This window comes from Pseudomonas sp. NFIX10, assembly GCF_900111955.1.
In the GTDB taxonomy this organism is placed as follows: Bacteria; Pseudomonadota; Gammaproteobacteria; order Pseudomonadales; family Pseudomonadaceae; genus Aquipseudomonas; species Aquipseudomonas fluorescens_AA.
Genome location: NZ_FOKH01000009.1, coordinates 1 through 207,885, shown reverse-complemented (window position 1 = coordinate 207,885; position 207,885 = coordinate 1). Strand labels below are relative to the sequence as shown.

At 59.7% G+C, this 207,885-nt stretch carries 151 protein-coding genes and 12 pseudogenes; 81 read left to right on the top strand and 82 right to left on the bottom strand.

All coding sequences use genetic code 11. The annotated features are described in order from the left end of the window. Both BM321_RS11155 and BM321_RS11150 read right to left on the bottom strand, forming a co-directional pair. The coding region (locus BM321_RS11155) for a M10 family metallopeptidase C-terminal domain-containing protein (protein ID WP_092442547.1) at window positions 1-1,408 on the bottom strand (1,408 nt) is incomplete at its 3' end. A gap of 36 nt (window positions 1,409-1,444) precedes the next feature. Beyond that, window positions 1,445-2,365, bottom strand: a complete 921-nt coding sequence (locus BM321_RS11150; RefSeq protein WP_092442546.1) for a LysR family transcriptional regulator — start codon at window positions 2,363-2,365, stop codon at window positions 1,445-1,447. A 164-nt stretch (window positions 2,366-2,529) separates the two neighbouring features. Here BM321_RS11150 and BM321_RS11145 point away from each other — a divergent pair, with 164 nt between their 5' ends. Beyond that, a complete protein-coding gene (locus BM321_RS11145; protein WP_092442545.1) occupies window positions 2,530-3,660 on the top strand; it encodes an epoxide hydrolase family protein in 1,131 nt (376 codons plus the stop codon). Window positions 3,661-3,767: 107 nt separating this feature from the next. Here the strand turns inward: BM321_RS11145 and BM321_RS11140 are convergent, their stop codons facing one another. After that, the gene (locus tag BM321_RS11140; protein WP_092442544.1) at window positions 3,768-3,950 is read right to left on the bottom strand and encodes a hypothetical protein; all 183 of its coding nucleotides are present in this window, start codon (window positions 3,948-3,950) and stop codon (window positions 3,768-3,770) included. An 847-nt stretch (window positions 3,951-4,797) separates the two neighbouring features. On the opposite strand from BM321_RS11140, the gene BM321_RS30865 reads away from it, so the two are divergent. From BM321_RS30865 to BM321_RS11120, 4 genes and pseudogenes are all read left to right on the top strand, one after another. Further along, window positions 4,798-4,995 carry a helical membrane plugin domain-containing protein gene (locus BM321_RS30865; protein WP_256573531.1) on the top strand — a complete coding sequence of 66 codons (198 nt, stop codon included), beginning with the start codon at window positions 4,798-4,800 and terminating at the stop codon, window positions 4,993-4,995. Window positions 4,996-5,075: 80 nt separating this feature from the next. Then, window positions 5,076-5,207 carry a hypothetical protein gene (locus BM321_RS30860; RefSeq protein ID WP_256573530.1) on the top strand — a complete coding sequence of 44 codons (132 nt, stop codon included), beginning with the start codon at window positions 5,076-5,078 and terminating at the stop codon, window positions 5,205-5,207. A gap of 13 nt (window positions 5,208-5,220) precedes the next feature. Beyond that, a pseudogene (locus BM321_RS11125) lies at window positions 5,221-6,082 on the top strand (cytochrome ubiquinol oxidase subunit I). Further along, window positions 5,997-6,524, top strand: a complete 528-nt coding sequence (locus BM321_RS11120; RefSeq protein WP_092442543.1) for a cytochrome d ubiquinol oxidase subunit II — start codon at window positions 5,997-5,999, stop codon at window positions 6,522-6,524. Before BM321_RS11125 ends, BM321_RS11120 begins: the two are co-directional and overlap by 86 nt. Window positions 6,525-6,703: 179 nt before the next feature. Here the strand turns inward: BM321_RS11120 and BM321_RS11115 are convergent, their stop codons facing one another. Both BM321_RS11115 and BM321_RS11110 read right to left on the bottom strand, forming a co-directional pair. Next, the gene (locus BM321_RS11115) at window positions 6,704-8,329 is read right to left on the bottom strand and encodes a methyl-accepting chemotaxis protein (protein WP_092442542.1); all 1,626 of its coding nucleotides are present in this window, start codon (window positions 8,327-8,329) and stop codon (window positions 6,704-6,706) included. A gap of 118 nt (window positions 8,330-8,447) precedes the next feature. Next, window positions 8,448-9,332 carry an HD-GYP domain-containing protein gene (locus BM321_RS11110; protein ID WP_092442541.1) on the bottom strand — a complete coding sequence of 295 codons (885 nt, stop codon included), beginning with the start codon at window positions 9,330-9,332 and terminating at the stop codon, window positions 8,448-8,450. Window positions 9,333-9,712: 380 nt separating this feature from the next. On the opposite strand from BM321_RS11110, the pseudogene BM321_RS11105 reads away from it, so the two are divergent. Next, window positions 9,713-10,316: pseudogene (locus BM321_RS11105) on the top strand (IS256 family transposase); the annotation flags it as partial. A 305-nt stretch (window positions 10,317-10,621) separates the two neighbouring features. Here the strand turns inward: BM321_RS11105 and BM321_RS11100 are convergent. From BM321_RS11100 to BM321_RS11065, 7 genes and pseudogenes are all read right to left on the bottom strand, one after another. Next, window positions 10,622-11,695 carry a polyamine ABC transporter substrate-binding protein gene (locus tag BM321_RS11100; RefSeq protein ID WP_092442540.1) on the bottom strand — a complete coding sequence of 358 codons (1,074 nt, stop codon included), beginning with the start codon at window positions 11,693-11,695 and terminating at the stop codon, window positions 10,622-10,624. 44 nt (window positions 11,696-11,739) lie between these two features. Next, a complete protein-coding gene (locus BM321_RS11095) occupies window positions 11,740-12,081 on the bottom strand; it encodes a cupin domain-containing protein (protein ID WP_072405124.1) in 342 nt (113 codons plus the stop codon). Next, window positions 12,078-13,502, bottom strand: a complete 1,425-nt coding sequence (locus tag BM321_RS11090) for an NAD(P)/FAD-dependent oxidoreductase (RefSeq protein WP_092442539.1) — start codon at window positions 13,500-13,502, stop codon at window positions 12,078-12,080. Before BM321_RS11090 ends, BM321_RS11095 begins: the two co-directional genes overlap by 4 nt. 57 nt (window positions 13,503-13,559) lie before the next feature. Then, window positions 13,560-14,360, bottom strand: coding sequence for a helix-turn-helix domain-containing protein (locus BM321_RS11085; RefSeq protein WP_092442538.1), 801 nt, complete (start codon window positions 14,358-14,360; stop codon window positions 13,560-13,562). A gap of 517 nt (window positions 14,361-14,877) precedes the next feature. After that, window positions 14,878-15,093, bottom strand: a pseudogene (locus BM321_RS11075) (universal stress protein); the annotation flags it as partial. Then, a complete protein-coding gene (locus BM321_RS11070; RefSeq protein WP_256573420.1) occupies window positions 15,057-15,329 on the bottom strand; it encodes an HlyD family secretion protein in 273 nt (90 codons plus the stop codon). The gene BM321_RS11070 and the pseudogene BM321_RS11075, both read right to left, overlap by 37 nt. A gap of 508 nt (window positions 15,330-15,837) precedes the next feature. Further along, window positions 15,838-16,113, bottom strand: a pseudogene (locus BM321_RS11065) (sarcosine oxidase); the annotation flags it as partial. A gap of 470 nt (window positions 16,114-16,583) precedes the next feature. On the opposite strand from BM321_RS11065, the gene BM321_RS11060 reads away from it, so the two are divergent. The 11 genes from BM321_RS11060 to BM321_RS11010 all read left to right on the top strand — a co-directional run bounded on the left by BM321_RS11060 (window position 16,584) and on the right by BM321_RS11010 (window position 27,557). Continuing rightward, window positions 16,584-17,837, top strand: a complete 1,254-nt coding sequence (locus BM321_RS11060; RefSeq protein WP_092442558.1) for a cyclic di-GMP phosphodiesterase — start codon at window positions 16,584-16,586, stop codon at window positions 17,835-17,837. 249 nt (window positions 17,838-18,086) lie between these two features. Then, window positions 18,087-18,767: a hypothetical protein gene (locus BM321_RS11055; RefSeq protein WP_256573417.1), complete on the top strand. Its 681-nt coding sequence runs from the start codon at window positions 18,087-18,089 to the stop codon at window positions 18,765-18,767. Window positions 18,768-18,778: 11 nt separating this feature from the next. Beyond that, window positions 18,779-19,147, top strand: a complete 369-nt coding sequence (locus BM321_RS11050; RefSeq protein ID WP_092442535.1) for a response regulator — start codon at window positions 18,779-18,781, stop codon at window positions 19,145-19,147. 32 nt (window positions 19,148-19,179) lie between these two features. Continuing rightward, window positions 19,180-19,497, top strand: coding sequence for an STAS domain-containing protein (locus tag BM321_RS11045; protein WP_092442534.1), 318 nt, complete (start codon window positions 19,180-19,182; stop codon window positions 19,495-19,497). 16 nt (window positions 19,498-19,513) lie between these two features. Further along, a complete protein-coding gene (locus BM321_RS11040; protein ID WP_092442533.1) occupies window positions 19,514-21,643 on the top strand; it encodes a chemotaxis protein CheA in 2,130 nt (709 codons plus the stop codon). Window positions 21,644-22,378: 735 nt separating this feature from the next. Then, window positions 22,379-24,055 carry a methyl-accepting chemotaxis protein gene (locus tag BM321_RS11035; RefSeq protein WP_371856620.1) on the top strand — a complete coding sequence of 559 codons (1,677 nt, stop codon included), beginning with the start codon at window positions 22,379-22,381 and terminating at the stop codon, window positions 24,053-24,055. 3 nt (window positions 24,056-24,058) lie between these two features. After that, on the top strand, window positions 24,059-24,571 hold the full coding sequence (locus tag BM321_RS11030; RefSeq protein ID WP_092442531.1) for a chemotaxis protein CheW: 513 nt from the start codon (window positions 24,059-24,061) through the stop codon (window positions 24,569-24,571). Between the two features lie 74 nt (window positions 24,572-24,645). Continuing rightward, window positions 24,646-25,170: a chemotaxis protein CheW gene (locus BM321_RS11025; protein WP_092442530.1), complete on the top strand. Its 525-nt coding sequence runs from the start codon at window positions 24,646-24,648 to the stop codon at window positions 25,168-25,170. Further along, the gene (locus BM321_RS11020; protein WP_092442529.1) at window positions 25,167-25,970 is read left to right on the top strand and encodes a CheR family methyltransferase; all 804 of its coding nucleotides are present in this window, start codon (window positions 25,167-25,169) and stop codon (window positions 25,968-25,970) included. The genes BM321_RS11025 and BM321_RS11020 overlap by 4 nt, the downstream gene beginning before the upstream one ends. A 1-nt stretch (window position 25,971) precedes the next feature. Continuing rightward, complete coding sequence (locus BM321_RS11015; protein ID WP_256573416.1) at window positions 25,972-26,481, top strand: chemotaxis protein CheD; 510 nt, start codon at window positions 25,972-25,974, stop codon at window positions 26,479-26,481. Beyond that, entirely contained in the window at window positions 26,481-27,557 is a 1,077-nt protein-coding gene (locus tag BM321_RS11010; protein WP_092442528.1) for a protein-glutamate methylesterase/protein-glutamine glutaminase, read from the top strand. The genes BM321_RS11015 and BM321_RS11010 overlap by 1 nt, the downstream gene beginning before the upstream one ends. 12 nt (window positions 27,558-27,569) lie before the next feature. Here the strand turns inward: BM321_RS11010 and BM321_RS11005 are convergent, their stop codons facing one another. Both BM321_RS11005 and BM321_RS11000 read right to left on the bottom strand, forming a co-directional pair. Next, on the bottom strand, window positions 27,570-28,199 hold the full coding sequence (locus BM321_RS11005; RefSeq protein WP_092442527.1) for a response regulator: 630 nt from the start codon (window positions 28,197-28,199) through the stop codon (window positions 27,570-27,572). Continuing rightward, a complete protein-coding gene (locus BM321_RS11000) occupies window positions 28,196-31,180 on the bottom strand; it encodes a sensor histidine kinase (RefSeq protein WP_256573415.1) in 2,985 nt (994 codons plus the stop codon). The genes BM321_RS11005 and BM321_RS11000 overlap by 4 nt, the downstream gene beginning before the upstream one ends. 248 nt (window positions 31,181-31,428) lie before the next feature. On the opposite strand from BM321_RS11000, the gene BM321_RS10995 reads away from it, so the two are divergent. The 3 genes from BM321_RS10995 (at window position 31,429) to BM321_RS10985 (ending at window position 36,336) form a co-directional block, all read left to right on the top strand. Next, complete coding sequence (locus BM321_RS10995; protein ID WP_092442525.1) at window positions 31,429-34,326, top strand: sensor histidine kinase; 2,898 nt, start codon at window positions 31,429-31,431, stop codon at window positions 34,324-34,326. Continuing rightward, window positions 34,311-35,372 (top strand): HD-GYP domain-containing protein, encoded by a 1,062-nt coding sequence (locus BM321_RS10990; protein ID WP_092442524.1) that lies wholly within the window; start codon window positions 34,311-34,313, stop codon window positions 35,370-35,372. Before BM321_RS10995 ends, BM321_RS10990 begins: the two co-directional genes overlap by 16 nt. A gap of 181 nt (window positions 35,373-35,553) precedes the next feature. Further along, window positions 35,554-36,336, top strand: coding sequence for a DUF4253 domain-containing protein (locus BM321_RS10985; protein WP_256573414.1), 783 nt, complete (start codon window positions 35,554-35,556; stop codon window positions 36,334-36,336). Window positions 36,337-36,395: 59 nt separating this feature from the next. Here BM321_RS10985 and BM321_RS10980 read toward each other — a convergent pair whose 3' ends face one another. The 4 genes from BM321_RS10980 to BM321_RS10965 form a co-directional block, all read right to left on the bottom strand. After that, window positions 36,396-37,508, bottom strand: coding sequence for an alkene reductase (locus BM321_RS10980; protein ID WP_092442523.1), 1,113 nt, complete (start codon window positions 37,506-37,508; stop codon window positions 36,396-36,398). Window positions 37,509-37,655: 147 nt separating this feature from the next. Beyond that, the gene (locus tag BM321_RS10975) at window positions 37,656-39,893 is read right to left on the bottom strand and encodes a xanthine dehydrogenase family protein molybdopterin-binding subunit (RefSeq protein WP_092442522.1); all 2,238 of its coding nucleotides are present in this window, start codon (window positions 39,891-39,893) and stop codon (window positions 37,656-37,658) included. Next, the gene (locus tag BM321_RS10970; RefSeq protein ID WP_092442521.1) at window positions 39,890-40,363 is read right to left on the bottom strand and encodes a (2Fe-2S)-binding protein; all 474 of its coding nucleotides are present in this window, start codon (window positions 40,361-40,363) and stop codon (window positions 39,890-39,892) included. The genes BM321_RS10975 and BM321_RS10970 overlap by 4 nt, the downstream gene beginning before the upstream one ends. Further along, window positions 40,360-41,625: a c-type cytochrome gene (locus BM321_RS10965; RefSeq protein ID WP_092442554.1), complete on the bottom strand. Its 1,266-nt coding sequence runs from the start codon at window positions 41,623-41,625 to the stop codon at window positions 40,360-40,362. Before BM321_RS10965 ends, BM321_RS10970 begins: the two co-directional genes overlap by 4 nt. Window positions 41,626-41,936: 311 nt before the next feature. Between BM321_RS10965 and BM321_RS10960 the strand changes: the two genes are divergently transcribed. Both BM321_RS10960 and BM321_RS10955 read left to right on the top strand, forming a co-directional pair. Then, the gene (locus BM321_RS10960; protein WP_092442520.1) at window positions 41,937-43,136 is read left to right on the top strand and encodes an MFS transporter; all 1,200 of its coding nucleotides are present in this window, start codon (window positions 41,937-41,939) and stop codon (window positions 43,134-43,136) included. Between the two features lie 100 nt (window positions 43,137-43,236). Beyond that, entirely contained in the window at window positions 43,237-44,151 is a 915-nt protein-coding gene (locus BM321_RS10955) for a LysR family transcriptional regulator (protein ID WP_092442519.1), read from the top strand. A gap of 98 nt (window positions 44,152-44,249) precedes the next feature. On the opposite strand, the gene BM321_RS10950 is transcribed toward BM321_RS10955, so the two are convergent. The 8 genes and pseudogenes from BM321_RS10950 to BM321_RS10915 all read right to left on the bottom strand — a co-directional run bounded on the left by BM321_RS10950 (window position 44,250) and on the right by BM321_RS10915 (window position 51,895). After that, window positions 44,250-44,549: a hypothetical protein gene (locus BM321_RS10950; RefSeq protein WP_092325934.1), complete on the bottom strand. Its 300-nt coding sequence runs from the start codon at window positions 44,547-44,549 to the stop codon at window positions 44,250-44,252. 468 nt (window positions 44,550-45,017) lie between these two features. Further along, a pseudogene (locus tag BM321_RS10945) lies at window positions 45,018-46,097 on the bottom strand (transposase). 74 nt (window positions 46,098-46,171) lie between these two features. Next, window positions 46,172-46,789, bottom strand: a complete 618-nt coding sequence (locus tag BM321_RS10940) for a LysE family translocator (protein ID WP_092442518.1) — start codon at window positions 46,787-46,789, stop codon at window positions 46,172-46,174. 277 nt (window positions 46,790-47,066) lie between these two features. Next, window positions 47,067-47,630 (bottom strand): NADAR family protein, encoded by a 564-nt coding sequence (locus BM321_RS10930; protein WP_092442553.1) that lies wholly within the window; start codon window positions 47,628-47,630, stop codon window positions 47,067-47,069. A 222-nt stretch (window positions 47,631-47,852) separates the two neighbouring features. After that, a pseudogene (locus BM321_RS31295) lies at window positions 47,853-47,945 on the bottom strand (type II toxin-antitoxin system RelE/ParE family toxin); the annotation flags it as partial. A gap of 80 nt (window positions 47,946-48,025) precedes the next feature. Continuing rightward, window positions 48,026-49,717, bottom strand: coding sequence for a thiamine pyrophosphate-binding protein (locus BM321_RS10925; protein WP_092442516.1), 1,692 nt, complete (start codon window positions 49,715-49,717; stop codon window positions 48,026-48,028). A 135-nt stretch (window positions 49,718-49,852) separates the two neighbouring features. Then, window positions 49,853-50,608, bottom strand: a complete 756-nt coding sequence (locus BM321_RS10920; RefSeq protein ID WP_175534917.1) for a molybdopterin-dependent oxidoreductase — start codon at window positions 50,606-50,608, stop codon at window positions 49,853-49,855. Window positions 50,609-50,890: 282 nt separating this feature from the next. Beyond that, window positions 50,891-51,895 (bottom strand): aldo/keto reductase, encoded by a 1,005-nt coding sequence (locus BM321_RS10915; protein WP_092442515.1) that lies wholly within the window; start codon window positions 51,893-51,895, stop codon window positions 50,891-50,893. 24 nt (window positions 51,896-51,919) lie between these two features. Here BM321_RS10915 and BM321_RS10910 point away from each other — a divergent pair, with 24 nt between their 5' ends. Then, window positions 51,920-52,444 carry a MarR family winged helix-turn-helix transcriptional regulator gene (locus BM321_RS10910; protein WP_256573412.1) on the top strand — a complete coding sequence of 175 codons (525 nt, stop codon included), beginning with the start codon at window positions 51,920-51,922 and terminating at the stop codon, window positions 52,442-52,444. A gap of 95 nt (window positions 52,445-52,539) precedes the next feature. Here the strand turns inward: BM321_RS10910 and BM321_RS10905 are convergent, their stop codons facing one another. From BM321_RS10905 to BM321_RS10890, 4 genes are all read right to left on the bottom strand, one after another. Then, the gene (locus BM321_RS10905; protein WP_092442514.1) at window positions 52,540-54,048 is read right to left on the bottom strand and encodes an amino acid ABC transporter permease/ATP-binding protein; all 1,509 of its coding nucleotides are present in this window, start codon (window positions 54,046-54,048) and stop codon (window positions 52,540-52,542) included. 106 nt (window positions 54,049-54,154) lie between these two features. Next, the gene (locus BM321_RS10900) at window positions 54,155-54,958 is read right to left on the bottom strand and encodes an ABC transporter substrate-binding protein (protein WP_092442551.1); all 804 of its coding nucleotides are present in this window, start codon (window positions 54,956-54,958) and stop codon (window positions 54,155-54,157) included. A 78-nt stretch (window positions 54,959-55,036) separates the two neighbouring features. After that, window positions 55,037-56,089 (bottom strand): isopenicillin N synthase family dioxygenase, encoded by a 1,053-nt coding sequence (locus BM321_RS10895; RefSeq protein WP_092442513.1) that lies wholly within the window; start codon window positions 56,087-56,089, stop codon window positions 55,037-55,039. Between the two features lie 13 nt (window positions 56,090-56,102). Then, window positions 56,103-56,954: a sugar phosphate isomerase/epimerase family protein gene (locus BM321_RS10890; protein WP_092442512.1), complete on the bottom strand. Its 852-nt coding sequence runs from the start codon at window positions 56,952-56,954 to the stop codon at window positions 56,103-56,105. Window positions 56,955-57,487: 533 nt separating this feature from the next. Between BM321_RS10890 and BM321_RS10885 the strand changes: the two genes are divergently transcribed. Beyond that, window positions 57,488-57,949: an Lrp/AsnC family transcriptional regulator gene (locus BM321_RS10885; RefSeq protein ID WP_092325950.1), complete on the top strand. Its 462-nt coding sequence runs from the start codon at window positions 57,488-57,490 to the stop codon at window positions 57,947-57,949. Window positions 57,950-58,086: 137 nt separating this feature from the next. Here BM321_RS10885 and BM321_RS10880 read toward each other — a convergent pair whose 3' ends face one another. The 15 genes from BM321_RS10880 to BM321_RS10810 all read right to left on the bottom strand — a co-directional run bounded on the left by BM321_RS10880 (window position 58,087) and on the right by BM321_RS10810 (window position 75,451). Further along, window positions 58,087-60,132, bottom strand: a complete 2,046-nt coding sequence (locus BM321_RS10880; RefSeq protein WP_092442511.1) for a M3 family metallopeptidase — start codon at window positions 60,130-60,132, stop codon at window positions 58,087-58,089. Between the two features lie 25 nt (window positions 60,133-60,157). Beyond that, entirely contained in the window at window positions 60,158-61,192 is a 1,035-nt protein-coding gene (locus tag BM321_RS10875; RefSeq protein ID WP_256573411.1) for a DUF2891 domain-containing protein, read from the bottom strand. 60 nt (window positions 61,193-61,252) lie between these two features. Further along, entirely contained in the window at window positions 61,253-62,431 is a 1,179-nt protein-coding gene (metC, locus tag BM321_RS10870; protein ID WP_092442509.1) for a cystathionine beta-lyase, read from the bottom strand. 428 nt (window positions 62,432-62,859) lie between these two features. Next, complete coding sequence (locus BM321_RS10865) at window positions 62,860-64,626, bottom strand: enoyl-CoA hydratase/isomerase family protein (protein ID WP_092442508.1); 1,767 nt, start codon at window positions 64,624-64,626, stop codon at window positions 62,860-62,862. Between the two features lie 23 nt (window positions 64,627-64,649). Further along, a complete protein-coding gene (gene tldD, locus BM321_RS10860) occupies window positions 64,650-66,104 on the bottom strand; it encodes a metalloprotease TldD (RefSeq protein ID WP_092442507.1) in 1,455 nt (484 codons plus the stop codon). Window positions 66,105-66,140: 36 nt separating this feature from the next. After that, the gene (trxA, locus tag BM321_RS10855) at window positions 66,141-66,497 is read right to left on the bottom strand and encodes a thioredoxin (RefSeq protein ID WP_092442506.1); all 357 of its coding nucleotides are present in this window, start codon (window positions 66,495-66,497) and stop codon (window positions 66,141-66,143) included. Between the two features lie 29 nt (window positions 66,498-66,526). Further along, complete coding sequence (locus BM321_RS10850) at window positions 66,527-67,873, bottom strand: TldD/PmbA family protein (protein WP_092442505.1); 1,347 nt, start codon at window positions 67,871-67,873, stop codon at window positions 66,527-66,529. 13 nt (window positions 67,874-67,886) lie between these two features. Next, window positions 67,887-69,602 carry an ABC transporter ATP-binding protein/permease gene (locus BM321_RS10845; RefSeq protein ID WP_092442504.1) on the bottom strand — a complete coding sequence of 572 codons (1,716 nt, stop codon included), beginning with the start codon at window positions 69,600-69,602 and terminating at the stop codon, window positions 67,887-67,889. A gap of 59 nt (window positions 69,603-69,661) precedes the next feature. Continuing rightward, window positions 69,662-71,374 (bottom strand): ABC transporter ATP-binding protein/permease, encoded by a 1,713-nt coding sequence (locus BM321_RS10840; protein WP_092442503.1) that lies wholly within the window; start codon window positions 71,372-71,374, stop codon window positions 69,662-69,664. Between the two features lie 16 nt (window positions 71,375-71,390). Further along, entirely contained in the window at window positions 71,391-71,807 is a 417-nt protein-coding gene (locus BM321_RS10835; RefSeq protein WP_256573410.1) for an ExbD/TolR family protein, read from the bottom strand. Between the two features lie 2 nt (window positions 71,808-71,809). Then, window positions 71,810-72,550, bottom strand: a complete 741-nt coding sequence (locus BM321_RS10830; protein ID WP_092442501.1) for a MotA/TolQ/ExbB proton channel family protein — start codon at window positions 72,548-72,550, stop codon at window positions 71,810-71,812. A gap of 40 nt (window positions 72,551-72,590) precedes the next feature. After that, the gene (locus tag BM321_RS10825; RefSeq protein ID WP_256573419.1) at window positions 72,591-73,418 is read right to left on the bottom strand and encodes an energy transducer TonB; all 828 of its coding nucleotides are present in this window, start codon (window positions 73,416-73,418) and stop codon (window positions 72,591-72,593) included. Window positions 73,419-73,423: 5 nt separating this feature from the next. Further along, a complete protein-coding gene (locus BM321_RS10820) occupies window positions 73,424-73,711 on the bottom strand; it encodes an STN domain-containing protein (RefSeq protein ID WP_092325974.1) in 288 nt (95 codons plus the stop codon). Between the two features lie 269 nt (window positions 73,712-73,980). After that, on the bottom strand, window positions 73,981-74,943 hold the full coding sequence (locus BM321_RS10815) for a FecR family protein (RefSeq protein WP_092442499.1): 963 nt from the start codon (window positions 74,941-74,943) through the stop codon (window positions 73,981-73,983). Beyond that, entirely contained in the window at window positions 74,927-75,451 is a 525-nt protein-coding gene (locus BM321_RS10810) for a sigma-70 family RNA polymerase sigma factor (protein ID WP_092442498.1), read from the bottom strand. The genes BM321_RS10815 and BM321_RS10810 overlap by 17 nt, the downstream gene beginning before the upstream one ends. Window positions 75,452-75,958: 507 nt before the next feature. Here BM321_RS10810 and BM321_RS10805 point away from each other — a divergent pair. Further along, a complete protein-coding gene (locus BM321_RS10805; protein WP_092442497.1) occupies window positions 75,959-78,397 on the top strand; it encodes a TonB-dependent siderophore receptor in 2,439 nt (812 codons plus the stop codon). A 179-nt stretch (window positions 78,398-78,576) separates the two neighbouring features. Here BM321_RS10805 and BM321_RS10800 read toward each other — a convergent pair whose 3' ends face one another. The 8 genes from BM321_RS10800 to argH form a co-directional block, all read right to left on the bottom strand. Continuing rightward, entirely contained in the window at window positions 78,577-79,755 is a 1,179-nt protein-coding gene (locus BM321_RS10800) for an MFS transporter (RefSeq protein WP_092442496.1), read from the bottom strand. 68 nt (window positions 79,756-79,823) lie between these two features. Then, window positions 79,824-81,173 carry an MmgE/PrpD family protein gene (locus tag BM321_RS10795; RefSeq protein WP_092442495.1) on the bottom strand — a complete coding sequence of 450 codons (1,350 nt, stop codon included), beginning with the start codon at window positions 81,171-81,173 and terminating at the stop codon, window positions 79,824-79,826. Continuing rightward, the gene (locus BM321_RS10790) at window positions 81,170-82,057 is read right to left on the bottom strand and encodes a polysaccharide deacetylase family protein (RefSeq protein WP_092442494.1); all 888 of its coding nucleotides are present in this window, start codon (window positions 82,055-82,057) and stop codon (window positions 81,170-81,172) included. The genes BM321_RS10795 and BM321_RS10790 overlap by 4 nt, the downstream gene beginning before the upstream one ends. Beyond that, complete coding sequence (locus BM321_RS10785; RefSeq protein WP_092442493.1) at window positions 82,050-82,892, bottom strand: polysaccharide deacetylase family protein; 843 nt, start codon at window positions 82,890-82,892, stop codon at window positions 82,050-82,052. The genes BM321_RS10790 and BM321_RS10785 overlap by 8 nt, the downstream gene beginning before the upstream one ends. A 144-nt stretch (window positions 82,893-83,036) precedes the next feature. Continuing rightward, window positions 83,037-83,861, bottom strand: coding sequence for an ABC transporter substrate-binding protein (locus BM321_RS10780; RefSeq protein ID WP_092442492.1), 825 nt, complete (start codon window positions 83,859-83,861; stop codon window positions 83,037-83,039). Between the two features lie 39 nt (window positions 83,862-83,900). Continuing rightward, complete coding sequence (locus BM321_RS10775) at window positions 83,901-84,665, bottom strand: amino acid ABC transporter ATP-binding protein (RefSeq protein ID WP_072394591.1); 765 nt, start codon at window positions 84,663-84,665, stop codon at window positions 83,901-83,903. A gap of 10 nt (window positions 84,666-84,675) precedes the next feature. Next, window positions 84,676-85,554 carry an amino acid ABC transporter permease gene (locus tag BM321_RS10770; protein ID WP_092325990.1) on the bottom strand — a complete coding sequence of 293 codons (879 nt, stop codon included), beginning with the start codon at window positions 85,552-85,554 and terminating at the stop codon, window positions 84,676-84,678. Between the two features lie 72 nt (window positions 85,555-85,626). Continuing rightward, on the bottom strand, window positions 85,627-87,054 hold the full coding sequence (gene argH / locus BM321_RS10765; protein WP_092442491.1) for an argininosuccinate lyase: 1,428 nt from the start codon (window positions 87,052-87,054) through the stop codon (window positions 85,627-85,629). 294 nt (window positions 87,055-87,348) lie between these two features. Between argH and BM321_RS10760 the strand changes: the two genes are divergently transcribed. Beyond that, window positions 87,349-88,314: a LysR family transcriptional regulator gene (locus BM321_RS10760; protein WP_092442490.1), complete on the top strand. Its 966-nt coding sequence runs from the start codon at window positions 87,349-87,351 to the stop codon at window positions 88,312-88,314. Window positions 88,315-88,458: 144 nt separating this feature from the next. Here the strand turns inward: BM321_RS10760 and BM321_RS10755 are convergent, their stop codons facing one another. Together BM321_RS10755 and BM321_RS10750 are read right to left on the bottom strand one after the other, a co-directional pair. Continuing rightward, window positions 88,459-88,869 (bottom strand): YybH family protein, encoded by a 411-nt coding sequence (locus BM321_RS10755; protein ID WP_092442489.1) that lies wholly within the window; start codon window positions 88,867-88,869, stop codon window positions 88,459-88,461. Window positions 88,870-88,969: 100 nt separating this feature from the next. Continuing rightward, entirely contained in the window at window positions 88,970-89,746 is a 777-nt protein-coding gene (locus BM321_RS10750; RefSeq protein ID WP_092442488.1) for an IclR family transcriptional regulator, read from the bottom strand. A gap of 164 nt (window positions 89,747-89,910) precedes the next feature. On the opposite strand from BM321_RS10750, the gene BM321_RS10745 reads away from it, so the two are divergent. From BM321_RS10745 to BM321_RS10720, 6 genes are all read left to right on the top strand, one after another. Next, the gene (locus BM321_RS10745; protein WP_092254690.1) at window positions 89,911-90,669 is read left to right on the top strand and encodes an ABC transporter substrate-binding protein; all 759 of its coding nucleotides are present in this window, start codon (window positions 89,911-89,913) and stop codon (window positions 90,667-90,669) included. A gap of 61 nt (window positions 90,670-90,730) precedes the next feature. Continuing rightward, window positions 90,731-91,384: an amino acid ABC transporter permease gene (locus BM321_RS10740; RefSeq protein ID WP_092442487.1), complete on the top strand. Its 654-nt coding sequence runs from the start codon at window positions 90,731-90,733 to the stop codon at window positions 91,382-91,384. After that, window positions 91,384-92,130 (top strand): amino acid ABC transporter ATP-binding protein, encoded by a 747-nt coding sequence (locus BM321_RS10735; protein WP_060742895.1) that lies wholly within the window; start codon window positions 91,384-91,386, stop codon window positions 92,128-92,130. The genes BM321_RS10740 and BM321_RS10735 overlap by 1 nt, the downstream gene beginning before the upstream one ends. Then, a complete protein-coding gene (locus BM321_RS10730) occupies window positions 92,127-93,416 on the top strand; it encodes an NAD(P)/FAD-dependent oxidoreductase (protein WP_092442486.1) in 1,290 nt (429 codons plus the stop codon). The genes BM321_RS10735 and BM321_RS10730 overlap by 4 nt, the downstream gene beginning before the upstream one ends. Before the next feature lie 178 nt (window positions 93,417-93,594). Beyond that, window positions 93,595-95,034 carry an ATPase domain-containing protein gene (locus BM321_RS10725; protein WP_092442485.1) on the top strand — a complete coding sequence of 480 codons (1,440 nt, stop codon included), beginning with the start codon at window positions 93,595-93,597 and terminating at the stop codon, window positions 95,032-95,034. A 23-nt stretch (window positions 95,035-95,057) separates the two neighbouring features. After that, window positions 95,058-95,420 carry a response regulator gene (locus BM321_RS10720; RefSeq protein ID WP_092442484.1) on the top strand — a complete coding sequence of 121 codons (363 nt, stop codon included), beginning with the start codon at window positions 95,058-95,060 and terminating at the stop codon, window positions 95,418-95,420. 76 nt (window positions 95,421-95,496) lie between these two features. Here the strand turns inward: BM321_RS10720 and BM321_RS10715 are convergent, their stop codons facing one another. Next, window positions 95,497-96,390, bottom strand: coding sequence for a LysR family transcriptional regulator (locus BM321_RS10715; RefSeq protein ID WP_092326004.1), 894 nt, complete (start codon window positions 96,388-96,390; stop codon window positions 95,497-95,499). Between the two features lie 94 nt (window positions 96,391-96,484). Between BM321_RS10715 and BM321_RS10710 the strand changes: the two genes are divergently transcribed. After that, window positions 96,485-97,651: an MFS transporter gene (locus BM321_RS10710; RefSeq protein ID WP_092442483.1), complete on the top strand. Its 1,167-nt coding sequence runs from the start codon at window positions 96,485-96,487 to the stop codon at window positions 97,649-97,651. Between the two features lie 29 nt (window positions 97,652-97,680). On the opposite strand, the pseudogene BM321_RS10705 reads toward BM321_RS10710, so the two are convergent. Beyond that, a pseudogene (locus tag BM321_RS10705) lies at window positions 97,681-97,851 on the bottom strand (helix-turn-helix domain-containing protein); the annotation flags it as partial. A gap of 270 nt (window positions 97,852-98,121) precedes the next feature. Next, entirely contained in the window at window positions 98,122-100,332 is a 2,211-nt protein-coding gene (locus tag BM321_RS10700) for a TonB-dependent siderophore receptor (RefSeq protein WP_092442482.1), read from the bottom strand. Window positions 100,333-100,622: 290 nt separating this feature from the next. On the opposite strand from BM321_RS10700, the gene BM321_RS10695 reads away from it, so the two are divergent. From BM321_RS10695 to BM321_RS10650, 10 genes are all read left to right on the top strand, one after another. Next, window positions 100,623-101,426, top strand: a complete 804-nt coding sequence (locus tag BM321_RS10695; RefSeq protein ID WP_092442481.1) for an ABC transporter ATP-binding protein — start codon at window positions 100,623-100,625, stop codon at window positions 101,424-101,426. Further along, window positions 101,423-102,406, top strand: a complete 984-nt coding sequence (locus BM321_RS10690) for a FecCD family ABC transporter permease (protein WP_092442480.1) — start codon at window positions 101,423-101,425, stop codon at window positions 102,404-102,406. The genes BM321_RS10695 and BM321_RS10690 overlap by 4 nt, the downstream gene beginning before the upstream one ends. Then, window positions 102,403-103,452 carry a FecCD family ABC transporter permease gene (locus BM321_RS10685; protein WP_092202977.1) on the top strand — a complete coding sequence of 350 codons (1,050 nt, stop codon included), beginning with the start codon at window positions 102,403-102,405 and terminating at the stop codon, window positions 103,450-103,452. The genes BM321_RS10690 and BM321_RS10685 overlap by 4 nt, the downstream gene beginning before the upstream one ends. A gap of 40 nt (window positions 103,453-103,492) precedes the next feature. Further along, window positions 103,493-104,443 carry an ABC transporter substrate-binding protein gene (locus BM321_RS10680; protein ID WP_256573409.1) on the top strand — a complete coding sequence of 317 codons (951 nt, stop codon included), beginning with the start codon at window positions 103,493-103,495 and terminating at the stop codon, window positions 104,441-104,443. Between the two features lie 155 nt (window positions 104,444-104,598). Then, window positions 104,599-105,552, top strand: coding sequence for a TauD/TfdA family dioxygenase (locus tag BM321_RS10675; RefSeq protein WP_371856619.1), 954 nt, complete (start codon window positions 104,599-104,601; stop codon window positions 105,550-105,552). A gap of 70 nt (window positions 105,553-105,622) precedes the next feature. Continuing rightward, window positions 105,623-110,440, top strand: a complete 4,818-nt coding sequence (locus BM321_RS10670) for a non-ribosomal peptide synthetase (protein ID WP_092442478.1) — start codon at window positions 105,623-105,625, stop codon at window positions 110,438-110,440. 43 nt (window positions 110,441-110,483) lie between these two features. Next, window positions 110,484-119,945 (top strand): non-ribosomal peptide synthetase, encoded by a 9,462-nt coding sequence (locus tag BM321_RS10665; protein ID WP_092442477.1) that lies wholly within the window; start codon window positions 110,484-110,486, stop codon window positions 119,943-119,945. A gap of 11 nt (window positions 119,946-119,956) precedes the next feature. After that, entirely contained in the window at window positions 119,957-128,974 is a 9,018-nt protein-coding gene (locus BM321_RS10660; RefSeq protein WP_175534916.1) for a non-ribosomal peptide synthetase, read from the top strand. Further along, on the top strand, window positions 128,974-132,759 hold the full coding sequence (locus tag BM321_RS10655) for a non-ribosomal peptide synthetase (protein WP_256573408.1): 3,786 nt from the start codon (window positions 128,974-128,976) through the stop codon (window positions 132,757-132,759). The genes BM321_RS10660 and BM321_RS10655 overlap by 1 nt, the downstream gene beginning before the upstream one ends. After that, complete coding sequence (locus tag BM321_RS10650; RefSeq protein ID WP_092442474.1) at window positions 132,756-134,399, top strand: cyclic peptide export ABC transporter; 1,644 nt, start codon at window positions 132,756-132,758, stop codon at window positions 134,397-134,399. The genes BM321_RS10655 and BM321_RS10650 overlap by 4 nt, the downstream gene beginning before the upstream one ends. Window positions 134,400-134,407: 8 nt before the next feature. Here BM321_RS10650 and fhuF read toward each other — a convergent pair whose 3' ends face one another. Further along, window positions 134,408-135,145, bottom strand: a complete 738-nt coding sequence (gene fhuF, locus BM321_RS10645) for a siderophore-iron reductase FhuF (protein WP_092442473.1) — start codon at window positions 135,143-135,145, stop codon at window positions 134,408-134,410. Window positions 135,146-135,348: 203 nt separating this feature from the next. Here fhuF and BM321_RS10640 point away from each other — a divergent pair, with 203 nt between their 5' ends. The 6 genes from BM321_RS10640 to treS all read left to right on the top strand — a co-directional run bounded on the left by BM321_RS10640 (window position 135,349) and on the right by treS (window position 144,288). Next, window positions 135,349-135,564, top strand: a complete 216-nt coding sequence (locus BM321_RS10640; protein ID WP_092326051.1) for an MbtH family protein — start codon at window positions 135,349-135,351, stop codon at window positions 135,562-135,564. A gap of 38 nt (window positions 135,565-135,602) precedes the next feature. Then, window positions 135,603-137,033, top strand: coding sequence for a diaminobutyrate--2-oxoglutarate transaminase (locus BM321_RS10635; protein WP_092442472.1), 1,431 nt, complete (start codon window positions 135,603-135,605; stop codon window positions 137,031-137,033). Window positions 137,034-137,314: 281 nt separating this feature from the next. Further along, window positions 137,315-139,672, top strand: a complete 2,358-nt coding sequence (locus BM321_RS10630; protein ID WP_092442471.1) for an FdhF/YdeP family oxidoreductase — start codon at window positions 137,315-137,317, stop codon at window positions 139,670-139,672. 20 nt (window positions 139,673-139,692) lie between these two features. Beyond that, complete coding sequence (locus BM321_RS10625) at window positions 139,693-141,066, top strand: cytochrome ubiquinol oxidase subunit I (RefSeq protein WP_092442470.1); 1,374 nt, start codon at window positions 139,693-139,695, stop codon at window positions 141,064-141,066. A gap of 12 nt (window positions 141,067-141,078) precedes the next feature. Beyond that, window positions 141,079-142,080, top strand: coding sequence for a cytochrome d ubiquinol oxidase subunit II (gene cydB / locus BM321_RS10620; RefSeq protein ID WP_092442469.1), 1,002 nt, complete (start codon window positions 141,079-141,081; stop codon window positions 142,078-142,080). A gap of 141 nt (window positions 142,081-142,221) precedes the next feature. Beyond that, a complete protein-coding gene (treS, locus tag BM321_RS10615; RefSeq protein ID WP_092442550.1) occupies window positions 142,222-144,288 on the top strand; it encodes a maltose alpha-D-glucosyltransferase in 2,067 nt (688 codons plus the stop codon). Window positions 144,289-144,424: 136 nt separating this feature from the next. Here treS and BM321_RS10610 read toward each other — a convergent pair whose 3' ends face one another. Further along, the gene (locus tag BM321_RS10610; RefSeq protein ID WP_092326061.1) at window positions 144,425-144,817 is read right to left on the bottom strand and encodes an ester cyclase; all 393 of its coding nucleotides are present in this window, start codon (window positions 144,815-144,817) and stop codon (window positions 144,425-144,427) included. A 176-nt stretch (window positions 144,818-144,993) separates the two neighbouring features. Between BM321_RS10610 and BM321_RS10605 the strand changes: the two genes are divergently transcribed. Further along, window positions 144,994-145,857 (top strand): alpha/beta fold hydrolase, encoded by an 864-nt coding sequence (locus BM321_RS10605; RefSeq protein ID WP_092442468.1) that lies wholly within the window; start codon window positions 144,994-144,996, stop codon window positions 145,855-145,857. A gap of 88 nt (window positions 145,858-145,945) precedes the next feature. On the opposite strand, the gene BM321_RS10600 is transcribed toward BM321_RS10605, so the two are convergent. Further along, window positions 145,946-146,716 carry an alpha/beta fold hydrolase gene (locus BM321_RS10600; protein WP_092442467.1) on the bottom strand — a complete coding sequence of 257 codons (771 nt, stop codon included), beginning with the start codon at window positions 146,714-146,716 and terminating at the stop codon, window positions 145,946-145,948. Between the two features lie 430 nt (window positions 146,717-147,146). Then, complete coding sequence (locus BM321_RS10595; protein ID WP_092442466.1) at window positions 147,147-148,829, bottom strand: diguanylate cyclase; 1,683 nt, start codon at window positions 148,827-148,829, stop codon at window positions 147,147-147,149. Window positions 148,830-149,207: 378 nt separating this feature from the next. On the opposite strand from BM321_RS10595, the gene BM321_RS10590 reads away from it, so the two are divergent. The 5 genes from BM321_RS10590 (at window position 149,208) to BM321_RS10570 (ending at window position 154,299) form a co-directional block, all read left to right on the top strand. After that, a complete protein-coding gene (locus BM321_RS10590; protein WP_092442465.1) occupies window positions 149,208-150,119 on the top strand; it encodes a LysR family transcriptional regulator in 912 nt (303 codons plus the stop codon). Between the two features lie 111 nt (window positions 150,120-150,230). Then, window positions 150,231-151,160, top strand: a complete 930-nt coding sequence (locus BM321_RS10585; protein ID WP_092442464.1) for a hydroxymethylglutaryl-CoA lyase — start codon at window positions 150,231-150,233, stop codon at window positions 151,158-151,160. 25 nt (window positions 151,161-151,185) lie between these two features. Continuing rightward, window positions 151,186-152,376: a CaiB/BaiF CoA transferase family protein gene (locus BM321_RS10580; RefSeq protein WP_092442463.1), complete on the top strand. Its 1,191-nt coding sequence runs from the start codon at window positions 151,186-151,188 to the stop codon at window positions 152,374-152,376. Between the two features lie 12 nt (window positions 152,377-152,388). Beyond that, window positions 152,389-152,913, top strand: coding sequence for a gamma carbonic anhydrase family protein (locus tag BM321_RS10575; RefSeq protein WP_092442462.1), 525 nt, complete (start codon window positions 152,389-152,391; stop codon window positions 152,911-152,913). Between the two features lie 69 nt (window positions 152,914-152,982). Continuing rightward, window positions 152,983-154,299 (top strand): MFS transporter, encoded by a 1,317-nt coding sequence (locus BM321_RS10570; RefSeq protein ID WP_092442461.1) that lies wholly within the window; start codon window positions 152,983-152,985, stop codon window positions 154,297-154,299. Window positions 154,300-154,356: 57 nt separating this feature from the next. On the opposite strand, the pseudogene BM321_RS10565 reads toward BM321_RS10570, so the two are convergent. After that, window positions 154,357-154,627 (bottom strand): annotated as a pseudogene (locus tag BM321_RS10565) (winged helix-turn-helix transcriptional regulator); the annotation flags it as partial. A 268-nt stretch (window positions 154,628-154,895) separates the two neighbouring features. On the opposite strand from BM321_RS10565, the gene BM321_RS10560 reads away from it, so the two are divergent. After that, window positions 154,896-155,678 carry an EAL domain-containing protein gene (locus tag BM321_RS10560; protein ID WP_092442460.1) on the top strand — a complete coding sequence of 261 codons (783 nt, stop codon included), beginning with the start codon at window positions 154,896-154,898 and terminating at the stop codon, window positions 155,676-155,678. A gap of 222 nt (window positions 155,679-155,900) precedes the next feature. On the opposite strand, the gene BM321_RS10555 is transcribed toward BM321_RS10560, so the two are convergent. After that, entirely contained in the window at window positions 155,901-156,821 is a 921-nt protein-coding gene (locus BM321_RS10555) for a LysR substrate-binding domain-containing protein (protein WP_092442459.1), read from the bottom strand. 207 nt (window positions 156,822-157,028) lie between these two features. Between BM321_RS10555 and BM321_RS10550 the strand changes: the two genes are divergently transcribed. Both BM321_RS10550 and BM321_RS10545 read left to right on the top strand, forming a co-directional pair. Next, window positions 157,029-157,913 (top strand): glycine betaine ABC transporter substrate-binding protein, encoded by an 885-nt coding sequence (locus BM321_RS10550; RefSeq protein WP_256574998.1) that lies wholly within the window; start codon window positions 157,029-157,031, stop codon window positions 157,911-157,913. Between the two features lie 76 nt (window positions 157,914-157,989). Further along, window positions 157,990-160,023, top strand: a complete 2,034-nt coding sequence (locus tag BM321_RS10545) for an NADH:flavin oxidoreductase (protein ID WP_092442457.1) — start codon at window positions 157,990-157,992, stop codon at window positions 160,021-160,023. 48 nt (window positions 160,024-160,071) lie between these two features. Here BM321_RS10545 and BM321_RS10540 read toward each other — a convergent pair whose 3' ends face one another. Continuing rightward, the gene (locus BM321_RS10540) at window positions 160,072-160,968 is read right to left on the bottom strand and encodes a LysR family transcriptional regulator (protein ID WP_092442456.1); all 897 of its coding nucleotides are present in this window, start codon (window positions 160,966-160,968) and stop codon (window positions 160,072-160,074) included. Window positions 160,969-161,199: 231 nt separating this feature from the next. Here BM321_RS10540 and BM321_RS10535 point away from each other — a divergent pair, with 231 nt between their 5' ends. The 3 genes from BM321_RS10535 to BM321_RS10525 all read left to right on the top strand — a co-directional run bounded on the left by BM321_RS10535 (window position 161,200) and on the right by BM321_RS10525 (window position 164,122). Further along, window positions 161,200-161,826 carry a hydrolase gene (locus tag BM321_RS10535; protein ID WP_092168841.1) on the top strand — a complete coding sequence of 209 codons (627 nt, stop codon included), beginning with the start codon at window positions 161,200-161,202 and terminating at the stop codon, window positions 161,824-161,826. A 499-nt stretch (window positions 161,827-162,325) separates the two neighbouring features. Continuing rightward, window positions 162,326-162,709, top strand: a complete 384-nt coding sequence (locus tag BM321_RS10530; RefSeq protein ID WP_092442455.1) for a c-type cytochrome — start codon at window positions 162,326-162,328, stop codon at window positions 162,707-162,709. A gap of 111 nt (window positions 162,710-162,820) precedes the next feature. Beyond that, complete coding sequence (locus tag BM321_RS10525; RefSeq protein WP_256573418.1) at window positions 162,821-164,122, top strand: D-arabinono-1,4-lactone oxidase; 1,302 nt, start codon at window positions 162,821-162,823, stop codon at window positions 164,120-164,122. A 132-nt stretch (window positions 164,123-164,254) separates the two neighbouring features. Here BM321_RS10525 and BM321_RS10520 read toward each other — a convergent pair whose 3' ends face one another. The 3 genes from BM321_RS10520 to BM321_RS10510 are packed head-to-tail and all read right to left on the bottom strand — an operon-like array spanning window position 164,255 to window position 168,299. Continuing rightward, window positions 164,255-165,865: an arylsulfatase gene (locus tag BM321_RS10520; RefSeq protein ID WP_092442453.1), complete on the bottom strand. Its 1,611-nt coding sequence runs from the start codon at window positions 165,863-165,865 to the stop codon at window positions 164,255-164,257. A 29-nt stretch (window positions 165,866-165,894) separates the two neighbouring features. After that, window positions 165,895-166,710 (bottom strand): ABC transporter ATP-binding protein, encoded by an 816-nt coding sequence (locus BM321_RS10515; protein WP_092442452.1) that lies wholly within the window; start codon window positions 166,708-166,710, stop codon window positions 165,895-165,897. Further along, on the bottom strand, window positions 166,707-168,299 hold the full coding sequence (locus BM321_RS10510) for an ABC transporter permease (protein ID WP_092442451.1): 1,593 nt from the start codon (window positions 168,297-168,299) through the stop codon (window positions 166,707-166,709). Before BM321_RS10510 ends, BM321_RS10515 begins: the two co-directional genes overlap by 4 nt. Window positions 168,300-168,587: 288 nt before the next feature. Here BM321_RS10510 and BM321_RS10505 point away from each other — a divergent pair, with 288 nt between their 5' ends. Then, window positions 168,588-169,589 carry an ABC transporter substrate-binding protein gene (locus BM321_RS10505; protein ID WP_092442450.1) on the top strand — a complete coding sequence of 334 codons (1,002 nt, stop codon included), beginning with the start codon at window positions 168,588-168,590 and terminating at the stop codon, window positions 169,587-169,589. Window positions 169,590-169,712: 123 nt separating this feature from the next. On the opposite strand, the gene BM321_RS10500 is transcribed toward BM321_RS10505, so the two are convergent. Further along, the gene (locus BM321_RS10500; protein WP_092442449.1) at window positions 169,713-170,633 is read right to left on the bottom strand and encodes a LysR family transcriptional regulator; all 921 of its coding nucleotides are present in this window, start codon (window positions 170,631-170,633) and stop codon (window positions 169,713-169,715) included. Window positions 170,634-170,815: 182 nt separating this feature from the next. Between BM321_RS10500 and BM321_RS10495 the strand changes: the two genes are divergently transcribed. Continuing rightward, complete coding sequence (locus BM321_RS10495) at window positions 170,816-171,721, top strand: TauD/TfdA dioxygenase family protein (RefSeq protein ID WP_092442448.1); 906 nt, start codon at window positions 170,816-170,818, stop codon at window positions 171,719-171,721. A gap of 72 nt (window positions 171,722-171,793) precedes the next feature. On the opposite strand, the gene BM321_RS10490 is transcribed toward BM321_RS10495, so the two are convergent. Together BM321_RS10490 and BM321_RS10485 are read right to left on the bottom strand one after the other, a co-directional pair. Further along, on the bottom strand, window positions 171,794-173,401 hold the full coding sequence (locus BM321_RS10490) for an alkaline phosphatase family protein (RefSeq protein ID WP_092442447.1): 1,608 nt from the start codon (window positions 173,399-173,401) through the stop codon (window positions 171,794-171,796). Window positions 173,402-173,591: 190 nt separating this feature from the next. Beyond that, window positions 173,592-174,536, bottom strand: a complete 945-nt coding sequence (locus BM321_RS10485) for a LysR family transcriptional regulator (RefSeq protein ID WP_092442446.1) — start codon at window positions 174,534-174,536, stop codon at window positions 173,592-173,594. 155 nt (window positions 174,537-174,691) lie between these two features. Between BM321_RS10485 and BM321_RS10480 the strand changes: the two genes are divergently transcribed. The 9 genes and pseudogenes from BM321_RS10480 to BM321_RS31280 all read left to right on the top strand — a co-directional run bounded on the left by BM321_RS10480 (window position 174,692) and on the right by BM321_RS31280 (window position 185,411). Further along, window positions 174,692-177,031, top strand: a complete 2,340-nt coding sequence (locus tag BM321_RS10480; RefSeq protein ID WP_092442445.1) for a TonB-dependent receptor — start codon at window positions 174,692-174,694, stop codon at window positions 177,029-177,031. Window positions 177,032-177,356: 325 nt separating this feature from the next. Continuing rightward, the gene (locus BM321_RS10475; protein ID WP_092326101.1) at window positions 177,357-178,166 is read left to right on the top strand and encodes an energy transducer TonB; all 810 of its coding nucleotides are present in this window, start codon (window positions 177,357-177,359) and stop codon (window positions 178,164-178,166) included. A gap of 52 nt (window positions 178,167-178,218) precedes the next feature. Next, the gene (locus tag BM321_RS10470; protein WP_371128535.1) at window positions 178,219-178,938 is read left to right on the top strand and encodes a MotA/TolQ/ExbB proton channel family protein; all 720 of its coding nucleotides are present in this window, start codon (window positions 178,219-178,221) and stop codon (window positions 178,936-178,938) included. Window position 178,939: 1 nt separating this feature from the next. Further along, window positions 178,940-179,341 (top strand): ExbD/TolR family protein, encoded by a 402-nt coding sequence (locus tag BM321_RS10465; protein WP_092442444.1) that lies wholly within the window; start codon window positions 178,940-178,942, stop codon window positions 179,339-179,341. A 131-nt stretch (window positions 179,342-179,472) separates the two neighbouring features. Continuing rightward, window positions 179,473-180,102, top strand: a complete 630-nt coding sequence (locus tag BM321_RS10460) for a LysE family translocator (RefSeq protein ID WP_092442443.1) — start codon at window positions 179,473-179,475, stop codon at window positions 180,100-180,102. A 462-nt stretch (window positions 180,103-180,564) separates the two neighbouring features. After that, a complete protein-coding gene (locus tag BM321_RS10450; RefSeq protein ID WP_092442441.1) occupies window positions 180,565-181,665 on the top strand; it encodes an ABC transporter substrate-binding protein in 1,101 nt (366 codons plus the stop codon). 23 nt (window positions 181,666-181,688) lie between these two features. Continuing rightward, window positions 181,689-184,004 (top strand): annotated as a pseudogene (locus BM321_RS31290) (ATP-binding protein); the annotation flags it as partial. A 48-nt stretch (window positions 184,005-184,052) separates the two neighbouring features. Then, a pseudogene (locus BM321_RS31285) lies at window positions 184,053-184,550 on the top strand (response regulator transcription factor); the annotation flags it as partial. Next, complete coding sequence (locus tag BM321_RS31280) at window positions 184,551-185,411, top strand: sensor histidine kinase (protein WP_371856618.1); 861 nt, start codon at window positions 184,551-184,553, stop codon at window positions 185,409-185,411. 36 nt (window positions 185,412-185,447) lie between these two features. On the opposite strand, the gene BM321_RS10440 is transcribed toward BM321_RS31280, so the two are convergent. Further along, the gene (locus BM321_RS10440) at window positions 185,448-185,957 is read right to left on the bottom strand and encodes an Lrp/AsnC family transcriptional regulator (protein ID WP_092442440.1); all 510 of its coding nucleotides are present in this window, start codon (window positions 185,955-185,957) and stop codon (window positions 185,448-185,450) included. A 199-nt stretch (window positions 185,958-186,156) separates the two neighbouring features. Here BM321_RS10440 and BM321_RS10435 point away from each other — a divergent pair, with 199 nt between their 5' ends. The 4 genes and pseudogenes from BM321_RS10435 (at window position 186,157) to mdeB (ending at window position 190,930) form a co-directional block, all read left to right on the top strand. Continuing rightward, the gene (locus BM321_RS10435; RefSeq protein ID WP_060742854.1) at window positions 186,157-187,173 is read left to right on the top strand and encodes a 1-aminocyclopropane-1-carboxylate deaminase; all 1,017 of its coding nucleotides are present in this window, start codon (window positions 186,157-186,159) and stop codon (window positions 187,171-187,173) included. Between the two features lie 136 nt (window positions 187,174-187,309). Then, window positions 187,310-187,768 carry a transketolase gene (locus tag BM321_RS10430; protein WP_092254844.1) on the top strand — a complete coding sequence of 153 codons (459 nt, stop codon included), beginning with the start codon at window positions 187,310-187,312 and terminating at the stop codon, window positions 187,766-187,768. Between the two features lie 88 nt (window positions 187,769-187,856). Further along, window positions 187,857-188,237 (top strand): hypothetical protein, encoded by a 381-nt coding sequence (locus tag BM321_RS10425; protein WP_256574997.1) that lies wholly within the window; start codon window positions 187,857-187,859, stop codon window positions 188,235-188,237. Beyond that, window positions 188,234-190,930, top strand: a pseudogene (gene mdeB / locus BM321_RS10420) (alpha-ketoglutarate dehydrogenase). The gene BM321_RS10425 and the pseudogene mdeB overlap by 4 nt, the downstream one beginning before the upstream one ends. 387 nt (window positions 190,931-191,317) lie before the next feature. On the opposite strand, the gene BM321_RS10410 reads toward mdeB, so the two are convergent. The 7 genes from BM321_RS10410 to BM321_RS10380 form a co-directional block, all read right to left on the bottom strand. After that, a complete protein-coding gene (locus tag BM321_RS10410) occupies window positions 191,318-192,472 on the bottom strand; it encodes a M20 family metallopeptidase (protein ID WP_092442438.1) in 1,155 nt (384 codons plus the stop codon). Continuing rightward, window positions 192,469-193,893, bottom strand: coding sequence for a M20 family metallopeptidase (locus BM321_RS10405; RefSeq protein WP_092326113.1), 1,425 nt, complete (start codon window positions 193,891-193,893; stop codon window positions 192,469-192,471). The genes BM321_RS10410 and BM321_RS10405 overlap by 4 nt, the downstream gene beginning before the upstream one ends. After that, window positions 193,890-194,879, bottom strand: coding sequence for an ABC transporter ATP-binding protein (locus BM321_RS10400; RefSeq protein ID WP_092442437.1), 990 nt, complete (start codon window positions 194,877-194,879; stop codon window positions 193,890-193,892). The genes BM321_RS10405 and BM321_RS10400 overlap by 4 nt, the downstream gene beginning before the upstream one ends. Continuing rightward, window positions 194,876-195,892, bottom strand: coding sequence for an ABC transporter ATP-binding protein (locus BM321_RS10395; protein ID WP_092442436.1), 1,017 nt, complete (start codon window positions 195,890-195,892; stop codon window positions 194,876-194,878). The genes BM321_RS10400 and BM321_RS10395 overlap by 4 nt, the downstream gene beginning before the upstream one ends. A gap of 29 nt (window positions 195,893-195,921) precedes the next feature. Then, complete coding sequence (locus tag BM321_RS10390; protein ID WP_092442435.1) at window positions 195,922-196,824, bottom strand: ABC transporter permease; 903 nt, start codon at window positions 196,822-196,824, stop codon at window positions 195,922-195,924. A 9-nt stretch (window positions 196,825-196,833) separates the two neighbouring features. Beyond that, entirely contained in the window at window positions 196,834-197,751 is a 918-nt protein-coding gene (locus BM321_RS10385) for an ABC transporter permease (RefSeq protein ID WP_064053624.1), read from the bottom strand. 105 nt (window positions 197,752-197,856) lie between these two features. After that, window positions 197,857-199,377 carry an ABC transporter substrate-binding protein gene (locus tag BM321_RS10380; RefSeq protein ID WP_092442434.1) on the bottom strand — a complete coding sequence of 507 codons (1,521 nt, stop codon included), beginning with the start codon at window positions 199,375-199,377 and terminating at the stop codon, window positions 197,857-197,859. 186 nt (window positions 199,378-199,563) lie between these two features. Between BM321_RS10380 and BM321_RS10375 the strand changes: the two genes are divergently transcribed. Continuing rightward, on the top strand, window positions 199,564-200,478 hold the full coding sequence (locus tag BM321_RS10375) for a LysR substrate-binding domain-containing protein (RefSeq protein ID WP_072339293.1): 915 nt from the start codon (window positions 199,564-199,566) through the stop codon (window positions 200,476-200,478). Between the two features lie 107 nt (window positions 200,479-200,585). Here BM321_RS10375 and BM321_RS29735 read toward each other — a convergent pair whose 3' ends face one another. Continuing rightward, window positions 200,586-200,825, bottom strand: coding sequence for a hypothetical protein (locus tag BM321_RS29735; protein ID WP_092490779.1), 240 nt, complete (start codon window positions 200,823-200,825; stop codon window positions 200,586-200,588). A 419-nt stretch (window positions 200,826-201,244) separates the two neighbouring features. Between BM321_RS29735 and gcvA the strand changes: the two genes are divergently transcribed. The 3 genes from gcvA to BM321_RS10360 all read left to right on the top strand — a co-directional run bounded on the left by gcvA (window position 201,245) and on the right by BM321_RS10360 (window position 203,842). After that, window positions 201,245-202,150, top strand: coding sequence for a transcriptional regulator GcvA (gcvA, locus tag BM321_RS10370; protein WP_092442433.1), 906 nt, complete (start codon window positions 201,245-201,247; stop codon window positions 202,148-202,150). A 68-nt stretch (window positions 202,151-202,218) separates the two neighbouring features. Further along, window positions 202,219-203,046: a DMT family transporter gene (locus tag BM321_RS10365; RefSeq protein WP_092442432.1), complete on the top strand. Its 828-nt coding sequence runs from the start codon at window positions 202,219-202,221 to the stop codon at window positions 203,044-203,046. A 34-nt stretch (window positions 203,047-203,080) separates the two neighbouring features. Continuing rightward, on the top strand, window positions 203,081-203,842 hold the full coding sequence (locus tag BM321_RS10360) for a glucose 1-dehydrogenase (RefSeq protein ID WP_092442431.1): 762 nt from the start codon (window positions 203,081-203,083) through the stop codon (window positions 203,840-203,842). A 46-nt stretch (window positions 203,843-203,888) separates the two neighbouring features. Here BM321_RS10360 and BM321_RS10355 read toward each other — a convergent pair whose 3' ends face one another. Together BM321_RS10355 and BM321_RS10350 are read right to left on the bottom strand one after the other, a co-directional pair. Next, window positions 203,889-204,866 (bottom strand): aliphatic sulfonate ABC transporter substrate-binding protein, encoded by a 978-nt coding sequence (locus BM321_RS10355; protein WP_092442548.1) that lies wholly within the window; start codon window positions 204,864-204,866, stop codon window positions 203,889-203,891. 144 nt (window positions 204,867-205,010) lie between these two features. After that, a complete protein-coding gene (locus tag BM321_RS10350; protein WP_092442430.1) occupies window positions 205,011-207,143 on the bottom strand; it encodes a TonB-dependent receptor in 2,133 nt (710 codons plus the stop codon). 617 nt (window positions 207,144-207,760) lie between these two features. Between BM321_RS10350 and BM321_RS30850 the strand changes: the two are divergent. Continuing rightward, window positions 207,761-207,885, top strand: a pseudogene (locus BM321_RS30850) (IS110 family transposase); the annotation flags it as partial.

The following is a 207,885-nucleotide window of genomic DNA, read 5'->3' as shown; positions in this document are numbered from 1 at the left end:
CGTCGAGTTGTCCGGCAAAGTTTCCATCGAGCACCAGCTCGAAGCGTTGGCCGTCGGCATTGGCCTCGAAGCTTTTCAGATAGGTGCGGGTATCGTCTGCGTTATTTCCAATCAACACGGTGCCGTCGTATCCGTTCCCGATCCCGGTGAAACCCAGGGCACTGAGGTCGATGCGATCCTCGGTGGGATTGAAATCGAGTATGCGGTCGCTAGCACTGCTGTCAGCGGTGCGAAAACTGTCTGTCACGCTGGCATAGCGGAATACGTCGTTTCCCGCACCGCCGGAGAGCAAGTCGCGGCCGAGATTGCCTTGCAGCACATCGTCACCTGCCAAACCACGCAGGATTTCATCGCTACCCAGGCCTTTCAACACATCGTTGCCGGACGAACCCACCAAACGGGTGCTGCCGTCCGTGCTGCCGAAAGTGCTGTCCAGACTGCCATCGGCGTTTAGCCGAACCGCAGCAAAATCACTGCCGCCATTGGCGAAAGCGCTACCGCCCAGCAAAATCCGGCCGTCGTCCTGCACAGCGACGGCGTTGGCTACGGCGTAATTGCCAGGAACATCGATGGTGACCGAGCCTTGATTGCCGAAACTGAGGTCGGGGCTACCATCGGCGTTGAAACGCAGCACGGTGAAGTCATAGACAGGAACCGTGAAGGTGGATAGCAGGATTTTACCGTCGTCCTGCACGGCTACGTCGGTCCCGGCTGCACCCCTGGCAAACTCAAGGATGCCATTGCTGCCAAAGTGGCTGTCCAGTTCCCCATCCGCGGTGTATTTGAGCAAGCCACCCGCGGTTCGGACGAACAGGCTGCCATCCGCCAGGGAGGTAAGGCCTCGCACGGAGTAAAGCGTTTCAGGGGGCTGTAGCGTCAGCATTCCATCTGTGCCGAAGGACAAGTCCCGCGTGCCATCGGCATGCAACTGCGTCACTCTCAGCGTGCTGCCCTCGACGGCCCCCACCAGCACGCTGCCGTCGGTGTTGGCTTCCACTAACGGCGTGTGGCCGAAGCCGCTGGACAGGCTGGCCTGAGCATTGGCGTTGAACAGCGCATCGGCTTTACCGTCCGGGCCCCACCGCTGGACGATGGGGGTGTCATCGTGGCCTTCGTGGGCCGCCACCACTGCGCCGTCGGCCTGGACGCGAAGGACGTAGGCCTTTTCGATGGGAATCTGCTTGTGGATCACCAGCCGCCCTGCGTTGCCGTAGCTGCCGTCCACGCTGCCATCGGTGTTGAGACGGGCCAGGGAAAAGTCTTTGCCGTAGTCAGGGTCGAGCGCGTGATTGGTGAGGCCCGCGACCAATACTGAGCCGTCGGGTTGTATAACTGTGTCGTAGCCATTATCGGCGTATCCATTGATATCGACGATCATGATCCCAGGGGCACTGTAGGTAGTGGCCATGTATCCATCCTCCTAAGACATTCAGAAACGTTGACTCTAGGCTGGATCATTAGTTCGCCAGGCCCGTGGTAGCCCTTCGCCAAGGGATTCCACCAGATAATCGACGAAGCAACGCACGCGGGCCGGTAGGTGTGGGCCGCCCATGAACACGACATGTATCTCTTCGCCATCACCTGGATTGAACGCCTCCAGAAGTGGCACCAGTCGCCCTGCCTCAATGGCCTGTTGAACGGTCTCGGCACACACTCGAGCTATGCCCAGACCCTCAACCGCCAGTTGGCCCTGAGTATCGCCATTGTTGGTTTCTATGCTGCCTTTGATCTTAAGGGCATATTCATTTCCGTCTTTGATAAAAGGCCAGCCTGGAGCGGCGCGCTTGAAATTGAAGTCGATGCAATCGTGGCCGTACAGGTCTTCAGGTACTTCAGGTGTGCCCCGTGCTGCCAAGTAATCAGGTGACGCGACGATGACTTTGCGGGTTTTCCCTAATCTTCGTGCAACCAAGGGAGCGTCAGCCAGAGGGCCCAGCCGCAAGGCGACATCGGCTTGGCCTGCGCTGATGTCGACGACAGTGTCCGTCAGGTTGATATCGACAAGGATGTCCGGATACCGATGAATGAAATCCCTCAGCAGTGGCAGCAGGAATGTCTTGCCATACAAAATCGAAGCGCTGATCCGCAGGCGCCCACGCGGCGAGCTTTGGTCAGTGATCAGTTGTTCGGTCTCTTTCAGGTCAGCAAGAATTCGTCGTGCCGAAGACAGATAAGCCACCCCCTCGGCCGTCAAGGTCAGCGCTCGGGTAGTGCGCAGCAACAGCCGGACATTGAGGCGTGCCTCAAGGCGATCAACAACGCGCGATACAGAAGAGGGTGCCAGTTTGAGCGATCGACCAGCGGCCGAAAAGCTGCATGTCTCGGCCACCAGCGTGAAAATTTCAAGATCGCTAATGATATCCATGGGCTCTCACTTTTGCGCGGAACGCATAGGCATTTCTCTTATATTGGGCCTTATCGTAGCCTGCGGGCGAGCCTAGTATTGCGTACAACAGTGCAATGCGAAACTCATGCGAACGGCCCCATCGTCAGGAAGTAGCTGTACGTAGGGCCCAGGAGGATAGACACATGGTTGCGCCTTACTCGATCCAAATTCCACAAGAACGTCTGGATGCTATCAGGGCGAAGGTCAGTGCCTATGACTGGAGCCAATTGCCTGATACCGGCGGTTGGAAGTCTGGTGTGGGAATCGATGACCTCAAGCGACTTATTCGTCATTGGGAGCACGTCTACGACTGGCGCAAGGTTGAGCGACAGCTTAATCAGCTTCCGCACTTCACTACCCATATCGAAGGTGAGTGCATTCATTTTCTCCACGTTCGAGGTGACGGTTCCAAGCCTCCAGTGCTGCTGTTGCATGGATGGCCTGGATCGTTCATCGAATTCGAACATCTGCTCCAACCATTGAGTGCAGATGGACACGATGTGATAGTGCCCTCGTTACCGGGATTTGCATTTTCGACGCCAATCACCGGCGTCATCGGGCCGCGCCGAGCGGCTCATCTGATGAATACCTTGATGAAGCGGTTGTTTGAACAATCGCGTTACATCGTTCAGGGCGGAGATTGGGGTTCGGGTATCGCCGCCTGGCTGGCTCACGATTCCGCTGAGGCGTTGTATGGTATTCACCTCAACATGGCCGACTTGCTCGCCGAAGGCACCAAAGCAAACACACCGGAGGAAATGGACTTTGTCGCCAAGCGCGACGTGCTCCTGGACTGGGAAACGGGCTACAACCATGAGCAGGAAACCCGTCCTCAGACACTGGGTGTGGCCATGGCCGACAGTCCGGTGGGCGCCGCTGCGTGGATATTGGAAAAATTTGGACGGTGGGCCGACTTACCGCGCAATGCCGACGGCGATCCTGACCTCTGGAGTACGTTTAATGAAGAGCAGTTGCTGACTAACATCATGCTTTATGTGGCGACATCGTCGTTCGTCACGGCGACCTGGATGTACCACGGCAAACGCTTGGAACGCTCTGGCAAATTTCCCCCCGGTACCCGGATTCAGGTGCCGACCGGCTTTGCAGCTTTCCGTGATCCTGTATTCATACCGCCGCCGCGATCATTTGCCGAGAAAACCTTCAACATCGTGCATTGGACTGAAATGCCGCGGGGTGGCCACTTTGCTGCCTGGGAGCAGCCAGCTTTAATGCTGGAGGATCTACGACTCTTTATCGCGAAAGTTTTAGCGTGAATTCTGGATGACTCTGAGGCGTTGCATTATTTTGCAACGCCCAGTTATTGGATGATTAAGGGGTTAATTGCATCTGCCTTTACAAGGGCAAAAAACTCCCTAGTAGATCAACCCTCGCCCCCACCCCCACAGGCAATCAGCTCGATAAGCCCCATTTGATACCACTTATTCTGGCAACTCCATCCGTGTTCAAATGTAAAGGCACTTGCGGTGCCGCTAAATGCGAGTCCCATTGAGAGGGCGAGCGCCGTTCCAATGGTCCAACGTGCTTTCTTCATTTTGTTTTTCATGGAACTTCCCTTTATTACTCGTCGCTGTACGGTCTAGCCGTTGAAGGGGTAGCGGTTGTCAAAATCAACCGCCATTCCTGTGGCAGGGCTGCCACTTTTGTAGCTTTATCGAACTGCATCTGAATAAGACAGCAGAGGAGTGGCAGGCACAAAACACTATTGAATCAGCAGAGCACGCTCCTCGGTCCATTTGATGATGGAGAGTCATTTATAACAATAGTACAAATGATCTAGTCGCTCGCCGCAAAGAGACAGAGAAACGCAAGAATCAGGTTGGGTATGAATGGTACTTTCCTTACGGCGATTCATGACTGAGACGGTTATCACGCCAGAGGGCCTCTCATCGGACACCCTCTGGGCAGGAGTGATCGCCGGTGTAACCTCCTAGCAAAATTAATGAACAATTTCCGCGCCCAGATATCGATTTTTGAACTAAATATTTCCGTCTAGGCATCCGGCCTCAAGCTTCGTAGGGTCGTTGTAGCGGCGGTGAGTTGGCTGATGAGGCGAGTTTCCATGAGCGTCACGTCGAGGCTCGGTCGTGGTGCCGGTGGTCGTCACCGACCGGGTGCGCGGAGAGGTCCTGTTCCTGTCAATTCACCAAGCAAGCCCGGTATCAATGAGTTCACCGGGAACACCATGATTCAGACGTCAACACGCCGGTTTATAAGGAAACCGCCATGAAGATGACAATATTGAGGGAGCCCGCTCAGCCGTCGGCATTGCCTCACGGCAATTTCCGAAACGGCCGCAGGACGCCGAATGAGGGCGTGGCTGTGGCGGTGAAGTGGGCCAGAGCTGATTACGCGCCGATCGATGCACCGGCGCCCCATCCGGAGAGGTTCTGATGGCCGAGTATGATGCAAAAAACGAACTGGATCGTCTGATCCAGAACCTCCATGAGCACGGTGTGCTGCGTATGGCCAATGACCCGGTCTGTGCCAACACCGCGATCACCAAGGTGCTGGTGGACGGTTTGAACAAGGAAGGTACGCTCAACGTCATTCAGAACCTGTCGATCCTCGCGATGGCGCTTTCGCGCTGAAGGATGCCGGCGCTGCGGTCAGTCAATGGACCTCACCGGAAAACGACGACATTGCGCCAGGCGTGCGAGGCGTCTACCGTTTGTTGCATGACGAATCGCTTTGGCGCGCGATCATGCCGCTGGTGGAAGGCTTGAAAGCGATGGGAGAGGGCATGAACAGGCCGGTCGACAAACCGATCAGCCAGTTCGCCGGCAAGCCCAACGGCGCTTGAGCGGGGCCTGCGCATGGAATCAGTGGATTCGGCGCTGATGCTGGCGCGGTACCAGTTCGCGTTCACTATCAGCTTTCATATCGTGCTTGCCGCATTTTCCATCGGCTTGGCCAATTACCTGATGGTGCTGGAGGCCCTCTGGTTGTGGCGCAAGCGCCAAGTCTATATGGATGCCTACCGATTCTGGCTGAAGATATTTGCCTTGACTGTCGCCGTGGGCACGGCATCCGGGCTGGTCATGGAATTCGAGTTCGGGACCAACTGGAGCGCGCTGGCCAGCAGGGCAGGGGGCATCCTCGGCCCTCTGATGTTCTACGAAGTCATGGTCACGTTTTTTCTGGAGGCAGGCTTCATCGGGGTCATGCTGTTCGGCATGAACAAGGTCGGGCCGCGGCTACATTTCTTTCTACGTGTGCCGTGGCCGTTGGCTCGCTGTTCAGTGCATTCTGGATATTTCAGCCAACTCCTGGATGCACACCCCCGCAGGCTTCAGCATTGCCAGCGACGGCCGATTCGTGGCCGAGGACTGGCTGCAGATCATATTCAATCCCTCGTTTCCCTACCGCATGGTGCACATGAGCCTCGCTGCATTTCTCGGCACGGCCACCCTGGTGGGTGGCGCGGGCGCTTGGCACCTCCTGCGCGACAATACCCATGCGCCTGCGCGGGTGATGTTTTCAATGGCATTGTGGATGGCGGCGGTAGTCGGACCTATCCAGCTCGTCGCGGGGGATCTGCACGGGCATCGATCATCAGGATGGCAAGTTTGCCGGAGACGGTTGGGAGTGGTTGAGCGCATTTCCGCTGGCGTGTGGCGCAGTGCTTGCGATTGGCTATGCGTTGCTGGGCAGTTGCTGGCTGTACTGGCATACTGAGGGAACCCTACAAACGGCGGCCAGAAGACAGGCACGTATACTCGGATGGCTGACGCTGACAGGCATTGCAACCATTTTGGCGTGGACCAGTTTGTTGGCACCGTTCTATCGAGAACATCTTCTTCTATCGAACCTGAGCCTGACGCTTTTGCTGATTCAGTGCGCTCTGCTGGTCGGGTTTCACCGGGCGTTTTCCAGCCGCTTCCACTTTCTGTTCGCGGTGCTGGGATGGCTCGGCACGGCGTTCATTGCTGCGAACATTGCGCTCTATCCATTGATTTTTGCCTCCCCGCTGACAATCAGCCAAGCGTCTGCTTCAGCCTCAAGCCAGGGCTTCATGCTCATCGGTTTCGCTGTTCTGGTGCCCGTGACACTGGCTTACAACACATGGGGATTTTGGGTCTTTCGCGGTAAGGTCAAGGCTGAACCTTCGCATAAGTAGTCAAGTTTTCCTGCTTCTATAGCAGAATAAATCCAAGTTAAACGGTCAAGCTGTAGCCCGCGATCCATAAGGGATTAGCCTGGAGTTTTGGAAGTGTTCTTATGTTGTCAAGTGTACTCGCGAACGGCATCATCTCCGGTGATGCCGTTCGCGAGTACAGACCAGGACAGCGACGCATGTCAGACCTTGAAGCGCGCCACTAGATGATTGAGTTCAATCGCCAGGTTTGCCATCTCACTGCAGGCGCTGGCGGTCTGGCTGGCGCCTGCCGAGCTCTGGATTGACAGTTCGCGGATGCTGGTCAGGTTCTGGTCAGCCTCGCGGGCCACTTGGGCTTGCTCTTCGGAGGCGGTGGCGATCAGCAGGTTGCGTTCGTTGATCTGGGCTATGGTCTCGGCGATCTGCTTGAGCGAGAGGTCGGCATTCTGCGCCACCGAGATGGAACTGCTGGCCATCTGGGCGCTGACGTTCATGGCGCTCACCGCGTGGGTCGAGTCGGTCTGAATCGCGCTGATCATCTGTTCGATTTCCTGCGTCGACTGCTGGGTGCGATGGGCCAATGCCCGCACCTCATCGGCCACCACCGCGAAACCACGGCCTTGCTCCCCGGCCCGAGCGGCTTCAATGGCCGCGTTCAGCGCCAGCAGGTTGGTCTGCTCGGCAATGGCTCGAATCACCTCGACCACCTTGCTGATGTCCTGTGCTCTGCCTGACAAGGCCTTGACCTGCTCACCTGTGGTGGCCACGTTGTTGGCCAGACCTTCGATGGCTTTGAGGGTTTGCGCCACGTTCTCGATACCCGAGCGGGTGAACTCCATTGATTCGCGGGAAGATTGGGCGGCGGCTTCGGCATTGCGTGCCACCTCATCCACAGCGGCACTCATTTCGGTCACCGCGGTGGCCGCCTGATTGACCTCGTCGTTCTGCCGCACCAAACCGCGGCTGGCGTCTTCGGTCACGGCGGTCATTTCTTCAGAGGCCGACGCCAGTTGGGTAGAGGAATCAGCGATGCGGGCGATGGTTTCCCGCAGGTTGCCCTGCATCTTCGCCAGAGCGGCCAGCAGGCGGCCGGCTTCATCGCCGCCACTGATCGAGACCTCCCGGGAAAGGTCACTGTCGGCGATGCGCTCAGCCACAGCCAGGGCATCGCTGATGGGCGACGTGATGCTTCGGGTCAGCACCGCAGCCAGCACCACGGTGAGGACCACGGTGACCACCAGCAGGCCAATTACCAGCGTCACGCCATTGCTATAGGTGGAGGCGGCGTCCAGGCCCGCACGCTTGGCGCCCTCCTCATTAAAGTTCGAGAGCTTGTCCATCTTGTCCTGCAGGGCGTTGGTCATGGGGCTGATGCGGGTATTGATCAGGGTGATGGCTGTGGCATTGTCACCACTGCGCAGCATCGGTTCCAGCTCATCCAACAGTTTGAAGTACTGCTGCACATCGTTGGACACCGCCAGGTAGAGCTCACGCTCAGTCGGCCCCGTAATTAGAGGTTCGTAATGGCTGACGACGTCCTGCAACGTGCTGCGGTAGCCGCTCAACGCAGCAATGCGGGTTTGGCGCTGTTGTTCGTCGGTGATCACGGTGATGCGGATACTTTCAAGACGCAGGCGCAAAATGCCTATCTGCATCTTGCTGGTCTCGCGGGTGCTCGCCATCCAGTTGTTTTCAACATCCTGCTCAGAATCTCGAAGCTTCCCCATTTGCAATAAGGCGACGATGCCTAGAGCAAAAACCACCAGGACAATGAGTGAGAAGAACGTGGCAAACCTGGGAGCGAGGTTCATAGTCCTGATGTTCATTTTTATCTCTCTTAGAAAAGTGGGTGCGTCGCTAAAGTAAAAGTCCAGATACTTGTCTTAAACATTTTTATATATTTTTGAATGCCTAGGGCTCTGAGCGATTATGTGGCTCATTATCTCAGTTGCGTAATTTTTCGATCTCGACAATTAGGTTGCAAAATGCCTTTACCAATAATGAATCAAAATGCCTGCCAGATTGTTCGATGAGGTAATTTCTGGACTGTTCCACGCTCCATGCTTGCTTGTAAGGTCGAGCCATCCGGAGAGCGTCATAGACATCACAGATCGTGACGATTCTTGCCGACAGCGGAATATTCTCTCCTTGAAGTCCATCTGGATAACCCATGCCATCCCAGCGTTCGTGATGCCTTAGCGCAATCTCAGCTGCTAACTCTGTAACGGCGGAACCATTTGGGTCGCTTAGGATTTCATAACCGATTCGAGAGTGTTCCTGCATTTTCTCCCGTTCGGCAGTTGTCAATGCGCTTGCTTTGTGCAGGATGGCATCTTCGATACCAATTTTACCGACATCATGCATGGGAGCAGCTATTCGAATCATTTCACACCAACTCGAAGACATTCCGATAGCTCGTGCCAATAATCCGGCAGAATCTCCAATACGACGAATATGGTTGCCTGTGTCGTCATCTCGATAGCATGCCGCTCGGTATAAAGTGCTAATAATTGCGTTATAGCCGGACTCTAGTTGCATCGTGTATTGCTCTATCTTGCGCGCAAGCTCTTCATTAGTTTTGCGTATTTTTCTCGCTGTCCACGCTGATTTCAAATGCTCTCGGACGTTTGGTATTACTTCGAGAGGAATGAAAGGTTTTGAAATAAAGCTGTTAGTTTTTTTCTTAAGACCTCTGCGCCTACCTTTAGAGTGGTCGATAGTCGCTATAATTATAATCGGAGGCTCTGTACGGTGCCCTTTGAGGTGTTCGAGAGTTTCTAAGCCATTGGGTATCACAATGCTTTGTTTGTTTTGTATTTTCGAGAGCATAACGCTGACTCCTCCCCGCTATCACCGCTAGAACACTGAAATTTATTGCTGCGGTCAACCGAAACTCACCCAAGTACAGCGGCAAAAATCACCGGAAACAGGGGCTTAAGGGCGGGGCACTCACGGTCCTTGTCCCCATCAAAGCCAGTGGCCGACGACGAGTCGGCAGTCCGCTAGCTCTGGATTAATGATGTCAAAATGATGGTGTTGCAACCATCAGACTATTCCCGATTCTGGCGTAGGAATAACTAGAGACCGGTAGGGAAATCCTTATGCGAACGTACTCGAAGGATGAATACAAACATTGACCGGCCGGTTCGGGTGGCTCGGCACCACCACTGTTGGCCTACGCGCTAGACCAAGTGATTCAAGGTCGTTACGGCCCTTCCGAAGCTGAACCGTTCTGGACGGACTTTCTGCGCAGTCTCATGAGGCGCGGGTTGCGCGGCGTGAAGCTGGTCATCTCCGATGCCCACGAAGGCCTGAAGGCAGCTGTTTCCAAGGTCTTCCATGCGACCTGGCAGCGCTGCCGCGTCCACTTCATGCGCAACGCCATGGCCCATGTTGGCAAAGGTCAGCGCACCATGGTGGCGGCTCTGCTGCGCACGGTCTTCGCTCAGGACAGCCGTGTCGAGTGCCATCAACAATGGCGTTTGGTCGCTGATCAGTTGCGCGAGAAATACCCCAAGATCGCGGCCCTCATGGACGGCTGCGAGGATGAAGTGCTGGCGCACATGGCGTTTCCCAAGGCGCACCGGCAGCAGTTGCACAGCACCAACCCGCTTGAGAGGCTCAACGCCGAGATCAAACGCCGCACCGATGTCGTGGGGATTTTTCCAAACGATCCGGCCATAACGCGGCTGGTGGGGGCGATGCTGCTGGAGCAGAACGACGAGTGGTGCCTGCAACGACGCTACATGCTTGGAAGCCTTCGAGGCGGTCAGCGATAATCCACAGGCCAAGCTGTCGGCCGTGATCAACTAAACGGCAAGCCCAATGGCTAGAACCATGATGAGTTACACTACTTCCTGGGACACGATCCGCTGTTCCTGTCTCCTACATTGAATCATGCACAGCTGGAGCGTGCTGACACATCAACGGATGCAGTGGATCTGTATTTCAAAGAGGGACTGGTGTGGCTGCTGGAATACGCCAGCCACTGGAGCGCATGGCGGCTGGCAATCCGAAGTACGGGGTTTAGAAGGTGCGTTCACGTCCGTCCGACAGGCGATGACATGGACCTGAGATGTCGCCGACGATCCGGGTGCCTGCTTCATCGGCGACAGCTTTCATTGCCCGCTTTTTATCCGGCTCCAGACCCGCGTGCGCAGCCGGTCGTTCTCCAATGGCATTGCCTCCAGTACAAAGAGTTTTTTCATCACGCTGTCAGGCGGGTACACCATCGGGTCGTTGCGGATGGCCTTGTCGACCAGCCCCTCGGCGGCGGTGTTGCCGTTGGCATAGTGCACATGATTGCTGATGCCAGCCATCACCTTGGGGTCCAGCAGGTAGTTGAGAAATTCGTAACCGGCGCTTTCATTTGGTGCATCGGCGGGCATGGCGACCATGTCGAACCACATCGGTGAGCCTTCCTTGGGGATGGCGTAGGCGATCTGCTGGCCGTTCCCGGCCTCATTAGCTCGCGCTGCGGCTTGCATCACGTCGCCGGAAAATCCCACGACCAGACAGACATCACCCGTTGCAAGGTCGCTGGTGTACTTGGAATTGTGGAAGTAACTCACATAGGGGCGCACAGCGAGTAGCAGGGCCTGGGCCTTCTCGTAATCGGCCTTGTCCTTGCTGTGATGCGGCAGGCCAAGGTAGTTCAAGGCGATGGGGAGGATCTCGGGACCATTGTCGAGCATAGCCACGCCGCATCGGGCGAGTTTCTTCATGTTTTCCGGCTTGAACACGATGTCCCAGGAGTCTATCGGTACATCACCCAGGACTGCCTTGACCTTGGCCACGTTGTAGCCGATGCCGGTGCTGCCCCACAGGTAGGGAAAGCCGTAGCGGTTACCAGGGTCATTGGCCTCCAGAACCTTCATCAGCGTCGGGTTGAGGTTGTGCCAGTTCGGGAGTTTGCCGCGGTCCAGCGGTTTGAGTGCGCCGGCCGTGATCTGCCGGGCCATGAAGTGGTTGGACGGAAACACCACGTCATACCCTGAGTGGCCGGCCATCAGTTTGGCGTCGAGCACCTCGTTGCTGTCGTACAGGTCATATTGAGTCTGGTGCCCGGTCTGGGTGGTAAAGTTTTGCAGGGTATCTGGAGCGATGTAGCTGCTCCAGTTGTAGATCCTGACGGTGTCTGCTGCCTGAGCGGTAGACGCGATCAACAGTAACGGAAAGATCGACTTCAACATGCGAGACCTCAACCTTTGTTCTAGGCGTTATGGATGAAGGCAGTTCAGAAAATCAGTACGTAGCTCTTGCGAACGGTTTCTTGTACATCCCAGATTCCCGTCGTGTTCGCAGGGAACATCAACGCGTCGCCGGCCTGGATATGAAGGGGCTCGCCACCGTCCGGGGTGAAGGTGCAACGCCCCTGAATGAAATGGCAGAACTCCTGTTGCACGATCTGGCGCCGCCAGCGGCCGGGGGTGCATTCCCACACGCCGGCCTCGACGCCGTCGTCGCGTTCGACGCATGCCGTGGCAACCTGTGAAAGCGGCTCGCCCAGCGGTACACCCACAGCGCCAGGCTCACCGAGCGGCAAACGGGCGGTGTCGCGAAAATGATCGATCTTCATGCAAACGGCTCCTTGGACTTCATCAGACGTTCCATGCAACCGGCCAGGCCTTCAGCCATCCGGCGACGCCAGCGTGGCGCATGGAGGTTGGCCAATATCTGATCCTCGTGAACGAAGCTTTGGATAATGGCGTTGTAACCCAGCCAGCGCAGAGGCTCGGGCTCCCATCGTGGCAACGAGGCCAGGGGACGATCATCCAGCACCCAGGGCTGGCGAGTCAGTTCGTTATCCTGGCCAAGAATCAACGCCGCCACGGTTCGGCCGCCCAGATTGCTGGCGCCTACACCTTCACCTCCGTAGCCACCCGCCAGTGCGATGCGCTGGCGACGGTCGGCGAGCATGTGCGGGTGAAAGGACCGGGCAACCCCCAGATTGCCGCCCCAGGCATGGGTCAGGCGCACATTGCGCAGGATCGGAAAGAGTTCACTCAACAGGTGTTGCCGCAATGCTCGTTCGGCCTGAGTGAGGTTGAAGTCACTGCGCAGGCGACCGCCAAAGCGATATCCACCGCGGGCGCCAAACACCAGGCGATCGTCTCGGCTGCGCTGACCGTAGGTGACTTGTCGGCTGTTTTCACTGAAAGCCTGGCCGCGTGTCAGGCCGATTTCGGCCCATACATCGGCCGGGAGTGGCTCAGTCGCGACGATCAGGCTTTGCGCGGCCAGTTGATGTTTGTTCAGCGGGGGCAGGGTGCTGGCATAACCTTCGACCGCCGGCACCACCCAATCGGCGCTCACCCGACCGTGCTCGGTTCGGACCTGGCCTGGCTTCCAGTCGAGCACCGGGCTTTGCTCGTAAATGCGTACACCCATCCGTTCGACGGCTTCGGCCAGCCCCCGTACCAACCGTGCAGGCTGGATGGTCGCGCAGTGAGGTGAATACAGGGCGCCGTATGCCTGGGTCACATTCAACTGTTCGCGCAAGGCCTGGGGACTCAACCAGCGGTAGTCGTCTTCACCCAGGCCTTGCGCACGGACAGCATCGAGTTGTTCGCGCAGGCGCCGTTCTTGCTCGGGATAACGCGCCGCGCAGTACAGCACGCCGCCTTTGCGCAGTTCGCAATCGATGCCTTCGAGGTGGCACACTCGCGCCACCTCGTCGGGAATTGCATGCAGCAGTTGGTAGCCCGCGTGACGTTGCGCGGCAGGCAAGGGGCCCAGGAGCCGGTCTTCGCCCAGCAGGTTGCCCATCAACCAGCCGCCGTTGCGACCGGAGGCGCCGAAGCCGGCAATCTGTGCTTCAACGATGACGATGTGCAGGTGCGGTGCTTGCTGTTTAAGGTAATAGGCCGTCCAGAGGCCACTGTAACCGGCGCCGATAATCACAACGTCTGCTTGCAGATCCTGATACAACGCCGGGCGCGGTATCAGCGCCTCGCCGAGTTGCTCCATCCACAAACTCACACCACCCCAGCCAGACATCCCATGCTCCATCGGTTGATTGCCGACAGAGATTAATGCGCTGCGACGGGGGCTGTGTTATCTGCGGGCACGCGCGCAATTGGCTTTCAACCACGCCTTGGGCGTGCAGCCGGTATGACTTCGGAAGGCCTTGTAGAACGCCGAGGTGGAATTGAATCCGGCACTCGCCGCAAGGGCATCGATGGGCGCGTTTTCACCGTGATTGGGCAGGCGCTCAAGCAGGTAGGCCAACCGGGCTTGGGTCACGTAGCGATAGAAACTTTGTCCCAGTACTTGATTCAGCAGGTAAGACAGCTGATTGCGACTGTACCCGGTGGCGCTGGCAATCCGTGCAAGGTCCAGATCCGGGTCGAGGAAGGGCTGCTGGCGCGTAAAATAGTCGGCCAAGTCTCGCGCCATGAACGTCAGTTGACGCGCCGAGAGCCCCAGTTTACTGATGGCGGGGGCGTGGCGCCCAGTCTGGGGCTCGCTGTCGCGCACCAGTGAGGCATATTCGTTTATACGAAGGATCAGGCCATCACATACCGTGATGGCTTCGCTGGTGCGAAAAACCACCCGCTCGCCACTGCCTTTCAGCGCTGTCTGGTACTGGATGAATGCGGTACAGCCATCTGCACGGATGCGGTCGTTGTGTTCAAGATACTCGTCGGGATGACGCGGCAGCGTGCTGGTGATGTAAGCGCGCAACTCGGTCAGGCCCATGCTGCGGTTCTGGAAAAAATCGTTGTACTGCACTTGCGGGTGATAAATCGCGAGAATCGCCTCCAAGTCGCGGTGTTTCCACGCCATGTGGTAACGCAGCACCACTTCGAGGGTCAGCGCTGTCTGTTCGGCGGTATCTGGCGGAAGAAGAGGCATTGACTGACCGGCGTGACGACTGGGGGCTGGCGCCAGTCTAGCCCTGCAGTGGCTCACTGGACAAATACAGCCGCCTCATACCTGAGCCCGCCAAGATTCAATGGGTCGGGCGCCAGATGCGAGTCTCGTTTCATCGATGCATCGGCGTATTTGAGGCGTTGGCGGAAAACTTTGCCCCTGTGGCCTCCTCGATGTATGAGGGGCTGCAGGGGCGCCAGGACCAGAAGGCGCTGGAGCGTCAGGCCGAAATGTTTGTGACGCGTAAGCCGCCGTCGCCTTGCCTGCTCAAGGAAGCGGCAAGCTTGTCCACACGTCGCTAGGGGTGCCGCTGAAGGCCATTCAGACACGATCACTCCCAGCCATTCGAGCGCCTGCTCGGCGGACAGCATGTGCCAGGCCAGGGCATCGGCGAAGATAGGCTGTTGCTGTGCACGCATATTGCTCGGCCGGTTCATCAGCCGTGTTGCCTGGAACTCGGAGCGGTTGTTCTAAAGGCTATCGGTCATGAACTTCATCCTCAGTCAAACTGCTGCGGTGCAATCACCCACAAGCTACAAGGCATCTTGTACAGGAGATTCTCAACGGTGCTGCCGATCAGCTTGTCCAGGCCGCCATAACGCACGCGGCCCATGACGATGACATCGATGTCATGGGCCCCGGCGTAGCTGGCGAGCACCTTGACCGGATCGCCCATGATCATGCGCCGTTGTTCCGGGGCGATTCCGTTGCGTTCGCCGTTAATTTCGCGGTACGGGCCCGCTGCAACTGGGCCTGGGCCTGGAGAATTTCGGCCCGCAACGCCTGGGTATCCATGCGCGCCAGCACCTGCCCTGAGCGGACCTGTTCACCTTCAGCGACCAGAATGGCATCGATGCGTCCGGCCAGCTTGCTCGCTACATCCACTTCGGTGGCTTCAATCCGCCCATTACCGCTGGCGAAATCAGGGTCTATAGGGGCGGGTTTGAACATGTACCAAGCACCCAAAATGCCCAGGACAACCAGGCTTCCCAGAGCTCCTCGTTCAAGCCACTTGCCGGTTACGTTGTTCATCCCTGCCTCTCAGGTCTCAGCGAAGATTGGCGCTGAGAGATGATAGGGCTGGCGTAAGAAGCTCTTGTTGATCTGCGTTAACGATCCGCCTTTAAAAGGAAAAAAGGACCTTCGGGTAATGCCAGTCAGTTATGGATCAAACGACACAAACCTGTGGGAGCAAAGCTCGCTCGCGATTGGGGCTTAACTGGCTGACATTGGGACCTTCGGGTCTTTTTTGTTTGTTTGTCCCATCCTGAGCGAGGTTTACACGGACGGGACAAATGGTGAATTCCACTCGAAACCACCGCCAACCACGGTTTATTCGTCTATAAATCCGGGGCTGGGTAGACCGTAGTTGGGCGGTACCGCCTTGCTGGAAGCCGTTCAAATCTCATCGATCCAAACAAGCCTGACCTGCTGCTGGCTCGCCCTGTTTCTGCCAGCGTCAGAGTGTTGTCCCCTCCGTTGCCAGCCCGGAAAATTCCTGTATTGCATCGAGCAAGGCCCCATGAAAATAGGTCTTCGATGCCCGATCACAGAGGATGCGCAAACTCGGTAGTTGAGCGGTGCTGGAATTGATCACTATCACATTGATTCGCGCCGCCGAGGTTTGTGCCACCGCACCCGGGCCGAAAGCTTCGGCGCTGAGGTCGACTCCGCAGAGTTTGGCCATGACTTGCGTGAGGTGTTCGCCACTGAGCTGAAAGCAGGTGTGACTGTCCATTTCCGAACTGCCAAAATACGCGATGCACTCTGACTCCTCACGAATCCTACGCATCAAGCTGCGCACTTGAATCGACCGAGTTACCCTCCTTCTTCACGCATCAGCGAGAGGATGCTGCGACTGCCCGCAGCGCTGCGGCTTTGCGTGAGCAGCTCACTGACACGACTATGCAAGCGAAGCCGTTCAACGTCAGGCATGCGACGACGCAGCGCCTCGATCTGGCGAGCATTCTCGTTTAAAGGGGTGTTCGGTTTCATTAGACCCCGGCAGCCTGTAGGGAAATTCCTACGCCATCATCCAAAATTCCTAAGCATAAATAGGACTGCTCTGATTTTATGCTTAATGGCGCATGGCTATTATTCAAGGGCCGGGGTGGCATCCTGAGATCTAATCCAAGACATACCGCGCTTGGATTGCATTCGGATAATTCAGGGAAGACGATTGCGGACAGAAAGGGGATCTGCATCGTGCTGAAACATGTCGGTGTGACCGATCTTTGCGTAGGAATGTACGTCAAGGAGCTATCTGGCTCCTTTGTTGACCGTCCGTTCTGGAACAAGAGCTTCCTGATCCAGAATGAAGAGGTGCTGGAAAAAATCCTTGTTTCGGGCATCGCTGGTGCATGGATCGACCTTTCAAAAGGGGCGGATGTGCCAGCCTCTGCGCCTGATGAAAGCCTTGTGCAGGCGGATCATGGTGAACAGCAACCCCCTTGTGCGTCGAGCCGATCTTGCGTCCAAGACGCCGGCCCCCATCCCCGGGTGCTCATGAGTGACGAGTTGTCGAGGGCGCTCAAGCTTTGCTCAAGTTCCAAGGCTGCGGTCATGGAGATGTTCGGCGATTTGCGAATGGGACGGATCGTTCAGCTCGATCGCATCACGGACATGGTGGGTGAAATATCCGACTCGCTGTTACGTCATCCCGACGCACTGCTCAGTCTGGTGCGTCTCAAGAACGCCGATGAATATACCTACATGCATTCCGTTGCGGTCTGTGGGTTGATGATTGGTTTGGCTCGTCAACTGGATCTACCACCGCAATTGGTGGAAGAAGCCGGGTTGGCTGGCTTGCTGCATGACGTGGGCAAGATGACGATACCCGCGGCCATCCTGGCTAAACCATTAGCTTTGAATGACAGCGAATATACGACGATGCGCACCCACCCTGAGGCGGGAGTCAGGATGCTGGCCGACAGCAGCCATTTCACGGCCCGGGTGCTGGACGTTTGTCTGCATCACCATGAGAAGGTGGACGGCAGTGGTTATCCCCATAAGTTATGTGGAACCCAAATCAGCCTGTTCGCGCGCATGGCAGCCGTCTGTGACGTGTATGACGCCGTGACGTCCGACCGACCTTATCGAGATCGCTGGTGCCCCGCCGAGTCCATTCGAAAAATGGCCGGATGGACTGGGCATTTCGATCAGAAAGTGTTTCACGCCTTCGTCAAATGCATTGGTATCTATCCGGTGGGCGCTTTGGTGCGCCTGCAAAGCGGCAGGTTGGCGGTCGTCACGGAACAGCACACCGAATGTTTGCTCACGCCCATGGTGAAGGTTTTCTTCTCGGCGTCGAGTCGCACACCGCTGCCGCCCGAAAGCGTTGATCTGGCCTGCGGGCAGGACAGTATTGTCAGCTTCGAGTCGGAGAAAACCTGGGGTTTCAAGAACCTTGAAGCGCTCTGGGCCGGCAAGGTGCAAGGCCGCGAGGCGCGTTTTGGGTAATGCGGTGCGAGCCTGGCTTTTCTTACCAGCGCTTGTCGCTGGTTTTTTTTGCGCTCCGGAGTTCCGTCAGCGGCGCGTAGGAATTCTCCTACGACTCAGCCGCAATCCTTAGCTGTAAATCAGGATGCTCCGATAGTTCCGCCGCCATTACTTGGCCATCATCTCTTCAGGCCATCAAAACCGGGCATCCCAAGGGTGGATGTCTTGCGCAGGATCCCGCCGGATCCGCATTGAACTGGAGAGATGAAGGTGAAAGGACAGGTAATTTCCAGCCCCCTGATCTTGCTGATGCTGCCCGCGGGTCTGACGGGAGTGCTCGGTTGCGCCGCGATTCTGATCAGCGCGGACTTCACCCTGCGCAGTGCGGTCAGTTGCGCTTTTGTCTTGCTGGGCTCGCTGTTCATGGGCATGTGGAACAAGCGTTTGGCGAGTACCCGTTTGCACGCCCAGCAAGACGATCAGTCAGGTCACCTCCCGCTGGCCGTTTCACCCGATGAAGGGCTGGGCGAGGTGTGCGCGCAGGTATTGCCGATCTGGAGCCACCAGATCGATGCGGCGCGCATCCTCAGCGAGGAATCGGTCCTCAAGCTGAGCAACCGCTTCGCGACGCTGTCGGGGGATATCGGTGCTTCTGTTTCCCATGGTCCAGGCGAAAACGTTGCCACGCAGATAGCGGGGGCGCTGGTTGCCCTGCAGTTCCAGGATCGGGTCGACCAGATGCTTTCCCTGGTCAACAACGATCTTCGCAAGCTGCATGCGCATATCGTCGAACGCCAGCAACTGGCCCTCACGGGCGATACGCCTGCCCCGATCGACGCTGATACCTGGCTCGAACAACTGGCAAGCACCTACACGATGCCTGAACAACACGCGATCCATCACGGTAAGCCTGTGGTGAGCAGCTCTTCATCCGAGATCACTTTTTTCTAGGGAGTTTCCCCATGAGCAAAACCATCCTGATTGTCGATGACTCTGCTTCCATTCGCCAAGTGGTGAGCATCACCTTGAAGGGCGCCGGATACGAGGTCATCGAAGGTGTCGACGGCCGCGACGCCCTCACCAAGCTCGACGGACGCAAGATCCATCTGATCGTCAGTGACGTGAACATGCCGAACATGGATGGCTTCAGCTTCATCAAGGCCGCCAAACAACTGCCGGCCTACAAGTTTACACCCGTGATCATGCTGACCACCGAAACCGGTGAGGCCATGAAACAACAGGGACAGGCCGTCGGTGCCAAGGCATGGATGATCAAGCCCTTCCAGCCGGCTCAGATGCTGGGTGCCGTCTCCAAACTGATCATGCCGTAGCGCTGCCCAGAGTCCCTGGGAAGGAGGTTGTCATGACAAACACCACGGCTTGTCTGCGTCGGATCCTGGTTCTTGAAGGGCCGATGACCATTTACACCGCCGCTGAACGCAAAGACCTGTTGCTGGAGCTGTTCCCCTTGGCTCAGGAGGTCGAAATGGACCTGGGGGGCGTGGACGAAATGGACACCGCCGGGCTCCAGTTGCTGGTGCTGATCAAGCAGGAATCACTGCGTCACGGCTCCAGTCTGCTGCTGAGCAATCCCAGCACAGCGGTGCTCGATGCACTGGATATGAGCGGGCTGCACAGCTTTTTCGACGAGTCGGCCACGCCTCGTCAGCAGAGGGGTTGAAACCATGAGCTCGCCCATGAATCTGGACGACGTGCTACAGACGTTCATTGCCGAAAGCCAGGAGCTCTTGCTTCTGATGGAAGACGCGCTGTTGCAGATCGAACAGGCGCCGGACGATATGGACACCATCAACGCGTTGTTTCGCGTCGCCCATACCATCAAAGGTTCCGCCGGCCTGTTCGGCTTCACGCCGATCGTAGCCTTTACCCACGTGGCGGAAAGCGTATTGGATCGGGTCCGTGGACATGAACTGCGGGTGGACGAGTCGCTGAGTGCCTTGTTCCTGGAAGTGCGGGACCACCTGTGCACGCTGATTGAATTGCTTGCCAGCCACGGTGACTTGCAAGGCATGACCGCAGTGCATGAGCGGCAGGGCGCGGCATTGGTCGAACGTCTCAACCGTTACCTGGAAAACCGTCACGAACCGGAGCCGTCCCAGGCACCGATCGAGCCGCCGCAATCGGCTTGTGCCGCGCGTTGGCATCTGTCCCTTCGCCTGTGTCCGGACGTCCTGCGTAACGGTATGGATCCGCTGTCGTTGCTGCGCTACCTCAACAGTTTCGGCCAAATCGGTGCCGTCGTGTGCATCACCGATGGTATGCCGGATATCGCGACGATGGATCCGGAGGCCTGTTACCTGGGCTTTGAACTGGGTTTTGTCAGTGATGCCGGCCAAGCCACCATTGAAGGGGCGTTCGACTTCGTTCGCGAGGGCAGCCAGATCTGCGTGTTGCCGTGCAACGGTGACCTGACAGGTTTCCGGGCGTTGATCGGCCGTCTCGATGCTGAGCCTGACGCCATGGTAGAGGCCTTCATCGCCTGTGGTTCCGTGACCCGTGAGGATTGGCTGGCCGGTTCGTCTCCTGACGAGTCGACGACCGTTGCGGTTGCCCCCGTGGTGCCAGACCAGGCGATGCGCGATGACGTGACCAAGAGCCGGGTGGCAAAAGAGGCCCGTCCGGCCGAAGGTAATCTGATTCGGGTCGACGCCGGCAAACTGGATCAATTGATCAACCTGGTGGGTGAGCTGATCATCGCCGGTGCTGGCGCCAACCTGGGAGCCATTCAAAGCGGCATCGGCGAGTTGATTGAAACGACGAGTTCTCTCTCGCGTCTTGTCGAGGAGGTGCGCGACTGTGCCCTGACCCTGCGAATGGTACAGATTGGCGGCACATTCAACCGGTTCCAGCGGGTGGTGCGCGATGTCTCCAAGGAACTGGGCAAGGACATCGTCTTGCAAGTACTTGGCGCCGAGACCGAGCTGGACAAGACGGTGGTCGAGCGCATCGGCGATCCCCTGACCCACCTGGTGCGAAACGCCATGGACCACGGCATCGAACCTTCCCAGCTGCGCCGTGACCGTGGCAAGCCGGAGCAGGGCACGGTTCGCCTCAATGCTTATCACGAGGCTAACAGCATCGTCATTGAAGTCAGTGACGACGGTGGTGGCCTGAACAAGCAACGCATCCTGGCCAAGGCGATGGAGCGCGGCCTGGTTGCCGAAGGGCAGCAGTTGGCCGACGGCGACATTCTCAACCTGATTTTCGAACCCGGCTTTTCCACGGCCGATCAGGTCAGCAACCTGTCCGGGCGCGGCGTGGGGATGGATGTCGTCAAACGGAACATCCTGGCCCTGCGCGGCTCGGTCAACCTGGAAAGCGAAGAGGGCGTGGGCACCACGGTGCGTATCCGCCTGCCGCTGACCCTGGCCATCATCGATGGTTTTCTGATCGGGGTCGGCAATGCCTCTTATGTCGTGCCTCTGGACCTGGTCGAGGAGTGCATCGAACTCTCGGCCGACGACTACGGCAATCAAGAATTCCTCGACCTGCGGGGCTCGGTTCTTCCGGTCCTGCGCCTGCGCGAGATGTTCGCCATCGATGAGCCTAACCATGGCCGTGAAAACATCGTGGTGGTGCATTACGCGGGGATGCGGGTGGGCCTGGTCGTCGATCAATTGCTGGGGGAGTTCCAGACGGTGATCAAGCCGCTGGGCAAGATTTTCGGTACAGCCCATGGACTGGGCGGCTTCACCATCCTGGGGAACGGAGCAGTCGCGTTGATCCTGGATATTCCCAAACTACTCGGGCAAGTCGTCAGCCAACAGAAGCACGGTACGACCCTCAGCCCTGAATTGACTCAATAGTTTTCCCTGGAGTACAGCATCATGACCGTCAAAAAAAATATCTCGCTGCTGGTCGCCTCTGCTCTGTTGGGCATCCTGGTCCTGGTCAGTCTCAGTCTTTATCTGATGGGTGGGGTCAGGAGCACCGCCAGCTATGCGCAAGTCAATACCGTGCCCAGTCTGCAGTTGCTGGATCAAGTGGCCTTGGCGCTGGCCGATAACCACAGCCGACAATGGCAGAGCCTGTCCGGACCTGCCGGTAATTCCCAGCAAAGTGACAAGGAGTCGGTTCTCCAGGCACTCGATCGCTACCAGAAAGAGTTCGTCTCCGACGATCGTGATGCAACGCTGCTCAGCGCCTTGCGCAGTACAGTCAACGAATACAACCGGGGCGTGGAACGTTTCGACAATGCCCTCAGGAGTGCAGCCCCTGAAGCCCGTGGTCTGCTGCTCGAGCTGGAGGTGACGCGTGAAAAGGTCACTTCCGCCTTGAATGATATCCGCCAGTACAACCTGGACCTGGGAAGTAAAAAGGCGGCGATCGCGGCGTCCACCGAACAGACGGCGATCTACAGCATTGCCTTGGTTGGCGGCGCCACTTTGCTGGTCATCGGCTTGATCGGTTTCTTCCTGGTACGCCGGCTGCTGCATACCTTGGGCGGCGAGCCCGACGATCTGCGCCTGCTGGCCGAGCGGTTCGTGGCTGGTCAACTGGATATGCAGGGTAGCCGCAATGGACTTGAGCGCACCGGACTGATGGGATCCATGGATCGTCTGAGCGAAACCTTGAATCAGTTGATCAACGAAATGAATCACATGTCCGCAGAGCACGACAAAGGCGACATCGACGTGCAAATCAATGCGGCAGGCTTTGCTGGCAGCTATGGGCTGATGGCACAAGGCATCAACGACATGGTCGCCGGGCATATCAACGTCAAGAAGCAAGCCATGGCCTGCATCAAATCGATCAGTGAGGGCGATCTGCAGGCGCCCCTCCAGGCGTTCCCCGGCAAGAAGGCTTTCATAAACGTCACCATCGAGCATCTTCGCAGCACCATCGTGGCGTTGATCGAAGAGATGCGCCACATGTCGGACGCGCATGAGAAAGGCGACATCGATGTGCATATCGACGTACAGCGATTCCAAGGCTCGTACCGTCAGATCGCCCAAGGCATCAACGACATGGTCGATGGCCACATCAGCGTGAAAAAACAGGCCATGGCTTGCATACGTTCTTTCGGTGAAGGCGACCTGTCGGCGCCCCTGGCGCAGTTCCCCGGCAAAAAAGCCTTTATCAACGACAACATCGAGCAACTGCGCCGCAACATCCAGGCGTTGATCGAAGACACCCAGATGCTCAGCGAGAATGCTGTGGTCGGCCGGCTCGATACCCGTGCGGACAGTACTCGCCATCAAGGGGATTTCCGCCGCATCGTGTCGGGGATCAATAGCACGCTGGACTCGATTGTCGCGCCGCTCAGCGAGGCGATGGAGGTCATGGTGGCCCTGTCCAGTGGTGACCTGACCCGCAGCGTCAAAGGTCATTACCAGGGCACCCTGCAAGACCTGAAGAACGCGGTCAACGAAACGGTGAGCAAACTCTCGCAGATCATCGGCGAAGTTCGCAGTTCCGCCGATTCGCTCTCCAGCGCCTCGGAAGAGATTTCCGCCACGGCCCAAAGCATCAGCCAGTCGGCTTCGGTACAGGCGGCGTCGGTTGAAGAAACGTCGGCGTCGATGGAGCAGATGTCGGCATCGATCTCGCAGAACACCGAGAACGCCAAGGTGACCGATGGCATGGCCGGCAAGGCGAGCAAGGAAGCGAGCGAGGGTGGACAGGCTGTCAGGGACACCGTCTCGGCCATGAAAACCATCGCGGAGAAGATAGGGATCGTCGATTCGATCGCCTATCAGACGAATCTGCTGGCGCTCAACGCGGCCATTGAAGCGGCCCGTGCCGGCGAACACGGCAAGGGCTTCGCGGTCGTCGCCGCTGAGGTGCGCAAACTTGCCGAACGTAGCCAGATCGCGGCGCAGGAAATCGGCCAAGTGGCCAAAAACAGTGTCGCCCTGGCTGAACGGGCCGGCAACTTGCTGGATGAAATCGTGCCCTCGATCACCAAGACTTCCGACTTGGTCCAGGAGATCGCCGCGGCGTCTGAAGAGCAGTCCATCGGCTCCGAGCAGATCAATACCGCCATGTCGCAGATGAGTCAGATCACTCAACAGAACGCCTCGGCTTCCGAAGAGCTGGCCGCCACCGCCGAGGAAATGAGCAGCCAGGCCGAACAGTTGCAGGAGTTGATGGGCTTTTTCACCCTGCAGGGTCGGGTGGCGATGTCTGCCGTGCCTCGGGCCGCTGCTTCCAGTCTGGGCGGCGTGCAAAGCAGTGAGCATGCCCAGGAAGGCGGTTTCATTCGCTTCGGGAGTTGAGACATGGACGCTGCAGTCTTGAGCCATTTCGAGTATGCGCCGCAGAGTTCGTGCGACAGCGAATTCCTGCAGTTTCTGACGTTCGTGTCCGCCAGGGAGGTTTATGCAATCGACACCTTGTGTGTGCGTGAAATCATCGAATACGGCCAGGTGACCAGCGTACCGATGATGCCGGACTTTATCCGCGGGGTGATCAACCTCCGCGGTGCGGTGGTCCCGGTGATCGATCTGCAGGCGCGCTTTGGCAAGGGCGCCACGCAGCAAGGCAACAGGACCTGCATCGTTGTCCTGGAACTGGTCCAGGAAGGCGAACCCCACGTGCTGGGCATCGTTGTCGACTCGGTGAGCGAGGTGATCGAAATCGAGCTGGTCGACATCAAGGCCGCGCCAGCGATCGGAAACCGGATCCGTGAAGACTTCATTCGAGGGATGGTCAAGGTGCGAGGGGCGTTCCTGACTGTGCTTCAGCTCGACCAGGTGCTGTGTGTCAATGAGATCGCCAGCCAGTTGCATTGAGTCGTCGCGCCCAGGCGTGCATACGTTGTCTTGAGAGGGGGCCGCCGCCTGCGGTGGGTCCCGAGGAGTGAACCATGTCCATATCCGCGTCGCGTTCGCCGGCCCCAGGGACGGCAGCCCCCCAGTACCTGACCTTCAGCGTGGGTCAGGAGATGTTTGCGGTAGGTACCCAGTGTATCCGGGAGATTGTCGAGTACGGCCCGATAACCCCGTTGCCGATGGCGCCGCCGAAGGTTCGCGGCATCACCAACCTGCGCGGTGCGGCCATTCCGGTGCTGGATCTGGGGCTGTGTTTTGGCGGCGTCCAGACGTTGGAAAATCCACGCACCTGCATCGTCATGCTGGAAGTCGACGGCGGCGGTGGCACCGGCCTGGTAGGCATCATCGTGGACGCCGTCAGCGAGGTGCTGGAAATACCGGCCGAGCAGATCGAACCGGCACCGGCACTCCAGGGGCGCCTTAGCCCTGAATTCGTGGTGGGGGTTGGCAAGCTCAGCGATCGTTTTGTCCTGTTGCTGGACATCGCACACCTGCTCAGTCGCAATGACTGGTCGGCACTCCTTGCTTCGAACATCAACGAAGGCGGGTTGAACGTATGAATGCCGTCCTCTCCGACAACGAGTTCCAGCAGTTTCGGTCAATGATTCACGAAATTGCCGGGATCAGCTTATCCGTTGCCAAGAAGCAGCTGGTCAGTGGCCGCTTGGCCAAGCGCTTACAGTTTTTCAACTTGACCACCTACGGCAGCTATTACCGTTTGCTGATGAAGGACCGGGCCGAGTTGCAAATGGCGGTGGACTTGCTGACCACCAACGAAACCTACTTTTTCCGCGAACCCAAGCATTTCGAGTTTCTGCGCGACGTGATTCTTCCCGGCCTTCGTGGCAATGGCCCGGTGCGTATCTGGAGTGGTGCCTGCTCCACGGGAGAGGAACCCTACACCCTGGCCATGGTACTGGCCGACAGCCTGGGCACCCGGCCATGGGAGATCCTCGCTTCCGATATCAGTAGCCGGGTGCTGGAAAAAGCCGAGGGCGGACGCTACCCGCTGGATGGTATCCGCGGTATTCCCGAGGCGCTGTTGAACAAGTACTGCTTGAGGGGCGTGGGCTGCAACAATGGCATTTTCATGGTCGACCGCGCGTTGGCGTCACGGATTACCTTCACTTCGATCAACTTGAACAATGCGCTGCCTTCGGTGGGGCAGTTCGACGTGATCTTCCTGCGCAACGTGATGATCTATTTCGATAACCAGACCAAGTCCGAGGTGGTGAAGCGCTTGAGCAAACACCTGAGGCCGGGTGGCTATTTCATCGTGAGCCATTCGGAAAGCCTGAACGGCATCAGCGATGAATTGCAGGTGGTCAAGCCCTCGATCTATCGCAAACCGGATGCTTGAGATGGCCCGGGTGGTCGAATATTTCCTGCAGCCCGGCGAGGTGGCGTTCGGAGGGCGCCAGATGCGCTTATGCACTGTGCTGGGATCCTGTGTTGCCCTGGTGTTCTGGCATCCGCAACGCTTGTTGGGCGGCATGTGTCATTTCATGTTGCCTCGCCGGGGAGGCCACGGCGCGGGACACCTGAATGGTCGTTACGCCACGGATGCGTTGTTGCTGCTGTTCGAGTGCATTCATCAGGCGGGGGCTCGGCCCGAGCAGTTCGAGATGAGCCTTTTTGGCGGGGCTGACATGTTTCCCGGGGTGGAACGCGGTGACGCCATCGGGATTGGCCAACAGAACGTCAATGCCGCCATTGGCCTGATTCAGGACCATGGGTTGCAATGCCGGGTCTATCACGTAGGTGGCCGGGGGTATCGCCACTTGGTGTTCGATGTGAGCACCGGACGCCTTCAGCTCAATCATGCCGACTCGGTACGCAAAGTATTCGAATCGCCCAAGAGTAATGTCTGATGACGGATATCAAGGTCTTGATCGTTGATGATTCCGCCGTGGTGCGCCAGGTGCTGAGTGCGGTTCTGAACCAGGCCAGCGGGATCCAGGTGATCGATGTTGCCATCGATCCGGTATACGCCATGGAGAAGATGAACAAACAATGGCCTGACGTCATCGTGTTGGACGTCGAGATGCCACGAATGGACGGCATCACCTTCCTGAAAAAACTCATGGCGCAAAAGCCTACGCCGGTGGTGATTTGCTCGACGCTGACAGAGAAGGGCGCCAAGACCACCTTGCAGGCATTGGCGGCCGGTGCAGTGAGTATCGTCACCAAACCACAGTCCAACCTGCGGCAGTTCCTGACTGAAAGTGCGGATGAACTGGTCCAGGCCGTCAGGGCGGCGGCGAAGGCCAACATGCGGTGCGTAGTCGGCGCCCGTGCGCCTGTCGATGTACCGCCCCGGCTCAATGCCGACGCAATCCTGTCCCCTGCGTCCATGGCCATGGCCCGCACGACTGAAAGCATCGTGGCCATAGGCACTTCCACCGGGGGCACCCAGGCCCTGGAACAGGTTCTCCAAGGATTGTCGCGGGTATGTCCAGGCATTGTTGTGGTGCAGCACATGCCAGAGAAGTTCACCGCCGCCTTCGCCGAGCGTCTCAATCACGTTTGTGAGATCGAGGTCCGCGAGGCGGTACAGGGCGATCGCATCATTCCCGGGCGCGCGCTGATCGCACCGGGGGGAAACCATATGCTGGTCAAGCGCAGTGGTGCCCAGTACCAGGTGGATATTGTCCAGGGGCCTCCCGTCAGCCGGCATCGACCCTCGGTGGATGTACTGTTCCGTTCGGTCGCACGCAGCGCCGGCAGCAATGCCTTGGGCATCATCATGACGGGCATGGGGGATGATGGCGCTCGCGGCCTCAAGGAGATGCGCGATGCCGGCGCCAGAACCCTGGGTCAGGACGAAGCGTCTTGCGTGGTGTATGGAATGCCGCGCGAGGCATTCAAGCTGGGCGCGGTCGAGCGCGAGCTGCCCCTGGAGCAGATCGCCTCAGCCATCCTTGGCGTTCGCGGGCACCAAACCTGAATCGCACCGTCTTCAGACCAGCCCTTCATTCAAGGCATAGCGCACCAGGTCTGTGCTGGTGGCAAAGCACATTTTCTCCATCAGCCGAGTCTTGTGGGTGCTGACGGTCTTGTTGCTGATCACCAGTTGTTCGGCGATCTGGTTGACACTCAGCCCTTGGGCCAGCATGCGCAGGATCTGGAATTCACGGGAGGTCAGGCTCTGCGAGGCGTTCTCGGGTGTCACACCGCTGCTCTGCAGGGCGATCTGTTCGGCCAGTTGCGGGTCGAGGTAGCGTGCGCCGGTATTTACCTTGCGGATCGCCGCCAGCAGCGCTTCCGGGTCGCGGTCCTTGGTCATGTAGCCTGAGGCGCCGGCGCGCAGGGCTCGCTGGGCAATGTGGGCTTCATTGTGCATGCTCAGGATGAGCATCGGCAGCTTGGGGTAATGGGCGTGGATACGGCCGATCAGGTCCTCGCCACTCGAACCGGGCATGGTCATGTCGAGCAGGAGCACATCGATCTCGGTATGGCGCAACAACTCCAAGACCTGGGCGCCGTTCTCCGCTTCCGCCACCACGGCAATATCCTTGACCAGTGCGAACAATTGCTTGAGGCCTTCGCGCATGATCGTGTGATCGTCGGCCACCATTAAACGGATCATGAGTCTTGACTCCTTGAAGCCGGTACACGTAATTGGACAGTGGTGCCGCTGCCTGGGGTGCTGGAGATGGTGGTGGTTCCCCCCAGGGTCAGGCCCCGTTCGCGCATTCCCAGCAAGCCGAGGGTCCTGGACGATTGCTCGCGTTGCTCGAAGCCTTTGCCGTTGTCAATGATCTCCAGTGACCAGCCGTTCTCGGCTTGCTCAAACGTGATATCGACCCAAGTGGCTTCGGCGTGTCGGGCGATGTTGGTCAGCGACTCCTGGGCGATCCTGAATGCAGCGGTTGCGCTGGCATCGTCCAAATGGATTTTCTGCGGGTGAATCTGCAGGTTGCAGTCGATGCCTTGTTGCTGCTTGAACGTATCGCTCAGCCATTCCAGTGACGCGGCGATACCCATGTTGAGGATCGAGGGACGCAGGCTGGTGGAAATGTTCCTGACCACCTGCACCGTTTGGTCGATCAGTTGCAGCAGACGTGCCACTTGTTCGCTGAGCTGGGGCAGTTGCTCGCCGTACTGGAAGCGCAGCAGCGAAGTGCCCATGCGTATGGCGGTCAAATGTTGTCCGAGCTCATCGTGGATCTCCTGCGCAATCAGCTTGCGTTCCTCTTCCCGTGCACTTTCCCGACTGGACATCAATTGACGCAGTTGCTTGTTGAGCGATGCCAGGCGCAGTTCGGCCAGGCGCAGCTGCGATATATCGCGAACGACAGCCAGCACGGTGGCGATTTTTCCCTGGATGTCTTGCTCGGGAACGAGACTGATGTGATAGACACGCTGCAATCGATGTTGCGCGGTGAGCACATATTCATGCTCCAGAGGCTGACCTTTTTCCACCGCTTCGATGACGGCCGCATGGAACAATTGGCTCTGCAGGTTTTTCGGCAGGATCTCGAGCAGGTCCTTGTGCAGCAAATCGATTTGCGGGCGATCCAACCAGGCTTCCAATGCCGGATTGACGAACAGCAGCTCTGCCGTTCGACTCAATCGTGCGATGCCGTCTGGAGAGTTCTCAACCAGTGTGCCAATTTCCTGCTGCCTGGCCAGTTCGTTGCGCTGAGCTTCCAGGATATCGGTAATGTTGCGAGCAATGCATACCAGGCGATGCAAGCGTCCATTCGAATCCGCGACAGGCACCAGATTGAAATGGACGACGAGTGAGTGCTGACCGCAAGGCAGGTGTGCATCCAGTTCGATGGGAGCACCTACGGCAAGGCAGTGCAGACAGATAGCCTCGACGATACTGGCGGCTTCTTTTTCCAGGCATTGGCCCAACGATTGGCCGATCAGGTCCGAATGACTTCTGGCGAGCATTTCGCACAGCTTTGGATTGGCCTCCAGACAACTGAGTTGCTGGTCGGCATCCACGGCGAGCAGACAAAGCATGTCTTGCGAATGGTCGAAGACTTCGCGGTAACGGCGTTCGCTTTGCGCCAGGTGGTTATGGGCCGAGCAGCGCTCCCAGGCGATGGCACCGATATGACTGGCCATTTGTGCATGCTTGCGGTCCTGCTCGCTCAGTGGGGTGTCGCCTCCGACGAACAATAGAATGGCGCCCATCGTGATACCGGTTTTATTGACCACCGGTTCTACCCAACAACCTCGATAACCTGCCTGCAAGGCGGGCTGACTGAATGCGAGGCCCGCAGCATCGCTTTTCAAATCAGCGATGAAGTGATGGTGTTCGAACCGCTCGGGGTGTCGATCAAGGTCTTCGGCCAGACAGGTTGCAATCGAGAGCGTGCCCGTAGGGGAGGCGCGAAGGGGCTCGTCGCCAGGCACGGCCTTGAAGGCCATGGCGTTGTGAAACTCGGGCGTCAGAATATCCAGGTAGGCGCCGAGCAGTGGCAGCACCTCCAGGAGTGTGTCGTGAGTGACCATTTTTTGAAAAATGGCGGAACGCGCATTTTCGGCTCGCTCCTGTCGGCGCAACGCACTGATATCCTGGGCTGTGACCAGCACCCCGCACAGCTCGCCTGTTTCGTCATGCTCTGGCGTCAAGTGGCATAAAAAATCCACGGGGCGACGTGAGTGCGAACCCCTGTTTTCCAGCAGGAACGTATTGGCTACGCCGGTTGACAGCGTGAGTTCTACCTGCGTGCGAAAATACTCATCGAGCGGATTGGGCGTCGAGGTGCGTTCGGTAATGTGAGTGTTGGGAAAACCTCGGGTGCGTTCAAGCTCGGGATTGGCATAGATCTGTTGTCCAAGCCGGTTGTAGCGAAGAATGATGTTTTGTGAGTTTTTGGCCAGTAAAAGGTACTTCTGTTCGTTATTGAACAGTGCCTTGCGCAAGGCAAGATGCTCACTGATGTCTTCCAGCTGCGATACAAAGTAAAGCGCTTCGGCATCAGCGTTACGGGCGATGCCCAGGGTCAAACGTGCCCACAGCGTGCTGCCATCCTTGCGGATGTAACGTTTTTCCAGGGTCAGGCTTGTGCGCTGTCCCTGGATGAGCCTGTGCAGTTCATCCTTATTGATATCGGCGTCGTCCGGATGCGTCAAACGCTGGAAAGACGTGGCGCGAAGTTCTTCTTCGGTGTAGCCAAGTATCTGACACAGCATTCGATTGGCCGCGATCCATTCACCGCTCATTCGCAATAAGGCCAGGCCTGTGCCGGCAGAATCGAACGCCAGGCGATAATCCTGTTCGGCAAGGTGGACGAGTTCGGCGCGGCGGACTTTCACCAAGTAGGTCGATTGTTGTGCTTTGTAGTCGAGGGTCACTTTCAGCGTGTCGCCGCTGGCCGAGGTAATCTGGAAATACCAGCTCCCCTTGAGTCGCGCATGGGTCAGGTGCTGTTCAAACGTCAGCGGCTTGAGCGAAAACAACGCAGGCGAGGGCATAAGCGCGGCGACGCTCTCGCTCAGCCCCAGCAGTCCGCTGGCGCAGTCATCCATGATGAGCAACGACCCTTGGGCATCCAGCAACACGATACCCACATCATCCGCATCCTGCGTGAACGGTGTTGCTACCGCCATGGCTGAATCCATTCGCCCCATCCTCTGGTCTCCGTTGTTGAGCATAGCTTAAGTCTTGAGACCGAAATCGAGTGTTCGACTATGGTCATAAGGTTGCCCACAGGCTTTTGAACGATGCTGGGTGGTACCAGCAAGGTTGTGTAGCCGGCGGACGAAAGGAAAAGAGTCCCGTTGGACAGATACCAGGGATGCGATCACAATGATATCGCCGTGATGTCAGCGGTGCCGCCAACGGAATGAGCGTGCTTATGCAAGCTGCTTCAAAACAGAGGGTCAGTCTGCGCAGATGGATCTGGCGGGCGTTCGCCAGTACCAGCCTGTTGCCACTCATCTTGGTGGAAGGGGTGCTGATCACCACTTATTTCATCATGAACCATTCCATTCGAAGCTCTCAGATCGAGCACCTGCATCAAAGTGCAACACGAGACATCCAGGCATCGGTTCAGCAGAATGCATTGTTGGTGCAAGGCCAGTTGGAGCAGATCCACAAGGCGATCGACCTTTATGCCAAGTCCACTGAGCATGAATTCACCGAAAACCAGCATCTGGCGGCGGCATCGCTTTCATTAAGTGCCGACGGTGTCCGTTACAGCGCAGCAAACGATGGCGCGTCCGCTTCGTTTTATTCGAATATCACGGCGCCGGAAAAGCAGGATCTCTACAAGCTATCTCTCCTGGCGAACCAGGATTTCATGATGAAACAGTTGAAGGATGGGGATCCTTTGATTGCCAGCATCTATTTCAACAGTTGGGACAGCTATAACCGGATTTATCCCTGGTTCAATACGCTCGAACAGTATCCCCACGATATGGACATCACCCAATACAACTTCTACTACCTGGCCGATGCACAGCACAATCCTGATAAAAAAATAGTCTGGACGGACGTCTACCTGGACCCCGCGGGCCAGGGGTGGATGATGTCTGCCATTGCGCCGGTCTATAAGGGAGACTTTCTCGAGGGTGTCGCCGGAGTTGATGTCACGGTCGACGGCATCTTGAAGCGATTAGAGCAGTTGCAGATGCCCTGGGATGGCTACCTGATGCTGGTCAATAACAAGCTCGATGTCATGGCGGTACCCAAGGCGGGTCAACGTGATTTTTCCCTAGGGGGCGAGAATCAGCCCGCCGCAGAGCCTGTTGATCGCGAGCGTTTGCAGTCCCCGGATTTGAATCTCACCCGTCATCCGGACCTCGCCAGTCTCAATCACAACTTACCGGACCATCCGCGGGGCATTGTTGCCTTGAGGTTGAATGGACGGCCTCATCTGGTCGCCTGGAATGAGATCCCCTCCACTGGCTGGTTCTTGCTGGCGGTGGTGGACGAAGCAGCGGTCATGCAGGAAACCAATCTGCTCGCCAGTCATTACCGCGAAGTGGGTTATCTGTTGATCGCGGGGCTGGTCCTGTTCTACGCCTTGTTCTTTGCCTTCATGTGGTGGCGAACACGGGACCTCAGTCGCCAATTGAGCGCGCCGGTGCAGGGGGTCTCACGAATGATGCGAGAAATCGGCCGGGGTAACTGGCAACCGGCGGCAAGTCCCTCCGACATCACCGAACTCTGGTCAATGTCCAACCAGGCACTGGGAATGGGCAGGCAGTTGGCCCAGGCCGAATTCGTTCGCAGTTCCACACAGCAGCGTCTCGAGTTGGTCATGGAGAGTTTTGCCGAAGGGCTTTGGGAGTATTACCCCCAGCGGCAGCGTTTTATTCTCAAGGGCGCCCTGTGCCAGCGTTTCGGCTTTGTCGCCAATGAAGTGCCGATGGCGACGCTGCTGGAGAACATTCCCATGGAAGACAGGCAGGTCTTCATGCGGTTTCTGGAGGAGGCCAGGGGCACTGCCAGCGTGGCGTCGGAAGCGGAGTTCCGGATCCGGGACGTGCATGGCCAGTTGATCTGGATCCTTTGCCGGGGCCGCATGCTGGAACCCTCGCGGCTTGAGGATCCCAGCGTCGTGGTGGTGGCGTGTGTCGACATTACGACGCTCAAGCAGACCCAGCTGGATCTGCGGGAGAAAACCCTGGAGGCAGAGGCCGCCAGTACGGCCAAGTCCAAGTTCATCTCCAGCATGAGCCATGAGTTGCGTACGCCGTTGAATGCAATCTACGGATTTGCCCAACTGGGGCTCATGCAGCCGCCTGACGAGGCATCGCAGCAAACGGCCAACCTGCAGGAAATCATCGAGGCCAGCGAGCACCTCATGCAGTTGGTTGACGATCTGCTCGAACTCTCCAGTCTGCAGGCTGAGAGGCCACTGCTGGATCTCAAGCCGGTGCACGTGGCGAGTCTGTTATCCAACTGCGCTGACATGGTCCAGCAGCAGGTCGCTGCGCATGGCCAGACCCTGCGCACCCATGCTCCTGTGGATACATGGTATGTCTGGGCGGATAAACGCCGTCTCAAGCAGGTCCTGATCAATCTGTTATCCAATGCAATCAAGTACAACCGGCCCGGTGGTGACATCACCCTGGGGGCCATGGTTGTCGAGGGGGGAGCCCGGTTGCGTCTTTATGTGACGGATACCGGCATGGGCATTCCCCCGGCGTTGCAGGCCGAGCTGTTCAGGCCCTTCCAGCGTTTGGGTAAAGAGAACTCTTCCATCCAGGGCACGGGCATTGGCTTGGCGCTGTGCCGGGACCTGGCACTGCTGATGCACGGCAGCATGGGCCTTGAAAGCCACGTCGAGGTGGGGTCGACTTTCTGGATCGACATGTGCTCGTCGGCTTTTCCAGCCCCCGGGGGCGATCCCACAGTGTCGGCGATTGGCTTGCCACGCGTGCTGTTGGTCAGCAGCGACCTCAAGGATGATGAGGTGGTCCGGGAGGCATTGGCCGGTGATTTCGAGTTGCAATGGGTCAACACGTTGCCCGACGCCAGCGTTGTGCTGGATGCCACGGCAATCAGCGTATTGATCGTCGCCACCACGGACCGTGTGCCTGTGCTGGACACGTTTTTCTGCGGTCTACGCACGAGGATCGCAGAGACTGCCCTGTCGATCATCGTGGTTCGTGCGGCCGTCGATCACGCTTCGATTAGCCAACTGGAATGTCAGGCCGTCGTGGCTTCTCCCTTGGAGAGGCAGAGTATTCGCCAACTGGTATTGACGCTCGCCACGAAGAGGGCAGATGCATGTTTGCCAAAGTAAATGCTGAAAGCAGGATTGTCATAATCGACGATGTGCCCACCAATCTCCGGCTTCTGGATTCATGCTTGCGAGCCGTGGGCCTGCGCAACATCACGACCTTCAGCGACTCAGTCCAAGGACTGGATTGGCTGCTTTCGAACGCCTGGGACCTGGTGTTGCTGGACCTGGGTATGCCCGCGCCCGATGGTTTCGAGATCCTTGATCGGCTCAATAAACGAGACCGCACTGAATCACCGGTCATCATCGTAACGGCGTTGAATGACCAGCAGAGCAGACGAAAAGGGCTGGAGAAGGGGGCCAACGACTTCATCTCCAAACCCATTGACCTGCCTGAAGTGCTGCTCAGGGTACGTAATTGCCTGGAGTTGGCGCAGGCGGCGAAGCAGTTGCGCGACGTCAATGTCGAGCTCGAGCGCAAAGTCGAGCTACGTACGGCCCAACTGGCTTCCAGCTACAAGGCGATCAGCAGCAGCTTGAGTCGAGCAGCCAGCTATCGCGACGATGACACGGGGCATCACATTGTTCGTATTGGCGAGTCCGCTGCGTTGTTGGCCAAGACAATCGGCATGCCCTCCCAATGGTGCGACCTCATGAAGATGGCAGCCCCGATGCACGATATCGGGAAAATCGGCATTGCCGATGCGATTCTGCAAAAACCTGGAGCGTTGACACCGCAGGAAAGAGAGATCATGCAGGAGCATGCCCGTATCGGTTATGAAATCCTGCATGACCCGGACGGTTCCCCTTTGACCGATTTGGCTGCGGAAATTGCCCTGGCGCATCACGAACGTTGGGACGGCACCGGTTATCCCAAGGGATTGCGAGGTAAGGAGATTCCGTTATCGGCAAGGATTGTGTCGATATGCGATGTGTATGACGCCATAAGAATGCCCCGAGCCTACAAACAGGCTTGGGACGTCGAGCGTTCGAGGCGTTACATCACCGATCAAGCCGGTACCCAGTTCGATCCCTCCCTGGTGGACGTCTTTTGTAACCTCTTTGACGAAATAGATCGTTTGCGGTTGCCCGATGCGCGAGAGGGCTGAGGTTGTTCTATGAGTGTTCAGCTTTGGTATCTCTACGCCAGTTGCGGCGGGGATTGGCAACGGCCACATGCAGTGTGTGTTGCATGCTACTGGTCCTGTTGTAGCTTGGAAGCGGATCTTTCTATGATGGTCTTGGAGCCTTAGGATTACGCCCTCAATTCAATGGAGCAAGGCACGCGTTATGGATATCGAATTCCGCGGTAATGGCATGCGTGGGAACCCGTCTGTAGGTACATGCGATGAGTACGGTGTGAGCGGGATTACCAGCTTTGACGATCTGACCGAAGCTCGTCGTAAGATTGCAGAGTCGCACCCAGGCTTTAAACTTTTGTTCTCGCTCGATGATCTGCACCAGGCTCGATACACGTCGGGCCATGCTCGCAGTCATTTAGGAATGGATGACGCCACCGAGGAGGACATCGCGGGGCTGCCTCAAGAATGTTTTGAGAACGGTGAATATGTAGGTTATCCGACCACGAAAGCGGAGTTCGCAATCTGCCTTCGCAATTTCACGAACCTGGTAGCAGCTACATCTTTCGAAGATGCTTGTGCTCATGGTTTGACGCTTGATGAGCAGGCCCTGCAGGAGTGGATTGGTTATCAGGAAAAACCTGTATCGATAATCGACCAGCCCATGTCAGCGCTTTTGGTACCCGTTCAGGAGTCTTACCAGGCGCTCGCTGCTTTTCCCAACGGCTATTTCACTTCCGATTTGGATCCTGCGAAAAACTTTGCGGTTGCGCGTCATTTTTCAGAAGCGCATGGCTATGAGCTAATGGGCGTAGGTGCCTCTTACATCGGCTTCATTCGTGCTGAGCCGCCTGACCTATCTCTGGCCAATCTTGTTGCGAAAGACTTTTGCGCGCTCTACAACACGGGCGTTGAAAAACTACAAGCACGCATTTTTGCAGTCGCTCAGGCGGTCTCGGGTCGGACTCATCTTTGGCTGCGTTATGTGGAGTGATAATCCCAAACAATCCGCGCCGGCCGCCTTTCGGACCGGTCAACTGCGTTAAGCCCAGCTCAGGAATGAGTCGGATAATCCACGTAGCCACGCTGATCGCCACCGAAGAAGGTGCTCGGGTCTGGTGTATTGAGCGGTAACCCGTCGCGAATTCGCCGGGGCAGATCCGGGTTTGCCAGGAACGCTCTGCCGAACGCAATGATGTCCGCCCGGCCGTCGATCAAGGCCTGTTCCGCCGTCTCGGGATCGTAGCCACCGGCGATCATCAACACGCCGTCCCATGCCGCACGTAATTGACCGATGATTTCATCCCAGCGTGGATCGAAGAGCTCGTCCTTGACGGTGCCAACCACGGCGGGCTCGACGAGGTGCAGATAGGCCAGCGTCCATTGGTTCAACGAGCGCACGATGTAGCCGAACGTCGCCTGCGGTGTCTCATCGCCCATGCCCATGAACCGCCCCATCGGCGTCAAGCGTACGCCTACGCGCTCTGCGCCCACTTCGTCGACTACGGCGGCGACCACTTCCAATAACAGCCGTGCACGGTTTTCCAGGCTTCCACCGTAAGCATCCTCGCGCTGGTTACTGTTACTGTTGATGAACTGGTCCAGCAGGTAACCATTGCCCGCATGAATTTCCACGCCGTCCATTCCAGCGTCCAGTGCATTGCGCGCGGCCCGGCGGTAGTCGTCGATGATGTCGGTGATCTCTGGAGCCTGCAGTGCACGTGGCACCGGTACATCGCTCCAGACACCGTTGCCATCCGCGTCGACGATGAACGTCTTGCCCGGCACGGGTAACGCGCTCGGGGCAACCGGGCGCGCGTTGTCAGGCTGAAAGCTCGGGTGGGACACGCGGCCGACATGCCAGAGCTGCATGAAGATCAGGCCGCCGCTCTCATGCACCTGGGTGCTGACTGCACGCCAGGCTTGCACCTGTTCAGCGTTGTAGATGCCCGGTGTCCAGGCATAGCCTTGGCCTTGCCGGGAAATTTGCGTCGCTTCGGTAATGATCAACGCGGCGCTCGCACGCTGGCGGTAATACTCGGCGTTCATGGCCGTTGGCACGTCGCCCGGTTGCCCGGCGCGAGAGCGTGTCAAAGGCGCCATCGCCACGCGGTGAGGGAGTGTGTAGGGGCCCAATGCGATGGGTTGGAACAGGTGCTGCGGCATGAGGTGTTCTCCGATAGTGGTACAGAAAGCAGGGCGGCGGCGGACGTTGGGTCAGGCACCGGATGGCTCAAGTTAATCGGCGGGAGGGCGCTTGATAATCCGAAGAAAGCCCAACACTGCGTTGCGTGAAGCGCAACGCAATGCAGGTCAGGACGGCTGCTCCGAGCGGGTCAGGGGCAGGTTCAACCAGCGTCGGCCGGTGGCGTTCGCCACGGCGTTGCCGATGGCGGCGGCCATGGGACCCTGGACGATTTCGGCGGCGCCGAGAAACGGTTGTCCCGGTTGGTCGAGTAGATGGACATCGACCTTCCTTGGCACCTGCGAGAAGCGCAGGATCGGGTAACCACTCCAGTCGTAGCTGCGTATACCCCCGGCGTCATAGGCAACCTGTTCATACAGTGTCCAACTGGTGGACTGGACGATTCCGCCCTCCACCTGATTGCGCAGGCCATCGGGATTGACGATCTGTCCGACGTCCACCGCCGTGACCACATGCTCGATCTGTATTTCACCGGTCAGCGGATGTACCTGAAGTCGTACCGCGATAGCGCAGTAGCCCATGATGTTTTTGTACCGGGCAAAGGCGAAGCCGATGCCTGCGCCAGGCTCATTGCTTTTTTGCTGCCAGCCAATGGCGTCGCGAACCCGCTCCACCACGGCCCGCGCCCGGGGATCTTCCAGATGAGCCAGGCGCAAGGCTATCGGGTCGACCCTGGCCCTGGACGCAAGCTCATCCATGCACGCTTCGATCGCAAAAATGTTGATGTGCGCACCCAGTGAACGCATGGCCGAGGTGCGAAAGGGCATCTGCGTGACAAAGTTCATGTTGATGCGGGTAGAAGCCAGCGTGTAGAGCGGCACGGCGTTGCGATCGCCATCGCCTTCAGGTTGAGCGATGGGCACCGAAGGTGCGGAGGCGAACGGTCGAGCCAGCAATCGCGCCGGCAGCAACCGGCCGGCGTTGACGATGCGTTCGTTGTGCGGCGTCGTCCACAGTTCATAGTTCCAGTCCTGCAACCGACCTTGGGCGTCCAGGTTGGCTTTGACTTCGGTGACCATCGCCGAGCTGTAGGGCTCCCAGAGATTTTCCTGCTCGCGCATCCATTGGACCCGGACCGGTGTGCCGGGTATGCGCATGGCAATCAACGCCGCGTCGGCTGCCGCATCGTCCGCGCCGTTATGGCCATAACAACCGGACCCTTCGGTGTGGATACAGCGAACGCGCTCGGGGGGGAGCTGCACCATTTCGGCGATCCCGGCCCGCAGGGGATACACGCCCTGGGTGTGGGTCCAGACGGTGAGGGTGTCGTCCTTGAACCAGGCCACGGCGCAGGACGGACCAATGGAGCCATGCATCAGGTATTGCTTGGTCACGCGTGCCTGATAGCTGTTGTCGGTCGGACCCTGGGCAGTGCGTTCATGGCTGATCGGGTAGGGGCGTGAAGGGAGGCGTTTGAGCAATGCATGGATGTCCGCGGATTCGGGTATAGCCTGGCCACCGCTCCAGCGCGCTGTTTCGTATCCGCTGCGCATCGCTTTGATTGCTTGCCATTCATCCCGCGCGACCACCGCAAGATAGTTGCTGTCGCGAATCACCTGCACAACTCCGCAGAGCGCTTCGACCGACGCCGCATCAAAGGCCCGCAGCGTGCAGCCGGGGCGGGGTGGACGAATCACCCGAGCGTGCAGCATGCCCGGCAGACGGATGTCCTGGACAAACGCGGCGCCACCGCTGACTTTTGCCGGAATATCCAGCCGTTGCAGCGAATGGCCGATCAGCCTGAACGCGGTCGCGGCCGCTGCTGGCGAATCGGACTGTGCATAGCGGTGCAGATCGACGTTTTTGATGGCGTCGGCATAGGCCATTCGTTGTCCGTTGGGACCGTGAATGATGCCCTCCCGGGTCGTCAACAGTGCCGGTGCAACCTCCCAACGACGCCCGGCCGACTCCAGCAGCAGTTCACGCACTTGTGCCGCTGCGTTGAACAGCGCGGTCCCGCTGTCGAAAATACTGTGGCTGCCAGCGGTGTAACCTTCGTTGGGCGTCAGCGCCGTGTCGGCGGTGAGCAGGTTGATCGCTGATGGAGAAACCTCCAGGCGTTCAGCGGCAATTTGCAGCAAGGCAGTCTTGACCCCGGTGCCCAATTCGACCTTGCCGGTATAGACGGTGATGCCTTCATGACCGACGCGGATCCAGGCATCAAGATAGGGATTGGTGCGCAGGCTGCCGGGCAGATCCGGTGCCAATACCACCGTGCCAAGCGTGTCGACTTCGGTGTCCGCCCACGCACGTCGCGGCACCGGTACCAGGGTAAACGCCATCAGCAAGGCGCCCCCACGCAAGAATGCGCGACGGCTGTGATTGACCTCGTTGACCACTGTCATGACGCGCTCCCGTTTTGCCTGGCGACAAGGCTGATCGCGTCGATGATTCGCAAGTGGGTGCCGCATCGACACAGGTTGCCGGCCATGTACTCACGAATGGTCTGTTCATCCGGCTGCGGGTTGCTCTCCAGCAGTGACTGCGCGCGCATCAACATACCGGCGATGCAGTAGCCGCACTGGGCCGCCTGTTTCTCGATAAAGGCCTTTTGCAAAGGACCGGGTTGTTCGGCGGTACCGAGACTTTCCACCGTTCGAACCCGCTTGCCTTCAAGTCCGGCGCAGGGTGTCACGCAGGAAAATACAGGCTTGTCATCGACGATGACCGTGCAGGCGCCGCATTGCCCCAGACCACACCCGTACTTGGCGCCGTTGAGCCCCAGATGATTACGCAGCGCGTAGAGCAACGGCATGTCCGGTTCGAGGTCCAATGTCCGGGCCGAGCCGTTGACGTTAAGCGTGATTTGGGTCATTTCGTCTCCTGACGTATCGCTTCAAGGGTTGAAGAAAGGTCTGTCCAGGGTTGGTCGGGTCTGGCTTGTTGGCGCAGGTACGAAGCGAGTGCGATGAGTTGATCGTTGTCGAGGCTGGCGGCAAACGGCGGCATGATCGGTCCCGGCATGCCCGGCGTTGCCGGGACACCTTCGAACACGGTTTTCAGGAAATTGCGCGGGTTCGGGGCTTGCAACGATGACGTACGGTCCAGCGAAGGACGCTCGTCGATTTCACGCATCGGTGCGGCTGGCCCATGGCAGCCGGCACAGGCGCTGGCGAACAGCAGGGCGCCAGTGGTCTGATCGGAGGCCCCGGCATTAGCATCTGCGGCTGGGACCTCGGTGATGAGAGTTCTGGCGGGCAAGCTCAGCAGGTACTCGGCAATCGCCTGTACGTCGCCGACTGGCAAGCGCGCCAGGCTGAGACTGACCGGGCGCATCGGGCCGGCGGCAGTTCCATGGCCGTCCACCACTTCTGCTCGCAGGTAGTTCACCAACTGATCGTAGCGCCAGGCATTTGCACGACGATCCATGCCCAGCAGCGAAGGCGCTTCCCAACCATCCACGGTACCGCCGGCCAGGCTTGCGCCGGACTTCTCGGCGCCGATCAGGTTCAGCGGAGAATGACAGCCTGCGCAGTGGCCAGGGCCTTCGACCAGGTAGCGCCCGCGATTCCATGCATCGGATTGCTGCGCCACGGGGGGCAGTGGCTCGCCGTGCAGGAACAGTAAATTCCAGAACGCCACCAGCGGCCGGAGGTTCATCGGGAAGCTCATGCGGTTTTGCCGGGCTGGAGCGTGCACGGCCGGGCCACTCATCAAGTACGCATAGGCGTCTTCTATATCGCCTGCCGTCATGCGCCGGTAATGCACGTACGGGAAGGCCGGATACAGGAAGTGCCCATCGCGGGCGATCCCTTCACGCATCGCCCGCTCGAACGCCGGCAGCGACCACTGGCCAATGCCAGTCTGCGGATCGGGTGTGATGTTCGTGCTGTAGAGTGTGCCAAACGGCGTCACCAGCGGCAGTCCCCCCGCCAGGTGCGGGCCGCCGGGTCTCGTGTGGCATACCGCGCAGTCGCCCGCTTCGACGACTCGCGCGCCGCGTTGCAACTGCACCGAATCGAAGGTTCGCGGCCGCTCGACGGGCGCAATCGCCGGACGCCACATCAGCAGGGTGGCAGCGATCGCACCTATCGAAGCCAGGACCGCAGCGCCGACCCAAAACGGTCTGGACCTCATGGAAATGCCGATCATGGGCATCCCAAGCCTGAGGGACGCGCGCTGGACATTGAGGATGGATTCGAGGTCATTGACGGCTCCTTGAGCAACCGGAAAAGGGCGCCGATGGAGAGTCCTGCGCCGAGTGCCCAAGGGTAGAGAAGCCCCATGCGCCGGAGTATCAGCGGATCACGCAAAAGCCTGTTGCGCCAACCGCAACACCGCTGGCGTTGCGTGTCGCGCATCACTTCATTGCCCGATCAATGTATTCTCCGGGCAGACCGCTGCCCTTAGCTTGACGATCACTTCCCCAAACTTACCGAGGTGTCACCATGTTCATGGGCAATCCCGCCGCGACGGCCAAGGCCGAACAACCCGCTTCACTTTCCGGCCTGATGGTCGCGTTCCTGGCGTTCTGCTGCGGCGCGGTCGTGGCCAATCTTTATTACGCTCAGCCGATTGTCGAATTGATCGCGCCGCAAATTGGCCTGTCCAGCACCAATGCGAGCCTGATCGTGTCGCTGACGCAATTCGGCTACGCCTTGGGTTTATTGCTGCTGGTGCCATTGGCTGACCTTGCGGAGAACCGGCGCCTGGTGGTGGGCCTCACCCTCGCGTCGGGCGTTACCCTGTTGTGTGCCGGGCTGACGCACTCGCCGTCGATATTCCTCGTCTTGTCGCTGCTGATCGGCCTCACATCGGTAGCGGTGCAGATCCTGGTGCCCCTGGCGGCACACCTGGCGCCGGAGGCAACACGAGGCCGCGTGGTGGGTAACATCATGAGCGGCCTGTTGCTCGGCATTCTGCTGTCGCGCCCGCTGTCGAGCCTGCTGGTGGGCGTGTTCGGCTGGCGCGGTGTGTTCTTCAGTGCGGCGGCGCTGATGGCTGTTATCGCCCTGATCACCGCCATTGCGCTGCCGCGTCGCGTACCGACGCATCGGGCGACTTATGCCGCATTGATCGGCTCGGTGTTTGCGCTGGCCCGGCGCCATTCGGTCCTGCGCCAACGTTCGTTGTACCAGGGGTTGTTGTTCGCCAGCTTCAGCCTGTTCTGGACCCTGGCGCCCATCGAGCTGATGCGCCACCACGGTTTCAGCCAGGTGCAGATCGCGATCTTTGCGCTGGTAGGCGCCGTCGGTGCCGTGGCCGCGCCCATTGCCGGACGCTTGGCCGATGCAGGTCATGGCCGTCGCGGGACACTCGTTGCGCTGCTGTTGGCTCCGGTCGCCTTGTTGATTGCTGCGCTGCCCGGCAGTGGCTACATCTGGCTTGTCGTGTGCGCGGTGCTGCTGGATTTCGCCGTGCAGCTGAACATGGTGCTGGGCCAGCGCGAGGTGTACTCCATCGACCCGCACAGCCGGGCTCGATTGAATGCCGTGTACATGACCAGCATCTTCGTCGGCGGTGCCTTGGGATCGCTGGTGGCGAGCCCGCTCTATGAGCATTTCGGCTGGAACCTCTCTACGGTGGCGATTGCGTTGCTGCCTGCCTTGGCCCTGGTGATATTCATGAGTCGCAAGGCAGATGTCTGACCAACAGGCATCGAGGAGCGCGGCGAAGCACAGTCCTGCAAGACGGCGGGCGAACGGTCATGCACAATCAGCTCCGTTCCCTTTCGACTGGACTTCGCTGATGGACAAATTGCTGGCGTTGAAGATGTTTGTTGAAACCGTGCGTTGCGGCGGTTATTCCTCTGCGGCGCGCAAACTCGGCATCTCCACCTCTTCGGTGACACGCCAGGTGGCGGGCCTGGAGAGCGAGCTGGGCGCCAGCCTCCTTAACCGCACGACCCGCAACACCAGCGTGACCGTCGCCGGGCAAGCCTATTTTGAAAAAGCCGTGGCTATTCTGGAGGCCATCGATGAAGCCGATGCCGTGGTCGCCGACCGTGGCAGCGAGGCGCAAGGGCGCCTGCGGATCAGTGTCCCCGTCGAGTTTGGCCGGCGAATCATCGCGCCACATCTGGGCCGGCTGCTCGACCGTCATCCGGGACTGGAAATCAGCGTGTCATTGAGCGATCAGGTCGGTGACCTGTTGAGCGAGCAGATCGATGTGTCCGTGCGCCTCGGCTCGTCGGTGGTCAGCGAGGACATCGTCAGCAAACGGGTAGGGGCCTTCGAGCGCTGGGTCGTCGCCAGCCCGGATTACCTGGGCCGTCACGCGGCGCTGAGTCATCCTAATGACTTGCTGGGGCACCAGTGCCTGCGCTTCGATTACGGTGGATCGCATCACCACTGGACGTTTCAGGGCGACGAGCAACCCCTTCAGCTCAACGTGCATGGCCGGTTGCAAAGCAACAACGCCGACATCTTGCGCGAGGCCGCAATCGCGGGCGGCGGGGTGGCTCTGCTGGCCGACTGGCTGGTGCGCGATGACGTCGCCGCAGGTCGACTGACACGGTTGCTGGAGCGTTACGAAGTCAATCCGGGCAGCGCGAGCAGCTGCATCAATGCGCTGTATTTGCCCAATCACCGCGGCTCCAGCCGCATCAATGTGTTCATCGATTTTCTTGCGGAGCTTCTCGCCTCCGATCGAATGGCCCAATGAGGATATCGCCAAGATGTGTAGCGCCAGATCCTCAAGTGACGTACTGAGGACCTTCATGACTGGCCGATATTCCTCTTTTTATCACCGCTGCAGAGCGACTATTGATGGGTGTCCACTTCCTCAGCCGGATAAAACTCGCCTTCCTTGCCCATTTTTGTCAGTCGTTCGCGCGCGATCCGCTCAACGCTGGCCACTGCGGCCTGATCGTCAGGGTTGACCAACTGCAGGCACAGGCGTTGGACATTCTGATCGTGGGTGCCTTCGCTGAGCATTTCGTGGGTGAAGACTTGTGCGCCACGCCAGAGGCATAGCTGGGTATGAGTCCCGCCGAGCCATATCTCGTTGATTGATCTGAGGTCAGTGGTCGCCAGTTGATCGACGGTAATTGTCTTATCCATTGCGCTGTACCTTACCAATGATTGGTTACAGGTAGACTTACAGGCACAGCGGGTGTTCCCAGCGTCGGCGGTTCAACCGCGCCAAGCCAAGGGGTGGCGAAACTCATAAAAAAGTGGGCAGTATTTCCAGTAAATAAATCTGTCCCCTTCATTGCCGCAAACCTTGATGTATGAGGAGACTTCGCTTTTGCCAGCGATTCTGTAGCACGTAATGGGGTTCAACCCCGGTCATGGTCTCCATCAGTGGTGAGTATCCGCACCTTGCAGAGCTTGGGCCCGCCGAGGATGCAATCGGGCGAGAGCGGCTGCTCGAGAGCGTGTAAAAACGTCAGACTGGGTTTCTATATCGACGCCAGGAGACCGTGCTCACGTTTCGCAAACTGATCAAGGTCACGACGTTTCCAGGAACAGTTAAAACGGCTCAGCAGCCTCTTAAAATTCTTTTGGATGGGATAAAAAGATCGGTTTTCACGCCGTTAACGCTTTCATCAAGCCAGTGGTGCCAATGATTTTCATAAACCTTTTCAGATTGTAGGCGAGCACATTCCTCTGCACTCACCCCGTTAAGCTTTCTGGTCAGGAAGTGTGTCGCGCCCATCCACATCTCCGGCGCATTGTTCAGCCGGGTCTGCATTTCCTCCAACACGGCTTCATGGTCCCAGCGCCGAACTCACCGCTCCGTGATTGGTGTGCACTGCGGTTTCATGGCGCAGCCCCGGCATTCGAACTCCAGTAACGGTGCAACGTCAGGCCTTTTTCAACGTTGGTATAGCGCCAGATCAGCGCCTCTCCAGCCGGGCAAATGTATTCGTTTTTTGCGCGTCATAGATGAACGCATCGCTATTGAAACGCCCGTCAGCCTTGGCTCCAGAGGTCATCGGCTTGGGTACATAGGCGGTGAATTTCAATGACCTGTAACTCTTTCATCTGAGCTTTGAGCTTGTCGATTTTCTCTTGCAGATGAGTAGCCTTGGACTGAGCGGTTGAGGGTTCTTGCTGATCGGCTTCGTCGAGCGCAGTCAGATACCGATTGATACTCGATTCAATTTCCTCCATTCGCCGCTTCAGTTTGGCGCTGGTGAAATTGCGGTCGCGATTGTTGACAGCCTTGAATTTACTGTCATCGATGGCAACAAGACCTCTCCAAACAATCCCAACTGCTGACAGAGCACGACGAACTGGTGACAAACGTCTCGGATGGCCTTGCTGTTATCTTTTCGGAAGTTGGCAATGGTCTTGAAATCGGCATCAAACGCGCGCTCAGCCACATCAGCTCGACGTTGCGTTGGGCTTCTCGCTCCAAACGTCGGCTCGACTGGATGCGGTTGAGATAACCTTAGATGTAGACCTTCAGCAAGACCGAGGGATGGTAAGCAGGCCGGACAGTATCGGCAGGGACGGCACCTTCAAAACACAGATTGACCAGATCGAGTTCATCGACAAAGACGTCGACTACGCGCACCGGGTTGGTATCGCTGACGTAGTCGTCGAGACGCTCGGGAGTAAGGTGCCTTAGCCTCGATGGTCACCTTGAATAAAGCGCTTCATGGGCGATCCTTGCGATGAAATCCTCAGAAATCATAGCAAGGTTTTCGGGCTGGATAGATTACTCAATCGTAGACTTATTGAACCAGCTGCCGGATCCCTAGAGACAAAATCAAACCACCGCATAATCGATCAATAGCTTTTTTCCTCCTTCGATACGCTGAAGCGATCTCAGGTTGAGAAAGAGCTATTGCGACCACCCCATACCAGGTCATCGAAACCACCACTACGACTGCCAGCATCGACAAAAACGTGCTTGGTGAAACGTGGGTGGGGGCTGCCGCTGAAAAAATAGCGGCATAGAAGGCCATGGATTTAGGGTTGCCAATGTTCGTAACGACCCCCTGAATGAATGACTGCCGAAAGTTTTCGACGACAGCATTATTGCAGGGGGCAGGCGCGCTCTTCCCGGCCTTGAGCAGCAGTCGGAATCCAAACCACATCAGATAGGCAGCCCCCAGAACTTTTACGACCAGCGCCGCCCAAGGGAACGCAGCAAATACAACGCCGATACCTGCGATTGCACAGGTGGCCCAGAACAAATTGACCAATACGATGCCTGCTACCAAGGCCAAAGCTTCTGACCGCGTAGCAGCTACCGCTTTGTGGACTACTGCAACGAAATTTGGCCCTGGAATAACGACGCCGGCCACGTAAACCAAAAAGACTGTCAAAACGGCGGAACCATCGATCATGTTCATTCCTTTGCGAGTGTTGTGGCCGGGGACGGGCATTATTCAGTTCAAAGCCGTCCGCGGCTTCAACGTACAACGAAATAAAAATTTGATACAGGGCTTTGAGCGTAGTTGTAGTTTTTACACACTCTGGGCCAGAAGCAGCCGCCTGAAGGTGTCGACGAAAATTCGGGCGACTCAGCTTTTGTTGATTGACGCGCTATCTTGATAAGGTCGCATGTAATAAGCCCTGTTGTTCGCCAAGGCTTTTGCGCTTTTCGTGAGTAAGGTCAGGACACTACCTTGGAGCAGGCATACCAGTCCCGTCCCGCACCTGCATCAGCGCAAATCCCAGCAGATTCAAGCCTTTCCACAGATTCGGATTGTTCGCATCCGCGCTGTCCTGTGCGAGCCCTATACCCCAGATGTTATCAACCGGGCTGGCTTCGACAATAACCCGCGAACCGGTTTGTAGAAGATAATCGTTCAACTGCGGATTCTGGAAGAACTTGGCCTGGTTCGCTCGAACGACGATGTCGTATCGGTGTTGCAGCCAAACCTTATCATTGAATCCGCGCACGTTGCGGCCAAGCGCTTTGGCGGCATTTGGAGTAGGCGCGTGGAGCACCTGCGCACGAATATCCTGATCATCGAACAAGGCCGCTTTCTCGGCCATCATGTAGTGTTCGGCTGTCGGGTAATGTTGCCCGTCGACAATGAACCCGGCCTCGAACCATTGGCTGAAGCACGAAGCCGTGACGCCAGTTTTACTACGCTGGTGCCCCCAGAAAAACGTAAAGCTCAGACATTCTCCAGAGTTGAAACGGGCGCACAGTTGTTTCAGATGTTCAGAGTCGTCCAATGACATATCCTCGCTAATTGAAGATCAAAGCTACAGCTATTGTGCTGACCAAGGCAACCACGAAGCTTGGTGGATCGAACGTCTGCAGATTGGGAATAATTGCACCTCTTCAACCTGATCAAGATCAACCGATGCTTAAACTCAGATGAACTTGGCAACGCTTGTGAGCAGTTTTCGAAGGAATACAAGGCCCGATCCATACGGACACGCTGACGGTTATCCGAACACGATAGGGCGTGGGCTTTTGATCGTCCCATGAGGGAGGCTGGCGTGATAAATGAGGTGATAGCTGCGAAGGCCCGTTGCAAGCTCATCATCCATGATGTCGATCGCGGTCGCCTGATGCAGGGCTGCAATTTTCATGGGGCCGCGCCAAAGGTGAACGGTCGTTAGCTTCAAGCCATGATCGGTAATTCGATGAGGTTGGGACGGCCTGAGCGAATGCCATCCTCGACCGCTTCAGCAATATCACTGGCGCGCTCGACCCTGCGCGAAGCAACCCCCAGGGAGGAGGCGAGGGCCTGGAAGTCGATGGCCGGGTCTCGGATGTCCATGCCGATGAACTGGTTCGTACCGGCACTTCGGTAGTGCGCCTGGCTACGCGCGTAGTTTTTCAGGATGTTGTATTCGCCATTGTTCATGACCACAAAGGTGACGGGCAAACGCTCGTGTGCCGCTGTCCAAAGCGCCTGGGGTGAATACATCGCCGAGCCATCGCCGACCAGGCAGACCACCGGGGCGCGGTCCAGGCCAAGGGATGTACCGACAGCCGCCGGCATGCCCCAGCCGAGGATGGCGCTCCGCGTAAACAGGTACTGGCGGGCCGAATGCGAATCCAGGCAAGCACGCACATGAGGGATGGTAACCGGCGCTTCGTCGACGATCCACACGTCAGGGCCGATTGCCCGGACAGCTTCATGGGCCGCAACGAAAGGTGTTGTCACGGGCGTATGGAATTCGCGCTTCGCGCGCTCGGCCACTTCGATTCGTCGGGTACCGCGCTCGTGCGCAGCGACATTTCGCAGCGTCGCGATGGCCTGGCTGTGTGGGGCCAGCATCCGATCCAGTAACGGCAGCAACAACTGCAAGGACAGCTTGATGTCGCCTATCAATCCCAGCGTCGTTCCATGCACTCTGCCCAGTTGGTGGCCATCGCCGGTCAATTGAATGAGACGGCAATGAGGGGGGATCGCCGGGCCTTGCGAGTATTGGTAACTGATCAGCGAATGGCCGCCGAGAAGCAAGACTGCATCGAAGTCAGCGAACGTTTCGCGGATATCGGCAGCTTTGGGCGACAAGGCTCCGCGCCATTGAGGATGAGCGGTGGGGAAGGGGATATGCCCGGGCCAGGAGGGCCCGAAGACCGGCGCGCCGAGTGCTTCGGCGAGTCTCACCGCTTCCACTTGCGCATTCGACTGGAAGACCTCCTCCCCGACGATAATCGCCAGGCGGCCGGGAGTAACCGTCGCTAAGGCGTCGGCCAACGGGTCAATCGCCGCGGTCACCGCACCTCGTTCGATTCGCGACGGCTGGCCAGCATCGGCATCGGTATGCTGCTCCATCACGTTGATCGGCAGCGAAAGGAAAACCGGGCCGGTCGGCCCTGTGCGGCAGTCCTGCAGAGCGCGACGCAGCAGCATCGGGATATGTTCGGGGTGCTGGATTTCCTCCGCCCATTTGACGCTCGGTCGGGCCAGGCTGACCAGATCGCCATGAAGCAGCGGGTCGGTCACGCCATGGCGGGTATCCTGTTGGCCCGCGGTGATTACCAGCGGCGTGTTCGCCATCTTCGCGTTCAGGATGGCGCCCATCGCGTTGCCAAGGCCTCCTGCTGTATGAAGGTTCACGAAACCGGGACGGCCGGAGGCCTGGGCATAACCGTCGGCCATCGCCACGACGCAGGCCTCCTGGAGGCCGAGCACGTAGTGCATATCGGATACGCCCGAGAGCGCATCGAGCAAAGGCAGCTCCGTTGTTCCCGGATTGCCGAAGACATGGCGGACGCCTTCGCTGCGCAGTACTTCTACGAGCAGGTCGGCACCGCGTTGCCCACGGATGCTGGACGTGACACAGGGAGTCGAAGGCATGGCGCGAAATCTCACTCAGTTGGAAGAAATACTTTACCCCGCTTTTGTGGCTATTGGATTGCCAAATGGTAATGAACCACCCGTGCGGCGACGCTGAAAGCCCTGACGCTAGGGTTATTTGAAGCCGGCAGCGACTTAACGTCCGACCATTCTTTCGAGCGACTGGTTTTTGAGCGGCAAATCGCTGGTACGCTTGCCCGAGGCTTTGCGAATTGCATTGTACAAGGCCCGGACGATGGGTACGTAGCTCAGTTGGCTGGGCTGGCAGGCCTGGAGCGCACCCGTTGGGTTGATCAAGTGTACCGCGATGTGACCTGGCAACCATGAGACGAGTGGCCAGCGGGGGCGTTGGGCGATCGTCGGACACAGATCAACCGCCGTCACACCAAATTCAGAAGACGCCACGAATGCGACCCCCATCAGGCACGCGCCTTCAAGCTGGGCGCGTAGGCGACCGGGGTTTTCTACAGCGCCCAGGTCAGCGACAAACACCGTGTCATGCACAATCAAGCGCCCCTCGTCGCTCAGCTCGACATCGATTACCGCGGCCATGCAAGTCTGCGCATCGCAGTGTGCGGCGATGCCCTGGGTTCGGCGCCCGCCTGAAGGCTTGCCCCAATGGCTTCTCGTGGCCGCTTCGGTGATGACGCTACGCATTCGCCGGGCATCGAAACCTGAGCGTTGCGCGGCGCCGTCGGCCCGTGTTGATACCGAATCGATCAGGGAAAGCAGGTAGTCTTGTTGATCGAGCCTGCATGCAGGGTCCTGTGCGGCCATGAATTGCTGTTCGGCGCGCAGGCGAAGCAACAGGTCTTTGCGGTTCAGGATACCGTCTGGCGATGGCCAGATGAATTGATCAAGCGCGCTGTCGTGCCCGTCAGGATGGTTCATTTGCGTTTCTCCTTCCGCCTGATGACAAGAGCTCCAGCAAAAAGCAACCAAGGGTGCGGAATCTCTGGTTAAGCCAGGTTCCTGCGGGAGCGGGCAGGCTCGCTCCCGCAGGTTCATGCTGGTGCCGCAGGAGCAATCCTGGCGTTACTTTAGGCGCAACGATCTGACGTCAGGGTGACGGGAGGCTGACAGGAACATGTCAGGCGATAAAGGGGGCCGGGCAGGTGATGCATACAGTTGAGTCTGGCCTTCTTGTCGTCGGCATGCATCACCCTCCCACGTTCAAGCCACGATCTGCGCTGCTGCGCGAGCCCAAGGGGTCGCTGTCCTTGCTGGCATCGAAGGAGACAGGCTGCTAACGGTGTCGAGCCGATGAATCTGCTCGGCTGACAGTTCAACCGACAGGGCTGCGAGGTTGTCGGCCAACTGCTCGACCGAGCGCGGGCCGATGATGGGTAACGACCCGTGCGTGCCGGACCAGGCGATGGCGACTTGACCGGGGTTGACGCCCAGTTCGTTGGCGATGGCGATGACCGTGTCGAGGACCTGTGTACGCTGCTCGCTATTCTCCGCCTGGAACACCTTGCCACCGAGGCCCTCGGCGCGTCCTTTCTCGCCCTTGCGGTACTTACCGGTCAGCATGCCTCCGCCGAGTGGCGACCAAGTGACGATACCCAATCCCAACGCATGCGAAGCGGGGAACAGATCAACCTCGGGGTCGCGGTGGACCAGGCTATGCTCGAATTGCGCCGCGGCGATCGGCACCGAGTGGGTGAGTTCGGCGAGGGTGACTGCTCGCGATAGCCGCCAAGCAGGAAAGTTGGAGAGGCCGGCATAAAGAATCTTGCCCGCGCGGGCGAGATCCTCGAACCCACGGACAATTTCTTCGATGGGCGTGACATTATCCGGCCAATGCACCCAGTAGAGATCGATGCGATCGGTTCTGAGTCGCTTCAGGCTCGCCTCTACCGAGGCCACCATGGCTTTACGACTATTGCCAATGACGAGGCGATCGGCATTTGGCTGCGCGCCTTGGGTGTACTTGGTCGCCAGGACGAAACGCTCGCGTCGGCCCTTCAGCAGGGTACCGAGCAGCTCCTCGGACTCTCCGAACTGGTAGATATCTGCGCCATCGATGAAGTTGCCGCCGGCCTCCGCGTAGGCGTTGAAGATTGCCGTGCTGACATCGGGATCCGCGCCGTAGCCCCAGCCTGTGCCAAAGTTGCCCGTCCCAAGCACGACCTGGGACACACTCAGTCCTGTTTTGCCGAAGGATGCATATTTCATGTTTTCACCATTGATCAAGTCGGAATGATTTTTTCAGATAGTGTCGGTGCAAAGAAAATTGTATATGCAAATATTGCAGGTACAATAGACCCCATGAAAAATACTATCAAGCCACAGGGCTGCACCAATCTGAAACTCCGCCAGCTCAATCGCATGGTGACGCGTCATTACGACCGCTATGTCGCCGAGTTCGGCCTGAAGAACACGCAGTACGCATTGTTGTCGCATGTGGTCAGGCTGGGACCTATTCGGCCGAGTGATCTGGCCAGGCAAATGCAGATGGATAATTCGACCTTGACTCGAAACATGCAGTCCCTGACCGCTCAGGGGTGGCTGGAGATTGGTGCAGGAGGCGATGCCCGCAGTCGCCTTGTCGAAGTGACCGAGGCTGGACGCGTCAAGCAAGCCGAAGGCCAGCGGGCCTGGAAGGAGGCACAGCGCGCACTCAATGGTCTACTCGGCGTGGAGCGCGTGGCGGTATTGCACGAATTGCTCGACGCATGCATTGCGAGCCTTGACGACGATCTTGATGAGGCCCCATCAGAATGACTCGCCAGAAGCTTCGCAACGCATAACGGGGATGGGAAAACCAGCGTGCTTGACGGATATCCCATCTCGAGGGTCAGGACCCAATCACACCGAGTTCAAACCCTCATGAATTTTCTGATTCTCTCGCCGCACTGATCAGCTCGGATCATCCCAGGCGCCGCATCCAGTTTGACCAGGCCGTCCTCCATGAAAACTACCCTGTCGGAAATTGACATGGCGAAGTCCATTTCATGGGTCACGATCAACATGGTCATGCCTTCTTTTGCCAGGTCGCTGATCACCTTGAGCACATCGCCGACCAGTTCCGGGTCAAGGGCTGAAGTAGGCTCATCGAACAGCATGATTTGGGGATCCATCGCCAATGCACGGGCGATAGCCACGCGTTGTTGCTGGCCGCCCGACAACTGATGCGGATACTTTTGCGCGTGCGCCAGCAGCCCGACCTTGTCCAGCAGCGCGTAGGCGCGCTGCTCGCTGATGGACTTGTCGCGGCCGTGATAACGTGGCGCGAGGGTGACGTTGTCGAGAATGGTGCGATGGGGAAACAGGTTGAAGCTCTGAAACACCATGCCGATGCGCTGCACCCCGTGGCGTACTTGTTGCGTGTTGGTGTTGTCACCGGCGTGGATGTAGCTCTCGCCGAATAGAATGATCTCGCCCTGGTCGATGCTTTCCAAGGCGTTGACGGTCCGAATCAGCGAGGTTTTTCCCGATCCCGACGGACCGATAATGGAAATCACCTGCCCCACGTTGACATCAAGGTTGATGCCCTTGAGCACGGCGTGCTGGCCGTAGCGCTTGTGAATGTTGATCAGTTGCAGGGCGGGTGCCGAGCCAGGCCCCGGCGCTGTACGAGCGTCTGCCGGAGAGGACTCCGCCCGTGACGCGCGTAGACGCCGCAGGCTGATGTCATCCAGCGTTTGTGGTTTGCGGTTGTTGAGCTCCAAGTGTTGCTCCAGCCAATGGAACAGCCAGCCAAGCACGGTCACGATCAGCACGTAATACACCGCCACAGCCGACAGGGTTTCCATGACCAGGAAGTTTTGCGCGTAAAGACGCTGGCCCACGGTCAGCAGTTCGGTCAAGGAAATCACCGAGACCAGCGAGGTCAGTTTCACCACGGTGATGTATTCGTTGATCAGTGTCGGCAGGGAAATGCGGAACGCCTGCGGGATCACGATCAGGCGCTGCAGACCGATCAGGCCGATACCCAGCGCACGGCCGGCTTCTTTCTGGCCTTTGGCAACGGATATCAAGCCGCCACGATGAATTTCCGCCATGTACGCCGCCTCGGTGACCACCAGTGCCAACAGGCCGGAATAGAACGGGTTGGACAGTACGCCACGGGTGACCGGGAACATCTGCGGCAAGTTATAGACGAACACCACCAGTACGAGCAGCGGCACGCTGCGAAAGAACCAGATATAAACCGATGCCGGCACACTGACCCAACGCGCGGCTGAAAGCTTGGCCGACGCCAGCAGGAAGCCCAGCAGCATGCCGATGAACCAGGCCAGCGTGCTGAGTTGCACCACCGTAATGCAGGCTTTCCAGAAGTCCGAGACCGAAAACAGAGAAAAGAAATAGGGCCATTCAAATTGCATGTGTACCTCCAACTGCTGGCGTCGACGGAGGCTTCACCTATGCCGGGCAGTCAAGCGAACGCCGCCGACCGTGGGAGCGGCCTCGCTCCCACAGGGCTGCACTGAGTCAGTTAGTCGGTTCTTCCAGGTTGTACTTCTTCAACAGGGCGGCGTATTCACCCGATGCTTTCGTCGCATCAAAGGCCTTGAGCAGCGCCTGATAGAGCGCGTCGTTGTCCTTTTTGACGTAGATACCCAACGTCTGTTGATAGATCGAGTGCTCGGTGCTGATCACAACCCGACCTTTGGTGCGTTCTGCGATCATGCCGGCGGCGCCGTCGATCTCCACCTGAGCTTGCACGTTGCCGGAGAGCAGCGCCTGGGTCACTTCAGGCGCGGACGGGAATTCGCTGACCATGATCGCGCCCTTGTTGTTCGGGGTGCAGTAATCGGTCGAGAGTTTGTTGAATTGCGTCACCCAAGTGGTGCCTTTTTCCAGGCCGATTTTCAGGCCGCAGAGGTCTTCCGGTACTTTCGGTTTCAACGGGCTGTCTTTCAGCACCATGATCGCTGCGCCGGTCTTGGCGTATGGGATGGTTTGCGCTTGGGTCTGCCGTTCGGGCGTGATGTACATGCCCGAGATGATCGCGTCATAGTGACCGGCGTTCAGGCTCAGCAGCAGGTTGGAAAATTTGGTGTCAACGAAGTCAGCCTTGAGGTCCAGATGTTTGGCGAGCAATCGCGCCAGTTCGGGGTCTGAGCCGACGACATTTTTTTGTTCGTCGTAGGATTCGAAGGGCGGATAAGTGATTTCCATGCCGACCTTGAGGACGCCGGGTGTCACCGTCGTGGCTGCGTGGGCACCTGCCGCACCGAGGATCGCGAAGGCCAGCAGGGACAAGCGGACAGCGATATTCATTGGATTGCGCATCATCAGTGACTCCACGTCGAAAAAGTAGGGTTGGACTGGTTTTGGAACAGGGTTGTTTTGGAACGGGTCGGGGGGGCATCAGGACGCTTCCTGCGTCTGGTTCTTCAAGTGACCGAAGCTCGATGGCTTGCGCGCGCGCTCGTACAGTTTGAGTTCGCCGCGTTCGACCTTGCGGCGCAGGTATTGATAGGTTTGCAACGCTTGGCCAAACATGTGTTCACCGATGGTGATTTCCTCGTAATCCTTACCGCCTTCAAGAAACTGCGGCAGTGGCTTGATTTGCGTATGGAAATCGCACGCATAGAAGAGTGGGAACGAGTAGCGCTCTTCGCTGACGGTTCGCACTCGGTGAGCCGTCGCGACGAATGTACCTGCGGTCATGACCTCCAGCATGTCGCCGATGTTGACCACAAACGTATCGTCCATGGGCGGCGCATCAATCCATTGCCCCTGATCGTTCATCACCTCGAGGCCTGGCTTGTCGGCAAGCAAAATCGTGAAGCATTCATAGTCGGTATGGGCGCCGATGCCGGGCGCGTCTTGAGCCGCCAGGTCAAACGGGTAATGAATCAGGCGCAGCTTCGACGGTGGGCGAGTCACCAGTGCCTCGAAATAATCTTCCTCCAGGCCCAAAGCGAGGGCGAAACCCTTGAATAAGCGACGACCTAATGCAAACACCGCGGCGTAGTAAGCTTCGACGGCAGGACGGAAACCCGGCAAGTCCGGCCATTCGTTGGCCCCGATTAAGGGCGTGCCGGCAATGACCAGCGGATCGTCTTCGCTCACTTCGAAACCGATATCGAAAGCTTCCTTGTGATCCGGTTTGCCTTTGGCATAGACCTCTTCACCTTCAGGCACAAAACCTTTGTGGCTGCGTGAAGTACCGATGTAATGCTGCATTTTGTACTCAAGCGATTGTGCGAACAGGTCCTTCGCCGCTTGACGCAAGCCGTCGATCAGTGACGACTCGATGCCGTGGTTCTTGATGTACAGGAAACCGACTGCGCGGGCGGCGTTACCCAGTTCTTCGGCCACTGCCTGGCGCTGGGTGAGGTCGTCGCTGTACAGCCCGGCGATATCCACCACCGGAATGCGATTGAAGTTGGCGGCCGTGGGCGCTTTGTCAGGCATGAGGGAGCACTCCTTATCGGGTTGAGGTGCGGGCGAAACGTCGAAAATGCTCGCGCTCGGTGTTTGCCATCCACACGTTCAGCGACCACAGATCAGCCACCGGCACGTTGGTGAAGGGCAGGTGATGCAGATAGCCGTCGGCGCCGAACTCCGGTGTCAGCGTGCTGATCTGATACCCGCGTTTTTCCTGGGATCGCCAGATGGCCTCCCAATGTTGCTGATGGAAGGCAAGCGCTTGGCTGTACTCGGGGGCGGCGGGGTGGGGAACCTGTGGTCCCTGGTCATAACCGACTCGGGCTTGAATATGGTGGACACGTTCGACGAAGGCGCTGAGGTCGTCTTCCGGATCGTTGAGCAGGCGCTCGCAGGTGACGACCCAATGACTGATGTCGCTGGTGAAGCGCAGGTCCGGCAGTTGACGAATCAACTCGAGGGTGACCCAGGGGTTGAATAACGAGCGAGCGCGATGAGTCTCGAAGACGCACACCTGGCCATGCTTACGCGCGACGTCCATCGCGCGGCCGAAGAAATCGACTTGCTGTGCCAGGGGCCAGCGGTCGTTGCCAGCCAGCAGATTGACGAAGCGCGGCGCCAACTCAGCCGCCCAGCCGAGCTTCTTGTCGAGGTCCAGAAGGTGTTCGTCGACGGTTGCCGACTGCTCCGGCAGAACGTCGTAGGCGCTGAAGACGGTGCTGATATAGCTGACTTTGTTGATGCGTAGAAAGGCTGCGAATTCGGCACGTTCGCTGGCGGTCATGGGCAGGCGGGCTTCCATGCCATCGAACCCGGCTTCAAGCAACTCATCGAGCGCTTGTGCCTTGCTCGCGGTGTAGCCCCACAACGTTCGGAATATTTCCAACTTCATCGATCTGCTCCAAAGGTTCCTTCGCATGATTGACACGGCGGCGTTGCGGCGCTAACCGAAACGCACAACGAACGGCAGTGACAATCAGAAAAAGCAATCTTCGGGCCGCATCTCTATGGAAGGCTCCTTTGTTGCCGTCAATAGTAGGGAGGGGCGGTTGGCGGGAAGAATAGGGAAGCGCAAAAAGATAGTTCAGAGATTTCTAAACTATTGATCACTGGCGGCGGCCCTGATCGTCAGCCATCGATGCGGGGCTCCAGAATCTGGGCGTTGGCCCACGCTGCCGCGATGCTTGTCCCGTGCACGGACTCAAGGAAGCGCCGAAGAAGACTTCCTGATTTTGGAAAAATACCGAGACTCCAGTCGCCGAGTTTTCCGATGGAGCAAATGATTAGACTGGAGCGCGATGTTAGAGCCGAACATATTGCGTAACTTGTAAAGTTTGATGGTGCTCGGCACTTGTTTGTTGGAAAATGCCGGGCGTTGAATTCATACGTCTACAGTTATCTTCCAAGGCCAAGGCATGACACCTCATGGACAAACTTGATAGGGCAATACTGGACATTCTGCAGAAAGACTGCACGCGGCCAGTAGGTGATATCGCGGAGCAGATCGGCCTAGGGAACACAGCCTGTTGGCGCCGCATTCAAAAACTCGAGGAGTCGGGCATTATCCGTGCTCGGGTTGCGCTTTTGGATGGCAAAAAGCTGAATGTCGGTGTGATCGTGTTCGTCGCCATCAAGACTACGCAGCACAATTCGGATTGGCTTGAGGACTTTCATCGTGCGGTGTCATCAATCGAGGAAGTTGTGGAGGTCTATCGTATGGCCGGAGACACGGACTACCTGTTGCGTGTGGCAGTGCCCGATGTGGCAGCCTACGATGCAGTCTATAAACAACTGATATGTGTTCCAGGGCTGTCGGATATCAGCTCGAGTTTCTCTATGGAACAGATTAAATATTCGACCCGTTTGCCCCTTCGTTATGCGCCTTGATTTCCTGCGGATGAGGGCGGGGCAACCGGAGTCGCCCAACCTTCAGGTCTGGCGTATGCCTCTTGATACTGTCTACCACGAGTCACTGAAATCCAACTTCGCCGACGGCCCGGGTTTCCTCCAGGCCGGTGTAGAAGTTAAACCTGGGCCTGATCCAGCCCGCTCAACGCCAGGAGCGCGTCGATCCTTGGTTCGCGTCCACGGAAGCGCTTGAACAGATCCATTGCAGGTTCCGCGCCACCCTGGGCGAGTACTGTCTCCCGGAACGCCTTACCCACTACCGGATTAAACAGCCCTTCTTCCACAAAACGCGAAAATGCATCTGTGGCCAACACTTCGGCCCATTTGTAACTGTAATAACCTGCCGCGTAACCGCCCGCAAAAATATGCGAGAACGTATTGGCTGACCGGGCATAGGCGGGTGGTGACAACACAGATGCCTCTTGACTGACCGCTGCCATAAATACCGTCGGGTCAACCACCTCCGAGCGGGCATGCAGTTCGAAATCGAAGAGTGCCAATTCAACCTGACGACACATCGCCAAGCCGGCCTGAAAACCGCGTGATTCAACCAACTGTTGCAATAGCTCGTCCGGCAGCGGCTCTCCACTTTCCACATGACAACTCAAGCCACGCACCACTTCCGGTTGCCAGCACCAATTTTCCATGAACTGGCTAGGCAATTCGACTGCATCCCATGCCACGCCGTTGACACCAGCAACGCCCGGCTGCTCGACCCGGGTTAACAAATGGTGAAGACCATGTCCGAACTCGTGAAACAAGGTCACCACTTCGTTATGAGTCAACAAGGCAGGTTCCCCCTGCATTGCCGGAGCGAAATTGCAGACCAGATAGGCCATCGGCGCATGCAACACCCCTTGCCGATCTCGGCGACGGCTGCGACATCCATCCATCCACGCCCCGGCCCGTTTGTTCGGTCGTGCATAAAGGTCCAGGAAGAAACGTCCCACCACCGTATCCTTTTCAACGACTTCAAAAAAGCAAACATCGGTGTGCCATGTATCGAAACCCGTCAATTCGTTGATCTGAATGCCGTAGAGACGCTCCACAAGTTCAAACATGCCCTTGAGTACGTGATCGACTGGAAAGTAACGTCGCAATACCTCTTGGGACAGTGCGTGATATTGCTGCTGGTATAGCTCGGAAAAATATCGGATGTCCCACATTTGCAAATTCTCGACACCCCGTTCAACGGCGAAGGCCTTGAGATCTCGCAGCTCTCGCATCGCACCTGCACGGCTGTGTTTACCCAGGTCGCGCAAAAAATCCAAAACCTGGGGCACAAAGTCAGCCATCTTCCTTACCAGACTGAGCTGCGCATAGTTCTCGTAGCCCAGCAGTTGGGCGAGTTCGGCACGGCACTCAAGGATCTGCTGCATGATCGGGCCATTATTGAATGCTCCGGCATTCGGCCCAACCTCCGAGGCTCGAGTGACGTTGTTGAAATACACCTCTTCTCGCAACACTCGATTATCGGCATAGGTGAGGATCGCCTGCACACAAGGCACCTCCAGGGTCAGCAGCCAGCCTTGCAAGCCCCGCTCTTTCGCGCATCTGGCCATAAAGGACTTGGCCGCCGCAGGCACCCCCGCGAGCTCTTCTTCATCTGTCAGCAAACGGCTCCAGGCTTGGGTGGCATCCATGACGTTGTTGCCAAACAAGCTGCCCAGTTCACTCAGGTTAAGGTTGAGCTCGAGAAAACGTTGTTGACTGGCCGGTGGCAAATGAACACCTGATAGTTTGAAATCCCTCAGGGCGTGATCGATCACCGAGCGTTGCGCCACATCGAAATCAACGTAATTGCGGCTATTCAACAAGGACTGAAAGCCCTTGTACAACGTCATGTTTTGACCCAGCTCCGTGCCGTATGCGGAAAGTTTTGCGAGCGCTGCTTCATATGCCTCACGCAGTTCCGGTGTGTTGCATACGGCATTTAGATGCCTGACCGGACTCCAGACTTCGTTCAGAGCGGTCTGGAGCTCATCGAGCCACAATACGAAGCCCTCCCAACTGAGGTCTTTGGTGTCGTCTGCGGTCAACCGTGCCAGTGACTGGCGGTTATCGGCTAGCACTTGGTCGATCGCCGGACCGACGTGCTCGGCTTTTATCATTGAATAAGCCGGTAGGTCTCCTGCAACCAGCAGCGGATTGGCAGTGTGCATCCAGAGTTCCTCTTGGGGGTAGAGATCAGGCATCAAGCGCCAAAAACAGGAAGGTGGCGAGCCAGTGCTCGCCCATGTAGTGGTCATGCAGGTGGTCGCTGCTAGCCTGCAGATGCTGCGCCGCCGACTCGGTCAGTCGGCGATGCTCATCACTGCCGGCAGCAAAGCTTTGGGAGATACGGGTCATGCACCAGGCTCGACTGAGATTCAGCCCGTCCAGATGGGCCAGGCGACCATCGGTGCGGTCACTGACTTGGACAGGGATGAAAAGCCTGCTGGTCGCAGACAAGCTCGGGGTGGGTAGATATTTCGAGAACCATTGACGGTACTCTTCTGGTCCCAGAACCCGTTGCATCAGCAGGGCCTGCTGCCAGGTGGGAGATAGAAAATCCTCACCGCCCGGCTCAAGGTCTGGGCAAGCCACTGCATCCTGAAAGTATGAAAGAGCCAGCGTCTGTAGTAACCGGTCAAACTCAATGTGGTGGAAGGCCTGCGCATAGTCGAGCGCAAGCAAGAGCGCGAAGGCGGTGTTGTTGTGTTGTCCAGAGCGAATCGGGTAAACAAGTTTTGGCAAATAGCTCTTTAGTCGTGAGGCTATCAACTCGGCCAGAGGCGCCAAATTCGCAAGCCACTGCGACGCTTGTGGCAAGGTCGATTCTTTGAGCTGAGCGACGAGCTTGAGCAACCAGACCCATCCATAAGGGCGCTCAAAACCTGCCTGGGCCGGTCGACGAAAGAAGTCGCACTCGGCCTCTACCTTTGGGGCCGTGAAGTGGCTGTTGAAGTGCTGCTCAATTTGCCGCGCCTGCGGACCCTGTGGCGCCCGCTCCAAGGCACGAAGTAGCAGCCAGTGACTATGGACACAAGAGTGCCAGTCGAAACTGCCATAGAAAATCGGGTGCACACTACTTGGTTTTTGCAGGTCTTCGGCAGACTCGAACACGCGGTTTTGGGCGTACGGAAACTCCCGACGCACGTGTAGCAGGGTCGCTGAAACGATATTTACGAATTGGAGATCGTTCATTAGAAATGACGGCTTCGTATTTAAGTTGAGTTTCATGGGGGCCTCGCAAGTTAAGTCCCACGACACCATCGATGCTGCTGTCAGGGAGTCCAATCATCAGGCAACTGCGACGCAGGGGCTCTGGAAAGCGATGCCCAGGGCACGATGGAAGTCTTCAAGTAAATCAGTGACGTGCTCCAAGCCGGCATGCACGCGAATGAGATAACCCTGACTGGCCGTGGGCATGCTGCGCAATGGCTGCCCTACGGGAACTACGAGGCTTTCGAACCCGCCCCAAGAAAGGCCGATACCGAATAACGTCAGGTTGTCGAACAGCCGGGCCAATACGGCCGGATCCTTTGTCTTGACCTCGATACCAAACAGCCCGCTGGCACCGAGAAAATCTCGTTTCCAAAGTTCATGCCCAGGATTATTCGGCAGCGCAGGATGCAGGACGCGAGCGATGGCGGGATGTGTCTCCAGGCATTTCGCCAATGTGACACCCGTGGACCAATGCTGCTGAAGGCGTATGGGCATCGTGCGCAGCCCACGTAGAGCGAGGAACAGATCATCAGGGCTGGCAGTTTGTCCGAAGTCATGGGCTCCAGCCTTGAGCAACGGCCATGCGCGCTCGTTAGCGGTGGCCGTCCCAAGTAACGCATCAGAATGCCCGACAATGTATTTGGTTGCCGCCTGAATGGATACGTCTACGCCATGATCGAAGGGTTTGAAATACAAAGGCGAGGCCCATGTGTTATCGAGTAACACGAAGGCTCCGACTTCATGGGCTGCCTCACAGATAGCCGGAAGGTCGCAGACTTCGAAGGTCAGTGAGCCGGGCGACTCAGTAAACACAACACGCGTATTCGGGCGCAGTTGTGCGGCGATCGCTGCGCCAATAGTTGGGACGAAATACTCCACCTCGACACCGAAACGCGTCAGGACATTGCTGACGAACGCCCGAGTCGGACCATAGATGTTATCCGTCATCAGGACGTGGTCACCCGTTTTTACAAAGGCGAGCAGCGCATGGACGCAGGCAGCTAGACCTGAGGGAAATACCAGGCTGGCATGACCACCTTCAAGTTCTGCAATAGCATCCTCGAAGGAGCGCGTGGTCGGTGTGCCGAAGCGCCCGTAATTGGCATAAGGGTTGCCGTCCTTTTTGCTGGCTTCCCAAGCTTCAAAGCTTTTTGCGAGTACGGTTGAACCCCGAAAGATTGGTGTATTGACCAAGCCGCAATACGCGTCAGGATTTCGGCCGGCGTGAATGTATCGAGTGGTGGCGTCATACATGGCAGTGGCGTCTGAGTTCGGAGTGTCAATAGATGATACAGACGTTGGTGAGGATGATTTTTGCTTTATTTTTCGTGAATCTACGAATGAATAGGATAAAAATCTATAAAAGTGATTTTTTGCGATTGTTACATTCTATTTTTGCGAATGCTGCGACGTTCGTGCTGGTATTGAAGGTTCTCGCCCGCAACGATCGATACCCAGTTTGCTCATCACGAGATTCGCTCATTGATTCTGTGTGCACTGCATGTACGACCATCAATTTGATTTGGACGGCTTGTATGCGAATTAGCTAAAAATACGATGACCGCTGCGATTAAAAGCAATGCCCCGACTTGTCGGGGCATTGCTTTTGTGGTTTTGGGATTAGGCCCGAGCTTTTGGTCCCCAGACCGATCAACGCATGATAAGAAGGGCGTAAACTTTTTCTAAGCCGTAGCGCCCCGTAAATCCCTAGCCAAACGTTTAAGCATGGGCGCTGGTTCCCAATTTTCACCGAACTGCGCTTGCAACTCCGCCAGGTTGTCATGCAGCAACACCACGCTTTGAGCCCAGCGCGCCATGGGGCCAGACTGGTGCGGTGGGTAGCCATAGCCCCGGGTTACGACCATGTCGATATCCTCGGGATTCATCGCCAGTCCTGCACTTAGCTGGCGACAGCCCTGATTGGCAATGGAGCAGAGAATTGCCTGGAGCACACCTTCATCGTCGAGCGGGCAATCGAGCTCAGTGATCGTGTGGGAGCCAAGCGGCGACCATTGCATGGCCGCCAGCGATAGACCGAAGTTTTGGCACACTCGCGTAATGGATTCCAGACTTACACCACCGGCCAGTAGACTATCGAGGTCCGTTGCCCAACCAGCCATCATTTCTTGCCCTAACAGCCGCTGGCCAGGTGAATGCAAACATGCCAGCCCTATGGCTCGTGCACCTCGCACTGCCAATTGAACGTGCTTGGATTGATTCGACTCGCGAGCCCAGAACTGGAGGAGGGTCTTCGGTCCTGTACCGTAAACAAAGGCAGGCAGCAAAGCATGTCCTTGTATCTGCTCGGGGAGCTGAGTCAAGTCAACGCTTGCCCCTTCGCGAATCGCATAAACAATAACTGCGTCCGGTTTCATCGCCGCGCAGTAGCTGGCGAAGGCCTCCAACCGATCTGCTTGTGGTCCCTCGGTACAGTCCAGCCATACATCTGTAGCTTCCAGCGCGGACAGTGTCTGAGGCTGTGTCGCATGAGGCTTGATCCAATTTATCTGCAAGCCATCGACGTTCAGTTTACAGCCGAGAGGAAGTTGCGCTGCGGACAACGTCACCGTCCCTATCGGCGGAGCATGCTCGTCGGGCCGTCCCGGAATACGCCAGGCAGCAGCCTCATCGTGCAAAAAGCTGTTCATCAAGGCCATCTTCTGTCCGGATTGCTCGACCTCTACGTAAAGGCGTTCCTCCAGCTCATAGCCCTTGTCAAAGTCATCCGGGTCAATAGCTTCCAACGCCTGCAATATGGCAGCCTTGGCTTTGTAAGCAAAAAACTCTACGGGCTGGGCGGCTCGGAATTCGCTGAGGAAGTTTTCCGGTGTTTGCGCGAGTAGATGACTTCGATTGCGGGTTTGCAGAGGTGCTCCGAGCATCGCCGCCCAGTCCGCGATCTCTTTGAAATGGTCCGCCCAATCCTCTTCCAGGACCGTATCAACCAGCTTCAGGTCTAGCGCCTGCGCGGCCGTGATGAGTGTACCCTCCAGCAAGATTTTTATGGCTGGCTCAATTCCGATCAGCCGTGGCAAGCGTTGCGTGGCGCCAGCCCCCGGTGGCAGACCTATGTGGATTTCCGGGAGCCCGATGCGGGCAGTCGCGGTTGCCAGGCGCCAATGGCACGCCAGCGCGAGCTCCAACCCCGCCCCCAGTACGCGACCGTGCATCAGGGCTATGAGCGGCTTCGAGCAAGCCTCCACCGCGTCTACCAGAGGCCGGGCTGCGTCGCTGTTGTACACCACGCCCAACTCGTGCGTCAGGGCCCCGATCGAGAAATCCGCACCTTGCCCATGAACGACGGCCAGTCGCGCTTCGCTGTCCTGCTCGTATAGCGCCAGGCAGCGAGCGAAATCATCCAGCAAGGTTTCGCTGAAGGCGTTGAAAGGTGGATTATTCAGTTGCAGTAGCGCGAGTGTACCTTCTCGCCGATAGTTGACCAGAGACATGCCGGGCTCCTATAGGGGACGGCTCAGGCCGTTCCACCAACGATAAGGTTGTCAATTTTTAGAGTGGGCTGTCCAACGCTGACCGGTATGCTCTGGCCTCTTTTTCCACAGACCGCCATGCCCGGGTCCAGCGCCAGATCATTGCCAACCATACTGATTTGGCTGAGCGTTTGCGGGCCGTTGCCTGTCAGGGTGGCCCCGCGCACGGGGGCAACCAACCGGCCGTCTTCGATCAGGTAGGCGAGCGCGCTTTGGAAAGTGAATTGACCGCTGACAATATCGACCTGGCCGCTGCCTGGAGTGGCCAAGTAAAGGCCACGCTTCACTGAAGCGATGATTTCCTCAGGCACCAAGTCGCCATTGCGCATGAAGGTGTTGGTCATGCGAGGCATCGGCAAATGGGCATATGACTGGCGACGGCCATTGCCGGTAGGGGACATGTTCATCAACCGAGCGCTGAGGTTGTCGTGCATGTAGCCGCACAGAATCCCATCCTCGATCAGAGGCGTGCACTGTCCCGCTTCGCCCTCATCGTCGATATTCACCGAGCCCCTATGGCCGACCAGCGAGCCATCGTCGACCACATTGACACCTTTGGGCGCCACTCTTTCCCCCATACGCCCGCTATAGGCGGAAGTCCCCAAGCGATTGAAGTCACCTTCAAAACCGTGCCCCATGGCTTCATGCAGGAGAATGCCGGTCCAACCGGGCCCCAACACTACCGGCATACTGCCGGACGGGCTGGGAATGGCATCAAGGTTGAGCAACGCGCCATCGACCAGCTTGCGCAATTCCTGTCCTATGCTCGCTTCGTCCAGCGTTTCCAGCGCATAACGCCCACCGAGGCCGGTACTGGCCATTTCACGTTGCTTGCCGTTGGCCACCATCACGTTCATTTGCACGATGACCAGCGGACGCACATCGGCAGCCAGACGTCCATCGTGACGCATGACCATGACGGTCTGTTGTTCGACCTCGACCATGGCGAAGACATTGACTACCCGCGGGTCCATGGCCCGGGCCATACGGTCGATGCTTTTCAGGATGGCGACCTTGGCATCCGTGTCCACGGAATCGATCGGATCAACGTTGGCATACTGCGCCTGCGGTGCCGTACGCTGAAGGTTGACTTGAGCCTGCTTACCCCCGGGACGCGCAATAGTGCGCACTGCATGTGCAGCATCCCTGAGGAATCGCTCATTGATCTGCTGGGAGTAGGCAAAAGCACTTTGGTCCTGGTCCAGCGCCCGCAGGCCAAAGCCCTGATCGACACTGAACGAGCCAGATTTGATCAGCCCTCCTTCGATATTCCAGCGCTCTCGCTTCACCGACTGCAAATACAAATCCGCAAAGTCGACCTGGTGTGCCATGACATCGTCCAGGACACGCGCAAGGTGACGCTCGTCCAGCCCATAGGGCTCGAGCAGCAACTGCCTGGCGGCCTGCAGATTATTTATGTGGGTATGAGGTGCGTTCATGATGTCCCGGGTAGCTCGTGCAGAGGAGGTGGATGATCAATTGGCGTCGGCCGCAATTCCCTTATCGATAAAACTGCGCAGCCGCAATCGCGACTGCACACCGACAACCCGCGTAACCTCTTGGCCATTGCGGTAAATCACCAGGGCGGGGATACCTGCCACTTGGAACCGTGCCTTGCCGGCCTCCGGGTCCTGGGCGTTGACTTCGTCCATATTGCATTTCATGACCTTGAGCCGGCCGTCATACTCTTCAGCCAACTGGTCGATCACCGGCGCGAGCATCTTGCATGGGCCGCACCAGGGCGCCCAGAAATCCACCAGCACCGGCAGTTCGGAATCCGTCACCAGTGCGTCGAAGGTCGCTAGGGACAGGCCTTGAATCAATTCGCTCATGTGGTTCTCTTTGTTCAGAATTTTGCAGGTTATTGGCCGCCGATTCGCAGCCGGTCGATCAGGACCGAGCCGCTGCTGATATTGCCCTGGGTCAGGGTGTCGCTTCCCACCGCGACGATGCCGGCAAACATCTCGCGCAGATGTCCGGCAATGGTGATTTGCTCGACCGGAAACTGAATCTGGCCGTTTTCAACCCAAAAGCCTTGGGCGGCGCGCGAATAATCTCCAGAGGCCAGACGCACGCCATCGCCCATGAGGTGAGTGACGAGAAGACCCGTATGCAGCTTGCGCAGCATGGCTGGCAGGTCGTCCTCGGGCCGCGTCAGCTGGCTTTTAAGGGTAAGATTGTGGGCACCCTGGGCGTTGCCGGTGCTGACCATGCCGAGGCGCCGCGCACTGTAGGCACCGAGAAAATAGCCACTGACCATGCCACGCTCGACCACGGCCCGACGCTGTCCGGCTACGCCATCGGTATCGAAACAGGCGCTGGCCGTGCCACCGACAAGGAAGGGGTCCTCGAGCACGTCAATGTGCTCGGCAAAAATCACTTGACCAAGGCTGTCACGTAGAAAGCTCGAACCACGGGACAGTTCGCTTCCATTCACCGCCTGCAAAAAATGCTGAGTGAGGCTATGGGCAGCTCTGGGTGCGAGCAGCACCGGGCAACTGCGCGAACTGATTGAGCATCCGCCCAAGGCTTCAAGAGCAGATCGCGCAGCGCGCTCACCCGTGGCCTCCGGTGCCTGGAGGCGGTGCGGTGCAATTTGATAATCACTCCAGGAGTCCGGCTTGTTTTGCCCGTTACGATTGGCAATTACTCTGGCGGAGATGTTGTGGTCGGTACGGGTCGTCGTCCGGCAAAATCCTCGTGACGTCACCAGCTGGAATTGCGATCGCGAAGTGCTCAAGCTGGCTCCGTCACTGCGCACTTCACTGCCTGCCGCCCGTATGCCGGCCTCAACGCGGTGGGCATGTTCAAGCGCCTCCTCGATACTCAGGTTCCAGGGGTTGTCTAGCTTGAGGTCTGCGTAAAAGCGGCTAAGCCCGTCGTCATCCACCAATCCCGCGTGCGGGTCCTCATTGGTGTAGCGGGCGATATCCAGCGCCTTACTCACCATGCGGCCTAGGTTGCCCGCGCTGAAGTCGGTGGAGTGCGTGGTGCCTTGCCGATCACCGCGAAAAACCGTGAGGGAGAGCCCGCTTTTGGCATGTTGCGAGCGAGTGTTCACACGGCCGTCGATGACCTCGACGCTCAGGCCGGCCATCTCCGAGAGAGAGACCTTTACATCGCTCGCACCAGCCGCCTGGGCCTGCGCGATCAGGTCATGAGCCAACTCTGCCAGTTGCTCCTCGGTATAAGCGAACTGATGATCCATGGGTAACTCCGATTCAGAAAAAATATCCAGAAGCGCCTTCACGCTGCGGATGGTTGAACGAGAACGGCGGTGGCGCGTCCAGATCGAGTACGTGATCGTGCAGGCTGTCCAGGGCAGGTCTGTGGCTGATACTCACGACCGTGGTGGCTGGCAACTGAGCGAGCACATGGCGGTAAACGGTAAGCTCGGTCTCAGCGTCCAGCGCACTGGTTGCCTCATCGAGGAACACAAGGTCCGGGCGTTGCATGAGCAGCCTGGCAAAAGCCAGCCGCTGCTGTTCACCTCCGGACAACTTGTGTTGCCACGCGGCTTCTTCATGTAGCAGCACTGCGCATTGCGGCAACTGACAATCACGCAGCGCCTGCTCGCACTGCGCGTCACTGAACTGAGTCGCCTCGGCGGGGTAACAAAGTGCTGCTTTGAGCGTGCCGGTAGGCGTATAGCTGCGCTGGGGAACAAACATCACCTGCCAATGGCTCGGTGTCCGTATCATCCCGCTGCCATGTGGCCACAGGCCGGCGATGGCGCGCAGCAAGGTGCTTTTGCCGCGCCCGGAAGCGCCCTTGATCAGCCAGCGCTGGCCCTGGCTGATGTCGAGCGACCTGAGTGTCAGCAAGGGTTGGCCCAAAGGTTTGAGCAGATGCACATCGCGACAAATCAATCGGTCGCCACCCCGTTGCAGCTCAAAGCCATTGGGCTTCGCATCGAGCTTGTTGATTGCCCAACTGAAGTCCCGCAGCCGGTTAACCAGCGCCAACCAGAGGGTAAAGGTTGGGTACATCTGCACGAACAGGTTCAAGACGCTGGTCATTGCGCCGAATGCACCGCCGGCAGGCCCGCCGAGGCCACCTCGGATGCGCGCGACGTCGCCAAGGCTGATATCCCCGCTCATGTAGCGCGGCAACGCAAGCAGCAGAGGCAGCAGCGAAAATGCCTCGGAATAGGCGTCGCGGGCGAACATCAGCCTGGCGGTCCGTTTGATGATCGCCACCCAGTTGCTACGCACGCGTATGAATGCGCCAGATAGCCGCTGACCTTCTGTTTCGCCGCCATGATAGAAAGCGATCTGCTCCGCATTCTCGCGCAAGCGCATTGCCAGGAAACGAAACTCGGCTTCAACCGTTTGCTTGTGGTTATTGAGGCCTATCAGCGACTTGCCTGCCCAATGCACCACCGCCAGTTGGCCAAAGGTGTATGCGAAAGCAGCAAATAGCAGGTATCCGGGAATGGCCAAGGCCAGCCCGAATACACTGAATGACAACTCACCCGAAAGTCCCCAGAGCACCACCCCGAAGGACACGGCGCTGACCACGACTTGAATGATGTTGAGGATATTGTTGAGCGTAATGTCGACGAACTGGGCAACGTCCTGAGCGATGCGCTGATCGGCATTGCTGATCACGCCCTCGCGTTCAAGCTCGAAAAAGTGGTTGGCTTGCGTCCAGCGCTCTACATACTGACGCGTCAGCCAAGTTCGCCAACGCAACTCAAGTAGCTGCCGGAAGACTGAGCCGATGATCATCAATACTGGTGTGGCCAATGCCAACAAGAAGTTGAGCACCAACACGGGAAACAGCGTTGCCCAGTTCCGCGCGACCAGCGCATCGACCAGGTTGCCACCGGCTTTGTTCGCCCAGACGGCGACATACACCCCGCCCAAGGTAATGCTCACGCACACAGCGAACAACAGATAGGCCAGCCACTTCTCTTCCGAAACCCAGAACCCCATTACGAGACGGCCTATACTCGGCCGCAGTGCGCTGCTGTCGGTTCTTTGATCCGTAGCGCTCATGCGGGCACCGCATGTCGCGCGCAGGTGACGTTCAGTTGATATGGGTAGTAAGAATCGAGTTGCGGGTTATGACTGATGCTGATAATCGCGCTATTGGACAGGCGGGCGAATATCACCTGATAAAGCGCGTGCTCGCTGGCTATATCCAGCCCGCTGGTGGCCTCGTCAAAAAAGACGAATTGCGGTTTTTGCAATAACACTCGCGCAATGGCCAAGCGCTGCTGCTCGCCGCCAGAGAGCACTTTCTGCCAGTCGTCACATAGGCTTAAAGACTCCGCTCGCTCGCTCAAGCCGACATCGAGAAGCGCCTGCCTGCATTGCTCCGTGGTGAACCTGGCCTCAACATCCGGGTAGCAGAGCGCGGCTTTCAAGCTGCCCTCTGGAATGTAGCTTTTTTGCGGGACGAACAGCGTGGTGGCCTGAGCTCCAGGCAATGTGATGTCGCCGTTGCCATAGGGCCACAACCCGGACAGCGCGCGCATCAATGTGCTTTTGCCGGAACCCGAGGCCCCTCTGATCAACCAGCGCTGGCCTGGTTCTATGCGGATGGCGGCCACATGGCTCAGCAGTTCGCCAGTGGGTGCCTCCAGCGCCAGGGGCGACGCAGTCAGTACCGCCTCGCTTGAGCTTTTAAACTGGATACCCATGCGGTTGAATTGCAGTTTGTCCAGCGCCGCCTTGAAGTCACGCAAGCGGTTGGCAGAGGCCAGCCAGATGCTGAAATCGACATAGCTGGTGATGAAGTAGTTCAGCGAGGAATGAACACGTTCAAAGGACGCAGTAATCTGAGTGATGTCCCCCAGAGAGGCAGCACCTGACAAGTAACGCGGCATCGACAGTGCGGTGGGGACCAGGCTGCCAATGTGAAAATAGGTCGTATTAGTGATCAATAGCTTGCTGGTGCGGATCATCAACGCGACAAAGTTGAGTTGTATCTCTCTGAACTGCCGCATCATGCGGCGTCCCTCTTGGGGCCCACCGCGATAAAATGCGATTTGTTCAGCGTTTTCGCGCAGGTTCATCCCCAGCGCACGGAAGTCCGCCTCGACTGTCTGCTTGCGCGTATTAAGGGCAATCAGCGGCTTGCCCATCCATTGGGCTATCAGCATGCCCAGCAGTGAATACAGGAGCGCGGCGTAGAGTAGGTAACCAGCAATCGCGTAGTGGGTTCCGGCCAGGTCGAACTCGAGAGTACCGGACATTGACCACAGGACCGCACCGAACGTGAAAGCATTCACTACAGTCGTTATTGTCCCCACGCTCAAGGACAGCGCGCGCTGTACGAATACGTCGATGTCTTCGGCCACGCGCTGGTCCGCATTGCTAAGCAGCCCGTCGCGCTCGACCCCATAAAACCGCTGATCGGCGGTCCACTGGTGGATAAAACCGTGGGTCATCCAGGTTCGCCAGCGAATGCGCAAGTAATCCTGCGCCGCATAATTGATGATGGCCAGAAACGCCATTGTCATCCCCAACGCCAACCCCAATCCCAGTGCCCCCCACAACGTAGGCCAATCGCGTGCGACCAGCGCATCCGTCGTTGTTGCCACAATCCGGATTGCCGCGAGGGACACGTAGACCGAACCGAAGTTGATCGCGAGATTGGTCGCTAACAGTCCCCAAGCCCAATACCGATCTTCAGAAACCCAGTAGGGCAGCAAAAGCTGGGCGAGCGAGGGCCTGGCAGTGGTTTTTACAGCACTGGTCATAGGGGTACCAAAGGACTCAAGGCGTTGCTGGTTTGGCTTCAGTCACGAAGTCGATTTTGCTCAGGCCGCCACCCTGTGCCGCGGATAGCACTATGGCGACCCGCTCGTAGCGCACGGCCTTGTCGGCGAACAGGCGCACATTGGGCACGGGATCCTGCACTGCAGCCACTGCGATGCGTTGCTTGAGTTGCTCGTCATCCAGTGCTTCCTTGTTCCACAGCACCTGGCCGTCGGCGGTGATCGATACATCGATCGCATCTGGCTGCTTTTCCATCGCGTGGCTGTCGGCTTTGGGCAGCTCAAGTTTCACCGAATGGTTGATGACGGGAAGGGTGATGATGAAGATGATCAACAACACCAGCATGACGTCGATCAACGGCGTCATGTTGATATCGGACATCACGTCGTCGGCATCGAACTGTGAGCCACCCATGCTCATGCCTGTGCCCTCTCGACGATCGTGTCGGAAGCTGCCGCGGCAGGCTGTGCCGCATTGCCCGCTATGCTGACGCGGGCGCCGGTGAGGAAGTAAGCGTGCAGGTCGTGAGCGAATCGCCTCAGCGCATGACTCACGCTTTTGTTGCGGCGCGAAATCGCGTTGTAACCCAGCACTGCGGGGATGGCCACGAACAGGCCGAACGCCGTCATGATCAGTGATTCGCCTACAGGCCCGGCAACTTGGGCCAAGGACGCATCGCCCGACGTTCCTATCACTTTGAGCGCGTGGTAAATACCCCAGACGGTACCAAAAAGCCCCACGAACGGCGCGGTGCTGCCAATCGACGCCAGCACCGCCAAGCCCATTTGCAAGCGTGACAAATGCTCCTCCACCACATCCTTGAGGCAACGTGCCAACCAGTCACTCAGGTCGAACCGGCTGTGCAGCTGGGAGCTCTGTTGCTGCTGGTGAGCATTAGCGGCAACGCCGGCCTGGGCCAGATGAACGAAGGGATTGCCGGGGCCAGTATTGAGCTGCTTCACACCCTCCTCGAAGCTTTCGGCGCGCCAGAACGATGTCACCGCGCAGCGCGTCATGCTGCGTAGCTTGATCAACTGCCCAGCCTTGATGATCATCACTCCCCAGCTCAGTATTGACATGATCAGCAGTACGAACGCGATCGTTCTCGACACCATATCCGCTGTTTGCCAAGCGTAGGCCAACCCCATTTCTTGCATGATCAATCCTCTTCTGTGGCACTCGAGCATCGTCGAGCGGTTATTTGCTCAAATTGAAGTCAACGGTTTGCACCGCGCGCACCGAGATGGCTTGACCACCTTCTATGTAAGGGTTGCAAACAGCGCCTCGTACGGCGGTAACTGCGGCCTCGTCAAGGTCTTCATTACCACTGCTGCGAACGACATCCGCGCGCTGTACCAGCCCTTTAGGGTTGATTTCCAGGCGTATCAGCACTTGTCCTTCGGCATGTAGCCGCCGGGCTCTACGCGGATAATCCGGGGCTGGCACGCGGCAGCCTACGGAAGGCACGTCCTTGGGCACTGCGGAGGGCAGATCCATCAGCTTTTGCGCAACAGGGGCCGCCTGGGCCTGTGTCGAATTCGGGTCAGGCTTGGCTTCAGTGGGCTTGCTCGGCTCGACCGGCTTTTGCTCGACCACAGGCGGCGCTTTCTTCGGTTCAGGCTTGATAACAGGCTTGGGCTTAAGCTTGGGCTTCACTTCCTTTGGCTTGACCTCGGGCTTGGGCGGCGCCTGCTCTATCGTGCGTGTTGCCGACTCACTGGTGAGCACGGCAGGCTCCGGCGCAACGGGAGCTTCGACCACCGGTGGCGGCACCACCACGGGTGGCGGTGGAGGCATGGCGACCAGGCTCACGCGTACACTGGCGACAGGCGCGGAAGCGTCCATCGTCAACTCTCGCTTGCTCACCTGGGTGACCAGCAGTACCAGCGCCGCGACATGAATTAACACTGCAAAGCTGAACGCCATGACGATAGGCAAGCGGTTTTTTTTCGGCTCGGCAACCTCGCCAATTCGGCTGACATCCCAGCCGCGTCCGCGGGGGAGCTGTTCTACACGCACATTCATATTGGTCACACGCCTCTCCCTGCACTCGTACGCTTGACCTGGATCTCCGCTGGCTGCAGGGTCAGGGTTCCGTTGGCCGTGAGCACCAACTCGAACCCCGAGCTATGCAGGAGCATCCGCGCAGCGTCGTAGCCGCTGAAATGGCCGCGAACGCCATCACTGTGCATCTGGCTGATCAAGCCTGGGTCAAACACGATCGAGCACCCGTTGAGGCGTCCAACTTCAAGCAGCGCGTTGCTCAAGGTGCCGCCAGCTATCGAGTAATCTCGCTGAGCGGCCAAGCTGCAAGCCATACTGCTTCCACAACTTCCTGCCATCAACACCGACAGGCTCACGGCCTGGGCAGACCGAAAATTACGCTTGGGAAGGAGGGAGAGCAGCACGATAGTTATCGCCTAACAGTTATTCTTACTACCTATGTGCAACGAGGAAGTAAAAGCGTGAGGGGCGAATGCGATTATTTTGGTTTTTTTTTCGCAGAGCTGGGGTGAAGGCAGGAATGGTGCGGGTTTTGGTCAGTTAAGCAAAGGGTGAGGAGCGCGCGAGCAGGCAAGCGCAGACGTCAGGCAGCGCTGATGCTGACCCAGAAACCCGTGGCTCGCTGTACGATGATCGGCAAGGTTTGCGCTATCGATTCGATGGCATTGTCGCTGTCGTCCAGCGGGAATATGCCACTCACCCGCATGGCGGCAGCTTGAGAATCCAGCCGCACCACGCCGGTACGATAGTTACGCAGGGCTTCGATTACGGTCGCCAGTGGTTGGTCATCGACCACCAGCAGTCCCCGCGTCCAGCTGCATTCGGCTACGGCGGAGATAGGGAAGACATTGAAACCATTCGTACCTACCGAAACCCCTTGCCCTGCGGCAAGCAAGCGCGAATTGCCGGTCGCATCCCATACCTGCACAGGTCCGGTGAGGGCCGCTACCCTGAAGCCATCAGTCAGATGGCGGATGGACAGGCGACCACTGCCGAGTTCCACTCTGCCGCCTGCCAACTGAATGTTAAGAGGGAGCCTGGAAGCGGCTGCCTGCAGCAGCATTTCCCCTTCAATTAATTTGATCTTGCGCTTGCCGCGAAGCTCATCGATATCGATGTTGACCGCGCTGCGCGCATTGAGCGTGAGCGAACTGCCGTCACCCAAGGTCAGGGTACGACGCTCTGAGGTGCGGGTCGAAAGATCGGCGAAGAGGTTGCCGACCGGATAGGTTCTATCGACCAGCGCTCCCCCCACTACGCCTACTGTTGCCAGGCAGAGGGCATTGCGCAGGAACTCACGACGACGCGACGGTGCCAGCAATGTAGAGCGCACAGCCTGATGCTGAGTGGTCGCCAGCTTGAGCGGAATCCGGCCCAGAGTCGCCTCTATGTAGGCGCAGGCCTGATCGTGCTCCGCGCTGCGGGCTCGCCAGGCGGCGAACTCGTGCTCATCATCGGGTGTGGCCTCACCAGAACGCAGTAATACCATCCACTCGATAGCCTGCTCGGAGGCGTCGTCAATACTGCTCTTAGATACCTTGCTCATGGCGAGCCGCCTCGTAACAGCACCGCAGTGCCTTGACCATGTATTGACGAACTCGAGCAGCCGAGACGCCGAGCAGTTCACCAATTTGCGCGTAGGTCAAGCCGTCGAGCTGGCTATAAAGGAAAGCGCTCCGGGCGTTGACCGACAGCCCCTCCAGTGCCTTATCGACGGCCAGTAGTGACTCCATCAGCAGGTGCTGCTCTTCCGGCGAAGGATGACACGCCTCGGGGGCCAGAGCCAGAGCGTCCAAATAGGCTCGTTCCAGGTCCCGGCGACGCGACAGTTCATACATGACCCGGTTGGCGATGGTGGTGAGCATCGCCCGCGGCTCTTTCACTTCTTGCAGGGTGGGCATTGCGGCCAACTGGGTGAAGGCCTCGGAAGCGACATCTTCGGCGTTGTACCGGCAGCCAAGCTTGTACCGCAAGCGCGCGGTCAGCCAGCTGTAGTCGCTGCGAAAGACTACAGTCAGTAAATCGGATCGAATGAGAGAATCAGTGGCGGCCATGAATGCACCCGTTCAACGGCAAATAAATACGCTCGACACAGGCTGTCTGGTGACTTGGTCAAGCGGCTGGGCACATGCAAGCAAGTCTTGGGCCAGTATAGCGAAGCAGTTGAAGTAACACCATTGATACGCAGTGTGGTCATCATTGAGCGCCATAGTGACGCGGGAGAAAACCGCAGCGCACCATCATTGATCGAAGGAGGGAAACAGCGCTGCGCAAATTTTTCCAATTCCTTCTGCGGGCTTGACGAGTGTTACCTGGATTCACTTGGGTAAAGCGATAAACTATCAGTTGTAGGAAATTTACTCGGCAACGCCACTGCCGGAAGACACTGCCTCCCGACGCCCTAATGTCCTTTTTCAACAAGGACGACGTAGCGGCTGCAATCTTCAACGATTCAAAAAATACATTTTTTTCGTCAGGCCTCTCACGCTTTTGACATCTCGTCACACAGAACCAGTAACCGAATGTTTTGGTTTCCTGGGGACAAGGTGGAGCGCAAACGTATGGCATCAAGCTGCAATTTGGCAAAACTCGCTTTGGCTATTTCGCTGGTTTCCGGAGTGTCACCTGTGCAAGTTGTCCTGGCGGCAACCACGCAAGAGGCCGCAGCGCGGTTCAATATTGCTGCGGGCTCGCTGGATCAGACACTTCTGGCTATCGGGCAACAGACCGGGAGAACCATATCGTTCGACCCGGCATTGGCTAAAAATTACCGCGTGCCGGCAGTTACCGGTCTCTTGAGCGCCGAGCAAGCCATCGCCCAGGCATTGCGCAGCACTGACCTGCGCCTGGGTATCACCAGCAACGGGACACTGACCGTTGAACGTACTCCGCAAGCCGCCGCGTCGCCAGCAGCGACCAATAACGATGCCGTACTTCCCAGCATAACCGTGAGCAGCAGCACCGAAAACGAGGATGCGGAGGTCTACAATCCAAGCAATGCCACTGGCGCAATGCGTGGCAACACCTCGATTCAGGAAACTCCACGCTCGGTTCAGGTACTCAGTAACAAACTGTTGACCGACCGCCAAGCCGTTTCCCTCGAGGACGCGTTGCGCAGCTCTGGCGGCGTAACAACCTGGCAAACTAACCGCGGAGCTAACACTTACTTCATTCGGGGTTTCGCCGTTGCGAACACCAGCACCAATGGAGTAGCGGATGTTGGCGCCGGCGCTACACCCATTGAAGGGTTGGACCGTGTCGAAGTCATCAAAGGTCCGGACTCCATCATGACCGGTAGCGCGGGGGCGTCGGGTTCGATCAATCTGGTCCGTAAAGCGCCAATAATCACGCCATTACATCAACTTCGCGTGGATGTGACCGACAAGGGCGAATTTCAGCAAGCGCTGGATCTGGGGGGGGCGTTAAGTGATGACAAACAGTTCAGTTATCGACTTAACATGATCCATATGCGTGCCAATGAGAGCGAGCCGGATTACAACGGCGGTCGTCGCGACTATATCGCTCCTGCATTACGTTGGAAGGATGATGACACCAGCCTGACGATTGGCGCAGAATTCCAAGGCCGGCGAGGCACTCCAGGCGCTGCGACGTACCTTTACCAAGGCAAGCTACAAAAGCTTTCCAATTACCGCATCACCGGCAAGGATGATCGAATTACCGGTGATACCAAAGCAGGTTATTACGAATTCAGTCACAACTTCACGGACAACCTCACGTTTGAAAGCAAGGCGACCTATACCCGTGAAGAAGATCAGGTTCACCTATGGGAGCCAGGGGGGGGTGGTGGTGCTCCGGCTTTCGGGCCGAACGGCTTGATCCGCGCCAGAGGCCTGCAATCCGGAACGAACACCGATTCCTTTAGCACCCAAAATAATATTATATACACGTTAACCACGGGTATTCTCGAACAGAAACTTCTGGCTGGGGTTGACTATCAACACTACACAACCGACACGTTTGACACTGCAACTCGGGCTTCAGCCAGTGGCAACCTCAACCTGGGCGAGGACTTCGATCTACCTGAATTCAGTTACACATCACCCAACTATTACCACTCTGGGAATTACGTTCAGACCCAAAAGGGACTGTTATTGCAGGACTTGGTCAAGGTGGGCGATAAGACACACGTCATGCTCGCCGCGAGACGCACTCTGTACGATGCCGACTCGACCCTTTATATCCCCGACCTGCCCGACTACCCGGCCAATAGACGTGGCACTTCCGAAACACAGAGTTTCAAGAGCAGCAAGTGGGTACCGAGCTACGGCATCAGTTACGACATCACGCCCGATGTAACGGTGTATGCAAACCATTACAAAGGTTTCCAGGCCAACAACGTTGCTGATAACACCACTGGCGTGCCGCTGCCTCCTAGAGAAAGCGATTCAAAGGAGGCCGGGGTAAAAGTGAAGTTCAACGACGACGCTCTGACCTTGACCAGCGCCATTTTCCAAATGGAAGAAACCGGTGTACCCGTCTCCAATGGGTTTGGCCAAACTATCGGTAGCCAAGGGCGTAAGTCCAAGGGGGTGGATTTTGACCTGGCCGGTGAAATTCTTCCGGGTTGGGCAATCAATGCCAGCTACACCTATAGTGATTTCGCCGAGCCGCCAGCGCCACAAACGAGGGTTCCCTCTTTTTCCGACTCCCCTCAAACGGTCGGTCAGCCAAAGCACTCTGGCAGCGTCTGGACTTCCTATGAGCTATTGGATGGCACGTTCAGAGGCTTGGGAGCGGGGATAGGCGTGAATGCCTATAGCAGCACAACAAACGGGTACGCTTCCGGCTTCAATTACTTCACCCTTCCGGGCGGGGCTCAGACTGACGCGTCGGTTTTCTACCGGCAGAAAGATTGGTCATTGACGCTGGGTGTCAAAAACATCTTTGACCGCACGCTTTACTCGTACACGGCGACGCCGGACTATGTCGGGGTGCGGCCTGAGCGTACAACCCGGTTGACGGCGACCTATAACTTCTAAAACGGCTCAAACAAAAAACCGGCCTACACTCTGGCCGGTTTTTTTCGTAAAAATATCAAGGGTAGGGAGGGGCGGTTGGCGGAAAGAACAGGGACGCGCAAAAAGATAATCAGAGATTTCTAAACTATCGATCACTGATCGCTTGCGAGGGTACCCCCAGGCTCAATCCATCAATCCCATCACTTCTGCACGACCGCCACCCGACGCCCGCTCATGAAACACAGCAGCCCACCCATCGCAGTCAAGGCGCTCAAGGCATAGAACATCGTCGGTGCCGGGGTTTGTATCAGCAGGTACCCGCAGATCACCGGGCTCAGGGCGCCGCCGAGGGCGGCCAGGTTTTGGGCGCCGTAGTAGCTGCCGCGCAGTTCTTCCGGGGCCAGGGTATCGACGAAGAGAAATTCGGCTGGGTAGATGATCATTTCACCGAGCGTGAAAATGAACATCGCCACGCACCAACTCAGCATGTCGTCCGCCAGGCTGAATCCGATCAGGCCAAGAATGAACAGGCTGGTGCCCGCAGCGATCCAGTAGCGCAGCTTCTCGCGATCGAGGAACCGGCCGATCTGGTATTGCAGCAGAATCACCGTGATGGCGTTGCAGGCGAGCAGGGCGGCCATGATCTCCAATGCGCGCTTGGCGTCGTGGGTGACCAGCAGGTATTGCGACAGATACAGCGTGAAGCGTCCGTGCACCACGGTGCTGAGCAGGCAGCCGCAGGTGAACATGATCAGGGTGCGGTCGTTTTTCAGGGTCTTCAGGGTCTTGAGGAAACTGGGCGGTGGGCCCATGGCCGCTGTCGGCGTTCCATCGCCGGGGATTCCCATCATCAGAAAGATGCTGGAGAACGCGATGCCCGCGGCGATCAGGAATGGCGCGATCGGATAGACCCCCGCAATCACCACGCCGAGCATGGGGCCGGTGGCGTAGCCGATGTTGGTCAGGGTGTAGCGCAGGGAAAACGCTTTGGCACGCTGGCCGATGGGCAGGTTTTCGCTGAGGATCGCTTTGGAGCCGATCAGAAACAGGGCCGACGCGGTCTCGGTGATCACCACGGTCAGGGTGGTCAGGTAGAGGTTTTCGGCAAAGGTCAGCAGGACGAAACCCACGGCGCTGGAGAGCATCGCCAGGATCAGCAGTCGGCGCTTTTCCAGGCGATCGATGATGTAGCCGCCGTACAGGGCCAGCAGGGTGGCGATGAACACCGCGATGCCCAGCAGCAAGCCGACATCTTGTTGATTGAGGCCCAATTTGGTGCTCAGAAACAGCGTGAGCAACGGGCTGGTAATGGCGCGGCTGACCACGATGGTCAGCGAAACGATCATCAAGCGTCGAATAACGAGGGAGTAAGTGGCCACGGCGGGCAAATGTCCTTATTCAGATTGTTGGCGTACACCGCGATGACGCCCGAGCCGTCAATACCTGATCAACCCAGCCACCGTTCCAGCGTACGTATCGATTCCAGGTCTTCCATGCGTCGCAGTTGCTTCAGCAGTTCCGCGGCCCGTTCCTGCGGCATGACCCGCGTCGTCAAGCTGAAGAACTTCTCATCCAGGGCCTTATCGGCAAGTGGATTGCCCGGCGCTCCCAAGGGCATTTCCACACACAGGCTTGCCTGCCGGCCGTCCACGGTCCGTAGCGTCACCACAGGCTCGCCATCCTTATCCAGTCGCGGGTCCACTTCAAGCTGGATGCGCGACATGCACTGAATCAGCAGCGGATCGTTGCGTTGCCAGTCATCATAAGCGTGCAGTCGGCAATGCCCATGCACCAACCGCGCGGCGAGGGCATACGGCAGGCTCATTTGCGCGGCTGCGAGGCGGGTGACATCTCGGCCGCCACACATGCCGTGAAGAAAACCGCTCAGCCGAACGTGCACGTTTTCGACCTGGTCGACGGGTACCTGCAATTGCTCCAACAACTGGCCGAGGGCATCGATGGCCGAATGGGTACCCCGACAGGAGGCATGGGGTTTGATCGAGCAGCGAGCAAGCTTCCAGTTCACGCCGAGCTCTGCATCCAGCGCTTCGGGCCTTGAAGTCGCTGGGGCGAGGGTGTTCAGAAAACCGCCCCAGACGTCATCGAATAACTGCGTTGGCCCGCTGATGCCTTGTTGGGTGAACCGCGCAGCCAACAGGCCACCTTCTGCGGCGCGCCCGCTGTGCAGCTTCTTGCTGTGCGAGCCGTCGTGAATGAAGGCCCACAGGCCACCGCTGAAGCTGCCGGCAATGCCCAGTGCCATCAGGGTTTGCCGCGTATCCAGACCCAGGATGCGCGCACTGGCGGCGGCTGCGCCGAACACCCCACAGGTCGCGGTGGAGTGCCAACCGGCACCATTGTGGGCGCTATAGCCGCCGCAGGCTTCGAGCACTCGGCGACCAACCTCATAGCCGATCACGACGGCGCTGATGAATTCACGACCACTCACGGGCCGTGCGCGCAGCGAAACCGCCGCCATCGCCGCTGGCAGCACGACGGCCCCGGAGTGATCGCAACCGCCGGTGTCGTCCAGCTCCAGCGCATGGGCGGCGATGCCGTTCAGCATCGCTGCCGGGCCCGCGTCGACCTGCAGATCGGTTCCCCAAACCGGTACCTCGCCCGCTTCACCGGCGAACACCTTGTGTGCTTGCTTGGCGATATCGCTCTCGGCGCCAGCCAACGTTGCGCCGAACGTATCGAGAATGTGCCGCTTGGCTTGCGTTACCAACGCAGGCGATAGATCTTCAAACCGCAGATCGACACAGAATTGCGCCAACCGTTGCAAACGTTCGCTCATGAGACGTAATCCCGGTAATGGCGCTCGTACACCGATGCGGGATGGTCCACAGCCGTCGGTGCCGCGCTGTTTGCCCACCATTGCGCGACCTCGGCGCCGGTGGTGATCCACACGTCATCGTGCTGTTGAATGCCCTCGATCAGCTCGCGCAACACGCCTATCCGTCCCGGCGTGGCGATGATTTCCGGGTGCAGGCGAAGCACGTAGCACAGGCCGAATCGGTGAAACCCGGCGAAATCCATTTGCAGGTTGCCCAGGGTGTGGCTGTAGGAGGCGATCCGTGATTGTGCCGGTGGCACCGCCGGGCTCAAGTTGAAGGCGAAGTAAGGTTCGTCTTCCAGCTCATAGTGCAGCGGCACTTCAATGACACCGGGCGCAGTCGGGTGAGCGAATGGCAAGTCGTCGCCTCGCCATGACGAGGACCAGCGGATGCCTTGGTCCTTCAACGCGCCGATGAATCCCGGCGCACCATTGCCCGCCGGGATTCGAAAGCCGACCGGGCGCTTGCCGGTCAGCCTGGCCAGGGTCTCGCAGCCCCTGGCGACATCGGCGCCCTGGGCGACCAGGTCTAGCGCATCGTAATCCTGATGACGGTAACCGGCGCAGGCGATCTCATGACCGTCGTCCTGGATCGCCTGGATGAGCGCTGGGTTTTCCTCGGCAACGATGCCGGGGACGAACCAACTGCTGCAGACCCCGAGTTCCTTGAACAGGCCGAGCAAGCGTGTCACGCCGCGTCGGGTACCGTAGCGCCATACCGACAAGGTTTTGTCACGCCCGGCAACTTCCGGGGCTTGCGTGAGGATGCCATGGATGTCGTTGTAATCGACGGTTAGTACCACAGCGCAGCGATAGCCTTCCGGCCAGATGGAGGAATCAGCCATGGCGGTGCTCCTTCAACCAGAAGTGGGCGACGTCGCGGCAGGTGGCGAACCACACGTCATCGCGCCGACGCATGTGTTCGAAAAGCTGTTCCAGCAGCAGGATGCGTCCCGGTTTACCAATGATCTTTGGATGGAAGAGGGTGGTCAGGCACAACCCTTCGTCCATCGCGCCGTCATATTCGCGGCACCAGTTGTCCAGGGTCAGCGCGTAACCGGCCGTACGGTCCAACCCGGAAGGAAAGTTCGGCGCGCGGGTGTAGGCGAGGGACGCGTAATCGTCCATTTCCCATCGGCCTGGGATTTCCACCAGCGGCGTATCGAAACCCGCTACGTCCACCAGGTACGGTCGGTCATCGCCGCGCATGCTGCTGGAATAGGTCACGCCGGCTTCCACCAGCATGGCCGGGGTTTCGGCGCGCCAGTCGCCGGACGGCGTGCGAAAGCCTTCGGCGCGGATGTGCAGGTGGTTCCAGAACACCTCGCGGGAGATCTGCATTACCTCCTTTTGCCGATCCAGTGTCAGGGCATAAAAGGATTCGTGTTTGTAGCCGTGATACGCCACTTCATGCCCACGCTCGACAATCGCCTGGCATTGTCTCGGCCAGTTCTCCACGACCCAGGCGGGGACGAAGAATGTCGTCGGGATCCGGAACTCGTCGAGCAGATCGAGCAGGCGCGGCAGGGCCCGGTAAGGGCCATAGCCGCCGAACCCGAAGTATTCGGGTTTGCGCCAGATCGAGCCGTTGAGCATGGCGTCACCGGTCGGGCCATCGAGATCGAAGGCGAGGGCCAGGCAAGCCTTGTGCGGCTCGGGCCAGGTAGGTGAGGAGGGCATCGGTAGGGCTCCATCTTTATTCGTTGACACCAGACTCTGTTGTGGAAGCGGGCTTGCTCGCAATGGCGTCGAGTCAGGCAACATTGACGTTGAACCACTCGCGAGCAAGCCCGTTGCCACATCGCAATCGAATGGCCTGTAGGATCACCTTCCGGCGTTGATGGTCGCGGTCTTGAGTGCCCCCAGTTCCAGATCCCATTTCTTCAGGATCGCCTGGTAGCTGCCGTCATCGATCATGCTTTGCAGCGCGACCTTCACCGCTTCACTGAGCTCAGGCTTCTTCTTGCTCACGCCCATGCCGGTGTACTGCTCGGAGATCGGCAGGCCCACGGTCTTGTACATGTCCTTTTCCTGGGTCTTGAGGTAAGGCAGGGTTTCGCTGCCCTGCATGGCTGCGTCGATGCGGCTCTGGCGCAGTTGCGCCCGGGCATCGGCCGAGCCTTCGGTGCCGACCACGTTGATCCCCGGCTTGCCGGCGGCCTCACAGTTGGCCTTGCTCCACTTGGCGATTTCCTTTGGGAAGGTGGTGCGGCGGCTGGTGCCGACTTTCTTGCCGCAAAGGTCGAGAGTCTCGTTGATGTCCTTGTTTTTCTGCAGGGTGTAGAACTGCGGACCACTGGTGAAGTAGTCGATGAAGGTCACGCTGGCCTGACGTTCGGCGGTGTCGGTCATGCCCGACAGCACCATGTCCACGCGGTCGGTGGTCAGGGCGTTGATCATTTGTTCGAAGCCGGTTTCCTGCCATTTGATCTTCACACCCAGGCGCTCGGCCAGGGCATTACCCAGGTCATAGTCAAAGCCGGTGAGGGTGTTGGTGGCCGGGTCCTTGAAGTCCATCGGCGGGTAGTTCGGCATGATCGCCACGACGATTTCGCCCTTGGCCTTGATGCTTGCCGGCAGTTCGGCCGCGAAGGTGAGGCTGGATGCCATGACGCTTGCGAGTACTGCGGGAATAAAAAAGTTCTTCATGGTCGTTCTCTTATGAGTGTTGTGAGCGTCAACGGACGCTTAGGTTCGAACGGCAGAAATGAAGCTTTGGGTGCGAGGGTTTTGCGGACTTATTAGTATTTCTTCGGGGCTTCCAGCCTCCACGATCTGCCCGCCGTCCATGAACACCATGCGATTGGAAACTTCGCGAGCGAAGCCCAGTTCATGGGTGACGACGATCATGGTCATGCCGGTCTGCGCAAGATCGCGCATCACCGACAGCACCTCACCGACCAGTTCCGGGTCGAGTGCCGAAGTGGGTTCATCGAACAGCATCAGCTTGGGGCGCATGGCCAATGCACGAGCGATGGCCACGCGTTGCTGCTGGCCGCCCGAAAGCTCGATCGGGTAGCTGTTGCACTTGTCCGCCAGGCCAACACGGGCGAGCAGTTCCAGGGCCTCCTCATTCGCCTCTTTGGGGGAGCGCTTGAGCACCTGGCACGGTCCTTCGATGATGTTCTGCAACACGGTCATGTGGGGGAACAGGTTGAACCGTTGAAACACCATGCCGGTGGACAGCCGCTGGCGGGCGATCTGGGTTTCGTTGAGTTCGTGCAGCTTGTTGCCGACGATCCGGTAACCCACCAGTTCGCCGTCGACCCACAGGCCGCCCTTGTCGATTTTTTCCAACTGGTTGACGCAGCGCAGCAAGGTGCTTTTTCCCGAGCCGGACGGGCCGATGATGCACAGCACTTCGCCTTGCTCGACTTCGATGTTGATGTCCTTGAGCGCGTGGAACTGGTCGTAATATTTATTCAGGCTCACGGCCTTGACGATGCTTCTCATGGGGAACTCCTCAGGAACGCTTGCCGGCGCCGCGGGCGAAACGACGCTCCAGGCGACTCTGACCAAAGGACAGGACGGTGACGGTGGCCAGGTACCAGATGCCGGCGACGATCAGCAGCTCCATCACGCGGGCGTTGGCGTAGTAGATGTTCTGGGCGTTGTAGAGCAGTTCCGAGTATTGGATGACGCTCGCCAGCGAGGTCATCTTCACCATGCCGATGAACTCGTTGCCGACCGGCGGAATAATGATCCGCATGGCCTGGGGCAGGATGATCCGGCGCAGCGCTTGCAGGCGTGGCATGCCGATCGATTTGGCAGCCTCGTATTGCCCGGTGTCCACCGAGAGCAGGCCGGCGCGCACCACTTCGGCGGTGTAGGCGCCCTGGTTGATGCTCAAGCCCAGCAAGGCCGCCGCGAATGGGGTCATCAGGCTCACGGTGTCCATTTCGAACAGGCCGGGAATGCCGATGGTGGGGAAGATCAGCGCCAGGTTGAACCACAGGAGCAGTTGCAGGATCAGCGGCGTGCCGCGAAACAGCCAGGTATAGGTCACGGCCACATAGCGCAGGATCGGGTTGGCCGACATGCGCATGATCGCAGTGATCACGCCGAACACAATGCCCAGCGCCATGGCCAATACGGCCATGACGATGGTGTTGAGCAAGCCCCACATGATCGCCTCGGAGGTCAGGAACTGGCCGATGTACGACCATTCGATCTTGCCTTCGGCGAAGGCACGCACCAGGCCAATAAGGGCGATGACGATCAGCGTGGCGAAGAAGATCCGCCCGTAGTAGCGCCGGGGCACATGATCGTACTGGGTAATGTCGAACTGGTTTTCCGCCAGCTTGCGCTCCGCCTGGAGTCGTTCTGCCTGTGTCTGGCTCATGTTGTTTCTCCGTACTCGGTTTCGGCGCTATCGCTGTGGGAGCAAGCTCGCTCCCACAGTTCGGTGTGTTGCTCAGAGGCGAAAGCCCTGATAGTCCTCGGTCCATTGCTGCTGGGTGGCGAGGGCGGTTTTCAAGCGTCCGATCTGTTCGCGTACCTGTTGTGGCGCGGTCCCGCCCCAGCCATTGCGCGCAGCGATGGCGGCTTCGAGGGTCAGGCTTTCGCGTACCTCCGGGGTGAGGCGCGGGTCGATTTCCGCCAGCAGAGCGGGGGAGGCCTCCCACAGTTCGATGTCGTGTTTCTCGCACGCCTGGACCAACGCACCGGTGATTTCGTGAGCTTCCTTGAACGGCACGCCGCGCACCGCCAGCCAATCGGCAACTTCGGTGGCGAGGGTGAAGCCCAGCGGTGCCTGGCGGCGCAATTCCTCGACGTTGACTTTCATGGTCGCCACCATGCCCGCCATGGCGGGCAGCACCAGTAGCAGCGTGTCGACGCTGTCGAGCACACCGTGCTTGTCTTCGCTCAAGTCACGGTTGTAGGACAGTGGCAAGGATTTAAGCGTGGAGAGCAGGCCGGTCAGGTTGCCGATCAGGCGGCCGGCCTTGCCTCGCGCCAGTTCGGCGATGTCCGGGTTCTTCTTCTGCGGCATGATCGAGCTGCCGGTGGCGTAGGCATCGTCCAGTGCGACCCAGCGAAATTGCCGCGACGACCACAGGCAGAACTCTTCGGCAAGGCGCGAGATATTGATGCCGAGCATGCTGGCGATGAACAGGAACTCGGCGACGTGATCGCGGCTGGCCACGGCGTCGATGGAGTTTTCGCAGACGCCGCTATAGCCCATTTCCTTTGCCGATTGCTGAGGTAGGCGAGCGATCGCCGAGCCCGCCATGGCCGCCGCACCGAGTGGCGACAGCGAGGTGCGTGCGTCCCAGTCCACCAACCGCTGTACGTCGCGTAGCATCGACTGGGCGTGGGCCAGCAGGTGGTGGGCGAACACGATCGGTTGCGCCTGCTGCAGATGGGTGAAGCCGGGGCAGATGCTTTCGATGTGTTGCTCGGCCTGTTCCACCAGCGCCTGCTGCAGGCCCAATACTTCAACGGCCACGGTGCGTACGTGGTCACGCAGGAACAGCCGCAGGTCGTTGGCGGTCTGGTCGTTGCGCGAGCGGCCGGCCCGCAGCTTGCCACCCAGGGCGCCAAGCCGTTCGGTCAGCAGGCGCTCGATGAACGTGTGGACGTCTTCATCCTCCGGGGTCGGGGCGATGCTCCCGGCGTGATAGTCCGCGCCGATGCGTTCCAGGGCGTCGAGCATGGTCTGGGTTTCTTGTTCGCTCAGCAGTCCGGCGCGCTGCAATTCCCGGGCATGGGCCTTGGAGCCGGCGAGGTCGTACGGGGTGAGCCGGAAGTAGCGCTCGGGGCAACGGGACAGGGCCGCCAAGGCTTTGGAAGGGCCGCATTTGAAGCGAGCACCCCAGAGTCGGTCGGTGGTTTGAGACATTGTTGTTTTCCTCGTCGGTTACGCGAACTGAAACGGGTACTCCAGGCCACGGCGTCGCTACGAAATCAGCGAGCGCAGTCAGGCCAGAGCAGTTTTCAAGAGGGCAGTTGCATCGGTTCGAGCGCTGATCGAGCGGTCAGCTTTTTATGTTTCGCGACCAGCGTTTTGGCGCTGATGTTCGGAATTTATTGTCGGTTGCCAAGCTTGGTTTTCTGTGTTCATTATTATTGGGCCGGCTTGTTTTTGTTGTTGGGCACAGGTTGTTGAATAGAGCGCCAGAGGTAAATAAGCATTATGGAAACCCCACTTTCCAATTCCGGAAACCCGCCGCCAAGAACCCCGCAAAGGGCACCGTTGGCCCTCAGCGGGCTGGACTTCAAATTGCTCAAAGTGTTCAAGGCCGTGGTCGAGGCGGGAGGCTTTAGTGCCGCACAGAATGAGCTGAATGTGGGGCTGGCAGCCATCAGCAAACAGATTTCCGACTTGGAAATCCGTATCGGTATGCGCCTTTGCACGCGGGGGCGAGAGGGCTTTCACCTGACGGAAGAAGGGCGTCTGGTGTATCAGGCGTCGATAGACTTATTTGCCTCTGTCGACAACTTTCGTGATCGCCTTAGTTCCGCGCAAAACGAACTTGTCGGTGATCTTGGTGTGGGGGTTATTGATAATACTATCTCGGATGAAAATTCCCCGTTAGTTGCTGCGCTCAGGCAAATTAATGAACAGTCGCCCAAGGTTCGGTTTCAACTTCAGGCTTCGCAACTCGATGAAGTCGAAAGAGGTGTCGTCGAAGGACGGTTGGCAGCGGGGATCGTACCGATTTATCAAAAGCGCGAAGAGTTCGATTACTACGAACTCTATGAAGAACGTTCGCAGGTCTATTGCGCACTCGGCCATCCGCTGTTCTCCATGGCGGACGCGGACATGGGGGAACATGTGCTCAAGGAATATGAGTGCGTCAACCATCGCTACGCGATTCATCGCGACAAACAGAAATTTGCGCACTACGACCGCTTCTCCGCCTCGGCCTCCCAGGTGGAAGCCGTGGCGTTGCTGATCAAGACGGGGCGTTTCCTCGGGTTCCTGCCCCAGCATTACGCCGCGTCGATGGTGGCGCGGGGAGAGTTGCGCGCAGTGCGTCCGGACCTGATCAGCATCGTCACGCCGTTCAGTCTGATACTGCGTCACAACACTGTGCGCAGCCCCTTGGTCAAGGCCTTTGCCAAGGCGTTGGGGGTGGATCTGAAGGCTCCGCTTTGATGTTTATGGGGTAGTCACTCACGAACCTCGGTGGCAACCGGAATGATAGGTAAGTTGCACCATCAAACCATTGGCACTGTTCTCGTTCATACACCGCGATCTGTTCCGGCGTGTTCCGTTGGAAGGGCACCCCGTTGAACTATCCTAGGGCTCAATCATCCCGTCCAGTAACGTCGTACCGTAGGAGTTGTCCACTACGCATAGCCACTTTTCCGAGATCTGCCGAAATACATAGGTTGCCCGGCGCACGATTTCAGTTTTCGCACCGGATCTATCGGTGGCCTGCAGCAGGGTCTCCATTATGACAAGCGCTACATCACCGCCGGATATGACCTGCATGTCCCCCTGGGTGACGACTATGCTGTGATTGAAGTGCTCGGCAATGGCAACAAACGCTCGGCGGATGCTGTCTTTGCCTGAGACTGTCAGCCCAGGCTTGACGACGAGGCTGGCATCATCTGCATAAAATTTCATCAACTCGTCGAAGTTTTCGGCCGTGATGGCCCGGTCAGCGGCTTCGATAGTCTCTTTGAGGGTTCGAGTCAGTGCGTCCATTCCTGTTCTCCTGATTAAGCCGCCACCGATTCGATAACAATAGACCCATCCCGCTGGCTTTTTGCGTTGGAGCGGGTCGATATGTCCACGAAAAAGCCCGCTAAAGGGTTCGTATTGACGAGCGAATCGCCCGTGCACATTCGATCACCGCCGGCGCCAGCTTGCGCTCGGCTTCCTCCATGCTCCAGCGACTGGTGGGTACCACCACATGCACGGCGGCGACCGGCAGGCCCTGGCTGCCAATGATCGGCGCGGCAATGGACATGTCGCCCAGGAACAACTCTTCCTTGTTCGTGGCATAGCCCCTGCGCCGTGTGGTCTCGATCTGCTCGATGATGTCGTCGATCTCGGTCAGGGTGTGCTGGGTATGGCGTTTGCGCTCGCTGGCTTGCAGTGCGGCAACGAGTTCGTCGTCGGGCTGGGCACTCAGGAACGCCCGTCCGGAACCGGTGCAGTACATCGGGATCCGGCTGCCGATGGGCATGTGGATGGGGATGAATTTCGGCGCCACGAAGCGTGCCACGTACACCATGTCCAGCCCGTCGGGTTCGGTCAGGTTGGTCGTCTCGCCGGTAGCCTGTGCCAACTCGGCAAGGAATGGATTGGCCACGTCCACCAGTGTGTCGGCGGCCAGGTAGTTGTAGCCGATCTCCATGACCTTCGGGGTCAACTGGAAGCGCTTGGTCTGCGGATGCTTGCGCACATAACCCAGCTCTTCGAGCGTATGGATCATGCGTTGCGCCGAGCTTTTGTTGATGTCTGCAGCTTGGGCGATATCCGCCAGGTTCATCGTGCGCCGGGCTGCGTTGAACGCCCGCAGCACCGCCAGGCCTTTTTCCAATGACTGATTGAACAGCGGATGAGGGGTATCGCTCATGGAAAATCCTTATATTCCGTGCTTTAGATATCGATATTCGATACTTATAAATCTCTTTACGATTTTTGTAAATCGCTTTACAGTCATTTTGAGCCTCCTGCCATCCATATGGGGCAACCCTTACCGGACTTAAGACAATAAAAGCGTCCAATGGGAGATACGCCATGCTTACTCGCTTTCGTGCACTCACGTTCGTTGTTGCCCTGGCTGCCGGCATCGCTTCAGCCAACGCCGTCGCCGAGCCTGTCTACAAGGTCGGTGCAACCGCAACGGGGATTCCCTTCACCTTTCTCGACGTCAAGAGCCAGAGTATCCAGGGCATGATGATCGACGCCGCGCAGGCGGTGGCCAAGGCGGGTGGCTTCGAGGTGGAGATCCAGCAGACCACCTTCGCTTCGCTGATCCCGTCACTGACGTCAAACAAGATCGACCTGATTTCTGCCGCCATGCTCCGGACGCCGGCGCGGGAAAAGGTGGTGCAGTATTCCGATCCGGTCTTCACCTATGGCGAGGGGCTGATCGTCAAGGCCGACGACCCGACCGCGTACACCCGCATGGAGGATTTTGCCGGCGAAGTTGTCGGCGCCCAGGTCGGCACCGTGTTCATCGATGAGTTGAACAAGCGTGGTGTCTTCAAGGAAGTCCGTGGCTATGACTCGATCCCCGATCTGATGCGCGACCTGGCCCTCGGCCGTATCAAGGCGGGTTTCGCCGATCGCCCGATCGTCGCCTATCAATTGGCCCAGGGCACCCAGAACAAGGTGCACCTGGTACAGAGCTATCAGCCGGTGGTGATGGGGGACGTTTGTCTGATCGTGCGCAAGGGTGACAACGCCACACTGGAGCAGGTCAACAAAGGCATCGCCGCGATCAAGGCTGATGGTTCCCTCGAACGGATCATCGAGAAGTGGAAACTCAACTGATGGTTTTGTCGACCGCCTGCAGTGGCGGGCGGGTCCACTCATTGTTCCGTGGGTAGCTTTTATGATTCTCCAGAATGCGTTGGACTTCCTCCCTATCTTGCTCAAAGGGGCGGTGGTCACTCTTCAAGTGACGGCCGGATCGTTTGTACTCAGCTCGCTGATCGGCCTGCTCCTGGCCCTGATGATGGTCTCGAAAATACGTGCGGTCGCGTTGTTCGCCATCAGTGTGGTGAACATCATCCGGGGGCTGCCGATCATTGTGCAGCTGTTTTATATCTATTTCGTCCTGCCGGAATTCGGCATTCAACTGACGGCCATGCAGGCCGGTGTCATTGGCCTGGGAATCGCTTATTCGGCCTATCAGGCGGAGAACTTCCGGGCCGGTATCCAGGCGATCCAGCAAGGGCAGATCGAGGCGGCGGAGTCCTTGGGGATGCGCGGTGCGATGGTGATGCGGAGGGTGGTGCTGCCCCAGGCATTCCGCATCGCCTTGCCGCCTTACGGCAACACCCTGGTCATGATGCTCAAGGACTCGTCGCTGGTCTCCACCATCACCGTGGCCGAGATGACTCGCGCGGGGCAACTGATCGCCTCTTCGACCTTCGAGAACATGACGGTCTACACCCTGGTGGCATTGCTCTACCTGGCGATGAGCCTGCCGCTGTCCTTTGCGCTGCGTCGTCTGGAAGCACGCTTCAGCACCCGGAGAACGTGATGATCGAGATCAAGGGCATTCACAAGCGTTACGGCAGCGTGCCGGTCCTCGAAGGCATCGATTTACAGGTCAAGAGCGGTGAAGTGGTGTGCCTGATTGGCCCTTCGGGGTCGGGGAAGTCCACGTTGCTGCGTTGTATCAACGGCTTGGAAAGTTATGACCAGGGCGAGGTCCTGGTCGGCGATGAACGTGTCGACCGCAATGCCAGGAACATCCACGACATTCGCACTCGGGTGGCGATGGTCTTTCAGCGCTTCAATCTGTTCCCGCACCGCACGGCCCTGGAAAATGTCATGGAGGGGCCGATCTACGTAAAGAAGGAGAACCCTCAGGCGGCGCGCAAGAATGCCGAGGCGTTGATGGAAAAGGTCGGTTTGTCCCATCGGATGAATGCCTACCCGGACGAACTGTCCGGGGGGCAGCAGCAACGTGTCGCCATTGCCCGGGCGTTGGCGATGAACCCCCAGGCGATCCTCTTCGACGAACCGACCTCGGCGCTCGATCCGGAGTTGGTCGGCGAAGTGTTGGCGGTGATGCGCAATCTGGCCAACGAGGGCATGACCATGATCGTGGTGACCCACGAAATGGCCTTCGCTCGAGACGTCGCCGACAAGGTCTGTTTCCTTCACAGTGGCAAGATCGTCGAGTCAGGACCTGCCGGGGAAGTACTGAGTACGCCGACGCATCCTCGCACACAGGACTTTCTTCGCCGACTGCTCAACCACAGCGGGGAGGTGCCGGCATGAATGCACCTTTCGCCCCGCAACTGCCGGCCTCGCTCTGGGCCGCGACGGCCACACCGGCGGTGCAAACGCCGGCCTTGGCCGAAGACAAGCAAGTGGATGTGGCCATCGTGGGGGCTGGCTATACCGGTTTGGTGACGGCTTTACGCTTGGCCGAAGCGGGTGTCAGCGTCTGTGTGCTGGATACCGGGGAGCCAGGCTGGGGCGCCTCGGGGCGCAACGGCGGGCAGGTGATTCCCGGGCTGAAGTTCGACCCGGATCAATTGCTCGCCAAGTTCGGCCCGGCCCGTGCCGAAGCGATGATCGAGGCGGCCGGGTCAGCCGCTGATGAAGTGTTTGCGCTGATTCGCCAGTACGGGATCGAGTGTGATGCCACCCGCAAAGGCTGGATTCAACCGGCCTGTTCGACGACCGCGATGAGGACCATCGAGCAACGCGCCGCGCAATGGCAACGCCGGGGCGTCAAGGTGGAGCTGTTGGACCGGGGCGCGGTCAGCCAACGTATCGGTACCGAGCATTACCTGGGGGGGTGGGTCGATCCGCGGGCCGGCAGCTTGCATCCATTGAGTTACGCCCGTGGCCTGGCGAAGGCCGCAGTGGGGCAGGGCGCAATGATCCACGGCCACAGCCGCGTCACAGGGTTGAAGCAGCAGCGATCAGGCTGGCTGTTGTCCACTGCGCAAGGATTCAAGGTCAGCGCGCAACGGGTGTTATTGGCCACCGATGGCTATACCGATGACTTGTGGCCCGGGTTGCGCCAGACCGTCGTCGCGGCCAACAGCTTCATCATCGCGACCCGTCCGCTCCCGCCAGCGATCCGCAAGACCATCCTGCCTGGTGGCGAGGTCTGTTCGGACTCACGCCGTTTGCTGCTCTACTTCAAGCAAGATGCCCAGGGGCGTTTGCTTCTGGGAGGGCGGGGACCGTTCTCGGAGCCTTCCCGGCAGCGTGACTGGGCGCACCTGGAGCGTTCGCTGGGGGCGCTGTTTCCGCAAGTGGCGGATGTGCCTGTCGAGTACCGCTGGAGTGGTCGGGTCGCCCTGACGCAAAGCTTTCTTCCCCATGTGCACGATCCGGCACCGGGGCTGTCAGTCTTGCTCGGCTACAACGGCCGCGGCATCGCCCTGTCCACCGCGTTGGGCAAGCATCTGGCCGCGAAGCTTTCAGGGGCGACGCAGGACTTCCCGTTCCCGGCCATGCCACTGCGGCGAATTCCGTTTCATGCGTTGCAGCGGCTTTATCTTGCTGCCGGGATCAGCTATTACCGGGTATTGGATGCCTTGTTTTGAGCGCTTATTGAAGACGCCGCGGGCACCGGTTGGGCGGTGTCGGTGGCGTCGTATCGGCCCAAGGCGAGCGACCTCCAGGCCAACTTTCCCTCCAGTCTGAATGGCTCCGAAGTGGAAATGGCGTTAGCATCCCCTCCATTGGGCTTAAACAGCCTGTTTTTCAGATCAGGGTCGCATTGTGGAAAAGCTAAAACGCCTTCAAAGCGGAATCGAAGGACTCGACGCGCTGCTCCAGGGAGGGCTGGTCGCGGGTGCTTCATACATAATCCAAGGACGCCCAGGTTCAGGCAAGACTATCCTCGCGAACCAACTTGGATTCCATCATGCCCGCAGTGGCGGTCGTGTTTTAGTCGCCACGCTGCTGGCCGAATCACATGATCGACTTTTCCAGTTTCTGTCTACGCTGAGCTTTTTCGACTCAGCCAAAGTCGGCGCTGAAATCCAATTTGTCAGCGCATTCGACACATTGGAAAACGAAGGCCTGGATGAGGTCGTGAAACTGCTTCGGCGCGAGATCAGTCGGCAAAAGGCTACCGTGATGGTGGTCGATGGTCTGCTCAATGCGCGCTCCAAGGCCGACTCGCCCATCGACACCAAGAAATTCATCTCGGAGTTGCAGGGACACGCCGCTTTCGCCGGTTGCACCGTGTTGTTCCTCACCAGTTCGCGGCTCGACGACGGTAGCCCCGAGCACACGATGGTGGACGGTGTCATCGAAATGGGAGAAGAGCTGTTCGGGACGCGTTCGGTACGGCGCATTCAGCTGCGCAAGACCCGCGGCAGCAGTGCGTTGACCGGTCTTCACGAATGCGAAATCAACGACGACGGCCTGGTTGTCTATCCGCGCCTGGAAAGCCTCTACAGCCGTCCTTCCGCCCCCGACAGCGCCGACATGACGCGTATTGCCAGCGGGATCGATTCCCTGGATGACATATTGGGCGGAGGCTTGCACAGCTCCAGCGTGTCCCTGGTCATCGGTCCTTCCGGGATTGGTAAAACGACGCTGGGTCTCAAATTCCTCGCCAAGTCGACGGCAGATGCCCCTGGCTTGCATTTTGGATTCTATGAAAGCCCGCAGCGGCTGCGCCTCAAAGGCCTCTCCCTGGGCATCGATATCGAAGACATGGAAAAAAGCGGTGCGTTGAGCATTGCCTGGCAGCCCACCACCGAAGGCTTGCTGGATGGACTCGGCGCACGACTGCTGAAAATCGTTGAGGAAAAGGGTATCAAGCGCCTGTTCATCGATAGCCTGAGCGGCATGACACGGACTTCGACAAATCCCGCGCGGATTACCGATTTCTACAGTGCGCTGATGAACGAGCTGCGGTCCCGGGGAGTTACGGTGTTCGCCTCCTGGGAAATGCGAGATCTATTCGGTTCCGAGGTCAGTTCACCGAACTCGGACCTGTCCAGCATCGTTGATAACCTGATGCTCATGCGCTTCCTTGAGAATGGCTCTGAACTAAGAAGGACGCTCTCCATTCTTAAGGTACGAGACAGCGCTTATGATCCCTCGCGATTCGAGGTGGTCATCCGGGATCAAGATGTTTTCCTTGAAAAGGCTTTGAAAAATGAACCTTCAGTCGCAGCTGAGTCATTGCCTGGTTCAATTTCATAAGTCTTTGAGCGGGTTGAATTAACATGACCACCATCCTGGTCGTCGACGACGAGTATTTGATCGCTGACATCCTCGGTTTTGCGCTAGAGGACGAGGGCTTCATGGTCGTAAAAGCCAGCAATGGTCAAAAGGGACTCGAAGTGCTGGAAAGAGAACGTCCAGCCTTGATCATCACTGACTTCATGATGCCGGTCATGGATGGTCTTGAATTCGCCACGGCCGTGCGAGCCTTACCGGCCGTCAAGGGGTTGCCGATCATCTTGATGAGCGGTGCCCAGGCTCACGTGGGCATGAAGCGATCGGATTTGTTTGATGCCGTGCTGCCCAAGCCATTCGACATAGCCTCGATTGTCGCCGAGGTGAAGAGGCTCCTGATGGCAGAGTGATACAGCGTCTAGCGGCGCAGCTTGCCAGATGGAAATATGTGCGTGTGATCGCGGTCGCTTTCGGTGACGCCACCGCTCACATCCGGTGATGTTCCAGCAAGAAATCAACGAACACCCGCACCCGCGCCGGCATTGCCGAGCCCCCTACGAACACCGCATGAATCGGTTCTCGGTCGCCTGGGTTCCAGGCTTCCAACAGCGGTATCAGGTCACCGCGCTGCAGATCCTCGCTCACGGTGAATTCGCCGATACGGGCAATGCCGGCACCCACTCGCGCGAATTGTGCCAGCGCTTCACCACTGCTGCATTCGATGTTGCCGCTGACCTTCAGGGAAAATTCCCTTGCGTCGCGGATGAACGGCCAGTTGGGTTCTGCACGCCGGAAGTTGAAGCGCAGGCAGTTGTGTCGTAGCAGGTCTTCCGGCTCCTGGGGGATGCCGTGGCGCTGCAGGTACTCGGGCGATGCCACCACGACCTGGCCGGTGTCGCCGATCCTGCGCGCGGTCAGCGGGCTGTCCGGCAGATGGCCGAAGCGTACCGCCACGTCGGCCTGGCCGCCGAGAATATCGACGACTTCGTCGCCGAGGGTGAGGTCGACGACGATGTTCGGGTAGCGGGCGCTGAATGCTGCCACCAAAGGAACGATGGCCTGCCGCCCGTGGCCAAGGGCGGCGCTGACCCGCAATCGGCCCCTGGGTACGCCCTGGTCGGCGATGGCTTCTTCGACCTCGTCCATGTCGGCCAGGATACGCCGGGCGCCGCGCAGGAAAGCCTCGCCCTCGGCGGTGAAGGTGATCGCCCGGGTGGTGCGCAATAGCAGGCGGGTACCCAGGCGTTGTTCGGTACGCGCGATGATCCGACTGACCGCCGAGGGTGTCAGCCCCAATGCTCGCGCGGCGGCTGACAGGCTGCCTTCCTGCGCCACGGTGGCGAACACGCTCATCTCACCTGATCTGCCGTTGAAGTCCATTTGTGCCTCTTGCGCAAAGGTGATTGCCAAAAATCCTATCTACCGCCTGAAAAGCCTGAATCGTAGCATTGACGGCATAGATAAGGAGCCTACCATGCGTATCAATCCACCACTTGTCGCACTCGCCATCGGTGCCTTTGGCATCGGCGTTACCGAGTTCGCCCCCATGGGCATGTTGCCGGGCATCGCTGCGGATCTCGGCGTTTCCATTCCCGCCGCCGGTCTGTTGGTCAGTGCCTACGCCCTGGGCGTACTGCTCGGCGCGCCGCTGATGACCCTGACCACCGGCAGGATCCCCCGGCGCTACCTGCTGATGGGGCTCATGGCGATTTTTACCCTGGGTAATCTGATGTCGGCCCTGGCGACCGATTACTACAGCCTCATGGTCGCCAGGGTGGTGACCTCACTGAACCACGGTGCGTTCTTTGGCGTTGGCTCCATCGTCGCCGCCAGCGTGGTCGCCCCGGACAAGCGTGCCGGGGCGGTTGCGGCGATGTTCATGGGCCTGACCCTGGCGACCATCGGCGGCGTGCCGCTGGCCGCCTGGTTCGGCGAACTGTTCGGCTGGCGCACGGCATTCTGGGGTATCACCGGGCTCGGCGGGGTGACCATGGCCGCGCTGTGGTTCGCCTTGCCCAACCTGAAAATGTCGCAAGGCGTCGGTGTGCTGGCTGAAATCCGGGTACTGGGCCGTGGCCCGGTGCTGGGAGCGTTGGCCCTGACCGTCGTCGGCTCGGGTGCAATGTTTACCGTCTTCACTTACATCGCGCCGATCCTCAGCAACGAGACCCACGGATCCACCGCTTACATCACCGCCATGCTGGTGCTGTTCGGTGTGGGGTTGACGCTGGGCAACATGTGGGGTGGCAAGGCCGCCGACCGCTCGATAGACCGCACCCTGATCGTTTCGCTGAGCGTGCTGATTCTCGTCTTGCTGGCGTTCACCGTCCTGATGCGTTGGCCACTGCCGGCCGCCGTGGCCATCTTGATATGGGGCATCGCCAGCTTCGCCCTGGTGCCGCCGCTACAGATGCGCGTCATGGAAGCCGCCAAGGACGCGCCCAATCTGGCCTCGGCGGTGAACATCGGTGCCTTCAACCTCGGCAACGCGATAGGTGCGGCGCTGGGCGGAGCGGTGATCAATGCCGGGCTGGGTTATCCGGCGATTTCCCTGGCCGGAGCGGCCATGGCGGGGCTGGGGCTGCTGATGGTGCTGGTTTTTGCCTGGCGTTCCAGAGCGGCTGCAACGGCGGTTGCGTGACCATGATGTGGCTATCTCTCGCCCCCGGCTCACTGCCGTAGCGTGGTATTGCGCAGATAACGTGCCGGTGAGGTGCCCAAGGTCTTGCGAAACATGGTGATGAACGAGCTGACTGACTCGTAGCCGAGCGCTTCAGCGGTTCTCTGCACCGACTGCCCTTCGGCCAGGCTTTGCAACGCGACGATGATCTGCCATTGCTTGCCCAATGCGCACAAACCGGAGCCCGGCGGATTGCTCGATATGCTCATCATCCGGCGATCGGTGCCGCCCATACCCGGCGCACATCATCTAGCAATCTGTTACCAGGACTTGGCTGGGCTGTTGGAGCAATACGCGAACGTTGCGCGTTCCCTTTATTGAGTCAGAACCGCAATCGGAAGGCGGAACGCGCGCAGTAAATGAAAAAAGAGGCCTAGGCCTCTTTTTTCATTTCACGATTTCAGTGCATTGATCCAAGGCTGGATGAATTCTTACCACCTGAAGTTGACGGAGGTCACCAACTCGCGCTCGTCACCGTAGCGGCAGATGGCAAATTCACAGTAGGTGTACTTTTTATTCGTCACGTTATTTGCGTTGAGGGCCACGTCCCAGTTCTTGTCGATCTGGTAGCTGGCCATGGCATCGAACAGGGTATAGGCCGGCATCTGCGAATCGATACCCGAAGCCTGGGTCGTTCCCTGATAGCGAGCACCACCACCGACCTTCAACTGCGGCAAACCGAGCAGGGCGAAGTTGTAGTCGGCCCATAGGGCGGCTTGATGGTAAGGCGTGTCTTCGCTGCGCTGGCCTACTTCGCTCTGGATCGCACTTTTGGTAATGCGTGCATCGGTGTAGGCGTAAGTCGCAATGACAGTCAGTTGAGGCGTGACGTCCGTCTTGGCTTCCAGTTCCAGGCCGCGGGAGCGTTGTTCGCCAATTTGTGAGGCATTGCCGCCGAGGTCAAACTTCAATACGTTTTCTTGGGTCAGTTCATAAACCGCCGCACTCAACAGCGTATTGCTGCCTGGGGGTTGGTAGCGAATGCCGATTTCGTACTGCTTGCCTTCGGTGGGGTCGAAGGTCTGGCCAGGTGCTTCGGACACCGCGACGGGAAAGAATGATTCGCTGTAGCTGATGTACGGCGCCAGGCCATTATCCGCCTGGTACACAAGGCCCGCACGCCAGGTGGTGGCTTCGTTGTCCTGGTTGAGCTTCTGGCCCGTGGCAAACCCCCTTTGATCCTGGTCGGCCCAGTCATGTCGGCCACCGAGCAACAGCAACCAGTGGTCGTCGAACTTGATCTGGTCTTGCAGGTAGATGCCTGTCTGCAGGGTGTCGATCTGCGAACCGCGATCACGACTTGGATCTTTGTTCACAACCACCGGCTGCCCGTAGTTGTAGTCACCGATATTGATAGAGGACGTGTTGGCCCGGAAGTTATGCGAATCGTACGAGGCATCGTACGTATCGGCGCCCACCAGGAAAGTGTTCTCCACCCCCCCGATGTTCCAACGCGTTTCGATATTGGTGTCGCTGGCCAGGGCCCTGGAGCGTTCACGCCGATCGCTGTATTGCCGGCGCAGGATACCGGTAGTGGCGGCGGCATTGATGGCCGCGGCGCTGGTCTGGGCCTGCAGGTATTTCCATTTCACATCCGCTTCGTAATAACGCAGTTTGTTGCTGATGCGGGTGTGTTCGTCGAAACGGTGTTCGAACTCATAGCCGATGGCGGACATCTCGCCATTCATATCGTCGTAGTCAGGCTCGCCGATGAAATCGTGGCGACCGATGGTGAACGGCCCGTTGCCGACACCCTTGACGAGTTGGTAGGGCAGAGGGGCGGAGAAGCGGGTGTCACTTTTTTGATAGAAAGACAGCAAGGTCAGCGACGTATCCTCGTCGGGGCGCCAGGTCAGGGCCGGGGCGATGTAGGTCTTGTCGTCGTTGATGTGGTCCTGTTGGGTGTCACTGTCACGCTGGAGCAGGGTCAGGCGATAGCTGAGGGTCTCGCTGTCGCCCAGGGGGCCGCTGAAGTCCGCGGTCAGTTGCTTGCGATCGTGATTGCCATATTGCAGGCCCAACTCGTGCAACGGTGTCTCGGTCGGGCGCTTGCTGACGCCGTTGACGAAGCCACCCGGTGAAAGCTGCCCGTACAGGACCGAGGCCGCGCCGCGAATCACTTCCACGCGCTCCATGCCGTAGGGTTCCTGGACGCCGTCGTAGGAGTTGTTTTGCAGGCGCAGGCCGTCGCGCAGCGAGCCGCCGGTGGCCGATTCCACGTCGAAACCACGAATGCGGAACCGGTCGGACGTGCGGTTGAAGCTGCTTGGCTGGCTGGTGAAACCCGGTGTGTAGCTCAGGGCGTCAGCCATGGTGTCCGATTTGCGATCGCGCATTTCATCGGCGGTCACCACGGACAACGACTGTGGGGTTTCAGTAATGGCCGCGTTGGTTTTGGTGGCACTGGTATTGCGCAAGGCGACTTTGCCGGTGAGTGGGGCTGTCGGGTTTTCAACGGCGGCGGCATTGATGTTGATTTCGCCCAGTTGAACCGCTGTGCCCTTGTCGGAGTCATCCTGTGCGGCAATCGCCTGCGCTGAAAAAATGCTCCCCAAAGCCAGCGCGAGGGTGCTCAAGTGAAAGGCTGGATGACGTGCGCCGTAACGTTTTTCGCTGCCAACTGTTGTTTTTTTTCCGAGCATCGAGGAAGTCCTTGAGTTTACAGTGTGCTCTTGGGGAGCTGTATGCCCTGATTCTGTTCTACCAGGCAGACTTTCAGGGTAGGTGTCTACTGGCCACATGTTAGCTGTAAATGATAAGGGTTTGCATTAGTATTGTCAGGCTTGTAGGCAATTATTTTAGTTTCGACATATCCTGTCGCCCACTTAATGGCCCCCTGGCTGAGGTCCTGTCGTGTCACAGGACGAAAAATGCCACGGGGCATCCTCGATAACCCATTCGGTCAGGCCTTTTTGGGCATGGAGGGACAATCATGCTGAAAGCCACCGATGTGCGGCTGAGCTATGGCGAACAGCAGATTCTCAATGGTGTCAGCCTGGATATTCCTGAAGGTTGTTTCACCGCGTTGATCGGGGCCAATGGCTGCGGCAAGACCACGTTATTGAACGTGCTGGCACACATGCTGCGACCGAGCGCTGGCAGCGTGCAGCTGTCGGGAAAACCCTTGGGGCAACATTCGCGTCGAGCGCTGGCACAACAAATGGCGTTGTTACCCCAGCGCACCACATCGCCTGCCGGCATGAGTGTGCGAGAGCTGGTGATGCAGGGCCGCTTTCCCTGGCAGAGCTGGTGGCGCCAATGGTCGGAGCAGGATCAACAGGCCATTGACCGCGCCATTGACCTGGCGGGTATCGGTCCTTTGCTGGATCGTTCGTTGGCCACCTTGTCGGGTGGACAGTTGCAGCGCTGCTGGATCGCCATGACCCTGGCCCAGGATACCCCGGTGATCCTACTGGATGAGCCAACGACGTTTCTCGACATTGCCCATCAGATCACGCTGCTTGAATTGCTGGTGGATCTGCGTGACCAAGGCAAAACCATCGTGGCGGTCCTTCACGATCTGAACCAGGCCGCGCGTTACGCCGACCATCTGGTGATGATGCGCGAAGGGCGTTTGCTCGCCCAGGGTGCGCCGGCCGCAGTGTTCACGCGGGAAAATCTCAAGGCAGTGTTCGATCTGGATGCGCACATCATCACCGACCCTTATTCCGGTGATCCGTTGTGCGTGCCCCAGAGCAATCGAAGCCAGCCGCTGGCCGTACGGGAGGCGATGTGAATCACGGTTTGCGCTTGCCGGTCTGGTTGGGTTTGTTGGTGGCGATTGCCCTGACGGCGCTGATTCATCTGGCCGTCGGCGCAAAGGACATACCCTGGCAGGAGGCTTGGCAGGCCTTGGTCGCCTATGCGCCAGGCAATCCCGACCAGAGTGTCATTCGTGGCAGCCGCTTGCCACGCCTGCTGGTCGCGATGCTGGTAGGCGCCAGCCTGGGGCTCGCCGGGGTGATCATGCAGGCGGTGGGCGATAACCCGCTGGCCGATCCGGGCATTCTCGGTATCAACAGCGGTGCGGCATTGTTCGTCGTGTTCGGCTTGCTGGTAGTGCCGGGCAACGATATGTCGATGATTCCCTTGTTCGCGTTCGCGGGCGCATTGGTGGCCTCCATAGGTGTCCTGATGTTGGCGGGGCGGGGGCACAACCCGATTCGACTGACATTGTCCGGGGCGATGATCGCGGCGCTGTTCAGTGCGATCACCTCGATCCTGCTGCTGCTCGATCAGCAAGGGCTCGACAGTCTGCGTCGCTGGCTGACCGGCTCCATCGGCGTGACCGGGGGCTCGATGCAGGCCTGGGTCTGGCCCTACGTCCTGCTGGGCATGTGCCTGTGCCTGGTGAACGTCCGCGCTTTGAATGCCCATCGCCTGGGGCCTCAGGCGGCGGCCGGCATGGGTGTCAACCTGTTGAAGATGCGTGTGCTCGGCCTGGCCTCGGTGGTGCTGCTGTCCGGGGGCGCAGTGGCCTTGGCCGGGCCCATTGGGTTCGTCGGCCTGGTGGTGCCGCATGCGGCGCGGTTATTGTTTGGCGATGACTACCGCCGCCTGTTATTGGCAGCCCCTCTGCTGGGGGCGTTGCTGCTGATTCTGGCGGATATCGCGGCAAGGACCGTGGTGCGCCCATTCGAGCTCAACACCGGCATCGTGACCGCTCTGATCGGCGGCCCCATTTTTGTCGTGCTGGTCTTGAGGAAGGTCCGATGATGCGAGCTGGATTGACCTTGCCCCGGACCTATCCGTTGCTGCCCTGGGTGGCTCGACCAATCGACTTGATCTCGGTGCTGGTGCTGATGGCTGCCGTTATTGCATTAGCCTCGTATGCATTGACCGTCGGCAGTTATTCATTGGACGTTGCCCAGGCATGGCAAGCGTTGCTGGCACCTGAGCAGGTCAGTTCGACGACGCGCAATCTGCTCTGGGAGCTGCGGTTGCCCCGTGTCTTGCTGGCGATCCTGGCTGGCGCCGCCATGTCCCTGGCCGGTCTGTTGATGCAGTCGTTGACTCGTAACCCCCTGGCAGCGCCGGGCCTGGTGGGCGTGGAGTCGGGCGCGAGTGTCACCATGCTGTTGATCATCGTGCTCTGGCCGACGCTGCTTCCCCTGGAGTTCTACCCATTGGCGGCGCTCGCCGGCGGGTTGGCGGTGGCTTTCTTCGTCGCGCTGCTGTCCTGGCGCCAGGGTATCTCGCCGTTGCGCCTGATCCTGGTGGGCGTGGGGCTTACCGCCATGCTCAGCGCGGTGGCCGATCTGCTGATCACGTACGGCAACATCGATCAGGTAGAGTCGGCCCTGATGTGGCTTGGCGGCAGTCTGCATCGGGCCGGCTGGGCCCAGGTCCATAGCCTGGGCGTTTGGCTGGTGCTGGCGGGAGGGCCGTTGCTGTTTTGTCATCGCCAGTTGAACCTGTTGCAGTTGGGCGAAAAAGTCGCCCTCAGCCGTGGTCTGAATGTCACAGGGGTCATGATTTCCTTGCTGCTGTGCAGTGTCATGTTGACGGCGGCCGCGGTGGCCAATGTGGGCACCATGACCTTTGTCGGGCTGGTGGCGCCCCACCTGGCGCGACAAATGGCCGGTGACCGTCACGGCGCGTTGATCCCCTTGTCGGCGTTGGTGGGCGCACTGTTGGTGCTGGCCGGCGACACCCTGGGGAGGGGGCTTTTCCCGCCTTTGCAGTTGCCTGCGGGGCTGGTTGTCGCAATCATCGGCGCGCCTTATCTGATTGTTTTGTTGGCGCGTCAGCGCAGTCGCTGAAAACACGGCGACGTTCATTGAATTGTCTGGAGGTAAACGCGTGCGGGAACGGGTGAAGGTTTTTTTTCGAGGTGTGGCCGGCATGCTGTGCGTGCCGTTGGCATTGCTGGCTGCACAGGCCAGCGCCGCTGAAACCAAAATATTCGAGAACAGTTTTGGTCGAGTCGAGGTTCCCGTAGCCCCGCACTGCATCGTGTCTTTGCATGACTTCAGTCTGACGACCCAATTGCTCGAGCTGGGGGTCAAGCCTTGTGGTTCGACGGGAAGAAAGAAGCTGTTCTCGGATGTGCTGTTTCGCGGAACGCAGGAGCGATTCAATGTGTCGGGTATCCAGTACATCGGCTCGCACCAATCGCCCGACCTGGAGGCTATCGCGGCCTTGAAGCCTGACTTGATCGTGGGATTGTCGTATCACGCCGACATCAAGGAAAAGCTCAGCAAGATCGCCCCGGTCGTGCTGTTGCCTGCCCGGGAAAGCGACATCAAGACCTACGCCAAGGAGCTCGCCGAGCTGGTTGGCAAGCAGCAGCGCTATGAAGAGATGCTCAACGAGTATCAATGGGTCGTCAGTGAGTTCAAGAAGCGTGTGAAAGATCCTTCACGCATTACCGTCACGACGTTGGAAGTCTACAGCGATGGCTTTCAACTGATCGGTCGCGGCGGCATGGACGACGTCATTGCCGATTTTGGCCTGGGGCGTGTCGCCGCGTACCGCGAGGCGCGGCAGAACGTGCCTTACAGCCTGGAACGAATCGGCGACTTCGACAGTGATTTCATTATCGATACCTATGAAGAACTGCTCGACTCGGAGGCCAGCACAGCGGCGTTTCGCCAGTCTCCCCAGTGGCAGAATCTGTTTGCAGTGAAGAACCGCCAGTTCCTGTACCTCAACCGCAGCCGCTATGCCGATACGATGCAAGGTCTGCTGGGTTCTGCCTATTTGCTGATGTCCCATATCGCTGAGCGGGAGAGCGTGCTGCAAGGCAAATGAACGAATCATTTGCGATACAAACGACATTAATGACAATGATTCTCTATTGCGGTTGTTAGTCGTTTGTATTAGTTTGTGCTCTCGAAAAATACGCTGATTGGAATGGCGGGAGGGCTTTTATGGAAAGCGGTTTGGTGCGTGCACAGGTTCAATCCATGGATGATGCACCGGGCAACGAGCAGAACCTGCCGTTCATATTCCAGGCTCCGATTGTCGGCGATGCCTGGCAAGCCAGCCGAGCGCAGATCCTGCAGGCAGTGGAATCAGAGTTGCCTCGTGCCGGTGGTATCTTGTTCCGTGGTTTCGCGTTCAAGGGTGAAGCGGACTTCGAGGCGTTTGCCCGCAGCTTCGGTCATGAGCTGCTGACCTACGACTATGCCTCCACCCCGCGCACCAAGCTCAACAACCGGGTATACACCTCCACCGAGTACCCGGCCCATCAGGTTATCCCCCTGCACAACGAGCAGTCCTATTCGCTGAATTGGCCGATGAAGATCTGGTTTCATTGTGTGCAGGCCTCGCCGGTCGGCGGTGAAACACCCATTGCCGATAGCCGCCTTGTTTACCGACAAATCGACCCCGCTATCCGTCAGCGCTTTGCCGAGAAGCGCCTGATGTATGTGCGCAATTATGGCAATGGCCTGGACTTGCCCTGGCAACAGGCTTTCAGCACCGAGGACCGTTCGCAGGTCGAGCGCTTCTGCCGCGCCAGCAACATCGAATTCCAGTGGAAGGACGACGGTGAGCTTTCCACTCGCCAGGTCTGCCAGGCCGTGGCCCAGCACCCGGTGACCGGGGATTGGGTATGGTTCAATCAAGCGCATCTGTTCCATATCTCCAATCTTGCAGCGCCGGTACGCGAGACCTTGATCTCCATCGTCGGGGAGCAAGGCGTGCCGCGTAACGTGTTTTATGGCGACGGCTCGCCGATTGAACTGCAAGCGCTGGAGCACATCCGCGAAGTGCTCCAGCGCTGTCAGGTGACCTTTCCCTGGCAGGCGGGTGATGTGTTGATGCTCGACAACATGCTGGTCGCTCACGGTCGGTCCACCTTCCAGGGGACGCGCAAGGTCGTGGTCGCCATGGCGGAGCCTGCCTCGGCAAGCTGATCGCCCCCGCCTTTCAAAAAGCCGCCGCAATGGGCGGCCTGTTTCGAACAAGCACAATGAAGGACATCAAATGCTCGATCGCCTGATGCATCGCTGCTGGTTGCGTGGAGTTCGCCTATCGATAGCCGAAGGTGGCGTAATCGTTACCCACGGATCGCCAGGCGCGCTGGATGAGGAGCTCAGTGCCCAGCTCCACGCACGCAACGCCGAAGTGCTGCAATGGTTGCAACGGCACCCTGACTATTTCGACGCCCGGCCACTGACGGATAACGAACAGGCCCTTTGGTTTCTTCAGCGCCTGGAGCCTGACAGCTGCGCCTACAACATTGCCTATGCCGGACGGATCAAGCCACGCTTGGCTCCCCAAGACCTGCCCGAGCGCCTGCAAGACGCCTGGACGACGGTGCAAAGGCGCTATCCGTTGTTGTGCACGCCCTACGCCGAGCGCAACGGTGAATTGCTGCAGTGGGGGCATCGCGAGCATGTCCAGCCGTTGCAGTGTGTGGCATTGCAAGACGCGGATGCGCAGACGTTGCAGCAACGTATCACTGAGTCGGCCGATCGTCCCTTCAGGTTGGAAGACGGCGACGTCAGCCGGGTCGTCCTGTTGAGCAACGCACGTGACGGCCATGTCGAGCACACCGTGCTGCTGGTGATCCATCACATCGCGGCGGATCTGGCCACGTTCTACATCGTGCTCAATGAGCTGTTCGCGCTGATCCACGATCAGCCGTTGCCCGCCGTGAATCCCGACGCCTATCGCGACTACTGCAGTGACTTGCATATTCGTAGCGAAGCGGCCGAGCCGGTAGAACTGGCGTGGTGGCAGGCACAGTTGGCCGAAGCCCCGGCCCTGGAGCTACCCACGGATTTCCCCTATGGCAGCACCCAGGCATTCAAGGGTGGGGAGTTGTCGGTCCGCTTCGACCCGTCCACGACGGCACGGTTTCGCGCCGTCGCCCGGGAATGGGGGGTGACGCCGTATGTGCTGTGGTTCTCGCTGTTCCAGCAATTTCTCGGGGTACTCTCGGGCCAGGACGACTTTGTCCTGGGAACGCCCAGTGGTTGGCGCTTGCGGCGCGAACACGTCAACCTGCCGGGGTACCTGGTCAACCCGCTGCCCATCCGCTGCCGGCTACGTCGGGATCTGTCCAGCGGCGAGTGGGCAAGGCAGGTAGATGCCACCGTCAAGCAGGCCCTGCAACACCGCCATTATCCGTTCTCGCGCCTGGTCAAGCAGTTGGACCTACCGCGGCAAGCGGGCAGGGCGCCGCTGTTCCAGCACATGTTCACGCTGAACAAGGAACGCATTGCGCCGTTCGAGCAATACGTCGACCGCTTGCTCTCGGAGCAGCGAGGCGCGGCCCACGAATTGAACATGGTGATCATCGACGAAGAAGAAGGATTTCTTTGCCGGTGGCGTTACAGCAAGGCGTTGTATCGCCATGAAACGATCGAACGCTATCGGGACCAGTTCGTCGCCCTGGCCCTTGCGGCGATTGAGCAGCCCCAGGTGCCGTTTGCCGAACTCGATTGGTTGGCGCCCGAGCAGCAGTCCTTCCTGAAAGGGGAGGATGTGCCGGTTGCCGTGAGCAACGCCTGGCAGGCGTTCACTCAACAGTGTGGGCTCAAGCCCCAGTCGATTGCCCTTCAGGATGAGCAGGGTTCGCTCAGCTATGCCGAACTGGGACGTGCAGTGGTCGCCCGTGGCGAACGTTTGCAGGAGAGCTCGAGCCTTGCCGGCGAGCGCATCGCCTTGTGCCTGCCGCGCAGTCGTGAGCTGGTGATGCACATGCTCGCCACGTGGCAGTGTGGCGCGACCTACCTGGCGCTGGATCCGCAGTGGCCGTCGTCACGTTTGCAGGACATCTGTCAGGACGCCATGCCCAAGGTATGGATCAGTGAGGGCGAGCGTCCCGAATGGCTGCCCGAGCAGGTCCGGTGGTTGGCGTTGCCGCCTGCACCCTTGTTCAGCGAATCACCTTTGCGCGCGCCCCTGGCGGCCGATCTTGCGGCTTACGTGGTGTACACCTCAGGCTCCAGTGGCCGGCCCAAGGGCGTGAAAGTCAGCCAGGGCAACCTGATTCATTACGTGACCGGCTGCCTTGAACGCCTGGACCTGCCGGCCGATGCGAGCCTGGCCAGCCTGGCCAGTTGTGCGACGGACCTGGGGCATACCGCCCTGTTTGGCGCACTGCTGAGCGGCCGCTGTCTGCGCCTGCTGGCCGAGGACTTGGCCTTCGATGCCGAAGAACTGGCTGCCGTACTGGCGCGCCAACCCGTTGATCTGCTGAAAATCGTGCCGTCGCACCTCAACGCCTTGTTGATCGCCAAGGACCCGCAGCGGTTGTTGCCACGGCGATGCCTGGTCGTCGGTGGCGAAGCCCTGAGTCACGACCTGGTGACACGCTTGCGCGCATTGAAAGCCGATTTGCGCATCGTCAACCACTATGGCCCCAGCGAAACCACTGTCGGGGTGTTGACCCATGAGGTCGATGCCAGTGGCGCAGCACCGTTGGGACGGCCACTGGCCAATGTCCAGGTCAGCGTGCGCGGCCCTGACGGTGCCCTGTTGCCAACAGGCGTCAGCGGCGAACTGTACATCCAGGGGGCGACGGTGGCGCTGGGTTATCTCAGTGCCAGCGACGCCGACCACGCACGCTTTGGTGAGCACGGTTATCGCAGCGGTGACCGGGTACGGCTCAATCACCAGGGACAGATGGAGTTTCTCGGTCGCCTCGATGAGCAGGTCAAGATCAGGGGCTATCGGGTGGAACCCGCCGAGGTCGCGGCACAATTGCGCGCCATGCCGCAGGTCAACGACGTCAGGGTGCTGAACTGCCCCGCACCGTTGTCGGGCAATCGGCTGGTCGCCTTCCTGGTTGCGTCGCCGGCCGCGCTGGCCGATATCCAGGCCGCCTTGCAACTGCAATTGCCGGATTACATGCAACCGGCGCAATGGCATTGTCTCGACGCCTTTGCCTTGTTGCCCAACGGCAAGGTCGATCGTCAGGCGTTGTTGCGCCTGGCTGAGCACGCGACGGCGCCATCCCATGGGGCAGGGCAGTCGAACGAGCAGCCCTTGAGCGCCGTGGAAGCCGCGTTGCTGGACATCTGGCGGACGATGCTTGGCAACCCCGAGGTGGGGCCCGATGACAACTTCTTCGCCTTGGGCGGCGATTCCATTCTCGGCCTGCAAATCATCGCCCTGGCGCGTCAGCAACAGATTCTGATGACACCCAAGCAACTGTTCGCCGAGCAAAATGTGCGGGCCTTGGCCCGTGTGGTGCAGACCCCACAGCGCAGCGTCGAACGGCGCCTGCTCGACATCGCCCGGGAGATTCTCAATAACCCGGACCTGCGAGTCGATGACAATTTCTTCGCGGTCGGCGGCGACTCGATTCTGAGTTTGCAGATCATCGCACGGGCCAAACAGCAGGGCCTGCAGCTCAAGCCCAAACAGATCTTCGAATCTCCCACCGTGCGTGGTTGGGCCGAGCAGGCGGTGGACCTTGGCGCGGCGAATGAGCGGCCCGCCAGCGACGCGCCCGAGCCCACCACGGCGTTTGCCTTGACGCCCATCCAGGATTGGTTTTTTGCCCAACGACAGAACCTGGCCGAACACTGGAACCAGTCATTGTTACTGGCCCTGGACGAGCCACTGGATCAGGAACGGTTTACCCAGGCCCTGGCCGTGTTGCTGGAACGTCATGCCAGCCTGCGCCTGACCTTTGAAGCGTCCTCGCAAGGTTGGCAGCAACGCTATCAAGGCTTTTCCCAGGACCAGGTCAACGCGCTGTTCCGGGTGGAGGAAGCCCCCTTGACCGAAACCCTGTTGCAACGTTCGCAGCAAGGCTGGAACCTGGCCCAGGCACCCTTGATCCGCTGGGTGTATTTCACTCAAAGCCGGGAGTTGCTCTGCACGGCCCATCACCTGTTGGTCGATGCGGTGTCCTGGCAGGTTCTGCTGCACGAGCTGGAAAGCCTGTATGTGCAACCGGACGTGGTGTTGCCCGCCGTCACGGCAGGTTTCCATGTGTGGAGCGAGGCTTTGCAGCGCCACCGTGGTGAACCTGAGGTGCTGGCCCAGGTGGATTACTGGCGCGACCAACTGGCCGCTGAGGGCAGCGTGCCTGAACAGGTCAGTGTGTACGGTGAGAGCCGGACGCTGGAGGCGCAACTGTCGGTCGAGCAGACCCAGTTGTTGTTGGGCGATTGCCACGCGGCCTACGGCACTCAAGTCCAGGACCTGTTGGTGGCAGCCCTGGCCGGGACCATTGGACAGTGGCAGGTACGCGAACGCGTCACCCTGGAACTGGAAAGCCACGGTCGCAGCGGCTGGGAGCAAGGTCCCGATCTGTCCCGTTCGATCGGTTGGCACACCAGCCGCTATCCGTTGGCCATCGACACCTCATGGGACCCTGAGCACTCGATCATCGCGGCCAAGGAGGCCCTGCGCCGCCTACCTGAACAAGGCCTGGGTTATGGACTGCTGCGCCTCGACCCGGCCAACGGCCTGGGAGCGGCCTCGCTGTTGACCTTCAACTACCTGGGGCGCGTTGACCAGTGGCTCGAAGCCTCCAGCCTGTGGCGATTGGCCCGGCCGATCTGCCCAGGCATGCGCGCTGACAGCACCCGCCGCACGCACCTGCTGGATGTCACCGCGCTGGTGAACGAAGGGCGGCTGCACATCGAATGGCGCTATGACCCGCAGATCCACGAGCCCGCGTTGGTCGGCGAATTGGCCCGGCAGTTCCAGCAGCGCATCGCTGCCTTGCTGGAGCACTGCCTGGCGCCCACGGTGGGTCGCGCCACGGCTTCGGACTTCGCTGACTCCGGCTTGTCCGACGATGAATTCCTGGGGCTGCTCGAACAACTCGAGCAGTGATTAACCCTGCGTCCCCATACATACAGGTTCGGATACCGTCAGCATGAACGACAAGGTCAAAGCACTTTCGCGCAACATCGAAGCGATTTATCCGCTGGCTCCCATGCAGCAGGGACTGCTGTTCCACAGCCTGCTGCACCCGGGCAAGGGTATGTACCTGTTGCAATACCGTCATGTCATGGTCATGCCGAACCTCGATCTGGCGGCTTTCCGTCAGGCCTGGGCGCAGGTGGTGGAGCGCCATGAGCTGCTGCGCACCTCCTTTGTCTGGAAGCAGCAGAAGCGCCCGATGCAGGTCGTGCACAAACAGGTCGAACTGCCGATTACCTATGAAGACTGGTCGCATCTAGGCGAAGGCGAGCAACAGGAACGCCTGGAGGCCTTGCTCAGTGAAGAACGGGCCCAAGGACTGGATTTCACCAAGGCGCCCCTGATGCGGGTCAGGCTGTACAAGCTGGCGCCCGACACTTACCAGTTCGTGCGCAGCTATCACCACATCCTGATGGACGCCTGGTGCTTCTCGATCATCATGATGGACTTCCTCAACGGCTACCGGGCCGCTCAGGAAGGTCGCCGCCTGAACCTGCCGGCGCCGCGCCCGTACCGCGATTTCATTCGCTGGTTGGAAACCCAGAAGCCGGAGGACCATCAGGCGTTCTGGCAACAGCGCCTGGCGGGGTTCGACACCCCCAACGAGTTTGGCTTCGGTCATGTCGGCCGGATCCAGGGGGCTGCGGAGCCCGTTGAAGACTGTGTCGAACATCTGGAGCTTGAGCAGACCCGGGCACTGCAAAACGCGGCAGCCCAACACGGCATCACCTTGAACACCCTGGTGCAAGGGGCCTGGGCCTTGCTGCTGGCGCGTTACAGCGGCGATCGCGACCTGGTGTTCGGTATTACGGTGGCCGGTCGGCCGGTTCACCTGCAAGGCATGGAAAACATCGTCGGTCTGTTCATCAACAGCCTGCCGCTGCGTTGGACCTGGCGCCCGGATGACGCGCTGGCCCCATGGCTGAAGGCCTTGCAGACCGAGAACCTGAGCCTGCGCGAACACGAAAGTGTGTCCCTGGCCGACATCCAGCGCTGGAGCGAAGTGCAGCGCCAGGACCTGTTCCAGAGTTTGTTCGTGTTCGAGAACGCGCCCATTGCCGCCGACTTGCGTCAAGGGCAACTGGACTACCTGATCAGCGACATGGCCAACCGCACCCACACCAACTATCCCATCACGGTGGTGATCGTTCCGGGTGAACGCCTGCATTTGCAATTGACCTACCAGACCGACTGGTTCCTGCGCGAAGAAATCGAGCAGATGTTGCGCCACTTCCGCACGTTGCTGCTGAACATCGGCGCCGCCCTGCACAGCAATCCAGAGACACCGTTGCACCACTTGGCGATGCTCGACGAGCGTGAAATCGCGCACCAGCATCAGGTCTGGGCCGGTGGCGGCCTGGCAGCCGACGAACAGCTGCTGCAACCCTTGTACATCGAGCGATTGCAGCAACAGGTTCGCCAGACGCCCGAGCGCATCGCCATGGTGCACGGCGAGAACAGCCTGACCTTCGATCAGTTGAACCGCGCCGCCAACCGTCTGGCCCGGCATCTGCGCGCCCAAGGTGTCAGCGCCGACGACTTGATCGCGGTGTTCGACGAGCGTGGCCTGGACCTGGTCGTGATGATCGTCGCCACCCTCAAGGCCGGTGCCGGTTGGCTACCCCTTGACCCGCGCAACCCGCCTCAGCGGCTGGCCCAGGTCCTGCGCCAGAGCCGAACGCCGTTGCTGGTGCACAGTGCGGGGCAGGGTGAGTTGGCGATGGAGGCGGTGGACCTGCTCGAACAGCGTCCCAAGTCCGTACGCTATGATCCTGCGGTATTGAGCCGTTATAGCGATGAAGACCTGAACCTCCCGGTTCACGACCGTTCGTTGGCCTATTGCATCTTCACCTCCGGTTCCACCGGCACCCCCAAGGGGGCCATGGTGGCGCACGCCGGCATGCTCAACAACATCCTTGGCAAACTGCCGGGGCTGGGGCTCGATGCGACCGATGTCATTGCCCAGACCGCGCCGCAATGCTTCGACATTTCCGTCTGGCAGACCCTTGCCGGTCTGGTGCTGGGGGCACGCACCGTGATTCTCGGCGATTGCATCGTGCAGGATCCCGATGCGCTGGCGTCGGCCATTGAACGGCACGGCATCAGTATCCTCGAAGCCGTGCCATCGTTGATGCAGAGCCTGCTCGACGCAGGGCTCGAGCGTTCGCGCCTGCGCTGGGTGCTGGCCACCGGCGAGGCTCTGCCACCGGCCTTGGCGCGTCGCTGGTTCGACCGCTATCCCGCCATCCCGTTGATGAACGCCTACGGGCCAGCGGAATGCTCCGATGATGTCGCCTTCCATCCATTGCTCGAACGGTTGCCGGAACAGCGCATCAACGTGCCCATCGGTCGCGCCACGCTGAACAACCGCTTGTACCTGCTCGATGCCGACCTGCAACCCATACCGGCCGGCGCGGTGGGGGAGATTTTCGTTGCCGGCGTCGGCGTCGGCCGCGGCTACATGGCAGACCCGGCGCGCACGGCGGCGGTGTTCCTGCCGGACCCGATCGCCAACGATGGTTCCCGTCTCTATCGCACGGGAGACCTGGCGCGCTTCCTGCCCAATGGCGACCTTGAATACGTGGGCCGGACCGACCATCAGGTCAAGATCCGTGGACACCGCATCGAACTGGACGAAATCGAAGCCTGCCTGAGCCGTTACCCCGGCGTCCGGGAAGCGGTGGTCGTCGCCCGTGATGATCAGCAACGTTCCAAGGTGCTGGTGGCGTATGTGGTGGGGGATTCACAAGCGAGCATCGAGGCCTTGCGCGAGCATGTCCTGGGCAACCTTCCGCCCTACATGACGCCGGGGGCATTTGTGTTCCTGGAGCGTTTTCCCCTCAATGGCAACGGCAAGATCGATCGCAAATCCTTGCCCGCACCGGATTTCGCCGCCCAGAGCCAGGCCCGCTACGTTGCGCCGAGCAGCGAGTTGCAAGGCCGGATGGTCGAGGCGTGGCAAAGCGTGCTGGGGCTCGGCCAGGTCGGGGTCGAAGACAACTTTTTCGAGCTGGGCGGTCACTCGCTGCTGGCCACGCAACTGATTGGCCTGATCGGCAAGCTCACGGGCAAGGATGTGCCGCTGCGCGTGGTGTTCGAGCGCCCGACCATCGCCGCCATGGCCGATTGGCTGGAAAACCAGGCCGGCACCGTGAAGGCAGCGCCAACGCTGTTACCGCGTCCTGAGACGCTGCCGCTGTCGTTTGCCCAGCAACGGCTTTGGTTCCTGCAACAACTGGATCCCCACAGCCCCGCCTATAACCTGGCGGGCGCCGTTCGCTTGACCGGCCAGTTGCACATCGCCGACCTGCAGGCCGCGTTGCAGGCTGTGGTCGATCAGCATGAAGTGTTGCGCACCGGTTTCATCAACGAAGCTCAAGGGCCGAGCCAGATGATCCTGGCCCGCACCGAGCTCGATTTGCCGTTGATCGACGTGCCGAGCGAAGAGGTACTGCACGATTTGCTGCGGCAGGATGCAATGACACCGTTCGTGCTGGAAACGGCTCCGTTGCTGCGCGCCAGACTCTATCGCCTGGCACCGGATGCTTTTGTCCTGTCGTTGAACTGCCATCACATCGTGGCCGATGGCTGGTCGTTGCAGCTGATCATCGATGCGGTGTGCAAGCAGTACCGCGACCTGCGGCAAGGGCGGTCGACAGCGCTGCCGGCCCCGTCGATGCAGTACGCCGACTACGCGCTCTGGCAACACCAATGGATGAACAGCAAGGCGTGCGAGCAGGAACTGGCCTTCTGGCGCGAGCAGTTGGCTGGCGAGTTGCCGGTGCTGGAGCTGGCGGCCGATTTCCCTCGTCCTGCCCAGGCGAGCCAGGCCGGTGGGCGTGTTGAACGGCGCCTGCCCGACGCCTTGGCGGCACGCTTGCGCGCCTTCAGTGCTCGTCACGGCTGGAGCAACTTCATCCCGATGCTGGCCGCGTTCCAGCTGCTGTTGCGCAGCCGCGGCGGCGCAGACGACATTCTGGTCGGCGTTCCCGTGGCCAACCGGCACCATGGGGTACTGCAGCCCCTGGTCGGTTGCTTCGTCAACACGCTGGTGTATCGCAAGAAGCTGTCGGGTGAACGCAGCCTGCTGCAACTGATGAGCGAACTGCAAGCGTTGTCCGTGTCGGTTCAATCCCATCAGGATTTGCCGTTCGACTACTTGATCGAGCAGCTCGGCGTGGTTCGGCAGGTGAGCTACAACCCGCTGTTCCAGGCCATGTTCAACTACTTCCCGGGCAATGCCCTGGAGCGTTTCGAACTGACCGATGTGATCGCCGAGCCGTTGGACAACCGTCCGGACAGCGCCTTGTGTGACCTGCATCTGGACGTGCGTGACAGCGAACACGGCATCAGCCTGAGCCTTCAATACAGCAGCGACCTGTTCCGCGAACAGACCGCCCAAGCGATGGCCGAGCAGTATCTGGCCTTGCTCGATGCGCTGCTGGAGCAGCCGGGGCGAGCCTTGGGTGAGCTGGCGTGGCAATCGAGCGAAACCTCCCCGGCCCGCATCGAGGGCCCTGGCGTCACGGGCCATCAGGATATTCTCCAGGCCTTTGCGCTCCAGGTAGCCCGTCAACCCGAAGCGCTGGCCGTGCTGGCTGGTGATGAGCGCCTGAGCTACGCCCAGTTGGACCGGGCTGCCGAACAACTGGCGGCAACCTTGCAGGCCCATGGCGTTGGCATCGAAGATCGAGTGGCCCTCAGTCTGCCCCGTGAGGCCCGCTTGCCCATGGCGATGCTGGCGATTCTCAAGGCCGGTGCCGCCTACGTGCCATTGGCCGAAGACACGCCGCCGGAACGTGGCCGTTACATCCTTGAAGCGGCGCGACCCAAGCTGTGCCTGGGAACTGCCGCGAGCCTGGCGGTGTTGGCGCAGTGGAACAGCGGCGTGGCGTTGCTGGACATCGATGCCGCGAGCGCGACCGATCGCTACAAGGCGCCGGTATCGACGGCGGATCAGCTCGCTTACGTGTTGTATACCTCCGGTTCCACCGGGCAGCCCAAGGGTGTGGCGATCAGCCGTGGCAACCTGATGAATCTGATGCTCGCGGTGGAGCAGGCCCTGCCAATGACGGCCCGGGACCGGGTCCTGGCCTTGACCACCGCGACCTTCGATATTGCCATTGTCGAGTTGCTGCTGCCGTTGGCAAAGGGCGCCAGCATCCTGTTGGCCGATCGTGAGCAGGCGCGTGATCCGCAAGCGATCGATCAACTGCTGATGGCCGGGCAGCCGACGGTCATGCAGGCCACGCCAGCGACCTGGCGGATGCTGGTGGCGCATACCTCGCGCAGTTGGCAAGGCGTGCGGGCCGTTTCCGGCGGAGAGGCCTTGCCATGCGCACTGGCCGAAGCCATGGAGGGCCGGGGCGCCAGGGTCATCAACGGTTACGGGCCGACAGAAGCGACGGTCTACAGCACCTTTGAAGTGCGCAGCGGCGATGAAGGGGGCGTGGAGGTGCCGATCGGGCGTCCGGTGGCCAATACCGCCGCGTATGTCCTCGATGCCGATTTGCAGCCGGTGGCCGCTGGGGTGCCCGGTGAACTGTACCTGGCCGGGGCCAACCTCGGTCGGGGTTACTTCGCCGCGCCACGACTGACCGCGGCGGCTTTCCTGCCGGATCCGTTCGTACCCGGTGCGCGTATGTACCGCACCGGCGACCGGGTCCGCCGCAACAGCCATGGCAGTCTGGACTACCTGGGACGTCTGGACTTCCAGGTCAAGCTGCGCGGTTTCCGGATTGAACTGGGTGAAATCGAAGCGCTGCTGGCCCGTATTCCCGGGGTCCGCGAAGCGGCGGTCGTGCTGCTGGGCAGCGGTGAAACAGCGAGCCTGGTGGGTTACTACGCCGGCGATGCGCTGGATGAAACAGTGCTGCGCAAGGCACTCGGCGCGCAATTGCCGGACTACATGTTGCCGAGCCAGTTCGTTCGCCTGGACACCCTGCCGCTAAGCCCGAGCGGCAAGGTAGACCGCAAGGCATTGCCGGCGCCGCAACAACGCGACGGCCAGCGCGGCACGTTGTCGAGCGAATGGGAGCAGGAAGTGGCCAGACTCTGGGAGGAGCTGCTGGGATGCACCGACATCGGTGCGCACGACAACTTCTTCGCCCTGGGCGGTCATTCGTTGCTGGCGGCGCGTCTGGTGGCACGGATTGCCGAGCAGCATAGCCGGCGCCTGCCCTTGCGCACGCTGTTCGAGCAGCCTGTCCTGCGCGATTTTGCGGCGCAGGTGGCGGCCAAGGACGTTGAAGCCGAGGGCATCCTGCGTCCTTTCCAGGAACCCCTGGCACCGCTGCATTTCACTCAGCAGCGCTTGTGGTTCCTCGATCGCCTGCAGGGGGATACCCAGGCTTATCACTTGTCTCTCGCCTTGCGGCTGGAAGGTCACCTGCAACCGGCGTTGCTGGAGCAGGCGCTGACCCAACTGAGCATCCGCCAGCACAGTCTGCGGACGGTGTTCAGCGACACGGCCGATGGGGCGCGGCAGTCTGTCGAAGCACACTCGACCGTGCCGTTGAGCTTCGAGGCCCTGGAAACAGACGAACATTCGCCCGTCTTCGCGCTGAAACTGAGTCAGGAAGCACAACGTCCCTTTGACCTGACGGCGCCACCGTTGTGGCGGGTTCGTGTGTATCAGGGCCAGAACCTGAGCGTGCTGCAGGTCACCTTGCACCACATCATTGCCGATGCCCGTTCGCTGGAAGTTTTCTTCGACGAACTGCAGCTGATTTACCAGGCCCTGCTGGAAGAGCGCAGCCCTTGCCTGCCGTCACTGCCGCTGCAGTTCTCGGACATCGCAGCCAGTTGGCAAAGCCCGGCCGGGCAGGCGCGTATCGAAGCGCAGCTTGAATACTGGCGGCAGACCCTGGAAGGGGAGCCGCCGGTGCTGAACCTGCCGACTGACAAGCCACGGCCCGCCGAGCAAGGTTACAACGGCCAGCGTCTGCGCTTCAGCCTGCCGGCACCATTGGTCAGGCGTCTGCGCGAAACTGCGCAACACCATGGGCTGACCGCGTTCGCGCCGTTGCTGGCCGCTTGGAAAATCCTCCTGGCCAGGCACTCGGGCCAACGTGAAATCTGGATCGGCCTGCCAGTCGCCCATCGCCACCAGGCCCACACCGATCACCTGATCGGCTACTTCGCGACCACCCAAGTGTTGCGCAGCCACATCGACGCCCAGCAGCCGGTCGAACAGTTCTGGCAGCAGCTGCAAGCCACTCACCTGGCTGCCCAGCAGCATGCGGACGTGCCGTTCGAACGCTTGGTGGAAGCGTTGAATGTGCGCCGCGACCTCAGCCACACCCCGCTGTTCCAGGCGTTGTTCAACCTGATCCAGCGCGATACCGCGAAGGGCGAGGACCGTTTCGCCGGCTTGTCGGCGCAGCGGCTGGCTGTGGAAAGCGACAGCGCCCTGGTGGATATCGGCCTGCACATCGAGCAATACGGTGATGACTGGCAATGCGTGCTCGAATACAACACCGACCTGTTCCTGGCCCGGACGGCCCAACGCTATGCAGACGGATACCTGTACCTGCTCGAAGGCATGCTGGAAAATGCCCAGGCGCGCCTCTGGGACATCGACCTGGCCAATACCGATCATGCCCTGGCCCTGCGCCCCTGGAACCAGACGGCCGAGACCTTGCCCCGCGAAGCGGACCTGATTGCCCGTTTCGAACGTCAAGTGGCGCTGACGCCCCAGGCGTTGGCGCTCGACTGTCAGGATCAGCAACTGAGCTATGCCCAGCTCAACGCCCTCACTAATCGCCTGGCCCATTGGTTGCGCACACGCGGCGTCGGCACGGATGACCTGGTTGCGGTGTGCCTGACGCGCGGCCCTTGGTTGCTGCCAACCCTGCTGGCCATTCACAAAGCCGGTGCGGCGTACCTGCCGCTGGACCCACAGCACCCGGCGGATCGCCTGCGCTTCATCATCGAGCATGCACGTCCGGCCCTGGTGCTCAGCGAAAGCCTGTGTGGCGATGTGTTGGGCAGCGTCGACACTATCTGGCTCGATCAGTTGTCGCTGGAGGCGTGCAGTTCTGACAACCCGGTGCAGGCGGTCCACCCCGCGCAACGCGCCTATGTGATCTACACCTCGGGCTCGACCGGCACCCCGAAAGGCGTGCAGGTCACACGGGAGAACCTGAGCAACCTGTTGGCCGGTCTCGATCGGCAATTACCCCTTGGCACCGCGGATGTCTGGCTGGCCAGCACCACCTACGCGTTCGATATGTGCAAGCCGGAGCTGTTCCTGCCGCTGGTCAATGGCGCGGCCATACTGTTGGCTCGTCGCGAGCAGGTCGTCGATGGTTACCAACTGTTTGCCTTGCTGCGCCGCGCGACCGTGTTCCAGGCGACTCCCGCCGGCTGGCAGATCCTGTTGGAAACCGCCCAGGCCGACTGGCCGCCGGTGCGCGGGCTGATCGGTGGTGAGGCGGTTCCCGCTGAGCTGGTGACCGAGCTGCGCAGTCGGGGCGTGGTGTTGATCAACGCCTATGGCCCGACCGAAACCACCGTCTGGTCGACCACCCAGGCGCTGCAAGAGGTGCCGTCCGGTGTGGCCGACATTGGCTCGCCACTGCTCAATACCCGCTGCTATGTGCTCGATGAAAGGCTGCGTCCGGTTCCGCTGGGCACCACCGGCGAACTGTATATCGCCGGCGCCGGGGTGACCCGTGGTTATCAGCATGCCGCCGCGACCACGGCAGCGGTCTACCTGCCCGACCCCTATGCCAGCGAGCCTGGCAGCCGCATGTATCGCACTGGCGACCTGGTACGCCGGCGCGATGACGGTCGACTGGCCTATGTCGGTCGCAGCGATTTCCAGGTCAAGGTGCGCGGGTTCCGCATCGAGCCCGGCGAGATCGAATCGTTGTTGCGTCGTTACCCGGGGGTGGAGGAGGCGGTGGTGATGATCGAGCCGCGCAGCCAAAGCCTGTTCGCCTGGCTGCAAGCACCGAGCGCCGTTGACCAGGCAGAACTGCGTCGGTACCTGGAAGGCCTGTTGCCAGGCTATATGATTCCGGCGGGTTTCATCACGCAGCAGCGCCTGGCCCTCAATGCCAACGGCAAGATCGACCGCAAGGCTTTGCCAGCGCCGCAGCCAGTCACGGTACAGGGGGTGGCGCCGCGCACCGAGCTGGAGCAGCAACTGGCCGAAATCTGGCAGGACCTGCTCGAATTGCCGCAAGTGGGGGTGTTCAACAGCTTCTTCGAACTGGGCGGGCATTCGTTGTTGGCGATGCGCTTGATGACCCAGGTCGAGAGTCGTTTCGGGATCAGGATCGAGCTGCGCAGCCTGTTCCACAACCCGACGATTGCCGATCTCGCCGAGCAGATCGAGAAACCCCAAGGGCCCACGACCGACCAGGCCCTGGACGAAATGCAGCGCCTGTTATCAGAGATGGAAGAGTAAGGATGAGTGCGATGACGCAACAAGCTTTCCTGGAGATTGCGCAGCGGCTGGCTTCCTTGCCCGCGGACAAGAAAAAGATCTTTCGCCAGCGCCTGGCCGAGAAGGGCATCGATAGCTGGCGCCTGCCGATCGTTCCCGCCATGCTCGCCGAAGATGGGCGCTTGCCGTTGGCCCAGGCACAGCGGCGTTTCCTGTCGGCGGAGGCGCTGAGCAGTCGTGCGCTTTACAACTTGTGCTCGGTACTGCGTTTCGACGGCCGCCTCGATGGCGAACGTTTGCAGCAGGCCATGCAACAGTTGACCGACCGCCACCAGATATTGCGTACCCGTTACACGACCGACGCGCAAGGACAGTTGCAGTCTCATTGCGAGGCGCAACAAGTACCACGGCCCAGCGTCGAACCGCTGGCCCTGGCGGCTTGCGAATATGAGCAGTGGTGCGCCGATGAGTACGCCCGGCAACTGGCCGAACCCTTTGACCTCAGCCAGTCGGCGCCTTGGCGCTGGCAGGCGTTCAGCGATGCGCAGGAACAATCGACCTGGTTGTTCTTCACCATTCACCATGTGGCCTACGATGCCTGGTCGGCTCAACAACTGACCCTTGAACTGGCCGAGGCTTACCGGGCGCTGGCAGTGGATGAGCCTGCCCGGCAACCCGAACTGAGCATCCAATACGCCGACTATGCCGCTTGGGAACAGGACTGGCTGGACAGCGAAAGCTGCCGACAGCACATCGATTTCTGGTGCGCACAGCTGGCCGATGCGCCAGCGCCGCTGGCATTGCCTCTGGACCGTCCACGTCCGGCGCCAGCTCAACGCCGCCACAGCGGCGCGGTGCTTGCCCGGACGCTGTCGCCGCAACTGGCGACAGCGGTCGAGGCGGCTATTCGTAACCATGGGGTGACGCTGTACATTTACGGCCTGACGGCTTTCAGTTGCCTGCTGTCGCGCTACAGCGGCGAGACCGACCTGTGCCTGGGCACTTCGGCCGCTCAACGCGATCGTCCAGAGCTGGTGCCGTTGATCGGCCCGCTGCTCAATACCCTGGTGATCCGTCAGCGCCTGCACGACAACCCGGACTTCGCCACCGCGCTGCTGCGCACCCGCGACACCGTCGCCGCGGCCTTCGATCATCAGTTACTGCCGTTTGAAAAGGTGCTCGAAAATATCGAGCGCCCACGTTCGAGTCCGCTGTTTCAGGTCATGTTCGTCCAGGTGGACTTGCCCGAGAGCCGCACGCTGAAATTGCCGGGGGTCGCGGTTGAAGTCCTTGATCCGCCACAGCGTCATGCACGTTTCGACCTCACGCTGCGCCTGGTGCGTAGCGCTGATTCGGGCCTGCGTTGTGAGATGGAATACAGCGATGAAGTGTTCGAGGCGGCGACGGTCGAGCAGATGCTGGACGACTTGTTGGCGATTTTCCAAGAGGCGTCGAGTCATCCCCAGTGCCGTCTGGCCGAGCTTCAGTTGGCTTCGCCGCCGAGCGAGGTGTGGGGGCCCGCGTTGGGCGCGATCCCCTTGCCATTGGACCAGCAGGTGCTTCATTGGGCAGCGCACACGCCGACCGCTGCGGCCTTGTGCAGCGTCGAGGGAAGCGTCGACTATGCCAGCCTCGGTGCCGCAAGCCGCGCGTTGGCTTCGCGGTTGGCAGGGCAGGGCGTTGGGCCGGGGCAGGTGGTTGCGCTGTGCATGCCGCGTTGCGCGGAACAACTGCTGGCGACGCTGGCGTGTTGGCAGCGTGGAGCGGTCTGTCTGTTTCTCGACCCGGCACAGCCGCCACAGCGACTTGCGCAGCTCTTGCAGGACAGTGGCGCGAGCCTGTGGGTGACATTGGCCGATGCCCCTGAAACCGGCGTCCACATGGCGCGCCTGGTGCTCAGCGCCGCCGACTTGTCCGCCGTGGCCACCGAGGGGCCGGGTGAGAGCCTCAGCCAGTCACACCTGCCGGCCTACCTCATTTACACCTCGGGTTCTACCGGCCAGCCCAAAGGCGTCCTGATCACTCACGGCAACCTGGCGCATTACGCGAGCGCGGTGGGTCAACGCCTGCAAGCGAAGCCGGGCAGCCGCTGGGCGACGTTGGCGACCGTGGCCGCAGACCTGGGGCTGACGTGCGTGTTCGCTGCGCTGAGCGCCGGCGATCCGTTGCTCCTGCCGCCTGCGTCGTTGACCTTCGATCCGCCCGGCTGGGCTGACTTTCTTGATGACCATCCCGTGGACTGCCTGAAGATTGCGCCTTCGCACTTGCGCGGTCTGTTGGCCCTGGACGATGCCCGACGGGTCTTGCCCAGGGATCTGTTGATCCTGGGCGGTGAGGGTTTCGACCCCACCTTGTTCGCACGGGTTCGCGAATTGGCGCCGCAACTGCGCATCTTCAACCACTACGGGCCTTCGGAAACCACGGTGGGGGTGATTTGTGGCGAAATCCTTGCGCCCGACTCGCTGGACTCGGGGCTGTATCTGCCCTTGGGCCAGCCGTTATCGGACTGCCAGCTGCGTATCGTCGACGGCAACGAGGTCTCCGTGCCGCTGGGTGTCGCCGGTGAGTTGCTGATCGGTGGTCCTCAGGTCGCCCAGGGCTATCTCGGTCAACCGGAGCTGACCGCCCAGGTTTTCGGTTCCACACCCCAAGGACAACGCTTCTATCGCAGCGGTGACAGGGTTCGCCTGGATCGCCAGGGGCGGCTGGTGTTCCTGGGGCGTCAGGACGACCAAGTCAAGATCCGTGGTTTTCGCGTTGAGCCGGGCGAAGTCAGCGCCTGGCTCAATGCTCAGCCTCAGGTTCGCGAAGGGGTGGTACTGGCCTGTGAAGTGAAGGGGCGCACGCAACTGGTGGCGTACCTCAGTCCGTCCTTGGCAGCCGAAGTTCTGGAGAGCCTGCAAGCCGAGGCCAGGCGTCAATTGCCGGAGCACATGGTGCCCAGCCATTGGTCGGTGCTGGACGCGTTGCCGCTGACGGCCAATGGCAAGCTGGATCGACGTGCATTGCCTGAACCGGCTGAGCAAGCGTCGTCCGCTGTCTCCGCTCGGCCACCCAGTGGCGCCACGGAACAGCGCCTGGCGCAGTTGTGGTGCCAGATCCTCGGCTGCACCCAGGTCGGGCGCGAAGATGATTTCTTTGCCCTCGGCGGCGATTCGATTCTGAGCCTGCAATTGATCGGCCTGGCTTCGCGCGAAGGGCTCAAGCTACAACCGCGCGATGTCCTGCAACATCCCACCCTGGCGGCCATGGCCCTGTGCATCGATGGGCGGTTGGACCCCGTGTTGCTGACCGTCCTCACGGCCTTTCGCGAACTGCTTGGGCAGCCCGGCCTGGGGCCGGACGCTGACTTCTTTGCCGAGGGCGGGGATTCGATCCTCAGCCTGCAATTGATCGCGCGCCTGCGTCAGGCCGAACTGCGCCTGATGCCCCGGCAACTGCTGGAAAACCCCACCGCCCGGCAACTGGCCGGGGTACTGACCTGCTCAGTGTCACCAGTCGCACCACCGCCGGCAACCGAAGCCTTGGCGTCGCCGCGTGCCCTGTCCCACGCCCAGCAACGGGTGTGGTTCATGCAACAGCTCGATCCGACTGCAACGGCCTACAACGTGACGCAATTGCTGGCCTTGCGTGGTGACGTGGATGTGCCTCGACTGCAACGCACTTGCCAGACCCTGGTCGCGCGCCATGACGCCTTGCGCTGCCGATTCTTTGAAGCACAAGGGCAGGTCTGGCAGCGCCTGGATGAGACGGCCTGTGCGATCTTCAACGCGCATGACCTCCATGACCTGGATGAGTCGCAGCAGGCCGCGGCCATCGCCACGGCCGCCCAGCGCGTTTTCGATCTGGTCCAGGGACCGTTGCTGGCAATCGACTTGTTTTGTGTGGCGCCGGGTGACTACCGGTTGCTCTTCAATGTGCACCACATTGCCGTGGACGGCTGGTCCATGGGCTTGTTGGTTGAGGATTTTGCGCTGATCTACCAGGACCAGGCCGCACCCGCGACCACCGGGTTGCTGCCGCTGATCGAAGCTCAGCGGCGCGACCTGGAGGGCGCACAGGGCAGCCAGTTGCTGGCGTATTGGCAACAACGCTTGCAAGGCCTGAGCAACGAGCCGCTGGAGTTGCCGGACCACTGCGCGCGTCCGGCACTGCAGGCGTACGCCGGTGCCCGTAGCGAATTTGTCTTGCCTGGCCCGTTGAGCGCGGCTATCGATGCCCGGGCCAGGGCATTGGGGGTCACGCCCTTCGTGCTGTATTTCGCCGCCTATCAACTGCTGCTCTGGCGTCATGGCGGGCGCAATGACTTCGCCATTGGCTTGCCAGTGGCAGGGCGCGAATCGGCCGAGAGCCAGGCATTGGTCGGCTTGTTCGTCAACACGTTGGCGCACCGGGTACAGATCGATGCCCGGCAAAGCCTGCAAGCCTTTATCCACGACCTGAACGGGCGATTGGCCGGTGACTTGGCCCATCAGGCGCTGCCGTTCGAGCAATTGTTGGACATGCTGGATGTCGAGCGTAGCCTGGACCGCACGCCGATATTTCAGACGATGTTCAACTATCAGGCTGACCACCGCGATGCGCGCAGCCTCAGCCTGCCCGGCATCAGCGTGGAATCGTTGGCGCTGCCCGATGGTGTGGTGAGTGCCAAGTTCGACCTGACGTTCAATGTGTTCAGTCAAGGCCGTGGGGCCGACGCCCGCACCGGTCTGATCGTCGAATACGCCACCGCGTTGGTGCGCCCTGGCACCCGCCAACGACTGGCGGAGGATTACCAGGGATTGCTCGCCAGCCTGGTCAATGTCGATCTTCAGCAGCGCTTGCTGGAAGTGCCCCTGGGTTCAGTCGCCAGCCTGGCCACGGCGGGCACGTCCTCGCTTTTGAGTGGCGAAGCGGATTTCGTCACGCGCTTCGAAGTACAGGCTGCCGTTCATCCTGAACGTATCGCGGTGTGCTGCGCCGATCGCCGCTTGAGCTACGCCGAACTGGATGCCCAGGCCAACCGCCTGGCCCACTGGTTGCTGGCGCAGGGCATCGGTCAGGAATCGACGGTCGCCTTCTGCCTGCCTCGAGACGAACGGCTGCTGGTGTGCCTGTTGGGGATCCAGAAAGCCGGTGCCGGCTACCTGCCGCTCGACCCGGCTCACCCACCGGCACGCCAGGCGCAGATTCTCACCCGGGCGCGGCCGCAATTGCTGCTCTGCGATACGCGGTCCGCAGATTTGCCCGGGTACCTGCGTAGCTGTTTGTGGGCGGACCTGCCATTGGCGCAGTGTTCCGCTCAAGCCCCGGCCTTGCCGACGACGCTTGAGCAGCTGGCTTACACGCTCTACACCTCGGGATCGACCGGGCAGCCCAAGGGCGTGCAGATCAGTCGCGGCAGTTTCGCCAACTTCCTGCTGGCCATGGAAGAGGCGCTGCCACTGGAACATGTGCAGCGTTATCTGGCCCTGACCACCGTGACCTTCGACATTTGCGGCCTGGAGCTGTGCCTGCCGCTGGTGCGCGGCGGCACGGTGGTGCTGGCCGACGATGAAGAACGACAGGACCCCGTGTTGCTCGCGCGCCTGATCCAGCACCAGGCCGTGGATCTGATTCAGGCCACGCCGGCCACCTGGGCGATGCTGTTGCAAGGCGATCGCCAGGCACTGGCCGGGCGTGTGGCCCTGGCCGGGGGTGAGGCGCTGGCGGCGGAGATGGCGACTGAACTCAGGCAATGCGTGGCGCACCTGGTCAATGTCTACGGCCCGACAGAAACCACGGTGTGGTCCACCCAGACGCCGATCGATGCCCTGCAATCGCCCGTCGCACCGATTGGCCGGCCGCTGCTCAACACCCGTTGCCATGTCCTTGATGAGCACCTGTGCGAAGTGCCGCCCGGCTGTGTGGGTGAGCTTTATATCGCCGGTGACGGCCTGGCCCGCGGTTATGCCGGGCAGCCGGGGTTGACCGCCGAACGCTTCATTGCCGATCCGTTCAGCCGCGAAGGCGGGCGGTTGTACCGCACGGGCGATCTGGCGCGTTGGCAGCCCGATGGGCAGCTGTATTACCTCGGTCGCACCGATGATCAGATCAAATTGCGCGGTTATCGCATCGAACTGGGGGAGATCGAGGCCGTGCTGCTCAGCCACCCCGAGCTGCTGCAGGCGGTCGTGACCGTGCAAGGCGAGCACCTGGCCGCCTTCTGGGTCGCCAGTTCCGACAACCCACCTGACGAAGCCACGATCCGCAACTACTTGCAGGCGCGTTTGCCGGCCTACATGTTACCGACGCATTTGCAGGCACTGGAGCAGTTGCCCCTCAATACCAATGGCAAAGTGGATCGCAAACAACTGCCACAGGTGCAGTTGGACGTCAGCGGTGCGGGTGTCGTCCAGCGTACGCTGACGGCCAGCGAGACACAGCTGGCCGAGGTCTGGGCGGCGGTGTTGAACCAGTCGCAGATTCCTGCCGACGGGCATTTTTTCCAGTTGGGCGGGCATTCGCTGATGGCGGCCCAGGTGCGTGCGCGCTTGCGCGAACAGGGCCTTGAAGTGCCGTTGCGCTGGTTGTTCGAAACGCCGGTGCTGGCGGACCTGGCGCAGCGCATCGAAGGTCTTGCGCCTCATCTGGACCTGGCTTCGTTGCAGATTCCTCATGTCGACCGACAGATCGATCAACCCTTGTCCTCGGCGCAGCAGCGGGTCTGGCTGATGCAACAGTTGGATCTGGCTGACAGCAGCTTCAACATGAGCAGCACCGTACGCTTGCGCGGCCCGCTGGACGGCCACGCCCTGGAGCGCTCGTTGCATCGGCTGGTGGAACGCCATGCCATCTTGCGCACCACGTATCACCAGCGCGGCGGCGAGTTGTACCAGCGGATTCACGGACACCTGTCGGTGGCGTTGCAAGTGATTGCATCGAGCGCGGCCCAGTGGCCGGCCGATGCCCGCGACATTGCGCTGCGACCGTTCGACCTCGGCAGCGAGGCGCCGCTGCGGGCGGTCCTGTACCGCCTCGGTGAGCAGGACCATGTGCTGCAACTGGTCATGCACCACATTGCCTCCGACGGCTGGTCCGGCGCTGTGCTGGTCGATGAACTGATCCAAGGTTACGAGGCCTACAGCGCGGGTGTTCTGCCGCCACAAGACGAACTGGCGATCCAATACGTCGACTACGCGGTATGGCAAGGTTCCGCGGCGGTACAGCGGCGTCAGCGTGAAGGCCTGGATTTCTGGCGACAGGCCCTGGCCGGCATTCCCGCGCAAGTGCCACTGCCGTTCGATTTCCCACGTCCGGAGCGTGACAACGGCGCCGGTGCGGCCTTGGACTTTCAGTTGCCGGCGGCCACGGTTGGCCGGTTGAAGGCGTTCGCGCAAGACAGCGCAACGTCGCCGTTCATGGTGCTGCTGACCTGTTATGCCGCCGTGCTGCAGCGCGAAACCCAGGGACGTGACCTGGTCATCGGTACGGATGTGGCCAACCGCGAGCATCCTGCCACGGAGTCTCTGATCGGCTTCTTCGTCAATCTGCTGGCCTTGCGTATCCGCCTGCAACCGGAGTTGAGTTTCCGTGAGCAAGCGCAGCAGGTCCGGGAGGTTTGCCTGCAAGCGTTCGCCTGGCAGGACACGCCGTTCGAACGTGTCGTCGAATGCCTGGAACTGCCACGGGTGGCGAATGTGCATCCGCTGTTGCAAACGTTGTTCGTGCTCGACAACACGCCGCGGCAACAACGCCAACTTGGCCACTTGCAGGTCGAGCCACTGACGGGCGAGCAGCACCATTCCAAGTTCGACATGGCCCTGTTCGCCAGCGAAGACGGCGATGGGATCAGCCTGCGCTGGGTGTATCGCACCAGCCTGTTTCGCCGGGGCACGGTTGAACGCTTGCGTGATGCCTTCCAATCGCTGCTGGACCTGGCCCTCGGGGCGCCAGACAACCCAATCGATACCTTGATTCCGACTCCAGGAGGAGCTGACGCAATGTCCACGGACAATCCGCTGCAACGCAAAATGAGCAAATTGGGCAAGATGCGCCAGAGCGGGTCGCCTGTTACCCGTGAGCCCTTCGAAGCCCGACCGCTGCGCGAAGGCTCGAAGTTCCCCTTGTCGATTCAACTGCGCGACCGCGAACTGGCACCGGCCATCTGGGCTGAAGCCAACCGTGAAAAGGTCGAGAACTGGCTGCTCGAACACGGTGGCATTGTCTTCCGTGGCTTTGATCTGCCGACGCCGGCGGCTTTCGAAGCTTTTTGCCAGGCTCTGTGCCCTCAGTTGTATGGTCAGTACGGTGACCTGCCGAAGGAGGAGGGTGGCAAGAACATCTACAAGTCCACGCCCTATCCCAAGGATCGGATGATCCTGTTTCACAACGAGAGTGCTCATCAGCATCGCTGGCCGCGCCGGCAATGGTTCTACTGCCAGACGCCCGCCACGTCCGGTGGCGCGACCCCGATTGTCGACAGCCGCCAGGTCTACCGTGAACTGCCGGCCTGGCTGCAAGCGAACCTGCGACGCAAACAACTGATGTACGTGCGTAATTTCAGTGCCAGCCTGGACGTCAGTTGGCAGCATTTCTTCCAGACCCAGGAGCGTGCCGACGTCGAACGGATCTGCCGTGAGAGCAATATCGAGTTCCAGTGGCGCGGCGCCAACGATCTGCACACCCGGCAGGTGTGTCCCGCGGTCATCCTGCACCCGTTGACGGGAGAGGAGAGCTTCTTCAATCAGATTCAGCTGTATCACCCGGCCTTTCTCGATGCCGATGTGCGCGAGCAGTTTCTACGCGACGGTGAAGCCTCGATGCCCAGGCAGGTGTTCTACGGTGACGGCTCCGAGCTCGAGCCCGAGGCCATCGAGGCCATCAACACGGCCTATGACCGTTGTGCCGTGCGTTTCGATTGGCAACAGGGGGATGTGGTCATGCTCGATAACATGATGGCGGCACACGCCCGGGACCCGTTCGAAGGCGAGCGCAAAATCGTCGTGGCCATGGGGGAAATCTATGGTCGTGACCAAGTGATGGCTGCGCCGGCGCAGACCGGAGAGACACAGGCAGAGTGGAAACCATGATGGACCTTGGACTCACGCTTTCACCCCAGCAAAAACAACTGGCCCAGGCCAATCCGCACGCCTGGCGCTGGGTTCGCATGCAGCTGGCGGGCGTGCCCGGAGGCATCGTCGAACAGCGCCTGCGTGACGGCTTGCAGCAGCATCAGGCGTTGCGTCTGCGCTACCAGCGTCCGGTCGGCGCCACCGGCCTGCGTCAACGGGTTGTCGAGCCAGGCGACCTGCGCCTGAAATGGCGTCAGGGGCGCTCGGGTGACGGGCACGATGAGCAAACATGGCTGCGCGATGCCCAGCAATGTTGCCTGGCCGAACAACCCGATGTATTGGCCTGGTTGCTCGACGATTGGCTGCTCTTGGCGGTCCCGGTGTATTCGCTGGACACGCGCAGCCTGATCCAGTTGCAAGAGCAGTTGCTGGGTCGCGCCGCGACCTTGGACGCCGACCCCATGCAGTACGGTGAATACGTCGAATGGATCAATGGCCTGCAACTGGACGAAGATGCCGAGCAGGGCGCGCAGTTCTGGCGCAACCAAGCCCTGCAGGAAGTGCCGGGCATGCGCCTGATCGAACGCTATGGCATCGCCAGCGGCAGCCATGCCGTTGTCCGGCTAGCGCTTGCGCAGACACTGCCGGTGGCCTTGACGGCCCTGGCCGAGCGCGAAGGTGTGGCTGTCGAGCCACTGGTCCTGGCTGCCTGGGGGGCATTGCTGGGCAGGCTCAATGGGCAGCAGCACGGCCAGTTGGGTTTGCAGCACGATCCTCGTGATGACTACGAGGAGCTATCGGGCGCCTTCGGGCTGTTCGAGCAGACCCTGCCGATGATGGTGCAGTTGTCCGAGCACAGCACCTTGGTCAACCTGGCGCGGCCATTGGCCCGGCAACTGGAAAACGCCGTGGCCTGGCAGGAGTATGTCGGCCAGGCCCAGCTGCTGCCAGAGTGGCGCGCCAGTTTCCAGACCGGGCTGCGTGTCGTGCATGCACCGTCGCTGCATGGCTTGCAGGTCCTGTCCTTCGATACACCGGTGGAGCTGCAATTGCAGCTGACGCTCGATGCCCAGGGCAGCGCAGAGCTGGCACTGGCCTACGATTGTGGTCTGTACCGTGAAGCCCAGGTGCAGGTGTTGCTCAAGCGCTTCGCCCATTGGCTTGAACACTTGGTGCAGTCGCCCAACGCTCCCATCCAAGGCGTCGATGCCCATTTGCCCGAGGAACTGTCGGCGTTGCCGCCCCGTCCCGCCCAGGTGCCGGATCTCGATATCGTCGCCACCGTGCGCGAACACGCCCGGACACAACCGGACCGGCCAGCGCTGCGCTATGGGGAGCAAATATTTTCTTACGCCGAACTCGATGCCCTGAGCGATCGGGTTGCCGGCAGCCTGCGTCAGGCCGGTATCGGCCGTGAGCAAGTGGTCGGCCTGTACCTGCCGCGTGGGGCGCAAATGCTGATCGCGATGCTGGCCTGCTTCAAGGTCGGTGCTGCCTATCTGCCCTTGGATCCTCAACAGCCTCCCCTGCGTCTGGCCGGCATCATCGATGATGCTCGACCTGCGTTGTTGCTGCACGCAGAGGGGCTGTTGCCCGATACCTCGGTGAACACGCTGTGCTGGTCGCAGGCATGCACCGGGCCGGTGTTCGATTCGCCGGTGCAGGGCGCGGCGCAAGACCTGGCCTACGTGCTCTATACCTCCGGGACCAGCGGCAAGCCTAAAGGTGTGCAGATCGAACAAGGTCAATTGCGTCACTACGTCACGCAGGTGACTCGCGCGCTCCAGTTGCCGGAGGCCGGGCACTATGGCCTGGTGTCCTCGCTGCTGGCGGATCTTGGCAATACCGTGCTGTTTCCTGCCTGGTTGCAGGGCGGCTGCGTGCATGTGCTGGAGCAGTCCACCGTGACGGATGCCCGGGCGTTTGCCGAAGCACTTCAGCGCTACCCGTTGGACGTGCTCAAGATCGTCCCTTCGCACCTCGAAGCGCTGATGGGCGAACACGCGACCCAGGCGGTGCTTCCGCGCCGGGTTCTGGTGCTGGGCGGCGAGCCGATCGGTGAGCCTCTGCTGAACCGTTTGGCCCAAGCGAAACCCACCTGTCGCCTGTACAACCATTACGGTCCGACGGAGACCACCGTAGGGGTGTTGTGGCGGGCGATCGATATCGACCAGGGCGTGAGTGGCAGCGCCTTGAATCAGGTCTTGGGCGATAACCGCATCCACTTGCTCGATGACCAGCAACGACCGGTCCCACCCGGCCAGGCCGGGGAGCTTTGCATCAGCGGCACCAGTGTCGGGCGCGGCTATGTGGGCGGTGCCGGAGGCAGTGCCTTTGGTGTCGATCCGCTCAGTGGCAGCCGTTTGTATCGCACCGGTGATCTCGCCTTGCGCCAGGCCGATGGCGCACTGCGCATGCTTGGACGCAATGATCAGCAAGTAAAAATCCGCGGGTTTCGCCTGGAGCTGGCGGAAGTCGAGCAGGCGTTGTTGGCTCAGCCAGGCGTATTGCAGGCTGCTGTCCTGCTGGACGGCGAAGGCGATCATGCACGCTTGCTGGCTTTCGTGGTCAGGGACGAGACTGGGGGGCAGACCACCGAACAGCTGTGCGCCGCCCTGGCTCGCCAGCTACCGGACTACATGCTGCCCAGCGCTGTCCTTGCGCTCAAGACGCTGCCACTCAACAGCAATGGCAAGCTGGATCGCAAGAGCCTGCTCGAACGTGCCCGGCAACGCTTGCAGAGCACTCGCGTGGCACCTGTCGGCGAGCTGGAAACTGCCATCTTGGCCATCTGGTGCGAGGTGCTTGGCGTTGACGACCTGGGGGTGACCGACCACTTCTTCAACGTTGGCGGGCACTCGCTGGCGGCGATCAAAGTGGTATCGCTGATTCGCGAGCGGCTGTCGCTCGAATTGCCTACCAACCTGCTGTTCGAACGGCATACCGTGCGTGATCTGGTCCACGGCCTGGGCAACGACGACAGCGGTGGCCCTTGGAAAGTCTTGCATGACGCTGATGAACAGTCGCCGGCCTTGCTGCTGGTGCACGGCGCGCAAGGGCACCTGCAGGCGTATCAGCCGCTGGTAGACAATCTGAGCGGCAAAGTCGCTGTCTTTGGCTTGGCCGCCCTGGAAAATGGCTGGGGTGAGGGCGACCTGGACGCGTTGTTGCAGCAATACGTGGCAAGCATCCCCGCCCAGTTGAAACAGCGTCCGTTGGTGTTGCTGGGCTGGAGCCTGGCGTCGCGCCTGGCGTTGGCGCTGATCCCCCATCTGCAAGCCAATGGCTTTACCGTCGAAGGGCTTGCAGTACTCGACCACGATGCACAGCGCAGCCTGGCCGGCGAGGGCGATGAGGCGGGCCAGTTGATTGCCGATTTCGCTTTCTATTGCCGCAGCCACGCCCAGCCCATGGGCGAGTCACTGCGCGAGCGCTTGACGGGGCTGCTGGCCGGTCTTGACTACGCCGAGGGGGTTGCCCGGTTGCTCGACGATGCCCAGGTGCGTGCGCACCTGCAATGGGAAGCCGCCGATGCTGATTTGCTCGCACTATTGGCGCAGTATCGGGCAATCAAGCTGCGTTTGTACGAATATGCCTTGCCCACCGTCGATGTACCGCTGTGGCTCTGGCGCGGCAATGCCCATGCCGACTTGCGCGCCCAGTGGCAAGCGCATACCCGGCAGGCTGTTCGCCAGTGGACGCTGGACGTGGGCCATCACGAGATACTGGGGGAGCCGCGCTTGGTCGAAAACCTGTTGCCTTTATTGTTGGAAACCTCTGCCAAGGTGGTGTCGGCCTCATGATCCTATTGAAAGAACTGCTGCATGACGCTCGATGGCGCATTCTGCTGGCGATCCTGAGCAGCGCCTTGAGTGCAGCCACCAGCATCGGCCTGATCGGCTACATCAACCGCAGCCTGGACCACGGTCTCGATGATATCGGCCGGGGCTTGGTGCTGTTCGGCGGTTTGCTGATCCTGTTGTTCATCAGCGGTGTCATCTCGCAATGGTTGCTGGTGCAGATCGGCCATCGCCTGGTCTACCAGCTGCGCCTGCGGCTGGTGGGCAAGGTATTGGGCACTGCACTCGAACGCATCGAACGGTTGGGCAGCCCGCGTATCTACAACGCGCTGACCAAGGACGTGACCACCGTCGCCACGGCGTTCAAGCAGCTGCCGATCTCCTTGTACAACGGTCTGCTGTTGTTGGCAGGGCTGGCCTATATGGCCTGGCTGAGCCTGCCGTTCTTCGTTCTGACCCTCGGGGTGATCGCGTTCGGAGTAGGGCTTGATGTATTGCTCGGACGCAAGGTCAAGACCCTGATGCAGGCCGTACGACGGCAGGATGATCAACTGACCGAACAATTCGAGGCCGCCATCCAGGGCCGTTGCGAGTTGGGCCTGAGCCGGGAACGCCGCCACTTGCTCTATGAACACAGGCTCGAACCCATCGCGCGGGCCTCGTTGGACGCGTCGGTACGGGCCGACACTTTGTGGGCGGTGAACCTGAACTGGACGACACTGCTGGTGTTCGTGCTCATTGGCACGCTGTTCTTTCTCGGCCAGGGGCTAGGGTTGCTCAGCCAACAGGTGGTGGTGGGCTACGTGCTGGCGATCATGTTTCTGCGCACGCCGATCTCGATGATCCTCGACGCCATTCCCGCGGTCATTCGCGGCCATGTCGCCTTGCAAGCCATCGATGCCCTGGCGCTGGGTGAGACGGTGCAGTTCACGACGCCTGCGCAAGCGGCACAACCTTTCGGCGAGTTGCGCCTGTCAAACGTGCGCTATCGCTATCCGGGCCAGAGTGACGAGTTCGCGTTCGAGCTGGGGCCGATCGATCTGTCGATTCGTCGCGGTGAGTTGATTTTCATTGTCGGTGGCAATGGCAGCGGTAAATCGACCCTGGCCAAGCTGCTGACAGGGCTCTACGTGCCCACTTCGGGGCAGGTTTCGCTCAATGGCGTGGAACTCGATGCCAGCACCAGTGAGTGGCATCGCGAGCATTTCGCCGCCATTTTTGCCGACTTCTACCTGTTCGCCGATGTGCTGGGCGAGGCTGGCAACCATGAAGGGCTCGAGGCGCGGGTGGATCACTATCTCGACCGCCTGGGGCTGGCTCATAAAGTTGAATTCGCGGCCGGGCGCCTGTCCACCACGGCGCTGTCCCAGGGCCAGCGCAAGCGCCTGGCGCTGTTGCTGCTCATGATGGAAGGCCGGGAAGTGTTCCTGCTGGACGAATGGGCGGCCGATCAGGATCCGGTGTTCCGTCATGTGTTCTACAACGAACTGCTACCCGAGCTGAAGGCGGCCGGCAAGACCGTGATTGCAATCACCCATGACGACCGTTATTTCGATGTCGCCGACCGGGTCTATCGTCTCGACTACGGCCATCTCGTGGACTATGACCGAACGGCGGAAAACCCCTTTCAACTGGCGAAATAGCGTTGCCATCAGGCGGGCTGTTCCTGCCGTTTGCACTCATCGAGGGGGCAACTGCTGCAATAGCCGACGCCGGGAAGGCGGTAGCGAATGCAGCAGATGCGCCTCAGGCGCTGCGGCTCGTCTTCGCCGACATCCTGATAATGCACGGGGGCGAACAACGGATTGCGCTGACCATTGGGGCGCAGGCGGCCGGTCAGGATTTCTCTGGCCGGTGCGGTGCTGTCTGCGTTGGCCAGCGGGTGAAGGTCGATACGGCTGGTGACGAACTCGAAGGTATTGCCGGCATTGCTCCAGAACAACCGGGGCGACGCCCGGGAGGCACTGACCAGGGTTTCGATGACGGGCTCCAGGTGGCCCTCGATCAGGGCATGGAATCGTTCGAAGGCCGTGCAGGGGGGCAAGGGGCGGCCCGCATGGGGCAGGTGCAACGCTTGTGGCCTGGCGTCATGGCCCAGTTGTATCCCCGTGTCGGCCAGGGCAAGCGGCAGATCGCATTGCTGGAGCAGATTGGCCGCCATCACCGGTGCCAGGAATGTGCTGAAGTACCATTTGGACCACAGCGAGACCAGGGCCAGGCGCTCATCGGTTTTGTACCGTGCCTGCAAGTCATCGACGAACGCATTGAAATGCCCGGGCTGGAAGAACCTGTCTCCCGGTACGTCCGTACGAGGATGGCTGCGCAGTTGCAGCTTTTCACCATGGTCGGCGAGCGGACCGGTGAACAGCGGGGCAAGGCTGGGGATCATCGACTCATCCGTGGACCGCGAATTGAGAGAGGTTATCGTTCAGAAGGGCTCGAAGTATAAACAGGGTATTGCCGCGATGCGACTGTTCGACGTCGAAATGAAATTTTGAGAAACAAGCATAAAATTTGAGATATTAATGAGAATCGATACCATTAGTATTGTATCGTAGGATCCTTCCCGTCATACCCGTCAAGGAGCAAGCAATGAGTTTGGACAGTCCGGATACGCGCTTTCTGGTGGTTGTCAATGATCAAGAGCAGTACTCAATCTGGCCGGATTATCGAAGTGTGCCCAACGGCTGGCGCACGCTCGACGTGAGCGGCAGCAAGCAAGAGTGCCTGGACTATATCGAAAAGGTCTGGACCGATATGCGCCCGCTAAGCTTGCGCCAGGCCATGCAGGAACAAGGACAGGGCTGATCGCCCGCGACAGAGTTTCTTCACCTCAGGGATTCAATATGGAAAGCGTCCAGCCCCGTCTACCCTCCAGCGCAACCTTCACGCTGGAACAGTTTCGTCAGCAAGCGCCGCGTGAACTGAATACCAACCCGTATCTGCAACGCCAGGCCGCCCGTGAATCGAATGCCCGGTCTTACCCGCGGCGTATTCCATTGGCGCTGCAGGAAGCCCATGGCCTCTATGTCCGCGACACCCAGGGGCAACTGTTCATGGATTGCCTGGCGGGGGCGGGGACTCTGGCGTTGGGGCATAATCACCCGGTAGCCATTGCGGCCATGCGACAAACGCTCGACTCGGGCTTGCCCTTGCATACCCTGGATCTCACGACACCGGTCAAGGATCGTTTCGTCGAAGACCTGTTCAACGCGCTGCCGGAAAATTTTGCCCGTCATGCGCGCATCCAGTTTTGCGGTCCGACTGGTGCCGACGGCATCGAGGCGGCCTTGAAACTGGCCAGGACGGCCACCGGACGCAAACCGATCCTGTCGTTCTCTGGCGGCTATCACGGCATGACGCTGGGAACATTGAGCCTGATGGGCAACCTGGGGCCCAAACAGGCCCTGGGTTCGCTGATGGCTGACGTGCAGTTCCTGCCATACCCTTATGACTACCGTTGCCCGTTCGGCATTGGCGGCGAAGCCGGGATCGATGCAGGCCTGCATTTTATCGAACAACTGCTCAGTGACCCGGAATCGGGCGTCTTGCCACCCGCGGCCGTGGTGGTCGAAATCGTACAGGGCGAGGGTGGGGTGATCCCGGCACCGATCCGTTGGCTCCAGGGCCTGCGCCAGTTGACGCGCAAGTTTGGCGTGGCGCTGATCATCGATGAAGTACAGACCGGGCTGGGCCGTACCGGCAAACTGTTTGCATTCGAACATGCGGATATCGAGCCGGACATCCTCGTGCTCTCGAAGGCCATCGGCGGCGGCCTGCCGCTGGCCGTGATGGTATACCGCGAAGAACTCGATACCTGGAAACCAGGCGCCCATGCCGGCACTTTCCGCGGCAATCAGATGGCAATGGCGGCGGGGGCTGCAACGTTGCGCCACATCATCGGCGAAGACTTGCCTGGGCACGCCGAGGTCATGGGGCAACGATTGATGGGGCATCTGCGTCGGCTGCAAAGCGATTATGCGTGCCTGGGTCAGGTCCGCGGCCGAGGATTGATGGTGGGGGTGGAGATCGTCAGCGATACGCCGAGCGATAACCGTGTACCGGCAGCGGACACGGCCCTGGCCCAGGCCATCCAGCGTCAATGCCTGCGCCTGGGTGTCATTCTGGAGCTTGGCGGGCGCCATGGAGCCGTTGTGCGTTTCCTGCCGCCGTTGATTATCCAGCCTGAAGAAGTCGACGTGTTGGTTGAACTCTTCCACGTCGCTTTGGCCAATGCGCTGACAGAGGTCAAGGGAAGGGCGCTGCACATCGCGTAAAAACCTGGCAGTGACGCTTGAAGCAATGCCCCGATTTTTCGGGGCATTGTTTTTTGGGCACACTCGGCGGCGGGATTGAGGCGGTATTCAGCCATAAACCTTCAGCATCCTTTGTTTGAATGCCTTGGGGTCAAAAGGCCGAGGTTTGCCGCTTCTCCTCGTCCCGATGCGAACGTCCAGAGGGAGGTAACGCTCCATGGAGAAATCATGAACCTTTCAAAAGCCGTAAGCTCGTAACATTTAGACACATTGCTATGGCTTCGGGTTCGTAAAGGTGCACCATGCGACTGATCCGTCCCTCTGCTCGTTTTCGTCCGTATACATCCGCCTCGGGAGGGTGGGGCTCTGCTCATTCGGTCCTGAATATCCTATGGCGAGAACAGGCTGTATTTAAGGGGGCAAAAGCTTTACTCAGGCAAAATAAGCCTCACGGTTTTGCCTGCGTGAGTTGCGCCTGGGCCAAGCCCGGCGACCCCCATGCACTGGAGTTCTGTGAAAATGGCGCCAAGGCAACCGCCTGGGAACTAACGTCCTTACGCACCGGCCCCGACTTTTTTCAACGACATTCCTTGACCGAGTTGCGCAACTGGAGCGATCACGACCTGGAACAACAGGGTCGGCTTACTCACCCGCTGCGTTATGACCCGCAGTCGGACCGATACGTAACGACGACCTGGGAGCAGGCCTTCGGTGAAATCGGTGATTGTCTGCGCAGCCTTTCTCCGGACGAGGTGGTGTTCTATGCCTCCGGTCGGGCCTCTCTTGAAGCTTCTTTCATGTATCAGCTCTTCGCGCGCGCGTACGGCACCAACAATTTGCCGGATAGCTCGAACATGTGTCACGAGAGCACCTCGGTGGGGTTGCAGCAAAGTATCGGTGTACCTGTAGGCACTGTGACGCTCGCTGACTTTGAACACACGGATTGCATTTTTTTCTTTGGCCAGAATGTTGGAAGTAATAGTCCACGAATGCTTCATCCGCTCCAGGAAGCCCGGAAGCGCAAAGTCCCCATCATTACGTTTAACCCTATCCGAGAGAGAGGGCTGGAGCGCTTTGTCAATCCGCAATCACCGGCCGAAATGCTTGGACCTAAGTCAACGTTAATCAGCACCCAGTACCATCAAGTCAAGATAGGCGGAGACACCGCAGCGGTCTTGGGGATAGCCAAGGCCCTCTTCCACATGGAACAGCACGCCAGCAACAGTGGTGGCGAGACGGTGCTCGACCACGAGTTCATTGCCCAGCACACCGAAGGATTTTCTGAGTTTCAAGCCGAGGTAGAACGCCATGACTGGGCAGAGCTTGAGCGGATCTCGGGTCTTGGAAGAGCCGCCATGGAGGCTGCGGCGACGGTTTATGCACGAAGTGAAAAAGTGATGGTGGTCTACGGCATGGGCATGACTCAGCATCGGCAAGGTGTTGAAAACGTGCAGATGCTGGTAAACCTTTTGCTGCTACGCGGCAATATGGGTAAAGCGGGGGCCGGTATCTGCCCAGTGAGGGGGCACTCCAATGTCCAGGGACAACGAACGGTCGGTATTACCGAAGACCCGGCCAAAGTGCCCAAGGAGAAAATTGAACGGCTGTTTGGCTTCAAGGTTCCAGAACAAAAAGGGCTGACGACTGTAGATGCCTGCGAGGGAATATTGAATGGCAGCGTCAAAGGCTTCATCGGACTGGGTGGCAATTTCTTGCGAGCGGTCCCTGATACCAATCGCATGGAGCCTGCATGGTCAGCCTTGGCTGTCAGCGTGCAGGTTGCCACAAAACTCAACCGGACCCATCTTGTTCCTGGCACGCATACCTGGCTGCTACCTTGCCTTGGTCGAATCGAGATCGACCGGCAAAACAATGTAGAGCAGAGCTACACCACCGAAGACAGTACGGGGTGTATTCGCGCCTGGCGGGGTACTGCCGAGCCCGCCAGTGGTCAGCTATTATCTGAGGTGTCCATTATTTCCAGTCTCGCGCAAGCCACTCTCGGCGGCGAGACCCGAATACCCTGGCAACAATGGCGACAAAATTACGCCGCAATTCGCCTGGCCATCAGCGAGGTATACCCGGACATTTTCCATGACATGGAATCCCGCATGTGGGAGCCAGGCGGCTTTCACCGTCCGCTGGGGGCGAGCCAGCGCAAATGGACGACGCCTTCCGGTAAAGCGCAGTTCGTATCGCCGTCTAATCTTGATGAAGACGACGATGTCGATGAGGTAGATCCTGATCGTAGAAGTGTCCTGCAGTTGATGACCTTGCGCAGCAACGATCAATTCAACACAACTGTCTATGGCTATAACGATCGTTTTCGTGGCGTTAAAGGTACTCGAAGCGTCGTTTTCATGAATAGAAGCGATATTGTCCGTTTGGGATATGTACCCGGCGAATGGGTGCGGTTGCGCACGGCAGTCGAGCCGCAGGTCGTGCGAGAGGTTGGTCCTTTTCAGATCGTTGCTTATGACATTCCGCAAGGCTGCGCAGCCTCCTATTATCCTGAGTCAAACCCGTTGATTCCGCTCTGGCACCACGCGAAACAGAGCAAGGTCCCTGCTGCTAAATCCATTCCGGTGGTACTGATCAGAGCGCAGCCAAGCGCGTCGGAGGCGGACAATGCCATACCAGATGAGGATCAAGCCATTTAGGTTCCGGAGTCCGACGATACATGGAGAGTTTTGAGGCAGCCCTGCTGGCCGCCCGTGCCCAGTTTGCGATCACTATCGGTTTTCACATCGTGCTGGCTGCCTTCACCATTGGCATGGCTAATTTCCTGATGGTGCTGGAGGCGCTCTGGCTATGGCGAAGAAACCCGGTCTACCTGTGCATCTACCGCTACTGGCTGAAAATCTTTGCGCTCAATGTGGCAATTGGAACGGCGTCTGGCTTGATCCTGGAATACCAGTTTGGCCTTAACTGGTCACGCCTTTCCTCTATGGCGGGGGAGGTGATCGGGCCGCTGATGTTTTATGAGGTCATGGCGGCTTTTTTTCTGGAAGCGGGGTTTTTGGGAATAATGCTCTTCGGCATGAAAAAGGTCGGCCGAGGTCTGCACTTTTTTTCCACATCTGCGGTAGCGGTGGGGTCGCTGATCAGCGCGTTTTGGATCTTGTCGGCGAACTCCTGGATGCAGACGCCGGCCGGTTACGCGATTGGGCCTGACGGCCGTTTTATCGCGCAGGACTGGTGGGCGATCATTTTCAATCCGTCTTTCTCCTATCGATTCACCCACATGATGTTGGCCACCCTGTTAGGAACGGCCCTATTTGTCGCTGGAGTATCTGCTTGGCAATTGCTACGGGATCATACCCGCGAACATGTGCGGGTGCAGTTTTCCATGGCTTTGTGGGCAGTGGCAGTATTGGCACCGGTTCAGATCGTCGTAGGGGATCTTCATGGGGAGCACACCCTCAAGTTTCAGCCGCAGAAAGTGGCCGCTATGGAGGGGACCTGGACCCGCCCGCCAGAGGGCGCCGGGGAACCGCTACGTTTGTTTGCCATCCCCGACATGGAGGAGCGTCGCAATCATCTTGAGTTGGCGATCCCTCGAGTTGCCTCGCTGTATCTGCGTCACGATCTGAGCGGCACAATCGCGGCGCTGGATGAATTCGCCGCGCAGGATATCCCGCCGGTTCCTGTCGTGTTCTGGGCCTTTCGCGTGATGGTGGGGGTGGGCGTTTTGATGCTCGGCTTGGGCGTCGCGAGCTTGATTCTCAGGTGCAGAACGCGTCTCTATGATGCCCGCTGGTTGCAGAAATGGTGCGTCTTGATGGCGCCCTCCGGATTCGTGGCCATGCTAAGCGGTTGGGTAGTCACCGAAGTAGGCCGGCAGCCATTTACGGTCTGGGGCCTGTTGCGGACGGCAGAAAGCGTTTCCCGAATATCGCACCAGCAAATCCTGACCTCGACCCTACTCATCCTGGGTTTTTATCTCGTGGTATTTGGAATCGGCCTATGGGTTCTCCTGCGTATTTTGCGCCAACCCGCAGGAGTAGGCGAAGCTGGGCCACAGCCGACGATTGCCGATGAAATCGGCAAATAGTGGGGAGGGTAGATGGCCGACGGGGATTGGATCATTTTGCTGTCAGCCGCAGCGCTCGCGTTTTCGGTGATCAGCTACGCGTTGCTTGACGGCGCCGACCTTGGCGTTGGAATGCTGATGGGTGTGACCCGGCGCGCCAGGCATCGTCGCGCCATGGCGGTTTCCATCTTGCCTATCTGGGATGCCAATGAGACCTGGCTGGTGCTGGGTGGCGGTGGGCTGCTCGCGTTATTCCCCAAGGCATATGCAGTTCTGCTGCCGGCGCTCTATATACCCTTCATCATCATGTTCATGGCCCTGATCGTTCGCGCAATGGCGCTGGAGTTTCGCGATGAAGCTACTCGCCATGGCTTAAAGCGGATTATCGACCTGCTGCTTGGCTTGGGATCATGGGTAGCGGGTATGTGCCAGGGGGCAGTATTGGGGACATTGGTTCAAGGTGTGTCGTCCCGGGATGGTCAGTTCAGCGGGACGGGCTGGGAATGGTCAGGCCCATTTCCCATTTTCTGCGGCGCGGTCCTGGTGGTGGGGTATCTGTGGCTGGGAGCATGTTGGCTTTATTGGCGGACGGAAGACGAACTGCAATCAAAGGTACGTGCGCAAGCAAAGGCACTTTCATGTCTGACGATTGTGTTGCTGATGATTCTTGTGGGGTGGACGTCGACCTTGGCCAGCCAATACGCGACTCGGCTGGCGACGCCGGAAATCCTGATTCCTGCCAGTGTTTCAATGTTGACCCTGACGATGCTCTTCTTTGCAGGGTTCCGAACGCAGTTTCATTACCTGCCATTGTTCTGTGCGATCGGGGTCTTTGTCATTGGATTTGTTGTTATGGTCGCGACGCTATACCCGCTTATCGTCCCGCCTGACGTTACGCTGTCGAACGCTGCTTCGGGGCCGGTCAGTCAGCGATTCATGCTTATCGGCTTTGCCGTCTTGATCCCAATGACGCTCTTTTACAACACCTACGGATTCAGGGTTTTCAGCGGCAAGATCAGGCCCGTCAAGGACTGAGTAGAGCTGGCCGATTGCACCTCGCAGGCTTTCTCCTGATTCGATGCAACGAATGTCGCGTGGTGGCCTCCTATGAAAACGAGCGGCGCTTCGGTTGGAGAGGGGCGACTGCGGTTTTTCATGACGGAGGTGATTGTGTCCATGACGGCAGCTGAGAAAAATCATGTCGACTGGCTGGTCGAACAATCGATGCTCAATGCTGCGAGGAAGCGCGCCAAGCTCTACTCGGGCCAGGGACGGATGTGGCAGCAGCCCTATGCGCATACTCGGCCTCGCGACGCCTCGGCATTGGCTTCGGTGTGGTTCACTGCGTATCCGGCTTCCATCGTTACCCGCGAAAATGGCACTGTGCTTGAAGCGCTGGGGGATGAAACCTTATGGCATGCGCTGTCGAGAATCGGTATCCAAGGCATCCACAATGGCCCTTTGAAAAGGTCCGGTGGCCTTTCGGGCAGTGACTACACCCCTACGATTGACGGCAATTTCGACCGCATCGGTTTCGACATCGACCCGCAGTTGGGCACCGAGGCGCAATTGCAAGCGTTGACCCGAATGGCCGCCGCGCACAATGCGGTCGTCATCGAGGATGTCATCCCGTCTCATACCGGCAAAGGTGCGGATTTTCGTTTGGCCGAGATGGCGTATGGAGATTATCCGGGCCTCTACCACATGGTGGAAATCCGCGAGGAGGATTGGCCGCTGCTGCCCGACATTGCCGAGGGGCGCGATGCGCAGAACCTCACCCCGCAGCAGGTCGACGTGCTGCGGGACAAGCATTACATCGTCGGACAGTTGCAACGGGTGATCTTCTTCGAACCAGGCGTCAAGGAAACCGATTGGAGTGCGACCCCGGTGGTGATGGGCGTTGACGGCAAGCCGCGCCGTTGGGTCTATCTGCATTACTTCAAGGAAGGGCAGCCTTCGCTGAACTGGCTGGACCCGACCTTTGCCGCTCAGCAGATGATCATCGGGGACGCGCTGCATGCCATCGATGTCTCGGGGGCGAAAATCCTGCGTCTGGACGCCAACGGATTTCTTGGCGTCGAGCGCAAGCTCGAGGGTACCGCCTGGTCCGAAAGCCATCCGCTATCGATCACCGCAAACCAGTTGCTCGCTGGAGCGATTCGCAAGGCCGGCGGCTTCAGCTTCCAGGAACTGAACCTGACCGTAGACGATATCGCCGCCATGTCCCACGGAGGGGCTGATCTTTCCTACGACTTCATCACCCGACCCGCCTACCAGCACGCCTTGCTGATGGGCGATGCCGAATTCCTGCGCTTGATGCTGCGGCAGATGCACACCCTCGGCATCGATCCGGGTTCGCTGATTCATGCGTTGCAGAACCATGATGAATTGACCCTGGAGTTGGTGCACTTCTGGACCCTGCACGCGCACGATACTTACCTCTATCAGGGCCAGACCTTTCCCGGCAGCATCCTGCGCGAGCACATCCGCGAGCAGATGTACGAGCGCCTCACTGGCGAGCATGCGCCCTATAACCTGAAATTCGTCACCAACGGCGTGTCCTGTACCACTGCGAGCATCATCACTGCAGCGCTGGGAATTCGCGATCTCGAGGCCATTACGACGGCGGATATCCAGCAGATTCGCCAGGTTCATCTGCTGTTGGTGATGTATAACGCGATGCAACCCGGCGTATTCGCATTGTCTGGCTGGGATCTGGTCGGCGCGTTGCCGTTGCCGGCCGAACAGGTCGAGCATCTGATGGGCGACGGCGATACCCGTTGGATTCATCGCGGTGCCTACGATCTGGTGGACCTCAACCCTGATGCGGCATTGTCGGCCGGCCAGATGCCGCGTCCGAAGACCCTGTACGGCAGCTTGCCAAGCCAGTTGAAAGATCCGGATTCGTTCGTCTCGCAGTTGCGCAAGATCCTTGCTGCGCGCCGTGCCTACGACATCGCCGCCAGTCGCCAGATACTGATTCCGGACGTCGAGCATCCGGGGCTGCTGATTATGGTTCACGAACTGCCGGCTGGCAAAGGTACGCAAATCACCGCGCTGAACTTCGGTTCGACCCCGATCACTGAAACCCTGCACTTGCCCAATATCGCACCGGGGCCGGTGGTCGACATCATCAATGAGCGGGTCGAAGGCGACCTTACGCCCGAGGGCGAATTCACCATTACGCTGGATGCGTTCGAGGGGTTGGCGCTACGGGTGGTGAGCAGCTCACCGATGCTCTAGGGCTTGGGAAAGCGAGGTGGTTGATCGCTCAGCCACCCAGCCATGCCATAAGTTCTAGTCAAGGCTTTGTCAATGCTCTGCTCCGTCACCCATGGGGAAGAGCTGGCCTGGATAACCTGCAGCCTTGAGGCATCCGCTACGCTGATCGGAGCTGAGCTTCGATCGCTGCCTTGTCGATCACCGACCAGACCTCGCGGATCCTGCCGTCCTCGAACCCGTAGAAGACGTTTTCGGCGAAGGAGAGGCGTGTCCCATTCACCGCCAGGCCCAGGAATTCCCCGACCGGCGTGCAATTGAAGGCCAGGCGAGCCGCCAACTTCGGTGGGTCGATCACCAGGAATTCAATGGCAAAGCGCAAGTCGGGGATGGCCCGATAATCCGCTTCCAGCATGCTTCGATAGCCGTGCAACCCTAATGGTCTCGCGTTGTGAACCACATCCGGGTGCACGAAATGCCCCAGGTTTTCCCAGGCCTGTGCGTTCAGGCAGGCGATGTAGTCGCTATAAAGATCTGCGAGGTTCGAGGTCATGGGGTGATTCTCCTCTGCATGTCTGTTCTTGCCTTTCTGCGATCTTAGCGAGTGTCAGGCTGACAGCAAAGTCAGGCTCACCCTTGGGACGAAACGCGGAGATAACTGCGTAAACGGTACCCGAAGACTACCTTGATCTATTGTGTGTAGTGAAAAGCACTCATTACGGGGTGATTATGTTCGAAGGTTTCCAGCTGGAAATGATCAGCTTGCCCGAGGCGACTTTGCGCGTTCGTTACGGTGGCTCTGGCCCGCCGTTATTGTTGCTTCATGGTCACCCCCGTACCCACACCACCTGGCATAAGGTTGCACCGCTGCTGGCCAGATCTTTTACGGTGGTCTGCCCGGACTTGAGAGGGTTTGGCAGGTCCAGTAAGCCGACGAACCCTCATGACTACGAAGCTTTTTCGAAGCGTGCAAAGGGCCGGGACTGCGTCGCGCTCATGGAGAGCCTTGGGTTCGATAAGTTCTATTTGGCGGGCCATGACCGAGGCAGTTACGCTGCTTTTCGCACAGCGCTAGACCATCCGTCACGGGTGTTGAAGTTGGCCGTTTTGGATGGCGTGCCCATCCTGGAAGCGCTTGAACGATGTGGGGCACGGTTCGCGTCCAAATGGTGGCACTGGTTTTTCTATGCCCAGCCTGACAAGCCAGAAAGGGCCATTCTCGCGAATCCAGAAGCGTGGTACGGGGGAGACGCAGAGGCCATGGGGCGAGAAAATTATGAGGACTTTCAGGCCGCGATTCACGATCCCGAAACCGTGATTGGAATGCTCGGTGATTACCGCGCAGGAATCGAGCTGGACCATCTGCACGACCAGGAAGACCGTCAGGCTGGTCGTAAGCTTCAATGCCCGCTCCACGTGATGTGGTCGTTGCAGGATGACCTGGAGGACCTCTATGGCGATGTGCTTGCGGTTTGGGCGCCGTGGGCAGAACAGAAAGTCACTGGCGCCGGCATTGACAGTGGTCATCACATGGCCGAAGAGGCGCCGGTCGAGTTGGCTTGCGCACTGGAGGCTTTTTTCTCCGGGCGATGAGCATCTTAACGGGGGCGGCGAAAAGCTCAATGCGACCTAGGCAACGGCAAAAGGCCCGCATGCGCGGGCCTCGTGTTGCCAATTGCATTTATTGCGCGGCTTTTTCGATCAGGTTAGCCACCACCTTCGGGTTGGAAAGCATCACCACATGGGAGGCGCCTTTCACCACGACGGTTTGCTTGGCGTGCGCACGCTCCGCCATGAACGCCATGGCCTGCGGAGGAATGTTCTTATCCTTGTCGCCATACACGAACCAGGACGGAATGGTTTTCCAGGCAGGATCCGTGGCGGCTTCGTTCAGCGCGGCGACGGTGATGGGGCGTTGGCCGGCCGCCATCAGGCGAGCTTCAGCCTCAGGCACATCGGCTGCGAACTGGTCGTGGAATTTATCCTGCTGGATGTAGAGATCCTTGCCACCATCGGCCAACTCGACCGGAGCCGACAAGGCCGAGGCGAGGGTGCCACCCGGGAATCGTCCAGACAGCTCTGCCGCGGTCTCGCCTGCTTCCGGGGTGAAAGCCGCCACATACACCAGGCCCTTCACGTTCTGATTGCCATACGCCGCCTCGCTGATCACCGCGCCGCCATAGGAGTGGCCGACCAGAACCACGGGTGTCTTGATGTTCTTGACGATGCTTGCCACCGATTGTGCATCACTGCTGACGCCACGTAGCGGGTTCGCCGCCGCAATGACCGGATAACCGTCTTTTTCCAGAATCTTGACTACGCCGTTCCAGCTCGACGAGTCGGCGAAAGCGCCATGGACCAAGACCACAGTGGGTTTGACGTCAGCAGCGTTTGCAAAACCAGTGGTTGCGAAAGCGGTGACGAGGGCCAGACCAGAAAGAAGCTTTTTCATGAGTGACTACCTGTAGAGAAGGAAAGGGCGGTTGCCAAGTGGTTGTGGTGCGCAATAAATGTTTGCGCGCTAATCAATCGAGATAAAATTATTGCATAAAATGTTTGCGCGCAAGATATTTCGAAGAGTTAATTCAAGATTCATATAAGTGATTGTTTTTAAATTGATATTTTTTTCGATGGGCGATGGGTTCAGATCGAACCCTTCGAACTGCGAGGGAAAGGGAAGGTGTTCCACCCTCTGGAGCATACCGTCGCGGTGACTTCATCGGGTGTTTTGGTGCTGACGTTGCTCCGGATGAGCTGGGAGGGTGTCAGGGCCGTTTTGTCCAAGGTCATACAGGCGTTGCGACGGCGATCGGAGAAAGAGGCCCCGCCCTTGGCTGCCTGTTGTTCTGAGGCTGCTTACGTTCTCCCTTCTCTATGACCGACTACGAAGCTACGCGGTTTTTCCCCCCGCGCTTGGCCTTGTACAGTGCGGCGTCCGCTGCTTGCAGCAATAGGGTTTGATCGGTCCCGTTACGCGTCGTCGAGGCCACGCCAAAGGATGCGGTCACGCTGAACGTCTGCACTCCATCCGTAGGGCTCATGCTTTCCAGCGAATCCCGGATGGATTCGGCTCGCAGGAGAGCGTCTTCAATGGAGCAATCCGGCAATATGACGATCAGCTCTTCTCCACCGAACCGGCAGGCGACATCGGTGGCTCTGATTGACTTCATGATCAAGGATGCCGTGCTTCGCAACACCGCGTCACCCGCAGAATGGCCATGGATGTCGTTCAGTTTTTTGAAGTTGTCCAGATCGAGCATGATGACGCTCAGGTCCACTGCATCTCGAGTGGCTTTGGAGAGTTCGCGCTTGAGCGTTTCCTCCATGAAGCGACGGTTATACAGGCCAGTCAGCGGGTCTTTAATCGACTGGACTTGCAGGACCTGGCGCATCCTGCCGTTCGCCAGTGCTAGCGCCGTTTGCTCCGCGGCAGCTTCCGCAAACTGGCGGCTGATTTCCTTATCGCTATTCCCGCCAGCATGCTGGATATGCAAGAGCCCCAGTGTTTCTCCGTAGGCTATCAGCGGCAGGCACCAGTGAATGTCGCCATCGTCGAACTCCGATTTGTCTGAGTAGTGGGCGCAGCGCAGCTCATGACGATGTTCAACCACATGGGCATGGCCTCGCCGTATGGCCCAACAGTCTTTGGGGCCGATGAGAGCGTCTGATTGAGCCTCGACATGGCCCCAGCTTGCGGCGGGTTGCAAAGCATCAGCCGAATTGCGGTACAGGTACAGCGTTCCGCTACTGCCGTCCAGTAACTGTTGGCAGTAAGTGCTGACCAGCTGGAGTGTTTCCTCTTGGCTCATCTCGGTCTGGAGCAGGCGAGCCATTTCTGCGAGCAAACCTATTTCTGTATTGCGCCGCTTAAGGTTTTTCAGGCTTTTGCCCAGTTGGGTGCTTGAAGAAAGCGCGCTAGCCGTCGATTCGGCCTGGCGTTTTATGGTCTGACGCATGGACACGTAAATGAAACGGCCCAGCACCAGCGTAAGCAGGAAGCTGGCGATGGAAACGGCGACGGCCCAACGCAAGTTGGCGTTAAGCCGGTTGTCCAGAACAGCCACTTCCTCGACTTCTGCTTGAATCAGCTCGCCTCCCAGGTCGCGGACCTGGTCCATGAGGTGCTTGCCGTTGCCCGTGGCGATTTCGGCCACCGTCGTAGCAGCACCTTGGGTGCTGCGCAGCTTGATCACCATTTCCAAGTGGTCCAGCTTCAGTGCGGACTTCTCGATGAAGTCCTCCACCTTGGCAATTTCAGCGGACGAATCGTTTCGATAGTTTTCACGAAGCAGCTTGATCGCATCGGGAAGCTGCGACGTGGCGACGTAATAAGGCCGCAGAAATGTCTCCATCCCCGTTAATGCATACCCGCGTTCGCCTGTTTCCGCATCCACGAGCAAACTTTGCACCGTGCGAATGCCGTCCAACTGCTTTTCTACCAGGTTGCGGTCATTACGCGTTTCGTTCGTCCAGAACAGGGTAAACGGACCTACCGCGGCCGTGACGGACATGACCAACGTGGCAGTCGCTGCTGCGAGGAGAAGTCTGGGTGTGCGATGGGGCATCGTCAGCTCCAATGGGATTCACATCTTTATCGGCAAGTAAGGTTAATGGCGTAGGTGTATCACGCTAAAACCGTTAGGCGGTCAAAAGATTGCCTATCCGCTGAGAGGTTGCGCGGTTTTACGCAGTATGACCAATTCGCTCGTAGGGGCGGCGGCATGAACCGCTCGGACTCGATGAAACCCAGCATGATCGGCAGATCACTTGTTCATCCAGCGGTGCGTGTTTGTACGCAGCTTTACAATCCTATGACCGGTCGTATGCTGGAGCAGGTGGGCAGGGTGGTCATTGCACACATCTGGAGCGACGACGCCCCCAAGGGAATCGAAAACGATAACCATATGTGGCGCGTGCCAGGTTGCGGCTTGAGGGGGACATAAATGCAGCATCTGGATCATTTCTCCTTGCACCTGTTCATTCTGGTCTGCGAGGAAGGCACCATCGCACGGGCCAGTGAGCGGGCATTCCTCGCCCCGTCGGCGGTCAGCAAACGGCTGTCCGACATTGAGGCGCGCTTTGGTACAGCGTTGCTCAAGCGCAGCAAGCGCGGGGTTGAGCCCACACCGGCGGGGCAGGCCTTGCTGCGGCATGCACGCTCACTCACGCGTGCGATGGAAAAGCTGGACAGCGAACTCAGCGAGTACGCCGAAGGGGCTCGCGGACATGTCCGGGTGTTAGCGAACGTGTCGTCGATCATGGAGTTCCTGCCGGAAGAACTGTCCGATTTCATGTTGGACAATCCCAGAATCCAGGTCGACATCGAAGAGCGTTTCAGCCCCGATGTGGTCCGCGGCGTAGCCGAAGGAAATGCCGATCTGGGCATTTTCCGGCGGTCGATGGCCGTGGGCGATCTCGAGTTTTTGCCGTATCGCCAAGACCACCTGGCCGTGGTGGTCAGCGCCAGTCATCCCTTGGCCGACCGTACCCGTATTGCCTTTGAAGACACACTGGCCTTTGATCATCTGGGCCTGTCCGCCTTCGCCACACTGAACACCTTCATGCGCGAAGACGCGGAAAAACATGGCAAGGAGCTGTGCTTCCGATCCTATGTGTCGTCATTCGATGCCGCGTTCCGCCTGGTTCAGTTCGGTCTGGGGCTGGCAGTGTTTCCGCTGGAAGCAGTGGCGCGATATGCGCAACTGTTTGACCTACGGATCATCCCCCTGACCGACGATTGGGCCCTGGGTGAGTTTGTGATTTGTGTGCGGGATCGTGATGCGCTGCCGCTTTCTGCGCGCCGGCTGTTGGATCACCTGCTGCTGCGTGCACCACCACGACAATCCGTTATCTGACCCGGTGTCGATCCATCGTGGTTGACGATGGATCAGGGCGTGAATAACGTCTTTTCGGTCTGAGTGTGACCCTCTAGTCTGAACCTGTGCTTCAGCCTGTGAGAGAACTTCATGACAACAATAACGATCAACGAAGTGGGCATGCGCGACGGCTTGCAGAGTCTTCAAGTCATCATGCCGACCACCGCCAAACGCCAATGGATCGATGCCGCCTATGCGGCTGGCGTACGCCATATGGAAGTCGCATCTTTCGTGCCCGCCAAACTGCTGCCGCAAATGGCCGATGCCAAAGAAGTCGTGGCCCACGCCTTGAGTTATCCGGATCTGATCGTCTCGGTGCTTGCGCCGAACCTGCGTGGATGTCGCGATGCACTTGAATCCGGCGCCCACCGCATCATTGCGCCGGTTTCCGTAAGTGAGGCCCACAGCCTGGCTAATGTGCGTCGCACGCCGCTGGAAATGGTCGAGGAGCTGGCGCGTATGTGCCAACTGCGGGCCGAAATGGGTTTGCACAACGTTCAACTCATCGCCGGGATGTCCGTTGCATTTGGCTGCACTCGTCAAGGCGAGGTGCCTTTGAATGATCTCTGCGAATTGACGCGTCATGTGCTGGAAGCCGGCTGTGATCTGGTTTGCCTCGGCGACACCACCGGCTACGCGAATCCCGGGCAGGTGGCGACCACCCTGCAGGCGGTGCGCGCCATTGCCGGTGACAAGCTCAGGGCTGCGCACTTTCACGACACTCGCGGGCTGGCGCTCGCCAACAGCCTGGTGGCCGTGCAGCAAGGCGTAACCGAACTCGATTCCTCCCTGGCCGGGCTGGGCGGTTGCCCGTTCGCTCCAGGTGCGTCCGGCAACACGGTGACCGAAGACCTGGTGTTCATGCTGCAAAGCATGGGCTACGACACTGGTATCGACCTGATCGCACTGATCGCGTCACGGGACGTGTTGCGCGCGGCCTTGCCCGACGAAACCCTTTACGGCTGCATTGCCCGCGCCGGACTGCCCCTCAATTACTCGCCAGTCGCCAACCGCGCTTGAGTCTGTCCGATCGAGGAAAACACTGATGTCCAGACTTCCATTGTACGGCATTCGTGTCGTCGAAATTTCTCATATGGTGATGGGGCCGACCTGCGGGATGATCCTGGGTGACCTCGGTGCCGAGGTGATCAAGATCGAGCCGACCCGGGGCGACGGCACACGCCGCCTGCTGGGGGCCGGTGCCGGGTTCTTTCGCACGTTCAACCGCAACAAACAATGCATTGCCATCGACGTCAACACGCCCCAGGGGCGCGACGCCGTGCTGGAACTCATCGACACCGCCGACGTGTTCATCGAAAACTTCAAACCCGGCCGCATGCAGGAACTCGGCTTCGGCTACGCCGCGATTCGTGAGCGTAACCCGCGCATCATTTATGCCACGCATAAAGGCTTTCTCAATGGTCCGTACGACAATCGCCTGGCCCTGGATGAAGTGGTGCAGATGATGGCTGGCCTGGCCTACATGACTGGCCCTGTTGGCAGACCGCTGCGTGCCGGCAGTTCGGTGAACGACATCATGGGCGGGATGTTCGGTGCCATTGGCGTGCTCGCCGCGCTCAACGACCGCAACGTCACCGGCGTCGGTCGTGAGGTGCAGAGTGCGCTCTACGAGAACTGCGTATTGCTCGCCGCCCAACATATGCAGCAATACGTCGTGACCGGGCAGGCGGCCGCGCCGATGCCGAACCGCATCAGTCCCTGGGCGATCTATGACGTGTTCGAGTTCGCTGGCGGCGAGCAGATGTTCGTCGCCGCCACTGGTGAAGGTCAATGGAACGTCTTGTGCCAGTTGCTGGGCCAGACCGCGCTGCTCGACGACCAGACCCTCGCCACCAACAATGATCGGGTACTGCAACGCCCGCGGCTGCTGGCTCACCTGGCTGAAGTCTTCGCGACCATGGATGCGCAGGCATTGGCTCTGCAGCTCGAAGCCCACAGCATTCCATTCGCGCCGATTCGTCGCCCGGAAGAATTGTTCGAAGATCCTCACCTGCTGCAAAGCGGTGGGCTGGCGAATCTGGAGCTTGAAGATGGCTCGTTCACCGCCATGCCATTGCTGCCGTTGTCCCTGGATGGCGAGCGTCTACAACCCCGTCGATCGATTCCACGTATCGGCGAGCATACCCACAAGGTTATGCGCGAGTTGGGCTACAGTGACGAGCATATCGCCGAACTCTGTGCGGCTGGCGTACTAAAAACCGACGCTCGGATTTAAGGAGGGACTGTCATGGCGATCTATCAATACGACACGCTTATCCCCTCCATTCACCCCGAAACCTTCGTCGCCGAAGACGCCACTGTCATCGGCAATGTCACGCTGGAGCAGGGCGTCAGTGTCTGGCCCCAGACTGTTCTGCGTGGTGACAACGAGCCGATTCGCATCGGCCAGCACAGCAATGTGCAGGACGGGGCTGTGCTGCATGCCGACCCGGGATTTGCGCTGACGGTGGGCGAGGGCGTCACCATCGGTCACCAGGCCATGTTGCACGGTTGCACCATCGGCGATGGTGCGCTGATCGGGATTCAAGCGGTTGTCCTCAATGGTGCGGTCATCGGCAAGAACTGCCTGGTTGGCGCTGGCGCGATTGTCACCGAAGGCAAGGTGTTCCCGGACAACTCCCTGATTCTGGGGGCACCGGCCAAGGTAGTGCGAGAGCTGACACCCGAAGCGATCGTTGGTATGCACCGAAACGCCGAGGACTATGTCACCAAGGGGCAGGCTTACCGGGAAAAACTGATTCGTATCAGCTAAAAATCTGTCGGGTAACGTCTCTAGATGGACGTTGCCTCTCTCCAATAATTACAACAATGGAGAAACATCATGGTTGCCATGACTGGCGATATCGCGCTTGCGCGCAGCGAAGAAACGATCAACGAACTGCTGCTCTATCGGCGCGTGGCCTGGCGCATTATGCCGCTGGCCATTATTTGCTTTTTGTTTTCCTATTTTGACCGGATCAACATCAGCTTCGCCAAGACTCAGATGCAGCATGAGCTGGGCTTGACCGACGCGGCGTATGGTTTGGCCGCGAGCATGTTTTTTATCGGCTATGTACTGTTCGAAGTGCCCAGCAGCCTGGGGCTCAAACGTTACGGTGCGCCTGCCTGGATCTGCCGGATCATGGTGTCGTGGGGGCTGGCCACCGCAGCGATGATGTTTGCCTACACTCAATACACCCTCTACTTCTTGCGCTTCCTGATTGGCGTGATGGAGGCGGGCTTTGGTCCGGCGATCCTGTTCTATCTGGCGTGCTGGTTCCCCAAAAAGCACCTGGCGAAAATGAACGGCCTATGGTTCCTGTCAGTGCCTTTGGCTGGAGCGGTCGGCGGACCCGCTGCTGGAATCCTGCTGGCCTCTATGGATGGCGTGTTTGGCCTCGCCGGCTGGCACTGGTTGTTCCTGATGTCCGGGCTACCGTGCGTGGTGCTGGGCGTGTTGGTGTTGTGGAAGCTCGATCGTGATATCGAGTCTGCCAAGTGGCTGAGCCGCGCTGAGAAGGACCTGCTGGTCGCGAACCTTGAGCATGACAAAGTCAACCAGAAGCCAGTTTTGGGCTCTCTATGGCGTGTATTGCTGACGCGGGAAGTCGCGATCATGGCGTTCCTATACTTCGTGATCAAGTCCGCTTCCTATGGCCTCAACTTCTGGATGCCGCACCTGATCAAATCCTCTGGCATTCAAAGCCTGTTGTGGGTCGGGATGCTGTCGGCGCTGCCATACATCGTTGCCTGCATCGGTATGATCTGGCTGACACGACGCTCCGATCGAACCGGAGAACGTAAAACCTATCTGGTCCTGTGCCTGATGGCAGCAGCCGTCGGCTATCTGTTGGCCTGCCTGTTCTCGGACTCTTCCTGGGCCATGATGGCGGCACTTTTGCTCGCTACGGCGGGCACTTTTATAGCGATCCCGATTTTCTGGACCATTCCGCAATCGACCTTTTCAGGATTGGCGATCGCTACGGGAACTGCGGCGATCAACTCCATCGGTCAACTTAGCGGCATAGTTGCACCCGTGATGGTGGGCAAGATCAACGATCTGTCCGGCTCTACCTACATGGGCATGCTTTCCATTGCTCCGCTGATTTTGATCGCCTGTTTCGTCGTCATGCGTTACGTCAAGAATCCCAAATCCTGACGGGACTCCGGTCGTTCCTCACTTCTGCTAACGACCAACGCTGTTCAACGCTGGCGATTACTCAGACGCTTCTGGATCTGCTGGAATCGGTGTGGGAATTTTGCCATGAAGGTTTATGGCCATCCTGGCTGTCGAACGTGCGATGCGCCTTGCGGAAGTCGTCGACGTTTTCGACTACTCAAGTCCAAATAGGTGACATGCGGATCAACAGTCCCATGCCCAGCGGAGTCAGCTCGTACTCGACACGGGGCGGAATCTCATCGAACGCTCGCCGAATCAGTAGACCCTCACGCTTCAGGGAGCGCAGCGTCTTGGTCAACACTCGCTCATCCAGGCAACTGGTTTCAGGAGTCATCATGGCCGAAGTGACTCATCTTCGCGCCCAATCGATCGCTCGTTCTGAGCACCGGAGAACTCGACCGCTGCAGACCTGGTGAACGATTCGATGAGCCGTTGGCTGAAGTCTTCGCACGTTTCGATACCGTAATAGGCACCACGGTGCATTCAGAAACTTCGGCCCGCGCCGATTCAGGTGGTGTCGGCTACAGTTCTTTGTACCCGCAGGGATGTATCACGATCGCCACGGAATATTAATCATGACGAAACGCCCTCCGTTCCAATCGCTCGGCTGCGCTGAATGCCGCAACCATGAGGCGTTGGGGTTTGATTTCACCATGGCCTTCCAGCCTATTTTCAACGTCCGGACACGCGCTGCGTTTGCTTATGAGGCGTTGGTCAGGGGCATCAACGGCGAATCGGCTGGCTACATCCTGGGGCTCGTGAACGACAGCAACCGCTACCGATTCGACCAGGCTTGCCGGGTGAAGGCCATCGAAGAAGCCGCAAGGCTGGGGTTGCTGGACATTCCCGACTGCTTGCTGAGCATCAATTTCCTGCCCAATGCCGTATACCGGCCAGAGACGTGTATCCGGGCCACCCTGGAAGCGGCGCGCCTGACCCATTTCCCGTCAGAGAGGCTCATGTTCGAAGTGACCGAAGGCGAGAAGGTGGTAGACCCCGAGCACCTCAAATCGATTTTCGTGGAGTACGCGCGTCAGGGTTTCATTACCGCCGTCGACGATTTTGGCGCGGGCTATTCGGGCCTTAACCTGCTGGCCATGTTCCAGCCACAGGTATTGAAGATTGACATGGCACTGACCCGAGACATCGATCGAGACTCGGTCAAACAAGCGATCGTCGAAGGCATCATCCTGGTCGCCAGACGCTTGGATATCCTGATCATCGCCGAAGGTGTCGAGACCCGTGAAGAAAGCTCGACGCTGCTAGGCATGGGTATCGAACTGATGCAGGGATATCTGTATGCAAGGCCTGCGGTCGGTCATCTCCCGGCTGGATGCTTCGATGACGGCGTGCGGTAACGGCGGGCTCGAATTCATAGGTTCGCTGCGGCAGGAGTGCTTCATGGGCCCATCCAGTTATCCAAGAAATCCGTGAGTATGTCTGTGGATAACCGTGCTGATGCCCGGTGGGCAGGGGGTTTTAACGGGCGCTCAAAAAATGTACAGGCAGGTTGGCATCATGGGTTCAGACGGGTGTTTGGCCTCGTCCGAAGAACAGACACGCTCTCGCTCGGAGCTGGATCAGCGGCGGCTCATGTCCGCCAATAACCATTCACGAAACACCTCGGCTGCCGAAACACCGATGCTGGTGGGATTCAGCGCCAGGTAATACCCTCGGCTGGTACGGTACTCATGGGGCAGAACCCGAACGAGGGCGCCGGATTCCAGCAGGTCGTCAATCATCGCGCCCCATCCCAGCGCGATGCCTTCGCCTTCCAATGTCGCTTGAAACAACAACGCAGAGTTGTTGAACGACAGCGCCGGTGTAGGCGGTGCATACGTGACGCCCATCTGTTGCAGCCAGACAGGCCAGTCCACCACGGGCCAGCGAATCCAGCGCCAGTGTTCACGGTCCAGGTGAAGCAAGCGTTCCTCCAGCAATTGTCGCGGCTCATGCAGTTGGCGATCGCCCAGATAGGAAGGGGAGCAGACAGCAAGTATCGTCTCATCGAAAAGCCGATCCAGCCTGACCCCGGGGCCCTGTCCTTCGCTGCCGGTGGTGAACCCGATATCGATGTTTTCGCCCACCAGATCAAAATCGCGATCCAGTGCCAGCAGGCGCACGCCAATGTCCGGATGCGCTCGCTGGAAGGCTTGAAGGCGAGGGCGCAGCCAGTATGTTGAAAAGCCGATGGTGGCCGCGAAGGTAATGACTCCGGAAACACCGTTGCGCAGATCGTGCACGGTGTCGGCAATGCGCTCCAGGCTTTGGTCCACGGTGGCATAGAGACGTCGGCCTGCCGAGGTCAGGCTGATATTGCGATGGCCGCGCACGAACAGCGGCTGCCCCAATGATTCCTCCAGTACCCGGATCTGCCGGCTCACTGCGGCCTGGGTCACACACATTTCCCGCGCTGCCGATGTGAAACTCAGCAGGCGTGCGGCCGCTTCGAAAATCACCAGGGCAGTCAGCGGTGGCAGGCGACGACGTAGTTTTTCCATGGAGAGCGGCCCTTGCGGCTGTTACCGAATGACTCGGCATTCACATTACAAAAGGTTATCCAGCAACCTGACTTTAAATCGTTTGAGCGGCTTGACGTCGTCTGGCTTGATTGAAACGCACCGATCAGGCCCGCCAGGCCTTCAGGGCTTGGTCTATTGGTCAACCTTGCAAAACCGATACCGTCAGAGGTCACTATGAACGCACTGATGAAAGGACTTACGCACGGCCTGAAAGTAATGGCAGTCGCAGGCTGTCTGCTAGGCGGCACCGCCTGGTCAGCCGAGCCGCAACCGATCCGTATTGGCTGGGTGGCCTGGCCCGATGCCGAGATCAGCGCCAAGCTCGCGGCTTACGCCATCGAACAGCAATTGCAACGCCCTGTGAAGCTGGTGATGGCCGATATCGGAATCCAATTCAAGGCCATGGAAAGTGGCGCCATCGATTTCATTCCAATGGTATGGCTGCCCACCACCCACAAGGGATATTGGGACAAATACCAGGACAAGCTGGAAGATCTCGGTGTGCTCTATGAGGGGCGCATAGGATGGACCATTCCTGATTCCATTCCCCGCGAAACCCTGAGCAGCATGGCCGACCTGAACAAGCCGGAAGTACGTGAGAAATTGCGCGGCACGATTCTCGGCCCGGAGCCAGGTACTGGCCAATCCACGTTGTCGCAAAAGGCCATGGAGGTCTATGGCATCACTGGCTACAAGCTGGTGTCGTCGTCCGGCGCTGCGGAAGTGACGCAGTTCGCCCGGGAAATCGAGCGTGGGCGTTGGAGTCTGCTCAATGGCTGGAACCCGCATTGGATGTTCGCCAAATGGAAGCTGCGTTATCTGGATGACCCCAAAGGCGTTTTCGGCAGCACCGAGCAGGTGCATGTCATCGGTCGCCCTGGTTTTCGCGAAGCGGAACCGGCCGTTGCAGCCTTCCTGAACAACTACAAATTACCGCTGCCGCAGCTTGAAGCGCTGTTATTGCAAGCCAAGGACAGCTCGGCCGACGCCGCGGTAAAAGCCTATTACGCGGCCAACAAGCCGACTTTTGACGCAATGTTTGCACCCCAGGCGACGGCCGCCGCGCAGTGATTGCCTGATGGCGCCTTTGTCTACAAGCCCAAGCCTTAAGGCTTCGGCTATCTCGGATTCCAGTGCGAGCACCGCCATGTCCAGTAATGATCCGCTGCTGCAACCCTTCGCCATCAAGCATCTGCAGTTGCGCAATCGCGTCGTCAGCACGTCACATGAACCCGCGTATACCGACCAGGGCATGCCACGGCAGCGCTATCGGCTCTATCACGAAGAGAAGGCCAAGGGCGGTGTCGCACTGACCATGATTGGCGGCTCCTCCATCGTGGCGCCGGACAGTCCACCGGCCTTCGGCAACCTTGAGATGTACCGCGACGAAATCGTGCCCTGGTTGCGCGAGCTCAGTGATGGCGTGCATCAGCATGGCAGCGCGGTCATGTGCCAGCTCACCCATCTTGGCTGGCGAGGCAGTAACTTTCACGCTGACTGGCTGCCGCTGGTGTGGCCTGGCCATGGACGCGAACCGACCCACCGCAGCTTCACCAAAAAAGCCGAAGACTGGGACCTGGCGCGAATCATTCAGCATTACGCCGATGCCGCGGAGCGCTGCAAGGCGGGGGGATTGGACGGCATCGAACTGGAGGCCTACGGTCATTTGATGGATTCGTTCTGGCTTCCGGCAAACCAACGTGACGACGGGTGGGGGGGCAGCCTGGAAGGGCGCATGCATTTTTCGCTGGAGGTGTTACGGGCGATCCGCAAGGTTGTGGGCTCTGAGTTCATCGTGGGCATTCGCATGGTGGTCGAGGATGATATGCCCGGCGGGCTGGGCCGTGAGGAGGGCCTGGCCATCGCGCAGACCCTGGTCTATCACGGCATCGATTTCATCAGCGTCATCAAGGGGCGTATCGACAACGATGTCGGCATCGCCAAGGTGATTCCCGGGATGGGCACCCCTGCCGGACCGCACCTGGAATTGGCAGGTGCCGTGAGGCGTGCGGTGTCGGTGCCGGTGATGCAGGCGGCACGGATCAGCGATGTCGCCACAGCCCGTCACGCCCTGCGTGAAGGGCTGGTGGATCTGGTGGGGCTGACCCGTCCGCAGATCGCCGACCCGCACTTGATTGCCAAGGTCTTGGCCGGCCACGAAGAGAGGATTCGTCCCTGCGTGGGGGCCAGTTACTGCATGGACCAGATCTATATCTCCGGCCAGGCTCACTGCCTGCATAACCCGGCTATTGGGCGAGAGAGCAAGTTGCCTCATGAGATCACCCCGTCGGGCGGCCCCGTTCGCAAGGTACTGATCGTCGGTGCCGGTCCTGCCGGACTGGAGGCGGCACGGGTATCTGCCGAGCGCGGACATCAGGTGACAGTGATCGAGGCCAACAGCCGGGCGGGCGGGCAGGTCCGTCTGGCATCCGTGCCATTGCGCCGTCGCGAATTGATCGGCGTGGTGGACTGGCGCGTCAGTGAATGTGAGCGCTTGGGCGTGCAATTTCGCTACAACTGCTATGCCGGGAAAGAGGAGGTGTTGGCGCTGTCACCGGACGTAGTGATCATTGCCACCGGAGGATTGCCGAACACTGAGGTTCTTGAGTACGGCAACGAATGGGTCGTCAGTACCTGGGATATCCTTGCCGGCGACGTCAAGCCGGCAGAATCGGCACTGGTGTTTGATTATAACGGCGGTCATCAGGCGCTGACCGCTGCGGAGTTCATGCTCGATCATTGCCGCGAACTGGAAATCGTCACGTCCGAACGCATACTCGGCCCGGACATTGGTGGTTTGAACACGCCGCCTTATCTGAAGGCTTTTGCCGAACATGGCGTGCAACAGACCTTGAGCCATCAACTGACGGGTGTGCGGCGTGAAAACGGCAGATTGGTGGCGACCTTGCGCAACAGGTACGCGGATATCACCAGCGAACGGGTGGTGGACCAGGTCGTGGTTGAGCACGGCATCCTGCCGCTGGACGATGTGTATTTCGAACTCAAGGCGCTGTCGCGCAATCGGGGAGAACTGGATCATCAAGCCTTTATCGACATAAAACCCCAATTGCTGGGGGAGGGCGGTCCTGGGTTTCAGTTGTTCAGGATTGGCGATGCGGTGAACAGCCGGGATATTCACGCCGCGATTTATGACGGGATGAGGTTGTCCATGGCGCTTTAGCTTGAGTCACGAAGTGACCATGAACAACCCGTGGTGATCTTTGTCGCATCAAATACGAGCAGGCCCCGCAAAGTGCGGAGACTGTCCGAATGACTCGATCAGAAGCTCTGTGAGCATTCGTATCTTCCGTGCCGGATGCTGGCCTGGCGGACGGACCACGTACACACCTGCCGGGGGTGGTGGATACCGGGTCATGATCGGCACGAGCGCCCCTGAGTTCACATGCTCATAAGTCAGGCAATCCGGTAGGTATGCGATGCCGAGTCCCGCGGTTGCGGCAGCCACGAGCGCTATGCCGTTGTCCGCCTTGAAGCGGCCCTGCGGACGAACCGTGATGACCTTGTCACCCTCCATGAATTGCCATGCGTCGGTACCCTGCAGGAGAGCCTCATGGGCAATGAGCTCGTCCGGTGTCTCGGGTGCCCCATGCGCTTTTATGTAGCCTGGGCTCGCGACGAGTTTCGTGTAGATCGGGCCGATTTTCCTCGCGATCAAATTGGAGTCGGAGAGGTATCCGACGCGTATCGCACAGTCGAACCCCTCGGCAATGAGATCAACGAAGCGATCGCTGTAGCAGGTCTGGATATGAAGCTCGGGGTGACGGTGTGCCATTTGCGCGAGCATGGGCGCGAAATGGGTCGGGCCAAAAGACAGCGGCGCCGCGACGCGTAAGCGACCACGAAGGGCGCCTGTCGGCAGGATCGTTTCTCTGGCTGCCTCGATTTCGGCGCAGACCCTGGCCGCGTAATCTCGGAACGTGGCCCCGGCTTCAGTGAGGGCGGCCCCGCGCGTGGTTCGTGCAAGCAACTGGATGCCAAGTTCCGCTTCAAGCCGGGCGAGCCTGCGGCTGACGATCGACTTGGATACGCCAAGCCGGAGCGCCGCAGGCGAAACGCCCCCTGCGTCAGCCACTTCCACGAATGTTTGCAGCTCTTCTATATCCACGTCAGCGTTCCTCTTTGTGCGACACAGTTAGCCTCGTGTTGCGACTACTGCGTCGGAAATGGGAACAGCATAATCCTTGCTTCCGGGCAATGTCGCCAGTGGCACCTGTTGCCTGGAAACCCAAATCCACTGACAACATCAGTAGACACTTCGTCAGGGCCATGCCCGTTCATACGAGTGAGCGTTGGCTCTCTGGCACACGTGCATCACAACTGAGAACAGGACCAGACAATGACAAGCGAGACGATTCGCAACCCCCATACCGACCATCTCTTATCGCCTGAGAATTGCGCGCTGATCATCATCGATTATCAGCCGATCCAGGTCTCCTCGATTCGCTCGATGCCCCGTGACGAGCTCGTTTTCAACATCACGAGCGTTGCCAAGGCGGCCGTCAACTATAACCTTCCTATCATTCATTCGACGGTCAACGTCGCGACCGGTCGCAATAAACCGCCGATCCAAGCGTTGCAGGACGTGCTCGGCCATCTGCCGACTTATGACCGCACCTCGATCAATAGCTGGGAAGACACTGAGTTCAAGCAGGCAGTCAAGGGCATCGGCCGCCGCAAGCTCATCATGACCGCGCTCTGGACCGAAGCCTGCCTGACTTTCCCTGTACTGGACGCGATCCAGGAAGGCTATGAAGTGTATGTGCCGGTCGATGCGGTCGGTGGCACGTCAGTCGCCGCGCACGAGGCCGCCCTTCGTCGAATCGAACAGGCGGGCGCGAAACTCATCAGCCGTGTGCAGATGTACTGTGAGCTCCAGCGCGACTGGGCACGGGAGTCGACTGTTCCGGGCTTTATGGGGGTCTTCGAAAACTTCGACGGTTTTAACGCCGAGAAGGCGCTCTAGAAGGCGCCCCGGCACAACTCAGGAAGTTGCAAACAGGATGGGGGGTGGCGCTTGCGAAAGTCGCCACCTTCATTACCTGCCGGTGGCTCAGCGGGTCGTAGGTCGCGATGCGTTTTTCTGCCCAATGGCTTCGCCCACGGTCGCGATCCTTGGTGCAAGCAAGTGCCCGGCGGATCATGGACGCCGCCTGACGAAAGGACACCAGGCAGTCCGGGTTTGGAAGGTCCGCTATCTCAAACCCAGGCCCATGCATAAACGTACCGGGTCAATACCGAAGTCCTTGCTCATACCGGCAAGGCAGCGCAGGAGACGCCAGTCGAAACAACAGGTTTATCCCATTCAAGCTGGCGATTGGCCAAGCGTGGCCGTTAATGCCCCCTTTCTGGCCACGCCTACCCTCAACAGTGCCGGGCTCCTGACTTAATGTGCCGTTAACTGCATACGCGGTCGCTTCCCATAACAAAAAGCCTGTCAGACGAGCACTCCCGAGAAGAAAGCCATGTGGCCATCCCCCCCGTTTTCCCTGCGTATCGTTCCTATAAGCCTGCTGGCAGCCTTGATTGGCCTGCTCAGTGCCTGCGGTGATAAGTCACCACCAGCGGCCACCACTGATCATGCCACCAACGCGATGCCCTCGGACCCGTCACTCGCGCCCATCTATGACACCAGTTGCAAAATCTGCCATGCCAACCCGGCCTCGGGCGCACCGCAAACCGGCGATGCCAAGGCGTGGACCCCCAGGATCGCGCAGGGGGCGGACACGCTGCTCGACCACATCATCAATGGCTATAACGGCATGCCACCCATGGGGCTCTGCGTGCAGTGCTCGGAAGAACAATTCCTGGCGCTGACGGCTTTTATGTCCAGCCAGGAAATCCAATAGAACAATCGGGAAAACCTCATGGCTACGGATATCTCACGACGTCAGCTGTTGCAGAGTGCTGCCATAGCCGGCGCGTTTACGGCATTAACCAGCAACAGCGCGTTGGCTCAGATGCTTCGTGCGCCTCGACTTATCCCTTGGCGCAATTGGTCCGGCGGGCAAAGCTGCCTGCCTCTGAAGAGGCTGGCGCCAAAGGATCTTGATGAACTGATTCAAGTCATACGCCAGGCGCCGGGCAAGATCCGTCCCGTGGGCTCCGCTCACTCGTTCAGTGCGCTGGTGCCGACCGACGATACTATTTTGTCGCTGAGCTATTTCAACGGTTTGCTCGGTCATGACAGCAAGACGCTGCAGGCCGAGTTTGGCGCCGGCACGCCGATGTCGCGCATGGGGCCGGCGCTCAAGGAGATCGGTCAGGCGCTGAAAAACATGGCCGACATCGATTACCAGACCTTGGCTGGCGCTATCTCGACCTCGACCCACGGCACCGGAACACGCTTCACCTCGTATTCCGGGTTTGTCAGTGGCCTGCAATTGGTGACCGCCCTGGGTGAGGTGCTTGACTGCGACGCTACGCACAATACCGAGATTTACACTGCTGCGCGGGTGTCCTTGGGCGCCCTGGGCATTACCACCAAGGTGCGCATGCAAAACCGCACACCTTACCGGCTGCGTGAGCGTCAATGGGTCGCCAAGACAGAGGATCTGTTGGAGGACGTGGAAAAAAACGTTCGGGAAAACGATCATTGGGAAATGCTCGTGCTGACCCATTCCGACTACGCGCTTTCGATTGCCCTGAACGAAACCACCGACCCTGAAACACCGGCCCTCGGTCCAGAAGAGGCGAGCGCTAACGAGTTCGCCACGATCGTAGAGAAACTCGATAAGTACGGCAGCGACTTTCCCGCAGCCAGGCGCACATTGCTCAACAGCTTGCGCTTTATCGCCGATTTCGAAGACCGGGTCGGCGATTCGTTCAAGATCTACCCCAACGTGCGCACGATACGTTTCAACGAGATGGAGTATTCGGTTCCGGCGGAGGCTGGGCCTGCCTGCCTGCGCGAAATTCTCAAGCTGATCGACGACCGGAACCTCAGCACCTGGTTCCCCATCGAGTACCGCTATGTGAAGGCCGACGATATTCCCTTGAGCATGTTCGAGGGCCGCGACAGCTGTTCGATTTCGGTGCATCAGTACTACCAGATGGATCACCATAATTTCTTTGCCGCGGTGGAACCCATTTTCTGGAAATACGGCGGACGTCCCCACTGGGGCAAGTTGCATAGCCTCAATGCGCGCAACCTACAGGCGCTGTATCCGCGCTGGCAGGAGTTCACGCGCGTGCGTGAGCACCTGGACCCGGGCGGCAAGTTTCTGAATGCACACTTGTCTTCAATTCTGGGAGTGTCCTGATGAAACGCAGAGCCTTGCAATTCAAGAAGCTGCAAACAGGATGAGGGTGGCGCTTGCGAAAGCCGCCACCCTCATACCGTTCCATTTCAGATAGGGCAACCCTGAGGGCGCAGGGTTTTTTAGGTCGGACATTCAATCGGGCTGAAACGGCGATGCGCTGAGCACCACGCCAGTTTCGTCGACGTACTGCTGCCAGTGGCCAATCAAAATGGCCAGTCTGTCCGGCTGACTCAACGCCAGGTCATGGATTTCGCCCGGGTCCTGGCCCAGGTCATACAGCTGCCAGGTCGCCGGGCCCACGGGGCCGGGGATGTACACGGCTTTCCACTGGCCCTGGCGGATCGCGCGGCGGCCAAATAGCTCCCAGCCGGTGACGGTGTGTTCGTCGTGCACCTCGCGGGTTTCGCCCGACAGGAAGCCCAGCCACGATTTGCCGCGCAATGGCGCCACGGGCCTGCCGCGCCACTGTGTGCCGGGATGGCGTACGCCGGCCAGGTCCAGAATGGTCGGTGCAATGTCCATCACTGTGCCGAACCCATGGCTGATGCGCCCCTGGAGCGACAGCTGGGGGTAATGCACCAGCGCCGGCACACGAATCCCACCCTCGGTGGTAAATGCCTTGAACAGCCGCGACGGCGCCGTTGCCACCTGCGCCCACGACGGCCCGTACCAGACGTAGGAGTTGGCGCGGCCGATGTTGTCCAGGCTGTTGTCGTAATGCTGGTTGAGGTAGGTCAGCAACTGCGGCCCGAACTTGGGGAAGGCCTCCAGCAAGGCACCTTCGGCACCGTTATCGGACATGAACACAATGAACGTATTGTCCAATTGCCCTTGCTGGCGCAGGTACTCCACCACCCGGCCGATGTTCCAGTCCATGCGCTCGACCATCGCCGCATACACTTCCATGGCGCGGGCCGACACCTGCCGCTGCTCATCGGTCAAGGCGGCCCACTGGGTGTTCAATTCGATCAGCGGGTGGGGTTCGACATCGGCGTCGATCAACCCCAGGGCCTTGAGTTTTTCCAGGCGCTCCAGGCGCAATACTTCGGGGCCGGCGTCGTAGCGGCCACGGTATTTTTCAACGATGTCGGCGGGTGCCTGTAACGGCCAGTGCGGTGCGGAAAACGGCAGGTAGGCAAAGAATGGGCGGGCCTGGTCGCGCTCCTTGAGGTACTGCAGCAGTTTGTCGCCAAAGGCATCGGAGGAGTAGAAGTCCTTGGGCAGTTGCTCTACGAAGGTATCGTCCTCGATATACAGCGCCGGCGTGGATTTGAGCAGGCCCGGCGTGTGCTCGTCGTAGGTCGGTTCGAAACCGTAGTGGTTGGCCGCCCCTGGCAACAACGAGAACGAACGCTCGAAACCACGAGCGTGGGGCGCCAGTTCGGCGGTCAGGCCCAGGTGCCATTTGCCGCTCATCAGCGTCTGGTAACCGGCTTCGCGCAGCAGCTCCGGCAGCGCCACCACCTTATCGTTCAGGTAGCCTTCGTAGCCGGGCTTGCCGATCAGCTCGGGGGTGAGCGCCTCGGCCATGGTGCCGATGCCGGCGATATGGTGGTCGGTGCCGGTGAGCAGCATCGAGCGCGTTGGCGAACAGGTGGGGGCGGTGTGGAAATCGGTCAACCGCAGGCCATTCAGCGCCAGGGCGTCCAGATGCGGCGTGGCGATTTCCCCGCCAAACGCACCCAGGTCGGAGAAACCCATGTCATCGGCCAGGATCACTAGAAAATTGGGACGTTGCGGCATCAAGGCGCTCCTCGTTAGTAGACAGTCTTTCAGCAGGCGATAAAGGCCAGGGGCAGGTCGCGGATCTGTTCGCGCACCGGCGGCTGGTAATGGTCATCGCTGGTCAACTCGTGCAGCAGCTCTTCACGCAACTGGTGGAATTCGAAGCTGCTGCGTTGGCGTGGATGGGGCAGGGTAACGTCGACGACCTGCTTGATTCGCCCGGGCCTCGGCTCCATCACCACCACACGGTCGGCGAGAAAAATCGCTTCTTCCACATCGTGGGTCACCAGCACTGTAGTGATCTTGGCGCGGTCACGAATCGCCAGGAGTTCGTCCTGCATCTGCTGGCGGGTCAGGGCGTCGAGGGCGCCGAAGGGTTCGTCCAGCAGCAGGATGCGCGGGCTGGCCACCAGGCCTCGGGCAATCGCCACCCGTTGCGCCATGCCGCCGGATAACTGGTGAGGATAGGCGCGGGTGAAGTCGCTGAGGCCCACCAGCTCGATAAAATCGCTGATGCGCCGGTTACGTTCAGCTTCGCCGAGGGGCTCGTTGGCCAGCCCCAGGCCGATGTTTTGCGCGACGGTCAGCCAAGGGAACAAGCGATGCTCCTGGAACACGATGCCGCGCTCGCCGCCGATGCCACTGACCGTTTGGCCATCGACGCGAATCTCGCCGCGAAACTGGGTGTCGAGCCCCACCAGCAGGCGCAACAGGGTGGATTTGCCGCAGCCGCTGGAGCCGACGATCGCGACGAATTCGCCTTCGGCAATGTCCAGGTTGAATTCACGAATAGCCTCCAACTCGAAGCCGTCGACGTCGAAGGACTTGCCCACATGGTTGAAGCTGACAATCGGTGCGTTCATGCGTGTCTCCAGCGGGTAGCACGGGTTTCGATGCGTTGGCCGATCAAGTTCAGGGTTGCACCGGTGAGGCCGACCAGGAGCATGCCGCTCATGATCAGGTCCATGCGCAGCAGTTGCTGGGCGCCGATCATCAGACTGCCGATACCGCCGTTGGACGGCATGAAATATTCCGCACCGATGGTACCCAGCCAGGCGTAGATGAGGCTCAGGCGCAGGCCGGCGAAAATCCCTGCGGCAGCGCCTGGCAAGATCAGGCGGCGTAGTCGCTGGGTCAGACTCAGGCGCAGCACCTGAGCGGCCTCGCTGAGCTGTGGCGAGAGGTTCAGCACGCTGCGTTGAGTGGCGATAAACAGCGGGAAGAACGCCGCCAGGGCGATGAATACCCACTTGGCCAATTCGCCCAGACCGAACCAGGCGGTGAGCAGCGGTACCCAGGCGAAAATCGCGATCTGGCGCAAGGCTGCCAGGGTCGGTCCCAGCACTCGTTCGCTGCGTCGCGACAGTCCAAGCCACAGGCCCATGGCAAAGCCCAGGCCGCCGCCGAGCAGCAACCCCCCCAGTGTGCGTTTCAGGCTTGTGCCCAAGGCGCCGCTCAGGCTGCCGTCCAGTGCGCCGGCGACGGTGGTGTGCAGCACGAGCCAGGGGCTGACCAGAATGTTTGCGTCTACCCAAGCCTGTTGCGTCGCCACCTGCCACAGACTCAACAGCAGCAGGGGCAGCAGCCACGGTTGCAGGCGCTGCCAGCCTTGATAGCGCGGGCCGCGTCGAATCTGCGCGGTGGCCGGGTGCGGCCAGTGCACCCATTTGTGGTCCAGCCAGCCAATGCCGCGATCCATCACCACGCCGAGTACGCCGATGATCACGATGCACACGAAGACGATATCGAGCATGAACAATTGGCGCGCCCAGACCATCAGGTAGCCGATGCCTTCGCTGGAGGCCAGCAACTCCACCGCCAGCAATGACGTCCAACCGGCCGCCAGGGCCAGGCGCACGCCGGCCATGAAGGCCGGCAGTGCGGCGGGCAGGATCAGGCGGCGGATCAACAGGTGGGTGGGCAGGCGCAGTACGCGGGCGGCTTCACGTAAATGGGGTTGGGCGTCGCGTACGCCCACCAGGGTATGCAGGGTCACGGGCACCACGATCGCCTTCACCAGCACCACCAGTTTCAGGGTCTCGCCGATGCCGAAAAACACCATGAACAACGGGATCCAGGCCAGCGTCGGCACTTGTGACAACGCACTGAACGTCGGAAATACCAGGCGCTCGGCGCGCGCACTGAAGCCTAGCAGTGCCCCCAGCAACGCCCCACTGGCAATGCCCGCCAGCAGCCCCCAGAACAGGCGGTGCAAGCTGATTGCCAGATGGCTCCACAGCTCGCCGCCGGCCAGGTCCACCGCGCTGCTCCAGACCAGAGACGGCGGTGGCAGAATCTGTTCGCTCATCCAGTGATGGCGGCTGCCCAGCCACCACAGCGCGCAAAGCGCCAGAGGCAGCAGCCATGGCAGTAGACGTTCATTGAGTATCGGCCCATGCGACGTGGCGCTGGGGGCCGCGAGCGGCAAGCTCAAAAGTGAGGTTCGGGCCATGGAAGACCTCCGTTGTCGCCAATGGCGTTATGTGATTCTGATCTTATAAAAACGCAATCAAGATGATTGAGGGATAAGAAAAATCATTTAAAGCCTCTGTCCTGCACGCATCCAATGCATTCGAAGAATATTTTCGATGCTGTTTATGCATAGTCCTCTGGGGCCGGCGTTTTAACTTGCATAGGTCTAAAAGCTATTAAAGTGTGAATTTATAGTATTTAAAGTTTTGCCCGGCGTGTGCCTACTTTCTGCTTCCCAGGCGACCCTCGCCCACAAGGAGCTGCGCTTATGAAATTGCCTTTTGAACGTCTGATCACTCTGTTCGCGGGCACTGCGTTGGCCGGGCTGGTGCATGCTGCCGAACTCAAGGAGATCCGCATTGCCGTGCCCGACCTCAGTGCTGGCAGCCAGCACAGTGGCGGCGGCATAACGGATGTGTTGCGCGAGCAGCAGATCTTCGAGAAAGCCTTTGCCGACCAAGGCATCAAGATTCAGTGGAATTACTTCAAGGGTGCGGGCCCGGTGATCAACGAAGCCTTCGCCAATGGCCAGGTGGACTTGGCTTACCTGGGGGATCTGGCCGCGATCATCGGTCGTTCCAACGGCCTGGATACCCGCCTGCTCAGTGCCATCGCACGGGACGTCAAGCAGTACCTCGGCGTGGTGCCGGGCTCGGGTATCAAGACCCTGCAGGACCTCAAGGGCAAGCGTGTCGCAGTGTTTCGCGGCACGGCCAGCCAGTTGTCGTTCGACGCCGCGTTGGCCAGCCAGGGCTTGAGTGAAAAGGATCTGAAAGTCATCAACCTGGACTTCAACGCAGCCGGCGCGGCCTTGGCCGCCAAGCAGATTGACGCCACCTGGGGCGGCTCGAGCCTGAGCGCATTGCAAGCCAAGGGGCTGGCGGAAATACCGTTGACCACCAAGGACCTCGGTGGCGCCGGCAGCGTGCAGGGGGTGCTGGTGGGCAGCAAACAGTTCGTCGACGAGCACCCCGACGCGGTGGCCAAGCTGCTCAAGGCCCAGCAGCAAGCGGTGCAATGGTTGACCGATGACAACAACAAGCAGGCCTATATCCAACTGGTGTCGGGGCGGGCCAGTTACCCACCGCTGATCCTGACCAATGACTTGAAAGACCAGGCCCTCAGCGAGATCTTCCCGTCGACCCTGGACCCGGTGTTCCTGGGCAAATTACAGGGGGCGGTCGACCTGGCGTCGAAGGAAAAGCTGATTCGCCGGCCGTTCCAGGTGAGTGATTGGGTGGCGCCGAACCTGGCCTCGGTAGGGCTCTGAGTCTGGTGGTGTCGGGGGGTATCGCTTTCGCGAGCAGTCAAATCGGCGTTCCCACATTCGACCGCGTTTCGTCAGGATGAATGTAATCGAATGTGGGAGCGAGCTTGCTCGCGAAGAGGCCGATCAGACCGCCATGCTGATGGCCTGCTGATCCACCTCCAGCAACGTCTCGATCATCGCCTTCGCCGCTGGCGACAAGCGTGAACCGGTGCGGCTGACGATGCCGCAGCGGGCGCTCAGGGTGTCCATGTTGTGTGGCAGGTTGCGCCAGTGCAGCAGCACCAGCGTGCCTTGGGCGATGTCGTCGGCGAAGGCTTCCTCGGTGCCCACGCCGATGGCATTGGACTGCAGCACGATCTTGACCAGCGCCGGGAAATGTTCGGTCTGGATGCTCGGTGAGAAATCCATGCGCCCGCTGAGGTTGGCCAGCAGTTTGCGAATGCCCTGGGAGATCAGCGGCGCCGCCAGCGGGTAATCGAACATGTCGTTGGTCGACAGACTGTCCTTGGCCAATAGCGGGTGCCCGGGCCGGCAGAAGAACACCCCACGCTTGGGCGTCAGCGCGCGGGTCTGGAAATTCGGGTCGGTTTCGAACTGACGAATGTCGGCGATAAAAAACTCTATCTCTTCTCGGCTCAGGGCGCGGCTGAGTTTTTCCCAGTTATCCACCTGGAAACCGGTGCGGATTTTCGGGTGGGCGGTGATAAAGCGCGCCACGGCGTCGGGCACCAGTTTCACGGCGGGTGCCGGGCCACAGCCGAAGCGCAGTTCGCCGGCATCGAGCTTGGTCATGCGTGTCACTTCACTGCTGAGCAAGGCTGCGCCATGCACCAGCGTCAGTGCGTGTTGCAGCACCACTTGGCCCTCGGGCGTGGGGCGCAGATCCTTGTGGCCACGGTCCACCAGTACACAGCCGAATTCTTGTTCCAGCCCCTGGATGCTGCGGCTGAACGCCGGCTGGGTGATGCCCATGGCGTCCGCCGCGCGTACGAAACTGCGGTGTTCGTTAAGGGCGATGAAATAGCGCAGTTGGCGAAGATCCATATGCTTTCCCTGCATTTTAAAAATAGGTCGAAGGCATTTGCGACCAAGGGAGCTGAGGTTTTAAATGCAAGCTCTTATTCCGTCAACGATGCATCTATTAATTTGCTAGATCAAAATTGCATATAGATAGAGCGTTGCCGGGAAACGTTCCCACCATCAGCAGGCACATGAGGGTCACCACAATGAGCAACGCCGCATTAGCTGTTCAACCCATTGCCCAAGCACTGGACATTCACCCGGTCGCTGGCCGCATCGGTGCCGAGATCCGGGGCATCAGATTGTCCGGTGACTTGGACGCCGCCACCGTCGAAGCCATCCAGCAGGCGCTGGTGCAGTACAAAGTGATCTTCTTCCGCGACCAGACCCACCTCGATGACCAGAGCCAGGAAGCCTTCGCCCATCTGCTCGGCGAGCCGATTGCCCACCCGACGGTGCCGGTACGCGACGGTACGCGGTTCCTGATGGAGCTGGACGGCACGCGCGGCCAGCGCGCCAACTCCTGGCACACCGACGTGACCTTCGTCGACGCCTACCCCAAAGCCTCTGTGCTGCGTTCGGTGCTGGCGCCCAAGTCCGGTGGTGACACCGTGTGGGCCAACACTTCCAGTGCCTATAACGATCTCAGCGCGGGGTTGCGCGCACTGGCCGATACCCTGTGGGCGGTGCACAGCAATGAATACGACTACGCCGCGATCAAGCCGGATGTGTCAGTAGAGCGGCTTGAGGAGTACCGCAAGGTGTTCACCTCCACGGTGTATGAAACCGAACACCCGGTGGTGCGTGTGCACCCGGTCAGCGGCGAGAAAACCCTGTTGCTGGGGCATTTCGTCAAACGCCTCAAGGGGTATTCACAGGCGGATTCGACCCAACTGTTCAACCTGTTGCAAAGCCACGTCACGCGCCTGGAAAACACCGTGCGCTGGCGCTGGAACACGGGGGACGTGGCGATCTGGGACAACCGCGCCACCCAACATTACGCCGTGGACGACTACGGCACCCAGGAGCGTATCGTGCGCCGGGTCACCCTCAAGGGCGATGTGCCGGTGGGCGTGCAAGGGCAGTCGAGCAAGACCATCAAGGGGCTGTAAGCCGGCGCAGACGCGACTGTGTGGGCAATGTGGTCCTCGCCACAGGAATCTCACCCCATTGATTCGCGTCCTTTACCAGACGCCGATTTGCACCACTTTCTCCGCCTCCGGCTCACCATAACGAAACCGTTGGCCACGCAGATCGATCTCTGTGTGGCTGATGGTGGTGCGCCGCTTCAGCCCGCGCAGCCACTCGAACAGATACCCCAGATGACTTTCGCGAACCTCGGCATAAGCCGGGTCACTGCCCAGGTCGTGCAGTTCCTGCGGGTCGTTTTCCAGGTCGAACAGCTGTGGACGAAAGCCGTCATAGGCCAGGTACTTCCAGCGTTCGCTGCGCACCATGGTCATGCGGCAGCGGTCGATGGGTTGTGCCAGGCGCTCGCGGGCCGGGGCCTGGAAGGCGTAGTCGTATTCGGCGATGGCGTAGCGGCGCCAAGTGGTGTCTTGAGCGTGCAGCAGCGGGATCAGCGAACGGCCTTCCAAGCGGTGGTCGGCAGCGGGCAGGCCCAAGGCGTCGAGGAAAGTCGGCAGGGCGTCGATGGTTTCGACCAGGCGTGCGTCCACCGTGCCACGGCTGATATCGGCAGCGGCCCGCGGGTCACGCACGATCAGCGGAACGCCCACCGCAGGCTCCAGCAAAAACTCTTTCTCGCCAAGGAAGTGATCGCCGAGAAAGTCGCCATGGTCGCTGGTGAACACGATCAACGTGTCGTCCCAGCGGCCATTGCTTTGCAGAAAATCGAACACGCGCCCGAGTTGATCGTCGATCTGTTTGATCAGCCCCATGTAGGTGGGAATCACCGTGAGCCGTACCTCGTCACGGGAAAAATTCAGGCTCTCCTGATGCTGGCGGAACGCTTGATACACCGGGTGATCGCTGGTTTGTCCAGGCTGTATGGGCGCCTGGATATGCTCGGCGCCGTACAACGCGTGATACGGCGCCGGGGCGATGTAGGGCCAGTGCGGCTTGATGTAGGACAGGTGCAGGCACCACGGTCGCTCGGCTTGCTCGTGGATAAAGTCGATAGCACGGTCGGTGGTGTAGACGGTTTCCGAGTGCTGCTCAGCGACTCGTGCGGGTCGCCCGGCGTTGCGCATGTGCCAGCCGCTGAGCACCTCGCCGTTTTCACCTTCTGCCGCGTTCGCCCATTCGTGCCACGGGTTGGTGCCGCTGTAGCCCTGCGCGCGCAGGTAATGGGTATAGGGCGCGGACTCGCGTTTGTCGTCGAACAGCGGGCTGTCGGGGTAGATGCCATCGTGACGAAAGTAGGCGTCGAAACCGACTTCATTCAAGGGCTCGGCCTGCGGGCTGGCGGGGTCGATGTCCAGTCGCTGCAAGGCCTCCAGGTTGGGCGTGGCGTGGGTCTTGCCCACCAGCGCCGTGCGGATGCCGTGGGGGCGCAGGTAGTCGCCGATGGTCAGTTCTTCCAGGGGCAACGGGACCGCGTTCCACGCTACCTGATGGCTGCTGACGTAGCGCCCGGTATAGGCCGACATGCGGGAGGGGCCGCAGATGGTGCCCTGGGTATAGGCGCGGCTGAAACGCACACCGGCGGCGGCCAGGCGGTCGATGTTCGGTGTGTGCAGATGGGCGTGGCCGTAGCACGACAGGTAATCGCGGCGCAGTTGGTCGCACATGATGTACAGCACGTTGCGGACGGTTTTTGGGGCAGGCATGAGGCTTCACCAAGTGGAGGGCAGGTGAGTTTTTTCGCCGTTCGGAGGGTGGGCTGGCAAGTGCATTTGGGGACTGGGTTTCATGCAGTCAATGCATCGGTGTTGCTGCCAGCGCTTTCGCGAGCAAGCTCGCTCCTACATTTTGAATGCGTACAAGTGTGGGAGCGGGCTTGCTCGCGAAAGCGCCGCTTCAGACAGCGACATTCTCCAGTGCGCACACCTCCTCATCCCGCTCATCGAGCTGCTTGATCTGCTCGATCATCGCCTCCGCCAACGGCGACAAGCGATACCCCGCACGACTGACGATGCCATAGCGGGTGTAACGTTCCTCCAGGTCTTCGGCCAGGCCATCGATCGTCAGGCACACCAATTCGCCGCGAGCCATGTGCAGCACATCACTGTTGGCGCTGACGATGCCGATGGCGTCGGAACGCAGCACCACGCCCATCAGGCTGTAGCCGTTCTCGCATTCGACGTTGGGCTGGTAATCGGGCCGCCCACTGAGGTCGACGATGACCTTGCGCAGGTTCGGCGGGCGAATGGTCACGGCCAGTGGGTAACTCATCAGTTGCGCGGCCGTCACGCTGGGTTGCTGTGCCAGCGGGTGGCCGGCACGGCAGTAGAAATACCATTTGCGCGGCCGCAAGCGGTAGGTGTGGTAGTCCGGGTGGGCTTCGAAGTGGCGAGTGTCGGCGACGAAGAATTCGAATTCTTCGCTGAGCAGGCGTTTGCCCAGGCTTTGCCAGTCATCCACCTGGAACTGCACGCGGGCCTTGGGGTAGCGCCCGATAAAACTGCCAATGGCCCGTGGTATCAACCCCGCCGCCGGCGCCGGACCGCAACCGAAGCGCAATTCGCCGGCTTCCAGACCATTGAATTGGCTGATCTCGTTGGCCAGTTGCTGTGCGCCACTGACCAGGCGCCGGGCATGTTCAAGCAATACCTGGCCTTGCTTGGTGGGTGCCAGGTCTTTGCGGCCGCGATCCACCAGTTGGCATCCGGCGCTGTGTTCCAGGGCCTGGATGCTGCGACTGAACGCCGACTGCGACAGATTTACCGTCAACGCCGCCGCGACAAAACTGCGTTGTTCGGCAAGGGCAATGAAGTGGCGAAGTTGGCGCAGATCGATATGCATTTTTCACATCAAAAATATCGGGGAAATGCATTGGCTATGCATTAGGTCGACTCCTTATAAAGGCTATCTCTTATGCAGTAAATGTTCGTGAAAACATAAATAAATAACCTAAGGGAATATCAAGTGATGGATATTTCCGGGTTCCGGAGCCGCTTATGAGTCTGTTGAAGCCCGCTGTACCTTGCTCTCCCTGGAGGCTCAAACGCCTGCCCCTGGCCATGTTGCTGGCCGGCAGTGCCAGTTGGACACCCAGCCACGCAGCCGAACCGGCCCCCTCGGGTGAAAGCGCCAGCGGCCAACTGGAAACCGTCACGGTGACTGCCCGGCGGCGCACGGAAAGCGCCCAGGCGGTGCCCACGCCGATGAGCGTGATCGGCGGCCAGGCCCTGGAAAGCCAGCGGGTCTATCGGATTCAGGATTTGCAGCAACTGGTGCCCAGCGTCAACGTGGCCTACATGCATGCGCGCCAGTCCAGCGTGTCGATTCGCGGCCTGGGCAACAACCCGGCCAGCGACGGGTTGGAAGGCAGCGTGGGCTTGTATATCGACAACGTGTACCTCGGCCGGCCGGGGATGGCGGTGTTCGACCTGATGGACATCGAACAGCTCGAGGTGTTGCGTGGCCCCCAGGGCACGTTGTTCGGCAAGAACACCACGGCCGGCGTGATCAATATCAGCACCCGTGCGCCGAGTTTCACTCCGGAGCGCAGCATCGAAACGTCGCTGGGCGAGGACGGTTACTTCCAGACCAAGGGCACGATCTCCGGCCCGCTGACCGATGAACTGGCCGGGCGTTTCTCGGCCTATCGCACGCGCAGCGACGGCGACATCAAGAACGAATACGACGGCCATGACCTCAACGGCGGCTCGCGCCAGGGCTTTCGCGGGCAACTGCTGTACAAGCCGAGCGAAGCGTTCAACCTGCGCTGGATCGGCGACTACAACGAAGAGGACTCCAGCGCCGGCACCCGCGTGCTGTACAGCACCGGGCCGACCATCAATGGCACCAACCTCTACCAATCGCGGGCGGCCGCTGCGGGGGCCACCCTGGTCGACGGCACCCATCGCAAGGTCAACCTGGACAGCGACCAGCACGTCACTGTGTTCCAGGGCGGCACCTCCCTGGAGGCCAACTGGACGTTGCCCAGCGATTTCACCCTGACCTCGGTCAGTTCCTATCGCTTCTGGAATTTCACTCCGCGCAACGATGATGGCCTTAACGTGCCGGCGTCCTATAACAGCGGCGTATCGGTGGAAGACAAACAGTGGTCCCAGGAATTTCGCCTGGCATCGCCCACGGGTGGCTTCTTCGACTACGTGCTGGGTGCCTACTATTTCGGCAACTCGCTGGACAACAAATCCTTCGTCTCTTACGGGCCCCAGGCGGATATCTGGAACGGCACGCCTGCAGGTGCGCTGGCCAACGTCAGCACCGTGGGCAACGGGCACATCCGCACCGACAGTTTCGCCCTGTTTGCCCAAGGCACCTGGCACCTCACCGAGCGCCTGGATTTCACCGCAGGCTTGCGCGGTACTTATGAAGAAAAAAGCGCCTGGGTGACGCGTAACAGCCCAGTGGGCGGTGCGGCCGTCACGGGCGCCGCCGCGACGGCTCGACGTAACCGTACCGGCGCCTATGACTCCGGCGACCTCACGCAATACAGCGCCAGCCCTTCGGGCTTGCTCAACCTGAGCTACCGCTTGAACGACAACCTGCTGGGCTACGCGACCTTGTCCCACGGCGAGAAGTCCGGTGGGGTCAACCTCGTGGTCGGCTCCGCACCGACTGCCGGGGCGGACTCGCTGCTGGTCGGCACCGAGCGCGCCAACAACGCCGAGCTGGGTTTCAAAAGCACGTTGTGGGACCGGCGCCTGCAGCTCAATGCCAACCTGTTCTGGACCCAGGTCAACGGTTACCAGACCAACGCCTATGACCAGGACAATCGCGTGCAGTACCTGACCAACGCAGGTTCCGTGCGTTCGCGCGGCGTTGAGGTGGAAAGTACCTGGGTGCCGATCAAGGGCCTGACGCTGAACCTCAACGGCTCGTTCAACGATGTGCGTTACCTGAGCTACAAGGATGCGCCGTGCCCACCGGAAGTCAGTCTGCGCCCAGGAGCGCCGGCTTCCTGCGACCTGAGCGGGCACCCAGTGGTAGGGGCGTCGAAGTGGATCGCCAATGCCAACGGCGAGTACAAGTGGAATCTGGACAATGGCTTGGAGCCCTACGTCACCGGCAGCTATGCCTTTCGCTCCAAGGCCGTGGGCACGGTGGAGGATTCCGACTACGGACAGATTCCTGCCTATGCGGTGGTCAACCTGTCCACCGGCTTGCGCGGCAACTATGAGCAGGGACAGTGGGATGTGTCGTTGTGGCTGAAAAACGCTTTCGACAAAACCTACTACACCACCCTGTGGACCGGCGGTAACGGCGGTTACGAAGGCCTGTTGGGGAGCCCGCGCACGCTAGGGGTGACCGGACGCTACGACTTCTAACCCATGGGATAGGTGGACAGGTCAACACCCGTGCCACCCGCCGCATCGTCAGCGCCGTCACTCGTGTGCGCAAACAACCTGTCGAGCCATGCCTTTAATGAATATTTTGCATGCCTGGAAAAGCACCGAAAAAGTGTGTCTCGGCGCCAGGCCACGCGGGCCGCGGCTTTAGCGCATGGGTGAATTTCAATTATTCGTTTTAGATCTATATATAACTTTAAAGATTACTTTAAGGGATAAGCGTCTAGCCCCGATCATTTAGCCCTCGACGGCCTTTCACGCAGGCCTGTCGATTCCTGTTTCAAAAACCGTAGGGAGTGAATCAATGGGCAATGTCCAGGCCGCCGCCAGTGCACACGAGGCGCAATGGCGCCAGGCACCGGGTGGTGAGTTGGTCGACCTTGGCCGGCCGCACCGTGCGCCGTTGGGGCAGCTGCGCTTGCAGCGTCCCCCCGGGCGCTTTTCGAGTCGGCGCGAAGGGATTCTGCTGGGGTTGCTGGTATTGGCCCTGCACGGTGCGGTGATTTATTGGGTGAGTCAGAAGCCCACCCCGGTGCTGCCGATTGTGCCGCCGGAAATCCCACCGATGACCATCGAATTTTCCCAGCCCGCGCCGCCGGTGGTCGAAGCGCCGCCGCCCGTGCCACCACCACCGCCGCCACCTGTGGTCGAGCCACCGCCGCCCGTCGTGGATGAGTTGGCCGCCAAGCCGGCGCCGAAAAAGATTCCGAAGCCCAAGCCGGTACCCAAGCCTGTGCCTAAGCCGGTCGCCAAACCGGTGGAGCAACCGCCTGCGCCTCCCACGCCTGCGCCACCGGTTCCCGCGCCAGTCGCAGCCCCCGCACCGGCTCCGGTAACCCCGGCTTCGGCCAACGCCGCGTACCTGAAGAACCCGGCGCCCGAATACCCATCATTGGCCCAGCGCCGGGGTTGGGAAGGCACGGTGTTGTTGCGGGTGCAGGTACTGGCCAGCGGCAAGCCGGGTGAGATCCAGATCCAGAAAAGCAGCGGTCGCCAGCAACTCGACGACGCCGCGCTGGCCGCCGTGAAGCGTTGGAGCTTTGTGCCGGCCAAGCAGGGCGATGTGGCCCAGAACGGCTGGGTCAGCGTACCCATCGATTTCAAGATTCACTAACTATTGCTGCGGTGTGTTGCACACGCCGCGATCTGTCCAGAGGGAAAACATCATGGCATTAGCATCTCCACTTGAATCCATCGAAAGCGCGGTGATCTGGCTGCTGGTGGCCTTTTCGGTCGCAACCTGGGGCCTGGCCTTGCTCAAGGGCGTGCAGTTCGGTCGCCTCAAGGCCCAGGATCGCAAGTTCCACAAACAGTTCTGGGCGGCGTCGAGCCTCGAGTCGGCCGCTGAACTGGCCGAAACCCAACCCGGCGCCGCTGCCCGTGTGGCCCAGGCCGGTTATGCCGCGATCCAGGTCGGTGATGCTCCCCACGCTGCCGACCTGAGCCAGGCCATCAACCACCAGGACCGCCTCGAACGCGCCCTGCGCCAACAGATCGTCCGGGAGCGCCGCTCCCTGGAAACCGGCCTGGCGGTGGTCGCCAGTATCGGCAGCACCTCGCCGTTCATAGGACTGTTCGGCACCGTTTGGGGGATCATGGAAGCGCTCAAGGGCATCAGCGCTGCCGGTTCCGCCAGTCTGGAAACCGTAGCAGGGCCGATTGGTGCGGCGCTGGTCGCCACGGGCGTGGGTATCGCCGTCGCGGTTCCCGCGGTGTTGGTCTACAACTATTTCTTGCGTCGCCTGAAGCTCACGGCCGCCGACCTCGACGACTTTGCCCACGACTTTTACAGCCTCGCACAGAAAAATTCGTTCCGCGTGCTGCTGCACCCAACGCTGAACAAAGCCCGTGCCGGCAACCCGCAGAAAGTGAAGGAGGCGTCCTGAGATGGCTTTCTCCACACAAGACAATGACGAGGTGCTGAGCGAGATCAACGTCACGCCACTGGTGGACGTGATGCTGGTGCTGCTGGTGGTGTTTATCGTCACCGCGCCGCTGCTGACCAACGCCATTCCCATCAATTTGCCAAAGACCGAGTCCGTGGCTCCCGTGGAACAGAAAGACCCGCTGGTGGTGAGCATTGACGACAAGGGCAAGGTGTTCATCAACAAGGACGAGATCCAGGCGGATCTGCTGGAGTCGAACCTGCAAGCCGCCAAGGCGAAAAGCCCGGATGTACGCGTACAACTGCAGGCGGACAATGGGGTGAACTATGGCGAGGTTGCCCGGGCCATGGCGTCCATCGAGCGTGCGGGGATCAGCAAGTTGTCGGTGATAACGGCGAAATAGGATCGGGCGCTGGTCTTGGGTTCCTGGTGTACATCTCCTCGACTGATGGGCCACACAGAACGTTTGACCGAACGCCGAGTGGCTAACTAGAGTGGATAACCGTACGGCTGCCGACTGCCCTGGACATTCAAATGAACGACCTATCCCTGCTGCTTGCCTTCATCGCTGCTGCGTCAGTGCTCACCGTGACCCCCGGCGTGGACACGACCATGGTGCTTCGCGCTACAGCGACCGGCGGTCGATGTTCGGCGGCGATGGCTGCTATCGGTATCGTGCTCGGGTGTCTGGTGTGGGGAGCCGCGGTGTCACTGGGGCTCGGTGCCCTGTTGCAAGCTTCGGAGTGGGCTTACCTTGCGCTGAAAATTGTCGGTGCCGTGTATCTCGTCTGGCTGGGTGTAAAACTGCTGCTGCGACCCCGGGCGTCGCTGCAAGGGCAGGGGAGCGAGAACATGGCGGCCTCTGCGCGTGGTGCCTTTGTTCGCGGTTTACTGACGAACCTGCTGAACCCCAAGATTGGTGTCTTCTACATCACGTTCCTCCCCCAGTTTGTCCCGAGTGGCGCGAGCGTGGCCAGCTACTCCTTCTTCCTGGCGGTGCTACACGTGCTGTTGACGCTGGCCTGGTTCGGCATTCTGGTAGCGGCGACGGTGCCACTGAGCAATTTCCTGAAGCGCCCGGCGGCCCTGAAGGCGCTTGACCGACTCACCGGCGGTGTTTTTGTCGCGTTTGGGCTCAAGTTGGCTGTTTCCAATCCGGCTTGAGCCGAATGCCGCACTGCCAGTAGAGGGTTCATTGCGTCCAACACTGCATGTCGATGGACTTCCAAGGCGTCGTAGCCGTAGCGATCTTGTGGGCCGCTCGGTTGGCTGAAATCCTCCACGGCCGCGAGCGAAGCGGGTACGTTGCGACTATGCTCATTGCCACTGCAGGCAATGTATGGGTTTCAGTGATCGGCCGCCAAGGGAAGGAGTCTGTATGTGTCTGGTTCTACATGTCCGGTTCCATTGTTGGAATGACCGAATGAGCAATCTGGTAACAGATGTCCATCGGCGCATTTTGATCCCTGGGCGACCCATCGTCAGTTTGTGAGCACCCACTTCACAGGGACGACGATCTCCAATCTGCAGGCCGATTTCTCCAAACCAGATCAAGCAGTCGATCCAGGCTGTCGACAGGTGCAGGTGGATGACTTTTGGTAAATCCCAAGGACGATGGAGAACAACATGAACACCAAACCGATCCACAAAATCTTGTGGCGCTTCGCTGGCTGCGTGACCGGGCTGGCGATGGTGGTCGCCAATCCAGCCCACGCCGCCGACAGCGGCATCGCCCGTGCCCCTACCGCAAGCCATAGCATTGCTTTCAGCAACTCCTACGCAGGCAGCGATTTCCGCAAGGTGATGGTGCGCAACTGGCAGGAGATTGCGGCCCAGGCTCAGAAGGACGGCTTGATCCGCGAGGCTCCGGTGGTCAGCGCGAACAACTCGGCGTCGGAACAAGCGGCCCATATCCAGGACCTGGTCGTCAAGGGCGTGAACGCCATCGTCATCCTGGCCGCGTCCGACACGGCCCTCAACGGTGTGATCCGCGACGCCTGCAACGCCGGCATCGTGGTGGTGGTCATGGCCAGCCTCGTCACCGAAAGTTGCGCCTATACCGTGGATTACAACTGGTCCGCCATGGGCCGCGTGGAAATGGATTATATCGCCGAGCGCCTCAAGGGGAACGGAACGCTGCTGGAGATCCGCGGCATTGCCGGCGATGCCACCGATAAAAACATCAGTGACGGCATTCGCAAGGCCGCCAGCGACTATCCGGGCCTGAAGTTCGCCAAGACCGTCTATGGCAACTGGACTGCTTCCGTCGCACGCAAGGAGGTAGCGCTGGCGTTGCCATCGCTGCCCAGCATCGATGCCGTCGCGACTCAAGGGGGCGACGGTTATGGCGCGGCCATGGCGTTCAAGGCGGCGGGACGCCCTTTGCCGATCATTGTGATGGGAAATCGTCAGGACGAACTTGCTCTGTGGAAACAGGAGCGTGATGCCAATGGCTACGAGACCGTCTCGGTCTCCGCCTCGCCAAGCGTCTCCCAGGTGGGGTTCTGGGTGGCCCAGCAGATTCTGGCGGGCAAGCAGGTGCCGAAGTTCGTCGAGGTGCCGCTGGTGCGTATCGATGGGAAAGACCTGGACGCCTGGCTCGCCACCATGCCGGTGGGCGGCGCCGCCAATCCTTCCTATGACCAGGCCGCCGTCGTGGCGATGATCGACGCGGCCACCAACCATACGGCGCCGCCGACGCCTTTGCCGGAGGTGACGAAACCGTAGTGGCGGACGGGGGGCGCGGCGCCATGTCGACATTCAGACCTGCCACGGACAGGCCCATTGCCGTCAGGATTGGCCTGGCGGTCGCCGCGCTGGTGTTCCTGATGCTGGCGGTGTCGCTGGTGAACCTTTATGGCCTGCGCGACATGGTCCGTGCGGTGGATTCCGCCAGCCATTCCGCGGAAATTCTCGCCTCGGTCAACGGTGCCACCGGGCGGGTGGAGAACTTCATCGCCACCCGCGACCAGGAAAGCCTGTCCCAGGCCGAAGGCATGGTGGCGACGGCTATCGCCGGCCTCTCGGCCATCGCGGTGGCAGAGGCGCAATCGCTCAAGGGCAGTCTGGAAAGGCTCGCGACGGCGATCGCCGCCTTGCGGGCCGCGAGCCTGGCCATGGATGGCGAAACGGAGAACATGACCGCCCACTACAGCCGGATGCGAGAGGCGACGATCCTCGTCGAACAGGGCATCGCCGATGGGTTGAAGGGGCTTGAGACCCGCACCGCGGAGCACGAGGCGCGGGTGAGCGACATCGAAAGCGCCCATCGCATCCTGGATATCCTGCGCAACGGCGAACGGATCATCACCGCCAATGTGGCCAGGATGCTGGTGACCGGTGACGGGGCAGCCGACACTGCGGCGCGCAACGCCAGCGCGGCACTCCGGCCCGTGGTCGAACAATTGCGCGAGTTGATGGGGACACCGCAGCAGAGAGAGGCCCTGGACCAGTTGGCCACGGCGCTCGACGCTGCCGGCGTGGCGGTCGAGCATCTTGGCGAGGCGCCCAAGCTCCGGGGAGGCGAGGCCTTGCGGTATCTTGCCGCCGTCGGGGAGACGGCCGAGCGCCTCGAGACAATGTTGGAGGAAGTGGAAGGGCACGTTGCCCATGACGCCAGCGACATTCAGGCAGCAACCGGTTTGCTGCAAAATGCTGCCGCGTTGTCCAAGCGTTTCGCCGAGCGTGTGGCCACCCTGGAGGCGCAGACCTTGTCGTTTCGCCTGTCGCCGTCGGCCGAGGTCGCCGACGCTGTCGACCACATCCTGGACGAGCTCTCCCGGCTCGCTCGGGTTCTCCCAGCGTCCGTGGGGCTGCAGGCCAGGGCAACGCCCCTGACGGTCAGCGATCAGATCGCCGGCTACCGGGCGGCATTCGCCAGGTTCCATCAGGCGAGCAACGCCTTGAGCGACGCGCGCGATCAGGTTCGCAACGAGGCACGGAGCGCCGGCCTGTTGGTGGCGCGCTTCGCTGGTCAAGCACGCTCCGACGCCTTGGTCCACAATGATCGCGGCATGCTTGCGACGATCGTCGCAGGGACCGTCGCCCTCCTGCTGGCCGGCGCCATCGCCTGGAGCACGTCGCGATTTGTCGCGCAGCCCATCGTGGCCCTGGCCTCGGTCATGCGCCGGCTTGCGGCTGGCGACCTGGACGCCGAGATCGCCAGCGCCGGACGCGGCGACGAGATTGGAATCATGACCCGCGCCGTACGGGTGTTCCAGGAGAATGCCCTGCGCATCCGGGTGTTGGAGGCCGAGGCCGACGCCGAACGACAGCAAGTCCAGGCCTCTTTGGAAAGAATGGTCGCCGAACGGACCGACACGCTGCACCACCAGACCGAGGTGCTGGAGGCGCAGGCCATCGAACTCATTCAGGCGCGCAACCAGGCCGAGACGGCTAACCAGGCAAAGAGCGATTTCGTGGCCACGGTCAGCCACGAACTGCGCACCCCCCTGACCCTCATTCTCGCCCCCCTGGAGCAACTCTCGGCGGCGCCCACCCCGCCAGCGGACTGGCATGTGCAAATCGACCGCGCCCAACGCAACGCATTGCGCTTGATGAACCGGGTGAACGACATCCTCGATTTCTCCAAGGCCGAAGCGGGCAAGTTCGAGTTGTGCCCAACGCCCATTGACTTGAATAAGGTGGTGGGCGTGCTGGCCGAGGACGCCGCCATGGTGGCCGAGGGCAAAGGCTGCACCTTGACCTGCAGCATCGATCCCGCGCTCGGCACGGTGTTCCTGGATCCCCAACACTTCGAGAAGATTCTTCTCAACCTGGTGAGCAATGCCATCAAGTTCACACCGGCTGGCGGCACCGTGCACCTGGCCGTCACGCCGCTCGATGGCGCGCGATTTGAACTCGCGGTGCAGGACTCGGGGATTGGCATTGCGCCTGACAAACTGCCGCTGTTGTTCCAGCGTTTTTCCCAGATCGACAATTCCGCCACGCGGCACTACAGCGGCACAGGCATCGGTCTCGCCCTGGTCAAGGATCTGGTTGAATTGATGGGGGGTGAAGTTGGTGTCAACAGCGAGCCCGGACGGGGTTCGTGCTTCTTTGTTCGACTTCCGCTGGGGACCGAGCCAAACACCGTACCGACCGAAGCCAGCACGATGCACGAGCGATCGTCATCGAGCACGACAAGCACAACCGAGCAGCGTCACCTGCGTTTCGATGACGGTCGCCTTGGCAGTCGCAACGACCGGGTTTCGATCCAAGGCGCAGACGACGAGCAGCCCCCGGAACATGCCTCGCGATCCAGAGTGCTGGTGGTCGACGACAGCCCGGAGATGCTGGCCTATCTCAGCGAGCTTTTGCGAGACGATTACATCGTCGCCACCGCAACCGATGGCGAGCAGGCCTGGGCGCTGCTGCAGCTTCGACCCATCGATGTCGTGGTTTCGGATGTGATGATGCCGCAGCTCGACGGTTTCGGCCTGACAGCCAGGATCAAAGCCAGCGCCGGTTTTGCTCATTTGCCTGTGATCCTGGTGACCGCCCGTGGCGGTAGCGAGGCCTGCGTCTCCGGGCTGGAGAGTGGCGCCGATGACTACATCGCCAAACCCTTTTCGCCGCTGGAGCTCAAGGCTCGCGTACGCGCGGCGCTGCGCATGGGCCAGGTGCAAACCGAACTGCATGCAAAATCCCGTCAGGCGGGCATGGCCGAAATCGCGACGACGGTGCTGCACAACGTCGGCAACGTCCTCAACAGCGTGAACGTATCGGCAGAACTGGTCAGCAGGCAGATGCGCAGCTCCAAGGCCCAGGGGCTGGGCAAGTTGGCTCAACTGATGAACGAACACATCCATGACCTGAGCGATTTTCTCACCAAGGACCACAAGGGAAAGATGCTGCCCGACTACTTGCTCAAGTTGGCGGAGGTGGTGGCGGTAGAGCAACAGAGCATCATCGAAGAGCTCGGGCAACTCACCAAGGGCATTGACCACATCAAAACCATTGTCGCTGCCCAGCAGTCCTATGCCGTTGCCGTCAGTATTGTCGAGACCGTGCCGGTCGCAGAGTTGATCGACGATGCCTTGCGCATGAGTGCTGGATTACTGGCGCGCCAGGAGGTGACGATGGTCAAGGACATTGCCGACTTGCCCCTGCTGGCGTTGGACCGGCACCGGGTGCTGCTGATACTGGTGAACCTGATCGGCAATGCCAAGCAGGCATTGGACGGCGTAATCGATCGCAGCCCATGCGTCACGTTCAGCGCGTCCCTCGTTGACGGGGCCGTATTGCGCATCACGGTGGCCGACAACGGCAATGGGATTGCGCCTGAGCACCTGAAACGTATTTTTTCCCACGGCTTCACGACGCGCAAAGACGGTCACGGTTTTGGCCTGCACAGCTGCGCGCTGGCCGCGCAGGAAATGGGTGGCGGCTTGACCGTGCACAGCGACGGGGTTGGGCAGGGCGCAACCTTTACCCTTGATATTCCGCTTGATGCTTCGCTGAGTGAGCGATGAATACCGAACCGATGCCTGCTCGGTCTGATTGGAGCCTCAAAGGGGAATGTGGGTGGTCGACAAGACCTGGCGCAACCCCATGAACGAGCGAATCTGGCGAACGCCGGGCAGGTAAAGCAGTTGCTCCGCGTGGAGCCGGTTGAAGCTGTTGCTGTCCTTGGTTCGTATCAACATGAAGTAGTCGAACTCCCCCGTCACCACATGGCATTCCATGCAGCCGGACACTTTTTGTGCGGCCGCCTCGAATGCGGCGAAGGATTCCGGTGTGGAGCGGTCCAGCACCACGCCGATCAAGACCACCATCCCCGCATCCAGCGCTTCATTGTCCAGCAGTGCGACGATGTCCTTGATCAGGCCGACCTGCTTGAGTCGTTCGACACGCCTGAGGCAAGCCGGGGCACTCAGTTTCACCTTCTCTGCAAGTGCCACGTTGGAGATGGAGGCATCTCGTTGCAGGACCTTGAGAATCGCGCGGTCGGTTCGATCCAGTGGATGCGGCACCGAGGCCGCAGCAGCTGGCTTCTTGTGAGTATTTGTTGCTTTCATATTGAATTCCGCGCATTAAAAATAGGTTTTATGTTCTTTCATGGAAATTATGTTTTTATAAATGGCAGAAACTTGCAACACATATTTTTCGAATTCTTCTTAATATTGAACTCATCGAAGCCCCTCCTGAAAGAGCCTGGAATGTGGCCTTTTCACTTTCGGTCTGGCGCTTGGATATCCAATATCGAGGAGCAGAGTCATGAACCTGAATCGTTTTAAACGTTATCCATTGACCTTCGGTCCTTCTCCCATCACGCCCTTGAAGCGTCTCAGTGAACATCTGGGTGGCAAGGTCGAGCTGTATGCCAAGCGTGAAGACTGCAACAGTGGCCTGGCCTTCGGCGGGAACAAGACACGCAAGCTCGAATACCTGATTCCCGAAGCGATCGAGCAAGGCTGCGATACGCTGGTCTCTATCGGTGGCATCCAGTCGAACCAGACCCGCCAGGTCGCTGCAGTCGCTGCCCACTTGGGCATGAAGTGCGTGCTGGTGCAGGAAAACTGGGTGAACTATTCCGACGCGGTGTATGACCGGGTGGGCAACATCGAGATGTCGCGCATCATGGGGGCGGACGTGCGGCTTGACGCAGCAGGTTTCGATATTGGTATCCGGCCAAGTTGGGAAAAGGCCATGAGCGATGTCGTGGAGCAGGGTGGCAAGCCGTTCCCGATCCCGGCGGGTTGTTCCGAGCATCCCTATGGCGGCCTTGGGTTCGTGGGCTTTGCCGAGGAAGTGCGGGAGCAGGAAAAACAACTGGGGTTCAAGTTCGACTACATCGTGGTCTGTTCCGTGACCGGCAGTACCCAGGCCGGCATGGTCGTCGGTTTCGCCGCGGACGGCCGTTCGAAGAATGTGATCGGCATCGATGCCTCGGCCAAGCCAGAGAAAACCAAGGCACAGATCCTGCGTATCGCCCGGCATACCGCGGAACTGGTGGAATTGGGCCGCGAAATCACCGAAGAGGACGTGGTGCTCGATACGCGGTTCGCCTATCCGGAATACGGTTTGCCTAACGACGGTACGCTGGAAGCCATTCGCCTGTGCGGCAGCCTGGAAGGTGTGCTGACCGATCCGGTGTACGAAGGAAAATCCATGCACGGGATGATTGAAATGGTCCGCCGTGGCGAGTTCCCCGAAGGCTCGAAAGTGCTTTACGCGCACTTGGGCGGGGCGCCGGCGCTGAATGCCTACAGCTTCCTGTTCCGCAACGGCTGATTCACGCCAATGAGCTGTAGGCGAGCGCTTGCTCACGAAGCGGTGGGGCAGTTGGCATTTAGGTTGAATGTACGGCCTCATCGTCGGATCGCCGCTCGGAGCGAGCCGCTGCAACCCAACCGCCGGGAGTACCGCCATGCATGCGATATCGCAATCCGCAGTCTGGATCAAGGAACCTTCGGCGGATGCCGGGGTGGTTATCGTGACCAGCGCCGCGCTGCCCAAGTACATGATCGACAAGCTGCACGTGACGATAGATGACTGGGATCAGGTGGCTTATCTGGCCGTCAAGCAGTCCGAGGCGTTGCTGGTCGACTGGTTGCGGGTCGGGTCCAGCCCGGAGCCGTCCGCCGGGGGCGACGCGTGTTATGCCAGCCAGCTGTTGCGCGCCGTCCCCCACGGCAGCTTTTTACTGGAAGTCGGCACGGTGCCTGGCCTGACCTGGCTGGGATCCGTATGCGGCCACCCGCTGCGTGTCGTCGAACTGGGAACGATAGCCTCATCCACCGCGGCGATGGATCGACAGGTGGAAGAGGTGCTATCGGCGACCCGGAGTCTGGCGAAAAGCGTGCTGCAGGCGCGCGGCGTCATTTAGCCCAGTCCTCGTCAATTCGCCTGTTGAAACCAGAAAGGCAACGCTTATGAGCCGAACCGCCGAGGGGCGTACCCACGCAATGAGGTGGATGCGCGAGCCTTCCAGTTGTACGCGTATCGTGGTCATCGTGAGCGGACTCGATAGCGATCATATTGATCTGATCCATCAGGGGTTCAGCTGTTTTGACAATGTCGCGCTGATCCATGTCGATACGATGAGCACCGCGACTGGCAAGCTCGTTGGCGTGCAAATGGCCAAGAGTGACTACAGTTTTGTGGTGCTCGGTGAACTGGATGAGCGCTTCTTGCACGACCTTTCCATTGGTCAGCCCTGCCTCTACCCAGTCGCACCGGACGAGGCGGCCGAACGCTCCGTCATTGCCGCGGTGGAGCAGGTAAAACGCCTCGCCCGAGGCAGCCACTCGCGCCACCTTGAAGTGATACCCGACACCTGCAGGAGTTGCTTATGAACCTGTCCGATCTCCATGCCCAATGGCCGGGCCCGGCTGCCGAGGATGAAGAAATGGCCGAGTGGCGTGAGGCTTTGCTCTCGGTCGCGGCCCATGGCGGCACGGGCCGGGCCAAACAGATCCTCGACATGCTGCTGGCCGTGGCAAGCACTTCGGACATCGGCTGGCGGCCCAGCCATGGCACCCCTTACATCAATACCATCAGCGTTGAGCGGCAACCGGTGTTTCCAGGGGATTTGGCCATCGAAGAGCGTCTGGCATCGATCATGCGCTGGAATGCCCTGGCGATGGTTGCCCGGGCCAATCACGCCTACGGCGAATTGGGTGGACACATCGCCAGTTATGCCAGCGCGGCGGATTTGTTTGAAGTGGGTTTCAACCATTTCTTCAAGGCGCGCACCCCAACCGGCGGCGGCGATCTGGTGTTCTACCAACCGCACTCGGCGCCAGGCGTCTATGCCCGGGCGTTCCTCGAAGGACGCCTGGAAGAAAAGGATCTGCAGCACTATCGGCAGGAGATCGGCGCGCGCGCCAATGGCGCCCGGGGGTTGTCGAGTTACCCGCACCCCTGGTTGATGCCGGACTTCTGGCAGTTCCCGACGGGCTCCATGGGGATCGGTCCGATCAGCTCGATCTACCAGGCGCGTTTCATGCGTTACCTGGAGCACCGCGGCCTGTAAAAGACTTCGGGGCGAACCGTCTGGGGCGTGTTTGGCGACGGTGAAATGGATGAACCGGAAAGCATGTCGGCGTTGACCCTGGCGGCGCGCGAAGGGCTGGATAACCTGGTCTGGGTGATCAACTGCAACCTCCAGCGCCTGGACGGCCCGGTGCGTGGCAACGGTCGCATCATCGACGAACTCGAGGCGTTGTTCGGCGGCGCGGGCTGGAACGTGATCAAACTGGTGTGGGGTTCCGACTGGGACAGATTGTTTGCCCAGGATAAAGACGGCGCGTTGGTCAGGGCATTGTCGGCCACGGTCGATGGCCAGTTCCAGACATTCGCGGCCAAGGATGGGCGTTTCAACCGTGAGCATTTCTTCGGCCAGGACGAAGCCCTGGCGCATTTGGCCCAAGGCCTGAGCGACGAGCAGATCGACCGCCTCAAGCGCGGTGGTCATGACTTGGTGAAGATCTTTGCCGCGTATCAAAGCGCGATGCTTGAGGGCAAGAAACCTACGGTCATCCTGGCCCAGACCAAGAAAGGCTTCGGCATGGGCGACGCCGGGCAGGGCAAGATGACCGTGCACCAGCAGAAGAAACTCGACAGTGAGGCGTTGATCGCGTTTCGCAACCGTTTCAACCTGCCGTTGACCGATGAGCAGGCCATCTCCCTGAGTTTCTTCAAGCCGAGCGCCGACAGCGCGGAAATGCGCTACCTGCATGCACGCCGCCAGGCGTTGGGCGGCTACATGCCGGCGAGACCTTCGGCCAGCGAGTCATTGGCCGTGCCCGACGTAACCAGCTACGCCGGGTTTGCCATCGCCGCCCAAGGCAAGGAAATGTCCACCACCATGGCCTTCGTGCGGATGCTCAGCGGTTTGCTCCGGGACAAGCAACTGGGTCCGCGCATCGTGCCGATCGTGGCGGATGAGGCGCGTACGTTCGGCATGGCCAGCCTGTTCAAGCAGATCGGCATCTACTCCAGCGTGGGGCAGCGTTACGAGCCGGAGGACATTGGTTCGATCCTCAGTTATCGGGAAGCCCTGGACGGGCAGATTCTCGAAGAGGGCATCAGCGAGGCGGGGGCGATCAGTTCCTGGGTTGCTGCCGCGACCAGCTATTCGGTGCATGGTCTGCCGATGCTGCCGTTCTACATCTATTACTCGATGTTCGGCTTCCAGCGCATCGGCGACTTGATCTGGGCGGCGGCGGATCAACGGGCCCGCGGTTTTCTGCTCGGTGCCACCGCAGGCCGTACGACATTGGGTGGCGAAGGTCTGCAGCACCAGGACGGCAACAGTCATCTGATGGCGGCGATGGTCCCCAATTGTCGGGCTTACGATCCAGCATTCGCCGGCGAGTTCGCGGTGATCCTGGATCACGGCATGCGCCAGATGCTGGAACGTCAGGTGGACGAGTTCTATTACGTCACCTTGATGAACGAGAACTACCCGCAGCCCACCCTTCCTGAAGGTGTCGAACAGGCCATTATCCAGGGCATGTATCTGTTTGCCCGGCATGAAGTCGAGGGCGCCCGTGGACGTGTTCAGTTGTTGGGCTCCGGCGCCATCCTGGGCGAAGTGATTGCCGCCGCCGAGTTGCTGGCGAGCGATTGGGGAATCGACAGTCAGGTCTGGAGCGTTACCAGCTTCACCGAATTGGCCCGGGAGGCACGGGAAGTGGAGCGCTGGAATCGACTGCATCCCGGACAACCTGCCAAGCGCAGTCATGTTCAAGAATGCCTCCACGACTCGTCGCCCATCATTGCCTGTACCGACTACGTACGCGCCTTGCCCCAGTTGATCGCCAGCTATCTCGATGGCCATTACACCGTGCTCGGCACCGACGGGTTTGGCCGCAGCGATACCCGCAGCCAACTGCGCAGGTTCTTCGAAGTGGACCGCCACCAGATCGTCCTGAGTGCGCTGACCTCCCTGGTGCATGACGGGCGTCTGGACGCCAGTGTCTGTGCCGAGGCCATTGAACGCTACGCCATTGACGTTGACGCCGTGGCCCCTTGGGACGCTTGAGGTCGGCTTCATCCTGTGGGAGCGGGCTTGCTCGCGAAGGCGGTGGTTCAGTCACAGAGATGTTGGCTTGCTGGCCTCATCGCGAGCAAGCTCGCTCCCACAGGTTTTTGTGTCGTGTGCAGATGCTGTGAACACCCCGCGAATCCATGTGGGAGCGAGCCTGCTCGCGATAGCGGTGGATCAGTCACAGGGATGTCGGGCTTGCTGGCCTCATCGCGAGCAGGCTCGCTCCCACAGGTTTTTGTGTTGTGTGCGGATGCTGTGAACCTGCGCAACCCTCTGTGGGAGCGAGCCTGCTCGCGATAGCGGTGGTTCGGCTACATAGCGGCTGGACGTGTGTCCTACTGTTGTTCTTGCTTTGTACTTCGATCTCGACGCCCCGTTATCTCAACTGCTCTCGCCAACAGCCAGGATGGTCGCCACCAACGCCTGGGCGCGAGGCACCAGCGTGTCCAGTTCCAGATATTCACGATCGGTATGGACTTTGCCACCCACCGGCCCGAGGCCACACAGGGTTGGAATGCCCAGGCTGGCGGTGAACCCGGAGTCGGCGCAACCGCCGGTGAACTCGCCTTCGACGCTGAAACCCAGTGCCAGGGCTTTCTGTTGGTAGATGTGCAGCAATCGTTCGCTGTGACGGGCCTCCATCGGTAGAAAGGTGGTCGCTTCCTTGAGGATGGCGTGGGTGCCGATCAGCTCTTCTTCGGCGACGATGGCCAGGATTGCGCTAAGGATTTGATCCCAGTGCTTGAGTTCGATGAAGCGCACATCCAGCCGGGCCGAGGCGCTCGGTGCGACGGTGTTGCTGGACGTGCCCCCGGATATCAGGCCCACATTAGTCGTGATGCCTGCCGAGTAATCGGTCAAGGCATGGAGCTTGACGATCTTGCGTGCCAGGGCCTCGATGGCGCTGGCGCCGTCGGCATGGTTGACCCCGGCATGCGCCGCGCGCCCGAAGACTTCGATGATCAGCGTGGCACCGCCTTTGCGTGCGCTGACCACGTTGCCACTGGCCCGGCCGGGTTCGGTATTGAGCACGGCGCGGGCGGCACGGGCTGCCTGTTCGATATGGCGCCTGGCGCTGCCGGAGCCGATTTCTTCGTCACCGGTGTACAGGACCTGCACCGGATAGGGCAACGGGCCGGCGCGCTTGAGTGCCTTGAGGGCGAAGCAATTGAGCACCAGGCCGCCTTTCATGTCGGCGACGCCGGGGCCAAAGGCGAGGTCGCCATCGCGGCTGTAGCCGCGCGTCGCGGTGGTGCCTTTGGGGAACACCGTGTCGCGATGGCCCAGCAGCAACACCGGCTTTCCAGGTTCGCCTGGCACTTCGGCGAGCATCACGTCGCCAAAGCCATCGACCGGCATACGCTTGAGCAGGATGCCGTCGGCTTCCAGTTCAGCCGCGAGCAGCGCCCCCACCGCGTCGACGCCCGCCTTGTCATAGCTGTTGGAGTCGGTGTCGACGATACGCTGCAGCAACGCTTCCATGGCGTGGCGCTGGTCGGCAAGCCAGTCCAGCGCCTGTTGTGGCATGGCATTCATTGCGCCTGCTCCCGCAACTGATGTTCCTGGGTCAGACGTGCCGCGTCGTTGCCCAGGTCCCAGAACAGCCCGGCCATGATTTGCAGGCTTTCCTTGACCACCGGTGCCAGCAAGTGCTCGTTCGGTGCATGTTGCGAGCAGGCCGGGTACGAGTGCGGCACCCACAAGGTTGGCAGGCCGAGCACGTCCGCGAACACATCGTTGGGCAGCGAGCCACCGAGGTTTGGCAGCAACGCGGGTTTTTTCCCAGTGGTCTGTGCCAAGGAGCCGAGTGCCCAACTGACCCATGGGCTTTGCGGATCCAGCCGAGTGGCATGCATCACCTCGACGTGGCTTTGCTTGACCTCGACATGGCTGAAACCATGAGCATCCAGGTGGGCACGCACAGCCGGGATAAAGGTCGTGTAGTCGCTGTTCACCACGAAACGGATATGGCAGTGGGCATTGGCCTTGCCGGGGATCGCATGCACGGGGGCGTCGGGGTTGCCGGTCTTGAAGGCGATGACGTCGAGGGTGTTCCAGCCGAACACCTTTTCGCTCAGGGAGAGCTCGGGGTTACCCCAGTTGGCGTCGATTTCCGGATCGCCCGGTCCGCCACCGACATCAATATCGGCCAATGCCTGGCGAACCGGCTCGGGCAGTGTCTTGGGCATCAGGCCCGCCACTTTCACCCGACCGTGCTCATCGACCATGCTCGCGATGGCATTGGCCAGAATGATCCCGGGGTTGGCCAGCAACCCGCCCCAGTTGCCAGAGTGATGGGCGCCTTCGCGCAGATTGACCACCAGCTCGAAGTTGAACACCCCCCGTGAGCCGAGAAAAATCGTCGGTCGTGATGCCGCCAGGCGCGGGCCGTCCGAGGCGATGAACACATCCGCCGCGAGCTCGTCGCTGTGGGCGGCACAGAACGCGTTCAAGCCCGGCGAGCCTTCTTCTTCGCCCATTTCCAGCAGCAACTTGACGTTGAACCCCAGCTTGCCGTCGCGAGCCTTGAGGGTTTGCTCCAGCGCGGTCAGGTTGATCAGGTGCTGGCCTTTGTTATCCGCCGTGCCGCGACCGTACCAGCGATCGCCCTCGGCAATGACTTGCCACGGCGACAGGCCCTCACGCCATTGGGCTTCATAGCCGCGCACCACATCACCGTGGCCGTAGCTGAGCACGGTCGGCAGTTCCGGATGCTCGATGCGTGTGGCGATCATGAAAGGACCGCGTTCTGCCACCGGGTTGTCATAGATCTTGACGCTGAAGCCCATAGCCTCGACATGCGGGGTGATGAAGTCATGGAGGTAGCGATACAACTCGGGCCGGCTGTCCGTTGCCTGGCTTTCGGTGTGCAAGGCGACGCTGCGTTCGAGCAGATTGAAAAATGCGCCGTTATCAAATTGCTCGGTGGTGTTGCTGATGGCCAGTGAACGACTCATGAGTGGACGAGCTCCAGTGTTTGGGCGGGACTGTCGTGAAGGTGGCAACGCACGTTGCCGCCGATAATCGAATCATTGGCCGGGTAGGCCGTCTTGCAGGGAGCGAAGCAGCTCGGGCAGCGCGGATGGAAGGTGCAACCGGAGGGCGGTGACATCGGGTTGGGGAAGGAACCGCGCAGGCCGATTTCGGGAATGCCCAGGCGCGGATCGGGGGTGAGCACCGAATCCAGCAAGGCGCGGGTATACGGGTGACCGGGTTCAGCGAACAACGATTGGCGAGTACGTTCTTCGACGATGCGCCCCAGGTACATCACCGCGACCCGGTCGGCGAGGTGTTCGATGACCGCCAGGTTGTGGCTGATCAGCAGATAGGTCAGGCCGAATTCGCGCTTGAGGTCTTGCAGCAGGTTGAGAATCTGCGCCTGCACCGACACGTCCAGCGCCGAGGTGGGTTCGTCGCAGATCAACACGTCAGGGCGCATGATCAACGCCCGGGCAATGGCCACCCGTTGCCGCTGGCCGCCGGACAGTTGGCTCGGATAGCTGTCGATGACCCGCTTGGGCAGGCCCACCACATCGAGCATCGCTTCGGTCTTCTTGCGCCGCTCGGCGGGGCTGCCGATGTCATGCACGATCAGCGGCAGGGTAATGATTTCCCGCAGTGTCTTGCGTGGGTTCAGCGAGGAATACGGGTCCTGGAATATCGGCTGGATGTGCCGGGACATTTCCTTGCGATCCGTCGCCGCCAGGTGTTTGCCATTGACCAGCACGTCGCCGCTGGTCGGCGCCAACAGACCGAGCAGGAGCTTTGCCAGGGTACTTTTTCCGCAACCGGACTCACCCACCAGGCCGAGGGTCTCGCCACGCATCAGGCGCAGGGAAACACCATCCACGGCTTTCAGGGTGGCGGCGGGTTTGAAAAAGCCCTTGTTGATCCGAAACTCGCGACGGATGTCACACAGCTCCAACGTGATGTCTTTTTTCATGACCTTGCGCGCTCCAGAAGGCGAATCGGTGCCGGAGCCGGTGCGGCGAACAGGCAGCGCGCCATGTGTCCGTCCTGCTCGATTTCGGGGATGTCTTGCGCGCAGGCCGCTATCGCTTGAGCGCAACGATTGCGGAACGCACAACCCTGCTGTTCGCCCACCAGGCTTGGCACCAGCCCTGGAATCGAACCCAGGGCCTCGCCCGGTTTGGTCCGGCCAGGGATTGGAATACTGGCCAGCAGACCGCGGGTGTACGGATGCTGCGGGTTCTCGAACAGTTGCAGGGCAGGGGCGGTTTCGACGATTTCCCCGGCGTACATCACCGCGACCCGATCGGCGATCCGTGCCACCAGCCCAAGGTCGTGGGTGATGAAGATCACCGCCAGGCCGAGCTCTTTCTGAATGTCGCGGATCAAGCGCAGGATCTGCGCCTGGATGGTCACGTCCAGGGCCGTGGTGGGCTCATCGGCGATGATCAGGTCCGGCTCGCACATCAACGCCATGGCGATGATCACCCGCTGGCGCAAACCGCCAGACAGTTGATGCGGGTACTGGCGCAAGCGTTCGGTGGCGTTGCTGATACCGACTTTCTCCAGCATTTGCGCGGCGCGAGCCAGGGCATCCTTGCGCGACACCTTGCGATGCTGAGTCAGCACTTCGCTGAGCTGATCGCCAATGCTGTAGGCCGGGTTCAGCGAGGTCATCGGTTCCTGGAAGATCATCGCCAGACGGTTTCCGCGCAGGTCGCACATGCGCCGTTCGCTCTGGCCGATCATGTCGATACCGTCCAGTGTCAGCCGCGACGCGGTGCGTTTGGCCTTGCGTGGCAACAGGTCCATCAGCGCCAGCGACGTCAGGGATTTACCGCAGCCGGATTCGCCGACGATGCACAACATTTCACCGCGTTCGACTTCAAAATTCAGACCGCGCACGGCATGCAGCATGTCATCCGGCGTCGGGCTGTTGCCCATGGGGATGTCCACGCGCAGGTTTTCAACATGGAGTAGTGCCATGTTCGGTACCCTCTATTAGTAAGGCCGTCTCAGTTGCGGCCGTCGGGCAGGATCAGATCGCGCAGGCCATCGCCGACCAGGTTGATGCCCAGCACCAGAATCATCAGGGCGACGCCAGGAATGGCGATGACCCACGGGGAAAAGAACATGTAGGGTTTGCCTTCAGCGATCATCAAGCCCCAGGACGGCGTCGGCGGTTGCACGCCAACGCCGAGGAACGACAGGGCCGACTCCAGCAGGATCGCGTGGGCCATTTCCAGGGTCGCGACGACGATTAGTGCGCCGACCAGGTTGGGCAGAATCTCACTGACCAGAATGCGCAGGGTCGAGCAGCCCAGCGCCTGGGCCGACGCGACATATTCAGCATCGCGAATCTGTTGCACCGAAGCCCTGACCACCACCGCGAAGCGATCCCATAACAGGCAGCCCAGCAGCACGATCACCACTTTCAGCGAGCCGCCCATCAACGAGGCCGAGGCCAGCGCGACCATCACCACCGGCATCGCCAGCCGGGTGGTGATCAGGTAGCTGATGAACGCATCGACCTTGCCGCCGTAGTAACCCGCCAACAGCCCCAGGACGGTGCCGATAAAGCCGGAAATCAGCGCCGCCGCAATGCCGATGAACAGCGAAATACGAGCGCCGTAGAGCAGTCGCGACAGGTAGTCGCGGCCCAGCTTGTCGGTGCCGAGAACGTATTCCCAGGTGCCGTTGGCCATCCATATCGGCGGTTTCATGCGCAGCATCACGTCTTGCGCGTAAGGGTCATGAGGCGCCAGCCACGGGGCGAAGAGCGCGCCGGTGAAGATGATCAGCAACAACACCGTGCCAATGGCGAAACCACGATGGCGAAAGCTCTTGCCAAGGACTCGGCTCAGGCTGCTGGGGGGTGGCAGGTAGTCATTGATCGCGAGGGTAGTGGGGGTGCTCATGTAAGCCTCCTAGCGCACGCGGATGCGCGGGTCGAGCAGTGCGTTGAGCACATCGGCCAGCAAGGTGAGGATGATGTAGATCACCGCAATCAGCAGGACCACGGCCTGGACCACCGGAAAGTCGTCACGGGCGATGGCGTCCCAGGCGAGTTGTCCGATGCCTTGCAGGGAGAACACGGTTTCGATCACCACCGAACCGCCGAGCATGAAGCCGAACTCCACCGCCGCCAGCGCGACGACCGGAATCAAGGCGTTGCGCAGTGCGTGTTTGAACAACACGCGGGCAGGGCGCAGGCCCTTGGCGCGGGCGGTGCGGATGTAATCGGAGCTGAGCACATCAAGCATGCCGGCACGGGTCAGGCGCATGATCGCCGGCGTCGCGTAGTAGCCCAGGGCGATGGCCGGCATGACGAAGTGCAGCAGGGTCGAATTGCCGGACACCGGCAGCCACTTGAGCGTCACGGCGAACACCACGATCAACATCAACGCAAACCAGAAACTGGGCATGGCCTGGCCCAGTACGGCAATGCTCAAGGCCAGTCGGTCGATCCAGGTGTCGCGTTTGACCGCGGCCAGCACGCCCAGTGGAATTGCCACCAGCAAGGCGATGCCCAGCGCCATGGCCCCTAAGCCGAGGGTAATGGGCAAGCGGCTGGCGACGAGGTTGTAGACCGATTCCTGAAAGAAAAACGAGTTGCCCAAGTCCAGCCGCAGCAAATCGCCCAGCCAGTTGAAGTACTGGGTCGGTAGCGGTTTGTTCAAACCGTATTGCACGCGGATCTGTTCGATCTGTTCGCTGGTGGCTTCCGGTCCGCCAATGGCCGTGGCCAAGTCACCGGACAGGTGCAACAGGGAAAAGCTGATCACCGACACGGTAATGGCGACGCAAATAGCGATGCCCAGCCGGCGCAGAAGGAATCCAAGCATGGCAAGTTTCCTCATATCCAATGGATGGCAGGTGTGAGGAGGTGTCCGTGGTGCGGGTTGGTCCGCAAGTCACGGCACCTCTCGATCAATCCGCTCGGTTGCGGATCACTTCCAGCTGGACTGAACGAAACGCGGCAGCTCATCCGGGTACGACGTGAACGCCAGTTCGGAGGTGTAGGCGTAGTTCATCGAGTAGTTGAACAGCGGCGCCCAATACGCCTGTTCGCTGATGCGCTGCAACGCCTTGCGGTAGTTCTCCTTGCGCAATTGCGGGTCAAGGGCGTTGTCAGCGGTCTGCAACCAACCCTGGACTTGCGGATCCTTGATGTTGTCGTCCGGGTTGCCCTTGAACCAGGTGCCGGCCGACGCCGAGGTGTCGAGGATCGAGAACGAGCCCCAGGCCTGAAACGACATGGGCACCTTGCCGCCACGTTGCTGATCGCGCAGGGCGGCGTACTTCAAGAAGCGGAGCTTGGCGTTGATGCCTACGGCGCGCAGGTTGCCGATGATGGCTTCGACGTAGTCACGGTCGCGATAAGCGAAGATTTCGGTCTCGAAGCCATTTGGGTAACCGGCTTCGGCGAGCAGCGCCTTGGCCTTGGCCGGGTTGTAGTCGTAGACCGTGGCCGCGGAGGTATCGCAGCCGAACTGGCCTGGATAACAGGCAACCTGCAAGGGCTTGGCTTCGCCCCCCACCAATTGCGTGGCCAGCGCATTGCGGTTGATCGCATGGTTGATGGCCTGACGCACCTTGAGGTTTTTCATGGGCGAGTTTTCAGTGGAGGTGCCCCGGGCATCAAGAATCAGGAAGCCGATGCGCATGGTTTCGCCGCTGGTCACGGTCAGGTTCGACATACCTTTGAGGTCGACCGCCTGATCCGGGGTCACACGCCAGGTCCAGTCGACACCGTCGGTCATCAACTCGGCCAGGCGGGTTTCGGCATCCGGGATCACCCGGAACTTGAGGTGGCCGATATGGGGCTTGCCTTGTGGGCTGTCTGGAAAGTAGTCCTTGTTGATCTCCATGGTCACGCCTTCGCCAGCCACCACCGACACGGCTTTATACGGTCCGGTACCGATTGGCTTGCGGCTGAATTCGGCCAGGCCGACCTTCTCGAAATACTGCTTGGGGAACATCGGAACGGCGTTGGACAGGTATTCCAGTGCCGGAGGGAAGGGCTTCTTCAAATGCAGGCGGACGCTGTAGTCACCGGTTTTTTCGGCGCTCTTGATCCAGTCCACGTTTTGCACGGTCACGACTTTCGCTTCGGGCGACACCACGTAGTTGAGGGTGAACACCACGTCGTCGGCGGTGAAGGCGTCGCCGTTGTGAAATTTGACGTCTTTGCGCAGCTCGAAGTCGATGGTGGTGTCGTCGACCTGTGTCCAGCGGGTGGCCAACATGGGCTTGTATTCGCCGCTGTTGGGATCGCGGTAGATCAGGTTGTCCCAGATCAGCCGGCCGAGAATCACGCCTTCGCGTAGATCGTTGTGATAGGGGCTGATGTTTTCAGGCTCGCTGTCGGAAGCGTAAACCAGGGTGTCGTTGGCTTTACCGGCATGAGCCGGAAAACTGCTGATGATGCCCATCAGCGCGATAGTGCAGGCGAAACCTTTGATGCCCATGCCGTCGTCTCCGTTGGCGAGAGTGGTTGAATCAAAGGGCAGCGAATCGCAAAAGCGGAAAGGAGGGTAAAAAGACCAGGTCATGTTTTTTTTGATCTGGACACGAATGTAGGGAAAGGCTATCAATGCCACAAGAATAATATTTCGATACTTCCTTTGCCGAAAAGGCAAGCCTTGGGGGCGCCGATGCAGCTGTATGGTGTGCAGTCCACGGCACTGCGCTATTTTCTTGAAGTGGCGCGATGCGGATCGATCAGCGAAGCCTCGGTACGGCTGAACGTCGCGGCGTCAGCGGTGAGCCGGCAGATTGCCAAGCTTGAATTGGCCCTGGACGCCAGCCTGTTCGAGCGTCGTGCCCGGGGCATGGTGCTGAGCGAGGCGGGGGTACGACTGGCGGCTTATGCGCGCAAGTCGCAGCTTGAAGCCGAGCAGGTGGTGCTGGAAATTACCGAGCTGCATGGCTTGCAACGAGGTCATGTGCATGTCGCCTGCTCGGAAGGATTTGCGCTGGAATACATGCCCAGGACCATCAGCGCGTTCCGGCGTGAGTATCAGGGCATTCATTTCACATTGGAGGTCTGTGCGCCTGCCGAAGCGACCGAGAAGGTTCGCTCCGGCGAAGCCGATCTGGCGATGACCTTCAGCCTGACGCCGCAAAAGGAAATCAAGGTCGAACATGTCCTGAGCGGGGCGATTTTTGCCGTGGTCTCCAACGCTCATCCTTTGGCCGGGCGCGAAGCGGTCAGCCTCGCTGAGTTGCAACCCTGGCCCATTGCATTACCCAAGGCCGACACCACGATACGGCAACTGTTCGACATCTGTTGCGGCGTACAGGGGTTGTTGTTCGACCCGGTGTTGACCACTAATTACGTTGCCTCGCTCTATAGCTTCGTCCGCGAAGAGGGGGGGATCAGCCTGGCCAGCGAAATGACCTTGCACAAGCAGGTGGCGGACAAGGCACTGCAATGCTTGCCGATCCTCGATGAAGGCATGCATGCGCGGCGCATCGAACTGCAAAGCATGGCTGGGCGCAATCTACCGGCAGCGGTTTGTGCATTCAGGGATTTTCTGATTGCGGATCTGGCGAAAGCCAAGCTCTGAGCCGGGTGAGCGTGCTTTCAATGCCATTCGATTTTTTGACCATCAGCCGCCGGCCCTCTCCGCCGAGCGGCCAATGAACCTCTGTTGCCGACGAAAAAACCGTAATGCTACGGCTGGACGGTGCTCTTGGTGGAAACGATTTTGCCGTAGCCTTCCATTGGCGGCGTTTCGACCACCCACATACGCTCGCTGCGACATTTGAACTTCACCCCTTTGCGCGGCACCATGACTCTGGTCGTCTCCATGCACATTGCCCTGGTGGCGAAGGTAGGTCCCGGTTTGCGTTCCTCGATACAGCCTTCGATGCCGCTGCAGATCGTCATCACAACAAAGTAAACAGTCATCATCTCGGTATTGCTCCCTTGCGCGATGCGAGTGATTACAGCCTGTAGTCCAGGTCGGCTGGCCTAACGTTCTAGCGGGGGTTGCCTGCGGATAATGAGCTTCGATTCAAATCGCCAGCAATGGCACGTTGGTACCGCGCGTCGGGAAACTGTCGCTGTATTAATATATTTTTATTTCATCGTTTTTTATGCCAATAACTTGGCGTCATCCGCGCGCGGGGAACGGGTAAAGGCGGGTCCATGAATATCCAAAAACCTTGTGGAGAACCCTGTGGGAGCCGAGCTTGCTCGCGATAGCGTCGGCACATTCAAAACCTGATTGCAGGCTGACCCAGCGCCAGCAAGCCAGTCGCTGCTCAGCTTGCCTACAACAGACGATGCAAAGGCGCTAGCATGAGCGTTTACTCATAGAAGGGAACATCATGCGCAACCTTCCTCCTTCTTCGAGCCTGCGCGCCTTTGAAGCCGCTACGCGGCACGCCACGTTCACCGCGGCAGCAGAGGAGTTGCATGTCACACAGAGCGCAGTGAGCCACCAGCTCAAGCATTTGGAACAGCTCTGGGGATTGCAACTGTTTCATCGCGGTAACTCGCTGCACCTGACCTCCGCAGGCGCAGCGCTTGCGCCCATCGTGCGGGAGTTCTTCATGAAGCTCGAGGCCACCTTGGCCGATTTGCGCGAGCAGAACGGGCGGCAGCGGCTGAGTGTGAGCACGACCTATTCTTTCGCCTTGAAGTGGTTGCTGCCCAGGCTTCCTGATTTGGCGCAAGCGCATCCGGAAATCCTGCTTACCCTGGACAGTACCGATAGCCCCATTAACTTCTCGACGACAGACCCGGACGTGGCTATCCGCCTGGGCAGCGGGCATTTCCCTTCGCTGTTTTCAGAATTCCTGTTCCGCGAGCAGATTTTCCCTGTCGCCAGCCCAGCGTTGCTTGCACGCTTTGGCACGCCTCAAACGGCCGCCGAATTGCTGCGCTATCCACTGCTTACGCGCGATGGCGCAGCGTTGGTACCGAAATGGGAGCAATGGTTTGCCCAGGTGGGCGTCGAGGTCACGACCCTGAAGGAAAGCATTCGCTACGCAGATACCAATATGACCATCGAGGCGGCGCTTTTGGGACAAGGTATCGCGCTGGCACGCAGCGGGCATGTCGAAGCCGAGCTCAATGACGGCCGTCTAGAAAGGCTTTTCGAACTGCCGTGCGCATCGCCCCTGGCGTATTACTTCGTATGCCCCAAAGGAATCGAGGCTCAGCCTCATATCACCCGCTTTCGTCGTTGGCTGGTGACCCAGGCCCTGGACGCTCAGCACACTTATACATGAGGTTTTCCTCATGCAGGGATGAAGAGACTTCGCTTTTTCAGCGCGACTCGCTCGGTCTAGGATGATGCATGCCCTTACACATCATCTGCCTCGTCTTGTTCGCCGCGCTGCTACACGCCAGTTGGAATGCCATGCTGCGTGGGGGAGCCGACCGTTTGTGGTCCATGACCATCATGTGCATGGCGATAGCCTTGGCGAGCGCCATCGTGGCGGCGCTACTGGCGCCGCCGGCCCGTGCCAGCTGGTTCTGCGCCGGCCTCTCCGCTGTATTGCACGTGGGTTACAACCTGTTCCTGGTGCGCAGTTACAAGTCTGGCGACCTGGGCCAGACCTATCCCATCGCCCGCGGTGTGTCCCCGATCCTGATTGTCCTCGCCGCTTCGCTGTTCGCGGGCGAGCGCGTGGCGCCGAGTGGACTGCTGGGTATTGCGTTGGTGTCGACCGGAATCCTCTCGCTGGCTTATACCGGGCGCCGGCGGGCGCTGCCTGACTTGCCCTATCCACTGGGCACCGGTTTTTTCATTGCCGCCTACAGCGTTGTCGATGGCATAGGTGTGCGCCTCTCCGGGGCGCCAATGGCCTACACCGCCTGGATGTGCCTGTTGTGGGGCGTGATGATGCCCCTGGTCTATATCGGACTGCGAGATGCCAGGAGCCTCTTTGCCTTGCGGCCAGGTATCGCCGTGTCCTTCGCTGGCGGGCTGGTTTCATTGCTGGCCTACGGCGTCGTGATCTATGCCATGGCCCATGCCCCGATGGGGGCGGTGTCCGCCCTGCGCGAAACCAGTGTCATGTTCGCCGCTTTGATCGGGTACGCCTTTCTTGGCGAAGCATTGACCTTGCGCAAGCTGTTGGCCTGCGTCGTCATTGCCCTCGGTACGCTGGTGATCGGCTGACGCTGCTTTTTTCATTGGGCTGTGAGGATTGACCATGAATGACCGTTCGCAAAACCCCGTGATCCTGATCACCGGAGGCGGGCGCGGGATCGGGGCGGCGACCGCCCTGCTGGCCGCTGAGCAAGGTTACGATGTCGTGCTGACCTACATCGCCGATGAGGCGTCGGCGTTGGCGGTGGCAGCGCAAATCGAGGCCAAGGGGGGCCGTGCCTTGGCGGTGCGTGCCGATAACGCCGACCCAGCACAGGTCGCCGAACTCTTCGCCACCCTTGACCTGCGCTTCGGACGAATCGATGTGCTGGTCAACAACGCTTCGATATTGGCACGCCAATCTCGCTTGGAGGATCTTGGCTTCGAGCGCATGCAGCGAATCTTTGCGGTCAACACCTTGGGCCCGATGCTCTGCGCGCAACACGCGACCCGGCGCATGGCCTACCGTTATGGCGGGCGTGGCGGCGCGGTCATCAATATCTCTTCAGCGTCAGCCCGCCTCGGTAGCCCGAATGAATACGTGGACTACGCAGCATCCAAGGGTGCGGTTGAAACGTTTACGACCGGTTATGCCAAGGAAGTGGCCCGGGAGGGTATTCGTGTCAACTGCGTTCGACCCGGGCATATCTATACCCAGATGCATGCGAGTGGGGGAGAGCCGGGCAGGGTCGACCGGGTGAAGGAGACGATCCCCATGGGGCGTGGCGGCCAGCCGGAGGAGGTCGCGCGGGCCATTCTCTGGTTGGCGGGGCCGCAGGCTTCGTTCGTGACGGGTACCTTCCTGGATGTGACCGGAGGAAAGTAGACCGGCTATCGAGCTCTTCTTTCAAAAGGCGTGGTCTGGCACCGTGTCAAGGTGCCCAGATTCCCACATCGCGGGCATCCACCGACTTGGGCAACAGCCCGGCGGCGAAAAAGGCATCGGCGATTTTCTGCTGTTCATCCAGTTGGTCGGCTTTTACCGGTTGTACCTGGTAACTGCGATGGGCGTTGGCCGCTTCGACCGTTTCCACATCGAGATTGCCCCACAACGGGCCCAGGACCTGCGCCGCGTCGCGGGGATGGTGCTTGATCCAATCGCCAGCGTCCCGCAGTTGCTCGTATACCACCTTCAGCACTTCAGGGTGCGCCTTGGCGTAGGGGGTGCTGGTCAGGTAATAACGCTTGTAGCTGGCCAGCCCGCTGCCGTCAGCCAGGGTTCGCGTCGGTAGCTGCCGCTGCACACCGCTGAGGAACGGTTCCCATGTGACCCAGGCATCGACTTTATGATTCTCGAATGCCGCCCGGCCATCCGCAGGGGACAGGTAGGCTGGTTGGATGTCCGAGAACTTCAGGCCTGCCTGGTTCAGGGCCGCGATCAACAGGTAGTGGGCACCCGCCGCCTTGGTGACAGCGACTTTCTTGCCTTTCAAATCCGCCAGTTGCTGCAAGGGGGAATCCTTGGCCACGACAATGGCCTGGGCCGAGGGCGAGGGGGCTTCCTGTGCGAAGTAAGTCAGCTTGGCCTGCGCGGCCTGAGCGAATATCGGCACGGTATCGGCCACGTCGGCGCTGACGTCGACATTACCGACATTCAATGCTTCCAGCAGTGGCAGGCCGCTGGGGAACTCGTGCCAGCTCACGTCGATGTCTGCCTGGGCGAGCGCCTTGTCCAGTTTGCCTTGGGTTTTCAGCAGCGTAATCAGGGTCGATGATTTCTGGTAACCGATGCGCAGGGTTTCCCGAGCCTGGGCCGGGAGCGTAAGAGTGGACAGGACCAGTGCAACGACCAGGCCGGTCAGAGCGGGGTGATGCAATATCGCCAGGGGATGGTTGATGAGTCTTGACATGGCTTGCTCGACATTGACTAAGGGATGGATGAACACCACGGAATCCTATGGTTATAAAAACCAATTTATAAATACTTTTTGTGCATTAGCTTAGGCGTCTTTGCACTCGTCAAAACGGCCACTGCTGGCCAATTGCGCGGGGCCTCAGAGGTCGTAGCGCACCGACAACAAAAGGGTTCGCGGATCGTTGACGGAGTAGTAGCGAGCACCGCTTGCGGGCACATAACCGACCGCTTGCGGGTAGGCGCGGTCGAGCAGGTTTTTCACCGACAGTGTGGTCGTCCAGTGCCCGTCGCCGGAGATGTAGCGGGTGTTGGCGTTCCAGAAGGTCTGCTGGGGGATTTCCTGGACATCGTCGTTCAGCGCATTGGCATAGGACTTGGTCTGGAATTGCGCATCGGTGCCAGCCAACCAGGTGCCGGGCAAACCCGCCGGGATGGTGTAGTTGAGGCCGACACTGGTGTTCCAGCGCGGCGAGTACACCAGTTGCTTGCCGTTGGCATCGATCCCGGCGCCGCTGGCGTTTTCGAAGTCATCGTACTGGCTTTGCAGGTAGCCAAGGTTGAACGTCAGTTGCAGGTCGTTGGTCAGCGCACTGAGGGTTTCCAGTTCGACGCCGTAGGTGTGGGCCTGGCCCACGTTGGTCCGCAGGCTGACGCCCAGCGCCGGGTCATAAGCGTTGGTTTGCAGGTCCTTGTAGTCGTTGTAGAACAGTGCGAGGTTGGCGCGCAGGCGACGGTCGAAGAAGTCGCCCTTGAAGCCGGTTTCCCAGGTGGTCACGTCTTCGGGAGAGAATGCTTGCTCGGCGGCGGCCTGGGTCGGCGCGCGGTTGTCGTAGCCGCCGGCCTTGAAGCCTTTGGCGACGTAGGCGTACTGGTTGAGGTGTGGCGTCCAGGCGTATTCGAAGCCGAGTTTCGGGCTGGTGGATTGCCAGGATTTGCTGGAGTCGGCGCTGAAATTGGTGCCGGTGATCTGCCGGTCGGTGTTGACCACGTAGTTGGTGTAGTCGAAGTTCTTGTGTTCGCGGGTGAACCTTAGGCCGGCGATCAGCGACAGTTGTTGCGTGACTTTGTAACTGCCCTGGCCATACAACGCATAACTTTCGGTATTGGTCGTGCTGTATTGACCCTGGCCGATCACTCGGTTGCGCGCAATCGAGTAAGTCAGGCTGTCTCGCTCGGCATCGAATTTTTCCCGGTACAGGTACAGGCCGGTGCTGAAGCTGAAATCGTCGTAGTCGCCGTTGAGCTGGAACTCCTGGGTGGCATAGTCCTGCTTGTAGGTGATCAGGCTGTTCTGAATGAGGGCCGCCTGCCCGGAATTGTCATAGTCCACCGGTTGGTTGAAGGCTGAGTAGGCGGTCACCGATTTGAAACTCAGATGATCGTCGAGGGTGTAGATCGCCCGCAGCACCGAGCTGCCCTGGTCGAGACGGTTCTTCGGATTGAGGCTGCTGTAGCTCTTGAACTTGTCGAAGTGGCCGTCGGCATCGAAGGGGGTATAGCTGGTGGTGTCGCCGCGGTCGAAAGTGCCGGCCAGCGTCAGTTGCACATCCCAGGGCGAATCGATGGGGTTGAAACGCAACTTGCCGCGGTAGGACTGCAGGTCGACGTTATTCACGTCCTCGCCGCGGGTGGGGTTGGAGACGGTGCCGTCACGGGTCAGGCGAATCGCCGAAAAGCTGCCGAACAGGGCGTTGTCTACCAGTGGGCCGCTGATCAGCAGTCGACCGTTCTGGGCGTTGTAGTTGCCGGCGCCAAGCTCGAAGAAACCACGGGTTTCCTGGGTCGGGTCGCGGGTGATCACGCGGATCGCGCCGGCGCTGCTGTTGCGCCCGTAAAGCGTGCCTTGGGGGCCACGCAGGACCTCGACGCGCTCGACGTCGTTGAAGTCGAGCATCGAGGAAATCGCCCGTGGGATGTACAGGTCATCGGCGTAGACCGCCACGGCGGCTTCCTGGATCGGATCGGTCTCGCCGATGCCTCGAATCCCGTAGGTCTGCGCGCTGTAGGAGATCGACTGGCGGCTGAGGGTCAGGTTCGGGACCTGCCCGGAAAGGTCGCGGATGCTCTTGATCTGCTTGTCCTCGAGGGCGTTTTCATCGAACGCGGAAATCGCCAGCGGGGCTTTCTGCAAGTCCTCGCTGCGGTGTTCTGCGGTAACGGTGACAACGGGGAGGGCACCCTCCCTGGTGTTTTCTTCGGCGTGGGCCGACAGCCCGAACAAGGCCAGCGATACGGCCACTGCCAAGCGGTGTGAAGTGAAGGTGTCGTGCATGGTGAACCCCTGGTGTGGAGATGCTGCGTGGGTGTGGTCTTTTTTTGGGCAAAGCGTTGCCGTGGTCATGGCGGTGAACGCCATGGCGGCGGTGGCTCGGGCCGGTTTCAGGTTTGGGTGTGCAAGTGACCGTGGAGTGGTGTCGGCCGGAAAAACATAGCGTTCCGAGAGCCTCCACCTGGTCAGGGGTCGGTGATGGTTGTAACAGTATTTGTATAATAAGGCGCTGTAAAAGTCCGATTTGTTATAAGTTAATTATAAAAAATATGCATTAAGTTTATAGGCTAAATGCGTAAATCTGATGTTTTGGTTGTGCCCAGAACACACCCTGTGGGAGCGGGCTTGCTCGCGAAGACGGTGGTCCAGTCGACGCCCATATCGACTGACACTCCGCCATCGCGAGCAAGCTCGCTTGTATGGTAGGACTTGAAGGGGGGAGGAGGGACAAAGCTCGATTCTGACTGTTAGCCGCAGTACAGACCGTGGGAGATTTCACCCCTCCTCCTTTCACCCAAGCGCCGATAAAGAATGCATCTGGCCTAGACCGACGATAGGAACAAGCCTGCGCCTCTGGGTGAACCCTTCAAGTGTTCAAACCTTAGCCCGGAGGATTTTCAATGGCAATGCCGGTTTCTGTCGCAAAGCCGATCGTGGGTGTTGATGTCGCCAAAGATGAGTTGGTGATTTATCACGCACAAACAGATCGACTGGAAGCGCTCCCCAACACCAAGGCAGCGATCAA

Bases quoted from the DNA above. Each gene is read 5' to 3' on its own strand.
- BM321_RS10570 (WP_092442461.1), top strand. From the start codon at position 152,983: ATGGTTGCCATGACTGGCGATATCGCGCTTGCGCGCAGCGAAGAAACG.
- BM321_RS10780 (WP_092442492.1), bottom strand. From the start codon at position 83,861: ATGAAGAACTTTTTTATTCCCGCAGTACTCGCAAGCGTCATGGCATCC.
- BM321_RS10885 (WP_092325950.1), top strand. From the start codon at position 57,488: ATGGACAAACTTGATAGGGCAATACTGGACATTCTGCAGAAAGACTGC.
- BM321_RS10700 (WP_092442482.1), bottom strand. From the start codon at position 100,332: ATGCTCGGAAAAAAAACAACAGTTGGCAGCGAAAAACGTTACGGCGCA.
- BM321_RS11140 (WP_092442544.1), bottom strand. From the start codon at position 3,950: ATGAAAAACAAAATGAAGAAAGCACGTTGGACCATTGGAACGGCGCTC.
- BM321_RS10595 (WP_092442466.1), bottom strand. From the start codon at position 148,829: ATGCCCCATCGCACACCCAGACTTCTCCTCGCAGCAGCGACTGCCACG.
- BM321_RS10600 (WP_092442467.1), bottom strand. From the start codon at position 146,716: ATGAAAAAGCTTCTTTCTGGTCTGGCCCTCGTCACCGCTTTCGCAACC.
- BM321_RS10470 (WP_371128535.1), top strand. From the start codon at position 178,219: ATGGCATTAGCATCTCCACTTGAATCCATCGAAAGCGCGGTGATCTGG.
- BM321_RS10685 (WP_092202977.1), top strand. From the start codon at position 102,403: ATGATGCGAGCTGGATTGACCTTGCCCCGGACCTATCCGTTGCTGCCC.
- BM321_RS30865 (WP_256573531.1), top strand. From the start codon at position 4,798: ATGGCCGAGTATGATGCAAAAAACGAACTGGATCGTCTGATCCAGAAC.
- argH (WP_092442491.1), bottom strand. From the start codon at position 87,054: ATGTCTCAAACCACCGACCGACTCTGGGGTGCTCGCTTCAAATGCGGC.
- BM321_RS10525 (WP_256573418.1), top strand. From the start codon at position 162,821: ATGCTTCGTGCGCCTCGACTTATCCCTTGGCGCAATTGGTCCGGCGGG.
- BM321_RS10795 (WP_092442495.1), bottom strand. From the start codon at position 81,173: ATGAGCGAACGTTTGCAACGGTTGGCGCAATTCTGTGTCGATCTGCGG.
- BM321_RS10355 (WP_092442548.1), bottom strand. From the start codon at position 204,866: ATGTCAAGACTCATCAACCATCCCCTGGCGATATTGCATCACCCCGCT.
- BM321_RS10840 (WP_092442503.1), bottom strand. From the start codon at position 71,374: ATGACCAGTGCTGTAAAAACCACTGCCAGGCCCTCGCTCGCCCAGCTT.
- BM321_RS10895 (WP_092442513.1), bottom strand. From the start codon at position 56,089: ATGCCTGACAAAGCGCCCACGGCCGCCAACTTCAATCGCATTCCGGTG.
- BM321_RS10655 (WP_256573408.1), top strand. From the start codon at position 128,974: ATGGACCTTGGACTCACGCTTTCACCCCAGCAAAAACAACTGGCCCAG.
- BM321_RS10675 (WP_371856619.1), top strand. From the start codon at position 104,599: ATGGATGATGCACCGGGCAACGAGCAGAACCTGCCGTTCATATTCCAG.
- BM321_RS11050 (WP_092442535.1), top strand. From the start codon at position 18,779: ATGAGCAAAACCATCCTGATTGTCGATGACTCTGCTTCCATTCGCCAA.
- BM321_RS10760 (WP_092442490.1), top strand. From the start codon at position 87,349: ATGGAAACCCCACTTTCCAATTCCGGAAACCCGCCGCCAAGAACCCCG.
- BM321_RS10375 (WP_072339293.1), top strand. From the start codon at position 199,564: ATGCAGCTGTATGGTGTGCAGTCCACGGCACTGCGCTATTTTCTTGAA.
- BM321_RS10940 (WP_092442518.1), bottom strand. From the start codon at position 46,789: ATGATCGATGGTTCCGCCGTTTTGACAGTCTTTTTGGTTTACGTGGCC.
- BM321_RS11020 (WP_092442529.1), top strand. From the start codon at position 25,167: ATGAATGCCGTCCTCTCCGACAACGAGTTCCAGCAGTTTCGGTCAATG.
- BM321_RS10475 (WP_092326101.1), top strand. From the start codon at position 177,357: ATGGGCAATGTCCAGGCCGCCGCCAGTGCACACGAGGCGCAATGGCGC.
- BM321_RS10755 (WP_092442489.1), bottom strand. From the start codon at position 88,869: ATGGACGCACTGACTCGAACCCTCAAAGAGACTATCGAAGCCGCTGAC.
- BM321_RS10505 (WP_092442450.1), top strand. From the start codon at position 168,588: ATGAAATTGCCTTTTGAACGTCTGATCACTCTGTTCGCGGGCACTGCG.
- BM321_RS10740 (WP_092442487.1), top strand. From the start codon at position 90,731: ATGATTCTCCAGAATGCGTTGGACTTCCTCCCTATCTTGCTCAAAGGG.
- BM321_RS10790 (WP_092442494.1), bottom strand. From the start codon at position 82,057: ATGGCTGATTCCTCCATCTGGCCGGAAGGCTATCGCTGCGCTGTGGTA.
- gcvA (WP_092442433.1), top strand. From the start codon at position 201,245: ATGCGCAACCTTCCTCCTTCTTCGAGCCTGCGCGCCTTTGAAGCCGCT.
- BM321_RS10970 (WP_092442521.1), bottom strand. From the start codon at position 40,363: ATGACCCAAATCACGCTTAACGTCAACGGCTCGGCCCGGACATTGGAC.
- BM321_RS10985 (WP_256573414.1), top strand. From the start codon at position 35,554: ATGGATATCGAATTCCGCGGTAATGGCATGCGTGGGAACCCGTCTGTA.
- BM321_RS11015 (WP_256573416.1), top strand. From the start codon at position 25,972: ATGGCCCGGGTGGTCGAATATTTCCTGCAGCCCGGCGAGGTGGCGTTC.
- BM321_RS10965 (WP_092442554.1), bottom strand. From the start codon at position 41,625: ATGAGGTCCAGACCGTTTTGGGTCGGCGCTGCGGTCCTGGCTTCGATA.
- BM321_RS10625 (WP_092442470.1), top strand. From the start codon at position 139,693: ATGGAGAGTTTTGAGGCAGCCCTGCTGGCCGCCCGTGCCCAGTTTGCG.
- BM321_RS11040 (WP_092442533.1), top strand. From the start codon at position 19,514: ATGAATCTGGACGACGTGCTACAGACGTTCATTGCCGAAAGCCAGGAG.
- BM321_RS10580 (WP_092442463.1), top strand. From the start codon at position 151,186: ATGTCCAGACTTCCATTGTACGGCATTCGTGTCGTCGAAATTTCTCAT.
- BM321_RS10590 (WP_092442465.1), top strand. From the start codon at position 149,208: ATGCAGCATCTGGATCATTTCTCCTTGCACCTGTTCATTCTGGTCTGC.
- BM321_RS10880 (WP_092442511.1), bottom strand. From the start codon at position 60,132: ATGCACACTGCCAATCCGCTGCTGGTTGCAGGAGACCTACCGGCTTAT.
- BM321_RS10515 (WP_092442452.1), bottom strand. From the start codon at position 166,710: ATGAACGCACCGATTGTCAGCTTCAACCATGTGGGCAAGTCCTTCGAC.
- BM321_RS10995 (WP_092442525.1), top strand. From the start codon at position 31,429: ATGCAAGCTGCTTCAAAACAGAGGGTCAGTCTGCGCAGATGGATCTGG.
- BM321_RS10825 (WP_256573419.1), bottom strand. From the start codon at position 73,418: ATGAATGTGCGTGTAGAACAGCTCCCCCGCGGACGCGGCTGGGATGTC.
- BM321_RS10440 (WP_092442440.1), bottom strand. From the start codon at position 185,957: ATGAAAGCAACAAATACTCACAAGAAGCCAGCTGCTGCGGCCTCGGTG.
- BM321_RS10465 (WP_092442444.1), top strand. From the start codon at position 178,940: ATGGCTTTCTCCACACAAGACAATGACGAGGTGCTGAGCGAGATCAAC.
- trxA (WP_092442506.1), bottom strand. From the start codon at position 66,497: ATGAGCGAATTGATTCAAGGCCTGTCCCTAGCGACCTTCGACGCACTG.
- BM321_RS10380 (WP_092442434.1), bottom strand. From the start codon at position 199,377: ATGGGCATCAAAGGTTTCGCCTGCACTATCGCGCTGATGGGCATCATC.
- BM321_RS10490 (WP_092442447.1), bottom strand. From the start codon at position 173,401: ATGCCTGCCCCAAAAACCGTCCGCAACGTGCTGTACATCATGTGCGAC.
- BM321_RS10890 (WP_092442512.1), bottom strand. From the start codon at position 56,954: ATGAAGTTGGAAATATTCCGAACGTTGTGGGGCTACACCGCGAGCAAG.
- treS (WP_092442550.1), top strand. From the start codon at position 142,222: ATGACGGCAGCTGAGAAAAATCATGTCGACTGGCTGGTCGAACAATCG.
- BM321_RS10720 (WP_092442484.1), top strand. From the start codon at position 95,058: ATGACCACCATCCTGGTCGTCGACGACGAGTATTTGATCGCTGACATC.
- BM321_RS10910 (WP_256573412.1), top strand. From the start codon at position 51,920: ATGATTTTTTCAGATAGTGTCGGTGCAAAGAAAATTGTATATGCAAAT.
- BM321_RS10650 (WP_092442474.1), top strand. From the start codon at position 132,756: ATGATCCTATTGAAAGAACTGCTGCATGACGCTCGATGGCGCATTCTG.
- BM321_RS10500 (WP_092442449.1), bottom strand. From the start codon at position 170,633: ATGGATCTTCGCCAACTGCGCTATTTCATCGCCCTTAACGAACACCGC.
- BM321_RS10715 (WP_092326004.1), bottom strand. From the start codon at position 96,390: ATGGACTTCAACGGCAGATCAGGTGAGATGAGCGTGTTCGCCACCGTG.
- BM321_RS11110 (WP_092442541.1), bottom strand. From the start codon at position 9,332: ATGCTCTCGAAAATACAAAACAAACAAAGCATTGTGATACCCAATGGC.
- BM321_RS10435 (WP_060742854.1), top strand. From the start codon at position 186,157: ATGAACCTGAATCGTTTTAAACGTTATCCATTGACCTTCGGTCCTTCT.
- BM321_RS10900 (WP_092442551.1), bottom strand. From the start codon at position 54,958: ATGCGCAATCCAATGAATATCGCTGTCCGCTTGTCCCTGCTGGCCTTC.
- BM321_RS10905 (WP_092442514.1), bottom strand. From the start codon at position 54,048: ATGCAATTTGAATGGCCCTATTTCTTTTCTCTGTTTTCGGTCTCGGAC.
- BM321_RS10635 (WP_092442472.1), top strand. From the start codon at position 135,603: ATGGAAAGCGTCCAGCCCCGTCTACCCTCCAGCGCAACCTTCACGCTG.
- BM321_RS10960 (WP_092442520.1), top strand. From the start codon at position 41,937: ATGTTCATGGGCAATCCCGCCGCGACGGCCAAGGCCGAACAACCCGCT.
- BM321_RS10805 (WP_092442497.1), top strand. From the start codon at position 75,959: ATGGCATCAAGCTGCAATTTGGCAAAACTCGCTTTGGCTATTTCGCTG.
- BM321_RS11070 (WP_256573420.1), bottom strand. From the start codon at position 15,329: ATGTTCAAACCCGCCCCTATAGACCCTGATTTCGCCAGCGGTAATGGG.
- BM321_RS10710 (WP_092442483.1), top strand. From the start codon at position 96,485: ATGCGTATCAATCCACCACTTGTCGCACTCGCCATCGGTGCCTTTGGC.
- BM321_RS11095 (WP_072405124.1), bottom strand. From the start codon at position 12,081: ATGAAGATCGATCATTTTCGCGACACCGCCCGTTTGCCGCTCGGTGAG.
- BM321_RS11150 (WP_092442546.1), bottom strand. From the start codon at position 2,365: ATGGATATCATTAGCGATCTTGAAATTTTCACGCTGGTGGCCGAGACA.
- BM321_RS10785 (WP_092442493.1), bottom strand. From the start codon at position 82,892: ATGCCCTCCTCACCTACCTGGCCCGAGCCGCACAAGGCTTGCCTGGCC.
- BM321_RS10915 (WP_092442515.1), bottom strand. From the start codon at position 51,895: ATGAAATATGCATCCTTCGGCAAAACAGGACTGAGTGTGTCCCAGGTC.
- BM321_RS10400 (WP_092442437.1), bottom strand. From the start codon at position 194,879: ATGAAAAAAGACATCACGTTGGAGCTGTGTGACATCCGTCGCGAGTTT.
- BM321_RS10665 (WP_092442477.1), top strand. From the start codon at position 110,484: ATGAACGACAAGGTCAAAGCACTTTCGCGCAACATCGAAGCGATTTAT.
- BM321_RS31280 (WP_371856618.1), top strand. From the start codon at position 184,551: ATGGGCCAGGTGCAAACCGAACTGCATGCAAAATCCCGTCAGGCGGGC.
- BM321_RS10350 (WP_092442430.1), bottom strand. From the start codon at position 207,143: ATGCACGACACCTTCACTTCACACCGCTTGGCAGTGGCCGTATCGCTG.
- BM321_RS10460 (WP_092442443.1), top strand. From the start codon at position 179,473: ATGAACGACCTATCCCTGCTGCTTGCCTTCATCGCTGCTGCGTCAGTG.
- BM321_RS11000 (WP_256573415.1), bottom strand. From the start codon at position 31,180: ATGGCGGTAGCAACACCGTTCACGCAGGATGCGGATGATGTGGGTATC.
- BM321_RS10385 (WP_064053624.1), bottom strand. From the start codon at position 197,751: ATGCTTGGATTCCTTCTGCGCCGGCTGGGCATCGCTATTTGCGTCGCC.
- BM321_RS10640 (WP_092326051.1), top strand. From the start codon at position 135,349: ATGAGTTTGGACAGTCCGGATACGCGCTTTCTGGTGGTTGTCAATGAT.
- BM321_RS10865 (WP_092442508.1), bottom strand. From the start codon at position 64,626: ATGTCTCTGGTCAACTATCGGCGAGAAGGTACACTCGCGCTACTGCAA.
- metC (WP_092442509.1), bottom strand. From the start codon at position 62,431: ATGTATGACGCCACCACTCGATACATTCACGCCGGCCGAAATCCTGAC.
- BM321_RS10750 (WP_092442488.1), bottom strand. From the start codon at position 89,746: ATGAGCGATACCCCTCATCCGCTGTTCAATCAGTCATTGGAAAAAGGC.
- BM321_RS10875 (WP_256573411.1), bottom strand. From the start codon at position 61,192: ATGAAACTCAACTTAAATACGAAGCCGTCATTTCTAATGAACGATCTC.
- BM321_RS11085 (WP_092442538.1), bottom strand. From the start codon at position 14,360: ATGCCTCTTCTTCCGCCAGATACCGCCGAACAGACAGCGCTGACCCTC.
- BM321_RS10920 (WP_175534917.1), bottom strand. From the start codon at position 50,608: ATGAACCATCCTGACGGGCACGACAGCGCGCTTGATCAATTCATCTGG.
- BM321_RS10405 (WP_092326113.1), bottom strand. From the start codon at position 193,893: ATGAGTCGTTCACTGGCCATCAGCAACACCACCGAGCAATTTGATAAC.
- BM321_RS11090 (WP_092442539.1), bottom strand. From the start codon at position 13,502: ATGTCTGGCTGGGGTGGTGTGAGTTTGTGGATGGAGCAACTCGGCGAG.
- BM321_RS10520 (WP_092442453.1), bottom strand. From the start codon at position 165,865: ATGCCGCAACGTCCCAATTTTCTAGTGATCCTGGCCGATGACATGGGT.
- BM321_RS10770 (WP_092325990.1), bottom strand. From the start codon at position 85,554: ATGAGCCAGACACAGGCAGAACGACTCCAGGCGGAGCGCAAGCTGGCG.
- BM321_RS10925 (WP_092442516.1), bottom strand. From the start codon at position 49,717: ATGCCTTCGACTCCCTGTGTCACGTCCAGCATCCGTGGGCAACGCGGT.
- BM321_RS11145 (WP_092442545.1), top strand. From the start codon at position 2,530: ATGGTTGCGCCTTACTCGATCCAAATTCCACAAGAACGTCTGGATGCT.
- BM321_RS10535 (WP_092168841.1), top strand. From the start codon at position 161,200: ATGACAAGCGAGACGATTCGCAACCCCCATACCGACCATCTCTTATCG.
- BM321_RS10845 (WP_092442504.1), bottom strand. From the start codon at position 69,602: ATGGGGTTCTGGGTTTCGGAAGAGAAGTGGCTGGCCTATCTGTTGTTC.
- BM321_RS10425 (WP_256574997.1), top strand. From the start codon at position 187,857: ATGCGCGAGCCTTCCAGTTGTACGCGTATCGTGGTCATCGTGAGCGGA.
- BM321_RS10730 (WP_092442486.1), top strand. From the start codon at position 92,127: ATGAATGCACCTTTCGCCCCGCAACTGCCGGCCTCGCTCTGGGCCGCG.
- BM321_RS10365 (WP_092442432.1), top strand. From the start codon at position 202,219: ATGCCCTTACACATCATCTGCCTCGTCTTGTTCGCCGCGCTGCTACAC.
- BM321_RS10955 (WP_092442519.1), top strand. From the start codon at position 43,237: ATGGACAAATTGCTGGCGTTGAAGATGTTTGTTGAAACCGTGCGTTGC.
- BM321_RS11045 (WP_092442534.1), top strand. From the start codon at position 19,180: ATGACAAACACCACGGCTTGTCTGCGTCGGATCCTGGTTCTTGAAGGG.
- BM321_RS11100 (WP_092442540.1), bottom strand. From the start codon at position 11,695: ATGTTGAAGTCGATCTTTCCGTTACTGTTGATCGCGTCTACCGCTCAG.
- BM321_RS10530 (WP_092442455.1), top strand. From the start codon at position 162,326: ATGTGGCCATCCCCCCCGTTTTCCCTGCGTATCGTTCCTATAAGCCTG.
- BM321_RS10990 (WP_092442524.1), top strand. From the start codon at position 34,311: ATGTTTGCCAAAGTAAATGCTGAAAGCAGGATTGTCATAATCGACGAT.
- BM321_RS10510 (WP_092442451.1), bottom strand. From the start codon at position 168,299: ATGGCCCGAACCTCACTTTTGAGCTTGCCGCTCGCGGCCCCCAGCGCC.
- BM321_RS10610 (WP_092326061.1), bottom strand. From the start codon at position 144,817: ATGACCTCGAACCTCGCAGATCTTTATAGCGACTACATCGCCTGCCTG.
- BM321_RS10560 (WP_092442460.1), top strand. From the start codon at position 154,896: ATGACGAAACGCCCTCCGTTCCAATCGCTCGGCTGCGCTGAATGCCGC.
- BM321_RS10480 (WP_092442445.1), top strand. From the start codon at position 174,692: ATGAGTCTGTTGAAGCCCGCTGTACCTTGCTCTCCCTGGAGGCTCAAA.
- BM321_RS10670 (WP_092442478.1), top strand. From the start codon at position 105,623: ATGCTCGATCGCCTGATGCATCGCTGCTGGTTGCGTGGAGTTCGCCTA.
- BM321_RS10660 (WP_175534916.1), top strand. From the start codon at position 119,957: ATGACGCAACAAGCTTTCCTGGAGATTGCGCAGCGGCTGGCTTCCTTG.
- BM321_RS10545 (WP_092442457.1), top strand. From the start codon at position 157,990: ATGTCCAGTAATGATCCGCTGCTGCAACCCTTCGCCATCAAGCATCTG.
- BM321_RS11115 (WP_092442542.1), bottom strand. From the start codon at position 8,329: ATGAACATCAGGACTATGAACCTCGCTCCCAGGTTTGCCACGTTCTTC.
- BM321_RS10815 (WP_092442499.1), bottom strand. From the start codon at position 74,943: ATGAGCAAGGTATCTAAGAGCAGTATTGACGACGCCTCCGAGCAGGCT.
- BM321_RS11035 (WP_371856620.1), top strand. From the start codon at position 22,379: ATGGGATCCATGGATCGTCTGAGCGAAACCTTGAATCAGTTGATCAAC.
- BM321_RS29735 (WP_092490779.1), bottom strand. From the start codon at position 200,825: ATGATGACTGTTTACTTTGTTGTGATGACGATCTGCAGCGGCATCGAA.
- BM321_RS10820 (WP_092325974.1), bottom strand. From the start codon at position 73,711: ATGGCTTGCAGCTTGGCCGCTCAGCGAGATTACTCGATAGCTGGCGGC.
- BM321_RS10850 (WP_092442505.1), bottom strand. From the start codon at position 67,873: ATGGATCATCAGTTCGCTTATACCGAGGAGCAACTGGCAGAGTTGGCT.
- BM321_RS10430 (WP_092254844.1), top strand. From the start codon at position 187,310: ATGCATGCGATATCGCAATCCGCAGTCTGGATCAAGGAACCTTCGGCG.
- BM321_RS11030 (WP_092442531.1), top strand. From the start codon at position 24,059: ATGGACGCTGCAGTCTTGAGCCATTTCGAGTATGCGCCGCAGAGTTCG.
- BM321_RS10695 (WP_092442481.1), top strand. From the start codon at position 100,623: ATGCTGAAAGCCACCGATGTGCGGCTGAGCTATGGCGAACAGCAGATT.
- BM321_RS10810 (WP_092442498.1), bottom strand. From the start codon at position 75,451: ATGGCCGCCACTGATTCTCTCATTCGATCCGATTTACTGACTGTAGTC.
- BM321_RS10835 (WP_256573410.1), bottom strand. From the start codon at position 71,807: ATGGGTGGCTCACAGTTCGATGCCGACGACGTGATGTCCGATATCAAC.
- BM321_RS10735 (WP_060742895.1), top strand. From the start codon at position 91,384: ATGATCGAGATCAAGGGCATTCACAAGCGTTACGGCAGCGTGCCGGTC.
- tldD (WP_092442507.1), bottom strand. From the start codon at position 66,104: ATGAACGCACCTCATACCCACATAAATAATCTGCAGGCCGCCAGGCAG.
- BM321_RS10495 (WP_092442448.1), top strand. From the start codon at position 170,816: ATGAGCAACGCCGCATTAGCTGTTCAACCCATTGCCCAAGCACTGGAC.
- BM321_RS10395 (WP_092442436.1), bottom strand. From the start codon at position 195,892: ATGGCACTACTCCATGTTGAAAACCTGCGCGTGGACATCCCCATGGGC.
- BM321_RS10360 (WP_092442431.1), top strand. From the start codon at position 203,081: ATGAATGACCGTTCGCAAAACCCCGTGATCCTGATCACCGGAGGCGGG.
- fhuF (WP_092442473.1), bottom strand. From the start codon at position 135,145: ATGATCCCCAGCCTTGCCCCGCTGTTCACCGGTCCGCTCGCCGACCAT.
- cydB (WP_092442469.1), top strand. From the start codon at position 141,079: ATGGCCGACGGGGATTGGATCATTTTGCTGTCAGCCGCAGCGCTCGCG.
- BM321_RS11005 (WP_092442527.1), bottom strand. From the start codon at position 28,199: ATGATCCGTTTAATGGTGGCCGACGATCACACGATCATGCGCGAAGGC.
- BM321_RS10630 (WP_092442471.1), top strand. From the start codon at position 137,315: ATGCGACTGATCCGTCCCTCTGCTCGTTTTCGTCCGTATACATCCGCC.
- BM321_RS10980 (WP_092442523.1), bottom strand. From the start codon at position 37,508: ATGCCGCAGCACCTGTTCCAACCCATCGCATTGGGCCCCTACACACTC.
- BM321_RS11010 (WP_092442528.1), top strand. From the start codon at position 26,481: ATGACGGATATCAAGGTCTTGATCGTTGATGATTCCGCCGTGGTGCGC.
- BM321_RS10550 (WP_256574998.1), top strand. From the start codon at position 157,029: ATGAAAGGACTTACGCACGGCCTGAAAGTAATGGCAGTCGCAGGCTGT.
- BM321_RS10585 (WP_092442464.1), top strand. From the start codon at position 150,231: ATGACAACAATAACGATCAACGAAGTGGGCATGCGCGACGGCTTGCAG.
- BM321_RS10975 (WP_092442522.1), bottom strand. From the start codon at position 39,893: ATGACAGTGGTCAACGAGGTCAATCACAGCCGTCGCGCATTCTTGCGT.
- BM321_RS10605 (WP_092442468.1), top strand. From the start codon at position 144,994: ATGTTCGAAGGTTTCCAGCTGGAAATGATCAGCTTGCCCGAGGCGACT.
- BM321_RS11025 (WP_092442530.1), top strand. From the start codon at position 24,646: ATGTCCATATCCGCGTCGCGTTCGCCGGCCCCAGGGACGGCAGCCCCC.
- BM321_RS10390 (WP_092442435.1), bottom strand. From the start codon at position 196,824: ATGAGCACCCCCACTACCCTCGCGATCAATGACTACCTGCCACCCCCC.
- BM321_RS10830 (WP_092442501.1), bottom strand. From the start codon at position 72,550: ATGCAAGAAATGGGGTTGGCCTACGCTTGGCAAACAGCGGATATGGTG.
- BM321_RS10485 (WP_092442446.1), bottom strand. From the start codon at position 174,536: ATGCATATCGATCTGCGCCAACTTCGCCACTTCATTGCCCTTGCCGAA.
- BM321_RS10410 (WP_092442438.1), bottom strand. From the start codon at position 192,472: ATGAATGCCATGCCACAACAGGCGCTGGACTGGCTTGCCGACCAGCGC.
- BM321_RS10745 (WP_092254690.1), top strand. From the start codon at position 89,911: ATGCTTACTCGCTTTCGTGCACTCACGTTCGTTGTTGCCCTGGCTGCC.
- BM321_RS10775 (WP_072394591.1), bottom strand. From the start codon at position 84,665: ATGAGAAGCATCGTCAAGGCCGTGAGCCTGAATAAATATTACGACCAG.
- BM321_RS10575 (WP_092442462.1), top strand. From the start codon at position 152,389: ATGGCGATCTATCAATACGACACGCTTATCCCCTCCATTCACCCCGAA.
- BM321_RS10950 (WP_092325934.1), bottom strand. From the start codon at position 44,549: ATGGATAAGACAATTACCGTCGATCAACTGGCGACCACTGACCTCAGA.
- BM321_RS10450 (WP_092442441.1), top strand. From the start codon at position 180,565: ATGAACACCAAACCGATCCACAAAATCTTGTGGCGCTTCGCTGGCTGC.
- BM321_RS10555 (WP_092442459.1), bottom strand. From the start codon at position 156,821: ATGGAAAAACTACGTCGTCGCCTGCCACCGCTGACTGCCCTGGTGATT.